This window comes from Streptomyces sp. NPDC007084 (genome assembly GCF_040703595.1).
GTDB lineage: Bacteria > Actinomycetota > Actinomycetes > Streptomycetales > Streptomycetaceae > Streptomyces.
The window spans coordinates 95894-321854 of record NZ_JBEYFY010000004.1 but is presented as its reverse complement, the minus strand read 5'-3'; the positions used below and the strand labels follow the sequence as shown (position 1 = coordinate 321854).

The following is a 225961-nucleotide window of genomic DNA, read 5'->3' as shown; positions in this document are numbered from 1 at the left end:
CACACCCACCGCCCCCCCCCCCCACCACCCCCCCCCCCCCCACACTTTTCCCGAACCGGCGCCCACCCCGCTCGGGGGTGGGGGGCCGCCGCGGTGAGCCCGGGCGCCCCGCACCCCACAGGGGGTGCGGGGCCGCCGCCGTGTCCGGACTGGACGATGAGCCGGGGATGCCGCTTCCCGGTCCCGACGAGGAGCCGGGGACCGCCGCTTCCCGGGTTCCGAAGGCGCGCCGGGGTCTCCGCTTCTCCGCCCTGGGCTCGGGGCAGGCCGGTCCTCGCCCGGGCGGTCAGAAGTCGCCCAGGAAGCCCGGGTCCACCTTGTCCAGTTCGAGGGCCACATTCCTGTGCAGGGAGAGGATCTCGGCCAGGGGCGCCGGGCGGCGGCTCGTGGACATGAGGTCGCGGCGGGCCTCCGCGGACCAGAGGTACGGGACGACGGACAGCCCCTGGTCGCCGCTCAGGGCGCCGGACTCCGCGCGCCAGCCGGGCCACCGCAGGGTGTCGTAGAAACGGTCGGTGCCCTCGCCGAGGAGCCATTCGAGCCATGCCCCGTGGCCGACTTCGAGCGCCTCCCACTTCAGCGAGTCCGGCGCGAAGTACACGATCTCGCCGGGGTGTCCGGGCCGCCCCACCGACTCCGGGTCATGGCCGTTGAGGACGAACACCCCGCCCAGGACGTCATGGCCCACGACGAGCCCGCCGTCCCGTGGGCGCCAGGCCGGGTCGTAGCGCTCGGGGAAGTCGTTGACCTCGGCGAGCGAGGGCAGGTCCGTCGGGCCGCCCGGCAGCCCGGCGGCGGGGTCCTCGGCCGGACTGCCGTAGATCCGCAGCCAGCCGCTGTCCAGCACCACCCCGCCGCAGTTGAGCACCATCCCGCCCAGCCAGGACCGGGCGGTGACCTGGAGCTGGAGCAGGCTCGCGCGGCCCAGCGCCGGGTCCACCGGCAGGACCTCCATCGACACACCGCTGGTGTCCAGTGCCTTGGCCAGCAGCGGCCAGGCCGGCTCCGCTACGTCGGTCAGCTCGCTCAGCTCTCGCATGGCTTCCCCGTGGGTTGTCCGGAACGGAACGCGGTCGGCTCGGTCCAGCGGGCCGCCGTGGTGGGTCAGAGGGCCATCGTGCGCTCGCGGCGCACCGAGTACGCCACGAATCCGGCACCGAGGCCGAGGAAGACCGTGCCGCCGACGACGTAGGGCGTCGTGTCCACGCTGCCGGTGTCGGCGAGTTGGGGCCCGGCACCGTCGGACGCGGTGTCCTGGCCGGTGCCCGAGGAGGTGTCCGACGACGTGTCCGGCGCCTCGTCCGAGGCCGTGCCGGACGTGTGGTCCGAGTCCGTGGCGGACCCGGTCGTCGTGGCGCCGGCCGGTGCCGAAGCGGGCGCCGAGCCGTGCGAGACGAGGGCGTCCGGGGTCGCGTTGGCGGACGGGACGAACCAGAGGGCACCCAGGAGGGTCCCCGCTGCGGTGGCGGTCAGCAACGATCGACGTGCGGCGGACACGAAATATCGATCCCCTTGTGGCGCTGGCGAATTGGCCGTGTGGGGCGATGCTAATGAAAGGCGCGGGTCGTGGGAAAGTCGCGTAACCCACGGGCCGTACGCTCCGTCCCATGAGTACCCCTGAGACATCACAGTTTGTCCGGCTTCGTGTCGAACTGGTGCTGGAGATCGGTGACGCCCATGCGGTCACCAAGGCCGCGCTCGCCCGTATCGCCGAGGACGCGGCCATGCCGGCCGAGGAGCGGGCGCACGCCGAGGACGCCGTGACGGAAGACACTGCGGAGGCACTCGCGTATCTCGTCGATCCGTTCGACCTGGTCAGCGAGGTGCCGGGGACCGAACTCGCCCAGGCGTCCTGGAGCAGCGAGCCCATCGACTACGACCCCGATTCGCCTGATTGGGACCTTGACGAGGATGATGCGGACGAGGACGACGAGGAAGACGTGCGCGGCTGACGCGGTCCGGGCGATTACCAGGCCCCGGGCGGCAACCGCCGCCCGGGGTTTTCTCGTCTCCGCAGACGCACGGGCCCCCCGCGTACCGCTCCGTCCGCGTCCCAGGACGTGGCGTGCCCCACACCTCAGCGGGAAGTGGAACGGGACGAACCGGTCGTAGTGTTGACAGTTCTTACGGGGCTCTCGTGTCTTTTCGAGATTCGGCAACGATGGAGAAGCGTGTGATGACGGACAGTAAGCGGCGCAAGCGTCTGATGACCGCGTCCGCACTGCTCGGCGGGGTGCTGGTGCTCTCTGCGTGCAGCGGAGGCGGCAACGGTGGCGGTACGGCCAGCGCATCGGACGGTGCCGACGGCGGTGCCTCCTCGCAGGCCAAGGTCGACGAGGCCGCGGCCAAGAAGACCTCCGAGGCCCAGATCAAGATCACGCCCAAGGACGGCTCCGACAACGCCTCGATCAACAACGGCACGGCCGTCACGGTCAGCAAGGGTTCGCTCACGTCCGTCACCATGCAGACCGCCACCGGCACCCCCGTCGCCGGCCAGATATCCGCGGACAAGAAGAGCTGGAAGCCCACCGGGCAGCTGAGCCGCGCGACCACGTACAAGATCGCCGCGGAAGCCGCCGACTCCGCGGGCCGCGTCGCCCACGAGAACGCCTCGTTCAGCACCGTCTCCCCGGCGAACAGCTTCATCGGCAACTTCACGCCGGAGGACGGGTCCACCGTCGGCGTCGGCATGCCGGTCTCGATCAACTTCGACAAGGCGATCACCAACAAGGCCGCCGTGCAGAAGGGGATCTCGGTCTCCTCCAGCAGCGGCCAGGAGGTCGTCGGTCACTGGTTCAACGCCAACCGCCTGGACTTCCGCCCCGAGGACTACTGGAAGGGCGGCTCCACCGTCACCCTGAAGCTGGACCTCGACGGCGTCGAGGGCGCCAACGGCGTGTACGGCGTGCAGCAGAAGACGGTCACGTTCAAGATCGGCCGCAACCAGGTCTCCGTCGTCGACGCCCAGTCGAAGACGATGAAGGTCACGCAGGACGGCAAGACGATCAAGACCATCCCGATCTCGGCCGGTTCCCCCGAGAACAAGACCTACCAGGGCCAGATGGTGATCTCCCAGAAGTTCAAGGAGACCCGGATGGACGGCTCGACCGTCGGCTTCAAGGGCGACGACGGCAAGGGCGAGTACGACATCAAGGACGTGCCGCACGCGATGCGCCTGTCCACCTCCGGCACGTTCATCCACGGCAACTACTGGGGCGCCAAGTCCATCTTCGGCTCCGCCAACACCAGCCACGGCTGTGTCGGCATGTCGGACACCAAGGGCGCGAACGACCCCAACACGCCCGCCGCGTGGTTCTACAACAACTCGCTGATCGGTGACGTCGTGGTCGTCAAGAACACCGGCGACAAGACCATCGCCCCGGACAACGGCCTCAACGGCTGGAACCTGGACTGGGCGGCCTGGAAGGCCGGTTCGGCCATCTGATATCCGCAAGTACATATGCGCGTAGGCACGTATGCGCGCACGCACAGCGCACGCCGCCGCGGCGGCGACCCCCACGGGTCGCCGCCGCGTCGGCGTTCTTGCCTGAGCGGTTTCCGAGGCGGCCACACAGGCTTCCGGGGCCGCTCCCGGAGGTTTCCGAGGCCGGGTCCGGTCTTCTCATCGTTCTTTTATTTCGGCCTTATCCCGTCATCACGCGCCGTGCCTAGCTTGCGGCCATGTTCTTCACCTACCTGAGGCGCGAACTGCGCCGCCGCAGAAAGGCGGCCCTCGTCGTCGCCTCCGGGCTCGCCCTCGGCATCGCGCTGGTCATCGTGGTCGGCTCCGTCTCCTCGGGCATGGAGAAGGCCCAGGGCAAGGTCCTCCAGTCGCTCTACGGGCTGGGCACCGACATGACGGTCACCAAGGCGGCCGAACCCTCCTCCACCACCACCCAGCGCCCCCGCTTCAACTTCGACGCGAACGACAACGGCTCCGACAAGGAGCAGAGCAGCGACCGCGTCATGGTCCAGGGCTTCCAGACCCTCGCTGCCTCCACCGTCGCCAAGGTCGACGGCCAGCAGGGCGTGGCGGACGCGGTCGGCGGGCTGAGTCTCCAAGTCATCCGGGTCAACGGCCAGTTCACCCGCGGCCAGTTCCAGCAGGCCCCCGGCCAGAGCGGCGGCGGGCGCGGCGGGGCCCAGCCCTCCCCGCAGGGCACCGTCAAGGGCGGTGGCGCCGACTTCGACGTCAACAACTACTCGGTCTACGGCACCGACGTCACCAAGCCGGCCCTGGGCCCGCTGACCTCGTCGAAGATCACCAGCGGCCGTACGTTCAAGACCTCCGAGACCAACGCCAAGGTCGTCGTCGCGGACACCTCGTACGCCAAGGAGAAGAAGCTCAAGGTCGGCGGGACCGTCACCGTCAAGGGCGTCAAGTACGAGATCATCGGCATCGCGACCCCGGACAGCGGGGACGCGGCGGCCAACCTCTACATGCCGCTGAAGCAGGCGCAGACGCTCGGCGACGCCAAGAACAAGGTCACCACGATCTACGTCAAGGCCGCTGACTCGCAGCAGATCTCCGGCGTCAAGAGCACCATCCAGAAGAACATCCCGGGCACCACGGTCACCACCTCCGCCGACCTCGCGGACACCGTCTCCGGTTCCCTGTCCACCGCCTCCGACCTCGCCTCCAGCGTCGGCAAGTGGCTGTCGATCGCGGTGCTCGTGGCCGCCTTCCTGGTCGCCGGGCTGCTCACCTCCTCCGCGGTCTCCCGCCGCGTCCGCGAGTTCGGCACGCTCAAGGCGCTCGGCTGGAAGTCCGGCCGCGTCACCCGTCAGGTGGTCGGCGAGGCCGTCGTCAACGGCCTGGTCGGCGGCGTCCTCGGCATCGCCCTCGGCCTCGCGGGCGCCTACGCCGTCACCGAGATCAGCCCCAACCTCCAGGCGCAGCTCGGGAGTACGGGTGGCCGGAGCGGCTTCGGCGGTGCGGGCGGCGGATTCGGTGGCGGTGGGGGCGGCTTCGGCGGCCCGGCCCGGCAGAGCGCGTCCAAGGCCCTCGACGTCGCGCTCACCGCGCCCGTCAGCGTCAACACCATCGTCGTGGCGGTCGTGCTGGCCGTCGCCGGCGGTCTGATCGCGGGCGCCTTCGGCGGCTGGCGTGCCTCCCGGCTGCGCCCAGCGGACGCCCTGCGCCGCGTCGAATAGGCCTCGCCCCGAACGTACTTACGTATCCCAGGAGTTGCACCATGTACGAACTCAGAGGCGTCACCAAGCGCTACACGCGGGGCAGGGAGACGGTCGACGCGCTCGCCGGAATCGACCTCACGATCGGGGACGGCGACCGGCTCGTCATCCAGGGCCCCACCGGCGGCGGCAAGTCCACGCTGCTCCAGATGCTCGGCGGACTCGACCGGCCCACCGCCGGCAGCATCGAACTCGACGGCACGGACCTGGCGAAACTGTCCGAGGCCAAACTGACCCGGGTGCGCGGCGAGAACATCGGGTTCGTCTTCCAGAGCTTCAACCTGATCCCCACGCTCACCGCCCAGGAGAACGTCGAGACCGCGCTCGTCCCGCTCGGCGTGAAACCGGCCGCGCGGCGTGAACGGGCCGCCGCGGCACTGGAGTCGGTGGGACTCGCCGAGCGGCTGCGCCATCTGCCCGCCGAACTCTCCGGCGGCCAGCAGCAGCGCGTCGCCATCGCCCGCGCCCTCGTCAAGCAGCCCAAGGTGCTGCTCGCCGACGAACCCACCGGCAACCTCGACGAGTCCATGCGCGACGAGATCATGGACGTACTCGAAGCCATGTGGAAGGAGCACGGGCTGACCTTCATCATGGTCACCCACGACTCCTCGATCGCGAAGAAGGCCCCGCGCCTCGCCACGATCCGCAAGGGGCGGATCACCGTCAAGGAGAACGCGAAGGCGTAGCGCGGCACTTGATGGTGTGCCCGCAGCGAACGGCCGCCGGAAACCGTACTTCCGGCGGCCGTTCGTGTTTCTGTGGGGCCATGACCGCATCGACCGTCGAATACATCCGCTACCGCATCCCCGAGGACCAGTCGGGCCCGTTCCTGGCCGCCTACCGTCACGCCGCCGGCCGGCTCGCCGCCGCCCCCGAGTGCCTGGACTACGAACTCGCCCGCAGCGAGGGCGACTTCGAGAACTTCATCCTGCGGATCACCTGGACGTCGACCGAGGCCCACGTGGAAGGCTTCCGCCGGTCCGACCTCGGCCGGGACTTCCTGGCCGAGATCCACCCGTACTCCGGCCACATCGAGGAGACGCGCCACTACAAGCCGACCGCCGTACGCGGCCGGGGCTCCGCCGTCCCCACGCTGTACACCTGGGCGGGCGGCACCGAGGCCTTCAACCGCCTCACCGACGTGTTCTACGGCAAGGTGCTCAAGGACGACCTCCTCGCGCCCCTCTTCGGGGGGCTCGCGCCCGAGCACGCCGCCCATGTCGCCGCCTGGCTCGGCGAGGTCTTCGGCGGGCCGACCGACTACTCCGACACCCAGGGCGGCCACGGCCACATGGTCGCGGCGCACATGGGCAGGAACATCAGCGAGGTCCAGCGGCGCCGCTGGGTCAACCTGATCCAGGACGCGGCCGACGAGGCCGGGCTGCCCACCGACGCGGAGTTCCGCTCCGCCTTCCTCGCCTACATCGAGTGGGGCACCCGGCTGGCCGTCCACTTCTCCGCCCCGGACGCGAGCGCGCCCGCCGAACAGCCCGTACCGGCGTGGACGTGGGGTGCGGCGCCCCCGCCGTATCAGCCGTGAGGCAGACGCCGGACGCGCCCGCCTGTGGGGATGGGGAGGCGCCCGCGCAGGCGATGGACGCGCCGGTCTACGGGTCGCGGAGGCGCCCCGCGCAGGCGACGGGCATGCCGGTCCACGGGGATGGACGGGCGTCCCGGCCTACGGGGTCGTGGAGGCGCCCGCGCGGGTGGCGTCCGTGCCCCAGGCGGCCAGCAGCCGCAGCGCCTCCGCCGACGCGGACTCCGGCTCCGCGTGATACGTGACGAGCGCCAGCTCCGCGTCGTCCACCAGCCGGAACGACTCGTACCGCAGGGCGAGATCGCCGACCAGCGGATGCCGCAGCAGCTTCACCCCGTGGCTCTTCTCCTTCACGTCGTGCGTCGCCCACAGCCGGCGGAAGTCCTCGCTCTTCACCGACAGCTCGCCGACCAGCGCCGACAGCCGAGGGTCGTCGGGATGGCACCCCGCGTCCATCCGCAGATGACAGACGACGTCGATCGCCTTCTGCTCCCACTCCACGTACAGCTCGCGGTACTCGGGCCGCAGGAACACCATCCGCGCCCAGTTCCGGTCCTGCGCCGGCAGCTCTGACCAGTCGCCGAAGACGGCCGCCGCCATCCGGTTCCAGCCGAGCAGGTCCGAGCGCCGGCCGGTGATGTACGCCGGGACGCCGTCCATCGTGTCCAGGAGCTGGCGCAGCGAGGCCCGCACCTGCTGCGGACGCGCGGTCTGCTTCTTCTTGTGCTGCTTGGGCTTCGCGAGGTGCGTGAGGTGGTTGTGCTCGGCGTCCGTCAGGCGCAGCGCCCGCGCGATCGAGTCCAGCACCTCCGCCGACACGTTCCGCCCGTTGCCCTGCTCCAGGCGCGTGTAGTACGCCACGGACACCCCGGCGAGCTGCGCCAGCTCCTCGCGGCGCAGTCCGGGCACCCGGCGGTGCCGCCCGAAGTCCGGCATCCCGACGTCCTGGGGCTTGAGCCGGGCCCGGCGGGTGCGCAGGAACTCGCTGAGTTCGGCACGCCGGTCCAGCGGCAGGCCCGCCTCACCGGCGGACCCCACAGAGGGCTGTTCGTCCATACGTCCAGTATTCCCGGTCGTACGACGAAGAGCCTGACCCCGCCAGTGGTAGGACCAGCGAACGTACGCAGAGCTGTGACCTGGGTGAATTCTTCGATCGGGGGCAGGCTTGAAGCCGTGCCCGATGCAAGAGACCAGACGGCCGGGCACCGTACAGACCACTCCCGAGGAGAGCTCCGGCATGACCACAGTCGCTGCGTACGCCGCTCCCGCCGCCAAGGCTCCGCTGGAGCGCACCACCATCGAGCGTCGCGAGGTGGGCGAGCACGACGTCCTGATCGACATCAAGTTCGCCGGCATCTGCCACTCCGACATCCACCAGGCCCGTGAAGGCTGGGGCGAGGCCATCTTCCCGATGGTCCCCGGCCACGAGATCGCCGGCATCGTCTCCGAGGTCGGCTCCGGCGTGACCAAGTTCAAGGCCGGCGACCGGGTGGGCGTCGGCTGCATGGTCGACTCCTGCCGCGAGTGCGAGAACTGCCGGGCGGGCCTGGAGCAGTACTGCCTCAACGGCAACGTCGGCACGTACAACTCCGTCGGCAAGGACGGCGAGCCCACCTACGGCGGCTACTCGCAGAAGATCGTCGTCGACGAGGCGTACACCCTGCGCATCCCCGAGGGCATCTCCCTCGACGTGGCCGCCCCGCTGCTCTGCGCCGGCATCACCACGTACTCCCCGCTCAAGCACTGGAACGCCGGCCCCGGCAAGAAGGTCGCCGTGCTCGGCATGGGCGGTCTCGGCCACATGGGCGTCAAGATCGCGCACGCGCTCGGCGCCGAGGTCACCGTCCTCTCCCAGTCGCTGCGCAAGAAGGACGACGGCCTGAAGCTGGGCGCCGACCACTACTACGCCACCAGCGACCCGAAGACCTTCGAGGACCTGCGCGGCACCTTCGACGTGATCCTCTCCACGGTCTCCGCGCCGCTGGACCTGGACGCGTACCTGTCCCTGCTGCGCACCGACGGCGCCTTCGTGAACGTGGGCGCGCCCGAGGAGCCGGTCCGGCTCAACCTGTTCTCGGTGATCGGCGGCCGCAAGACCCTCGCGGGCTCCGGCATCGGCGGCATCCAGGAGACCCAGGAGATGCTGGACTTCTGCGCCGCGCACAACCTCGGCGCTGAGATCGAGCTGATCGCCGCGTCCGAGATCAACGAGGCCTACGAGCGGGTCCTCGCGAGCGATGTCCGCTACCGCTTCGTGATCGACACGGCGACCATCTAGGTTCCGGTAGGTTCCGGTTCCGCGGGGTTCCCGACCCCTTGAGCGAGGGCGCCGCTCCGGTCGTACGACTGGAACGGCGCCCTCGCGCCGCGTACGCGGGGCGGCGCTCGCACCGCGTACGCGGGGGGCGGTATCGCCCCGGAGGCGGGCGGCGCCCTGGCGTCCGCCGCCGCTACTCGGTGCCGCCGTTCGCGGCGAAGGTCCACACGGCGTGGCTGCCGGGCCCGATGACGAGCGTGGAGTGGCCGATCCGCTCCACATGGCGGTGCTTCACGGCCCGGTTGAGGGAGAGTTCGACCTGCCGCAGGCCGGCCTGGGCGCGGGGGACGGCGTCGAACCGGAGGGTGGTGCCGGCGCGCTCCGCGACGACGTCGCCGTTCGGCGCGGACCGGACGGCGAACCCGCCCGCCTTCAGCAGCGGCACGGTGTCCGCGAGATCGCCCGGGGTGACGGCGAGGCGCACGGCGGTCACGTCACGCATCAGGTGACCGCGGTAGTCGTCGGAGAGGTAGCGCTCGCGGCCCACGTCACCGGGGAAGCTCGGCGGTTCGGTGTTGCCGCGCGGGTCGGCGAAGTACTCCGGCCGGTACTCCATCGCCCAGGCGCCGAAGGCGTCGTACTCGGTCGCGGTGAGGACGGCGTCGAACCAGGGCACGGGCACGCCGTCACCGAAGTCCCGCGTCTGGAGGAACGAGACGGGGTCGGCGACGCCCTGGTCCTTCAGCCGCTCGGTGACGGTCGCGATGTCTCCGGCCCGCTCGGTCGAGAGCCCGAGGCCGGCGGAGCCGAGGGTGCCGTCCTGGCCGGCGACGTCCCCGACCCCGAAGAGTTCGAGATAGGTCTCGCGGCCCATGAGGTAGCGGCCGGTCCAGGTCTGTCCGTCGGCACCGGTGGTGGTACGGACCTGGAAGTTGGCGAAGTCCCGCAGATAGTCGGAGTGCTCGATGGCGTCGGCGGTCTCCCGGTCGAAGACCCCGTAGGTGTGGTTGAGGAACAGCAGCTGCCGATCATGGCCCGACGAAGCCCCCTCGGCCTGCGCGGTCCCCACCCCACCCCCGACCGCCCCGGCAAGAGCCAGCGCGAGCACGATGAACATCCGTAATGTCCGGCGAATCATCATGCGGAGGATGCTAGGCGCCCTCCAGGGACGCCAGGCCTCGTTTCGAACCAGCCCGAAACGAAGGGGACTTGCCTGTCGAGCGCACAGTCGGTTCCCCGGGCGACCGGGAGACCGGCCCCGGGCACCTGGCGCTGCTGACACGAAGCGGCGACACCGGTCGAGGCGCCGCCAGCCGGCCGGCGGACACCGGGACCGCCAGGAGATCGCCGTCCGGCAGGCCGCGAACACCAAGGTGATCCGCGACCTGGAGGTCTCTCGTGTCCCCGGCCTGTTCCAGACCCCGGAGTACGCACGGGTCGTCTTCGACACGAACCCCGCTCGGCCGGCAACACCACCCTGGCCGTCGGGCGACGAATCTGACCCCGCACGCACCCGCTGAGTGACCGACTCGCGGGACACCCGCTCAGTGCGACAGCGTCGCCGGGCTTCCGCCGTTCGCCTCGTAGCCCGCGACCGCCATCGCCCGGTATATCGCGTAGTCCGCGGCCGGGTCGTGCGTCAGGGTCCAGGGGAGGGCGCCGACGTGGCCGTCCACGTGGACCAGCTGGTTCATCGCCTCGGACCAGCGCTCGCCGCGGACGAGGAAGAAGATCAGCAGATGGCGCACGTGCGCGAGCATCGGGTCGTCGGGGCGGGCCGCGTGGACCGCGTACAGCGCGCCGTGGACGGCCTTCGTGACGACCTCGCTCTGGTAGAAGCCGCGGACCAGGTTCACCTCCGGGAGGTGCTCGAAGACCGCGAAGAGGGGCATCGCCGCGAGCAGCGAACCCCGTGGCGCCCGCGCCGCCGCGGCCTCCGCGAAGGAGTACGCCACCTCGCGCGAGCCGTGCCATTTCTCGCACCAGTAGTGCAGCGCCGCCAGATGCGCCCCCATGTGCGCGGGCGCCCGGTCCAGGATCTTCAGCCAGACCTTCTCGAACTCCGGCCGCGAGTACGCCAGTCCGCGCGCCACGGACAGCTCGATGATGTACGGGACCGGGTCACCGGGGGACAGCAGCGCCGCCTCGCCGCACGCCGCCCGTGCCTCCTCCATGATGATCCGGAAGTCGTCCGTGCCCGGCGTCGACGTACGCCACGCCTGCTGGACCAGGAACTCGGCGTGCACCGCCGCGCCGCCCGCGTCCTTGGGCGCCTCGGCGCGCCACACCCGCAGCCACTGCCCGCCCGGCGTCTCGCTGACCCCGCCGGGCCGCTGCTGGAGCTCCAGGGACGCCGCCCCCGCGAAGGCCTGCACCCGCTGCCAGCGCGTCTCGCCGTCGGTCTCCGTGCCGGCCAGGAGCTGGGAGGCCGCGCGGTAGTCCTGGCCGCGCTGCACGACGTCCAGCACGTCGAGCAGGTCCGCGTCCGGGCCCGGCATGCGGATGTCCAGCTCCTCCTGGCGCAGGAACCCGTAGTTCGCCGGGTCCGCCGCGTCCGGGTCGCCGGGGGCGACGAGCTGCACACCGGCGCGCCTGCGCCGCAGCACCGGCAGCAGGACCAGGCTGAACATGGCCAGCGCCATCAGGACCCAGAGAATCTCCATGTCACAAGCGAACCAGACGGGTCCGACAATTGGCCAACCTGGTTCCACGACGCAACCACCCCGGGCCCGTGCCGGCTGCCCCCGCCCGCCGTCCGTCATCACCCTCGCGGGAGCACTACCCTCGGGACCCATGAGCGACAGGCACATCAGTCAGCATTTCGAGACCCTCGCGATCCACGCGGGCAACACCGCCGATCCCCTGACCGGCGCGGTCGTCCCGCCGATCTACCAGGTCTCGACCTACAAGCAGGACGGCGTCGGCGGGCTGCGCGGCGGCTACGAGTACAGCCGCAGCGCCAACCCCACCAGGACCGCCCTGGAAGAGAACCTCGCCGCCCTGGAGGGCGGTCGCCGCGGACTCGCGTTCGCGTCCGGACTGGCGGCCGAGGACTGCCTGTTGCGTACGCTGCTGAGCCCCGGCGATCACGTGGTCATCCCGAACGACGCGTACGGCGGCACCTTCCGCCTCTTCGCGAAGGTCGTCTCCCGCTGGGGCGTGGAGTGGTCGGTCGCCGACACCAGTGACGTCGAGTCGGTGCGGGCCGCCATCACCCCGAAGACGAAGGCCATCTGGGTCGAGACGCCCTCGAACCCGCTGCTCGGCATCACGGACATCGCCGCGGTCGCGCAGGTCGCGCGGGACGCGGGCGCCCGCCTCGTGGTCGACAACACCTTCGCCACGCCCTACCTCCAGCAGCCGCTGGCACTCGGCGCCGACGTCGTCGTGCACTCCCTGACCAAGTACATGGGCGGCCACTCGGACGTCGTCGGCGGCGCCCTGATCACCGGGGACCACGAACTCGGCGAGGAGCTGGCGTACCACCAGAACGCCATGGGCGCGGTCGCCGGGCCCTTCGACTCCTGGCTGGTGCTGCGCGGCACCAAGACGCTCTCCGTGCGCATGGACCGGCACAGCGAGAACGCGGGCCGGGTCGCGGACATGCTCAGCCGGCACGCGCGCGTGACGCGCGTCCTGTACCCGGGCCTCCCGGACCACCCCGGTCACGAGGTCGCCGCGAAGCAGATGCGGGCGTTCGGCGGCATGGTGTCCTTCCAGGTCGCGGGCGGCGAGGAGGCGGCCGTCGCGGTCTGCGACCGCGCCAAGGTGTTCACCCTCGGCGAGTCGCTGGGCGGCGTGGAGTCGCTGATCGAGCACCCGGGCCGTATGACGCACGCGTCGGTGGCCGGTTCCGCCCTGGAGGTGCCCGCCGACCTCGTCCGTGTCTCGGTGGGCATCGAGAACATCGACGACCTGCTCCAGGACCTTCAGCAGGCTCTCGGCTAGTACTGCGGCCCGCCCCCGGAGACCGCCTCCCGGCGCGTACCGGCCCCCGGAGCCCCCTCCCGGGAGACCCGCCCCCGGAACCGGCCTCCTGGGAATCCGGCCCCCTGGGAATCCGGCCCCGGAACTCCGGCAAAGGGCGGGCCGTCACCAGTCCGACAGGGGCCGTCACCAGTCCGACAGGGGTGGAGTCGTCTGCGACGGCGGCTCCACCCACGGATGCACCGTCACCGCCCAGATCACGAACACCACGGCCGCCGCGCACAGCACCGCCCACAGCACGCGCCGGGCCGCCCGCCTGCGCCGCAGCATCCGCCCGCCACGCCGTACGGCCTCGCCGTACAGGTCGGGCGGCACCACGGGCGCCGTCCGCTCCAGCAGCCGCCGTACGGCCGCCTCCCGCTCCGGCAGGTTCACGACGGAGCCACCTCCATCCGGGCCGGCGCCGGCCCGCGCGGCGGATACAGCAGCGTCGCCATCGCCCGCGCGCAGATCGCCCGTACGCGCTCCACGGGCAGCCCGAGCAGAGCCGCCGTCTGCTCCTCGGCGACCCCCTCGTACAGCCGCAGGACGAGGATCAGCCGCTCATGGGGCGTGAGCCGGGCCAGGACGCTGTCCGGGGCCGGTGACGGGCGCAGCCGCCCCAGACCGCCGTACTGGTGCCAGGCGGCGCGCTGGAAGCGCACGGCGAGCTGCTGGCGGGTGCTGTCGTAGGGGTCCTCGCCGTGCAGCCGGTCCCAGCGGGCGTACGTGTGGGCGAGGGACAGGGTGAGCAGGCGCCGCGCGCGCGGGTTGGCGTCGACGGGTTCCGCCGTGAGGAGGGTGGCGGTCTGGAGCAGCCGGCCCGCCGCGCCCGCGACGAACGCCTCGAACTCCCGGGCCCGGCGGACACCGTGGGACACATGCCGTTCTCGCACCGTGCCTCCCGTCCGAGGGCGACCTGTGGAAGCGGGTCCGCCGCGCGTACGGCCCGCCGCACCGCGTACGACGGGGGACCCGGTCTCATATGAGGCCAGCCGCCGCCTTCCGGTCAAGAGCCCGGCGCACACGCGCAGGCGAACCGCGGGCCCACCCGCGAACCGGGCGTCCACGCGCGCGCACGTCGGGGTGGTCTGGTACCGCGGGGTCACGGCGCTCGGCGGGCGTCTGCGCGCGCGGACGTCGGGTGGTCTGGTACCGCGGGGTCACGGCGCTCGCCGGGCGTCTACGCGCGCGCGGACGTCGGGCGGGCACACGCGCGCGTGCGGGTCGCCGAAGACCCGAAGCGAGCGGGACGGCGCGGGGGACCGGCCTTGCTCAGGAGGCCGGCTCGGCGTCCGCCGCCGGTACGCCCTGGGCGGCCTGGCGGGCGGAGAGCGCGGTGTTGAAGCGGGTGAGCAGCGAGCAGAACGCCTCGCGCTCCTCCGGCTTCCACCCGGTGGTCAGCTCGGCCATCAACCGGCGCCGTGAGGTGCGTACTTCGTCGAGGCGGGCCTGCCCGCGCGGGGAGAGCTGGAGCACCACGGCCCGCCCGTCCTCGGGGTGCGAGGTGCGCTTGACGAGGCCGGTGTCGACGAGCGGGGCGACCTGCCGGGTGACCGTCGAGGAGTCGATGCCCATGCTCGCGGCGAGCGCCTTGACGCCCATCGGGCCTTCTTTGTCGAGGCGGTTGAGCAGGAGGTACGCGGCGCGGTCCATGGAGTTGCGCACCTGGCCCACTCCGCCGAGCCGGGTCTGTTCCGCACGGCGCGCGAAGACCGCGACCTCGTGCTGGAGGGTTTCGAGGAGACCGGTGTCACCGACGGTCGTCATGTCCATCGACATCTCTGGTGTTGTGGGCATGGCCGGGGGCTCAATTCATGCGTGGGGAGCTGGGTTGGGGGACAGGGTACGCGGCTGGGGCGCGGGCCGTACCGGGGCTGCGCAAACCCGGTCTCGGAGGGTGGTCACGACGGGAGTGCGCCCGCGTGAACTGCGAGACTGGGGTCATGAGCTACGGCACGGCTGACTCCCTTCCCAGTGTGACCCTGGACGACGTGCGCGGCGCGCAGAAGATGCTCACCGGGGTGGCCCGGACGACCGCGCTGGAGGGCAGCCGGTACCTGTCCCGGCTGGTGGGCGAGCCGGTGCACCTCAAGTGCGAGAACCTCCAGCGGACGGGTTCCTTCAAACTGCGCGGCGCCTACGTGCGGATCGCGGGCCTGCTGCCCGAGGAGCGTGCCGCGGGTGTCGTCGCGGCGAGCGCCGGCAACCACGCGCAGGGTGTCGCCCTCGCGTCCTCGCTGCTCGGGGTGCGCTCGACGGTCTTCATGCCGACCGGCGCCCCGCTGCCGAAGGTGGCGGCCACCCGGCACTACGGCGCCGAGGTGAGGCTGCACGGTCAGGTCGTCGACGAGACGCTGGCCGCCGCGCAGGAGTACGCGGAGCGGACGGGTGCCGTGTTCATCCACCCCTTCGACCACCCCGACATCATCGCGGGCCAGGGCACGGTGGGGCTGGAGATCCTGGACCAGTGCCCGGAGGTCCGCACGATCGTGGTCGGCATCGGCGGCGGCGGTCTCGCGGCCGGTGTCGCGGTCGCGGTGAAGGCGCTGCGCCCCGACGTACGGATCATCGGGGTGCAGGCGGAGGGGGCCGCGGCGTATCCGCCGTCGCTGGCGTCCGGGCGGCCGGTGTCGATCGAGCGCCCGGCGACGATGGCGGACGGGATCAAGGTGGGCCGCCCCGGTGACGTGCCGTTCCGGCTCGTCGAGGAGCTGGTGGACGAGGTCCGCACGGTCTCCGAGAACCATCTGTCCAGCGCGCTGCTGCTGTGCCTGGAGCGGGCCAAGCTGGTCGTGGAACCGGCCGGCGCGAGCCCGGTCGCGGCGCTGCTGGCCGATCCGGAGGCATTCGAGGGCCCGGTGGTGGCGCTGCTGTCGGGCGGGAACGTGGACCCGCTGCTGATGCAGCGCATCCTGCGGCACGGCATGGCGGCGGGTGGCCGCTACCTCGCGGTGACGCTGCGGCTGACCGACCGGCCCGGCGCGCTGGCCACGCTTTTGGGGGTGTTGTCAGTGGCGGATGCCAATGTTCTCGACGTGAGTCACGTACGGACCGACCCGCGGCTCGGGCTCACGGAGGTGGAGGTCGAGCTGCAGTTGGAGACGAAGGGCCCCGAGCACTGCGCCGAGGTCAACCGGGCGCTGCGCGAGGCGGGTTACACGGTCATCGACTGAGGTCGAAGGCCCTGTCACAGGCCCTGTCACAGGACCTGCCAAAGATCCTGTCACCGTCCGGTCGCCCTCCGTGAGAAAAACCATTGTGAGACGCGATACATCGCGTTATGGTGTGTGTGACGGCCCGGCTCGGCTCCGAGATCCGGGCGAAGCCGTACCGAAAAATATGCTCATGGGGTGAAAATCCCAGAATCTCCAGATCCGCCAAGACCGAGAAATCCCCAACGACGTGGAGAACTCTTATGCCAGGCGCCATCTACGCCGAAGGCCTGGTGAAGACCTTCGGTGACGTAAGGGCTCTGGACGGCGTCGACCTCGACGTCCCGGAAGGCACCGTCCTCGGCCTCCTCGGGCCCAACGGCGCGGGCAAGACGACCGCCGTCCGCTGCCTCACCACCCTGCTGCGCCCCGACAGCGGCAAGGCCGTGGTCGCGGGCATCGACGTGGTCAAGAACCCCGACGCGGTCCGCCGCAGCGTCGGCCTGTCCGGACAGTTCGCCGCGGTCGACGAGTATCTGACCGGCCGCGAGAACCTCCAGATGGTCGGCCAGCTCTACCAGATGAAGGCGAAGGCCGCGAAGGTCCGGGCGGCCGAGCTGCTGGAGCAGTTCCACCTCACGGACGCCGCCGACCGCACCACCAAGACGTACTCGGGCGGGATGCGCCGCCGGCTCGACCTGGCCGCCGCCCTGGTGGTCTCCCCGCCGGTCATGTTCATGGACGAGCCGACGACCGGCCTCGACCCGCGCAACCGCCAGCAGTTGTGGGAGGTCATCAAGCAGCTCGTCTCCGGCGGCACCACCCTGCTGCTGACCACGCAGTACCTGGAAGAGGCCGACCACCTGGCGCACGACATCTGCGTGGTCGACCACGGCCGTGTCATCGCCCGCGGCACCGCCGACGAACTCAAGGCGCGGACCGGCGGCGAGCGCGTCGAGGTCGTGGTGCACGAGCGCGACCACATCGCGACCGCCTCCGAGGTGCTGCGCGGCTTCGGCAAGGGCGAGACCACCGTCGAGCAGCACACCCGCAAGCTCACCGTGCCGGTCAGCGGCGGCGCGAAGCTCCTCGCCGAGGTCATCCGCGAACTGGACGCGCGCGGCATCGAGATCGACGACATCGGCCTGCGCCGCCCCACCCTCGACGACGTCTTCCTCTCCCTCACCGGCCACGCCGCCGAGGAGGAGGCCGCGGAGGACGCCGAGACCGACGCGACATCCCGCGCCCGGCAGAGCAAGGAGACCGCGAAATGAGCGCCGCCACCGACACCGTCCGGGTCGTGCCGCGCGGGAGCGCCGTCGGCCAGTCCGTCCGGGACTCCCTGGTCATGGCCAAGCGGAACCTGATCAGAATGTCCCGCATCCCCGAGGTGGTGATCTTCGGGCTGATCCAGCCGATCATGTTCGTGGTGCTGTTCACCTACGTGTTCGGCGGGTCCATGAAGATCGGCGGCAGCACCAGCTCCTCCGCCTACACCAACTTCCTGATGGCCGGCATCTTCGCCCAGACCGTCACGTTCGCCACCGCGGGCGCCGGCGCGGGCATCGCCGACGACATGCACAAGGGCCTGGTCGACCGCTTCAGATCACTGCCCATGGCGCGCGGCGCGGTGCTGACCGGCCGCACCCTGGCCGACCTCGTGCAGACCGCGCTGACCCTGCTCGTCCTCGCCGGCGTCGCCCTGCTGGTGGGCTGGCGCGTCGGCTCGTACGGCAGCACCAACGCGTTCCGGGTCGCCGGAGCCTTCGGACTGCTGCTCCTGCTGGGGTACGCGTTCACCTGGATCGGCGCGCTGATCGGGCTGTCGGTGCGGACTCCCGAGGCGGCCACCTCGGGCGGCCTGATCTGGCTCTTCCCGGTCACGTTCATCTCGAACGCGTTCGTGGACACCAGCAACATGACGCCCTGGCTGCGGCATGTCGCGGACTGGAACCCGTTCAGCGCCACCGTGCAGGCCTGCCGCGTGCTGTTCGCCAACCCGGGGCAGTCGACGTCCGGTGCCTGGCCCATGCAGCACTCGGTCTGGGCCTCGGTCATCTACTCGGTCCTCATCGTGCTGATCTTCCGGACCCTCGCCGTCCGCAAGTACCGCTCGGCGACGGCCTGACCCTCCAGGGCCGACCCCGTCAGGGAAGTGTCCGGACATGACGATGCCCCCGGTTCGGGGCCGGGGGCATCGCCGTAGTCGCTGGTCCTGAGCCGGCCGGGGCTCAGCCCTGGTAGGGCACGGCCTTGAGGATCTTCACCTTGGCGAGCTTGCCGTTCGGCAGCTCGTACTCGGCGTCCTCGCCGACCTTCTTGCCGGTCACACCGGAGCCGAGCGGGGACTGCGGGGAGAAGGTCTCGATGTCGGAGCTGGCGTACTCGCGGGAGGCGAGCAGAAAGTCCAGGGTGTCGTCCTCGTCGCCGTCGAAGGCGATGGTGACGACCATGCCCGGTGCGACCGCGCCGTCCGCCGCGGGGGCCTCGCCGACCTTGGCGTTCTCCAGGAGCTGGGTGAGCTGGCGCACACGGAGCTCCTGCTTGCCCTGCTCTTCCTTGGCCGCGTGGTACCCGCCGTTCTCGCGCAGGTCGCCCTCCTCGCGCGCGGCCGCGATCTTGGCGGCGATCTCCGTGCGCGCAGGACCAGACAGGTGATCCAGCTCGGCCTTGAGCTGGTTGTACGCCTCCTGGGTCAGCCAGGTGACGTTCTCGCTGGTCTGGGTCACAGGTGCTCCTCGTAGGTACTGGGATACAAAGCATCGCCCTACCCAGAAGAATGTGCTTTCACGGGTGGGCGAAACCACGAGCCTAACAATTCAGCGGCCCGGAGGGGAGGACATAAGACACCAGAATTACGTCGACGCAGGTCAGCGGCGGATACCGACAGTGATGCCGGGCCGCGTCCCGCCGCAGCTCAGTCACTGTGGCAGCCGAGCAGCTCCGCCGTGGAGCCGCGGGCCGTCGTGCGCAGCGTGACCACCTTGTCGAGCCGGGACGCGTCCTGGTCGAAGCGGAAGTCGGCGCGGCCCACCTCGACGCCGTCGGCGTCCTGCGAGCGCAGCGTGCAGTAGCCGCTCGAACCGGCGTCCTTGTGGACCTCGAGGTGCGCCTCGACCGCGGTGTCCGAGACGGCCTTGAAGGTGATCACCTGGGCGCTGATCTTGGTGCCGCCGATGTAGTCGTAGCCGAACCAGCCGATCAGCGCGATCAGGACGACGCCGAGGACCCCGCCGACGGCCTTCAGCTTGCGGTCCGCGCGCTCGTCCGCGGAGCGGCCGTAGCGGCCCTCGGGAAGCCGCGTGCTCGCCGTGGTCATGATCGTCCTCTCGGCCGGGCCCCCGAACGGGGACCCCGGAATTATTCGCCCCCCGATTCCGTCACTATAGAAGCCGCCCATCGCGCGGATTCACGCCGGGCGCCGACAGCCGACCTACTCAGGCGACAGCCGACTGACCGAGGATTGAGTCTTGACTGACCAGCTGCGACTGATGGCCGTGCACGCCCACCCCGACGACGAGTCGAGCAAGGGCGCGGCCACCATGGCGAAGTACGTGTCCGAGGGGGTGGACGTGCTGGTCGTGACCTGCACGGGCGGGGAGCGCGGCTCCATCCTCAACCCCAAGCTCCAGGGCGACAAGTACATCGAGGAGCACATCCACGAGGTACGCAAGAAGGAGATGGACGAGGCCCGCGAGATCCTCGGCGTCAAGCAGGAGTGGCTCGGCTTCGTCGACTCCGGCCTGCCCGAGGGCGACCCGCTGCCGCCGCTCCCCGAGGGCTGCTTCGCCCTGGAGGACGTCGACAAGGCGGCAGGCAGGCTGGTCCGGCAGATCCGCTCGTTCCGCCCGCAGGTCATCACCACGTACGACGAGAACGGCGGCTACCCGCACCCCGACCACATCATGACCCACAAGATCACGATGGTGGCGTTCGAGGGCGCGGCGGACACCGAGAAGTACCCCGAGGCCGAGTTCGGGCCGGCCTTCCAGCCGCAGAAGCTCTACTACAACCAGGGCTTCAACCGCCCGCGCACCGAGGCGCTGCACAACGCGCTCCTCGACCGGGGCATGGAGTCGCCCTACGGTGACTGGCTCAAGCGCTGGAACGAGTTCGAGCGCACCGAGCGCACGCTGACCACGCACGTTCCCTGCGCGGACTTCTTCGAGATCCGGGACAAGGCGCTCATCGCGCACGCCACCCAGATCGACCCCGACGGCGGCTGGTTCCGGGTCCCGATGGACCTCCAGCGCGAGGTCTGGCCGACGGAGGAGTACGAGCTGGCGAAGTCCCTCGTCGATACATCCCTCCCCGAGGACGACCTCTTTGCGGGCATCCGCGACAATGCCTGACATGAGCGCAAGCCTGGCACTGACGCACCTCGTCCCCCTCGCCAAGGAGGTCGACGAGAACAAGGTCACCCCCGGCGTCCTCGGCTTCATCGTGTTCGCGGTGATGGCCCTGGCCGTCTGGGGCCTGATGAAGTCCATGAACCGGCACATGGGCAAGGTCACCTTCAAGGAGGACGCGGAGAACGCGGACTCCGGCACCACCGACCGGACCGCCTCCGGCACCTCCGGCACCTCGGGCTCCGGGGGGCCCGCACCGGCGAAGAGCTGAGCCCGGGGCCGGGCGGGTCACTCGCACGAGGACGGCCCCCTCGCCGGGCAAGGCCCGCCGGCCCGGCAATGGCCCGCCCGCCCTCAGCCCCGTGTCTCGGGCGCGTACGGCCGCGTACGGGCGTTGCGCGACTGCTGCTGCCGCCGCCGCTGCTGCCGCCGCACGTTCTCAGTCCCGTGCCGTCGTCACCGTCACGCCCATCACGTCGCGGGCGTGGCGGCCCGGGACCATGCCCAGGCGCCAGGCCTGCCAGCCCGCGTCCAGGTCGACGCCGCGCTCCAGCAGCAGCTGGTAGGCCTCGATGCAGTCGTCCAGCTTGCCGTCCCGGGTCGCGTGGCCGGTGCGCGAGAGCTGCGCCAGTTCCTCCTGGGCGACGGCGGCCCCCACCTCGTATCCGCCGGGCGCCGCGTAGGGCAGCAGGGTGCTGCGCAGGAAGCGCGCCCAGTCCTCGCCGCGGTGGTCGCCGTACGAGGCGAACAGGCCGATCGCCTCGTCGCACAGGCCGAGCGCCTGCTGTGCCCGGCCGTTGCCCGCGTCGACCACGGCCAGCTCCAGACACGTCCACGCCTCGCCGTGCGCCACCCCGATGCGCTGGAAGTCCGCGCGGGCGTCCACGAGGAGCTGGCGGGCGAAGCCGGAGTTGCGCAGCGACCCGGTCTGCGCGGCGCGCTGGTCGCGGGTGACCCGGGCCGAGTGGTGACGGGCGCAGGCGAGCCCGTAGACGTCCCGCATCCGGGAGAACATCGTCCGGGAGCGTTCCAGCTCGCGCACCGCCTGGTTGAGGTTGCCGGTCTCCTCCAGGGCCTGGCCCAGGTAGTAGACGGTCCAGGCCTCGCCGCGGGCGTCCTCGTTCTCCCGGTGGCGCGACGCCGCCTGGCGCAGTCCGTCGACGGCGGACGAGGCGTCGCCCTCCACGAGCCGGGCGCGGGCGAGCTGGGTGAGCGCCCAGGCCTCACCGCGCGCGTCCCGCGTACGCCCGTACAGATCGAGTGCCTCGCGCAGTTCCCGGTCGGCGCGCGGTACGTCGCCCATCCGCAGGCCGAGCTGTCCGAGCTGGAAGTGCGCCCAGGCCTCGCCGTGCACCGAGCCGCTCGCGCGGTGCAGGACCAGGGCCTCGGTGAGCAGGTCGAGGGCGTGGGTGAGCCGGGACCTGTCGCGTTCCACCGCCGCCAGCGCGTGCATGGTCCAGGCGCGGTCGGCGGCCAGTTCGGGTGAGGCCTGGAGATCCATGGCCTCCTGGAGCTTGACCGCCGCCTCGGTCAGGTTGCCCTGGTGGTGCAGGGTGATGCCGAGGGAGCACAGCGCGCGGGCCGCGCCGGCGTCGTGGTGTGCCTCGAAGTACAGGTCGACCACCGAGGCCAGCGTGGTGCGCGCCTTGTCCAGCTCGCCGAGCTGACGGGCCGCGATACCGGTGCGCCACTGCACCGAGCGGACCAGGAGCCCCTGGTCGACGGCCTGGGTCAGCTCGCTGATCTCGCCGAGCCGGTAGAGGTCGCCGCGCAGCAGGCAGTAGTCGCACAGGGCGCCCAGCAGGTTCAGCACGGCCGCCTGGTCCACGCCCTCGGCGTGCCGCAGCGCGGCGGTGATGAAGCTCGACTCGTCGTCCAGCCAGCGCAGCGCCGCGTCCAGCGAGGTGAAGCCGTGCGGTCCGAACTGGTCGGCGCGGGTGGACGTCTTGCCGTCGACCAGGCGGATCACCGAGTCGGCCAGCTCCGCGTAGTTCACGATCAGGCGTTCCTGCGCGGCCGTACGCTCGTCGGCCGGCTCCTCGTCGAGCAGCCGGGCCGCCGCGAAGGAGCGGACGAGGTCGTGCAGGCGGTAGCGGCTGCCGCGCACATGGTCGATCAGGCCCGCCTGGGACAGCGCGGTCAGATGCCGGGTCGCCTCGGGCTCGTCCGTGGCGAGGAGGGAGGCCGCCGCCGCCGCGCCGAGCGAGGCGCGGCCCGCGAGCGCGAGCCGGCGCAGCAGCCTGCGGGCCGCGTCCGACTGGTCGGTGTAGCGCAGCCACAGCACGCGTTCGACGGGTTCCACCGGCCCGTACGCGGCAAGGTCGGTGGCGAGCTGACGCGCCGTACGCGGGCCGAGCGAGGACCCCGCGACCCGCAGCGCCAGCGGCAGACCGCCGCACAACTCCCTTACGTGGTCGGTCGATTCGGCGTCGTACGGTCCCGACGCGTCCTGCGCCGCCGCGGCGAGCAGTTCCTCGGCGCCCGCCGCGTCCAGCGCCTCGACGGGGAGCTGGTGCACCCAGGCCGGCAGGTCGGCGGGCAGGTCGAGCGGTTTGCGCGCGGTGACCAGGACGAGGCTCTCCGAGCGCTCCGGGACGAGGGTGCGCACCTGCTCGGCGTCGCTCGCGTCGTCCAGCACGATCGTCACCGGCAGACCCGTCAGATGCTGGTGGTACAGCTCGCTCAGCCGCCTGACCTGCTGATCCTGCGAGGAACGCTCGCGGAACAGAAGCTGTTCGCGGGGCGCGCCGAGCCGGTTCAGCAGGTGCAGCAGCGCGTCGCGCGTGGTGAGCGGCGGATCGTCCGGGCTGTCGCCGCGCAGGTCCACCACGCACGCGCCGCGGAACTGGTCCTTGAGGGCGTGCGCCGCGCGGATCGCCAGCGTGCTGCGGCCCGAGCCGGGCGCGCCGTGCAGCACGACGACCGTCGGCTTCGTCTCCGTGCTCGCCCGCGCCGCCTGCACCCACTGCGCGACCCGGGAAAGCTCGCTCCGGCGCCCGGCGAACGGGCCCTCGGAGTCCGGCAGTTGGCCGAAGGACTGCGCCAGGACGTTACGCCGCCGGGCCGCCGCGCTCTTGTCGGTGCGCCGCAACTGGGGGGCGCCCTTCTTCGCGCCGGTCGACGCGTTGAGCACCCGCTGCTGGTCGAGGAACGGCCGGATGCCCCGTACCTCCAGCGCCGTCAGCCACTGGAGGCGCAGTTGTTCGGGGCCGCCCGGCTGGCCCAGCGCCCCGGCGCGGCGGCTCGCGGCGGGCACGTGCGTGGCCGTCACCTTCAGTACGGTCGCCGCCGCGCCCGCCACCGCCACCGTCGCCCCGGTGCCGACGGCCGTACCCGCGCCGGTGCCGAACGCCAGGTCCGCGACGATCGCCGCCAGCGCGCCAACAGCCGCCACCAGCAGGGGAGTTCCGGACCCTTCGCGCGCGTAGCGCTGGCCGAAGGTCTGCTGTCCCGCCGCCGCCTCGTCCAGCGCCCGCGTGTACGTCTCGTACTCCTCCGCGGCCGTCTCCGCCATCGCGTCGAGCGCGCCGCGCGCCCGCGACAGCAGCACCCCGCCGTCGAGCCGCCCTCCCGAGCGGCGCACCTCCTCCTCGACGGCCCTGGCCAACAGGCGCTCGGCCTCCGCCCGGTGGCTCTCCCGCATGTCCCGTCCCCCTCCGGCAGCAACTCCTTGGCCTATGAGTGTCCTTCGGGAGAGCCGAGAGCGCGAGAGGGCCGACGATCACCGGCCGCTTTCGGGGCTGCCCCGGCTCAGGTGGCGAGGGCCGCCTTGGCCTCCTTGGTCTCCTGGTCGGCGAGCACCTCGGGGGCGCCCGCTTCCAGACCGTCGAGCGCGGCGCGTACGACGTCGGCCGGGTCGTTCTTCTCGATGTCCCAGGCGGCCATCATGTCGGTGTCGGTGGAACTCATGTACAGGCCGGTGACCTGCGTGCCCTGCCCGGCCAGTTCCAGGCGCACCCCGTTGGTCATGCTCCACGCGGCGGCCTTCGAGGCGGCGTAGGCGTTGACGCCGGGGTAGGCGAGCCATGACATGCGCGAGTTCACGTTGAGGATGCCGCCTCCGCCGTTGCGGGCCAGGACCGGCGCGAACGCGCGGACCATCGCGAGGGGTCCGTAGAAGTTGGTGTCGAACTCCTGCTTGATCGCGGTGAGTTCGCCGGTGACGAGATCGGCTCCCGTGGTGACGCCGGCGTTGTTGACCAGCAGGGTCAGGTCGGTGGCGGTCGCCACGGCGGCGGCCACCGCGTCGGGGTCGGTGATGTCGAGTGCCAGCGGGACCGCGCCGGGCACGTCCACGGCCCGGGGGTCGCGGGCCGCGGCGTACACCTTCGCGGCGCCCCGCTCCAGCAGTTGCTCTACGAAGTGCCGGCCGATGCCGCGGTTGCCGCCGGTGACGAGTGCGATGCTTCCTTCGATGTTCATGCCCTCAACGCTAGAGCGCACTAATGCGAGCCTCAATGACACTTCTGCTCACATCCATATCCGTAGCGCTCAGTTTGGTGGCACACTGAGACCATGGATGCTCTGACGGGACTCATCGACGCGCAGGCGGTACGGGGTGTGCTGGGCGCGCGGATCGCCGCCGGGGACGACTGGGGGTGGTGGTCGGCCGAGGCGACGGGGGCCGCGTTCCACGCGGTGACCTCCGGCTCGGTGTGGATCGCCCCCAAGGGCTCCGAGCCGCTGCACCTCCTGCCCGGCGATGTCCTCCTGCTGCCGGGCGGCCGGGCCCACGCCCTCGCGAGCGACCCCGACGCCCTCGCCCGTACGTCCCCGGAGCGGTCCGACGGCTATACGGTCGCCGGCGACGGCACGGTCCGGATGGGCGCCGGGCCGGCGCACACGTACATCCTCTGCGCTCACTACACGCACGATCCGACGGCCTCCGCGTCGCTGCTGGCGGCGCTGCCCGAGACCGTGCTGCTGCGCGGCCGGGGGGACGGCGGCGCCCTCGCCGAGACCGTGCGCCTGGTCGGGCGTGAGCTGACCTCGCCCCGGCCGGGGAGTCAGATCGTCCTCGCCCGCCTGGTCGACGTGCTGCTGGTGCAGGCGCTGCGCAACTGGCTGGAACAGGACGTCGACAGCTCGGCGTCCCCGCTGAACGCCCTGCGCGATCCCGTCGTCAGCGCGGCGATGGCGATGATCGGCGCGGACCCCGGGCGGGCCTGGACGACGACGGAACTGGCCCGCGGGACCGCCGTCTCGCGCGCCACGCTGGCCCGCCGCTTCCCCGCCGTCCTGGGCGAGACACCGGCCGCCTACCTCACCCGCCGCCGCCTCGACCTCGCCGCCCGCCGCCTCCGGGACACCGACGACACCCTCGAACAGATCGCCCAGGACGTCGGCTACACGTCGGTGTACGCGTTCAGCCGCGCCTTCAGCCGGGCGCGGGGCGTACCGCCGGGGCGCTTCCGTGCGATGTCGCGGGTGGGGGCGGTGGGGGTCGGCGGGTAGCTGCTTGGGGGTTGGGGGTTGGGGGCTGGGGACCCTTGCGTAGGGGCGTCCGGCGCCGGAACGGTTGGCGTCCGGTGCCTGAGTGTCGGCGTCCGGTGCCGGAACGGCCAGCGTCCGGTGCCTGAGTGTCGGCGTCCGGTGCCGGAACGGCCAGCGCCCGGGAACGGCTAGCGATCGGCGCCGGAACCGCCGGCGTCGGCACCCTCGCCGCCCGCGCCACTGTCGGCGCCCGCGCCCCCCTCGCTGACACCACCGTCGCCGAGACCCTTCCCCGTGCCGTTCCCGGTGCCCGTCAGGATCGCGCTCGCGACGACGCCGAAGAGGCGGTCCGCGCGGGGGGCGAGCGAGGGCTGGTCGCCGAGCCAGGCCAGCGCCGCCACCAGGGCGAACAGGTCGGTGCCGTCCATGTCGTCGCGCGCCGCGCCCGCGGCCTGGGCGCGGGTGAGGAGCCGGGCGCCGGCCGCGCGCAGTGTCACGCACGAAGCGTGCAGCGCGGACTCGGGGTCGTTGATGGCGGCTGCCATCAGCTCGGTCACGCCCCGGTAGGTCGTGGTCCAGGTGACACAGTCGCGCAGCCAGGAGGCGAGGGCGTCCTCGGGGGAGCTGGACGTCTCCAGCTCGTCGGCCTTGGCCGTCAGCTCGTCGAAGCTCGTACGGAGGAGGGCGACGAGCAGCGCCTCGCGCGTCGGGAAGTGGCGCAGCAGCGTGGCGAGGCCCATGTCGGCCCGGCGGGCGATGTCGCGCAGCGAGGCCTCCGCGCCCTGCTCGGCGACGACGACGCCTGCGACGGTCAGCAGGTGGTCACGGTTCTTCCTGGCGTCGGCCCGCATCTGTGTGTCCGTTCTGACTGCCCGGAGTGGTGTCGCGAGGGCGTTTCCGGCCGCCCGGAGGAGGGGTGGGAGGGGCGCCCTGTTTGACGTTCCGGATCGGTGGTCCATATATTCGTACCAGTGATCCGGATAAACGGATCGCCGATCCATTCAGCCTACCCGCCCCCCGGGGCCAGGAGGAAACGATGCCGGCGAACACGATGAAGGCCATCCGGCTGCATGAGCACGGCGGTCCCGAGGTGCTGCGCCTGGAGGAGGTGCCGGTGCCCGTGCCGGGTCCCGGCGAGGTCCTCGTCCGGGTGCACGCGGTCGGCCTCAACCCTCCCGACTGGTACGCCCGCGAGGGCATGCCCGACGTGCCTCCCGAGTTCAAGCCCTCCTTCCGGCTCCCGCTGATTCCGGGGACGGACGCCTCGGGCGTGGTGGAGGCCGTCGCCGACGACGTCCACGACTTCGCGGTCGGGGACGAGGTGTTCGGCCTGCTGCGCTTCCCCGCCTCCCTCCAGGGCGGCGCGTACGCCGAGTACGTGACCGCGCCCGTGGCTCACCTGGCCCACAAGCCGGCCGGCGTCGACCACGTACACGCGGCGGCACTGGCGATGTCCGGGCTCACGGCGTGGCAGTTCCTGATCGAGGTCGGCCACGACCACCCCTCGCCGTTCCAGGAGGCCAGGCACCGCCCGATGCCGCTCGGCGCCGGGACGAGGGTGCTCGTCAACGGGGCCGCCGGAGGCGTGGGACACCTGGCCCTCCAACTCGCCAAGTGGAAGGGGGCCGAGGTGATCGCCGTGGCCTCCGGTGCCCACGAGACGTTCCTGCGCGGGCTCGGCGCGGACCGGTTCATCGACTACACGAAGGAGAACCCCGAGGACGTCGTGCGGGACGTCGACCTCGTCCTCGACGCCGTCGGAGGGCCCCGCAGCAGGCGCTTCCTGCGCACCGTCAAGCGCGGAGGCTCCCTCTACCCGGTGTACTTCGGTGAGTTCGACGAGGAGGAGAACGAGAAGCTGGGAGTCACCGTGACCGGCACCCAGGTCCGCTCCAACGGCACCCAACTCACCGACCTGGCAGCCCTCCTGGCCGCCGGCACCCTCCAGGTCGCCATCGACAGCACCTTCCCTCTCGCGGAAGCCGCAGCAGCACACGAGCGGGCGTCCCGGGGCCACATCCAGGGCAAGATCGCGCTCACGGTCGTTTAGCCCGGCCAGCCCGTTCAGCCTGTCCAGCCCGCGTAGTGCTTGGCGTGGCGGGATTGCCAAGTCCTTGGCATGGCAGGCCACTTGCACCGGAAAAGCGCAACTTCGACAGGATCTTTCGTGCGGGCTAGCTTCTCCTGGCGTTTGGCGGTGTTCGCAGTCGCGCAGGGGTTCCCGCAGCCTGAGTTGTCCGCAGGGGGAGGGGTGGCCGGCGTCGGCGGCGTTCCGCTCCTACGGTCCGGGAGAGACGTATGCACCAGCTTGCTCTGTACACGTTCGGCGTTCTGAAGTCGCCCCTCACCGATCCCGGGCGTCTTGTCCGGGAGTTCCACGAGAGCGGTGGGGCCGTCTACGGGGAGGTCGCCCGGCACGCCGGGTATGTCGCTCGTGCCGAGGCGACGGACCGCGGTCTGGGCGCGCGGACGGATTTCGACGCGGACTGGGGTGAGTGGGGGGAGTTCGCCGTTCCGGCCTGGTACGGGAAGGGGCGCACCGTGGAAACCGCGGCCCTGGCCGCGACCCTCTCACTCTGGACCGACCCGCGTTCCGCCTTCGACGCCGTCTACACCGGAGTGCACCGCACGGCCCTGAACAGGCGTTACGACTGGTTCGAGCGGACGGGACACCCCGGTTACGTGTTCTGGTGGGTCCCCGTCGGCACCATACCGACCTGGCAGGACGGCGTCTCCAAGCTGGAACACCTCCACGCCCACGGCCCCGCACCGCACGCCTTCACCTTCCACCACTCGTTCACCCCGGACGGCGAAAGAAAAATCCTGTAGGGGCTGTCATCAGAACCGTCCGCTCGCGTCTCTTCGGTGTGATCGGCCGCGCTCGTTTCCCGAGCCTCGAACGGCCGCGCGGTGAAGAGGAGGTCGGGTCGTGGAGGTCTTCGGCGTTGTGGCGATGGTGGCTGTGCTGCTGCTCCCGAGCTTGAGAAAACTGCTGGACAGCGTGGCGTTCCGGAACCGGGCCCGGGGCAAGGCCGAGATCATCCGCGCCGAGCGGGCGGTCGGGGACACGCGGCAGGAGCGGTCTGCCGTAGACGGGCGGGAGGGCGTACGGGTGCGGGAGGACGAACGGATGTGGGAGGGCGTACGCGAGCGGGGGAACGTACGGAAGCAGGCTGCCGTACGGAAGCGGGAGAAGGGGGAGGCGCGTGGGTGAGGGCGAGGGGGTGAGCGGCGAGTCGCTGGCCGGCGTGTTCGAGAAGTACCGGGACGAAATGACGGGCAAGGCCCGCAAGTTGCTGCAGAACGCCGGGGTGCCGCCGTCCGTGGCCGACGCGGACGACATCGTCAGCACCGCGTTCCTCAGGGCGTGGCGCGACGCCGACGCCGTACGGCAGCCACGCGCCTACCTCTACCAGGTGATCCGCACCGAGGTCGTTCACCTGACGAATCGTCGCGCGGAGCACCGCCGGCTGGACGAGAGGCGGGCGGCCGACCCCCTTTGCTGCCCTCCCCCCGACACCCCCGACTTCAGCGCCCTGGTGGACAACAGAGACGCGGTGCACCGGGCGCTGCTGGGACTGTCGGTGCCGCAGCGTACGGCGGTGTGGGCGACCCACGCCCTGGACTACACCCGGGGTGAAACGGCCGTACTCATGGGCAAGCACCCCGGCACCGTCGCCCGGCACACCGCCCGCGCCATGCTCATACTGCGGGCAGGTCTGGCCGCCGCGGTCGTGGGCGTCCTGACAGCCCTCCTGTGTGCAACCGGCGGCAGACTCCAGCGCGCCACACCCGCCAACGACCCCCGTGCGCGTCCGGTCCTGCCGGTGGACGAGTGGTGGTGGACCGGGAGTTGGGTGGTCATCGTGATCGCCCTGATCGTCGGGGGCTGTGTGCTGTCCGTCCTCCTCTCGCGTCGGCAGCGGGGGTTGCCGCGGCGGCTGGTCGCCGCCTTGTCCGCGGCTGTGCCCGCCCTCGCAGGGGGCCGGCTCAGCGGAAAGTCGAGCCGGAGACGGCGAGTCGGTGCCTCGGGGCCGCAGGCCAGGGACGCGCGTTCGCCCATGGCGGCGTCACTGTGCGTCAACTGCCATCGGCTGATGGACAGTGGAGCGCTGACGCGGGAGCAGCGCAACGTGCTGTGGCGCCGCGTGGAGACCGAGTCACTGCATCCGAAGTCCGGCTCGGTATGTCAGTTCTGCGGTCACCGGGACCCCACGGGTGCGTCGCTGGAAACCGCCCACCTTCTCCCGGCCGGGGACGCCGGGGTGAACGACTGGTTCAACCCGGTGGCATCCACCGAGGACGGATCGGCCCTCGGCCGGCCGGGTGCGGACCCCGTCGGGCCCCACGTACCGGTCGCTGCCGGGCCCCCGAAGGGTGCCTGGCCGCCCGCAGGCTCCGTTCTCATCGACGAGTCCGATTTCTGACCGTGGCAGGTGGGGACGGGGAGAGGGGATGGAGTCGCCGGGGGAGGGCTCCCTCGGGCTCACGGCCCCGGCGTCCCCCGGCCACCCTTTCTTGAACGACCGATCCAGTTAAGCTACGGTGTCACCATGGCGAGAGTCCGGGAGTTCGACACCGAGGTGGCGGTGAGCCGCGCCATGGACCTGTTCTGGGCGCACGGCTACGAGGCGACCTCCGTACGCGACCTCACCCAGCACCTCGGGATCGGACAGGGCTCGCTGTACGCCGCGTTCGGCGGCAAGGACGGCCTCTACCGTGCCGCCCTGGAGCACTACCGCACCACCTTCGCCGCCGCGGCGCTGCACAGCCTCGACCAGGGTGCCGACGCCCGCTCGGCGATCCGCGCCCTGCTGGTCGAGCGCATCCGTATCGCCGTCGAACACGGCGGCCGGGGCTGCCTGTTGGTCAACGCCGCCACCGAGCGCCTCCCCGACGACCAGCCGACCCGGCGCACCGTCCGTGACGTGCTGGACGCCAACCAGGCCGCGCTCGCCGAGCTGTTGCGCGCGGCGGAGGAGTGCGGCGAGATCACCCCGCGCCACGACCCGGCCACCCTCGCCGCGTTCCTCGTGACCTTCCTCAACGGCCTGCTCGTCGCCTCGAAGGTCACCCCGGACGCCCGCGCCCTCGAACCCCTCGTGGAGGTCGCCCTGACCACGCTCGACTGATTTTTTCGTACCCAAAATCTGTATCGAACGATCCAGATAAGTGGCCGGAGGTATCACCGGCCAGCTCCGTGGAGGAACCATGTCCCTCGCACACCCCGACACCGTGCCGGCCCTCGGCGGCAGCCGGTGGAACACCCTTCCCGAGACGGGCGCCCTGACCGCCCGCGCCTTCTTCGACGCCACCCTGCCGCTGCTCCAGGGCATCATCGACGACAACGCCCTGACCGGCGCGGACGGCCCGGTACTTCAGGACCAGATCCGCGCGACGCTCGGCCTGAACACCCGCGAGACCTCCCTGCCGTTGTCCGTCGGCCCCGACAGCGCCACGGCCGCCCGCGAACTGGGCGCCCAGGCCGACACCATCGGCCGGCGGATCGCCTCCTGGGCCACCGACGCCCTGGAACACCTGCTGGCCGAACCCATCGCCTTCCCCGCCGGCCCCCTGGTCGTACGCAGCCACTGCTACGGGCATGTCCTCACGCCCGCCGCGGCCGACCTGCTGCGGGGCAGCCGAGGCGGCCCCGTCACCATGCAGCTCTACAACGAGTGGCTGCACCAGATGGTCCTGCTGCGCGACGCCCTGCTGCCCTTCACCAACTGGCAGGACGTCCCGCTCCAGGTGACTCCCGCCGGACTGCGGCACATCGAGGCCGCCCGCGACCGCTTCCTCACCGAACTGCTGGTCCGTCAGATCCGCCACGCCGGCATCGTCGGCTTCGCCCGCCACGTCGTCACCGGCGCCTCGGGCCCCGACGGCTACGGCTTCGACGCACCCGGCGGCACCGTACTGCCCGCCGTTCTCGACACGCTCCCGCTCTCCGCTCCCCGGTATCTGCTGACCTGGCGCTCCGACCCCGCCATCCGCGAGACCGCCACCTATGTCACCCGGATACGGGACTACTACGCCCAACCGCGCACCCTCGTGGAGGAGTTGGCGACCGACGCGACGACGCAACCGGAAGCTCTCGCCGGCCGTATCGTCGCCGGGCCGGCCGAGGACGGGGTCCGCCACGCGCACATCGAGGTGACCGACGAGGGGATTGATGGGGCGATCGACGGGGTGATTGACGAGGTCGTCGTCGGGGTGGACGACGGTGAGGCCGGTGAGGGAACCGGCGGCCGAGCCACCGCCCCAGGTGTCGCCCGCGTCGCCCGCGTCGACCTCGGGCAAGCCCTGCGCGGCCACCGTTTCGCCGCCCGCGACGAGGGTGATCCCTCGGGCTCCGACTCCGGCCGGACGGCGGGGCTGTGGGCCGCGCTGCGCGCCCCTGGACTGGTGTGGACGCGGGCCGGTGACGTCGTCGTGGACGGCACCGGCCAACCCGCCCTCGTCGTACTGGCGTTGCTCGGACGCCTCTACCCCGAGAACGTCGTCCTGCGGACCGCGAGCAGGGGTTCCGTGGCGGCGGAGTCGCGTGGCGGCGGGCCGAGCCGACTGATCGTCCAGCTGTCCCCGTATGGCGGAGAGATCAACTAGTACCGCGGAGAGGGTGGTTGGGCTGCGCGGCCCGTCGCTTCGGCGGGCCGCGCCCCCCGTCAGCGGCCCATCAGCACCCCACCAGCGGCCCATCAGCTCTCCATCGGCGCTCCGTCAGCACTCCGCTTCGCCGGGGCTGATCACCTCGCGCTGGGCGGTCTGCGCCACCCGGGCGAGCAGTGTGCGCAGGTGTTCCGCGTCCTGTTCGTCCAGGTCGGCGAGGAGCCGGGCCTCCGCGGCGGCGAGGCTGCGGCGGACCTCCGTGAGGCGGGCGCGGCCGGTGTCGGTGAGGACGACCTGCCGGGCGCGCCGGTCGCGCGGGTCCGGCGTACGGGTCACCAGCTTGTGGCTCTCCAGGTCGTCCAGGAGGTAGGTCATCACCGTGCGGTCCAGGCTGACCTCCCTGGCCAGCGCGAGCTGCGAGGGCGGCTCGCCGCCGCCGGCCAGGGCGACCAGGACGAGGTAGCCGCGTGCCCCGCCGGGCAGGTCGGTCACGGAGGCGGTCGCCACGCGGCGGAAGGCCGAGGAGACCAGGCGGATCGCCCAGCCCAGGTCGGTGTCCAGCGCGAGGTCGGCGGACTCGTCGCGCCGCTTCCCGTCCCCGGACGCCGATTTTCCGGGCGCCGATGTCACGGATGACGCCGGCTTCCCGGGCGCCGACTTCACGGGCGCCGACTTCACGGACGGCGACTTCACGGACGGCGCCGGCTTTCCGGGCGCCTGCTTCTCCGGCCTGGATGCGCTCACCTGCGCACCGTAGCACAATGCGCTCACGACCAGATGTTCTTGCCGACAGACTATCTGGCGTGCATAGTGGATGGCGCAGGACGTCAGGGCGTCGCCCGGTCGGAACCCGTCGTGGGAACCGCTGTGGGAACCGTCGAGCGGGCCGAGAGCACCACAGCAGGGGAGACCACCATGAGCACCAGTACCGCTTTGCGGGGCAGCACCGCCCTGGTCACCGGGGCGACGTCAGGCATCGGCAAGGCCATCGCGCGGAACCTGGCCGGACAGGGCGCGGCCGTCGTGCTGCACGGCCGCGACCAGGAGCGCGGCGAAGCCCTCGCCAAGGAGATCGAGGCCGACGGAGCCACTGCCCGCTTCATCGCCGCCGACCTCGCCGACGCCGAGGACACGCTGCGCCTGGCCGCCGAGGCCGGGGCCGTGGACATCCTGGTGAACAGCGCGGGCCTGTACGAGTTCGCGCCGACCCCGGCGACCGACGCCGCGAGCTTCGACCGGCAGAGCGCGGTCAACACCCGCGCCCCGTTCCTCCTGGTCGGCGCGCTGGCCCCCGGCATGGCCGAGCGCGGGCGGGGCTCGATCGTGATCGTCGGCTCCAGCGCGGCCCGTATGCCCGCGCCGGTCGGTGCCGCCTACGCCGCCTCGAAGGCCGGCGCGGAGGTCCTGGCCCGCTACTGGGCCACCGAGTTCGGCCCCTCGGGCGTGCGGGTCAACGCCGTCTCGCCGGGCCCGGTGCACACCGAGGGGACCCGGGCGATGCTCGGCGAGCACATCGCGATGCTGGACAGGACCAACGCGCGGGGCCGCGCCGGCGACCCGGCCGAGATCGCCGAGATCGTCTCGTTCCTGGCCGGCCCGGCCAGCTCGTACGTCAACGGAGCCGTCCTGTTCGCCGATGGCGGCGAACTGAGCGCCCTGCCCTCCTGAGGGAGGGAGGCCGGCCATGACCAGCACCTTCGTCATCGGTGCCACCGGCTTCGTCGGAGGCGCCATCGCCCGGCACCTGGCCGCCGGCGGCCGTACCGTCGCGGGCCTCGCCCGCACCGAACAGGCCGCCGCGACCCTCCGGTCCCAGGGCGTCACACCGGTCGCCGGCGACCTGGACGCGCGCCGGTCCGCCGTCATCGAGGCGGCGTCGGCCGCCGACGAGGTCGTCTACGCGGCCCAGGCCGGCCCGGACCGGGAAACCGCGACCGTCGCGGAACTGACCAACGCCCTGGCCGGTACGGGCAGGACACTGGTCTTCCTGTCGGGAAGCGGCGTGCTTCTGCAACGCACCGGGGGAGCGTGGAGCCCGGACGTCTTCGCCGAGGACGACGTGTTCACGCCCGAGCCGTCGGCCGCGTTCCGCAAGGCCGCCGAGGACACCGTCCTGGCCGTCGCGGGCCCGAAGTCGCGCACGATGGTCGTCCGGCCCGGTCTGATCTGGGGCCCCGGCGACCACGGCCACCTGCCGATGATCTACCAGTCGGTCGCCGCAACCGGAGCCGCCGCGTACGTAGGCGAGGGCCTGAACACTTACAGCCACGTCCATGTCGACGACGTGGCCCGCCTGTTCGCCCTCGCGCTGGACAACGGGCGGACGGGAGCGCTCTACCACGCGGTGGCGGGGGAGATTCCCAACCGCTGGATCGCGGAGAAGGTCGCCGAGGACCTCGGCGTCGGGACCCGCAGCGTCACCCCCGGTCAAGCGGCGGCCGTGTGGGGCGAGTTCGGCGCGCTCGTCATGGCCGCTTCCAGCCGTATACGGGCCCCTCGCACCCGGCGCGAACTGGGCTGGCGTCCCGAACACACCGACCTGCTCACGCTGATCGGCGAAGAACGCCTGCGCAAACTCGCCCGCCCCGACCGGCCCGCCGCACACCACCCCGCAGACCACCCCCGCGCTCACCTCCCCGGAAGGGCACTCCCATGAACAAGGATGCGGACACGGACACGTACGCCGACACGGACACGTACGCCGACACGGACAGGTACGTAGACGCCAACACGAAGACGCACACGAAGGCGGAGGTGGCCGCCTGGCTGCCCGAGGGCTTCTCCACCCGCAAGGTCGCCACCAACGGCACCCGTCTGGCGGTCGCCGTCGGCGGCAGTGGGCCGACGCTCGTGCTGCTGCACGGCTGGCCGCAGACCTCCCGCGCCTGGGCCCGTGTGATGCCCGCGCTCGCCAAGCGGTACACCGTCGTCGTGCCCGACCTGCGCGGCACCGGCGACAGCGACCGGCCGGACGGCGGTTACGCCAAGACCAACCAGGCAGAGGACCTGCGGGGCCTGCTCGCGGCCCTGGACCTGACCGGGCCGGTGGCGGTGGCCGGGCACGACATCGGCTCGATGATCGCCTTCGCCTGGGCGGCGGCCCACCCCGAGGACGTGTCCCGTCTGGTCCTCGTGGACGCCCTCCTGCCCGGCCTGGACCTGGAGGCGGCGATGAACGTCGCCGAAGGCGGCATGTGGCACTTCGGGTTCTTCATGACCCCGCACCTTCCGGAGATGCTCTTCGACGGCCACGAACTGGAGTTCTTCACGGCCACCTTCACCGCCATGGCCAACCCCGGCACCTTCGGCCCCGAGGACCTGGCCGCCTACGCCCGGGCGTACACCGGCCGGGAACGCCTGCGCGGCGGCTTCGAGCACTACCGCACGCTTCTCGACGACGGACGCGAGAACCGGGCGCTGCTGGCCGGCCGGAAGCTGCCCATGCCCGTCCTCGCCGTCAGTGCCGCCCGGAGTGTCACCGCCACCGCCGACGCCCTGGCCCCGTACGCCGACGACGTGACGGCCGCGCTCGCCCCGACCGGCCACTTCGTCGCCGAGGAAGACCCCGCGTGGTTCACGAAGACGCTCACCGATTTCCTCACCTGACGCGAGGACACAGTTCGGCCGAAGGCCTGGGCCGACCACCGCGGGTCCGCCCGCCAAGGTCTGATCGGCCGCGCGGTAGACCTGTTGGACGACATCCCCGAGAGCGCCCCAGATGCCTCTCAAACTCTCCGGACCCGAGTACTCCCCATCCGGCATACCGTGCGTGAGCACTTCAGTTGAAGCCCTCGCCCTGCCTGTACGCGGCCCTAGCCGCAGGCCAAGTACCACGCCCTGCGCACCACTTCGTGGTAGGCCATACCCAGCGGCGTAGCGTCCAAGGCCAAGTCGACAACGTCTTCGGGATGTTCCGCGTCCGTCGCCCTGACCCATTGCCTGCTGTCCACCGCGCCGCCTTGGCTCGTCTGCTCGGCCAGTTCGTAGCGTGCCTGTCGGTAGAGGTCGTCCGCGAGCGAGACCAGTCGGGACAGTTGATCCGGTTCAGAGTAGGACTCCATGACACGGGCGATTCGGATCATCTTGTCGGTTGTCCCCTGAACATCCATGTCGGCTCCCTGGAAGATCAGATCGAATAGGTTGTCACTACAGTTGTACGTGTGGTGTGTCGTCGACGCTGTCCGGCTTTTGTCACACTTCCGCCACAGTGGCAGCCCCGTCCGGCACTCACCCGCCATCCGTACACTGATGGTCGCAATAGGGAATAGTCGTGCGACGGGTGATAGTTTCTACCAGCGAGTCTGTCTCATGTTAGAGATTCCCTTTCGCAAATAAGCGCGGGTGTGCCGGGCCGTTGGCGGCGGGTGGTGAACGAGCAAGGTCGACCTGCGTCGCCGTGACAGAACGGGGCTACCCGGCATCCACCCACACCTCACGACACCACACCCTCGCCGGAAGATCGGCCCACCCCGCACCTGCCGAGCCCTTCGGAAGGTGCGGTCCGTATGCGCCACACACTCCCCTCGACCACCTACACCTATGGCCACCTAAACCTCCGACAACCTAATCGAGACACCTACCCGACCGACGGCCCGCGCCGACAGCTATACGGCCGCGTGGCTCCGCGAGGCCGTGAGCAGCGTCGAGCTGCAACTTCCCAGCTACCTAAGGCACTTCAGAGGACAACCGAGGCGGAGACTTCGGCTCGGGGGCCGGACTCGCCATGTGACTCATGGGTTGTTGCGACACCGACAACTCATTGACGTAGAGAAGCTCGCTCTGGTTGACTGGCCATCAAGCAAATCCCCGCTTCTGGGGTCAAGCGCACCTACCAGCCATTCGGCAAACTGATACCCCCCCCGCGTCGCGTCCGTTTCGCTCGGCACTGCGACGTTTCAAACAGGGGTGCGTGCGTCAGGGTCGAATGCGTCGTCCTCACCTGGAGGGTCTGTCATGCATGGATTGAGACGCAAGTCGGCGCTGGTCACCGGCGCCAGCCGAGGTATCGGACGTGGAATAGCCCTGCGACTGGCTCAGGATGGTGCCATCGTCGCAGTGAACTACGCGAGCGACAAAAGCGCCGCGGACGAAACGGTAGCGCTGATCGAGAAAGCCGGAGGCCGCGCCTTTACCGTTCAGGCAGAGTTGGGTACGGCGAGCGCGGTGGAAAATCTCCTCGACGCGACGCAAGCCGGCTTCGTCGAGCACGCGGGATCGTCCAAGCTGGACATTCTGGTGAACAATGCCGGAATGAAAGGGTTCGACCTGCTGGATGCCCTCACCGAAGAGACCGTGGACAGCTATTTCACCGTCAACGCCAAGGCACCCTTCTTCCTCATCATGAAGGCCCTGCCTCTGATGCCCGACGGTGGACGGATCATCAACATCTCGTCCAGTAGTACGCGGATGGCTTCACCGCCGTCGATCGCCTACTCCATGAGCAAGGGCGCGTTGGAGCAGATCGCACAGCACCTGGCGCCGGTTCTGGCGCCCCGCAACATCACCATAAATACCGTAAGTCCGGGAGTGACGGTAACCGAGCACCCGTTTTACCAAGACCCGCAATTCCGAAAGTGGGCAGCCGGCCTTTCGATATTCAACCGCCTCGGGACCGTGTCCGAAGTGGCTGACATCGTGGCTTTCGTTGCCTCCGAGGATGCGCGGTGGATGACCGGCGGGAACATTGACGCGTCGGGAGGCGCGCTGACCGCGCTGGCGTCCCCCCAGATGGCCGAGCCGGTGGACCGCGAACTTTCCGGTGGTTCGGATGATCTCCAAAAACTTTCCCGTGTCGAGGATGCGGACATTCTTGAAGCCGCGGGGCTTGAAGTCGTGAATCAGCCGACCGCATAGGCTGAAATTTTCACTTGCCCCGTCACCGCGAGCAGCGCGCGGTTGATTCCATATCGCCCGGACCTTGGGGCTGTCCCAACACGTGGTCGTGTTGATCAGGCGGGAAGTGGTTTGCCTAGACGCTCGGCTGGGACTGTCCAGCCGAGCGTTCGCATGATCGGCGCCCTGGAGAAGGCAGTCGGCTGGCCGTCATTGCTGTTCTCCCCTAGGGCGTCGTGTCGTGCCCGACGAGGCTTATCAACCTGACATCACTCGGCAAGCATTTGAGGCTCAACACAGGCCGGTGGGGCGCGTAAGAGGGGTTAGATATCCCGGGGTAGGGGAAAATTGCGCTCGTATCGATGGGTGCTCTTGTCGCTACTTCTTGCTGGAGGCACAACTGTGTGGCATGCCGTCACCCGTCGACCGCTGCGAACCTTCAACAGCGTCCTGAATGAGCACATAGACGCGGCTCTCTCGGCTCTCAAACCCGCCGATCCCACTGTGTACGGCCGAGCCGAGAGCTTCGTCAGTTCGCTGGGGCCCTGGTCACGCGTTCACATCGAAGACCTGGCCGGGCACCGGTCGTTCGTAGCCAACGACGAGTGGCCTCTGGAACTGTCCTTCGCCTTCGCCCGGGCAGGAGCGAAGCTGCGGATCCTCACCGAGGAAATCGCGGTCGGCGGCGATTCACTCGCCGGCCAGCGGGCCGGACAGCGGCTGCTGCGCCGCCTCGCCAAGGAGGCCGACGTCAATATCGATCGCTATCAGGCGATCGAAGACCTCTTCTTCCCGCCCGGCGCGGCGGACTCGGCCGGGGCGTTCGCCCTCATGCATGCCGTGGAACTCCCCCTGGACGGAGGCTCCTTACTGCACAAGGCCTACCTCAACCCCGAAGCCGCCGGAGAGTCCGCCGGTCCGACCATCTCCGCCGCCATGGACCGCCTGGGCCTGGCCGCGGCCTGGGCCCACGTGGAGCGCGCCATGGCCGCGCTATCCCTGCCCCCGAGGGCGCGTGAGGCGTGCATAGTGGCCTTGGACCTGAGCTCGGATCCTGAAGCGCGAGTCAAGGTCTATCTCCGCCATAGCCAGACCACCGCATCGGATATCGACAGCATCTCGTCCGTCGCGAAAAACTACATACCCGGCGCCTTTGAAGAGATCCTTCATTCGACCTTCGGGCCTTCCACCGAAAGCTTGAAAAAAGCGCCGATGACGGCACTGTCCTTCGTCCCCGGGCACGATTGCCCCACCTCCGCGACCCTGTACTGTCCGCTGTACCCGAATTTGCCCAACGATGCCGCCGCCCGAGATGTTCTTGTTCCCCTCCTGGCCCGATCCGACATCGCCGCGGATGCGTTGGAAGAAGTACTGCGAACCGTTGGCGGACCAACACCCGGACAAGGGCGGCGCATCAGTTGGTTCGGCTACAAACGACCGGAGGACCCCGTGGTTACCGTCTACGCCGGTTTGCGGGATCCACACCAATGAGGCCTGCGGGAACCTATGGGTTGACCAGCGAGCGAGCCGACGCGGGAGGCCACCGAGATCCCTAGACGGCCGGTGTCGACGGCTTCGAACGCGCCCGCTGCCCACGCGCCGTGCAACGATGGCGACATGAACCGGCTGGCTGGTGTGACCTCCCCGTATCTGCTTCAGCATGCTGACAACGCGGTCGACTGGTGGCCCTGGGGACCCGAGGCGTTCGAGGAAGCCAGGCGGCGCGATGTGCCCGTCCTGCTGTCGGTTGGCTATTCCGCCTGTCACTGGTGCCACGTCATGGCCCACGAGTCCTTCGAGGACGAGGTGACCGCCGCTTATCTGAACGAGCACTTCGTCAGCGTCAAGGTCGACCGGGAGGAGCGGCCCGACGTCGACGCCGTGTACATGGAGGCCGTGCAGGCGGCGACCGGGCAGGGCGGGTGGCCCATGACCGTCTTTCTCACGCCGGACGCCGAGCCCTTCTACTTCGGCACCTACTTCCCGCCCGAGCCCCGCCACGGCATGGCCTCCTTCCGGCAGGTGCTGGAAGGGGTGGCCGGGGCCTGGGCCGAGCGGCGGGGCGAGGTCGCCGAGGTCGCCGGGAAGATCACCCGCGACCTCGCCGAGCGCGAGCTGAACCTCAAGAGCAGCGGTGTGCCCGGCGAGGAGGACCTGGCCGGGGCGCTGCTCGGGCTCACCCGGGAGTACGACGCCACGCGCGGCGGCTTCGGCGGCGCGCCCAAGTTCCCGCCGTCCATGGTGATCGAGTTCCTGCTGCGCCACCACGCGCGCACCGGCTCCGAGGGCGCGCTCCAGATGGCCGCCGACACCTGCGAGCACATGGCCCGCGGCGGCATCTACGACCAGCTCGGCGGCGGCTTCGCCCGCTACTCCGTCGACCGCGACTGGGTCGTGCCGCACTTCGAGAAGATGCTGTACGACAACGCCCTGCTCTGCCGCGTCTACGCCCACCTCTGGCGGGCCACCGGCTCCGGGCTCGCCCGCCGGGTCGCCCTGGAGACCGCCGACTTCCTGGTACGTGAACTCCGCACCGCCGAGGGCGGGTTCGCCTCCGCGCTCGACGCCGACAGCGACGGCGGCAGCGGACGGCACGTCGAGGGCGCGTACTACGTGTGGACGCCCGCCCAACTGCGCGAGGTGCTCGGGGACGCGGACGCCGAACTCGCCGCCCGGTACTTCGGCGTGACCGAGACGGGCACCTTCGAGGAAGGCGCCTCGGTTCTCCAACTCCCGCAGCAGGACGAGGTGTTCGACGCGGCGAAGGTCGCCTCGCTGCGGGAGCGGCTGCTCGCCGCCCGCGCCGAGCGGCCCGCCCCCGGCCGGGACGACAAGGTGGTCGCCGCCTGGAACGGCCTCGCCGTGGCCGCCCTCGCCGAGACCGGCGCCTACTTCGACCGCCCCGACCTGGTGGAGGCCGCGATCGGCGCCGCCGACCTCCTCGTACGCCTCCACCTGGACGAGCACGCGCGGCTTGCCCGGACCAGCAAGGACGGTCAAGTCGGCGCCAACGCGGGGGTGTTGGAGGACTACGCGGACGTCGCCGAGGGTTTCCTCGCGCTGGCGTCCGTCACCGGGGAGGGCGTCTGGCTGGAGTTCGCCGGATTCCTGCTCGACCACGTCCTCGCCCAGTTCACGGACGCGGAGTCCGGTGCCCTGTACGACACGGCGGCGGACGCCGAGCAGTTGATCCGCCGCCCGCAGGACCCCACCGACAACGCCACGCCCTCCGGGTGGAGCGCGGCGGCCGGGGCGCTGCTGTCGTACGCCGCGCAGACCGGCAGCGCACCCCATCGGGCCGCCGCCGACCGGGCGTTGGGCGTGGTGAAGGCCCTCGGCCCGCGCGCGCCCCGGTTCATCGGATGGGGGCTCGCCGTCTCCGAGGCGCTGCTCGACGGACCCCGGGAGATCGCCGTCGTGGGCGCGGCGGACGATCCCGCCACAACCGCCTTGCTGCGTACGGCACTTCTGGGCACCGCGCCCGGAGCGGTGGTGGCGTCCGGGGCACCGGAGAGCGACGAACTGCCGCTGCTCGCCGGGCGCCCCCTGGTGGACGGCAGGCCGGCCGCGTACGTGTGCCGGCACTTCGTCTGCGAGGCCCCGACCACCGACCCCGAGGAACTGCGGGCGGCTCTGATCAGCCCGAACGCCTGACAGGACCCGGCGCCGGGCGCGAGGTGCCCGGGCGGCGGCCGGCCGAGAGGCGCCCGGGCGGCGGCCGGCCGGGAGGTGCACGCCGGGGGCGGGCCGGAGGTGCACGCCGGGGACCGGCCGGGAGGTTGCCCGCCGGACGGCGGTGACGTCAGGTGCCGAACTCCGCGAGGGCGCGTTCCACGACCGTCTCCAGCCGGTCGTGGTGCGCGCCCTTCCAGTAGGCGCGCCCGCACGCCCCGCACTGCGCGAACACGTCGTACGACCGCTCGGTACCGCCCTCCAACTGGTCCGCCACCTGCTCCTTGGTCGCCTTCGCGAGCAGCCCGTTGCAGGCGGTGCAGCGTGTCCACGGCTTCAGCTCGGGCGCGAACCGGCCCAGTACGTCACGGAGTTGGTCATCGGGCTGGGTGCTGTAGACGAAGCCGCCCGCCCACAGCTCGCGGCGGTGCAGCAGTCCGCGGTCGCGGCTGAGCAGGACGCGGCGCTCGGCCGCCGACCGGGCCGCGAGGGCGGGATCGCCGATGTCGGTGGACTCGTAGGCCGCGTCGACGCCGAGGAGCCGCAGCCGGCGGGCCAGGGTGCCGAGGTGGACGTCGAGCAGGAAGCGCAGCGGGGCGCCCGGTACGCGCTGCGGGCGCTCGACGGCGCGGACCCGCACCGACTCGCCCGCCGCCGGGATGTGCGAGAACGGCACCTCGCGGCCGTCCACGACCAGGGCGCCGACCTCGGTGAGCGGAACGCCGAGCGACTCGACGACATGGCCGAGGGTGGAGGAGCCGTCGGTGGCTGCCGAGGTTGCTCCTGCGCGGCGCGCGGGCGGCACGAACAGGCCCAGTTCGGGGGCGAATTCGATGTGGATCTCGGGTCCGTTCACCCGGTCAGGATGACACGCGGGGCGCGCCCGCGGCCTCCTGGTTTCCCGGCCCCCGGCGCGTGCCCCCGGCCTCCCGGTTTCCGGACTCCCGGCGGGTGCCCGCGGCCTCGGTGCCTGCGGCCTCGGTGCCCGCGGCCTCGGTGCCTGCGGCCTCGGTGCCTGCGGCCTTGGTGCCCGCGGCCTCGGTGCCTGCGGCCTTGGTGTCTGCGGCCTTGGTGCCCGCGGCCTTGGTGCCTGCGGGCCGCAGACCGTGCTCCAGGACGCCGAGGGACCGGTCGACCAGATCGGCGAACTCCTCGCGGTGGCCGGTCTCCGCCCAGTACAGGGAGGTCTCCAGAAGCCCGCCGACCAGCGACATGGCGAAGACCCGGACCTCCAGGCTGTCCGGGTCGCGGCCGGCGCGCTCGGCGATGGCCCGGCTCAGCATCCGCCCGGTGACGGAGGCGCTCTCCATCATCCGGGACCGCACGGCCGGGACCTCGACCATCAGCCGGGTGCGCAGCCGCGCGACCGCGGGGTCCTCGGAGGCGCCGAGGCCGATCGCCTCGCGCAGCACATGGCGCAGGGAGTCGAACCAGGGCTCGTCGGCCGGGCGCTCCCGCAGCTCCCGCTCCAGCAGCGGGTCGTACTCGTCGGTGAGGACGATGTCCTCCTTGGTGGGGAAGTACCGGAACACCGTGGAGGGGGAGACCTCGGCCGCCTCCGCGATCTGCTCGATGGTCGTCGCGTCGTACCCCTGCGCCTCGATGAGCCGGTACGTCGCCTCGCGGATCGCGATACGGGTCTTGATCTTCTTCCGTTCGCGGAGCCCCGGCTGGGGCTCCGCGGCGGGAGTGGAACTCTGTGCGGTGGCGGCCATGGTCCTCATTGTCCGGCATCCGCCGGGGCCGGGGCCATGGTGGTGTCCTCCTTCGGTGCGGGCGCGGACGGGCGGGCGCCGGGCAGCAGCGCCGCCGCGAGCAGGGCGGTGACCAGGGCGGCGACCCCGCTGACGAGCAGCACCAGGTCCATGCCGTGGACGTAGGCGGCGTCCGCGGAGGCGGCCAGGGCGTGGTCGCCGAGCCGGGCGGCCACCACGTGCGCGCCGACCACCGAGTCGCCCGCCGCGTCCGCCGCCGGGTGCGGCAGCGCGGAGGTGTCCAGCCGGCCGGCGTACGCGCTCGCCAGCAGCGAGCCGAGCAGGGCGATGCCGATCGCGCCGCCCACCTGGCGCACGGTCATCAGCAGCCCGGAGCCGCTGCCGGCCCGGTCGCGGGGGAGCGCGCCGAGGGCGGCGGACATCGCGGGCACGACGGCGAACCCGAAGCCGACCCCGGCCACGGACAGCCACAGGGCGGTGAACCCGTAGCCGTCGTGGACGCTCGTACGGGCACCGAGGAAGGCGGCGAAGGCGAGCACGACGAGACCGGCGCTGATCACCGCGCGGGCCCCGAACCGGGTGAGCAGCGGCTGCGCGGCCCGGGAGGCGACGAGCAGCCCGCCCATCATCGGCAGCATCCGCACACCGGTGCCGAGCGCGTCGTGGCCGAGCACGGCCTGGAGGTACTGCGGCAGGACGAACATCAGGCCGGACAGCACGAACATGACGAGGGTCGCCGCGAGCGTGTTCAGCAGGAAGCCGCGCTGCGCGAGCAGGGAGAGGTCCAGCATCGGGCGGGCGGCGCGGCGCTCGCGCACGACGAGCAGGGCGATCAGCACGAGGGCGGCGGCGAAGCAGGCGAGCACCAGCGGGTCGCCCCAGCCCCGGCCCGGGGCCTCGATGATCGCGTAGATCAGCACGCTGAGTCCGACCGCCGTGAGCGCGGTGGAGACGGTGTCGACCTTCGGCGCGGCGGGGTCCCGGGTCTCGGGGAGCAGCAGTACGCAGGCGGCGATGCCGAGCGCGGCCATCGGCACGTTGACCAGGAAGACCGAGCCCCACCAGAAGTGGTTCAGCAGCCAGCCGCCGATGACCGGGCCGAGCGGCAGGCCGAGCGCGGAGGCGGCGGAGACGGCGCCGACCGCCTTGGTGCGCTCGTCGGGCCCGAACAGCGAGGGCAGTACGGCGAGCGCGAGCGGCATCACCAGCGCGCCGCCGACCCCCATCAGGGCGCGGGCGACGATCACCCAGGTCACGTCGGAGACGAGGGCGCCGGCCAGCGAGCCGGCGAGGAAGAGGGCGAGGCCGGTGATGAGCATCCGGCGCCGGCCGAAGCGGTCGCCGAGCAGGCCCGCCGGGAGCATCAGGGAGGCGAAGACGACGACGTAGGCGTCCGCCATCCACTGCTGCTCGCCGGTGGAGGCGCCCAGGTCGCGGGCCATGGCCGGCAGGGCGACGTTGAGGATCGTCATGTCGAAGCCGAGTACGAGCATGCTCGCGACCAGGGCTCCGAGGGCCCACCAGCGGCGGGGGTCGCGTTGAACGGCGTCATCGTTCGTGAGAGTCACCATGAAATGAGAGTAGCTCTCAAAAGGTGCCTGCTGTCAATAAACGTCGACTGTCTATCGCTGGCCGGCTCCACCATCAGCTGGGGTTCACCGTCAGCCGGGGTTCACTGTCAGTCGGGGTTCACCATCGGCCGGGATTCACCGTCAGCCGGGGTTCAGCATCAGCCGGGCTCCATCCCCCGGAAACGCGCAGTGGCCGCGGCTCGGAAGCCGCGGCCACTGGGGGAGAAGGTGGACCGGAGAGGGCCGGTGGGCCCGGGTGGGTCAGCCGTGCTGGTAGGCGACCAGCGAGATGCCGACGTAGTGCACGATGAACGCCGCGAGGGTCAGCGAGTGGAAGACCTCGTGGAACCCGAAGTAGCGCGGGGAGGGGTTCGGGCGCTTGATGCCGTAGATGATCCCGCCCGCGCTGTAGAGCAGGCCGCCGACGACGACCAGGACGAGGACGGCGACCCCGCCGGTGCGCATGAAGTCCGGGAGGAAGAAGACGGCCGCCCAGCCCATCGCGATGTAGCACGGGGTGTAGAGCCAGCGCGGGGCGCCGACCCAGAAGACGCGGAAGGCGATGCCCGCCGCGGCGGCGGCCCAGATGCTCCACAGCAGCCAGCGGCCCTTGGAGTCCGGCAGCAGGAGCAGGGTCAGCGGGGTGTAGGTGCCCGCGATGATCAGGAAGATGTTCGCGTGGTCGAGTCTGCGCAGGACGCCGTCCATGCGCGGACTCCAGTCGCCGCGGTGGTAGAGGGCGCTCACTCCGAACAGCAGGCAGGCCGTCAAGGCGAAGATCCCGCAGGCGAGGCGCCCGCGGGGGGAGTCCGCCAGTGCGGTGAGAACCAGTCCGGAGACGAGAGCGGCCGGGAACATGCCGAGGTGCAGCCAGCCGCGGAGCTTGGGCTTGATCTCTTCCGACAGGGTGTGCGCGACAGACGCGGGGCCGGTGGCCGGCGTGTCCGTTGGCGCGTCGGGGACGGACGCAGTCATACGCCGAATCGTACCTACGGAACCGTAAGTTACGCGTCAGTCCGATGTAAGGAACCGGCCGGAGTGGCCATGTTCTCACGCGGCTGTCGGGGCGCCGCCGGGGTACCCGTGGTGAACCCGGAGTAAGCGGCGGGAAACCCTCCGGCGAGTGGCGATGCTCACGCCGCTCAGGTGTGAGGCCCTCTGGACATATGGGCGGAACAGTCGGATGATCAAATGAGTGCGGTCGGCACCGGATGAGCGCCAGGGGGTCAACCACCGTGAAGCATCCGGGTCGCAGCCCCCACGGGGCACAACAACACACCCTCATTTAGGAGCAATCGTGGCGCGCGACATCGCGGCTCCCGTCCCGACCAACCACAAGGAACTGATCTCGTGGGTCAACGAGATCGCCGAACTGACCCAGCCGGACGACGTGGTCTGGTGCGACGGATCCGAGGCCGAGTACGAGCGGCTGAGCGAGGAGCTGGTCCGCAAGGGCACCTTCCGCAAGCTCGACCCGATCAAGCGCCCCAACTCCTACTACGCGGCCTCCGACCCGACCGACGTCGCGCGCGTCGAGGACCGCACCTTCATCTGCTCCGAGAAGGAGCAGGACGCGGGCCCGACCAACCACTGGAAGGACCCCGCCGAGATGCGGGAGATCTTCGCGGGAGAACAGGGCGTCTTCCGCGGCTCCATGAAGGGCCGGACGATGTACGTCGTCCCGTTCTGCATGGGCCCCCTCGGCTCGGACCTCTCCGCGATCGGCGTCGAGATCACCGACTCCGCCTACGTGGCCGTCTCCATGCGCACCATGACCCGCATGGGACAGCCCGTCCTGGACGAACTCGGCACCGACGGGTTCTTCGTGCGTGCCGTGCACACGCTCGGAGCCCCGCTCGCCGAGGGCGAGGCCGACGTGCCGTGGCCGTGCAACTCCACCAAGTACATCTCGCACTTCCCCGAGACCCGCGAGATCTGGTCGTACGGATCGGGCTACGGCGGCAACGCGCTGCTCGGCAAGAAGTGCTACGCCCTGCGCATCGCGTCGGTGATGGCGCGCGACGAGGGCTGGCTCGCCGAGCACATGCTCATCCTCAAACTGACGCCCCCGCAGGGCGAGTCGAAGTACGTCGCCGCCGCCTTCCCGAGCGCCTGCGGCAAGACGAACCTCGCCATGCTGGAACCCACCGTCTCCGGCTGGACCGTCGAGACCATCGGTGACGACATCGCCTGGATGCGCTTCGGCGAGGACGGGCGGCTCTACGCCATCAACCCCGAGGCCGGCTTCTTCGGCGTCGCCCCCGGCACCGGCGAGCACACCAACGCCAACGCGATGAAGACGCTGTGGGGCAACTCCGTCTTCACCAACGTGGCGCTCACCGACGACAACGACGTCTGGTGGGAGGGCATGACGGAGGAGACCCCGGCCCACCTCACCGACTGGAAGGGCAACGACTGGACGCCCGAGTCCGGTACGCCCGCCGCGCACCCCAACGCCCGCTTCACGGTGCCCGCCTCGCAGTGCCCGATCATCGCGCCCGAGTGGGAGGACCCCAAGGGCGTGCCGATCTCGGCGATCCTCTTCGGCGGGCGCCGCGCCACGGCCGTACCGCTGGTCACCGAGTCCTTCGACTGGAACCACGGCGTCTTCCTCGGCGCGAACGTCGCCTCCGAGAAGACCGCCGCCGCCGAGGGCAAGGTCGGCGAGCTGCGCCGCGATCCGTTCGCCATGCTGCCGTTCTGCGGCTACAACATGGGCGACTACATGGGCCACTGGGTCGACGTCGCCAAGGACAAGGACCCGGCGAAGCTCCCGAAGATCTACTACGTGAACTGGTTCCGCAAGAACGACGAGGGCAAGTTCGTCTGGCCCGGTTTCGGCGAGAACAGCCGTGTCCTGAAGTGGATCGTCGAGCGGCTCGACGGCAAGGCCGAGGGCGTCGAGACCCCGATCGGCGTCCTGCCGACCCGGGATTCCCTCGACACCGACGGACTCGGCCTGGCCGACGCCGACCTCGACTTCCTGCTCACGGTCGACAAGGAGGTCTGGCGCGAGGAGGCCGCCCTGGTCCCCGAGCACCTCAACACCTTCGGCGAGCACACCCCGGCCGAGCTGTGGGACGAGTACCGCGCGCTGGTGAAGCGCCTGGGCTGAGGCCCGCCGCCGCTCCGCGGCCGGTCCCGTTGCCCTGACCTGCGACGTCGTCCGGACCGGCCGCGGTGACCGCATCCCGCCGGGCCCCGCACACCGCCGTGCGGGGCCCGGCGGGGTCTCGTCCCGGGGCGCCCCCGCCCCCACTTTCGGCACCGGAGCCGGAACGGCTGAAAAAGCGCGGATTTCGCGGGACACTCCTGACATCCAGCAGTGAACCCCGAAATGAGGTGGGCGGGGTGCGCACACCGGTCAGTGACCCCCTGAGGATCGGCCCGTACCGCATCGTGGGGCGGCTCGGCTCCGGCGGCATGGGATGGGTGTATCTCGGCCGTTCGCCCGCCGGGCGCGAGGTCGCCGTCAAGGTGGTGCGGCCCGAGTTCGCCGCGGAGCGCGAGTTCCGGGAGCGCTTCGCCCGCGAGGTCGCGGCGGCCCGGGTGGTCAGCGGCGCCTACACCGCCGCCGTCGTCGACGCCGACACCGAGGCCGAACTGCCCTGGCTGGCCACGCTGTACGTGCCCGGGCCCTCGCTCGCCGAGGCCGTCCGCGCCGACGGCCCGCTGCCCGAACCGCAGGTACGGCTCCTCGGCGCCGGCCTGGTCGAGGCGCTCCAGGCGATCCACGCCGCGCACGTCGTGCACCGCGACCTGAAACCGGCCAACGTGCTCCTGGCCGCCGACGGCCCGCGCGTCATCGACTTCGGGATCTCCCGGGTGGACGGCGCCCCCGGGCTCACCCAGGTCGGCGTCGTCGTCGGCACCCCGCCCTTCATGTCGCCGGAACAGATCAACGGAGCCCCGGTGGGGCCGCCGAGCGACGTCTTCTCCCTCGGCGGTGTCCTCGTGTACGCGCTCACCGGGCGCCCTCCGCACGGCAGCGGCGAGGCCGTGCGCTACCGGGTCACCCTCGCCGAACCCGAACTGGACGGCATCCCGACGGCGTTGCGCGAACTGATCGCCCGCTGCCTGGCCAAGCGCCCCGAGGACCGGCCCCCGCTGGACGACCTGCTCGCCGGGCTGCTGGAGCGCGAACCCCGGCCGGCCGCCTGGCCGCCCCCGGCGGTGGCCCACGGCATCAAGGCGCGCACCCGGGACCTGGCGAACCGCCGCCGGGGCAGCGGCACCGCCTCCGTGCCCTCCTGTCTGCTGCTGCACGCCCAGGCGCTGCTCGACGCCGGACTGACCGACGCGATGGTCGCCGGGGCGGTGGGCCGTGCCGGCGCCTGACTCCCTTCCCTCCCGCAGCTCCGAGGCCCTGGAAATCGGCGCGCACTGGCGGGAGTTGGTCCGCACCTGGGCGGCCGGACGCAATGTCCCCGCCCTGACCGATCCCGATTCCGTCTCCCTGCGGTTCGACCTGGTCGAGACGGGCCGGACGGTCACCGTACGTTTCATGACGACCAAGCGGCTCCTGGTCGCCTTCGCGACCGACGGGAACGCGCTGCGGCAGGACCAACTCGCCGTCGCCGCCGCCGCGTCGAACGCGTGGAACACCGAACAGCTCAATCCCATGCTGTCCGTATGGGACGTACGGGGGCCCCGCCCCTGCCTCGCCGGGGTGTGCGATCTCCCGCTGAGCTGCCGGATGACCCCGGCCGATTTCGATGCTCTGGCCAATGACTGGGTGGAACGGGCGAGGCAGATGTTCACCCGGTGCCACCAGGTATTCGCGTTGTAGAAGTGAATTCCGCCGGATTCCCCAAACCCTTTCGGGTGACGGCCGATTACCGCCACTATGAGCACGTGCCTTTCAGGGCCCCGGGGGTGTGCTTTCGGGCCACGGAGGTGTGCCTTTGGGCGACGGGGGGTTCCCATGCGGCGTTCTTTTTCGGTCATCGCGCTCTCCGGACTGCTGGCCCTGGCCGCTCCGGCGGTGCCGGCGGCCGGCGCGGCCTGCGGCCCGGACCTCACCGGGCGCCTCCAGTGCTGGTCCCGGTGGATCGGCGAGGGCACGGTCCACGTCACCCTCGACCGGAGCCTGCCCTTCGACGGCAGCGCCGGTGACCGCAGGAACGTCGAACGCACCCTGTGGAACGGGCGCGGCGACCTCGTCGTCGAGGTCCCGCCGGGCGCCCGCACCGGGCCGGGCGGCACCACGCTGCTCCTGCTGGCCGATCCGAAGGCCAGACTCGTCGCGAAGGACGCCACGATCGACCGGCTCACCCCCGGCGCCGTGGACGAACTGGCCGGCCTGCGCGCCTGCCACCCCGAGAACACCAAGGACCCCTGCGCCCTGCTCGGCAAGGGCTCGCTGAGCGGCGCGGACCTCATCGCCGGGCAGCAGGCCACGGACCTCGCCCGGCACACGTACACCGTCACGGACCCGGCGGACCCGGCGGGCAGGCCGAGCGCGAGCCCGTCCGGCACGGCGAAGGACGGGCGGACGCGGGGGGCGCAGGACGGGACGAAGGGCGGGGACGGCGGCAAGGACGGCAAGAGCGGGGAGGGCGCGAAGGGGGCCGGCAGCGGCTCCGGCACCGGCAGCGATTCCGGGGCCGGCGGTGAGCCCGGTTCCGGCAGCGGCTCCGGTTCCGGCAGTGGTTCCGGTTCCGGCGGGGGCGACACCGGCTGGGACACCACCACCCAGATCCTCGCCGTCCTGTGCGCCGTACTCCTGCTGCTCCTCGGCGCCCTCCTCTTCCTGGTCCGCCGCTCCTCCCACGCGCCGGGCGCCCTGTCCCGGCGTTCGCTCGCCGCCCCCGGCGTCGGCGCCCTGCCCGGCACCGCGGCGCGGCCCCGTCCCCGGGCGGCCGACGAGACCACCATCCGCGTCCGGACCGGGAGCCCGGAACAAGGCGCCACGCGGACCCGGACCCGGAGCCCGGACGAGAGCACCACCCGCCCGCGGTCCGCAAGCCCCGGCCAGGACACCACCCGTGCCCGGCCCGCCGACGAGAGCACCACCCGGCTGCGCGCCGGCCCGGCCGTCCACCGCTACCGGCAGGTCGGGAACGTACCGGGCTCCGCCCGCTCCGCCGTCGTCCGCACCGAACTGCACCCGCAGGGCTACGTCGAACTCGACCGCGTGCTGTACCGGGCGGTGTGGGCCGAACCCGGCCGGCCGCCCCCGGCTCCCGGCGCCCTCGTCGACGTCACCGACGCGGGCGAGCAGGACTCCGACGTCCTGTACGCGTTCCCGCCGGCCACCGGACGGCACGTCCGGGCCGCCGCCCGGCCCTGAGACCAGGAGAGACCTCCATGCACAGCGAATACCCGCCCACCCTGCCGGCGGAGTACGCCGACATCGAGTTCGAGAACAACGCGCAGCGGCTGCCTCTCGTCCTCTGCCTCGACACGTCCAGCTCCATGGCGGGCCTGCCCATCCAGACCCTCAACAACGCGCTCATGGAGTGGACCCGCGAACTCCACGACGACGTCAGCCTCAGCTACAGCGTCGAGGTCGCCGTCGTCACCTTCGGCGGCCGGGGCGTCGCCGCCTGGCGTGGGCCACAGCTCCTCGCCCCCGGCGTCCCGGTGAGCCCCTTCGTGGCCGCCCATGTGTTCCGGCCGCCGCAGCTCGTCGCCTCCGGGGTCACCCTGATGACCGAGGCGCTCGATCTGTCCATGCACATCGTCGCCGCCCGCAAGGCGGAGCTGCGCGCCGCCGGACTCCAGTACTACCGGCCGCAGATCTGCCTCGTCACCGACGGGCTGCCGACCGACGCCACCGGCCGTCTCTCCGACTCCTGGCACCGGTTGATCCCGGTCCTCGCCGAGGAGCAGCGGGCCCGCCGCTTCCGGCTGTACGCGATCGGCGTCGGCGGGATCACCGACCGGGGCGAGCAGGTGCTCCAGGCGTTCGCGCCGAAGTTCAACGCCCGCCTCCAGGGGTTCCCCTTCCGCGAACTGCTCCAGATGATGTCCGCGAGCGCGGGCGCCGAGCAGAAGGGCGCGGGCGACGAGGTCTTCGAGAAGATCTTCAGCCAGTTCAAGACGCAGCGCCCGGCCTGGGAGTCGTGACGATGGCCCGGCGGGGACCGGACGGGACAGCCGACCGATGAGCGGAGCCGACGAGTACGCCTACGAGGGCGGCGACGGGGACGGCGACGGGGACGGGGACGAGCGGGAGCACGGGCGCCGGCCCGAACAGCGGCGGCCCCGGCCCGGGCAGGGGTACCAGCCGGGGCCCGTGGCGGGGCCGGGACGGCAGGAGCAGGGGCGGCAGCACCGGCGTGAGCGGCGGGACCGGCCCGGGACGCCGTGGCGGATCCACGGCCTGAGCGTCGAGGGCTACCGCCACCGCCGCCAGGGGCTGCCCTGCCAGGACGCCTGCGCGTACGCGGTCACGGCGTCCGTCGCGGTCCTCGCGGTCGCGGACGGCGCGGGCAGCAGGCCGCGCTCCGAGGAGGGCGCCCGGCTCGCCGTCGAACTGGCCGCCGAGCACTTCGCGCGCCGGGCGGGGGCGGCGGCGGACCGCCGGCCCGGCGAGGCCGTGCACGCGCTCCTGGAGGACGCCTTCCAGGACGTCACCAAGGTGTTCCTCGACCGGACCGGCGCCGACGCGGCCGACTTCGCGACCACCCTGACCGTGGTCGTCCTCGCCCCGGGCTGGCTCGGCCATCTCAGCGTCGGCGACGGCTTCGTCGTCCTGCGGGCCGGTACGGAGGACGGCGAGCGCCAGTTCCATCTGCTGCCCCAGCCGCCGCCGGCCGGCGAGTACAGCAACGAGACCGTCTTCCTCACCTCGCCCGACGCGGCCCGCTGGGTGCACACCGACTGCGTGTCCGACGAGGGGATCGACGGGGTGCTGCTGTCCACCGACGGGCTCGCGCAGGCCGCGCTCCACCGCTCCGCGAGCGGGGCGCCGTCCCCGAACCCGTCGTTCGCCGAGGCCGTCCTGCGCTCCCTGGACGGGGCCGGGCCCGTCACCGACAGCGCCCACGAGGGCCTTGCCACCCTGCTCCGCTCCGACCGGCTCACCGCGCTCAACGCCGACGACAAGACCCTGCTGCGGGCCGTCCGCGCGGTGCGCCCATGACCGGCCGCACCGTCCACCTGGGCGGCAAGCCCGCCGTGCTCGCCGAACTGCCCCTCAAGGGCGGCGGACAGGCGGCCGTCTTCCCGGTCGTCGGCGACGACACCACCGTCGTCAAGCTGTACCGCGAGCCGCCGGGCCCCGAGCAGGAACGGCGGCTGACCCGGATGCTCACCATGTCCCCGCTCGCGGCCCGCCCCACCGACGCCTCCCAGCCACCCGAACTCGCCTGGCCGACCGCGCTCGCCCGCGGCCCCCAGGGCGAGTTCCTCGGCTACGCCATGCACCGCTTCGGCGAACCCGGACACGTCCAGCTGATCGGCCTGTTCACCCGCGCCCAGCGCCTCAAACTCTTCGCCGACCGGGCGGACTGGCGCTTCCTGCTCGGCGTCGCCTGGAACCTCGCCTTCATGACCGCCCGCATGCACTACGACAACCTCGTCATCGGCGACTTCTCCAGCAGCAACGTCGTCGTGGACGCCAACGGCTTCGTCACCTTCCTCGACTGCGACTCCATCGCCTTCAACGACCCGGTGACCGGGGAACTCTTCCCCTGCCTGATGCACACCACCGACTACTCGTCCCCCGAGCGGCAGGCCGGCGGCCCCGCCACCCGCGCCACCGACGACTTCGCCCTCGCCGTCCTCGTCTACCAACTGCTGACCGCGGGCAACCACCCCTTCGGTGGCGTGCCGCACGAGAGCGCGTCCGAGTCGACCGTCAAGGACAACATCGCCGCGAGCTGCTCCTACGTCGTCCGCCCCGAGCGGGTCGTCATCCCGCGCGGCACCCTCGATCCCTCCGTGCTCCCGCCCGACCTCCTCGCCCTGGCCCGCACCGCCTTCGGGCCCGGCGTCCACGACCCGGCCGCACGTCCCCCGGCGGAGGCCTGGCTGCGCGCCCTGGACAAGGAACGCGCCCTCGTACGCCGCTGCCCCGACCGCCCCCTGCACGCGTACGGCTCCCACCTGACCGCCTGCCCCTGGTGCGCCCGCGCGACCACCACCCACCACGACCTCTTCAACGCCCCCACCCCCACACCCACTCCACCACCACCCCCCAATCCCCCACCCCCACAGGCCCCCTGGCCGACCGCCCTCAAGGTCACCCTCCTGATCGCGGCGATCCTGATCCTGGTACTGATCGCGGCGAACGCCTGAGGTGTCGTCAGTGGGAGTGGCCGCGGTCCTCCAGGTAGCGGGTGTGGGATTCCTGGCGGCGGGACTCCGTTTCGCGGAGGGCGGCCGCCAGGTGGTCGGCCTCCTGGTGGAGGAGGGTGAGCTGGCGTTCCAGGTGGCGTTCGGGGGGCTCGGCGCCAGGGGCCAGACGAGTCCACCAGCGGGTGCGGACGTAGGTGTCGACCGCCTCGGGGATGTCCTGGCGGACGGCCCGCGACAGGGTGTGCACGCCGTCCGGGTCCCGCGCGAGGACTTGGGCGACCCAGCCGGGGTCGAGCAGCGCGGCGAGCACCTCGGTCAGCTCGGTGAGCCGGCCGGCCGCGGCGGGCGGCAGGTCCACCCCGTCGAGGTAGGCGCGCAGGGTGGCGAAGTCGGCCCGCAGTTCCTCCAGTTGGGCCGAGGGGTCGGGGAAGTCGGGCAGAGAGGGGCGGTCCGGCGGGGCGATCAGCGCGCCCGCGCCGTACAGGCCCGCCACGACCACCGGCCAGTACGTGCCGGCGAGCCCGGCGAAGGTCAGCGCGAGTCCGGCGATCCCGCAGGCGCTGCCCGTGAGGTTCTTGCGGGACTCCAGGTAGCCGATGAACCTATTGGTAGCCACGGATCTCCTCGAAGGCGCCGTCGAGCGAGCCCTTGCGGGCGTCGAAGAGCCGGCCGCCGGTCAGGCCGGCGATGTGCTGGAGTTCGGCGCGGTCGGAGTCGCCGAAGAGGATCGGGAAGACGGGGATCTCCCGCTGCCCGGCCGGGAGCCGGCGGTAGAAGGCGTCGAAGTCGGCGGGGCCCGCGCCCTGGGTGTTCTCGCCGTCCGTCATCAGCACGACCGAGGTGAACGTGTCGTCGTCGGCGCCGAGATGCTCGTAGGCCTTCTCCAGGGACGTGTAGATCGCCGTGCCGCCGTCGGCGCTCAGCGAGCGGGTGTCCGCGCGGATGGCGTCGAGTCCGGCCTTCGGGTCCTCGGGCCGCACCACATGGGTGCGGACGCTCTTGACGTCCGAGCCGAACGGCATCAGCGTCACTTCCTCGCGGTCGCGGAAGTCGCCGGTCAGATCACCGAGCGCCCGCTTCAGCCGGGCGAGCCGGTCACCGTCCATCGAGCCCGAGGTGTCGAGGACGTACACCGTCCTGGACGGGCGGCGGAGCTTGTTCTCGTAGGCGTCGAGGAGCTTGTCGGCGACGGATCTGCTGCCGGGGAAGGGGAGTTCGCGACGGCGGCCGGTGTCGAGGCCCGCCGCCGGGGCGACGGAGGCGACGACCGGGCGGCGGTGGGTCGTCTCGGTGATCCGCCGCTGGCTGTCCGGGGTGCGCAGCGCCTCGGCGAGCCGCCGTACCGTCTCGCGGGTCTCCCGGGAGGACGCGGCGAGCGACGAGAGCGGGTAGTCGGCGGTCACCACGCCGTCCCTCGGGCGGATGACGGTGAGGCCCGGGACGCCCTTGAGGACGGACTCGTAGTTGAGCAGGGCGTCCACGGTGCCGCGCTGCCGGTAGGCGGTGGCCAGCCAGCCCGACGAACCGGAGGTCAGCTTCTGCCCCTTGAAGAACTCCCGCAGCCGGGGCGTCGCCTTGTCCACGTCGGCGTCCGTGAGCGCCGACTGGGCGCCGGACAGCCCCGAGGCCACCGAGATCAGCGTGGAGAAACCGGAGTTGGAGCGCGCCGGATCGGTCATCCCGTACGTCAGCCGGCCCGCCGCCACCGCCTCCTCGACCTGCGACCAGGTGACGTCCCCGGGCTTCCAGCCGAGCGCGCTCACGGTCGCCGGCCTGACCCCGATGGCGACCGGGCTCGTCATGACCGGTGTCTCCGAGACGACCTTCCTCGCGGCCTCGGGGCGCAGGCGCAGATAGTCGTTGGAGGAGAGCCACAGGGCGTCGTAGCGGCCGTCCGCCGCGCCGCGCGCGAGCAGGTCCACGGCTGCCAGCGTGCCCAGGTAGGTGGGCTCGACCGTGATGCCGGTGTCCTTCCTGATCCGGTCGAGAACCGGCTTCATGTCGCCGAGTTCGCTGGACGCGAGGACCCGCAGGGTGCCCGGCCCGGGGGCGTCGCCGTCCCCGGCCTTCCCGTTGCCCTGAGCCGTGCACGCGCCGACGGCGAGCAGTGCCACGGCGGCGCAGGCCGCCTGCCGCAGACGTCTCATCAGCGCCCGCCCTCCAGCGCGCCCTGGGCGCGGCTGCGCTCCAAGTAGCCGCCGGCCTGCTGGAGTTCGGCCGTCAGGGACTCCACGGTCGCGGCCATCGTCTCGGTGGCCCGGGCCTTGTACGTGTCGATCGCGTCCAGGGTGCGGTAGATCTGCTGGAAGGCGTTGCGCAGGGTCTCCGCGCCGACGGCCGGGTCGGCGGCGATGCGCTGGATCTCGCCGCTCTGGGTGGCGAGCATCTCGGCGTTGCCCCGGATGAGGTCCTCGGTGGTGCCGCGCAGGGCGTTGACCTGGTCGACGACCTTGCGCTGGTTGTCCAGCGCGGACGCGAGCATCACGGAGATGCGCAGCGCGGAGACGGTGGTGGTGGCCGCGCGGTCCACGCCCTTGACGAGTTCCTCGTTGTTGCGCCGGACGACGTCCATCGCGAGATACCCCTGCGCGCAGACCGCGAGCTGGGTGAGCAGGTCCTGCTGCTTCTGCCGGACCGGGAAGAGCACGTCGGAGCGCAGGGCGTCGGCCTGTGCCGGGTCGGTGGTGTCGACGCCCGCGATGTGCTCCTCGACGGCGCTGTCCAGGGCCTGGGTGAGGACCACGTACTCCTGGAGCTTGCCCATCGTCTCCCAGAGCCGGACGCGTTCGGTCTGCAGGGCCGCGTTGTCCCGGCGCAGTTCGTCCTGGCCGCCGCGCAGCGAGCCGACGATCCTGTTCAACGTGCCCTGCGCGGAGGCGTACTTGGCGACGTGGTCGCGCAGCCGGTTGCCGCCGGGCAGCTTGGACAGGAACTTGCGGCCCCGGCTCGCGGACAGCTCACGCGGGTCCAAGTCCTCGACCACGCGCCGCAGTTCGACGAGCGAGCCCGCCACCTGCGACTGGGCGTCGCCGCCCGTGGAGGGCAGGCTGCGGACGGTCCGCTCCAGCATGCGGTTGGACTGGGCGGCGGCGCCGCGCATCTCGCCGGAGCCGAGCCCCGCGATCTCGCCGACCTTGCCGGCGAACTCCGGCGAGCGGGCGTCCAGGACGGCGAGCGAACCGACGTACTCGGCGGCGCGCCGCGCCATCTCGTCCCGTACGGCCGCGTCCACGGGGACGAGCCCCGCGACCTTCTCCCGGGGTACGGGCGCGACGGGCTCGGGCGGCGTGAGCGTGAAGGTGTCTTCGGTGGTCATGCGCTTCCCCCTAGTTCCCGGAGTTCCCGGCGCGGCGCGCCATGTCCCGCAGCACCTTGGACGCGGGCACGGGCGCCTGCCGGACGCCGGTCAGCTTCTGGTTGAGATAGGTGGCGTGGGCGGCGGTCGCCGCGATGAACTCGCCGGTGGCGCCCTGCGGCCGGAAGCCGTGCCGGACGGCCAGCCTGCGCAACACCGGGTCACCGCTGAGGAGTTCACCGAGCGCGCGGCCCTCGGCCGTGAGCGGTACGACCGTGTGGTCGCTGGTGGCGGTGGTGTCCGGGTAGAGCACGGTGAGGTCGCCGGTGTCCTGGCCCTGCGCGAGCAGCGCCGCGACCTGGGACTCGTAGACCAGGACGAGGGGGTTGCCCGCGCCGCTGATGAAGTCGCGGAACTCGGCGTCCGTGCTGGACTGCTGGGCGCCCTGGACGCTGATGAGCCGGCGCATCAGGGGCGCGGTGCGGTTCACGGCGGCCTCGTCGGAGGCGACGCGTCCGCCGTCGGCCACGTAGGAGGCGGCGGCCAGGTAGAGGGCGCCGGAGTTGGAGGTCTCCGGGTCGGTGCTGGCGATGTACAGCGTGCCGGTCAGCTCACCGTGCGCCGAGGCGCCCGCCAGCTGCTGCCAGGTCCGGTCGTGCCGGGCGGCGTGCAGGTAGGCGGCCATCCTCAGCGTGCCGCTGTTCGCGCCGAGGGTGGCCAGTCCGTTGGCGGCGAGGACCTGGGCCGCGCTGCGGTGGGCCACCACGACGAGGGGCGAGTAGAAGGGCCGGGGAAGCGGCTCGCGGACGTGGTACTTGCCCGCGAGTTCGTCGGCCGGCGCCTGGCTGGAGGGGAAGGCGAAGTCGTACCCCTTGAGGTCCAGGCCCTCCATGGCCCAGGACCCGGAGGTCTCCGTCCGTACGGTGTAGCCCTTGGCGGCGAGGGCCTTCACCACGTCGGGGTCGGCGAAGAACTCCGCCTTCTCCGAACCGATCACACCTCGCACGGTCTTCGTTGCCGTGCTCTTGTCCTGACCATCGCGGCCCGCGACGACGGCTGCTGCCACTCCGCCGATCAACAGGACCGCCAGGACGATCCCTGCGATACGTCTCACGCCTGGAGCGTGCACCTCGGAAGCCAACGTTCCCCGTCTCGGCGGGTGAACGCGGGGTGACCACCGGGTCCCGGTACGCAACCGGAGGCCGAGCCGCCGCTACGGGGCCGGGCGGGGAGGTGTGCGGGCCCGCGCGGGGAGGCGGGAGGGGCTGAGGCACCCGGTCCGCGCGTCGTGGTCGAAGCGCGCGGACCGAGGCCGTTCGAGGGGCCCGGGGCGGAGGGCCGGTGCTGCCGGTGCCGGTGGTGGACGACCCGGCGCGTGGCTCAGTGCGTGGCTCGGCGTGCGATTCAGTGCGCGGCGAGTTCGCGGGCCTCGGTAGCCGCCGCGTGCGCGTCCATGCGCTCGGCGGACAGGATCGCGGCGGCCGTGTCGGCGCGGGAGGCCGCCACGAGCAGGGCGCGGCCGGCGAGGTCGTGGGCCCGGCGGTGCAGGGTCACCAGACGGGTCTCGCCGGGCGCGCCGGCCGGGGCGCGGACCGGCGTGGAGCCGCCGCGCAGCCGCGCCACCTGGTCGGTGAGCCGCTCGGCGGCGGTGTCGAGGTCGGCGGACGGCGCCACCGCGCGGATCTCGTCCGTCACGGCGAGCAGCGCCGCGAGGTGGCCGGCGAGCTGGATGTCCAGCTCCTCCTCGCGCGACCGGTGGGGAAAGTCGGAGGGGGTGCCGGCCACGGTGTGGACCGACTTCGTGCGGATCGGTTCGTACATGGGAGGGCCTCCTGTGCCTGACAGGAAACCATCCTAGCTTGGATCTCGTCTAAAGTTGAGCCTGTTCGCAGAACCGAACGGTTCGCACACAGAGGGTGAACGCCCGCCCGGCCTCTCGCGACCTCGCGGACGTCGCGGACGTCGCGACCTCGCGGGCCCCGCCAGGCCTCCCGACTCCGCTGGGCCGGGCGCCCCCCCGTCACGGCTGGCTGTAGCCGTCCAGGAAGTTGCCGATGCGGGTGACGGCGTCCGTCAGGTCGGCGACCGTCGGCAGGGTGACCACCCGGAAGTGGTCCGGCTCGGGCCAGTTGAACCCCGTCCCCTGGACGACCATGATCTTCTCGCGCTGGAGCAGGTCGAGGACCATCTGCCGGTCGTCCTTGACCTTGAAGACCTTGGGGTCGAGGCGCGGGAAGAGATAGAGCGCCCCCTTCGGCTTCACGCAGGTCACGCCCGGGATCCGGGTCAGCAGCTCGTGCGCCACGTCCCGCTGTTCCTTCAGGCGCCCGCCCGGCAGCACCAGGTCGTTGATCGTCTGGCGTCCGCTGAGGGCGGCGACCACGCCGTGCTGGCCGGGCATGTTCGCGCACAGCCGCATGTTCGCGAGGACCGTCAGCCCCTCGATGTAGGAGTCGGCGTGCTCGCGCGGCCCCGAGACCGACATCCAGCCGACCCGGTAACCCGCCACCCGGTACGCCTTCGACATCCCGTTGAAGGTGAGGGTGAGCAGGTCCGGGGCGATCTTGGCGGTCGCGGTGTGCGTGGCACCGTCGTAGAGGATCTTGTCGTAGATCTCGTCCGAGCAGACCAGCAGGTTGTGGCGGCGGGCGATGTCGGTGAGCCCGCGCAGCATCTCGTCGTCGTAGACGGCGCCGGTCGGGTTGTTCGGGTTGATGATCACGATCGCCTTGGTGCGGTCGGTGACCTTCCGCTCCACGTCCGCGAGGTCGGGCATCCAGTCGGACTGCTCGTCGCAGCGGTAGTGCACGGCGGTGCCGCCGGACAGCGAGACGGCGGCCGTCCACAGCGGGTAGTCCGGCGCCGGTACGAGGACCTCGTCGCCGTCGTCCAGGAGGCCCTGCATGGCCATCACGATCAGCTCGGAGACGCCGTTGCCGATGAAGACGTGCTCGACGTCCGTCTCGATGCCGAGGGTCTGGTTGTGCATGACCACCGCGCGACGGGCGGCGAGCAGGCCCTTGGCGTCGCCGTAGCCGTGCGCCGACGACACGTTGCGGAGGATGTCCTCCAGGATCTCCGGCGGGCACTCGAACCCGAAGGCGGCCGGGTTGCCCGTGTTGAGCTTGAGGATGCGGTGACCGGCCGCTTCCAGCCGCATCGCCTCCTCAAGAACCGGACCCCGGATCTCGTAGCAGACGTTGGCGAGCTTCGTGGACTGGATCACCTGCATGTCCGTGAGCTTACGGCCGCCTAACGGGGACCGGGGGGTGTTTTTCACCACGTGAGACGTGATGGTTCGAGCGGCTTTGTCCGCCGGGGGGCGGCGTAAGCCCTGGTGATCACCGTCGCGGGGCCGCCGGGCACGGCTCCGAAAGGCCGCGGAGCCCGGCCGACGAGGTTCCTCCCTCAGGGGGAACGCGAGCGCCCCGGCCGGCCGTCCCGGCCAGTAGGTTGACCCGCGTGCCAGCGTGCCCGTGCCGCGTGCCCGCGTGCCCGTGCGGTCGTGCGCCCAGCGACCCGTGCGGCCGGTGCGGTCCGCGACCCCTGCGGCCCCTGCGGTCCGCGATCCCTGCGGCCCCTGCGGTGCAGAGTGCGGCCCCGGGTGACGAACAAGCCGTTCTGTAAAGGGTGTTGTTCGGGACAGTCCCGGCCGGAAACCGCTTCTTGTTCACCCGTCCCACCCCCCTCACAATGCGCATGACAAAACAGAAGGCGGCCGGAAGACCTCCGGTCGCCTACGTCGCAAGAGGGGACCCCCACATGAGAAAGCCTCTCGTCGCCGCGCTCTTCGCCCTGGTGATCGCCGGGGCGGGCGCGGCACCCGCGGTCGCGGCACCCGCGCCCGAGTCGGCCCCGGCCCGCACCTCGGCCGCCGCGGCCACGGCGGGCACCGCCGCCGGCGCCAAGACGGCGGCGCCGACGCTCCAGGCCGTCAGCCTCGCCGGGACCGTCGCGCTCAGCAACTGCTCCGGTTCCGTCGTCCGCTTCCCCAACTCGGCGGACACCGACCCGGCGCTCGTGCTCTCCAACGGCCACTGTCTGGAGACGGGCTTCCCGGCGCCCGGCCAGGTCATCGTCAACCAGTCCTCCAGCCGGACCTTCAGCCTGCTCAACTCGGCCGGCAGCAAGGTCGCCACGCTGCGGGCGAGCAAGGTCGCGTACTCCACGATGACCGACACGGACATCACGATCTACCAGCTCACCAGCACCTACGCGACGATCAGGAACTCGTACGGGATCAGCGCGCTGACCGTGCAGAACACGCACCCCACGGCAGGTACGGCCATCACCGTGGCCTCCGGCTACTGGAAGCGGCTCTACAACTGCAACGTCGACGGGTTCGTGTACCGGCTCAAGGAGGGTGACTGGACCTGGAAGGACTCGCTGCGTTACACCTCCGCCTGCAACACCATCGGCGGCACCTCGGGCTCCCCGGTGATCGACCAGTCCACCGGCAAGGTCGTCGCCGTCAACAACACCGGCAACGAGGACGGCGGGCGCTGCACGGTGAACAACCCGTGCGAGGTGGACGCGAGCGGCAACGTCACCGTCCGCAAGGGCATCAACTACGCCGAGGAGACGTACCAGATACCGGCCTGCTTCACGACCGGCAACCAGCTCAACCTGTCCGCGAGCGGCTGCGTCCTGCCCAAGCCGTAGGCCTCGGGCCTCGGGTCTCGGACCTGGGAGCTGGGGCCTCGGGCCTCGGACCTGGGACCTCGGGGGCGGGCGGTCATGCCGTGCGGCGGACCGCCCGCCCCGCCAGGACGTCCGTGCGGCGGCCGTCCTCGATGACGAAACGGCCGTCGATCAGGACGTGCGGGATGCCGGCCGGCAGGGTGCGCGGCGCCGCGAAGGTCGACCCGGCCGCGACCGTCGCCGGGTCGAAGAGCACCAGGTCGGCGCGGTAACCCTCGCGGACGAGCCCGCGGTCGGGCAGCCGCAGCCGGGCGGCGGGCCGGCCGGTCAGGTGAGCCACGCACTCCTCCAGGCCCAGGACGCCCAACTCCCGTACGTACCGGCCGAGATAGTGCGGGAAGGTGCCGTACGCGCGCGGATGCGGTTTGGCGCCGCGCAGGATGCCGTCGGAGCCGCCGGTGTGCACGCGGTGGCGCATGATGGCGCGGACGTTCTCCTCGTGGCCGACGTGCTGGAGGATCGTCGGGCCGAGGGCGTCCTCGATCAGCAGCCGGCGCGCGGTGACCCAGGGTTCCTCGCCGCGCAGCTCGGCCGATTCCCGTACCGACCGGCCGACGTACCAGCCGAGGTCCGGGTCGCTCACCCCCGAGATCTCGATGGTGGCCCAGTCGATGGGCACGCCGTGGCAGCCGTCGGCGCCCACGACCTCCATGTGGTGCCGGACGCGCTCGGCGGTCGTGTCGTCCCGCAGCCGGGCGAGGACCGCCTCCGGGCCGCCCTCGCTCGCCCAGCTCGGCAGCATCGCCACGAGCGTGGTGCAGCCGGGCGTGTACGGATACGTGTCGAGGCTGATGTCCGCGCCGCCGGCGAGCGCCCGGTCCAGCAGGGCGAGCAGTTCGGGCGCCTTCCCCTCGTTCACCCCGAAGTTCATCGTGGCGTGGGCGAGATGCAGCGGACAGCCCGCCTCGCGGGTGAGGGCCACCATCTCCTCGTACGCGGCGAGGGCGCCCGCGCCGTAGGAGCGGTGGTGCGGGCAGTAGTAGCCGCCGTGCTCCGCCACCACCCGGCACAGGGCGGTGAGTTCGGCGTCCTTGGCGTACATCCCGGGCGTGTACGTCAGTCCGGACGACATGCCGACGGCGCCCTCGCGTATCCCGTCCGCCACCAACCGCCGCATCCGGTCCAGCTCTTGGGGGGTCGCCTCGCGGTCCTCCCAGCCGACCGCGAGCATCCGGACCGTGCCCTGCGGGATCAGGTACGCGGCGTTCACCGCGATGCCCTCGCCGCCGAAGCCGTGGTCGAGGCGGTCCAGGTACTCGCCGACCGAGCGCCAGGTGAAGTCGATGTCGTCGCCGTGGCCGTTCCACCCGGTGATCGCCCGGCGGACCTCCGCGAGCGTCCGGTCGTCCACCGGCGCGTACGACAGGCCGTCCTGGCCGATGACTTCGAGGGTCACGCCCTGGGCGGCCTTGGCGCTGTGGTCCGGGTCCCGCAGCAGCGCGAGGTCGCTGTGCGCGTGCATGTCGATGAAGCCGGGGGACAGGACCAGCCCCCGCGCGTCCACCTCACGCGTCCCGCGCGGGCGCAGGCAGCCCGCTGCCGCCGCCTCCTTGACGATGGCGACGATCCGGCCGCCGCTGACCGCCACGTCGGCGCGGTAGGCGGGCGCGCCGCTGCCGTCGGCGACGTCCGCGTCCCGGATGACGAGATCGGCGTGATCCATGGAACGACCCACTCTCAACGCCCCGCTCTTCTGGAAGCCACTCTTGCCGACCCTCTCTCTAGAAGAACGTGCGGACGTATTCCACGACGGTGCCGTCCGCCTCCACCAGCGGGATGAGCTGCCACTTGTCGAAGGACGTGCACGGATGCGACAGGCCCATGCCGAGCCAGTCGCCGACCGCCAGATCCGCGCCGGAGCCCGTCCGCAGCCAGGTGTGCTGGTCGGAGAGCCCGGTGACCTCGACACCGTCCGCCGGGCGCTCCACACCGTCCCGGCGCACCACCTGGGCGAGCGGCAGGTCGAGGTCGTAGGCCGCGTCCCGCTTGCCCGCGTTGGCGAACGCCTGCTCCCCGGAGGGCCGGGAGACGACCTGCGCCCAGAGCCGGAACGCCGGGTGCAGCGCGCCCTCCTCCGGGACCCGGGTGAAAGGGGTCAGCTTCCGGTAGTGCCCGTCGTCGTGCGAGACGTACGCCCCCGATCGCAGCAACTTCAGTACGGGCAGGGAGAGTTCGGGGATCTCCGCGAAGACGTCCGCGACCGCGTCGAACCAGGCGCTGCCGCCCGCGCTCACCACGATCTCGTCGACGCCCCGGAACCGTCCGGCGCCGTCGAAGGCAGCCGCGAGCGCGGTCAGCCGCCGCAGCCAGGCACGCACCCGCTCCGGGTCGGCGTCCGGCACCTCGCCCTCGTAGCCCGCGACGCCCACCAGCCGGAGCGTCGTGGTGGCCGCCACCGCGTCCGCGACCGCCGCGCACTCCGCCTCCGTCCGCACGCCGGTCCGGGCGCCCTCGCCGGCGGCCAGCTCGACCACCACGTCCAGCGGGCGGGCGCTGCCGCCGAGGGCCGCGTCCATCAGCTCGACCCCGCGCACCGAGTCGACGTAGCAGACGAAGCGGAACTCCGGGTCCCCGGCCAGCTCGGCGGCGATCCAGCGCAGCGCCGCCGCGTCGACCAGCTCGTTCGCGAGGAAGATCCGGTCGACGCCGAACTCCCTTGCCACGCGCACCTGGTGGGGGACGGCGAGGGTGATGCCCCAGGCGCCGTGCCGGAGCTGCCGCCAGAAGAGCTGCGGGGCCATGGACGTCTTGCCGTGCGGGGCGAACGCGAGACCGTGCCGGGTGGCGTACGTCTCCATGAGCCCGAGGTTGTGGGCCAGGCGCTCGGCGGAGAGGGCGAGCACCGGGGTGGTGAAGCCGTCCGTGAAGAGGTTCAGGCGTCGGGCGGCCAGCTCGCCGACGGTCAGGCCGTACGCCTCCGGGGGGAGGCCCTTGAAGCGGTGGTCGACGCGGTCCGCCGCGAGTGCGGCCAGCGGGGCGGCGGCGGTGTCGGCGCTCATGGGACCTCCTTGGGTGCGGTGCGGGTGAGCTTGGTGCGGTACTGGGTGAGCTTGGTGCGGTACTGGGGTGAGCGTTGGGCGACGGGTGTCGCATGGCCGGTGTCGCTTGGCCGGCGTTGTGCGACCGGCGTTGCGCGACGGGCTCGGCTCATGCGAGGGGGTTACACGACGGGCGTTGCAGAATGTGCAACGCTCATTGCGTATGTCGCTTACTGCTGTCTAACATCCCAGCCAACGCAGGGTCAACGGTGCCGTTCGCCGCCGTCGGCCGCCACAGCGAGGAGCCCCCACCATCGTGACCAGCAACGGACCCGCAGGCGCCGCGTCCCCCGAGGCCACCGCCGGCCCCGAGACCGGTACCGGCATCGGCGCCGGTTTCGAGGCCGGTTCCGGTGCCGGCACCGGAACCGAGGCCGAGGCCGGCGCTGGAACCGAGGCCGGCACGGTCGATGTGGCGACGCTCGGCGAGTCCATGGTCACCTTCCTGCCCACCCGGCCCGGGCGCCTCGCCGACGTGCCCTCCTTCGAACGGGGCATCGGCGGCGCCGAGTCCAACGTCGCCTGCGTCCTCGCCTGCGCCGGACACTCCGCCCGCTGGGTCGGCCGGGTCGGCGCCGACGGCTTCGGCGACCACCTCGTGGCGGCCATCGCCGGGTACGGCGTCGACACCTCCGCCGTCCGCCGCGACCCCGGCCGCCCGACCGGCATCTACTTCCGCACCGCCGGCGACCGGGCCACCGACGCCCACGAAGTCGCCTACTACCGCGCCGGATCGGCCGCCTCCGCGATGACCGCCGGGAACACCGACCTGGCCGCCCTCCGCGCCGCCCGCGTCCTGCACCTCTCCGGCATCACCGCCGCCCTCTCCGCCGACTGTCTGGCCCTGCTGCGCGAACTGACCGCCCCGCGCCCCGGCCGCCCCCTCGTCTCCTTCGACGTCAACCACCGCCCCGGCCTGTGGCGCGACCACCCCGAGGGCCCGCGCGTCCTGCTCGACCTCGCCCGCCGCGCCGACCTCGTCTTCGTCGGCGACGACGAGGCACGGGACGCCTGGGGCCTGCGCGGCGCCGCCGCCATCCGCGCGGCCCTGCCCGAACCGGACGTCCTGGTCGTCAAGCACGGCAAGGACGGAGCCGCCGTCTTCGACCGGCGCGCCCCCGGGCCCGCGCCGGCCGACGGCATCTTCGTCCCCGCCCTGCGCGTCGACGTCGTCGCGGCCGTCGGCGCCGGGGACGCCTTCGCCGCCGGGTTCCTCTCCGGCACCCTGCGCGGGCTGTCCGTCCGCGACCGCGTCCGGCACGGCCACCTGACGGCCGCCGCCGCCCTCACCGTCCCCGGCGACCTCGCCAGGCCGCCCGCCCGCGGGCACGCCGACCGGCTGGCCGCCCTCGACGACCGGGCGTGGGAGACACTTCGTCTCGGCCCCGGCTGGACCGAAGCCGACGCACGGGCCGCGGAGGAGGTACGTACGCCATGAGCCAGACCGTCGACCGAGCGCTGAGCATCCTGCCGCTGCTCGCCGAGGGCCCCGCCGACCTCGGACAGGTCGCCGACCGTCTCGGCGTCCACAAGTCCACCGCGCTCCGCCTCCTGCGCACCCTGCACGAACACGGCCTGGTCTACCGCCAGTCCGACCAGCGCTACCGGCTCGGCGCCCGGCTCTTCGCGCTCGCCCAGGAAGCCGTCGAGAACCTCGACATCCGCGAGATCGCCCACCCCCACCTGGTCCGCCTCAACGAGAGCTGCGGCCACACCGTCCACCTCGCCGTGTACGAGGAGAACGAGGTCCTTTACATCGACAAGGTGGAGAGCCGCTACCCGGTCCGCATGTACTCGCGGATCGGCAAGCCCGTCGCCATCACCGTCGCCGCCGTCGCCAAACTGCTCCTCTCCGACCTGCCCGAGGCCGAGCGGCGCGCCGTCGCCGACAAGCTCGACTACCCGATGTACACGGCCCGTTCGACCCCCAACGCCCCCGCCTTCCTCAAGGAGCTGGCGGCGGTGCGCGAACAGGGCTGGGCCACCGACCTCGGCGGCCACGAGGAGTCCATCAACTGCGTCGGCGCCCCCATCCGCGGCGCCGACGGACGGGTCGCCGCCGCCATGTCGGTCTCCGCCCCCAACGTCGTCGTCACCGCCGACGAACTCCTCACCCTGCTCCCGCTGGTGCGCCGTACGGCGGACGCCATCAGCCGCGACTACTCCGGCAGGGCCCCCGTGAAGGAAACACCGAGCAACGCACCGAAGGAATGATCACCGCATGACCGACAAGACCGCGCTCACCCCCTCCACCCACACCACCCCGCCCGCCAAGTTCTCGCACGGCGTGCGGAAGGGGAACATCCTCCAGGTCGCCGGACAGGTCGGCTTCCTGCCCGCCGAGAACGGCAAGCCCCCGACGCCCGCGGGCCCCACCCTGCGCGAGCAGACCCTCCAGACCCTCGCCAATGTCAAGGCGATCCTCGAAGAGGGCGGCGCCGGCTGGGACGACGCGATGATGATCCGCGTCTACCTCACGGACGTCGGCCACTTCGCCGAGATGAACGAGATCTACAACCAGTACTTCGAGGAGCAGGGCCTCACCGCGCCCCCCGCCGCCCGCACGACGGTCTACGTCGGTCTGCCGGCCGGGCTCCTCATCGAGATCGACGTCCTCGCCGTCCTCGGCTGACGCCCCCGGCGCCCCCGGGCGGCTCCTTCTCCCCGGCGGCTCACACCTCCGGAGGCTCGCACCTCCGGCGGCTCACATCTCCGGAGGCTCACACCTCCGGAGGCTCGCACCCTCGCGTGATCTGAGCCTCCGTCAACTCCCGCACCCCGCACGTCGTCACGGTGCGGCGCTCCCCGATCCGGGACGCGCCGCATCGCGATCCCCCCTGCCCGAAAGCACGATGGACTTACGAAATCGAGGCCCCCCGCCCATGTCGTCGTATCCGCTCGCCGCGACCGCCCCCGCCACACCACCCCACACCGGTGGTCTGCTGCTCCTGCTCGACGGGACGGCCGGACTGCTCACGGTCGCCGCCCTCGGCATCGCGCTCCTCCTCTTCCTGATCATCAAGGTCAGGCTCCAGCCGTTCGTCGCCCTGCTCGCCGTCTCCATAGCCGTCGGCCTCGCCTCCGGGCTCTCCGTCACGGAACTGTTCGGCACGGTCCAGCGGTCCGACGCGGTCTCGGTCATCGAGTCCGGCATGGGCGGCATCCTCGGCCATGTCGCGATCATCATCGGCCTCGGCACCATGCTCGGCGCCATCCTCGAAGTCAGCGGCGGCGCCGAAGTCCTCGCGGCCCGGCTGCTCAGCCTCTTCGGCGAGCGGCGCGCCCCGCTCGCCATGGGCCTGACCGGCCTCATCTTCGGCATCCCGGTCTTCTTCGACGTCGGCATCTTCGTCCTCGCGCCGCTCGTCTACGCCTCCGCCAAGCGCTCCGGCAAGTCCATCCTGCTCTACTGCCTGCCGCTGCTCGCCGGCCTGTCGATGACCCACGCCTTCCTGCCGCCGCACCCCGGCCCGGTCGCCGCCGCCGGACTGCTGCACGTACAGCTCGGCTGGGTCCTGCTCATGGGCATCGTCTGCGGCATCCCCTCCGTCCTCGCCGCCTGGGGCTACGCCGCCTGGATCGGCCGGCGCATCTTCGTCCCCGTACCGCAGGACATGGTCGAGGCTGCCGAGGAGGCCAAGCGGGCCGTCGTCGAGGAGCAGCGCGCGCAGGGCGTCGAACCGCGCGAGCGGCCCGTCCCGCTCGGCACCGTCCTCGGCATCATCGGTACGCCGCTGGTGCTGATCCTCGCCGCCACCTTCTCCTCGATCGTGCTCGACCCCTCCACCCTGCGCTCGGTCGTCGAGTTCTTCGGCAGCCCGTTCGTGGCCCTCACGATCGCCCTGCTCCTCGCCTACTACCTGCTCGGCATCCGGCGCGGCTGGTCACGCAAGTCCCTTGAGGCCGTGTCGACTTCGTCGCTCAAGCCGGTGGGCAACATCCTGCTGGTGGTCGGCGCGGGCGGGATCTTCGGCGCCGTGCTCAAGGCGAGCGGCGTCGCCCAGGCCCTCTCGGACACCTTCCACGACGTCGGGCTGCCGGTCATCGTGCTCGCGTACCTGATCTCCCTGGTGCTGCGGGTCGCGCAGGGTTCGGCCACGGTCGCGATCGTCACCACGGCCGGCATCGTGGCCCCGCTGCTCGCCGAGGGCGACCACTCCCAGCCCTTCGTGGCGCTCGTCATCATGGCGATCTCGGCGGGCTCGATCTTCGCCTCGCACGTCAACGACGGCGGCTTCTGGATGGTCGCCAAGTACTTCGGCATCAGCGAGCGCGACACCCTGCGGACCTGGACCGTGCTCGAATCGGTGCTGTCCGTCGCGGGGTTCGCGGTGGCCGCCGTCGTCAGCCTGTTCGTGTAGGGCCGGTCCGGAACCCGTCCGGGAGAGGCGTCCCCGTGTAACAGAGGCATAGCTAAGTAGGGGCTGGCTGTGTCCGGCACAGGATCTTCGACCATACTTCCCGCTGTGGAGCAGCGCATAGGTTCGAAGAGCCAGCCCCTGGACGCCGCCGCGGTGGACCCGGCGTACATCCCCGGGCTTACGTCACCCGTGCCGGCGGAGCCGAAGGACGCGGCGGAGCGGTCCGGGGAGGCCGCCGCGGAGGAGACCTCCTCCGCGGCGGCACCGGCCCCGGCGGCCTCCGGCGAGCCGGCGTCCGAGGAGGCGGTGTCCGCCGAGCCGCCCGCCGACGCGGCCCCCGAGGACCCCGGGGCCGTCTCCGAGGCCGACGGCGAGGACGCCGGTGCCGAACCGGACGGCCCCGTCTTCGAGGCCTCCGACCGGCGCGCCTCGATCAGGGCCGACCACACCGGCGTCCGGCTGCGTCTGGACGACCAGGAGGCGGAGTTCCGCTGGGACGAGATCGGCGCGGTCGAGACGACGTCGCCGCGCTTCGGCAAGCGGTTCACGGTCACCGTGCACACGCCGGACCGCCGCTGGTACCCGATCGAGATCGAGGCGACGTCCCGTTCCCGTTTCGCGGAGTGGGACGAGCAGCTCGACGCCGTCCTGGACAGGTACTTCGAGGACGACGCCGAGGCCGAACCCGAGTCGGAGGAAGCGGAGTTGACGGACTCGGCGACCGAGCCGAGCGGGGAGCCGGAGAGCGCCGGGTCGCCCGAGACCGCCGAGAAGGCCGGGACCGGCGAGACGGCCGAGACCGGTGAGAAGCCCGAGTCGCCCGCCGGCGGTACCGGGAAGCCGTAACTCCGTTACAGCAGGCCCGGCCACTTCGTGCTGGTCGCGATCGTCGCCAGGTCGGAGACCGTCAGGGCGGGGGAGGGGCGGGTGGCCGCCGCGTCCTGACGGTCGGTGTTGAACGCGGAGACCACCACACGCAGGCCGTCCGGCCGGAGCGTGTCGGCGGTCCACACCTCGACCCCGGCACCGCCCTTCTCGCCGGGCGCCTTCTTGGTGACGACCTTCGTGCCGTCGGGCAGCGTCTCCGCGCCGCCGAACAACTCGCTTCCGACGTCGGCCATGCCCGTCTGCACGTTGACCTGCACGAGGCCGCGGCCCTTGCCGTCGTCGACGACCGCCCACGCGTACTCCTGGTCCTGTGCTCCGCTCGACGTCACGGTGACGCCCTCGGGGAGCAGGGCGACCAGCGTGTCCAGGACGGCCTTCCTGTCGGCGGCGGGGTGCTCCGGCGCGGTCGGCGCGGCGGCCCGCCCGGTCGGCTTCGGGATCTGCTCCGCCGCGGTCCGCCAGACGGCTGCCGTCACCACCGCCTTCAACCGGGCCGGGGACAGCGGGGGTTGAGGACGGGTGACGGGGCTGTCCTTCTCGGCGGCGGCGTTCCACTCGGAGACGTTGACCTGCTTGCCCGTCGGCGTGAGGAGCTGGGCGTACCAGTACTTCGTGTCCACGCGCCGGTCCGGATACTCGTACCCCTGGAAGACCAGCAGGCGTGAGCCGTCCCGGAGCCTGCTCGTGGTGCACGCGTCGTACGCCACCAGGCTCTTGTCGGGGCAGGTGACCGCCGCCCGTACCTCCGGGTCGGCCGGGTCCACCCGGTCCACGCCGACCGAGACGGCCGCCTTGCCGTGCCCGTCGTCGTAGACGAGGTACGCGGACGGGCCCAGCCGGTCCTGTGTCGAGCGGCCGGTCTGTTCGCTGAACTTGCCCGGGGGGAGCGCCTTTTCGAGGGCGTGGACCATGTCGGCGGCGGACATCGGCCGGGCGTGCTTGTCCGTCCGCACCTGCGCGGTGCCCGCGCTCGCCGGTGCCCGTCCGTCGTCGGTGCCGGGCAGCAGGAGCGCCCCGCCGACGCCGACGACCGCGAGGCCGGCCACGCTTCCGGTCATCGCCAGTCGCCGGCGCGAGCGCAGCCGGCGGCCCCGCGCCTCGCCGCCCGCGGCGAGCGCGCGCCGGTCGGGGTCGAAGCCGTTTCCGGCCCGGTGCAGGGCGTCGCCGAGCCGTTCCTCGAAGAGGTCGCCGGCCGGGGAGTCGTCGATGGGCATGGGGAACCACCCTTTCTGGTGAAGGTGAGTGAACAGGGGAGGTGGGAGGGCCCGCTCGGGCAGGCGTTCGGCGGTCGGCGGTCGGGGGGGGCGGTCGGGGAACCGGCCGGTTGTCGGGGGAGCCGGTGGGGGAGCCGGCCGGTTGTCGGGGGAGCCGGTCGGCGGTCGGGGGGCCGGCCGGTTGTCGGGGGAGCCGGTCGGCTGTCAGGGAGTCGGGCGGTCGTCCGGGAGTCGGGGCGGCTGCTCCGGGAGCCCGGCGGCCGCTCAGGGAGCCACGTGTTCGCTGAGGCTGCCGCCCAGCACCGTGCGGAGTCTGGCCAGCGCCCGGGAACTGCGGGTGCGGACGGCGGCCGAGCTGGTGCGCAGCACCTCGGCGGTCTCCTCGACGCTGCGGTCCTCCCAGTAGCGCAGGACGACCACCGCCCGGTCCTTCGGCGGCAGCCGGCGCAGCGCCTCCACGAGGGTCAGCCGGAGCGGGGTGTCGCCGCCGTCGGCCGGGTCGGGCAGGTCGGGGAACACGTCGGTCGCGCGCTCGGCGCTGCTGCGCAGCCGCCGGTGGGCGAGGAAGGTGCGGGTCAGCACGGTCTGCGCGTACGCCGCCGGGTTGTCGCTGCGGGACACCCGCCCCCAGCTCACGTACATCCGTCCGAGCGCCTCCTGTACGAGATCCTCGGCCAGGTGCACGTCCCCGCCGGTCAGCAGGCACGCGGACCGGTACAGATGCCCGGCCCGGGCCGCGGCGAACCGCGCGTACTCGTCGGCCTGGACCTTCCTCATCCGTATCCGTCTCCCCCGGTGACCGTGGACTCGGCGCCGCCCCGTACGCCGTCACTTACCCGATGCCGTGGACCCCCGGAAATGTTTCACCCCGCCCCCACCGAAGTGGGAAGCGGGGTGAAGGGGAAGGGCGTTCAGGGGCGCCCTTGGTGCCGGGTGCCGGGTGCCGGGTGCCGGGTGCCAGGCGACAGGTGCTGGCGCCGGCGCGGGTACCGGAGTTACATCGCGTGGACGTGCGGGCCGACCGCGTTGGACCAGGCGTTGCCGGCCGAGGCGTCCCAGTTGGTGGACCAGGTCATCGCGCCGCGCAGCCCCGGGTAGGTCTTGGAGGGCTTGAACGAACCGCAGTTGGTGCCCTTGGCCAGGCAGTCGAGGGCGTTGTTCACGATGGTGGGGGAGACATAGCCGCTGCCCGCGCCGCTGGTGGAGGCGGGCAGACCGAGGCCGACCTGCGAGGGGGCGAGACCGCCTTCGAGCTGGATGCAGGCGAGCGCCGTCAGGAAGTCGACCGAGCCCTGCGAGTACACCTTGCCGTCACAGCCGAGCATCGAACCGCTGTTGTAGTACTGCATGTTGACGACGGTGAGAATGTCCTTGATGTTCAGGGCGGTCTGGAAGTACGCGTTCGACGTGGACTGCATGTCGATCGTCTGCGGGGCCATGGTTATGACCAGGGACGAGCCGGCCTTCGCGGACAGCGACCGCAGGGCCTGGGACATATAGGTCGCGTTGAGGCCGTTCTCCAGGTCGATGTCGACGCCGTCGAAACCGTACGTCTGCATCAGCGAGTAGACCGAGTTGGCGAAGTTCGTGGCCGACGCGGAGTCGCTCACCGAGACCGTGCCGTTCTGGCCGCCGATGGAGATGATGACCTTCTTGCCCGCGGCCTGCTTCGCCTTGATGTCGGCCTTGAACTGGTCGACGGTGTAGCCGCCGAGACCGGCCGAGTCGAGGGTGAAGCTCACCGCTCCGGGCGTGGTCGTGGCGTCCGCGAAGGCGACCGCGATGATGTCGTACTGCGACTGCACGGCGGAGAGTTTCTGCACGGTCGCGCCGTTGTTGAAGTTCTGCCAGTAGCCGGTCACCGCGTGCGCGGGCACGCTGCCGCCGCCCCCGCCACCGCCGCCACCCGAGGACGCGGTGGTCGTCCCGGTGACGGCCGCCGACTTCGCCGACTCACCGGCCGCGTTGGTCGCCGTGACCTGGAAGGAGTACGACGTCGACGCGGCGAGCCCCGAGACGGTCGCGGACGTGCCGCTGACCGACTGGACCTTGGCACCGGCCTGGTAGACGTTGTAGCCGGTCGCGCCCGACACCGTGTTCCAGGCGAGCGAGACGGAGGACGAGGTGGTGGAGGACACGCCGAGACCGCCCGGGGCCGCCGGAACCGTCGGCGCCGGGTCACCGCCACCGCCGCCGTCCGGGCCGAGCACCGAGAGGTCGTCCGCGAAGTAGGCGGCCTGCCCGTACCAGCCGTGCGTGTACACCGTCACCGAGGTGGTGGAGGCGCCCGTGGTGAAGGTCGTCTTGAGCTGCTTCCAGGACGAGGAGTCCGGCGTCCACGTCGACACGTCCGTGGTGCCGGTGCCCGTCGCGCCGAGGTAGGCGTAGCCGCCCTGCACCCAAGCGCTGAGCGTGTAGGTCGAGTTGGGCTTGACGGCGACGGACTGGGTGCACTGCGCGTTGTCCTGCCCGGCGGGCGTGGCCTTCAGCGCGGCCGAGCCGCCGTGCACGGGCGAGGAGACGGTCGTACCGCTGCCCGCCGAACAGGTCCAGTTGCTCAGGCCGGACTCGTAGCCGCCGTTCTTGGCGTTGTTGACGTCCGCGGCTTGGGCCTGGCCGGCCAGGCCGGTGAGGGAGAGCACGGACGCGGTGACGGCGGCGGCGAGGGTGCCCGCCCATCTGCGCCTGGGCATTCTGGTGACGCGGTCCACTGGGTCCTCCGGGGGAGAGGTGGGGGAGGGGGAACGGAACGGTGGCCACCGCCGGTGGATACAAGTTGGTCCAGACCAATCCGGTTGTCAAGACCTCTGGAACGCCAACTGCCCTGTCAGGGGCGCGTGTTGTCCCACGCGCGCCTTACTCTCCGTTGATCACTCCCGCACCTTCGGTGAGATGATCTCGCCGATTCGGTGTTGAGCGGGCCATGCCGTGGATATGGTGCTGATGCAAGAGGACGTCACCGTGACGATCTGAGGCCGTTCGTGGTCGTCCGTGATGCTCCATGGTGATAAAAGGGGCGATCTGAGGCGGTGGTTGACCACCCCGCCGCAGCGAACGGGGTGTGTGCAGCGTGCCGACCGCGATAGCCGTCACCAGTCCCGACCTGGTGCTCCCGCCGCACGACCGGCAGACCCCGCCCGCCGTCGTCCAGCCCCTGGACACCCTGGAGAACTCCCTCACCGGCATGCACGCCCTCATCGAGCAGCACGGATACGTCATCGCCCTGTACCCGTCCGCCACCGAGGAGAGCGCCGTCACCCAGCGGCTGCGCACCGTCCGCTCCGTGCTGGAGAGCGACCGCGTCGCCCTCCTCGGACTCGACCTGCCGCCGCTCGGAACCGCCCTGCTCGCCCAGCAGTTGCGCCAGCTCTCGGTCTGCGACTTCAGCCCCGGCGTGCTCGCCTCCGCCGCCCGGCTGCTCGCCCACTACATCTACGCCGGCGCCCTGCTCGGCTCGGTCGCCAAGCTCGACCGCGTGCCCGTCACCCTCACCTCGCACGCCAGGTCATGGGTGCCGGGCGCCCAGTTCGCCGTCCTCGCCAACCCGCGCCCCGAGATCGTCCGGGTCGGCCAACAGGAGCTTCCCGGGCCGGAGTTCGGCACCCGGCTGGTGTCGGCGGCGGGCCAGGCGCCCTCCGACTGGGTCACCGAGACGCTCGCCCCCGCCTGGCGCGTCCAGGGCGCCACGACCGTCCCGCTGCCCGCCGAATCCGCCCGCTGGTGGGGGACGTCACGGCTCGTGGAGTTCGCCGCAGGACTCCACGACGTCTCCGTCCTCTACCAGCTCGTCTCGTCCGTCCGGCGGGAGGAGTGCCACTGGTGCGGCCTCGAACTCATCGGTGACCGCTGCGGGTTCTGCGCGGCGCCACTGCCATCGTCCACCGCGCAGGAGCTTCCGGCCACCGTCGTCCGGGCAGCCTCTTCGGTACGCGCCCTGCCCCGGGGCGCCACCTAGGCCCCCGCGCCCCAGGGGGCACGTCAAACAGCGCCAGGCACCACCCCGCACGGCCCGCCGTCCCCGCGGAGCGAGGTTGTCCGCAGCACGCCGCACCACCCGGGGCCCACCCCGGCCCCCGGCAGAACAGACAGCCCGCTCCCGTCCCCGGTCCCGCTCCACGAGGTGAGATTCAGTGAACTCGCGCCAGCGCCGCGGCGTCATCCTGCTGGTCCTCTCGGTCCTGTGCGCCCTCGGCGCCTTCGCCGGAGTCCTCTCGGTGATCCGCGACGTGAACTCCAAGGTCGGCCCGGAGGTCACGGCGTACCGCCTGAAGGACGACATCGCGCCCTACAAGGAGCTGACCGCCGACCAGTTCGAGAAGGTCTCGATGCCCGAGCGCTGGCTGTCGTCCACCGCCGTCACCAGCCTCTCCCAGATCCGCGGCAAGATCGCCGTCACCCGCCTGGAGAAGGGCTCCCTGCTCCAGGCCGACATGATCGTGAACCGGCCCCGGCTGGCCGCCGGACAGCAGGAGATCGCCATCATGATCGACGCGTCGACCGGCGTCGCGGGCAAGATCAACCCCGGTTCGCGCGTCAACATCTACGCCACCTTCAAGGCCCGCAACGACAAGGGCGCCGACCAGTCCAAGGTGATCGTGGAGAACGCCCGCGTCATCGACGTCGGCAAACTCACCGCCCTCGACCCCGGGCAGTCCGGCTCCGACCGGCGCGGCAACGTCAACCAGGCCGTGCCCATCACCTTCGCGCTCGGCACGGCGGACGCCCAACGCGTCGCCTACGCCGAGTCGTTCGCCGAACACGTCCGGCTCGCCCTGATCGGCGGCGGCTCCGGCACCTCCGTCACCCCCGGCGACCGTACGTACACCCTCGACGAGGACAAGTAGGAGGCCGCGCATGACGTCCATGCCCATGAGGCGCTGCCAAAGTCCCCGCCGGGGGTTCCCGCGTACGGAGTTGGAGGCGAGGAAGGCGGCCTCCGGACCGAGGTGTGCGGTACCTGAGCCGAGGCCTCGGCCGCAGACGGGGGCCGTAGACGTCCGGCGGCCCGGAATGCCGTGCTGTGAGCGGGAGTTGAGCCGATGACCGTCCGTATCCTCTCCGCCGTCGGTGACATCGACTCGGCCCGTGCGCTCACCACCCTGCTGAGCCAGCTCGCCGACGCCGAACCCGCCCCGCCCGTCCCCGACTCCACGGCCCTCCTCGACACGCTGGCCCACCTGGCCGCCGACTCCCTCGACGAGCTGCCCGAGGTCGTTCTCGTCCACGAACGCATCGGGCCCGTACCGGCGTTGGACCTGATCCGCGACCTCGTGATGCGCTTCCCCGCGGTCGGCGTCGTCCTCATCACCGCCGACACCAGCACCGGCGTCCTGACCGCCGCGATGGACTCCGGCGCCCGCGGCATCATCGGCCTGCCCCTCGGCTACGACGCCCTCGCCGAACGCGTCCAGGCCGCCGCCTCTTGGTCCACCGGCATGCGCCGCCACCTGCACAGCGGCGCCCCCGCCCTCTACACCGGCCCCGGCGGCACCGTCGTCACCGTCACCGGCGCCAAGGGCGGCGTCGGCGCCACCGTGACCGCCGTCCAACTCGCCCTCGCCGCGCGGGCGTCCGGCCACAACGTCGCCCTGCTCGACCTGGACCTCCAGTCCGGTGACGTCGCCTCCTACCTCGACGTGCAGTTCCGCCGCTCGGTCGCCGACCTCGCCGCCATCACCGACATCAACCCGCGTGTCCTCCAGGACGCCGTCTACGCCCACGACAGCGGCGTGGCCCTGCTGCTCGCCCCCGCCGAGGGGGAACGCGGCGAGGAGGTCACCGACCGGGTGACCCGGCAGGTCATCGGCGCGCTCCGGTCCCGCCACGACGTGGTGGTGGTCGACTGCGGCGCGCAGATGAACTCGGCCACCGCCGCCGCCGTCGAACTCGCCGACCAGGCACTGCTTCTGGTCACCCCCGACGTCATCGCCGTGCGCGCCGCCAAACGCATGGTCCGCATGTGGGACCGCCTCCAGATCCGCAAGGCGGAGGAGACCACCACGGTCGTCAACCGCTTCGCCCGCGGTACGGAGATCCAGCCCTCCCTCGTCGAACGCGTCACCGGCACCAAGGTCGCCCGCGCCGCCGTCCCCGCCGCCTTCAAGGAACTCCAGGCCGTCGTGGACGCCGGCCGGCTCCAGGACCTCGACGCCCGCTCGACCGTCAAGCAGGCCCTGTGGACGCTGGCCGGCGAGATCGGGCTCGTGGTGCCCCAGGAGGGCGGGGGCGGCGGGCGGCGGCGCAAGGCACCGGTGGCCGACCGGGGCGCGATCGGGCTGCGCCGCCGGGGTGGTGACCGAGGCGGTGACCGGGGCGGCGACCGAGGCGCGGTCACCCTCGAATTCGCCGGGATGTTCCCGCTGCTGCTCGTCGTGATGACGATCCTGTGGCAGTGCGTGCTGTACGGCTACTCGTACTCCCTCGCCGGGAACGCGGCCGACGAGGCGGCCCGGGCCGCGACCGCCGCGTACGCCGTGAACGGGGATGTCGGCGGCGCCTGCGCGGCGGCGGGCGGCAAGCACCTGCCGGGCTCCTGGAAGGGCGCGGGTATCGCCTGCGCCCCCGCGGGCTCGGTCATGAAGGCCACCGTCGACGTCGACGTACCGCTGTTCTTCCCCGGCTTCGACGCGGGCTTCCACGTGAAGGGCACGGCGGGGGCGGCACTGGAGGGGGACGACGGATGAGGGCACTGCCGCGTCACCGGCCGGCCGCCCGACCCGGGCCCCGGCTCCGGCTCCGGCTCCGGCCGGGACCGTTACCCACCAAGTGGGCTCCTGCCGAGCCGGTTCCTGTCGAGCTGGTCTGCGTCGAGCCAGTTCCCGCCGAGCCGGTTCCTGTCGAGCTGGTCTGCGTCGAGCCGGTTCCTGTCGAGCCGGTCTCGGTCCAGCCGGCTCCTGTCGAGCCACTCTCCGCCAAGTCGGGTCCTGCCGAGCCGGCCCCCACCAAGCCGGCCCCCACCATGCCACCCCCCGCCCCGCGCGCCCACCGCCCCACCCCCCGTCCGGGCCGTCGCCCTCATGGCGACCGGGGCGTCTCCATCCTGGAGTTCACCGGGTTTCTGCCCATCCTGCTGCTCATCGGGATGGCGACCATCCAGCTCGGGCTGATCGGGTACGGGGCCAACCAGGCCGGGTCCGGGGCGCGGGCCGCCGCGCGGGTCGCCTCGCAGGGGGGTGACGGGGCCGCCGCCGGACAGGCCGCCGTCAGCGGATGGCTGGACCCCCGCGTCGCCCCCGCCCGGGGCGCCGACCTCACCACCGCCACGGTCACGGTCCACGTCCCCGGCGTCATCCCCCTGTTCGGCGGCTACGACGTGTCCCGCAAGGCCACCATGCCCACCGACGACTGACCGGGAGGAGCCGACACCATGAGCCTGCGTTCCCGTATCGCGACCCCCGACGAGGGGGGTCCCGCCCGTGAGGACGGACACCTCGTCGCCGTCTACCGAGCGAAACTCCTCGAAGAGATCGACCTCGCCGAGATGTCCGGCCTGGCCGCCGCCGAACGCCGCGTCCGCCTCGAACGCGTCCTCGGCCACATCATCAGCCGCGAGGGCCCGGTCCTCTCCTCCGCCGAACGCTCCCAGCTCATCCGCCGGGTCGTGGACGAGGCCCTCGGACTCGGCGTCCTCGAACCGCTCCTCGCCGACGCCTCGATCACCGAGATCATGGTCAACGGCCCGGACTCCATCTTCGTCGAGCGAGCCGGCCGCGTCGAACAACTGCCGCTGCGCTTCGCCTCCAACGAACAGCTCATGCAGACCATCGAACGCATCGTCTCGACGGTCAACCGCCGCGTGGACGAGTCCAACCCGATGGTGGACGCCCGCCTGCCCACCGGCGAACGCGTCAACGTCATCATCCCGCCGCTCGCCCTGACCGGCCCCACCCTCACCATCCGCCGCTTCCCCCGCGCCTACACGCTCCCGGAGCTGATCGGCCTCGGCTCCCTGGACGAGCAGATGCTCATGCTGCTCGCCGCGTTCGTCCGGGCCCGCTTCAACGTCATCGTGAGCGGCGGCACCGGCAGCGGCAAGACCACCCTGCTGAACGCGCTGTCCGGGCTGATCCCCTCGCACGAACGCATCATCACCATCGAGGACTCCGCCGAACTCCAGCTCCAGCAGGAGCACGTCATCCGCCTCGAATCGCGGCCCCCGAACGTCGAGGGCAAGGGCCAGATCACCATCCGCGACCTGGTCCGCAACTCGCTGCGCATGCGCCCCGACCGCATCATCGTCGGCGAGGTCCGCGGCGGCGAGACCCTCGACATGCTCCAGGCCATGTCGACCGGCCACGACGGCTCCCTCGCCACCGTGCACGCGAACTCCGCCGAGGACGCCCTGATGCGCTTGCAGACCCTCGGCTCGATGTCCGAGGTGCAGATCCCGTTCGAGGCGCTGAAGGACCAGATCAACTCCGCCGTCGAGGTCGTCGTCCAGCTCTCCCGGCACGCCGACGGCTCCCGCAAGGTCACCGAGATCGCCCTGCTCGTCTCGCACGGCCGAGAACAGTTCCGGGTCACCCCCGTCACCCGGTTCGTGCCCCGGCCGGTCGGCCCCGACCGCGTGGTCCGCGGCCACTTCGAGCACCTTCCGCTGCCCCGGTCGGTCGCCGAGAAGCTCTACGTCGCCAACGAGCCGTTGCCGCCCGCCTTCGGCGTCGCCGAGGCCATCGACGTACTCACCACCCGGCAGGCCATCGGATGACCCCGCCCCCGCCCCCGCCCCCGCCCGGCCATCAGACGCCGTTCTCCGGTGACCCGACGCCCTCGCCCGCTTCCGGCCACCGGACGCCCCCGCCCACCTCCGAAGGGAGGCTGCCATGAACGACCCCGCCCTCCTCGCCCTCGGCGGGACCGTCCTCGGCGGCACGCTCGCCGTCGCGGGCGTGCACACGTACGCCTCGGGCCGCGCCCAGCGCCAGGCCCTGGTCGACCGGCTCTCCGGCGGCGGACCGCTGCGCACCGCCGCCGGCCGGGTGCGCCGCTTCGCGGGAGTCGACCGCAGGCTGCGCCGCACCCGGCTCGGCCGCGCCATCCACCTGCGCCTGTCGGCCACCGGACTCGACATCACGGCGGGGGAGTTCTTCACCTACGTCACCGCCGTGGTCGTCGCCCTGTGGCTGATCGCCGCCGCGACCCTCGCCCCCTTCTTCGGCCCGATCGCCGCCGTCCTCGGCGTGTGGAGCGCGGCCGTCTTCCTCAACTGGCAGCGCCAGAAACGCATCGAGGCGTTCATCAGCCAACTCCCCGACGTGGCACGCCTGCTGGCCAACGCCACCGCCGCAGGCCTCGCTCTGCGCACCGCGCTCGCCATGGCCTCCGAGGAGCTGGAGGCCCCGGCCGGAGAAGAACTCGCGCACGTGGCGGACCAGTTGATGCTGGGCCGGACCATCGACGACGCGCTCGGCGAGCTGTCCGAACGGCTGCCCTCACGGGAACTGATCGTCCTCGTCACCACCCTCGTCCTCGCCAACAAGGCGGGCGGCTCCGTGGTCAGCTCGCTGCGCAACCTCACCCAGACCCTGGAGGACCGCAAGGAGACCCGCCGCGAGGTCCGCACCATGCTCTCCGAGGTCAACGCGACCGCGTTCACCGTCCCGTTCCTCGGCATCGGCTCCCTGGTCCTGATCAACTCCTCGAACGAGGGAGCCCTCGCCCGCGTCACCGGCTCCCCGCTCGGCCAGGGCCTCGTGCTGCTCGCCCTCGGCCTGTACACCGTGGGCTTCTTCGTCATCCGCAGGCTCGGCAAGATCGAAGTGTGAGGGAGGGGTCACCATGCTGCCGCTGCTGCTCGCCGTCCTGATGGGCGCGGCCGTCGCCGGGGTCCTCCTGGGCGTCCGGATGATCCGCGCCGACGCCAAGCTCCCCAGCGACCTCCAGCTCGCCCTGGAGGTCGGCGGCACCCGTGTCTCCGCCGCCGACTCCGCCGTCGACCGCCTCGGCATGCGCTTCGCGCCGACCGTGCTGCGGCTGATGGGCCCGCGCCGGGTGGACGCCAAGCGCCGCCGTATCGACATGGCGGGCAACCCCGGCGGCCTGACCCTCAACCGCTACGCGGCCCGCCGCGCGGTCTACGGCGTCTTCGGCGTCGTCCTCGGCCTGGTCTTCCTCTCCAACGGCCAGCTCCTGTTCGCCGTGCTCACCCTCGCCTTCGGCCTGGTCGCCGCCGACGCGCTGATCTGGCAGGCGGTCCGCGAACGCAAGGAGGTCATCGACCGCACGCTGCCCGACTTCCTGGACGTGCTCGCCGTCGTCGTCTCGGCGGGCCTCGGCTTCCGCCAGGCGCTCGACCGCGTCTCCGAGAAGTACGAGGGGCCCTGGGCCGACGAACTGCGCATCACCCTGCGCCAGATGGACATGGGCGTCAGCCGCCGCCAGGCCTTCGACGAACTGCGCAGGCGCAACTCCTCCGAGCAGGTAGCCCAGTTCGTCTCGGCGCTCCAGCAGGGCGAGGAACTCGGCTCGCCCATCGCCGAGACCCTGATTCAGCTCGCCACCGACATGCGCCGCACCGACGCGCAGAACGCCCGCCGCCGGGCTGCCAAGACCATCCCCAAGGCGACGATGGTCACCCTCGTCTTCATGCTCCCCGCGACGATGATCCTCATCGCGACCGGCATGTTCCTGGGCTCGGGAACGAACTTCGGCTCGATCCTGGGGCGCTGATGACCGACATCCTGCGCACCCTCGCCAAGGCCACAGCCCCGGCCCGCCGCCAGGCCTCCGCCGGGGCGTCCCGGGACCGCGCAGGGGACCGGTCCTCCTTCCGGGCCCGGGACCACGACCGGGGTCGGTTGTTGTTCCGGGCTCGAAGCCGGAGGCGCTACCAGAGCCGACTGCTGTTCTGGGCCCGCGGTCGGGGCCGCGACCGGGGTACCGGCTACCTCGCCGACGACGCCCCCGCCCCCGGCGGTGTCCGGCTCCAGCTCAACGCCCTCCAGGCGCTCTGCCGTCAGGCCTTCGGCGTCCGCCTCGCCGCCATCGCCGTCGGCGCCCCCTTCGCGATGACCAACGCGGCCGACGGCCTCGCGCGCTACGCCGTCCTCGCCGCCGCCGTCCTCGGCGTCATGGGCTCCTACGCCATGCTCCGGGACTGGGACCGCCTCGGCCCCCGCCTGCTCGCCCACCCCACCCTGATGGCCCTGGACCTCGGTTTCGGCGCGATCCTGCTCCTCACCGCGTCCCCGGCCTCCCCCCTCGCCTACGCCACGGTCTGCACCCCGCTCCTGTCCGGCCTCCTCTACGGCTGGCGCGGCGCCGGGATCTTCACCGGGCTCCAGTTCATCGTGCTCCTCACCGTGTTCCGGGCCTGGGAACACCGGCCCGGCGCCGGCGCCAACACCCTCCTCATCGCGGGCTTCTGCGTCGGCGCCGGCATCATCGGTGTCACCCTGCGCAACCTGATGTTCCGCTTCGGCAGCGCGAGCCAGGCTCTCTCGGAGGCGACCAGCAGACTCGCCGTCGCCGAGGCCGTCGAGTCCGAACGCGCCCGCCTGGCCCGCGAGATGCACGACTCCGTCGCCAAGACCCTCTACGGCCTCGCGCTCGCCGCGGACGCCCTCACCGCCTCCGCGGACACCGCCGACCCGGCGGCCCTGCGACGTCAGGCGACCGCCGTGGCCGACGCCGCGCGCTGCGCCGCCACCGAGTCCCGCGCTCTCCTGACGGACCTGCGCCGCCACACCGACCTCACCGGCCCGGACACCGACCTGCTGCCCGAACTCCGCGCGCTCGCAGCCGACTTCGCGACCCGGACCCGTATCCCCACCGTCGTACGGCACCGGGGTGCGGACCCCGTCCTGCCGTGCGCCGCGGCCCATCATGTCCTCGCGATCGTGTCCGAGGCACTGGAGAACACCCACCGGCACGCCGGAGCGACCCGGGCCGCGATCGAACTCTCCGTCACCGAGCACGAGTTCACGCTCCGGGTACAGGACGACGGCACGGGACTCCCGGAGACCGCCACCCCGGCCCTGCTCGCCACCTGGACGAGATCCGGCCATTTCGGCCTGCTCGGCATGACGGAACGCGCCGCCTGCGCCGGCGGCCGGCTCGCCCTGGACCGAGCCCCGCAAGGCGGCGCCGAGATCCGCCTCACCGTCCCCCTCTCGGTGGCCGCGCATCCCGCACCTCCCCCCGACCAAGAGGAGGCCGCACATGCCTGAACAGGCACTTTCCGGCCCGCCCCTGCGCGTTCTGGTGGCCGACGACAACCCTGTCGTACGGGCCGGCCTGACCGCGCTGCTGGAGACGCACCCCGGCACCGTGGTGGTCGCGGCGGCGCGCGACGGACAGGAGGCGCTGGCCTGCGCCCGGCGCCACACGCCCGACGTGGTCCTGCTCGACGTCCGCATGCCCGGCACCGACGGCCTCACCGCGCTGCCCGAACTGACCAGGATCGCCCCGGTCATGATGCTCACCTACAGCCGCGAACCCGAGGTCGTGGCGGAGGCCCTGCGCAAGGGCGCGGCCGGCTACCTCGTCCATGGCGAGTTCACGGCGGCCCAACTGATCTCCGCCGTACGGGATGTGCGCGACGGGCGTGCCGCCGTCCCGGATTCCGTCGGAGCTTCCTACCAACCCGGGCCAGTCTCTTCGCACCTGCAACCATCTGTGGCACAGTCGTCGGAGGCTCGGCCCGCACCGGCGGCGGGACTTCACCGCCGTACTCCCAACCATCCTGATTTCGGCCTGAGTTCGAGGGAGGTGGAGGTGATGGACCTCATCGCCGCCGGCATGAACAACCGCCAGATCGCCGCCACCTGCTTCATCACCGAGAAGACCGTCAAGAACCACATCAACCGCATCTTCGCGAAGCTGCACAGTTCCACGCGCAGCGAAGCGATCGCCCACTGGCTGGGCACGGCCCACGAGGGGTGGGGCCGATGACTCCCCACCCCCGAAGTTGGGCCCCTGGGCCCACCCGGAGTAGGCGGCTTATCACGTACGGTGCTCGGGTCGTTGGTGGCGTCGGGTGGGAGGACAGAGCTGATGAGCAGGTTCGCGATGTGGACACGAACCGTGATCTCCCGCATGCGGGACACGAACAGGGACGCGGGAGCGGGGTTCGTGGAGTACGCGGGGTTGATGATCATCATTGCGGGGATCTTCACCTTGATCGACCAGATCGGCCTGGACGGGTTGATCTCGGGTGCGATCCGGACGGCCGTCACCTCGGTCACCGGCGGCTGAGCCGGCCGCTCCGCGGCGACCGGGGCCAGACTCTTCCCCTTTACATCTGGCTGACGGGCATCCTGCTCTTCGCCGCGTTCGCCTTCTTCGCCTTCGCACAAGCAGCGTCCGCCCGCAATGGAGCACAATCCGCGGCGGACGCTGCGGCGTTAGCGGCCGCGCAGGAAGCCCGGGACGAACTGATGGACGGGCTGACGGCTGCCGTCGGCACGGACGACCAGTGGCTCGACTGGCTGGCCGGCGACCGGTTCGACGGCGCGGGCGCCTCGGCCGCCGCCGGACGGCTGGCCGCCGAGAACGACTCGACGCTGCGGGGTGGCGCCCAGCGCACCGTCGTCAACGGTTTCCCCGGCTATCAGGTGGCGATCGAGACCCGCTACACGGTCGGCCGCTCGATCATCCCGGGCACGGAGAACCGGCACGCCAAGGCTCAGGCGACGGCGGTCATCGAACCGCGCTGCACGTTCGCCGACGACGCCGATCCCACGAAGCTCGTGCAGTTGGACTGCGACGGGGATCTCGTGGACATCGATCCCGAAGACTTCGATTCGGACGACCTTCCCGACGCGTCCGTGCTGTTCTCCGTGCATCTGGCCGAGTGAGAGGAAGCCGTACCGATGGATCTCCGGCACACCATGAAGGGCCGCAGGGCTATGGCGGCGGTGGCGATCACGACCGGGCTGCTCCTCACGGTGTCGGGGTGCGGCGGCGGAGACGGCGACGACAAGCCGAAGGCGTCCGCTTCCGCCCCCTCCTCCGGCCAGGGGGGAGGCGGCGGAGAGCAGGAATCGCCTTCGGCGAGCCCGGAGCAGGCGGTGGCCGAGGTCAAGGGCGACGACGTGACGCTCACGATCACCTCGGTCGTACGGGACGAGGGCGGCTTCGTCACCGTGAGCGGCAAGGTGACCAACACCGGCAGCCAGTTCTGGATCGCCTCGAACTGGCGCGGTGACGAACGGGAGTTGAGCCGCAACGGCGCGTCCCTGGCCGGGGCCGCGCTGGTGGACAGCAAGGGCAAGAAGAAGTACCTGGTCCTGCGCGACACCCAAGGCCGCTGCCTGTGCACCAAGTTCGACGGCGGCGGTGTGGACGTCGGGAAGTCGGCCGACTGGTTCGCCCAGTTCCCCGCACCCCCCGCCGACACCACCACCGTCGACTTCCAGGTCGGCTCCATGCCGCCCGCCTCCATCGAGATCTCCGAGGGCTGAGCCATGGCCCTCGCACCCCGCGCCGCCGCGACGACGTTCACGGCCCTCGCCGTGCTGGTCAGCCTCGGCCTGCCGGGCCCCGCCCACGCCGACGACGACCCCAGCGCCCCGCCCGGCAGCGTCACCACCTCCCCACCCCCCGACGTCGACTCCACCAGCCCCGGGCTCAAGCTCGCCGACGGGGCCACGCTCGCGCCCGCCAAGGTGCTGGACGTCAAGTCGGTCGTGGAGGACCTCGGGGGTGAGGAGCGGCGGGAGGACACCAACGCGGATGTGACGTTCGCGCTCCAGGCGGAAGTCCTCTTCCCGAAGGACAGCTCGAAGCTCAACCCCGAGTCGCAGTCCCGTATCCAGACGATCGCGGACGAGATCAAGGCCCAGCACGCCACGACGGTCCGCGTGTTCGGGTTCACCGACAACCTCGGCTCGTACGCGCACGGCCTGACCCTGTCCAAGAACCGCGCGGAGCAGGTCCACGACCGGCTCGCCGCCGCGCTCGGCTCGACGGACATCACCTTCGAGGTGCGCGGCTACAGCGAGGACTACCCGATCGCCGACAACACCTCGGAGCAGGGCCGCCGCAAGAACCGCCGAGTGGAGGTGTCCTTCCCGAGAGGCACCGCCGGAGACAAGGCATGACAGGAGCGGACCGGACCTGACAGAACCGGGCGAACCGGAGCGAACCTGACCTGACCGGACCTGGCCGGACCGGACCGGGGCGAACAGGACCCGGGCGTGGCGACCCTGCCTCGCCTCGCCTCCCTCCGCCCCGGACGCCACCCCGCACACCCGCAAAGCGGTTGTCGCCCGGGCGTGGGCTGGGTAGGAAGGCCGGATGACCTCTCTCGGTGTTGTCTTCCGGCCGCAGCTTCCTCCCGAGCGGCTGCGGTCGGTGGCGCGTGCGGCCGACGCGGCGGGGCTCGACGAACTGTGGCTGTGGGAGGACTGCTTCCTCGAAGGGGGCGTCTCCGCCGCCGCGGCGGCCCTCGCCTGGACCGAGCGTCTGAAGGTCGGCGTCGGCCTGCTTCCCGTCCCGCTGCGGAACGTCGCCGTCACCGCCATGGAGACCGCCACCCTGCACCGGCTGTTCCCCGGACGCGCGGCCGTCGCGGTCGGCCACGGCGTCCAGGACTGGATGGAACAGGTCGGAGCACGCGCCGCGTCACCCCTGACGCTGCTCCGCGAGCACCTCGACGCGCTCAGGGCCCTGCTGCACGGCGAACGGGTGTCCCGGGACGGGCGGTACGTCAAGCTGGACGACGTCGCCCTCGACTGGCCGCCCGCCAAGGCCCCCGAGATCCTCACCGGCGCCACCGGCCCCCGGACGCTCCGCCTCGCCGGTGAGGCCGCCGACGGCACGGTCCTCACCGCCTCCACCACCGTCGACGGGGTCCGCCACGCCCGTGCCCTCATCGAGGAGGGGCGCGAGGCGGCCGGCCGGACGGCGGGGCGGCACCGGGTGATCGTCTATCTGCACGCCGCGACCGGCCCCGACGCCGCCGCCCGGCTGAGCGCCGAGATGGCCGCCAACGGCGAGGAACCGGTGCCGGAACACGGCGTGGCGGGGGACGCGGAGGCCGTCGCCGAGGCCGTCCGGCAACTGGTGGACGCGGGCGCCGACTCCGTGATCCTCCAGCCCACCGCCGACGAACCCGACCCCGAGGCCTTCGTCCGCTTCACCGCCGAGCGGGTACGCCCCCTGCTGCCCTGACCAACGCGCGCCCCTGAACGGGCGTACGACCCGACCGACGTACGACCCCACCGACGTACGCCCCCGCCGGACGCGCTGCCCTGAGCAGCCGTACGCCGAGAGGGCCCGGCCGTACGCGGAGAGGGCCGGGGCACGGGAAAACGCCTCGCCCCGCCGCCGTACCCCTTGGGACAATCCCCTCATGAGCGCCCCGCACCCCCCCTCCTCCCCCCACCCCCCGCGTACCCCGCGCACCTTCGACGCCCTCCTCGCCGAAGCCGGGGCCGCGTCCGTCGACGGGTGGGACTTCTCCTGGTTCGAGGGGCGGGCCACCGAGGAGCGGCCCTCGTGGGGGTACGCCCGGGCGATGGGGGAGCGGCTGGGCCGTGCCCGGGCCGCCCTCGACATCCAGACCGGCGGCGGCGAGGTGCTGAACGCCGCCCCGATGCTGCCCCCGCTCATCGTCGCCACCGAGGGCTGGCCACCGAACGTCGCCAAGGCGACCGCGCTGCTCCACCCCCGTGGTGCCGTGGTCGTCGCCTCCCCGGAGGAGGCCCCGCTGCCGTTCGCCGACGGCGCCTTCGACCTGGTGACCAGCCGGCACCCGGTGGCGACATACTGGGACGAGATCGCCCGCGTGCTGTGCCCCGGCGGCACTTACTTCTCCCAGCAGGTCGGGCCGGCCAGCGTCTTCGAACTGGTCGAGTACTTCCTCGGCCCGCAGCCGGAGGAGGTCCGCGCCGGCCGGGACCCGCGGGCCGCCCGCGCCGCCGCCGAGGCCGCCGGGCTCGACGTCCTCGACCTGCGCTCGGAGCGGCTGCGCATGGAGTTCCGGGACATCGGCGCCGTCGTCCACTTCCTGCGCAAGGTGATCTGGATGGTCCCGGGCTTCACGGTCGACGCGTACCGGCCCCGGCTCCGGGAGCTGCACGAACAGATCGAGGCGCGCGGCCCGTTCGTCGCCCACAGCAGCCGCTTCCTGATCGAGGCACGCAAGCCCGGCAAGGATTGACCGAAAACACCCCATTGAAGGGCACTCGGGATGAGATGCCCGTCCGGATGGCGGTCAGGGGTGGACGGAGGCGGCCAGGGGCGGACCCGGGTGAGCAGAGGCGGGAAGGGGTGGGCGGCAATCCGGCGAGGGACGGCCGGGGGTCCGCACAGGTTTTCCACATCGTTATCGAGAGTGGGTCGTCTGGCGTGTAGGCCTGACGTAAGTTCAGACCAAGGTAGTTCGCGTGAGCAAAGCTGCGCGTCTGGCACCGCGCAGTGGAGGGGGCTGCGCGGTGCTGCCTTCACCGCATCGCCTTACGGGATGACGTCACGTCAGCCCTCCGGCACCACCACCCGCACCCCGCGCCGTACCCCCCAGCGCTCCATCGCCCCGGCCTCCGCCTCCAGGACCGCCCGGGCCCGTGGTCGCGGCAGGCCCACCCGGCCCGGACGCATCGTGCGCACCGCCAGCACTCGTGACGCGCGGTCCAGATAGGCGACGTCGATCGGGAACCGCATCCCCAGCGTGTGCACCGAGTTCGCCGGGGCCAGCAGCAGCGCCCCCTCGATTCCGTCGCGCCCGAGCAGCCCGCGCCGCCGGGCCCGTGCCGTCACGGCCCGCTCCAGCGGCACCGGCTCCGGCGTCGACTCCGTCGTGAAGGTCGTCAGGGGTGCCCTGTGGGTCATGCATGTGCCCCGTGGTTCATGCGCACGTCCTGTGGGTCATGCGCGCGTCCTGTCGGTCATGCGCGTCCTGGCGGGCATGAGTGCCCCGGGTGTCCATGCCGTCTTGGCCGCGAACGTAGCGACCGTGTCAGTGACCGTGTCAAAGCGACCGCGTCAAGAGAAGTACGCCACGCCCGTCACCCGCCCGGAGTACGTCACGGGGCACCGGGGCGACTCCCCTCAATCGGCCCCGAATCCATTGGATCTCCATCGATTCCCCGCGATTGCCTTTGAATGGGCTGGTATTCGGCCATGATCGGGCCCGGAATCGTTGGTTCCGCGCTCGTCGTGGCGTCGCCGGGTGACTGCGGAGAGTAGTTGTGGCACGCGGATGCACGCAGCATCACTTACGAAGGGTTATGGTGGAACCCCCCCCTCGGGCCGGTCCGTCTCCCCCCCACGGACCGGCCCGTTTTTTGTGCCCGCGACAGGCCGCCCGGCGGGCGCCCCCGTGCGCCCCCGACCAGGCCGTCCGTGCACGCGGGGCGATCCGGTGACGGGCGCGGGGCGATCCGGAGACGAACCCCTCCCGGGGCGCAGGGATGCCGGCGGGAGTGTGTCCGCGCCCCCGCCCGCCGCCCGCCGGATGTCCGCCACCCCTCGGCGGAACCCCTGTTTCACGGGGGTAGGCTTCGCCCCGGGGGACCGCCATATGGACAGGGACTGTGCTCGGGCGCGCCTGTCCCATCCGCACGGAGGGGCTGACAACACGTGACCTTGCGCGACAACCTGCGCCGTCTGCTGGTCAGGTTCTATGCACGCAGGGTGGAGGGCCACCTCGACCACGACCAGGTGCCCAAGCACATCGGGGTCATCATGGACGGCAACCGGCGCTGGGCGAAGGCGGCGGGCTCCACCACCGCCCAGGGTCACCGTGCCGGAGCCGACAAGATCGAGGAGTTCCTCGGCTGGTGCTCCGAGACGGACGTCGAGGTCGTCACCCTGTGGCTGCTGTCCACCGACAACTTCGACCGTCCGCAGGAGGAGCTGGGCCCGCTGCTCGGCATCATCGAGGGCGTCGTCCGCACCCTCGCCGCCGACGGCCGCTGGCGCGTGCACCACGTCGGCACCCCCGACATCCTGCCCTCGCAGATGCAGTCGGCCCTCAAGGAGGCCGAGGAGTCCACCGCGCACGTCGACGGGATAGTCGTCAACGTGGCCATCGGCTACGGCGGCCGGCAGGAGATCGCGGACGCCGTCCGCGCGATGATCCTCGACGCCGCCGACAAGGGCACCTCCATGGAGGACCTCGCCGAGGCCGTCGACGTCGACCTGATCGGCAAGCACCTCTACACCGGCGCCCAGCCCGACCCCGACCTGGTGATCCGCACCAGCGGGGAACAGCGTCTGTCCGGATTCATGCTCTGGCAGACGGCCCACTCCGAGTACTACTTCTGTGAAGTCTTCTGGCCGGCGTTCCGCAAGGTCGACTTCCTGCGCGCGCTGCGCGACTACGCCGCCCGCCACCGGCGCTACGGCGGCTGATTCCCGGGGTCCCGCGATGAGGCGCGGGGTGCCGCGGGGGACGTACGTCATCAGGAGTTAACGCACGCGCCGCCCTGCCTCGCTGCATGGCTTGGCGCGTTCGAGGGCATAACGCATGCAGGTCGACGCCCGAACCACGGGTGTCGTATCTCAGCGGACGGCACGGGGCCGTCCGCCCGGGAGGCCCTTTGCACCAGCCCGACCGTGCGGTCCGTACGGACGAAGCGGAGGGCCGGTTTTCGGCCCGCGCATCGGTGCCCGAGACCGGCCCAGATCTCCTTCGTCGCTCCCCGACCTCATCCGAGGGGGTACGTCCTTCCGTGGTGACCAGCACAAAGCGCCACAAGCCCGACCGGCGCACCTATGTTCTCGACACCAGCGTCCTGCTGGCCGATCCCAACGCCCTGAGCCGCTTCGACGAGCATGAAGTGGTGCTCCCGATCGTGGTGGTCACGGAGCTGGAGGCCAAGCGGCACCATCCCGAACTCGGCTACTTCGCCCGGCAGGCCCTGCGCCTGCTGGACGAGTTCCGGGTCCGGCACGGCCGCCTCGACTCCCCGATCCCGGTCGGGGAACTCGGCGGGACCGTCCGCGTCGAGCTCAACCACTCGGACCCCAGCGTCCTGCCCAGCGGGTACCGCCTGGGGGACAACGACTCCCGCATCCTCGCGGTCGCCCGCAATCTCCAGGCCGAGGGATTCGACGTCACCGTCGTCTCGAAGGACCTGCCGCTCAGGATCAAGGCCTCCTCCGTGGGCCTCCTCGCCGAGGAGTACCGCGCGGAGCTGGCCATCACGGGCTCCTCCGGCTGGACCGGGATGTCCGAGCTGACCCTGTCGGGCGAGCAGGTGGACGTCCTCTTCGAGGAGGGGCACGTATACGTCCCCGAAGCGGCCGACCTGCCCGTGCACACGGGCCTGACGATCCAGTCGGAGCGTGGCAAGGCCCTGGGCCGCGTCACCCCGGAGGGCAACGTCCGGCTGGTGCGCGGCGACCGCGAGGCGTTCGGCATCAAGGGCCGCAGCGCGGAACAGCGCATCGCGCTGGACCTGCTGCTCGACCCGGACATCGGAATCCTGTCGATGGGCGGCCGGGCCGGCACCGGCAAGTCCGCGCTCGCGCTCTGCGCGGGCCTGGAGGCCGTCCTCGAACGCCGCCAGCACCAGAAGGTGATGGTCTTCCGGCCGCTGTACGCGGTGGGCGGGCAGGAACTGGGCTATCTGCCCGGCTCCGAGGCCGAGAAGATGGGTCCCTGGGCGCAGGCGGTCTTCGACACGCTCTCCGCGGTCACCAGCCGCGAGGTCATCGAGGAGGTCACCGCGCGCGGCATGCTGGAGGTCCTGCCGCTCACGCACATCCGCGGCCGCTCCCTGCACGACGCCTTCGTGATCGTGGACGAGGCCCAGTCCCTGGAGCGGAACGTCCTGCTGACGGTCCTGTCCCGGATCGGCGCCAACTCCCGGGTGGTTCTCACCCATGACGTGGCGCAACGGGACAATCTGCGGGTCGGGCGGTACGACGGAGTGGTCGCCGTCGTCGAGAAGCTGAAGGGTCATCCGCTCTTCGCGCACGTCACGCTGAATCGTTCGGAGAGGTCCCAGATTGCGGCACTCGTGACCGAAATGCTGGAGGACGGGCAGATCTGATCCCGACTGTCCCCACCTGGTCAAAGGGTGGTGGATACACGCTGGTTGGCGCCGTCCGGCAAAGGCGAAGAGCCTAGCCGGGCGGCGCCTCGCTGCGCTGCCTTTTCCTGGAAACATCCGCGGCAAACGAGGTGTGAGCTTTCACACGCAACGCGGAATTGCCGTGCGGCGTCCGGATACGGCTAGAGTCTCACTCCTGTCAGGCCCCGCATACGACACACGTGTACCCCCAGCGGTACGGCACCACAGGAATCCCAGAACTCCATAGAGCCGTCGTATGCCGCCCGCGCACCACGCGGCGCTCCCCGAGCGGGAGTTGCCCACCGGGCCCGTGCCTCCCGTGACCCCGCAGTTGGGAGGCCAGCGCCAAGGGGCACGATTGCGTCCGCGAGGGTCACCTAAGCGGGCGATGCTGGAAGGAAAACCGTGTGAGCCGGATTTCGGTCCGGGGATTCGCAGTGGCTTCGGCCACCGCGGTCACCGCCGTCGGAAGCGTCGTCGGAGTTGCCTCGGGCAGCACCGCCCAGCCCTCGATCGACGCCGAGGCGACGGCAAGCGACTCGACCCTCCTCGCGGACATCCCCACGGGTCAGCAGGCCCAGGTGCAGACCGCGTCCCTGACGCAGCAGGCCGACGCCCAGGCCATCGCCGCGGACGCGAGCGCCAAGAAGGACGCGGAGGAAGCCGCCCGCAAGCAGGCGGCCGACGACGCCGTGGCCAAGCAGAAGGCCGCGGAGAAGGCCGAGAAGGAGGCCAAGGAGCGCAAGGAGGCCGCCGAAGCCGCCAGCCGTTCCGCGACGCGCGAGGCGACCACCTTCAGTGTCCAGGCCTCGTACTCCGTCGCGCAGATCCAGGCGATGGCTCGTCAGATGGTGCCGGCCGGGCAGTTCCAGTGCTTCAGCAACATCGTGAACCACGAGTCGAGCTGGAACTACAAGGCGGTCAACGCCTCCTCCGGTGCCTACGGTCTCTTCCAGGCTCTGCCCGGTTCCAAGATGTCGTCCGTCGGTTCCGACTGGCAGACGAACCCGGCCACCCAGATCAAGTGGGGCCTCAACTACATGAACGGCCGGTACGGCAGCCCGTGTGAGGCGTGGTCGTTCTGGCAGGCCAACAGCTGGTACTGAGCGGCACGTCGTACGCCGGCGGCTCAACCTTCCGAAGCCCCTCCCCGTCCTACGGGGAGGGGCTTCGGCCATGTACGGTCGGACCCGACGACTCCTGGGGGGAGTGGTGGGGAGCAACGGGGGAAAAGGACGCATCATGTCGCGAGTACCAGGGTGGCTCGGCAGGCTCGGCGCAGGACTCACCGAGCTGGGAGAGCGGTTGGACGAACGCCGGGCCGAGGTGGAGAAGGAGTCCGAGGACTCCCTCGACGGGAAGGACACGCCCGCGGGGCGGGACCCCGTCGGGCCGCCGGGCGACGCCGTACCCCCCGCGCCCCGGGCTCCGGACGGCCCCGACGCCACCGACCCCGGCGCCGAGACCGGCGCCGACACTTCCGCTGAACCGGCGGCGGACACCGGGCCGGGCACGCTTCCGGCCCGCCGCCCCGCAGACAAGGCGACCGCACCGGCCACCTACGTGCTCTCGCCGCGCCCCGACCCGGCCCTCGCGGTGCCGTGGGGGGTGCGCGTCGCCGCCGAGGCCGGCTGGCGGCTGCTCATCCTGGCCGGCACCGTCTGGGTGCTGATGCGCGTCATCAGCGCCGTACAACTGGTGGTGCTGGCCTTCGTCGCCGCGCTGCTCATCACCGCCGTGCTCCAGCCGACGGTGGCCCGCCTGACGCACCACAACGTGCCGCGCGGACTGGCCACCGCGCTCACCGCGATCCTCGGCTTCGTCATCATGGGGCTGATCGGCTGGTTCGTGGTCTGGCAGGTCCAGGAGAACATCGACAACCTCTCCGACCAGATCCAGAACGGCATCGACGATCTGCGCAAGTGGCTCCTCAAGGGCCCGTTCCATGTGACGGACAAGCAGATCAACGAGATAGCGAAGAACCTGCGGGAGGCGGTCGGCGCCAACACCGACCAGATCACCTCGGCCGGCCTCCAGGGCGTGACCGTCATCGTGGAGGGCCTCACCGGCATCCTGCTGACGATGTTCTCGACGCTCTTCCTGCTCTACGACGGCCGGCGGATCTGGGAGTGGTCGCTCAAGCTCGTTCCGGCCGCCGCCCGCCCCGGTGTCGCGGGCGCCGGACCGCGCGCCTGGCGCACCCTGACGGCGTATGTGCGCGGCACGGTGATAGTCGCCATGATCGACGCCATCTTCATCGGACTGGGCATCTACTTCCTCGACGTCCCGATGGCCGTCCCGCTCGCCGTCTTCATCTTCCTCGGCGCGTTCATCCCGCTCGTCGGCGCGGTGATCTCCGGTGCCCTCGCGATCGTGGTCGCCCTTGTCACCCAGGGCGTGTTCACCGCCCTCATGACCCTCGCGGTGGTCCTCGCGGTCCAGCAGATCGAGGGCCACGTGCTACAGCCCTTCATCCTCGGCCGCGCGGTCCGCGTCCACCCGCTCGCGGTGGTCCTGTCCGTCGCCGCGGGCGGCATGATCGCCGGCATCGGCGGAGCGGTCGTCGCGGTCCCGCTGGTCGCGGTCACCAACACCGTGGTCACCTACCTGCGTTCGTACACCAGTGAAGTGGACCTGCGGCACGCGCCGGAGCCCCGGGGCGCGACGGCGGTCGACGCCTCCGCGTCCCGCACCCTCACCCCGTAGACACCGGGCCACCACGACGATCAGGGCCCCGCTCACCGTGAAGGTGGGCGGGGCCCTGAAGCGTCGCGGCCGAGGCGCGCCCGGCGAGCGGAGAGGACTACTGCTCGGCGAGCACGGCCTCGGCGTCCAGCGTGGCGCCGACGGCCTGGAGGACGGCGGCGATCTTGAACGCCTCCTGGATCGTCTCCCGGTCGACACCGGCCTTGCGGAGCACCTGCTCGTGCGAGTCGAGGCACTGGCCGCAGCCGTTGACGGCGGAGACGGCGAGCGACCACAGCTCGAAGTCGACCTTCTCCACACCGGGGTTGCCGATGACGTTCATCCGCAGACCGGCGCGCAGCGTCCCGTACTCCGGGTCGGAGAGCAGGTGCCGGGTGCGGTAGAAGACGTTGTTCATCGCCATGATCGCGGCGGCCGACTTGGCGGCGGTGTACGCCTCCGGCGAGAGCTGGGCCTTCGCCTCGGGCTCCAGCTCACGCAGCACGCGCGGCGAGCGCGAGGCGATCGCGCAGGCCAGCACCGTGCCCCAGAGCTGCTGCTGCGGCAGCTCGCTGTTGCCGATGACCGAACCGAGGTTCAGGCGCAGGTCCTTGGCGTAGTCCGGGAGGGCGGACTTCAGTTCGTCGAGGGCCATGGGAGGTCACTCACCGGCCAGCAGGGCGACCGGGTCGAGGGTGGTCTCGCCCTTGGTCCAGTTGCACGGGCACAGCTCGTCCGTCTGGAGGGCGTCCAGGACCCGCAGGACCTCCTTGGGGTTACGGCCGACGGAGCCGGCGGTCACCATGGAGAACTGGATCTCGTTGTTCTGGTCGACGATGAAGACGGCGCGCTTGGCGAAGCCGTCCTCGCCCTCGATGCCGAGGTCGCGCATCAGCTCGTGCTTCGAGTCGGCCATCATCGGGAAGGGCAGGTCACGCAGGTCGTCGTGGTCCTTGCGCCAGGCGTGGTGGACGAACTCGGAGTCGCCGGAGAAGCCGAGCACCTGGGCGTCACGGTCGGCGAACTCGTCGTTCAGCTTGCCGAACGCGGCGATCTCGGTGGGGCACACGAAGGTGAAGTCCTTGGGCCACGCGAAGATGATCTTCCACTTGCCCTCGTAGGTCTTGTGGTTGATCTGCTCGAACTCCTGGCCCTTCTCCAGCGAGACACAGGCGGTCAGGTCGAACTCGGGGAACTTGTCACCGACAGTGAGCACGCAATCTCCTTGCAGCGGGGAAACGCCCTTTTTGGGAGCTTTTCCCGTGGGTTGGACGAAGTTGATGGTGGCACAGGCTGCATTGATTCGGGAAATAGCTACACTCGGTCGAGTTGATCGGTTACGTCTATCAGTAACCGTCGGTGAAGCGATCCGGAGAGAGGTGCCGCCGTGACGAGCCCCAGCGACCAGCCCGGCCCGATGAGCGAAACGGGCGCTCCGGGCGTGCCGGGCGCTCCGGGCATGCCGGGCGGTCTCGGCGGCCCCGCCGCGGCAGGCGGTTCCGGCATGCCGGGCGCTCAGGGCACGGCCGGCTCCGAGCGCAGGCAGCCCTCCGCCGGCCGGGTGCCGTCCCTCGGCCGGAACGCCGGGTCCGCCCGCACCGGAACCAAGGGCAACGGACGCCGTCAGCCCAGTCTCGCCCAACTGCGCGCCTTCGCCGCCGTCGCCGAGCATCTGCACTTCCGGGACGCCGCCGCCGCGATCGGCATGAGCCAGCCCGCGCTGTCCGGAGCCGTCTCCGCCCTGGAGGACACCCTCGGCGTGACCCTGCTGGAGCGTACGACCCGCAAGGTGCTCCTGTCGCCCGCCGGTGAGCGCCTCGCGGTACGGGCCAAGGCGGTGCTGGCGGAGGTCGGGGCGCTGCTGGAGGAGGCCGAGGCCGTCCGGGCGCCGTTCACCGGCGCGCTGCGCCTCGGCGTCATCCCGACCGTCGCCCCCTACCTGCTGCCCACCGTGCTGCGGCTCGTCCACGAGCGCTACCCCGACCTCGACCTCCAGGTCCACGAGGAGCAGACGGCCAGCCTGCTGGAGGGGCTCGCCGTCGGACGGCTCGACCTGCTGCTCCTCGCCGTCCCGCTCGGCATGCCCGGCGTCACCGAACTCCCGCTCTTCGACGAGGACTTCGTGCTGGTGACCCCGCTCGACCACTGGCTCGGCGGCCGGGAGGGCATCCCGCGCGAGGCGCTGCGCGAACTCCGTCTCCTGCTGCTCGACGAGGGGCACTGCCTGCGCGACCAGGCCCTGGACATCTGCCGGGAGGCCGGCCGCGCCGACGCCCCGGTCACCACCACCGCCGCCGGACTGTCCACCCTCGTCCAGCTCGTCGCCGGCGGCCTCGGGGTGACCCTGCTCCCGCGCACCGCCGTCAAGGTGGAGACGACCCGCAGCAACCAGCTCCTCACCGGCTACTTCGCGGACCCGGCGCCCACCCGCCGGATCGCGCTCGCCATGCGCGCGGGCGCCGCCCGGAGCACCGAGTACGAGGAACTGGCGGCGGCACTGCGCGACGCCCTGCGCCCGCTGCCCGTCCGGGTGCTGGGCCCCCGGGACTGAACCGCCGTACACAGGAGGCCACTTGCGCGACCGGGCGCGCGCCGGCCGGCTGCTCCGCTACTCCGTGCGCAGGCCGTCCGGCCGCATCAGGCGGATCAGCGGCGGCAGACTGAGCAGCGTCACCAGCAGGACGACTCCCGCCCCGATGCCCGTCATCGACAGCAGGCTCGACCAGTCGACGCGCACCGGTGTGTCGGTCATCTTCAGCAGCACCGTGCCGAGGGTGAGTCCCACCACCGTGGCGAGGGCGAGTCCGAGGACGATCGGGATCGCGGTCTGCCACAGCACCGACAGGCTCAGCGTGCGGCGCCGGGTGCCGAAGGCGACCAGCGACGACAGCAGCTTCCTGCGCTCCCGCAACTGTTCGAGCTGCGAGACCAGCAGGCTCGCGCCGATCAGGAACAGCACGCAGGTGGCGCCGACGAACAGGCCGGTGCGGATCGACGTGAAGCGCCGGGACTGCGCGTCGGGCGTCCAGGGCCGGGCCTCCGCGAACGGGCCGAGCGCGGCGGCGGTGTTCCGTACGTGGTCGCGGGCGTCGGGCACCGACTCGTCCAGCCGGACGTAGACCTCGCCGTTCACGGCCTTCGCGGCGGTGGCCGGCAGCGCGGCCGGGGTGACCAGGATGCCCCCGCGGTCGTAGCCGGTCAGGCTGGCGCGCCCCTCCGCCTTCAGGACGGTGTGCGGCAGGGTGAAGGGGGCCGCGGAGCCGGGGGTGTCGTCGTACCTCGGGTCGAGGTAGATCGTCCGGCCGGGCCGGGACAGCTTCGCGGTGTCCGTGTCGTACTGCGCGTGCTGGATGGCGAAGACGTCACCGTCCTCGCAGGAGGGCAGGACGGCCACCGTGCGCAGGGCGGCGCAGTCGCCGACGGTCACCGCTCCGGAGAGGTCGGGGTTCTTGCGCCGGTCGCCCGCGTAGACGGACGACAGCGCGATGACCGCCCGGACGCCCTCGGTCCGCCGGAGCTTCCCGGCGGCCTCGGCGAGCGGCACCTCGTGCGGTACGGCGACCGACATCTGCGCCCGCGACCGGTCCGCCGGCGAGGGCTTCACATAGTCGCCCTCCACCCCGGCGAACAGCATCTGCAGGGCGATCGCGCCGGCCACGGCGACCGCGATGCCGTTCACCATCCGGGCCGCGCTGCCGCTGCTCAACTGGAGCCTGCGGATGGCCAGTTGCCAGGCGACCCCGCCCGAGTCGAGCCGGGAGACGACCGCCTCGACGACCCAGGGCAGCAGCGCCGTCACACCGACCAGCAGCAGGATGACACCGCCGGTCACCATGGACTCGTTGAAGTTCCCGTTGTTCCGGCCCTGCCCGACCATCGGGTAGAGCAGGCCGAGGCCGCCGAGCGGCAGCAGCAGCCGCCACCACAGGCGGCGCCTCGGCGGGCGTGCCGTGCGCACCACGCCGAGCGGTTCGATGACGACCCCGCGCAGCGCGAACAGCGTCACCCCGACGGCCGCCGCCGGGACCAGGACCGCGACCAGGGCGACCAGCGCGGGCGCCGGACTGAGGTCGGCCGGGAAGACGCTGATCTCGAACACGTCGATCAGGGCGGCGAGTTGACGGCCCAGCAGGAAGAACCCGGCGCCGAGGACGAGACCGAACAGCGCCCCCGCCATCGCCTCGCCGGCCGCGACCCGGCGGGTCATCCGCCCGTCCGCGCCGACCAGCCGCAGCGCGGCGAGCCTGCGGTCGCGCCGCTCACCGCCGAACCGTACGGCCGCCGCGATGAAGACACCGACCGGCATCAGCAGCACCACGAAGACGATCAGGATGAGCAGCAGCAGGACGGGGTCCATCGGCTCGGCACGGTCCTTGGTGCCGAACGAGTCGAGACGCGTGATCCGGCCGGACGTCCGGTCCGCCACCGACAGGGTGTCGCTGCCCGCGTAGTAGGCGAGTTCGTGCGGTCCGATCAGCCCGGAGTCCGCGATCGTGCCGGTGACGCGGTAGGGCAGCCGCTCGCGCAGCAGTGCTCCGTCGGCGGACTTCAGCAAATGGTCGAGGGCGGGCGAGACGACCATCTCGCCGTCGCCGGGGAACGCCCGCAGGCCGGGGGGCAGCGGGGCGTGCGCCCCCTCGGGCCGCAGCAGCCGGCCGCGTACGTCGTCGGTGCGGTAGGTGGTGTCGGTGTTGCCGACGAGGAGGGTGCGGTCCGACTTCTTCATGACCGCCGAGTTGAAGGTCATGTCGTTGCGGTCGCGCTCCCGGTCGTGCCGCGCGGCCAGCGCGCTCGGGATCGCCGTGGTGAGCAGCAGCAGCGCCACCCCGAGGCCGACCCCGATGGCCGTGAGCAGCACGCGCACCCAGGCCTCACGGCCACCGGTCAGCGCGAACCGGACGCCCATCCCGAGGTCGCGGGACCACTGCGGAAGCCTCGGGGCGGTGCGGGGCGCCCCGGCCGGGGCGGCGGGGGACGGGCGCTCGCTCATACGATCCGCTCCATGTCCCGGGACTTGCCGTCGCGTACGACGATCTCGCGGTCCGAGTAGGCGGCCACCCGGGCCTCGTGCGTGACGAGCACGACGGCGGCGTTGGTGGAGCGGGCGGCCTCGGTCAGCAACTGCATCACCCGCTCGCCGTTGAACGAGTCGAGCGCGCCGGTCGGTTCGTCGGCGAACAGCACCCGCGGGCTGGTGACCAGCGAACGGGCGACCGCGACGCGCTGGCCCTGGCCGCCGGAGACCTCACCGGGCCGCTTGGCCTTGACGTCGTCGACCTCCAGGCGCTCCAGCCAGGTGAGGGCGGCGCGTTCGGCCGCCTTGCGTCCGCTGCCGTTCAGCCGCAGCGGCAGCGCGACGTTCTCGACGCAGGTCAGCTCCGGGACGAGCTGGCCGAACTGGAAGACGAAGCCGAACTCGGACCGCCGCAGCGCGCTGCGCCGGGCGTCGTTCATCGTCGCCATCTCGCGCCCGTCGTACGTGATCGAGCCCGAGTCGGGGGTGACGATGCCGGCGAGGCAGTGCAGCAGGGTGGACTTGCCGGAGCCGGAGGGGCCCATCACGGCGACGACCTCGCCGGGGTGGATGGAGAACGCGGCTCCGTCCAGGGCGGTGGTCGCGCCGTAGGCCTTGCGCAGCTCCGACGCGACGAGCAGGGAGCCCGGGGGAGGGGTGGGCGAGGTCATCGGGCCGTCACCTCCTCGGCGAGCCGGTCGAGCCTGGCGGCGGTCAGTTCGAGCCAGCGCAGATCGGCTTCGAGGTGGAAGAGGGCGTGGTCGCAGATGAGCTGGTCGGCCAGGTCGCCCTTGCGCTTGCGTTCGGTCAGCATGCGCATCATCCGCAGGTGCTCCGAGCGCTGGGTGTCGAGGATCTCGCTCGCGTCGCGGTGCGTCAGCAGGGCGAGCACGATCTTCGTGTAGAGCGTGGACTGGAGGTAGGGCTCGGGCTTCTCGGGCGTGGCGAGCCACTGCTGGACGTCGGTGATCCCGGCGTCGGTGATGGCGTACCGCTTGCGCTCGGGACCGCCGCCCGCCTCGATGCCGTCGACCTCCACGAGGCCGTTCTTCAGCAGGCGCGACATCGTCGAGTAGACCTGGCCGTAGTGCAGCGGCCGGTCGTGACCGAACTTCTCGTCAAAGGCGCGCTTCAGGTCGTAACCGTGACGCGGCCCGGACTCCAGGAGCCCCAGGAGGGTGTGACCGATGGACATGCGGAGCACTCTACACAGCACGTATACATGCCGTGTATACACGCTGTGCTTACCCCCTGACGCTGGGGCGGGGAAGGGGTGCGGCGGGCGGTAAGTCACCTGGTCGGAAGCGATTGTCACGGTTTCGAACCAGCCGACCGGGCCCCGCAATCCGGCCGCTTACTGGGTCTCGGGGGCGCCTGTCGGCACTCCGGACGCCTGTCGGGACTCCGGACGCTTACCGGCTTCCCGAACGCCTGTCGGCGCTCCGGCCGCTTACTGGTCCTTGGGCCCGCCTACTGGCTCTCCGGCTCCCCGGCCGTCGGCGGGCGTCCCCGGCGGGGGATCGGGCCCGCGCCGCCGGGCAGCCGGCCGGCCTCGGCGAGGGCGCGGCGGAGCAGGAACTCGATCTGCGCGTTGGCGGACCGCAGTTCGTCGCCGGCCCAGCGGGCCAGCGCCTCGTACACCAGCGGATCGAGCCGCAGCAGCACCTGCTTGCGCTGCTGCTGCGGCCGACGCGGTGGAGTTCCCTCCGTGGGAGACGTCACTGGTAGAGGGACCCCGTGTTCAGGACGGGCTGCGCCGCGCGGTCACCGCACAGCACCACCATCAGGTTCGACACCATCGCCGCCTTCCGCTCGGAGTCCAGCTCCACGATGTCGCGCTCGGTGATCCGGGCGATCGCCGCCTCGACCATGCCGACCGCGCCGTCCACGATCTGCCGCCGGGCCGCGACGACCGCCCCGGCCTGCTGGCGCTGGAGCATCGCGGAGGCGATCTCGGGAGCGTACGCGAGATGCGTGAAGCGCGACTCGATGATCCGCACGCCGGCGGCGGCCACGCGCGCGTGCAGTTCGACGGCGAGCTTCTCGGTGATCTCCTCGGCGTTGCCGCGCAGCGACAGGCCGTCCTCGTCGTGGGCGTCGTAGGGGTACTCGATGGCGATGTGCCGGACCGCCGCCTCGGTCTGGGTGGAGACGAACTCCAGGAAGTCGTCCACCTCGAAGGTCGCCTGCGCGGTGTCCTGCACGTTCCACACCACGACCGCGGCCAGTTCGATCGGGTTGCCGTAGGCGTCGTTGACCTTGAGGACGGCCGTCTCGTGGTTGCGCACCCGCGTGGAGATCTTGGTCCGGGACGTGAGGGGGTTCACCCAGCGCAGTCCGTCCTGGCGGATCGTGCCCCGGTAGCGCCCGAAGAGCTGGACCACGCGGGCCTCGCCCGGTGCGACGGTGTTCAGCCCGCACATCGCGAACACCGCGGCGATGGCGACCAGGATGCCCAGGACGACCAGCGCGGCCTGGGCGCCGCCCGACCGCACGACCCCGCCGCCGACGGCGCACAGGGCGGCGCCGAGAAGCAGCCCGAGCAGTCCGAGGAAGAGCGCGAGCCCCCCGCCGATGCTGTGCGCGGCGAACTCCCGCACGTGCGGCGCCGGCATCTCGGGCAGGTCGCCCGGCGTGGCGGCGTCCGGTGCGCCCGGTGACTCGTGGGAAGCGTGTGACGACATGGCGGGTCCCCCGTCTCGTAGGGCCTGGCCTGCGCGAACCCGCCCGTACGGCCTGGTTCGCGGGGCTCGGCTGGTATCTATCTAACTGATATCACATTACCCGCACTCGCAACCTTCCACGCTTCCCGCTCGTCGGTTTCGGTGAGGCACGCGCGTAAGGCGTGCTGATTGTCACGTCCGGAAAAGACCGGATCGGCAGCCCTTTGTCATAGCGCGCGGTGTTAGCTTTCTGAGCTGACCTGAGCGACGAACGTGTGTGCCACACGAGAGTGAAGCGGAGCGGATCGACCCATGGGACGAGCGGAAGAGAGACGAGCGCGGCAGGCGCAGGGCCGCCGCGCGGCGCCCAAGCGCTCGTCCGGCAACGGGCCGGCCGACTCCGGAACCGGCGCGAAGGCGGGCGGCAAGCCCCGCCGCACCGGCATACGCAGGTTCGTGAACTGGAAGACGGTCCTCGGCACGTTCCTCGGCGTCTGCCTGCTCGGCATGGGCGCCTTCTTCGTGCTCTACATGGTCGTCTCCGTGCCCGAGGGCAACGCGGCCGCCCGCCTGCAGAGCAACGTCTACGAGTACGCCGACGGCAAGACCCTCGCCCGCACCGGCAAGGTGAACCGCGAGATCGTCGACCTGTCCAAGGTGCCCAAGAGCGTCCAGAAGACCTTCGTCGCCGCCGAGAACAAGTCCTTCTACAACGACTCCGGCGTCGACCTGAAGGGCACCGCCCGTGGCCTGCTCAACACCCTCTCCGGCAAGGGCAAGCAGGGCGGCTCCACGATCACCCAGCAGTACGTCAAGAACTACTACCTCAGCCAGGACCAGACCGTCACGCGCAAGCTGAAGGAAATGGTCATCTCGCTGAAGGTGGACCGCAAGAAGTCCAAGGACGACATCCTCGCGGGCTACATCAACACCAGCTACTACGGCCGCAACGCCTACGGCATCCAGGCCGCCGCCCAGGCCTACTACCGTGAGGACGCCAGCGACCTCACCGTCGCGCAGGGCGCCTACCTGGCCTCGCTGCTCCAGGCGCCGAGCCAGTACGACTGGGCGGTCGCCACGGACACCGGCAAGCGGCTGGTGCAGGACCGCTGGAACTACACCCTCGACAACATGGTCGAGCAGGGCTGGCTGGACGCGGGCAAGCGGCAGGCCATGAAGTTCCCGAAGCCCAAGGACCCGCAGGGCGCGGCGGGCATGCAGGGCCAGACCGGCTACCTGGTGACCGAGGCGCAGAACGAGCTGGCCCAGCAGCTCGTCGCCCAGGGCAAGGCGGCCGATCTCGACGACGCCAAGGCCATGGTGGAGGCGGGCGGCTGGACCATCAAGCTCACCGTCGACAAGAAGAAGCAGGCCCTGCTGGAGAGCACGGTCAAGAAGCAGCTCACCGGCAAGCTCGACCCGAAGAAGCGCAAGGTCGACGCGAACATCCAGGCGGGCGCTGCGTCGGTCGACCCGAAGACCGGCAAGGTCCTCGCGATGTACGGCGGCGCGGACTACTTCAAGCACTACTACAACAACGCGACCCGCCGGGACTACCAGGCCGCCTCGACATTCAAGCCGCTGATCTTCGCCGCGGCCCTCGCCGAGGAGGCCAAGACCCGCTCGGGCCGGCCGATCACGGCGGACACGATCTACGACGGCACCAACCGCCGTCCCGTGGTGGGCAGCGACATCGGGTTCGCGCCGCCCAACGAGGACGAGCACAGCTACGGCGACGTCACCGTGCAGACCGCGATGAACAAGTCCATCAACTCCGTGTTCGCCCAGATGGGCGTGGACGTCGGCATGGACGAGGTGCTGAAGGTCGCGGGCAAGCTCGGCATGAACACCAAGGGACTCCAGGCGGTGCCCGCCCAGACCCTCGGTTCCATGGGCGCGAGCCCGCTGGAGATGGCGGGCGTCTACGCGACCCTCGACAACCACGGCAAGAAGGTCACCCCCTCGATCCTCGCCTCGGCCGAGCACAAGGACGTCACGGTCGACCTGCCCGACCCCGTCGGCGGGCAGGTCATCAGCCGGGAGGCCGCCGACACGGTCACCTCGGTGCTGACCGGCGTGGTCGACGACGGCACGGCCCGTGTCTCGGTGCGGGACAACCCCGACCGCGACGGCCAGCAGGTCGCCGGCAAGACCGGTACCTCCGACAACAACAAGTCGGCCTGGTTCACCGGCTACACGCCGGACCTGGTCACCTCGGTCGGCCTGTTCGGCGAGGACGCCAAGAACCACCACCAGGTCCCCATGAAGGGCGCCACGGGTCTCTACCTGGAAGGCGGCCGGGTCAACGGCGGTGGCTTCCCGGCCCAGATCTGGGCGGCGTACACCTTCGGCGCGATGGACGGCAAGGTCAGCAAGTTCGACCTGGAGACCACCTCGGGCGCGGCGGTCGAGCCGACCGACACGCCGACGGTCAGCCAGTCGCCGTCCGACACGCCGTCCTCCACGCCGACCACCGAGAAGCCGTCGTCGGAGCCGCCCTCCAGCAGCGCCCCGCCGACCCCCACGGACAAGCCGACGACCACCCCGCCGACCTCGCCGCCGCCGTCCACGCCGTCGTCGACCCCGACGGACGACGACCCGGAGAACCCGTTCGCACCGGACGACCAGCTCCAGAACCGGCAGCAGTGACCGTCCGCCGCTGACGCGACCGTCCGCCGCTGACGCCGGCCGCGGACCGCGCGGCACGGCTGACGCCGGCCCGCGGACAGCATGCGAGAGGGGCACCGGGATCTCCCGGTGCCCCTCTCGCGTAGAGCGCTGGCCGGCCGCGACCAGTCGCCGTAAGCCGCCGTCAGTCAGCGTCAGCCGTCAGCCGCCGTTGACGCGCTGCGCGATCCGGTCGCCGATCGCCTTGTCGACGTTGCGCCAGTACTGGATGGCGCGGTCCAGGACCGGACGGGAGACGCCGGCCAGCAGATGGCCGCTCACGTTCGTGACCAGCCGGTCGCGGGCCGCGTCGTCGAGGACCTGGCGGACCATCGTGCCCGCCTGACCCCAGTCGTCGTCCTCGCTGTGCAGCTTGTACGCCTCGCGCACCAGCTCACCGGCGGTCTGCCAGCTCGCCGGGTCACCGAACCGGCCCTCGTAGTCCGCCGCCGGTCCGCCGTAGGAGTTCGGCGCGTACGGCCGGGCCGCCTTCGACGCCTCGTAGCGCATCGGGCCGTCCTTGGCGTACGAGTTCACCGGGGAGTGCGGCCGGTTGGGCGGCAGCTGGGTGTAGTTCGGGCCGATCCGGTACCGGTGGGTGTCCGGGTACGAGAACAGCCGGCCCAGCAGCATCTTGTCCGGCGACGGGCCGATGCCCGGCACCAGGTTCGAGGGCTCGAACGCGGCCTGCTCGATGTGGATGAAGTAGTCCTCGGGGTTCCGGTTCAGCGTCATCCGGCCGACGTCGATCAGCGGGTAGTCGCCGTGCGGCCACACCTTCGTCAGGTCGAACGGGTTGAACCGGTAGTCCGCCGCGTCCTCGAACGGCATGATCTGGACCTTCAGCGTCCAGCTCGGCGCGTTCCCCGACTCGATCGACTCGAAGAGGTCCCGGCGGTGCTTGTCCGCGTCGAGGCCCGCCAGCTCGTCGGCCTCGGCCTGCTCCAGGAACTCGATGCCCTGGTCGGTCTTGAAGTGGTACTTCACCCAGAACCGCTCACCGGCGCCGTTGATCCACATATAGGTGTGGGAGCTGTAGCCGTTCATGTGGCGGTACGTCTTCGGGATGCCCCGGTCGCCCATCAGCCAGGTCACCTGGTGCGCCGACTCCGGCGAGAGCGTCCAGAAGTCCCACTGCATGTCGTTGTTCCGCAGCCCCGTCACCGGGTGGCGCTTCTGCGAGCGGATGAAGTCCTGGAACTTGATCGTGTCACGCACGAAGAAGACCGGCGTGTTGTTGCCCACCATGTCGTAATTGCCGTGCTCGGTGTAGAACTTCAGCGCGAAACCACGCGGGTCGCGCCAGGTGTCGGGCGAACCCTGCTCGCCGGCGACGGTGGAGAACCGCGCCAGCATCTCGGTGCGCTTGCCCGGCTGGAAGAGGTCGGCCTTGGTGAACTGGCTGACGTCGTTGGTCACTTCGAAGAAGCCGTACGCGCCGCTGCCCTTGGCGTGCACCACCCGCTCGGGGACCCGCTCCCGGTTGAACTGCGCCATCTTCTCGATGAGGTAGTGGTCCTGGAGCAGGATCGGTCCGTCGGGCCCGACGGTGAGCGAGTGTTCGTCGCTCTCCACCGGAATCCCGACGTTGTTCGTCGTGTACGGAGCCTTCTCTGAGCCTTGCGTCACGAGCGCGTCCTCCCGTCGGAGATGAGGGTCGTCAGGTCGCTTCGCCCACCCAGCAGTCAACGCCGCCGACAGCATGTCGGCAACATTTGCCGCACCATGGCGCACCGGCGCCCTTCCGGACCGGCCCACAGGAGGCGAGAGCACCCGCGTACCCCTCAGGCCCGGGTCCAATCGAACCCGGACATCGGCCGCGGATCCCCCGAACCAGGCGCCCCCTCCCGCGCTCGGCCCCGGTCCGGCTCGATCCAGACGCCCGTTCTCACGCTCGGCCCCGGTCCGGCTCGATCCAGGCGCCCGTTCTCACGCTCGGCCCGCGATACGGCTCGGACCAGGCGCCCGTTCTCACGCTCGGCCGCGGTTCAGTTCGAACCGGACGGCCTTTCCCGTGCTCAGCCCCGGTTCAGCTCGAACCAGACGACCTTCCCCGTGCTCAGCCGGGTCGCGCCCCAGCGGCGGGCCAGCTTGTTCACCAGGTACAGGCCCCGGCCGCCCTCGTCCGTGGCCCGCGCCTGCCGCAACCGGGGAAGCTGCGGCACGTCGTCCCCGACCTCGCAGCGCAGCACGTCCGTCCGCAGCAGCCGCAGCGTCACCGGCCGCGACGCGTACCGCACCGCGTTCGTCACGACCTCGCTGACCAGCAGCTCCACCGCGTCGGTCATGTCCTCCATGCCCCAGCGCGCCAGCGCCCGCCGGGCCAGCCGCCGCGCCCGGCCCGGTGCCGCGTCCTCCGGTTCCAGGAACCAGTACGCGACATCGCTCGGTGCGATCCCGTCGAACCGCGCCGCGAGCAGCGCGATGTCGTCGTCCCGGTCGCCCGGGCCGAGCATGTCGAGCACCTCGTCGCACAGCGCTTCCAGCGGCGGCGGATGGTCCGGGCCGGTCAGCGCGGCCGTGGCGGCGAGCTTCTCCCGGAGCTGCTCGATCCCGGTCCACACGTCCCGCAGCCGCGACTCCACCAGCCCGTCGGTGTACAGCAGCAGCGTCGCCCCGGCGGGCGCGTCCAGCTCCACCGCCTCGAAGTCGACCCCGCCGACCCCGATCGGCGCGCCCGGCGGCACCCGCAGCACCTCGGCGCGCCCGCCCAGGTGCAGCAGCACCGGCGGCGGATGGCCCGCGTTCGCGATGGTGATCCGGTGCGACACCGGGTCGTACACGGCGTACAGACAGGTCGCCATGCGGTCGGTGCCGAGCCGCTGGGCCTGCTCGTCCAGGTGGTGCAGCACCTCCTGCGGCGGCAGATCGAGCCCCGCGAGGGTCTGCGCCGTCGTCCGCAACTGGCCCATGATCGCCGCCGACGTCATCGAGTGGCCCATGACGTCGCCCACGACCAGCGCGACCCGGCTGCCCGGCAGCGGGATCGCGTCGTACCAGTCGCCGCCCACCCGCGCGGTCTCCGCGGCCGGCAGATAGCGGGACGCCAGCCGCACACCGGTGGGCCGCGGCAGGGTCTCGGGCAGCATCGTGCGCTGCAGCTCGTCCGCGATGTACGCCTCGCGGCCGTACAGCACCGCCTTGTCGATGCCGAGCGCGCTGTGCGTCGCGAGCTGGGCGGCGACCAGCAGATCGTCCGCCTCGAACGCGAGCCGCTCCGGCCGCCGCAGGAACAGGGCCGCGCCGATCACCCGGCGCCGGCCCCGCAGCGGCGCGAGGATCGCCCGCTGCCCGCTCGGCACCGCCAGGTCGTCGCCGAGCAGCTCCGGCAGCGCGGCCCGCGCGGCGGGCGCGTCCGCGAACACCGGCCGCACCCCGCGCAGCACCTCCGCGAGGGCGCCGCCCTGCCGTACCTCGCACAGCTCCGCCGTCATCCCGGACAGCTCGGTGGGCTCGGGACGCACCAGCGGCAGGAAGCCGCCCTCGGTGTCCCGCTCCTCGGGAATGCGGTCGGTCCGCCGCAGCCGCAGCACCAGCGGTCCCGTCGGCCGCTCGTCGCCCACCGGCAGCGGGTCCCGCAGATAGACGAGGATCGCGTCCGAGAACGTCGGCACGGTCGCCCGGCACAGCCCCATCACGATCTCGTCGAGGTCGATGCCCCGCGCGATCCGGCGGGTCGCCGCGCCGACGAAACGCAGCCGGTCGCCGTCCCGCCGCATCGGCATCGGGCCGCCCTGCGGCACGCTCCGCGCCGTCCGGCGCTCCGTGCCCCCCGGACCGCGCGCCGGCCGGCCGGACCCGGCGGACCCGGCGGACCGGTCCCGCTCCGCGTCCGGCTGCACCGGGATGCTCTCCGGCGCGGGCCGCGGCCGGTGCGGGTCCGGCTCGGCGGCCGAGGGCTGCGAGTGCTCCGCCCCCGCGCCGGGCGCGGACGGCGCGGGCGCGTCCGTGCCGGAACCCGTGCCGGAGCCGGGGCCCGAGGAGGGCGCGGACAGGCCGGCGCCGGGCGCCTGGCCGCCGGCCGCGCCCTTGCCGCAGGGCGTGGCCGAACCCGGAGCGCGCGGTACGTCACCGGCGCGGGCCTGAACCGGTAAGGCGCCGGACGCGGGCAGCGGGGACGGCTGGTCCGGGGTACGCAGGAGCGCCCCGCGAGGGTCCGCGGGGGAGGCAGGCAGGCCGGCGCCGCCTGGCCGGCGCTCGTGCGAGGTGGGGTGCTCCGTCACGCGTGTCGAGTCCATCCGTCCGGGGCTGCGCGCCGGGCGCGCAGTTCGTCCCGCAGCCCCGATACCCGGAATGTGTGCCCCAGGAACGGATTCTGCGTGTCGTCAGATACGGAACCGGCGGCCCGGGCGGCCGTCACGGGACGTGCGGCGGTCCGCGGACGGCCGAAAACACACCGCGCCGACCGCGCCGGAAGGCTCGCGGCCCGCGTCCGGGCGACTGTCCCGGTGACACCGCGCGGGGCGCCCGGACCTCGGCCGGCCCCGCCGCCGTACCCCTCGTACCCCTCGCTCACGTCCTGCCGCCCCTCGGTGACATATGGTCAAGCCCGGCTCATCATGCGGGAGTTGTTGCTGCCGTGCGCCCTTGCGGAAGACGATCCTACGGTTGTACCACGGGGGCGCATCAAGGGTCTCATGAGGACACGTGCGCGGGCGTACGGTCCCAGTCGTCCGGCAGGGCGGGAACCGGCCAGGCCGGATCGGGCCGCCAGTGTTCCCAGCCGTCCGAGAACGGCGCCCCCCACGCGCGGATCACCTCCACCGCCGACCACCCCGCCTCCCTTACCCGCGCGGCCAGTTGAGGGTCCATCAGACCGGCCCGCTGCGCCATCGCGAACTCGTCCTCGTCCAGCCAGCGCCAACTGCGGTCCGGATGCACCGCGATGTCGAGGAAGTGGTCCTCGGAGTCGACCCCGCCCGCCCAACGAGCCAGCGGGGCCTCCAGGTTCACGTACCAGTTCTTGAAACGCCAGCCCGGTTCCCAGAAAAGCCACACCGACCAGGGGTCCCCCGGCCGCGCCAGCTTCAGCACCCCGGTGCCGAACCACCGGTCGCGCCGCACCGCCCGCGGCTTGGTGTAGCGCGACTCCAGCGGCTCCCCGTGCACCGGCGAACCGTCGGCGAGCACCGGCTTCACACACTCGGTGCCCGGCGCCATCCACACCGCGAGCAGCTCGGCGTCGTCCCGTACGACCGTCACGGGGCGGCAGATGTGGACGCGCTCGCCGGCGTTCTCCCGGTACCGCCACAGGATCTGGTGCCCGGGCTCCCAGAACGCCGCCGGCCCGCCCGCTTCCGCCCGTCTCACCGCTCCACCGTCTGCCATGGACAGATATTAGGTGCCCCGGGCACGTGACGCTGCGGCGCGTGTCACGGTTCCCGCCACCGCCCGGGTCCCGTTACGGAGGCGTCATCAGGCGTTTCTCGTCGCCCTCCGGCCGTTACGGACGCGTCATCCGCAGGACATCAAGAGCCTCGTCCAACTGCCGCTCCGTCAGGTCCCCGCGCTCCACATAGCCCGACTCCAGCACCACCTCGCGGATGGTCTTCCGCTCCGCCAGCGACTTCTTCGCCACCTTCGCCGCCTCCTCGTACCCGATGTACTTGTTCAGCGGCGTCACCACGGACGGCGAGGACTCCGCGTACTCCCGGGCGCGCTCCCGGTGCGCCACGATCCCGTCCACCGTCCGGTCGGCGAGCAGCCGCGACACGTTCGCGAGCAGCCGCACCGACTCCAGTACGTTCTTGCCGATCACCGGCAGCATCACGTTCAGCTCGAAGTTCCCCGCCGCGCCCGCGACGGCGACCGTTGCGTCGTTGCCCGTCACCTGCGCGGCGACCATCAGCACCGCCTCGGGGATCACCGGGTTCACCTTGCCCGGCATGATCGACGAGCCCGGCTGGAGGTCCGGCAGGCTGATCTCGGACAGCCCGGTGCGCGGACCGGACGCCATCCACCGCAGATCGTTCGCGATCTTGGTCAGTCCGACCGCGATGGTCCTGAGCTGCCCGCTCGTCTCCACGATCCCGTCGCGCGCGCCCTGCGCCTCGAAGTGGTCGCGGGCCTCCGTCAGCGGCAGCCCGGTCGCCCGCGCCACCTCCGCGATCACCGCCGCCGAGAACCCGGGCGGGGTGTTGATGCCGGTGCCCACGGCCGTACCGCCCAGCGGCAGTTCCGCCAGCCGCGGCAGCGAGGCCCGCAGCCGCTCCACGCCGTAACGCACCTGCGCCGCGTACCCGCCGAACTCCTGGCCCAGCGTCACCGGCGTCGCGTCCATCAGGTGGGTGCGCCCGGACTTCACCACGTCCGCGAACTCCTCCGCCTTGCGGCCGAGGGCGGCGGCGAGGTGTTCGAGGGCGGGCACCAGGTCGCGGGTGACGGCGGCGGTCGCCGCGATGTGGATCGAGGAGGGGAACACGTCGTTGCTCGACTGCGAGGCGTTCACGTGGTCGTTCGGGTGCACGTCCCGGCCCAGCCGCTCGGTGGCGAGCGTGGCGATGACCTCGTTGGTGTTCATGTTGGACGAGGTCCCGGACCCGGTCTGGAACACGTCCACCGGGAACTGCTCGTCCCAGCGCCCCTCGGCGACCTCGGCCGCCGCCTCCTGGATCGCCTCGGCCACGTCCTTGCCGATCACGCCCAGCTCGCCGTTGACCTTCGCGGCGGCTGCCTTGATCCGGGCGAGGGCCTCGATGTGCGCGCGCTCGATGTGCTGCCCCGAGATCGGGAAGTTCTCCACGGCGCGCTGCGTCTGCGCCCGCCATTTCGCGTCCACGGGCACCCGCACCTCGCCCATGGAGTCGTGCTCGATCCGGTACGCGCCTTCGCCCTGGCCATCTGCCATTGGTGACACCTCCATGGGGGACAGCATCCCGGAGCCGGCGAGTGTTCCCGCCCGGCACGCCCGTACGCGGACGGGACGACCACGCGGGTCGGGGGACGCGGGATGAGCAACGCCCGTATGCGGGCGGCAGGTGGGGGAGCGGGGGAGTGGGCCGGGGCGGCCGGGCGAGTCCGTCCGGCCGCCCCGGACGGCTACGCGAGCCCCGGGCCCCGCACCGGGATGGACGTGAACGTCGGGGCGGGCGCCGGGTCCTGGAAGAAGTCGTTGCCCTTGTCGTCCACGACGACGAACGCCGGGAAGTCCTCGACCTCGATCCGCCAGACGGCCTCCATGCCGAGTTCCTCGTACTCGACGACCTCGACCTTCTTGATGCAGTCCTGGGCGAGCCGGGCGGCCGGACCGCCGATCGAGCCCAGGTAGAAGCCGCCGTGCGCGGCGCAGGCGTCGGTGACCTGCTTGCTGCGGTTGCCCTTGGCCAGCATCACCTTCGAGCCGCCCGCCGCCTGGAACTGCTCCACGTAGGAGTCCATCCGGCCGGCGGTCGTCGGGCCGAAGGAGCCGGACGCGTACCCCTCGGGCGTCTTGGCCGGGCCGGCGTAGTACACCGGGTGGTCCTTCAGGTACTGCGGCATCTCCTCGCCCGCGTCCAGCCGCTCCTTGATCTTGGCGTGCGCGATGTCGCGGGCCACGACCAGCGGGCCGGTGAGCGAGAGCCGGGTCTTGACCGGGTGCCGGGTCAGCTCGGCGAGGATGTCGTCCATCGGCTGGTTCAGATCGATCTTGACGACGTCGCCGGACTCGTCCAGATGCTCGTCCGTAGTGTCCGGCAGGAAGCGCGCCGGGTCGGTCTCCAGCTGCTCCAGGAAGACGCCCTCGGCGGTGATCTTCGCGACGGCCTGGCGGTCCGCCGAGCAGGACACGGCGATCGCGACCGGGCAGGACGCGCCGTGCCGGGGCAGCCGCACCACGCGTACGTCGTGGCAGAAGTACTTGCCGCCGAACTGCGCGCCGATGCCGATCTTCTGGGTCAGCTCGAAGACCTTCTGCTCCAGGTCCTTGTCCCTAAAGCCGTGCCCCAGCTCGGAGCCCTCGGCCGGGATCTCGTCCAGGTAGTGCGCGGAGGCGTACTTCGCGGTCTTCAGCGCGTACTCGGCGCTGGTGCCGCCGACGACGATCGCCAGGTGGTACGGCGGGCAGGCGGCCGTGCCCAGCGAACGGATCTTCTCCTCCAGGAACTTCATCATGGAGCCCTCGTTGAGGACCGCCTTCGTCTCCTGGTAGAGGAACGACTTGTTGGCGGAGCCGCCGCCCTTCGCCATGAACAGGAACTTGTAGGCGCCGCCGTCGGTCGCGTACAGCTCGATCTGGGCCGGCAGGTTGGAGCCGGTGTTCTTCTCCTCCCACATGGTCAGCGGGGCCATCTGCGAGTAGCGCAGGTTCAGGTTCTTGTACGCCTCGTAGATGCCGCGTGACAGGGCCGCCTCGTCGCCGCCCTCGGTGAGCACGTTCTGCCCGCGCTTGCCCATCACGATCGCGGTGCCCGTGTCCTGGCACATCGGCAGGACGCCCGCGGCGGCGATGTTCGCGTTCTTCAGCAGGTCGAGCGCGACGAACTTGTCGTTGCCCGAGGCCTCGGGGTCGTCGATGATGCGGCGGAGCTGCGCGAGGTGCGCGGGCCGCAGATAGTGCTGGATGTCGTGGATGGCCTCCTCGGCGAGCTTGCGCAGCGCCTCCGGCTCCACCTTGAGGAACGTGCGCCCGTCGGCCTCGAAGGTGGAGACACCCTCGGAGGTCACCAGCCGGTAGGGGGTGGTGTCCTCTCCCTGGGGGAGCAGATCGGTGTACGCGAACTCAGGCATCTCGCCCATTCCTCACTCGACAGACAGCGGCGTGCCTCCATTGGCAGCGTCCACCAGCGTAGAACCTGGCACCGACGCCGGGTCTGTGAGGTAAGGCTCAGTTCGGACAGAGGCCAGGACGCCCCCGTTTTCCACGGGGTGCCTGAGGCGGTGGTCGTCGGTTTTCCACAGGGAGCCCGGCGAGGGGTAGTCGCGATCTATCGCGTTTGGGTACGCTGCTGCCGTGGACCTTCAGAAGAGCTCCGACGCCACCCCGGCCACCGCGGCGGCCCCGGCCGAGCTGCGCGCCTCCGACGCCGACCGCGACCGCGTCACCGACATCCTGCGTGACGCCCTCGCCGAGGGCCGCCTCACGCCCCAGGAGCACGCCGAGCGCGTGGAAGGGGTGCTGGCCACCAAGACGGTGGGCGAGCTGGACCGCTTCGTCCGTGACCTGCCCGCCGCCCATTCCGGCCGCGCCACCCCCGCGTACGCCTCGGCGCCCAACAGACCCACCGCGGGCGCGATCCCGGTCGACGCCGACGAGAGCGTGGTGGCCGTGTTCAGCGCCGCCGTCCGCAAGGGCCGCTGGCGCGCCGGCCGCCGCATCCACGCGTACGCGGTGTTCGGCAGCGTCGAGATCGACCTCAGCGAGGCGATCTTCGAGTACCAGCAGGTGGTGATCAAGACGGTCTCCGTGTTCGGCAGCATCGACATCCGCGTCCCGGAGAACGTCTCGCTGCGCGGCAACGGCGGCGGCGTGCTCGGCAACTTCGAGGTGCACACCATGGACGCGGGCGACCCGAACGCCCCCGTGGTGTACATCGACGGCCTCGCCGTCCTCGGCAACGTGGAGGCGCGGCCCAGGCGCGGCAGGCTCGTCGCGGACATCCTCGACCGCTTCACCGGCAGACTCGGCGACCGCGTCGCCGACCGCGTGGACCGGGGTTTGCGCAAGCACCTGGACCGTTGACGCTTGTGAACGGGCGGGCGGCGCGCGGGAATTGGTCCAGCACCGGACGATCGATCACGCGGGAGAGCGCCCGGGCTTGGGAACGCAGTGCATAGGCGCGCGCACAGCGGGTAGGGCTTGCTGCATCGTCTCTTGGAGGGCGCTGTGGAACTTTCCCGGTGCCCGGCACGCTCGCGAAGCCGTCGTCAGGAGTAGACCGTGCTGCAACCGCCGCATCAGTCCCTGCAGGTAGCTGCCGTTCCGGCCCAGCGGGCGCCAGTGCGGGACCGGGATCAGGAAGCGCCATGGCACACGGAGGCGGTGTGCCGCCGCGACGAGGCCGGCCTGTTCTTCGCCCCCTCCAAGGAGCCCACCGCGGCCCGCCTCTCCCGCGAGGAGGCCGCCAAGCGCGTCTGCGCCCGCTGTCCGGTGATGGTCGAGTGCCGCGAACACGCGCTCCTGCAACCCGAGCCGTACGGCGTCTGGGGCGGCCTGACCGCCGCCGAGCGCCGCGTGGTCCTGGCCCGGCGCCGCCGCCGCGACCTGGAACTGAAGAAGGCCGCGCACGGCACGATAGCGGCGGCGGGCTGACCTCTTCGCCCGCGCACGGAAAGAGGGGCGCCCTCCGCACAAGGGTGCCCCTCTCCGGCGTCCGCGCCCGCGGGCCGACGGGCCGATGTGAACCTGCGGTGCGCACCGACGGGCCGGTGTGAACCGGTGGTGCGGCCCGGTCGGCGTGGTCCCGCGCCCGGCCCGATGTCAACTGCCGGGCGCGGGACCACACCGACCGGGCCTGTTTGGCCGGTCCTGCTGGGCCGGTCCTGCTGGGCCGGTCCTGTTTGGCCGGTTCCACGTGCCCGGCGTGGCCGCTACTACGCCGCTGCTACTCGGCCCCGCTGGGCACTTGGCCCTACTTGGCGCGGTCGAAGTCGATCGCGCTGTAGGCGCGCAGCTTGCTCAGCCGGTGTTCCGAGGTGATCTGGCGGACCGTCCCGGACTTGGAGCGCATGACGATCGACTCGGTCGTCGCGGTCTCCGAGCGGTAGCGCACCCCGCGCAGCAGCTCGCCGTCGGTGATGCCGGTGGCGACGAAGAAGACGTTCTCGCCGGAGACCAGGTCGCTCGTGCCGAGGACGCGGTCGAGGTCGTGCCCGGCGTCGACCGCCCGCTGCCGCTCCTCGTCGTCCTTGGGCCACAGCTTGCCCTGGATGGTGCCGCCGAGACACTTGACCGCACAGGCCGAGATGATGCCCTCGGGCGTGCCGCCGATGCCGAGCAGCAGGTCGATGCCGGTGCCCTCGCGCAGCGCCAGGATCGAGCCCGCGACGTCGCCGTCGGAGATCAGCTTGATGCGGGCGCCGGTCTCCCGGATCTCCTTGATGATCCCGTCGTGCCGGGGCCGGTCGAGGATGACGACGGTGACGTCCTCGGGGGTGACGCGCTTGGCCTTCGCGACGCGGCGGATGTTGACCGACACGGGCGCGTTGATGTCGACGAAGTCGGCCGCCTCCGGGCCGGTGACCAGCTTGTCCATGTAGAAGACGGCGGACGGGTCGAACATGGTGCCGCGGTCGGCGGCGGCCAGCACGGCGATCGCGTTGGTCATGCCCGCGGCGGTGAGGGTCGTCCCGTCGATCGGGTCGACGGCGATGTCGCACTCGGGGCCGGTCCCGTCGCCCACCTGTTCCCCGTTGAAGAGCATCGGGGCTTCGTCCTTCTCCCCTTCGCCGATGACGACGACGCCGTTCATCGAGACGGTGGAGACGAGGGTCCGCATGGCGCGGACGGCGGCGCCGTCGGCACCGTTCTTGTCGCCGCGGCCCACCCAGCGGCCCGCGGCCATCGCGGCGGCCTCGGTGACGCGGACGAGTTCGAGGGCGAGGTTGCGGTCGGGGGCTTCCGACGGGACTTCGAGTTCGGACGGCAGATGATGCTCGGTCATCGAGACGCACCTTTCTGATACGACGACGGCCGGATGAGGGTGATGCCCCCGACTCTATCGCCAGGCTGACAAAATGAGCAGGGGGGCCCACGGATGAGCAGGCCAGGGCACCTGCGACGATAGGGGCGTGGCAGGTACGAAAGGCAAGCAGTCGGTCCGGGACATGATTCTCTCCCTGGGCCTCATCGGGCTCATGGCGGGCGTCATCTACATCTTCATCCCGCACGACGACTCCGCGCCCGACATCCAGCGCGTCGACTACCGGGTCGAGCTGCTGACCGCGCGCCGGGCGGCGAGCTATCCGGTGGCGGCTCCGGCCGGGCTGCCGGACGCGTGGAAGCCGACCTCGGTGCGGTACGACGGCAGCGAGTTCGATGTCTGGCACCTCGGCTTCCAGGACCCCGACGGTCAGTACGTGGCGGTCGAGCAGTCCACTCAGCGCCCGGCCGTCTTCATCGACTCGGCCAGCCAGGGCGCGCGGGCGACCAAGGTGACCCAGCGCATCGGCGACCGCACGTGGCAGCGCTACGAGGGCGACCACTACGACGCCCTCGTCCTGAAGGAGAAGCGGTCCACGACGGTGGTGACCGGCACGGGCTCCTTCGAGGCGCTGACGAAGATGGCGCGGTCCCTCAAGACGTCGTAGCCCTGGAGGCCGAGGGCGAGGGCGCGAGCGCGTACGGCCGCGAACAACGAGGGACAACGAGAGACAACGACGGAACAGCGAGGGACAGCGAAGAAGGGCCCCGGCGGGTGTGCCGGGGCCCTTCCTCGTACGGTTCTGCCGGTCCGTCGGTCGATCGGGCAATCGGCCGGTCGTCCGGCGGCGGTGTGCTGCGCCGGGTCAGACGGTGGTGATGACCTCGTCGAGCGCCAGACGCGGGGAGCGCGGGAACCAGGCGTCCTCACCGGGCTTGCCGATGTTGACGACCATCAGCGGGGTGTGGTCGTCGTCCAGGAACTCCTTCTGGATCCCGGCGAAGTCGGCACCGGTCATCGGGCCGGCGGCGAGACCCGCGGCACGGACGCCGATGATGAAATACGCGGCCTGGAGCGCGGCATTCAGCAGGGCGGCGCTCTCCCGGGCGGGGCGCTCGGAGAAGAACATGTCCTTGGCGGCGGGGAAGTGCGGCAGCAGGGCCGGCAGCTCCTCGTGGAACTCGTTGTCCGCGGAGAGGATCGCGACCAGCGGGGCGCTCGCGGTCTTCGCCTGGTTGCCCTCGGCGAGGTGCCGCACGAGGCGCTCGCGGGCCTCGGGGGAGCGGACCAGCGTGATGCGCAGCGGCGACTGGTTGAAGGCGGTCGGGCCGAACTTGACCAGGTCGTAGATGGCCTGGACCTGCTCGTCGGTCACCGGCTCGTCGGTGAAGGTGTTCGCGGTACGGGCCTCGCGGAACAGCAGGTCCTGGGCGGCGGGGTCAAGGACGAGAGACATGGCAAACCTTCTCGGTGCGTGCGTGGATCCGTGGGGGATCTGTGGGCAGCACTGAATGTACGGCTCATAGGTTTAAAGTTCAACCAAAACCGGGGGTGGGGTGATCAGCTTCACAGGGGGCGGTGTGCTGTGCGCGGCGCGCGGTGTGCTGTGCGCGGCGCGCGGTGGGCTGTGTGAGGTGCGCGGTGTCGGTCGGTCGGCGTGCCTCCGGCGTGGGGATACGCACCGGCGGGGCGCGGGATGTGTGCGGCGCGGTGCGGAACGTGCGCCGGCGGGGCGTCCCCTGCGCAGGGAGCGCCCCGCCGACGTAGGTCACGTCACGCCAGGTCGCGTCGGTGGCTAGCGGCTGCCGGCGTCCTCCGCCGTGCCGCGCGTGCCGCCGGTGCCGCCCGTGCCGCCCGTCTCCTCGCCCTCCCGGGCCTCCTCCTCGGCCAGGGCCGCGTCCAGCCGGGCCCGCGCGCCCTCCAGCCAGCGCCGGCACACCTTGGCCAGCTCCTCGCCGCGCTCCCACAGGGCCAGGGACTCCTCCAGGGTCGTACCGCCCGCCTCCAGACGGCGTACGACCTCGATCAGCTCGTCCCGCGCCTGCTCGTACCCGAGCGCCTCGTCCACCTTGCTGGTCATGCGCCCACCCTATGCATCGACTCGAACCGTGAATTCACCCTCGGCGACCCGCGCCCGCAGGGTCTCGTCCGCCGTGACCTCCGCCGGGTCGCGGACCACGTGCCCGTCGGCCTTCTGCAACACCGCGTAACCCCGCTGGAGGGTCGCCGCGGGGGAGAGGGCCACCACGCGCGCGTGCGTGTGCGTCAGCTCCGAGTCCGCGCGGTCCAGGAGATGCCCGAGCGTGCGCCGCCCCCGGTCGAGCAGCGCCGCCATCTGGTCGTCGCGCACGTCGATCATCCGGTGCGGGTCCTCTATCGAGGGCCGGGCCAGCGCGTGCGCGAGACCACGCTCCTCGCGGTCCACGAACGCCCGCACGCTGCGGCGCGCCCGGTCCCGCAGCAGCCGCACCCGCTCGAACTCCTCGCCCACGTCGGGAACGACCTTCTTGGCGGCGTCGGTCGGTGTGGACGCCCGCAGGTCGGCCACGTGGTCCAGCAGCGGGTTGTCCGGCTCGTGCCCGATGGCCGACACCACCGGCGTACGACAGGCCGCGACCGCGCGGACGAGCTGTTCGTCGGAGAACGGCAGCAGATCCTCCACGCTGCCGCCGCCGCGCGCCACGACGATCACGTCCACGTCCTCGTGCGCGTCCAGCTCCTTCACGGCCTGTACGACCTGCGGCACCGCGTGGACGCCCTGCACGGCGACGTTGCGCACCTCGAAGCGGACGGCGGGCCAGCGGTGCCGCGCGTTCTCCAGCACGTCGCGCTCGGCCGCCGAGGCGCGCCCGCAGACCAGCCCGATGAGCTGCGGCAGGAACGGCAGCGGCTTCTTGCGGTCGGCCGCGAACAGCCCCTCGGCCGCCAGCGACTTCTTGAGCTGTTCGAGCCGGGCGAGCAGCTCGCCCACGCCGACCGGCTTTATCTCGGTCGCCCGCAGCGAGAGCTGGCCGCGCGGCGCGTACCACTCCGGCTTCGCCTGGACCACCACGCGGGCGCCCTCGCTCACCACGTCCGCGACCGCGTCGAACACCTGCCGGAAGCAAGTCACGCTCACCGAGATGTCGTACGACGGGTCGCGCAGCGTCAGGAAGACGACGCCCGCGCCGGGGCGCCGCGACAACTGGGTGATCTGCCCCTCGACCCAGACCGCGCCGAGCCGGTCGATCCATCCCCCGATGAGCCGTGACACCTCACCGACGGGCAGCGGAGCGTCCGCGGACGTATTGAGAGCCATGCGCCCGAGCGTAGTGGCCCCCACCGACATCCCCTCCCCTCCGGCACGGGACGGCTCCGGGGCTTGTGGGGGAGGGGTGCGTGGGTACCTCGGCCGGCCGAGACGCCGGGCCCCCTGCCAGAGGCGCCGGGTCCGCCGGGCGCATGCCAGGGGTGCCGGGTTCGTAGGCCGCCCGGGGTGCCGGCATCGCCGTACGCCCCGGGCGGCGGCCCCGACCGATCAGGGGCCCCAGGCGACGCTGTCCACCCGGGACCGCCGTCCGCCGACTCCCGTCCGCCGACTCCCGTACGCCCGCAGCCGGGGTCGCTACCCCGACCCCCTCCCTCAGCCCCCCTCCCTCAGCCCGCCCCCGCCCCCGTCTCGGCCTCCGCCCCCGCGTCCATCCCCCCGTCTTCCCGGCGGCCCCGCTGGGTGAGCAGGACCGTCAGGCCGATGGCCAGCCAGATCGCGCCGACCACCTGGGATGTGCCCGAGGCCTCGACGATCACGGCGATGGTGATGGCCGCACCGAGGACGGGGACGACGACGTGCCGCCACCAGACGGGCGGCCCGCTCCGGCGGCGTACGGCGAACCAGCCCACCACCGACGCGTGCAGCAGGGTGAACGCGGTCAGCGCGCCGATGTCGACCACCGAGACCAGCTTGTCGAGGCCGTCGTCGCGGCGGGCCGCCCACACCGCCGCGACCAGCGTGATCACCGCCGCGCAGACCAGCGCCGCCCGCGGCACCCCGGAGTCCGTCCGGGCCAGCGCCCGGGGAAGCCGCCGGTCGCGGGCCATCGCGAAGAGCAGCCGCCCGGCCGCCGCCTGGCCCGCGAGCGCCGCGAAGGCCGCGCCGATCGCCTTGCTGACCGCGACCAGGTTGTGCAGCCAGTCGCCCACCGAGGCGTCCACCGCGTCGTAGAAGGCCGACCCCTGCTTGCCGGGCTCGGCGGCGAGCCGCGCGGACGACAGCGGCTCAAGGAGCGCCACCAGATACGTCTGCGCCACGAACAGCACGCCCGTCAGCGCCAGGCAGAACAGGACCGCCTGGGCCACCTTCCGCGAACCGCCCGTCACCTCCTCCGCGAAGGAGGCGATCGCGTCGAAGCCGAGGAACGACAGGACCGCCACCGACACGGCCCCGATGACCGCCGACAGCGCGAACGCGCCCTGCGTCCCGTCACCCGCCAGGGGGGACAGCCAGTCGCGATGGGCGCCGTCGCGCGCGAGCATCACGACCGCCGACACGACGAAGACGAGAAGCACCACGATCTCCAGCGCGAGCACCAGGAAACCGACCCGCGCGGCGGTCCGCACCCCCCACAGATTGAGGAACGTCGTGATGACGACGGCCAGCGCGGTCCACACCCACCGGGAGACGTCCGGGACCAGCGAGTTCATCGCGATACCGGAGAACAGATAGGCCACGGCCGGGATCAGCAGATAGTCCAGCATCACCATCCACCCGGCGATGAACCCGGCCTCCTTGCCCAGCCCCGCGCGCGCGTAGGCGAACACCGAGCCCGCCTGCGGGACCACCCGGACCATCTGCGCGTAGCTGAAAGCGGTGAACGCCATCGCGACCGTCGCGACGACGTAGACCAGCGCGACCGCGCCGTGCGACTTCGCGTCCAGCGTCCCGTAGACGCCGACCGGCGCCATGGGGGCGATGAACAGCAGCCCGTAGACGACCAGGTCGCGGAAGCCCAGGCTGCGCCGCAGTCCGTGGCCGGCGGGCGCGGAGCCGTCGGTGGTCCGCGTGTCGGACATCGTGCCTCCCGAGGTTTGTGCGGGCCCCACCCCTCCCGGCTTCCCCAGTCTCGCCGGTCTCCCCAAGGAGGCGATCTTTGACCCGCCGGGTACGGCCTTACGATGGGTGCCATGACTGCTTCGACTGGCCGCCGTGTCCTGCTCGCCGCCCCCCGGGGCTACTGCGCGGGCGTGGACCGTGCCGTGATCGCCGTCGAGAAGGCCCTTGAGCAGTACGGGGCCCCGATCTATGTCCGCCACGAGATCGTCCACAACAAGTACGTCGTGCAGACCCTGGAGAAGAAGGGCGCGATCTTCGTCGAGCAGACGGCGGAGGTCCCCGAGGGCTCCATCGTCATGTTCTCGGCGCACGGCGTGGCCCCCGCCGTCCACGACGAGGCCGCCGCCGGCAAGCTCGCCACCATCGACGCGACCTGCCCGCTGGTCACCAAGGTCCACAAGGAAGCCGTCCGGTTCGCCGACGACGACTTCGACATCCTGCTCATCGGCCACGAGGGCCACGAGGAGGTCATCGGCACCTCCGGCGAGGCCCCCGACCACATCACCCTGGTCGACGGCCCCGAGGACGTCGCCAAGGTCGAGGTCCGCGACCCCTCCAAGGTCGTCTGGCTCTCCCAGACCACCCTCTCGGTCGACGAGACCATGGAAACGGTCGACGCCCTCAAGGAGAAGTTCCCGCTGCTCATCTCCCCGCCGAGCGACGACATCTGCTACGCCACGCAGAACCGTCAGCTCGCCGTGAAGCAGATGGGCGCCGAGGCCGACCTGGTGATCGTCGTCGGCTCGCGCAACTCCTCCAACTCGGTGCGGCTCGTCGAGGTCGCCAAGCTCGCCGGCGCCCGCGAGGCCTACCTCGTGGACTTCGCCGACGAGATCGACGAGGCCTGGCTGGACGGCGTGACCACGGTCGGCGTCACTTCCGGCGCCTCCGTCCCGGACGTCCTGGTCGAGCAGGTCCTGGAGTGGCTCACCCGGCACGGCTTCGAGGACGTGGAGATCGTCAAGGCCGCCGAGGAGTCCATCACCTTCTCGCTGCCCAAGGAACTGCGCCGCGACCTGCGCGCCGAGGCGGCCGCCCTGGTGGCGGAGCGCACGGGTGGAACGTCAGCGGGTAAGACCGGCGGCCCGTCCGTCGGCACCTCCGCCGATACGTCCGTCGGCGCCTCCGCCGATACGTCCGCTGCTGCCCCCGCCGGTGCCTCGGGTGGTACGTCCGGGGAGTGACCGTCAGTCCCACGACGTAACGTGGGGCCATGCAGATCTTCGGTGTGGACATTGGCGGATCCGGGATCAAGGGTGCCCCCGTGGACCTTGACCGCGGGGACCTCGCGGAGGAGCGCTTCAAGGTGCTCACCCCGCATCCGGCGACGCCCGACGCGGTGGCCGACGGCGTCAAGGAGGTCATCGACCACTTCGGCTGGTCGGGCCCGGTCGGCATCACGTTCCCGGGCGTGGTGACCGGCGGCTCCACGATCCGTACGGCCGCCAATGTCGACAAGTCCTGGATCGACACCGACGCGGGAGCCCTGCTCGGCGAGCGGATCGGCGGCCTGCCGGTGACCGTGCTGAACGACGCGGACGCGGCGGGCGTCGCGGAGATGCAGTTCGGCGCCGGCAAGGACCGCGCCGGCACGGTCATCCTCCTCACCTTCGGCACCGGCATCGGCAGCGCCCTGTTCATCGACGGCGAGCTGGTCCCGAACACGGAGCTGGGACACCTGGAGCTGAACGGCCACGACGCCGAGAAGCGGGCCTCCACCAAGGCCAAGGAGGACCACGAGCTGACCTGGGAGCACTGGGCGCGCCGCGTCACCAAGTACCTGGCCCACGTGGAGATGCTGTTCTCGCCGGAGCTGTTCATCATCGGCGGCGGCGTGAGCCGCAAGGCCGACAAGTTCCTGCCGCTGATCGAGGGCATCACCGCGGAGATCGTCCCGGCGCAGCTTCAGAACAACGCGGGGATCGTGGGGGCGGCCATGCGGGCGGCGAAGGTGGCGCGGTAGCGGGGGCGCGCTGGCGGCGCGCCGGCCGGAGTCTCAAGTGGTCCCCGACCCCTCGGGGAAGCGTGGCCGGCGCCCGCCCGATGACGGCCGGTTCGGCGGCCCGGCGCCCGCTCGATGACAGCCGACTCGGCGGCTCGGCGTCCGACTCGGGCTCCCGGTCAGCGGGCCTGTCGCCCCACCTGAGGCCCACTGCCCCGCGGAGCCGGCGCTTCCGCTTCTCCCGCCTTCTCCTTCTTCGAGGGCTGTCCCGCCTGGGCGGCCGCCGTCAGGGCCCGGCGCCGGGCGGCCCGGCGGGCCATGAGCCGCACACGGCGGACGAGTACGACAAGACCGGCGACCAGCGTGCCGCCGTACAGCCAGCCCGCCTGGAGGGCGAGGGCGGTGACCAGGCCCATGAAGCGCCCGCTGATCCCACCGTCGCCGGCGTCGGCCACGGGGAGCAGCCCGAGGGTGAAGGCGATCGGCGCGACCACGGGCGCGGTGACCAGGTCGCCGGGCCGTACCCACAGCGCGGTCAGCAGGCACACCGGCAGGAACAGCACGCCGTAGACGGCCTGGGAGCCGCCGAGGAGGAGCTGGTCGAGGCAGGCGAGGACGAACATCGACGCGCCGCAGAAGAGTCCGCTGCCGAGGCCGGTGAGGCGGGGGTTCGGCAGTCGCCGCGCGGTCCGCGCACCGGTGCCGGCGGGCTTCCGTACCGCCGGGGAGCCCCGTCGGACACCGTCTGCGGTGGCTCGCCCGGCCTGCGCCGGGACGGGTGTGCCGCGTCGCGGTCGGTACTGGGGGGCGTGCGTCCTGTGTTGCTCCACCGGACCAACTTAGGTCGTTTTATGTGTGGAACGGCTCTTCGGACACGCCGGGGAGCGGCGGAATGCGGGGCCATGGAAAGACCTTGGCCATGCGTTCGATACCTCGCCGGGAGGCGCCGGGGCACGCCGTAGACTGGTGGATCGGCCCGCGCTCTCCGAGGGCCCTTCGCCCATCCTCTCGTACGGGAAGTCGCAACGTGTCGCTCACGATCGGAATCGTCGGTCTGCCCAATGTCGGCAAGTCGACCCTGTTCAACGCCCTGACCAAGAACGACGTGCTCGCGGCCAACTACCCGTTCGCCACGATCGAGCCGAACGTCGGCGTGGTCGGCGTCCCCGACCCCCGTCTGACCAAGTTGGCCGAGATCTTCTCCTCGCAGCGCGTCCTGCCGGCGACGGTCGACTTCGTCGACATCGCGGGCATCGTGCGGGGCGCCAGCGAGGGCGAGGGGCTGGGCAACAAGTTCCTCGCGAACATCCGCGAGTCGGACGCGATCTGCCAGGTCATCCGCGCCTTCAAGGACGAGAACGTCGTGCACGTCGACGGCAAGGTCTCGCCCAAGGACGACATCGAGACGATCAACACCGAGCTGATCCTCGCCGACCTCCAGACGATCGAGAAGGTCCTGCCGCGCCTCCAGAAGGAGTCGCGCATCAAGAAGGACATCGCGCCCAAGGTCGCGGCGGTCGAGGCGGCCAAGGAGATCCTGGAAAAGGGCGACACCCTCTTCTCGGCGGGCATCGTCCAGGGCTCCGGCAACGAGGAACTGCTGCACGACCTGCACCTGCTCACGACGAAGCCGTTCCTGTACGTGTTCAACGTGGACGAGGACGAGCTGGTCGACGAGACCTTCAAGGCCGAGCAGCGCGCGCTGGTCGCCCCGGCCGAGGCGATCTTCCTCAACGCCAAGCTGGAGCAGGACCTGGCGGAGCTGGACGAGGAGGACGCGCTGGAGCTGCTGGAGTCGGTGGGCGCGGAGGAGCCGGGCCTCGCCACGCTGGCCCGGGTCGGCTTCAACACGCTGGGCCTCCAGACCTACCTGACGGCCGGCCCCAAGGAATCCCGCGCCTGGACCATCAAGAAGGGCGCCACGGCCCCTGAGGCCGCCGGAGTCATCCACACGGACTTCCAGAAGGGCTTCATCAAGGCCGAGGTCATCTCCTTCGCCGACCTGGTCGAAACAGGCTCGGTAGCCGAGGCCCGAGCCAAGGGCAAGGCCCGCATGGAGGGCAAGGAGTATGTGATGCAGGACGGGGATGTTGTGGAGTTCCGCTTCAACGTGTAGCCGTTCGATTACTACATGTTAGGCATTAGGTCAAACATGCACGTCAGAAGGGATCGGGCTCTGTCGACTCCGATCCCTTCGTCATCCCCGTGCTGGATGGGTGCTGGATATTCTGACGTGTGGTCAGCGGTGGTCAGGTGTCGTAAACGGTGGACCGGTGCCCCACGTGAACGACCCAGACCACCAGTTCCCCGTTGTCGATCGTGTAGACGACGCGGTAGTCGCCGACCCGAAGGCGCCGGCGGTCTGGCTGGGACACGAGTGCGGTGGTGTTGAAGCCGAGCGGATCGCTTTCCAGCTCGGTCAGCTTGGCCAGGATGCGCAGTGCCATCTCGCGTGGGATCTTCCGAAGCTCGGCCTGCGCCTCGGGGCGGAAGACGGTTCGGTACTCACTCACTGCGCGCCAGCGTCTCCCTCATGATGTCCTCGATCGGGATGCCGGGGGCGGGGTTGGCCATGCGCTCGTCGATGATCCGGTTGATCTCGCGCTCTTCCCACTCCTGGTACTTGCGGAGTACCTCGATCGAGACGACGGCGGCGACTTCCTTGCCGCGGCGCGTGATCACAGTAGGTACGTCATCGCGATCGGCGCGCTCCACGACCTCCGCCAAATGTGCGCGCACGTCGCGGATGGTCTCTATGGGCAGCGGCTGTGTCATGCGCTCAAGCGTACCGAGTGTCCCATGTGTACACAACGGGAATGGGGATGGCGGGTGGCTTCCTTCGTTTCGGCTCCGCGTGCTGGATGCACTGGATGAACTCGCACCGTGCTGGATCCGTGCGGGATACAGGCTTCGAAACCGATGTTTCCGCAGGTCGCAGCCCTGTACTACATGTTCCGCTTTAATGTGTGATCAGTTCATTACTGCGCGTTAAGTGACTCGTCAGGCGTGCGGGTCAGAAGGGGTCGGCTCCCCCGGGGGTCGGCCCCTTCGCTGTCGCGGTGCTGGATGAGTGCTGGCACAGGGGGCATGCTAACCCTTAGGTTACTAACATTGTTGTTAGTTTCATGGGTGGAGGTCGGCGGAGGTGGTGGATTTCGTGGGCCGACGGCAGGAACTGGCGACGCTGGAGCGAGAGCTGCAGAAGGTGGCGGCAGGGGTGGGCGGGGAGCGGCCGGGTCGGTGCGTGATGTTGCGTGGGCGGCGCCGGGTGGGCAAGTCGCGATTGGTCGAACGGTTCGCGGAGCACTCCGGATCTCCGTTCTTGTTCTACGCGGCGACCGGTGCGTCCCCCAGGAGTGATCTGGCGCGGTTGGCCCGGGACGCCCAAGCGTCGACGCTGCCCCTGGCGGGGCTGGTGGCCGCCGCACGGCCGGAGAGCTGGGACGCCGCGTTCGACGTGCTGGCCGCGGCGCTGCCCGCCGACCGGGCGAGCGTGCTGGTCATCGACGAGGTGCCGTACCTGATGGACGCCGGCGGCGCCTTTGAGGGGATGCTGCAACGGGCCTGGGACCGGGTACTGGAGACCAAGCCGGTGCTGCTGGTCCTCATCGGTTCCGATCTGTCCATGATGGAGGCGCTGAACAGCTACGGACGCCCCTTCCACCAGCGCGGCCGGGAGATGGTGCTGGGACCGCTGAACCCCGCCGAGGTGGGGCGGATGCTCGGGCTGGAGCCGGCGGAAGCCTTCGACGCCGCGCTGGTCACCGGCGGGCTGCCGCTGATCTGCGCGCAGTGGCCGCGGGGTGCGGGGCTGTGGGACTTCCTCGGTGAGGCGCTGAGCGACCCGGTCTCGGCCCTGCTGGTGTCGGCCGAACGTTCACTGGCTGCCGAGTTTCCCCCGCAGGCTCAGGCGCGTACGGTGCTGGCGGCCATCGGCAGTGGTGAGCGGACCTTCACCAACATCGCTCGTGCGGCAGGCGGAATCGGGGCCACGCCGTTGCAACGAGCGCTGGAGTTGCTCACGGGCAAGCGGATCGTCGCCGCGGAGCTGCCCGTATCGCCGCGTCCGTCGAAGGACCGCCGGTACCGGGTGGCAGATCCCTACCTCCGGTTCTGGCTGCACCTGCTCGGCCCCTCCATGGAGGAGATCGAGCGAGGGCGGGGCGATCTGGCCTTGGCGCGGGTCCGGGAGAGCTGGACCAGCTGGCGCGGTCGGGCGGTCGAGCCGCTCATCCGTGAGGCGCTCGCCCGGATACTGCCCGACGATCAGCTCGCGGCAGCCCCCGCGGTGGGCGGCTACTGGACCCGTACCAACGATGTGGAGATCGATATCGTCGGGGCGGACCGCGCCCCCGTCGCCAGGGAGCTGTTCTTCGTCGGCTCCATCAAGTGGCTGGAGCAGTCGCCCTTCGACCGGCATGATCTGGCGGCTCTGCGTCGCCACCGTGCCGCCCTCACCGACGAACCTGTTCCGGTCGTGGCGGTCTCGCGCAGCGGCGTGGAGTCTCCGGGCCTCGACGCAAGCTACGGCCCCGGTGATCTGCTGACCGCCTGGCCGCTGTGAGGGGCGGATCGCCCTTGGACGTGGGCCGTTGACGGCACTGTTGTGCGGCGGTCGCGAAGTGGCGGCGCTCGCTACCTGGGGAGACACGGGCCTCCGATCGTTCACACCGTGCACGTCACGCACACCGTCCACGTCATGCACGTCATGTACGGCATGCATGTCGTTCACGGCAAGTCGTGGGCAGCCTCGACCGTCAGGGGGCTGGCGACCAGGCAGCGGGGGGCGGTGGCGTTGGTTTCGAGGGGGATCGTGACGCGGGCCAGGCCCCGCATCCACGTTGCCGTTCCGGCCAGTTCGGGCGCGTGGTCGAGGGCCGCCAGCAGGGAGCGGACGCCCGCGTGCGGGGTCGGCGGGTCGGCGGGGTCCTCGGGGTCCGAGGGGTCCGGTGCCGGGGGAGGGGTCGCAGACAGTGCCTCGACCGCGCGGCCGGCGTGGGTGAGGAAGGTCGTCCCCGACGAGCTGTCGCCGCCGCCGATGGCTTCCAGGACCGGTCCCTCGACCGGTACGGGGGACAGTCCCAGCAGGTGGTGCGCCGAGCCGTGCAGGAGGAGCCGGCAGTCGGTCTCGTGGGCCGGGACCTCGCCGGGCGCCGGGTCGCTGAACAGCACGAGGTTCCGGTACGCCCCGTTCAGCGTGACGCATCGCAGCGGTGCCTCGAACTGGACCCACTGGCCCGGGCGCAGATCCGGCTCCGCGTACCAACGCGCCGTCCGGTTCAGGTGCCGGTCCACCTGGTCCAGGCGGCGCAGCCGATCCTGTTCCCCGTCGGCGACCGGAGCGTCGATGTCGATCCCGCCGAACGGTGTCGCCAGCTTCAGGGCGCCGGTCCTGGGCACGCGGCGGCTCGGCAGGAACTGGCGCAGCTTGCCGTCCGACAGATAGATCAACTCGCGCACTGTGGCCCCCGATTCGCGTATCCGTGCCCCGCGGTCATCTTTTCAGCAGGGGTCTTCGGCCGGAGGTCTTTCGGCCGGAGGCGGGCGGCGCCGGTTCAGGCGGCGGACGTCCAGTCGGTGGGGTCGGCCGTGCTGGCGTTTCGTTCGTGCAGCATGCGGCGTTTCTCCGTGGCCCGCGCGACAGCCCATGCCGCGCCGGTGAGGGGGAGCGCGGCCCACAGTGCGTAGAGCGCGGGGCGGTGGGAGTGCGCGCCGAGGACGGTGACCGCGGCCGTGGACGCCATAGCCAGGGCGAGGTGCCCGCACAGCAGGCGGCCGAGGTGACGGGCGATCTTGGTGGCGGTGTGCGCGGTCACCGGCAACTCCTGGCAGTCGGGGCGACCGTGGGATCGGTCGTGCGGGTGGTGCCGGACAGGAGTGGGGGCGTCGTCGTTCCGGTGGGGGACCGGGAAACGGCGGTGGTGAAGCGGGAAACGTGGGGTGTGATCAGGATGCCTGTGCTGTCCCCCGGAGACCTCTGCGTATTACAGCCATTCCCGAAAGCCGTACGAAGTGGGGCGAATTGGTGATGGATGTCGGACGGAAAGGGGCGTAAGGGGGTTTTCTCTTGGTATGGACCTGGCGGGAAAGGGGCGCCTGGGGGTTCGAAGGTGGCCCTGGGCGGTCGGCGGTTGTCGGTTTTTCGGCGGGGTCGGGTCTGTGGATCGGGCGGGGTGGTGTCAGTGGGGCGTGGCAGGATGCGCGCATCGGATGACGAGTGGTCCGGGCGAATCGGGCGTATGGCGCGTTGGGGGTGTCAGGGTGGCTGGTGTGGAGGGGGCAGCGTGGGGCCGGTCCGGCGCCGGGGGGTACGTCGACGGTGGGTACGGGTCCGGCCAGGGCCCCGGCCATATGTACGGCGATGGCCAGGCGCCTGACGATGGCCAGGTGCGCCGGGATGGGCCGGTGTACGGCGGTGGGCAGGGGGCCGCCGCCCCGCCAGCCGGGCCGCCCTCCGCACAGGCCTCCGCCGCCCACGAACCCGGCTCGCAGGCCTCCGCCGCTCACGAACCCGGCTCGCAGGCTTCGGCCGCCCATGAACCCGGCTCGCAGGCTTCGGCCGCCCATGAACCCCGCGCGCACGCTTCCGCCGCCCATGAGCCTAGCCCGCGGGCATCCGGCGGTCCCGAAGCCTCCGGGGGGTCGTCCGGTGCGTATGAGGCCGGTAGGCAGGCCCCCGTCGCGCAAGTCCCCGTCGGGCGGCAGGTTCGGGTGTTGCTTGCCGAGGCCGGGCGGCTGTACGAGGCGGCTCGCGGGGTGCTCGCCGATCATGTTCGGGCCGTCGACGCCGTGCGTGCCGCCCTCGCGCCGCTCCGGGACGAACTCGTCGCCCGGGAGCTGGAGTCCATCCCCGTCTCCCGGTTGAAGGACGTCACCGAGGGGCGGCTGCGGCTCGCGGCGCTCGAGGCGGCTGGGCTCGGCTCGGTGCGGGCCGTGTACGACGCGAGCCGTGCCGACCTTCGGCAGATCCCCGGCGTCGGTGCCCAGACCGCCGACCAGGCCATCGCCGCCGCCCGGCAGATCGCCCGCGCCGTCGAGGAGACCGTCTCCGTACGGATCGACGTGGACCACCCCGAGCCCCGCACCACTGCCCTCGTCATCGCCCTGCGCCGGCTCGTCGAGGCCGGACCCGAGCTGCGCCGGGCCGTCGACGCCGCCCGGCACCTGGACGAGCGGCTCGGCGCCCTGCTCCCCGAAGCGGCCCCCGCCGCCGGCTGGCTGCGGCTCGCGGTCACCGGGCGCCGCCGCCGGCAGAGCGCCTTCGCCGCGGTCGTCGCGCTGCGCGCCCTCACCGCCGACGCCGCCGCCAGGGACGTGCACCTGCTGCTCGCGCAGGCATCCACCGACCTGCTGCGTGAACCGGCCTCCGAGATCGAGGCCTGGGTCGACTTCGAGCTGCGCTCCCCGGAGTACTACAGCCAGCTCGCCGAGATCGCCGACCACCCCGCCGGTGCCGCCGACGTCGAGGCGGCCGAGGGGTTCCTGCCCTCCGAGGTCGCCGAGCGCGTGCACGCCCAGCGCCTGGACGACACCCACCGCCGCGTCTCCCTGCGCGGCTACCAGTCCTTCGGCGCCCGGTTCGCCCTCGCCCAGCGCCGCGTCGTGCTCGGCGACGAGATGGGCCTCGGCAAGACCGTCCAGGCCATCGCGGCCCTCGCCCACCTCGCCGCCGAGGGGCACTCCCACTTCCTCGTCGTCTGCCCCGCCAGCGTCCTGATCAACTGGACCCGCGAGATCGGCGCCCGCAGCACCCTGCGCGCCTTCCCCGTGCACGGCGCCCACCGGCAGGACGCCTACACCGAGTGGCGCGAGCGCGGTGGCGTCGCGATCACCACGTACGACGTCCTGCACACCCTGCCGGTACCGGACGGTACGGGTTCGGCAGCGGGCGGCGGCCGTCGGGGCGCCGCTGGTCCGGGAAACGCTGGTCCGGGAAACGCCGGTGCGGGCAACGCCGGTTCCGGTGTCGTCGGTGGGGCGCCGCCCGGCATGCTCGTCGTGGACGAGGCCCACTACGTGAAGAACCCGGACGCCCGCCGCTCCAAGGCCGTCGCCGCCTGGACCGCCCGCTGCGACCGCGTCCTCTTCCTCACCGGCACCCCCATGGAGAACCGCGTCGAGGAGTTCCGCAGCCTCGTCCGCCACCTGCGCCCCGACCTGCTCCCCGCCATCCACAACAGCAGCGCCGCCGCCGGCCCGCACGCCTTCCGTACGGCCGTCGCCCCCGCCTACCTGCGGCGCAACCAGCGCGATGTACTCACCGAACTGCCCGCGCTCGTCCAGGTGGACGAGTGGGAGGAGTTCGGCCGGGCCGACCGCAGGGCCTACCGCGACGCCGTAGCCGCCGGGAACTTCATGGCCATGCGCCGGGCCGCCTACGCCCACCCCGAGCAGTCCGCGAAGCTCCAACGGCTGCGCGAACTCGTCGCCGAGGCCGCCGCGAACGGGCTCAAGGTCGTGGTCTTCTCCTACTTCCGCGACGTGCTCACCACCGTCGAGCAGGCGCTCCGGGGCGTGGAGGGGAAGGCGGCGGGGGCGCGGGTGTTCGGGCCGATATCCGGGAGCGTGGCCGCCGCCGACCGGCAGCGGCTGGTCGACGCGTTCACCGAGGCGGCCGGGCACGCGGTGCTGCTCTGTCAGATCGAGGCCGGCGGTATCGGCCTCAACCTCCAGGCCGCCTCCGTGGTCATCCTGTGCGAGCCCCAGGTCAAACCCACCCTGGAGCACCAGGCCGTGGCCCGCGCCCACCGGATGGGCCAGGTCCGTCCCGTCCAGGTCCACCGGCTGCTCGTCGCGGACAGCGTGGACGAACGGCTGCTGAGCATCCTGCGGAACAAGTCGCTGCTCTTCGACGCCTACGCCCGCCGCAGCGACATGGCCGAGGCGACCCCGGACGCCGTCGACGTCTCGGACAGCGGCCTGGCCCGCCGCATTGTCGAGGAGGAACAGCAGAGGCTTGCGGCGGAGGGAGCAGAGGGGACGGAGGGGGCCGGCGGAGCCGAGGGAGGGGGCTAGGCAGGGGGCGCGCCGATACGGATACGGCCGTGGATACGGACGCGGATATGGATACGGACGGGGACGCGGACGCGCACTCCGACTCCGGGGCCGAGCCCGACTCCGCGGCCGAGACAGACACCGACGTCAAGCCCGAGCCCGACTCCGGGGCCGAGACAGAAACCGACGTCAAGCCCGAGCCCGACTCCGACCTTGGGCCTGGGGTGGAACGCGAACCCGCGTTCCACCCCAAGCCCAAGAGCTGGACCCTCACTGCCGAGCCCTCACTCCCGGGCCATCCCCGTCTTCACCCCCGCCCCGCACAGCGGAACCACCGTCTCCCGTTCGCCGAGCGCGCCCTCACGTACCGCCGCCCAGCAGGCCACCCCGGTGGACTCGACGTACAGGCCGCGGCCCGCCAGGTCCGACTGGGCGTGCCGGATCTGGTCCTCCGTCACGGTCAGGAAGGCGCCGCCCGAGGCGCGTACCGCGCGGAGGATCTGGCGGGCCCGGGGCGGGTTGGGGATCGCGATGCCCTCGGCGAACGTGGGCGCCGTCGCCGTCACGCCGACCAGGTCCTCGGCGCCCTCCGCCCAGGCGTGCGCGAGCGGGGCGACGGCCGCGGACTGGACGGCGTACAGCGCGGGCCTGCGGTCGATCAGCCCCGCGCTGTGCAGTTCGGCCACGGCGAGCGCGGCGCCGAGCAGCAGTGTGCCGTTGCCCACCGGCACCACGATGACGTCCGGCAGGCGTCCGCCGAGGTCCTCCCAGAGTTCGTGCACGTACGTCTTCGTGCCGTGCAGGAAGTACGGGTTGTAGACGTGCGAGGCGTAGAACACGCCCTCCTCGTCGGCCGCCTCGCGGGCCGCCCGTGCCGTCGTCTCGCGGTCGCCCTCGACCACGCGCAGCCGCGCCCCGTGCGCCTCGATCTGCTCCAGCTTCTTCGGTGAGGTGCCCTCCGGAACGTAGACCGTGCAGGGCAGGCCGGCCCGGGCGCAGTACGCGGCGACCGCGGTGCCCGCGTTGCCGCTGCTGTCCGCGAGTACCTGCCGGGGGCGCAGCCGTAGCGCCAACTCGGCCAGCAGTACCGCCCCGCGGTCCTTGAACGACAGCGTCGGCATCAGGAAGTCGAGCTTCGCGGAGACCCCCTCGCGCAGGGCGACCAGCGGAGTGCGGCCCTCGCCCAGGCTCACGGTGGGACCGGTCAGCGGCAGGCATTCCGCGTACCGCCACAGCGAGTTCACCCGGCCGGTGAGCGACGAGAGCGGGGCCGGGATCGGCGCGAAGTCCAGATCGAGCGGCCCGCGGCACACCGGGCAGCACCAGGCGAGCGAACCGGCGGGGACACGCGTGCCGTCCGTCGGGCAGAAGCAGTCCGGCAGTGCAGTCATAGGCGCAGGTTAGACGCGGGGGAGGGGCGACGGCGCGGCAGGACCGGGCGCGGAGGCCAGGGGCACGCCCCCGGACCCACGCCGGCCGCCGACACCGCCGGCCCCGCCCGCCTGCTCCCGGGCCGGACCCCGGCCGACACCGCCGGCCCCGCCCGCCCGCTCCCCGGGCCGGACCCCGCCCGACACCCGCTCGTCCAAGAACGGCCACCTCACCCTCCGCCCCCGGGGCCCCCTCCGCCGACCCCGGGCCCCCTCCGACCGACCCCGGTCGCCCCGCCGGACGGAGCCCGGCCCCGGTCGCCGGTGGCCCACCCGCACGGCTCCCCCCGCCTCCCCCTTACGATGCGCCCAGCCATACGACAGTCCTCCGACAGTCGACCGGCAGCCGTACGCAGGTTCCACCGTGTGTGGACTAGGAGCAAGGGAACTCGTGGCCATACCCCCGCCGCCCGGGCCGCGGCAACCAGAGGGTCAGTACCCGCCGCAAGGGACACCACCGGGCGCTCCGGGCCCGCAGGGACCGCACGGATCGCAGGGACCGCACGGATCACAGGCACCGTACGGATCACAGGCACCGCAGGCACCGCAGGCACCGCAAGGGACGCCTGGGGCCTACTCGTCCCCGGCCCCGCCGGCCCCGTATCCCAACGCCCCGCACCCCCAGTACCCCGCGTACCCGTACCAGCAGCAGCCCTACGGCACCCCGTACCAGCCCTGGGGGCAGGGCTACTCCCCGTACAACCGGCCCGCGCCCGTCAACGGGCTCGCCATCGCCGCGCTGGTGCTCGGCATCCTCTGCTTCCTGCCCGGTGTCGGGCTGGTGCTCGGGATCGTGGCGCTCGCGCAGATCAAGAAGCGCGGGGAGCGCGGCAAGGGAATGGCGGTCGGCGGCATCGTGATGTCGTCCATCGGCGCCCTTCTGGTCGCGCTGATGTTCGCCACCGGGGGAGCGGACGACTTCTGGGACGGCTTCACCGAGGGCGCGGCCGGGAACACCTTCTCCCTCCGCAAGGGCGAGTGCTTCGACGCGCCCGGCGACACCCTGGAGGGCCTCGCCTACGACGTCGACAAGGTGCCCTGCGCCGGGAAGCACGACGCGGAGGTGTTCGCCTCGGTCACCGTCGCCGGCGACACCTTCCCCGGCGACTCCGCCGTCACCGACCAGGCCGACGACAAGTGCTACGCGCTCATGGACCGGTACGCGATGGACGCCTGGGCGGTCCCGGACGACGTCGACGTCTACTACTTCACGCCGACCCGGCAGAGCTGGCGCGTCGGCGACCGCGAGATCACCTGCATGTTCGGCAACACCGACGAGCAGGGCACCCTGACCGGCTCGCTGCGCAAGGACGTGACCACGCTCGACGGCGACCAGTTCGCCTATCTCGACGCGGCCCGCCTCCTCAACACGGCCATGGACTCCGCGCCCGACGAGCAGTACGTCGAGGACGATCTGCCGGGCCACAAGAAGTGGGCGGACCGGGTCTCCGACGCGCTCGTCGAGCAGAGCGGGAAGCTCCGCCGCCACACCTTCGGCCCGGCGGCGAGCGACAGCGTCGAGGCGCTGCTGAAGAACCTCGACCGGTCCCAGCGGGAGTGGGAGCGGGCCGCCGAGGCGCGGGACGCGGACGGTTTCTACGCCCACTACAAGAACGGCCTGAAGCTGATCGAGCCCAAGACGACGGTCACCACCCGCGAGGCTCTGGGCCTCGCCACCACCGTGCCGAAGGACGACGCCCCCGAGGGCGGCGACGGCGATGGCGGCGACAGTGGTGGCAGCGGTGGCGGCCGGGGCGGCAGTGGCGGGCGCGGCGGCGAAGGCGGCAGCGGAATGGCGGTGTAACGGCGGCCACAGCGGGGAGAAAGTGCCTGCGTAATGCCCTCACCGGACTCACTTCATCACATCGAGTGAATCTTTGGCCTTTGCTTGCATGGTACAACCCACGGTTGCCACGCTGTTGCTGTCTGTACAACCTGATGGGAGCCGCTAAGTGACTTTCGGTGAGCAGCCGGCCTACCTGCGTGTCGCGGGTGATCTGCGTAAGAAGATCGTCGACGGTTCGCTGCCACCGCACACCCGCCTCCCCTCGCAGGCCAGGATCCGCGAGGAGTACGGGGTGTCGGACACCGTCGCCCTGGAGGCGCGCAAGGTCCTGATGGCGGAGGGCCTGGTCGAGGGCCGCTCCGGCTCCGGCACCTATGTGCGCGAGCGCCCGGTGCCGCGCCGGGTGGCCCGCTCGGGGTACCGGCCGGACAGCGGGGCGACCCCGTTCCGCCAGGAGCAGGCCGACATGGCCGCGCGCGGCACCTGGGAGTCGCACAGCCGGCAGGTGGAGGCGAGCGGCGCGATCGCCGAGCGGCTCGCCATCCAGCCCGGCGACCGCGTGATGTGCACGAACTACGTGTACCGGGACGGTGGCGAGGCGATGATGCTCTCCACCTCCTGGGAGCCGCTGGCCGTCACGGGGCGCACGCCGGTGATGCTCCCCGAGGAGGGCCCGCTCGGCGGCATGGGCGTCGTCGAGCGGATGGCCGCCATCGACGTGATCGTGGACAACGTGACCGAGGAGGTCGGCGCCCGCCCCGGCCTCGCAGAGGAGCTGCTCGCGCTCGGCGGGGTCCCCGGCCATGTCGTCGTCGTCATCCAGCGGACCTTCTACGCCTCGGGCCGCCCGGTCGAGACGGCGGACGTCGTGGTCCCCGCCGACCGGTACCGCATCGCGTACCACCTGCCGGTGAAGTGACGCCCCTGCTAAGTGCCGGGTGACTATGCGCCCGCCGAGGTGACTTGACCCGGCCCGGCCTGACTGGACCCCGCTTGGCCCGCCTTGACCCCGCCTGACCCGCCCTGACGCGGCCTGGCCTGCCTTGATCCGAGGCGGACCGGGCCGGTTGGCCCGGGGGTGGGCTGGGTGTCCCGTCCGCGTAGCCGCCCAACTGGTGCCGCCGCGAACCCGGTTGGAATCTGGCCTTTCTCAAGTCCCGCCTCCCGGAACGCCTTCGCCCTGTTCGCGAGCGCGCGAGAGGCGGCCGACGGCGTGTTCGGCGGCGTGCGCCCCCTGTGACGGCGTCCCCTCTTGGCTGGTTGCGTACCTCTTTGTGAAAAGCCGTATTCGCTGCGTGAAGGTTAGGCGTAGGCTCGGGCATATGCGGAGTGCGGTTTCGTTAGAGGGCGGGGCAGGACGGGGGCCCGGGGCGGGAAGCGGAGGGGCTGGATGAACGACGGCACGATCACTCTTCCCTGGCTCGTCATACGGCAGGACGACAACGGCAATCGCTACCGCGTGGGCAGGTACGCGACCAGGGCCGAAGCGCAGAAGATCGCGGACAGCCTCGACGCCCGCGGCCACAAGCAGCTCTACTGGGTCGAGCGGATCGGGCAGAACGGAAGCCGGTGATCCACCGCGTCCGGACCCCCGCTCCACTCCCGTAGGCTCCGGCGCATGACGGAACGGATCGTGGTGGTCGGTGGCGCCCTGGTGCACGAAGGGCGCCTGCTCGCCGCCCGCCGCAGCGCGCCCCCCGAACTCGCCGGGCGCTGGGAACTGCCGGGCGGCAAGGTCGAACCCGGCGAGACCCCCGAGCGGGCCCTCGTACGCGAACTGCGCGAAGAACTCGGCGTGGAGACGGAACCGCTCGGGCGCGTCCCCGGCGAGTGGCCCCTGAAGCAGGGATACGTGCTCGTGGTGTGGGCCGCCCGCCTGCTGCCCGGCTCCGCCGCACCCCGCCCGCTGGAGGACCACGACGAGCTGCGCTGGCTCACCCCCGAGGAGATCTGGGACGTGGACTGGCTCGACCAGGACGTCCCGGCGGTGAAGGACGCGCTGCCGTGGCTCGGTACGGGGAGCGCGGCTTTCCCCGGCGAGGGGTGACGCGACCCGTCCGCGACCGGTCCGCGACCGGTCCGCGGCCCGTTCGCGATCCGTTCACGGGCCCGTTCACGATCCGTCCCGGGGGCCCGTTCGCGATCCGTCCGCGATGGGTCTGTGCCGGTGCGTGCCCGTGCGTGCCCGTGCGTGCCCGTGCGTGCCCGTGCGTGTGCCTGTGCGTGCCCCGTATGTGCTCCGTGCGCGGCGCGTACGCCGTTCGCCCCACAGGAGCCCGCTGAACGCGGTAAACCGGCGCCGATATCGGGTATGGGCTCACTAATCCCACGAAACCGGACATGGGTGAGTTCATGGTCTGGGAAGTGATCGACTTGATCGACACCGAGGGCGAGTGTGCCGAGTGGACCTTTCCCGCGGAGCCGGGTGCGGTCCGTACCGCCCGCGCCGCTGTCCGGGGGCAGCTCCGCACGTGGGAGCTGGACTCCGTCGGTGACATCGCCGTACTGCTGGTCAGCGAGCTGGTGACGAACTCCCTGCGGCATGCGACGGGCCCGATCGGCGTCCGTCTCAAGCGCCCCCTGGACGGCGAGCGCGCGTTGCGCGTCGAGGTCTCCGACCCCCTCCCCGACCCGCCGCGCGAGCGGTCCGCCGCGGCTGAGGACGAGAGCGGGCGTGGACTCCAGCTCGTGGCCGGGTCGTGCCGGAGCTGGGGCACCCGGCCCGGGGAGAACGGCAAGACCGTCTGGTTCGAACTGGCCGTGCCGGGATGAGGTCCCCTTCGGCGTCGCGCGGGGGTGAGGTGACCTGCCCCGGAGGGGTTGCGCCGGCGTGGTGGACCGGGCGCAGGGGCGCACGCTCGGCGCTCGAATGGTTCAGGCCACTGGCGGCTGACGGATTCTTTGATTCGACGGGGCGCCACCTGGTTAGAAGACTGGGAGTATGTCGCGGCCGGTCCAAAAACCATCGGGACCGTGCTGTGATCGTGAACACCGTGTTGTGCGGTGCCGTAGTGCTGGATACTGCGGGCAGCCGCCCCCGGTGACCGGTGCCGGACGCGGTGAGCTGGAGGGGACGGTTCGCGTGAGCGAGATACCAGCGAAGGCCACGGAGTCGGAGGACCCGTCGGACGGCGCGAGGGCTGATGCGGCGAGCGATTCCGCGCGCACGGCCCCCGGCGACGACGCGGGCCACACCTCGGGCGAAAGGGCGGATGGCGCTGCGGCCGGCCCGGTCGGCGAGACGACGACGGAGGGCGCGGTGCGCTCGGCGGGCTCGGAGGGCTCGGTGCCGGGTGACGAGCCGGGCGAGGCGCGGGGCGACGCCCCGGCGGGTGCGCGCAGTGGCACCCCGGCTGAGTCCTCTCCCGAGGCGCCCACCCAGGCCTCCCCTGAGGCACCCACCCAGGCGCCGACGGAGGTCTCCCCCGAGGCGCCCGCCCAGCCCACGCCCGTGGCGCCGCCCGAGGCGTCCGGTGACGTGCTGGGAGACGCGCTGTGGCAGACCTCGCCCCCCGGCTCGATCTACGACTACATCAAGGTCGCGTCCTTCTCCATTGGCGCCGACGGCCTGGTCGACCAGTGGAGCCTGCGCGCCGAACAGATCTTCGGCATCCCCGCCGAGCGGGCCGTCGGCCTGGACCCCATCGAGGCGTTCGTCGCCGCCGACCGGCGCGAGTTCGGCCAGCGCAAGATGGCGGAGATCCTGGACGGCCGCGAGTGGACCGGCCTGGTGCCCTTCCGGATGCCCGCCCCCGAGGGCGCGGCCGAGCCGTTCGAGGGCCTCGCCGAGGTCTATGTGATGCCCACCACGACCGAGGCCGGCGAGCGGGCCGCCGTGTGCATCGTCGTGGACGTCCGCACCCTGCGCAGCATCGAGACCGACCTCGCCGCCTCGCAGGCGATTTTCGGTCAATCTCCGTTCGGCTTCCTGCTGATCGACAAGGACCTGCGGGTCCGGCGGGCCAACGAGCGGTTCGCCTCGACCTTCGGCGGCCAGGCCGAGGACCACCACGGCAAGGGCGTCCACGACTACCTCCCGCACCCGGAGGCCGAACGCGTCACGGCGATCCTGCGCCGCGTCCTGGAGACCGGCGACTCCATCACGGACATGCACGTCACCGGCTACGTCCCCGGCTTCGAGGAGCGCCGGCACTGGTCCGTCAACCTCTACCGCGTACACAGCGGGAGCGGCCGGCCGATCGGTATCGCCTGGCTCGGGACCGACATCACCTCCCGTCGCGCCGCCGCCCGGGAAGCCGCCGCCGCGCGGCGCAATCTCGCCCTCCTGAACGAGGCGGGCGCCCGCATAGGCAACTCCCTCGACCTGGAGACCACCGCGCGCGAACTCCTCGACGTCGTGGTCCCCGGCTTCTGCGACCTCGCGACGGTCGACCTGTACCAAGGCCTGCTGGCCGGCGACGAGGCGCCGCCCGGTCTCGCGGACGGCAGCGCGGAACTGCGCCGGGTCGCGTTCGCCAGCGCCGTCTCCGACGCGCCGTTCGCCGGCGGCCAGGCACCCGTCGCCGTCGGCGCCGTCCACCACTACCCCTTCAACTCGGCCTGCGCGGACGCCCTGCGCACCGCCAAGCCGCAGTACGTCCCCGCCGACGAGGGCGGCCTCATCCAGTCGACGCTGGCCGTCCCGATGGTCGCCCACGACACGGTCGTCGGACTCGCCCAGTTCGCCCGGACCAAGGGCAGCGAACCGTTCGGGGACCGGGACCGCTCCCTCGCCGTCGAACTGGCCGCCCGCGCCGCCGTCTGTATCGACAACGCGCGGCTGTACCGCCGCGAGCACGAACGCGCCCTCATCCTCCAGCGCTCCCTGCTGCCCCCGGGCGACCCCGAGGCCTCCGGGCTCGACATCGCCTGCCGCTATCTGCCGGGCAACGCGGCGACCGAGGTGGGCGGCGACTGGTTCGACGTCATCGAACTCCCCGGCCACCGCACGGCACTCGTGGTGGGCGACGTGATGGGCCGCGGGCTGCGCGCCGCGGTCGCCATGGGTGAACTCCGCACGGCCGTACGGACCTTGGCGCTGCTCGACCTCGAACCCGCCGAGGTCCTCTCGGCGCTGGACGAGATCGCCCGCGGCCTCGGCACCCCCGGCGGCGTCCAGCAGGCCACCCGCACGGCCCGCCAGCCCCGCGACGCCGACCTCTCCGAGGTGTACCTCGCCACCTGCGTGTACGCGGTCTACGACTCCGTGACCCGCCGGTGCACCTTCGCCAACGCGGGCCATCTCCCGCCGGTCCTGGTCGAGCCCGGCGAGAACGCGCTGATGCTCGACGTGCCGCCCGGCATGCCCCTCGGCGTCGGCGGCGAACCCTTCGAGGAGGTGGAGGTCGAACTACCCGAAGGCGCACTGTTGGCGCTCTACACGGATGGACTGGTCGAATCGCGCGACCACCCCCTGGACGAGGGCCTCCAGGCGTTCGTGGGGGCGCTCACCGACCCCTCCCGCCCGCTGGAGGACGTCTGCGACCACGTCCTCAACACCCTCGACACCCACCACGGCGAGGACGACATCGCCCTGCTCATGGCCCGCGTCCAAGGGCTGCCCGCCGAGTCCGTCGGCGACTGGACCCTGCCGCGCGAGCCGCGCAGCGTGGGCCGCGCCCGCGAGTACGCCCGCGCGCAGCTCCTCGCCTGGGACATGGAGCCGCTGGTCGACACGACCGAGCTGCTGGTCAGCGAGCTGGTCACCAACGCGCTGCGGTACGGCGAGGGCGAGATCAGACTGCGGCTGCTGCTCGACCGGACCCTGGTCTGCGAGGTGTGGGACGCCGGGCTCGTCCAGCCGCGCCGCCGCCGCGCCCGCGACACCGACGAGGGGGGCCGCGGCCTCCAGCTCGTCGGCCTGCTCTCCGCCGCGTGGGGCTCCCGTCGTACGCCGCGGGGCAAGACGGTCTGGTTCGAACTCCCGCTGCCGGACGGGGAGACGGGCCTCACCGACCCGGCCGAGGCGCTGCTGAGCCTGTTCTGAGCCCGTCCAATCCCGCCGATGTCGATGCCGGGCGCCTGCCCGGGGCCGGGTCAGGCAGCGGCGTCGGATGCCGAGCGGCGGTCCCGGGTGAGGGGGCCGCCGTAGCTCGCCGGGCCCTCGCCGTCGCCGAGGAGGACACCGCCGAGCACCGCCCCGGCCGTCCCGGCGTGCGCGTCACCGGCCGCCTGGGTGCCGTACGCCCGTACGTCCTGTTCGGCGAACTGCCGTGCCTCCCACGCGAGTTGGGCGGCCCGGCGTATCTGCGCCGGGGGTGCGGAGTCCGGGCCGAGCAGACGTTCCGCCTCGGCCAGCCGTGTACGGGCCGTGACGCCGGCGGCTCCCCGGTGGGTGCCGATGAAGACGGCCGCCGCGGCGAGTGCGCTCCGGGCGTGCGGCAGCGCGGTGTCACGCAGACCGGGTGTCTCGGTGCCGCCCGCAGGGGTGAGCGCCGCGCCCGCTTCGGGCGCCTGTCGCGGCGCGTCGACGGGATCGCCGGTCCCGGGCGATTGGGCCTCTGCCAGGGCCGGATCAGCCGCCAGCCGGTCCACTCCGTCGAGCAGGACGCCGGCCTGGGCCACCGCCGCCTCCGCCGCACGCAACGAGGCCGCCGCCCTCGCCGGTTGGCCTTGATCCGCGTACTGGTGTGCCCTGTTGAGGCGCAGCGTCGCGAACAGGAGCCGGTCCTTGGCCTGTTCGACATCACCGGCGACCGGAAGCCAGGCGGTGGGGGCGTACCGGCTTCGCAGCTCGGTGAGCGTGGCCTCGGTTACCGGGGTGCGGGCGGCGAGTTCACGGAACCGGGTCTCGGCGTACGTCACCGCCGTCCCGATATCCCTTTCCAGCGCCCGGAGTTGGTCGAACCCCGGTGCCGCCGCGTCAAGGCGCCGCCCCGCGTCCCGGCACCGGGTGACGATCTCCTCCAGCGCCTCCCGCCGGTCGTCCGCGTCCGCCCCGGGGTCCGTGTCGTCCAGCCGCTGCCGTAGCCGGAAGGCCGCCCGCAGTTCGGTCTCCGCGTGGGCCAGTGCCTCCGCGTAGGGCGCGGTCGCGCCGGGCGGCGCCTGGGCGGCGGCGAAGCCCAGTTCCTCGGCGGAGGTGCGCACGCAGTCGTCCGTCAGGACGAGTAACCGCGCCGCCTGGAGGTCGAGTTCGGGCAGGGATATCAGCCGGTTGCCGCTGCCGCTGCCGCTGCCGTCGCCGTTGCCGCCGGGAGTCGTCCGTGTCGCCGCCCGCCGTCTGCGCCGCGTGTACCCGTAGGCGGCCAGCGCGCTCGCCGCACCGGCGGCGACGAACGGCGGGACGAGGTCCCCGGCCGTCGTTCCGGCGGCCTCGGGAGCGGTGTGGCCGGGAGCGGTGTCGGGGGGAGGGCTGTTGGCGGGAGCCGTGAGGGTGGGAGGTGTGGCGGTCGCGCTCCGGGCGACGGCCACCGTGACCCCGCCCTCGCGGGCCGCGCCGGTCCCGTCGTTCACGCCCATCCCGCCGTTCGCCCCGTAGGCAGGCGGCAGCAACAGCCAGCCCACCCCGGCCAGCCCGCCGAGCACCGTATGCGTCACCCGCACGGCGGCGCTGTTCGACGGGGCGCGGCGCGACCGGCTTCGACTCGACGACGACGTCACATTTGGGAGCGTATGGCCGCGCGAGCCCCACCGCGAGCCGGATCAACCGAGGTGGGGATGCCTAAGGTACGGGGGACACGGGGGCGTACGGGAGGGGTGCGGGGGATGGACACGGGCCGGATATCCGAGCCGCGCGAGCAGCGGGAAACCGAGCCCGCCGGGCCCCGCCGGCACCCCCACCCCCGCCCTCACTCCCACCCTCGCCTCCGTCTGGCCAGACGGACAGCCCTCGCCCTGGTGCTGCTCCTGCTGCTTCCCCTCCTCGCTGCCGGTGTTGCCCTTCGGGTGAACTACTCCGGGGAGCCGGGCGCCGGTACGTACACGCGGGGCCGGGACGCGTTGTGGCTCGGGCATGCCTGGGTGGACGGGCGGAAGAGCGGGGCGGATCTCGACGCGCTGGCGGAACGGCTGCGCGGGACCGGCGTACGCGACCTCTATGTGCACGCGGGCCCGCTGGAGCACGACGGTTCGCTGCCCGTGGCGGCCTACCCGGCGGCGAGCCGGCTGATCGCGTCCGCGCACGAGCGGCTGCCCGGCGTACGGGTCCAGGCCTGGCTGGGCGACGAACTCGCGACCGAGACACCGGACGGGATGCGGCTGTCGCGAACCCGCACCCGCGCGGCCGTCGTGCGGTCGGCGGGGGAGATCCTGGACGCCGGGTTCGACGGCGTCCACTTCGACCTGGAGCCCCTGCACTCGGGCGACCCCCACTACCTCGCCCTCCTCGACCGCCTGCGCGCCCTCACCCGGTCCCGGCACGTCCCCCTCTCCGTCGCCGCCCACCAGATCGACCCGCTCCCGGGCCTGCACTCCGCCGCCGGCACCCTCACCGGCCACCCCAAGTGGTGGTCCCAGGCCTACTTCGGGCAGGTCGCGCGCCGGGTCGACCAGATCGCCGTGATGTCGTACGACACCGGGATGCCGCTCCAGAGCCTGTACGGGGGTTACGTCGCCGAGCAGACGGCTCTCGCGCTGGAGGTCACCCCGGAGTCGACCGATCTGCTGATGGGCCTGCCGTTGTTCCACGAGAGCAAGCTCGGGCACAGCGCGTACGCCGAGACGGTCGCCGCGGCCGTCCGCGGAGCCCGTCTCGGCCTCTCCCGCACGGACCGCACCCGCGAACACTTCGGCGTCGCCCTGTACGTCGACTTCGCCGCCACGAAGGCCGACTGGGCTGCCTACAGCGAGGGTTGGGCCGTAAAGGAAAGCAAGTCAGCTGATACGCGGGCCCGTTGACGTCGGCGCTCAGTTCCGGCGGCGGCCGATCTTCGAGCCCAGCCACACCAGGGGGTCGTACTTGCGGTCGACGGCGCGTTCCTTCAGGGGGATCAGCGCGTTGTCCGTGATCTTGATGTTCTCGGGGCAGACCTCCGTGCAGCACTTGGTGATGTTGCAGTAGCCGAGGCCGTGTTCGTCCTGGGCCGTGCGTTTGCGGTCGAGGCCCGAGTCCTCGGCCGCGTCCAGCGGGTGCATGTCCAGTTCGGCCACCCGCATCAGGAAGCGGGGGCCGGCGAACGCCGGTTTGTTCTCCTCGTGGTCGCGGACGACATGGCAGGTGTCCTGGCACAGGAAGCACTCGATGCACTTGCGGAACTCCTGCGAGCGGTCGACGTCCTCCTGCGTCATCCGGTACTCGCCGGGGCCCACGCCGGCGGGCGGCACGAACGCCGGAACCTCGCGCGCCTTCGCGTAGTTGAAGCCGACGTCGGTCACCAGATCCCGTACGACGGGGAAGGCGCGCAGCGGGGTGACGGTGATCGTCTCCTCCCGGGTGAAGACGGACATCCGTGTCATGCACAGCAGCCGCGGCCGGCCGTTGACCTCGGCGGAGCACGAACCGCACTTGCCCGCCTTGCAGTTCCAGCGCACCGCGAGGTCCGGCGCCTGGGTCGCCTGGAGGCGGTGGATGATGTCGAGCACCACCTCGCCGTCGTTGACCTCGACCGCGAAGTCCTTCAGGCCGCCGCCCTGCACGTCCCCGCGCCACACCCTGAAGCGGGCCTCATAGCTGCTCACTCGTACAGCTCCTCTTCGGCGAGGTACTTGACCAGCTCGTCCTTCTCGAAGAGGGCGAGCAGGTCGGGGCGGATGGGTTCGGTGTTCTCGCGGGTCAGCTCGATCTGGCCGCGTACGGGGTCGGTGGCGGCCAGGCCGCCGCTGGGGTCGGCCAGCCGGCACAGCAGGTTGGCCCGGCGCCAGGCGCGTTCCATCGTGGGGTGGTCCTCACGGGTGTGGCCGCCCCGGGACTCGGTGCGTTCCAGCGCCGCCCGCGCCACGCACTCGCTGACCAGCAGCATGTTGCGCAGGTCGAGGGCGAGGTGCCAGCCGGGGTTGAACTGCCGGTGTCCCTCGACGCCGGCCCGGCGCGCCCGGACCCGCAGGTCGGCGAGCTTCTCCAGGGCCTGCTCCATCTCGGGCTCCCGCCGGATGATGCCGACCAGGTCGTTCATGGCCTGCTGGAGTTCCTGGTGCAGGGTGTACGGGTTCTCGGGCGGGCGGCCGTTGTCCTCGCCGGGTACCGGGCCCTCCGCGGAGAAGGGCCGCAGCGCCTCCGCGGCGGCCGTGTCGACCTCCACCTCGTCCACGGCCGGACGCTCACCGGTGTGACCGGCCGCGTGCGCGGCGGCGTGCAGGCCCGCGCGCCGCCCGAAAACCAGCAGGTCGGAGAGGGAGTTGCCGCCGAGCCGGTTGGAGCCATGCATGCCGCCCGCGGCCTCGCCGGCGGCGAACAGGCCGGGGACACCGCGGGCCGCCGCCGTGTCCGAGTCGACGGCGATGCCGCCCATCACGTAGTGGCAGGTGGGCCCGACCTCCATCGCCTCGGCGGTGATGTCCACGTCGGCCAGCTCCTTGAACTGGTGGTACATGGACGGCAGCCGGCGCCGGATCACCTCGGCGGGCATCCGCGTCGACACGTCGAGGAAGACCCCGCCGTGCGGCGATCCGCGGCCGGCCTTCACCTCGGAGTTGATGGCCCGGGCGACCTCGTCGCGGGGGAGCAGCTCGGGCGGGCGCCGGTTGTGGTCCGGGTCCTCGTACCAGCGGTCGCCCTCTTCCTCCGACTGCGCGTACTTCTCCTTGAAGACGTCGGGGATGTAGTCGAACATGAACCGCTTGCCGTCGGAGTTGCGCAGTACCCCGCCGTCGCCGCGGACCGACTCGGTGACGAGGATGCCCTTCACGGACGGCGGCCAGACCATGCCGGTGGGGTGGAACTGCACGAACTCCATGTTCAGCAGCGGGGCTCCGGCGAGCAGGGCGAGCGCGTGGCCGTCGCCGGTGTACTCCCAGGAGTTGGACGTCACCTTGAACGACTTGCCGATACCGCCGGTGGCGATCACCACGGAGGGTGCTTCGAGGACGAAGAAGCGGCCCGACTCGCGTTCGTAGCAGAAGGTGCCGGAGACCCGCTCGCCGTCCTTCAGGATCCTTGTGACGGTGCACTCCTGATAGACCTTCAGGCGTGACTCGTAGTCGCCGGTCTCCCGCATGTCCTCCTGCTGGAGGGAGACGATCTTCTGCTGGAGCGTGCGGATCAGTTCGAGGCCGGTGCGGTCGCCGACGTGCGCGAGCCGGGGGTACTCGTGGCCGCCGAAGTTGCGCTGCGAGATCCGCCCGTCCTTCGTGCGGTCGAAGAGGGCGCCCCAGGTCTCCAGTTCCCACACCCGGTCGGGTGCCTCGCGGGCGTGCAGCTCGGCCATCCGCCACTGGTTGAGGAACTTGCCGCCGCGCAGGGTGTCACGGAAGTGGACCTGCCAGTTGTCGCCGGAGTTCACATTGCCCATGGCGGCTGCGATCCCGCCCTCGGCCATCACCGTGTGCGCCTTGCCGAACAGCGACTTGCAGATCACCGCCGTACGGGCGCCGCGCTCGCGTGCCTCGATCGCGGCGCGCAGTCCGGCGCCGCCGGCACCGACCACGACGACGTCCCACTCCTGTCGGTCGACCACGGACATCAGGGGGCTCCACCCAATCTAGAAGAAGCGCGGATCGTCGAAGACGCCGGACGCGACCAGGTACACGTAGAAGTCGGCGAGGGCCACACTGATCAACGACGCCCAGGCCAGCGGCATGTGACGGGCGTTCAGTTTTCCGGCCCACTGCCAGAGCCGGTAGCGCACGGGATGCCTGGAGAAGTGCTTCAGCTTTCCGCCGACGATGTGCCGGCAGGAGTGGCAGGACAGCGTGTAGGCCCAGATCAGCGTGATGTTGACGAGGAACACCAGCGTGCCGAGGCCCATGTGCCCCCAGGCGTAGTGCTCGTCGCGGAAGGACAGCACGGTGTCGTAGGTGAGGATGCCGGCGACGACGAGGGCCGCGTAGAAGAAGTACCGGTGGACGTTCTGCAGGATCAGCGGGAAACGGGTCTCGCCGGAGTACTTCTTGTGCGGTTCGGCGACCGCGCAGGCCGGGGGGCTGGCCCAGAAGCCCCGGTAGTAGGCCTTGCGGTAGTAGTAGCAGGTCAGCCGGAAGCCGAGCGGGAAGACCAGGATGATGATCGCGGGGGAGATGCCCCACCAGCTCCCGAAGAGGTCCGCGTTCGGACCGGCGCGCATGGTCCCGCAGCGCTCCGCCAGACAGGGCGAGTAGAACGGCGAGACGTACGGGGCCGCGTAGTAGTCCGCGTCCGCGAAGGCCCGCCAGGTCGAGTACACGACGAACGCCAGCAGTCCGGCCGCGGTGACGGCGGGCGCCAGCCACCAGCGGTCGGTCCGCAGATGCGGGGCGGCGATCGCGGCGCGCGTACCGGCGCGTACACCGCCGCTGTTCAGATGGGGTTCCGTACCAGTGGCCAACTTCGCACTCCGGTCGGGTTCGGGGCGCGCCGGTGTCGGGGGCGCTCAGTGGGTGGGGCCGTGGGGCGAGCCGAGACCCTCGTCGTCGGAGCCGGTCCACAGGGAGCTGTCGTACGGGGTGTCGGGGATCGCCACGAGGTCGGGCCGGGCGGCGCCGGACACGGGACCCGCCGGGCGCGGTGCTCCCGTCGACCCCGCCTGTCCTCCGGGGCCGCCTGGTCCCGCCGGTCCGGGCACGGCGGGCAGTCCGGCGGGGCTGTCGGCCGCCTCGCGCAGCAGGGCGACGCTCTCCCGCAGGTGGTCGGCGTCGGCGCGGACGCGGCGCATCTCCAGGCCGGTGCCCATGTGCTGTTCCAGGCGTCGCACCGACCGCTGCAGATCGTCGAGGCAGCGCTGAACCGATGTCAGGTCGTCGTGCACGGACATGACTTGCCCTCACTTCCGTGGACCTCGCGGCCCCAGGCGGCAACGTTCATGCGCCTGCGAGTGTTGCGCGTCACACGCGCCCGTGTGAAGGCGTATGCACGGATTGAGGGCTCATCCGCCCTCATCCGCCCCCTCCCCGCCCCGGAATCTCGCCCCGCGCGCCGAGCCCTCCGCCCCCACGCCGGTCCGGCACGCCCCGCACGCCCGTCCCGCACGCCGGTCCTGCACGCCCGCCCCCCACGCCCCGCGCGCCGTACCGCGCGCCCCCGTCGCGCCGCCCGCCCCCCGCCCCTCCCGCGCGTCTGGCCCGGGATTGCGCCGCACGGGTGGGGTTCCGTGCCCCTGTCGCCGTGTCGCCCCCGGTGGCCGCCTCCCCTCGCCTTCAGTGGGCGCATAGATCTGATCAGCACGAAATAAGCCCAACCATGATCAGTCCTTCTGATCGGACGTAGTGATCAGAAGCGCTACGTGCCCCAGACAGCGAGAGCGTCCCCCGGAGGTTGCAGTGATGTCCCACGACGGCGTCGGACTGCGCGCGGTGATGCGCTCGGCCGCATTCCTCACCGCGGGCGTGCTCGCGGTACCCGCCCTCTCCGCGTGCAGCGCGGACGACGACGCGGACAGGCCGGCGGCCGTGCAGGACATCGCTCCCGCGTCCCGAGACCAGATCGCCGACGGCGGCACCCTGCGCTGGGCGGTGGACGCGGTCCCGGAGACGCTGAACGCGTTCCAGGCGGACGCGGACGCCGCCACCTCCCGCGTCGCCGGCGCCGTCCTGCCGTCGATGTACCGGATGGACGCCAACGGCCGGCCGCAGATCAACCCCGACTACCTGGAATCGGCCAAGGTCGTCGGCACCGAGCCCAAGCAGGTGGTCCTGTACAAGCTCAACCAGCAGGCCGTGTGGAGCGACGGACGCGAGATCGGCGCCGCCGACTTCGCCGCCCAGTGGCGCGCCCTGTCCGGCAAGGACTCCGCGTACTGGACGGCCCGCAACGCCGGCTACGACCGTATCGAGAAGATCGAGCGCGGCAAGAACGACCTGGAGGTCCGCGTCACCTTCGCGCGGCCCTACGCCGACTGGAAGTCGCTGTTCTCGCCGCTGTACCCGAAGAGCGTCATGGGCACCGCGGACTCCTTCAACGACGGCGCCCGGCGCAAGCTCAAGGTCTCCGCGGGGCCCTTCGCGGTGAAGAAGGTCGACGTCAAGGGCGGTGAGGTCCAGCTCACCCGCAACCCGCGCTGGTGGGGCAGCCCCACCAAGCTCTCCGAGATCGACCTGGTCGCCGTCGCCCGGGACAAGCGGGCCGCCGCCCTCGCCGCCGACAAGCTCGACCTGGCCGAGATCGACCCCGCGGACGCCGACCGCATCAAGGCCGCCCACGGCAACGCCGGGCCCGAGGCGAGCACCTCCGCCTCCGGCACCCCCTCGGCCTCGGCCTCGGCGAGCGGGAAGAACAAGCGGGCCCGGGACGACGGCAAGCGCGAGAGCGAGGAGTCCTCGGACGGCGACGAGAAGGACACCACCGCCAACGGCGCCAAGGCCAAGAAGGCCGCCGACCAGCAGGCCGCGCTGCGCGCCTTCGTGGTCCGCAAGTCCCTCGAACCGGCCTACACGCAGCTCGCCCTCAACGGCTCCGAGGGCCCCCTCGCCGACGAGCGGGTCCGCCGCGCCGTAGCCCGCGCCCTGGACCGCAAGGAACTCGCCAAGGTGGTCCTCCAGCCGCTCGGCCTGCCCGCCGAGCCGGTCGGCAGCCACCTCGCGCTCCTCGGCCAGCAGGCGTACTCCGACAACAGCGGCGCGCTCGGCGGCCAGGACACCGCCGAGGCGCGGGCGCTCCTCGCGGACGCCGGATGGGTGCCCGGCGGCCCGGTCACCGAGCAGAAGAAGACGGAGAAGGCGGCCGGCTCCAAGGGCAAGAAGGCCGACACGGACGACAGGTCCGGCGACGACGGCACGTACATCGTCGGCGAGGACAACAAGCCCGGCGAGGCCGAGCGCGAGCTGCGCAAGGACCCCAAGGACCACACCGGCGCGCACGAGCGGGCCGGCGCCCAGTCGGGCATCCAGGCAGACGAACAGCAGGCCGGCAAGCAGTACGCCAAGCAGGGCGGCGCCCCGGGGGCGTACGCGCCGAAGGGCACGGCCGCTCCCGCGGGCGCCGCGTCGGGCGCGCTCGCCAAGGACGGCAAGGCGCTGACGCTCCGCTTCGTCCTGCCGTCCGGGCAGGGCTCGCAGTCGCTGCGCGCGGTCGCCGACAAGATCGCGCAGATGCTCCAGCGCATCGGCATCCGCACCGACATCACCAAGGTGTCCGACGCGAGCTACTTCAAGGACCACATCGCCTCGGGCCAGTACGACCTGGCGCTGTACTCCTGGCCCGGGTCGGCGTTCCCGGCCACCGACGCCCGTCCGATCTACGCCAAGCCCGTCCCGGCGGCCGACGGCTCGCTGAGCGTGGAGCAGAACTACACCCGCGTCGGCACCGACCAGGTCGACCAGCTGTTCGACCAGGCCTTGTCGACGCTTGACGAGGACGAGGAGCGCTCCCTCGTCCGCAAGGCCGACGCCCGCATCTGGGCCGCGGCCGGTTCCATCCCCCTCTACCAGCGCCCCCAGCTCGCCGCCGCCCGCTCCGGGCTCGTGAACGCCGGGGCCTTCGGTTTCCAGACCCCGGTGTACGAGGACATGGGCTTCCTGAAGAAGGGCGGCCAGCCCGGGCCGAGCGCCTCGAAGAGCGGCTGACCTGCGGGTGAACCGTGCGGGCCCGCCCTGTCGCGGGCCCGTGCGGAACCGCCCCCCGTGGCCCTGCGGAGGTTGCCTCCGCCGGGGCCACGTACCATGGGGTAAGGCCGTGGCGTGTCCAGCCCGGCAGGCCCCGCGACGCGGAGGCCGTCCACTCACTCCGGGAGAAGCGCCTCAATATGGCCACGCGCCACGACATCCGCAACGTCGCCATCGTCGCCCACGTCGACCACGGCAAGACCACCCTGGTCGACGCCATGCTCAAGCAGGCCGGTGCCTTCGCCGCGCACGCCGCCGAGTCGCTCGACGACCGCATGATGGACTCGAACGACCTGGAACGTGAGAAGGGCATCACGATCCTGGCCAAGAACACGGCCGTCAAGTACCACCCGAAGGATGGCGGCGAGGCCATCACGATCAACATCATCGACACCCCCGGCCACGCCGACTTCGGTGGTGAGGTCGAGCGCGGCCTGTCGATGGTGGACGCGGTCGTCCTGCTCGTCGACGCCTCCGAGGGCCCGCTGCCGCAGACCCGCTTCGTGCTGCGCAAGGCGCTGCACGCCAAGCTGCCCGTCATCCTGTGCATCAACAAGACGGACCGCCCGGACTCGCGCATCGACGAGGTCGTGAACGAGGCCTACGACCTCTTCCTCGACCTGGACGCCGACGAGGACCAGATCGAGTTCCCGATCGTCTACGCCTGCGCGCGTGACGGCGTGGCCTCGCTGACCAAGCCGGAGGACGGCACCGTCCCGGCCGACAGCGACAACCTGGAGCCGTTCTTCACGACGATCCTGGAGTCCGTCCCGGCCCCGTCCTACGACGAGTCCGCGCCGCTCCAGGCCCACGTCACCAACCTGGACGCCGACAACTTCCTCGGCCGTATCGCGCTGCTCCGCGTCGAGCAGGGCGAGCTGCGCAAGGGCCAGACCGTCACCTGGATCAAGCGCGACGGCACGATGTCGAACGTCCGCATCACCGAGCTGCTGATGACCGAGGCGCTCACCCGCAAGCCCGCCGAGGTGGCCGGCCCCGGTGACATCTGCGCCGTCGCCGGTATCCCGGACATCATGATCGGCGAGACCCTCGCCGACCCCGAGAACCCGATCGCGCTGCCGCTGATCACGGTCGACGAGCCGGCGATCTCCATGACCATCGGCACCAACACCTCGCCGCTGGTCGGCCGGGGTGGCACGGGCAAGGGCGCGGACGCCAAGGCCGCGGTCAAGGACCGCAAGGTCACCGCCCGCCAGGTCAAGGACCGCCTCGACCGCGAGCTGATCGGCAACGTCTCGCTCCGCGTGCTCGACACCGAGCGCCCGGACGCCTGGGAGGTCCAGGGCCGTGGTGAGCTGGCGCTCGCCATCCTGGTCGAGCAGATGCGCCGCGAGGGCTTCGAGCTGACCATCGGCAAGCCGCAGGTCGTCACCCAGATCATCGACGGCAAGGTCCACGAGCCCGTCGAGCGCATGACGATCGACGTGCCCGAGGAGCACATGGGCGCGGTCACGCAGCTCATGGGCGTCCGCAAGGGCCGGATGGACAACATGTCGAACCACGGCTCCGGCTGGGTCCGCCTGGAGTTCGTCGTCCCGTCCCGCGGCCTCATCGGCTTCCGTACCGAGTTCCTGACCGGCACGCGCGGCACGGGCATCGCCCACTCCATCCACGAGGGCCACGAGCCCTGGTTCGGCCCGCTGACGACCCGTAACAACGGTTCGCTCGTGGCCGACCGGGCCGGCGCCGTCACCGCGTTCGCGATGACGAACCTCCAGGAGCGCGGCGTGCTCTTCGTGGACCCCGGCACCGAGGTGTACGAGGGCATGATCGTCGGCGAGAACTCGCGCTCCGACGACATGGACGTGAACATCACCAAGGAGAAGAAGCTCACGAACATGCGGTCGTCCTCGGCCGACACGTTCGAGGCGATCGTGCCGCCGCGCAAGCTCTCCCTGGAGCAGTCCCTGGAGTTCTGCCGCGACGACGAGTGCGTCGAGGTGACCCCGGAGGCCATTCGCATCCGCAAGGTCGTCCTGGACCAGAAGGAGCGCGGCCGCACCGCGAGCCGCGCCAAGCACGGCTGATCCACGAGCCGTGCGAAGCCCGGCCGATCCACGAGCCGCGCCGACGGCCGATCGCCGTCGTAGCGGTGGCTGATTCCCGCCGTGCCGGCGGCTGATCCACCGGCAACCGAGCCCGGGTGTCCCCAGCATGGGGGCGCCCGGGCTTTTCGCAACCCGTTTTCCGCGCCGCCATGTCCGAAATGCGGAGCCCCACCACCGATACCTATGTAACACGTCCGTTTCGGGGGCTTCTTCGGCAGATCAATTTGTCCAGATTTTGGAAGATGTACGCGGTAGCTGTGATGGAACCGAGACCTAAAGGCTGTGGTCGGTTATCTGGCTCATGTCAGATAGTTAGCCGCGTAACGCTCGGGTCAATGGGTCATGCGCTGCGGGGACAGCGTCGACTCACGAGCACAGTGGGGTGCTTGATCCTCCGTCAGGGGTGTCGGAGGTCGGATGTGCCCCTCCTGTCCGTGCACCGGTTGAGTCATGAGGAGGTACCCATGTGCGGTGTCACCAGCACCATGTGGGTCACAGCGCCCCCCGCGGTCCGCGACGAGGCGGAGCCCCGAACACGGCTTGGTGCCCGCGCGTGCTGACGCGGCGGCCCGGGCCGAGGCCCGGCCCGGTGCGTCGCTGAGCACCACCCGGTTCCCCGCGGTTGGCGGCGGACCCCGATGTGGTTCCAACTACGCGCGTCCGACTGGGATTTCCGGTCGACCGCCGGGTAATTGACGTCTCTTCTCAACCGAACGGCGGCCGGGCACAACAGGTGCCGGCCCCCGGCTCGGCGCAGCCTCCTCCGCTTCCCCGGGGCGGCGGCGTCCGGGTACGGCACACCCACACATGCGGAATGGGCGAATTGTGACGAGTCCTATCGAGACTGAGGACGGCGCTGGACCGGTCGCCGTTGACGACGGGCAGGTGGCGGCCGAGCGACCCGAGGCCGATCAGCTCGTCGGCCGGTCTCCCGGCCAGTTGATGTGGATCCGCTTCAAGCGGGACCGCTCGGGGGTCATCTCCGCCTACGTCGTGGGGTTCTTCTTCCTGGTCGGCATCCTCGCGCCGCTGATCGGCAAGCTGTACGGCAAGAATCCGTACACGGTGTACGCGGACGAGCGGCCCGAGCTGTTCGACAGCGCGGGTGTGCCGGTCCAGCCCAACGGCGGTATCAGCGGCGAGTTCTGGTTCGGCCTGGAGCCGGGCAACGGCTACGACGTCTTCACCAAGCTGATCTACGGCATCCGCACCTCGCTGATGATCTCCGTGGCGGTGACGATCGCGGTCGTGATCACCGGCATCCTGCTGGGCGTCACCGCCGGCTACATCGGCGGCAAGGTCGACTACGGCATCAGCCGGCTCATCGACTTCCTGCTGGCCTTCCCCTCACAGCTCTTCTTCATCGCGAGCATGCCCGTCGTGGTCTCGCTCTTCGTGAGCCCCCGCGACGAGACGCCGACCTACGTCCGCGTCGTGGCGCTGATCGCGGTGCAGTGGGTACTCGGCTGGATGAGCCTCGCCCGCATCCTGCGCGGCACCGCACTCGCCCTGCGCGAGCGGGAGTTCATCGAAGCGGCCAAGGTGAGCGGCGCGCCCCCCTGGCGGATCATCCGCAAGGAGGTGCTGCCCAACGTGGTGACACCGCTGCTGGTGCAGGCCACCTACCTGCTCCCGAACTTCGTGACGATCGAGGCGGGCCTGTCGTTCCTCGGTGTCGGCATCGTCGAACCGACGCCCGACTGGGGACAGATGTTCTCCAAGGCCTCGACCGAACTCGTCCAGCAGAACGACATCACCTACATGTTCTTCCCGGGCGTCTCGATGATCATCTTCGTCGTCGCGTTCAACCTGCTCGGGGATTCGGTCAGGGACGCCTTCGATCCCAAGACGGCTCGCTGACCACAGAGTTGTGGGCGCCTTCGCCCCGATTTCGAACGGCACTTCCACAGCACATCAATGGCAGTTCACTGGTCCGACCAAAGCGACCGACCAGCACCGCAGGTGCACTTGTTCGCACTGGTGATACACAGATGGGTAGGAATCTGAGTGATGAGTAGGGGCGGACGCCACGCATACGCCGCGATCTCCGTGCTCGCGGCCGGAGCTCTCGTGCTCACCGGTTGCAGCAAGGGCGGCAGCGACAGCAAGGACGACAACAAGAAGGACAAGAAGAACGCGCAGCGCCAGCAGGCGTCGATCAAGTTCGGCGACGCGGCCGACTCGACCGGCCCCGCGGCCGAGGTGCCCGGCTCGAAGAGCGGCGGCACGATCGAGGTCCTCCAGCGCGACAGCTACGCGCACCTGGACCCGGCGCAGATCTACGTGTCCGACGAGGGCTCGCTGTCCACGCTGATCCACCGTGGCCTGACCGGCTACAAGGCCACCAGCAACGACGGCTCCAAGCACGAGGTCGTCGGCGACCTCGCCACCGACTCCGGCACCACCACGGACGGCGGCAAGACCTGGAAGTACACCCTCAAGGACGGCATCAAGTTCGAGGACGGCACGCCGATCACGTCCAAGGACGTCCGGCAGACCTTCGAGCGCCTCTTCGCGCCGTTCATCAACCAGGGCCCGTCCTTCATCCAGCAGTGGCTGGCGGACAGCCCGGGCGCGGACTACCGCAAGCTGCTGAAGGACGGCCCGTACAAGGGCAAGCACCTGCCGGACAGCATCCTGCAGACGCCGGACGACAAGACGGTCGTCTTCAAGTTCAAGTCGCCGCACGCCGACCTTCCGTACGCCCTCGCCATGGCGGGCTACGCGATCGTCTCCGCGAAGGGTGACACCAAGGAGAAGTACGACCGGGCGCCCGTCACGACCGGCCCGTACAAGATCCAGTCGTTCAAGTCCGGCAAGTCGATGGTCCTCGTCAAGAACCCCAACTGGGACCCGAAGACCGACCCGATCCGCCACCAGTACGTGGACAAGTTCAACTTCTCCTTCAACCAGCAGTTCGAGGCGTCGACCAAGACGCTGCTGGCCGACGCCGGCGCCGACCAGGCCGGCATCAGCTTCAACAACCAGGTCGACGCGGGCAACCTCTCCAAGGTCCTCGCCGACCCGCAGCTCAAGTCCCGCATCGTGTCCGGCTACCAGCCGTACGTGGGCCAGATGAACATCAACATGAGCCACCCGGCCCTCAAGGACAAGAAGATCCGCGAGGCCATCGCCTACGCCCTGCCGATCACGCCGTTCGTGCGTGCCTTCGGCGGCAACGACGCGATGGAGGTCGCCGGCGGCCTCATCAGCCCGACCGTCAGCGGCTACGACGCCTCCTTCGACCCGTTCGGCAAGAAGAAGAAGCCGGCCGGTGACCCGGAGAAGGCCAAGGCCCTGCTGAAGGAAGCGGGCAAGGTGGGCATGAAGCTGACCTTCGGCTACGTCAACACCCCCGAGGGCCAGCAGTACTCCACCGCCATGGCGGCCGGTCTGAAGAAGGCCGGCTTCGACGTCCAGCGCCAGGAGATCCCGGCCGAGACGTACTACGACCAGGTCAGCAAGCTGGACAACAACTACGACATCTTCCACACCGCGTGGGGTGCCGACTGGCCGTCCGCCTCGACCGTGATCCCGCCGCTGTACGACGGCCGCGGCATCGCCGACGGCGCGCAGAACTACTCGCAGGTCAACGACCCCAAGGTGAACGCGGACATCGACCGCATCAACAAGATCACCGACCCGGTCAAGGCCGCCGCCGAGTGGGAGAAGGTCGACCAGTACCTGGTCAAGGACGTCGTCAACGTCGTCCCGACCGCGTACTACAAGCAGACCCAGATCGCCGGCTCCAAGGTCGGCGGCCTGGTCTACGACGACGTGATCGGTGGCGTCGACCCGCGTCGCCTGTTCGTCAAGTAACCGTCGCCCTGACGGGGCCCGGTGCGCCTGCCGCTCGACGAGCGCGCGCACCGGGCCCCGCCGGGCCCCGCTGACGTCTGAGAGCTGCCCCTGTCATGCTGCGCTTCCTCATTCGCCGCTCACTCGGCGCCGTCGTCATCCTGTTTCTGCTGAGTATCGTCGCGTTCCTGCTGTTCTTCGGGATGCCGAGGGACCCCGGGCTGCTGATGTGCGGCAAGACATGCACGCCTGCCAACCTCGCGAACATCCATCACGTGCTCGGACTCGACAAGTCCATCCCCGAGCAGTACTGGATCTTCCTGCACAACCTCGTGCTGGGCAGCAGCGACTTCGCCCAAGGGCCGTGCTCCGCACCCTGCTTCGGGTACTCGTACCACACCAACGAGCAGGTCTGGGGCACGCTCATGGACCGGCTGCCCACCACCGTCTCACTGACGCTGGGTGCCGCCGTCGTCTTCCTGATCGTCGGTCTGGGCACCGGCATGCTCTCCGCCTGGAAGCGGGGCACGCTGCTCGACAAGACGGTGACGGCCGGGGCGATGGTGCTCAGCTCCATGCAGATCTACTTCCTCGGTCCGCTGGCGCTGGCCGTCCTCGTCTACCAGTCCCACCTGTTCTCCAAGCCGGCCTACAACGACTTCACCGCGAACCCCGTGACCTGGTTCAGCGGACTGCTCATCCCCTGGGTGATCCTCTCCACCATCTTCGCCTCGCAGTACACGCGTATGGCGCGCTCCTCGATGATCGAGCAGCTCCAGGAGGAGCACGTGCGCACCGCCCGCGCGAAGGGCATGTCACGCAAGTACGTCTTCTTCCGCTACGCCTGGCGCGGTTCGCTCATCCCCATCGTCACCATCTTCGGCATCGACCTCGGCTCGCTGCTGGGCGGCGCGATCATCACCGAGTACACGTTCGGCCTGCCCGGCCTCGGCCAACTCGCCGTCCAGGCGGTCTTCTTCAGCGACCTGCCGCTGCTGCTGGGCGTGATGCTCTTCTCCGCCGCCATGATCCTTCTGTTCAACATCATCGTGGATGCCTGCTACGCCTTCATCGACCCGCGCGTGCGGCTGTCCTAGGAGCATTCCGTGACCACTCTGACCAAGGAATCGGGCGCCGGGGCACCGGCGGGCTCGGGCGCCTTCCTCTCGGTGCGCGACCTGCACGTCCGGTTCAAGACCGAGGACGGCGTCGTCAAGGCCGTCGACGGGCTCTCCTTCGACCTCGAACGCGGCAAGACGCTGGGCATCGTGGGCGAGTCGGGCTCCGGCAAGTCGGTGACCAACCTGACCATCCTCGGCCTGCACAACCCGATGTTCACCACCGTCGAGGGCGAGATCCTGCTCGACGGGCAGGAGCTGATCACCGCCCGCGAGCAGGAGTTGGAGAAGGTGCGCGGCAACAAGGCCGCGATGATCTTCCAGGACCCGCTGACCGCCCTGTCCCCGTACTACACGGTGGGCCGGCAGATCGCCGAGCCCTTCATGAAGCACACCGGGGCCTCCAAGAAGGCGGCCTGGGACCGTGCCGTGGAGATGCTCGGCAAGGTCGGCATCCCCAACCCCAAGGAGCGGGCGAAGGACTACCCGCACCAGTTCTCCGGCGGTATGCGCCAGCGCGCGATGATCGCCATGGCGCTGGTCTGCGACCCCGACCTGCTGATCGCCGACGAACCGACCACCGCCCTCGACGTCACCGTCCAGGCGCAGATCCTCGACCTCCTCAAGGACCTCCAGCAGGAGTTCGGCTCGGCGATCATCTTCATCACCCACGACCTCGGCGTGATCGCCGACATGGCCGACGACATCATGGTGATGTACGCGGGCGGGGCGGTGGAGCGCGGCACGGTGGGCGAGGTGCTCCGCTCCCCCCAGCACCCCTACACCTGGGGCCTGTTGAACTCGATGCCACGGCTCGACTCGGACCTCGGCGCGCCGCTGGCGCCCATCCCCGGCGCGCCGCCCTCCCTGCTCAGGCCGCCCTCCGGCTGCCGGTTCCACCCCCGGTGCACCTTCCAGGGCGAGGTCGGGGGCACGCGCTGCGTGGACGAACGTCCGCTGCTGCCGGTGGGCCGGGGCGGCGCCTGCCACCTCACGGCCCAGCAGAAGCAGGCCATTTTCATCGAGCAGATCAAGCCCCGGCTGCGTTAGGGAGAACAGCGTCATGAAGGAAGACGTCGCGAAGGACGTCCCGACGGGTGATGCCACGCTACCCGCTCCGCGCGCGGCCACCGGCGGCGGCACGGACGAACCGCTGCTGGTCGTCGACAAGCTGGTCAAGCACTTCCCGGTCAAGGGCGGCTTCCCGATCCGGCGGACCATCGGTGCCGTACAGGCCGTGGACGGCATCGACCTGACCGTGCACGTGGGGGAGAGCTTCGGACTGGTCGGCGAGTCCGGCTGCGGCAAGTCGACCACCGGCCGGCTGATCACCCGGCTCCTCGAACCCACCAGCGGCAGGATCAGCTACCGGGGCCAGGACATCAGCCACGCCAGCCGCAAGGAACTGGCGCCGGTCCGCTCCGAGATCCAGATGATCTTCCAGGACCCGTACTCGTCGCTGAACCCGCGGCAGACGGTCGGAAAGATCATCTCGGGTCCGATGGAGGTCAACGGGATCAACCCCAAGGGCGGCCGGGAGAAGCGCGTCCGCGAACTGCTGGAGACGGTCGGTCTCAACCCGGAGCACTACAACCGCTTCCCGCACGAGTTCTCCGGCGGCCAGCGCCAGCGCATCGGCGTCGCCCGCGCGCTCGCCCTGGAACCGAAGCTGATCGTCGCCGACGAGCCGGTCTCGGCCCTGGACGTCTCCATCCAGGCGCAGGTCGTCAACCTGCTCCAGCAGGTGCAGCGGGAGATGGGCATCGCGTTCCTGTTCATCGCCCACGACCTCGCGGTGGTACGGCACTTCTCGCAGCGCGTCGCCGTCATGTACCTCGGCAAGGTGATCGAGGTCGGCGACCGGGACTCGATCTACACCCGGCCCAGGCACCCGTACACGCACGCCCTGCTGTCCGCGGTCCCCGAGGTCGAGCTGGACGGGACGGGCGAGGCGCGGCGTGAGCGCATCCGGCTCGCGGGTGACGTGCCATCCCCCATCTCCCCGCCCTCGGGCTGCCGCTTCCGCACCCGCTGCTGGAAGGCGCAGGACAAGTGCGCCCAGGAGGAGCCCCCGCTCGTCCGGTTGGGCGGCAACCACGACGGCCACCTGACCGCCTGCCACTTCCCCGAGGAGCCCTCGGTCGAGGCCCGCGCGGAGGACATCGTCCTCGACCCGGCGCTGGCGGCGCTGGAGAAGGACGCGGAGGGCCGGGCCGAGTAGCCGGCGCCGGTACGACACGAGGGCGGACCTGACCGGACGGCCGGGCCCGCCCTCCTCGCCTTCGGGGCCCGCCCTCCTCGCCTCCGGGCCCCGCCCTCCTCGCGTCCAGGTCAGCCGGCGACGGTGATGATCTCGGGGGCGGTGGCGGACACCGGCCCACGCTCCCAGTCCCCGTACTGCTCCCGTACGACGAACCCGGTCTCCCCGAGTAACCCGCGCAGCGCGTCCGCGCCGAGGAACCTCAGGGTGCTGCGGCTGACCCGGGGCCGCTCCCAGCGGGGATGCTCGAAGGTCTCGCTGAAGGTGACCCGGTCCCCGAGGACGGGCCCCTCGACCCGGTGGCTGACCCGTACGGCGTCCCCGTGCGCGTCCCGTACCTCGCGAGCCCGGTCGGGTGTCCAGGTCCGCCACGCCCGCGCGGCGGGATTGCGCGTCTCGAACACGAACCGGCCCCCGTCCACGAGGGCCCGCCGTACGGCGGTGAGCGCGGCGCGCACCTCCTCGTCGCCGAGCAGCACCTGGAAAGCGTGCCCCGTCATCACCACGAGGTCGAACTCCCGCTCCCAGCACGCCGATCCGAGGTCCCCGAGTACCCACTCGACACCGGCGGCCCGCCGGCGGGCCTGCACCAGCATGGCGGCGGCGGGATCGAGCCCGCACAACCGCCCCGCGTGCCCGGCCTCCCGGGCCCTCGCCAACAGCCGCCCCGTACCGCACCCGACGTCGAGCACGGACCGCGCGGACATCACCAGGTCCAGATAGAAGTCGTCCCCGGCCCCCCAAGGATTGAGCTGGTCGTACAGGGCGGCGAGCGACACGTCACTGAACGAACGATCAGCCATCGCAGCAGTCTCTCAGCCGCCGGGCCACTCCGAAACAGTGATCACCAAGGAATCCGGCGCCCGTTAATCGGTCGACATCGGGCCGGCCGGCCGGGATGCTTCACGCGATGACTTCGACTTCGCAGACACGTACCGATACTCCGGCCGCCTGGGACGAGCGTACTCAGCTCACCACCTTTCTCGACTACGCCCGGGCCACCGCCCTCGCCAAGTGCGAGGACCTCTCCGAGGAGGACGCGCGCAAGGCGCCGCTTCCCGGGTCTCCGCTGATGACCCTGAGCGGAGTGGTCAACCACCTGCGCTGGGTGGAGTACTTCTGGTTCCAGGTCGTCTTCCTCGGCGAGGAGGACGAGGGCCCCTGGACGGACGAGGACCCCGACCGCGAGATGCGGATCGCGGTGGACCTCCCGCTGGCCGAGATCCTCACCGCGTACGAGGAACAGAGCGCGCGCTACCGGGAGTTGGTCGCCGCCCACGACCTGGACGCCAAGGCGCGACGGAAGATCCGCGACGGCCGGCACGCCGACCTGCGCTGGATTCTCCTCCACCTCGTGGAGGAGACCTCCCGCCACAACGGCCACATCGACATCCTCCGCGAACTGGCCGACGGGCGGACGGGGGACTAGGGCGTGTCGTTTGGATCAGGTGGCGCCGGAGTGCGGCGCCTTGTCGGCTGCCCCGCGACCCGCCACATGATCCAAACGACACGCCCTAGCCGCGCCGGTGGACTACCGCCCCCCGAGGGGCCGTTCACCCGCCCCAGTACGCGGAGAAGGCCCGCACCCCGATGGGTGCGGGCCTTCGTTCCCCTGGAACCGGACGTTCGTGGGCTCGGGTCAATGGGCCGGTGAAGGTCGGCTCCGGAAGGGGGCGGCTGACTGTTCGGGGTGTGTCAGACCGCCGCCTCGGGGTCCTTGGCCAGACGCGGGGCCGGAACGGCCTCCGTCGTCTCCGGGTAGTGGCAGGCCGTCAGGTGACCGGCGTTGCTGCCCGAGATCTGCACCAGCGGCGGAGCCTCGCTCGCGCACTTGTCCGTCGCCTTCCAGCAGCGGGTGCGGAACCGGCAGCCCGACGGCGGGTTGAGCGGCGAGGGCACGTCACCCTTGAGCAGGATGCGCTCGCGGGCCGGCGCGTCGTCCGCGGTCGCCTCGGGCACGGCCGACATCAGCGCGCGGGTGTACGGGTGACGCGGATTGCCGTATAGATCCTCGCGGTTGGCGATCTCGACGATCTTGCCGAGGTACATGACCGCGACGCGCTGCGAGAAGTGCCGCACGATCGCGAGGTCGTGGGCGATGAAGAGGAACGCGATGCCCAGGTCCCGCTGGAGTTCCTGGAGGAGGTTGACGACCTGCGCCTGGATGGAGACGTCGAGAGCCGAGACCGGTTCGTCGGCGACGATCAGCTTCGGTTCCAGGGCGAGCGCGCGGGCGACGCCGATGCGCTGGCGCTGGCCGCCGGAGAACTCGTGCGGGAAGCGGTTGTAGTGCTCGGGGTTGAGACCGACGGTCTCCAGGAGTTCCCGGACGCGCTTCTCCTGGCCCCCGGGCGGGTTGATCCCGTTGATCTCCATCGGACCCGAGATGATCTTTCCGACCGTCTGCCGCGGGTTCAGCGAGGCGTACGGGTCCTGGAAGATCATCTGGATCTCGGAGCGGACCGGCGCCAGTTCCTTGCGGTCGGCGTGCGTGATGTCCTGGCCCCGGTAGCTGATCCTGCCGCTGGTGGGTTCGAGGAGCCGGGTGATCAGCCGGCCGGTGGTCGACTTGCCGCAGCCCGACTCGCCGACCAGACCGAGGCTCTCGCCCTCGCCGACCTGGAAGTCCAGCCCGTCGACGGCCTGCACGGCGCCGATCTTCCGCTTGAAGGGGAAGCCGCCCATCACCGGGAAGTGCTTGGTCAGCCCGGTGACGTCCAGGAGGGGGTTCGTGTTGCTCATGATCGTGAAGTCCCGTCTCAGTTACGTCAGTGCGACCGGGTCGCGGCGAGGTCGTCGAAGTATTCCCGGCGCTGGTCCGCCGTGAGGTGGCAGGCGGCACCGCGCCCGTCCGTGACCTGGAGCAGCGGCTGCTCGGTGGAGCAGAGCACGCCCCCGACCTTCTCCTTGAAGGTGCACCGCGGGTGGAAGCGGCAGCCGGTCGGCGGGTTCAGCAGCGACGGCGGCGAACCGGGGATCGGGGACAGCGGGACGTCGACCGGTCCGTCCAGGCTCGGCATCGAGCCCAGCAGACCCCAGGTGTAGGGGTGCTGCGGCGCCCGCAGCACCTCCTTCTTCGTCCCGCGCTCCACGCACCGGCCGCCGTACATCACGAGCACGTCGTCCGCGATGTCCGCGATGACACCGAGGTCGTGGGTGATGAAGATGATCGCCGTGCCGAACTCCTGCTGGAGGTCCTTCAGCAGGTCCATGATCTGGGCCTGCACGGTCACGTCGAGCGCGGTGGTCGGCTCGTCCGCGATCAGCAGCTCGGGGTCGCAGACCAGCGCCATGGCAATCATCGCGCGCTGGCGCATACCGCCGGAGAACTGGTGCGGGTAGTCGTCCACGCGGACGTCCGGCTGCGGGATGCCCACACGCCGCAGCATCTCGATCGCCCGGTCCCGGGCCTCCTTCTTGGAGGCGCCGGTGTGCTTGCGGTACGTCTCGCCGATCTGCTTTCCGACGGTGTGGTACGGCGACAGCGAGGCCAGCGCGTCCTGGAAGATCATCGACATCTTGTTGCCGCGCAGCCGCTCCATCTCCCGCTCGGAGGCGGTCAGCAGCTCCTTGCCGTCGAGCAGGATCTCCCCGTCGATGGCGGTGCGGTCGCGGTCGTGCAGGCCGAGGATCGTCAGGTTCGTGACGGACTTGCCGGAGCCCGACTCGCCCACGATGCCGAGCGTCTTGCCCTTGGCCAGGTCGAAGGTGAGACCGTCGACGGCCTTGACGACGCCGTCTTCGGTGGAGAAGTGGACCTTCAGATCCCTGACGGACAGGAAGGGCTGCTGATCGGTGCTCGTCACGGGGACGCTCCTGAGGGGGGTGATGCCGGGGTTGCTGTCGGGGGCGGGGTGCCCGGGGGTCAGGCGAGCCGGATCCGCGGGTCGATGAGGGCGTAGACGGCGTCCACGATGATGTTGAAGAACACGATCGCGCCGGCGGACAGCACGGTGACGCCGAGCAGCATGGGCAGGTCGCTCTGGTCGACCGACTTGACCGCGAGACGGCCGATGCCCTGAAGGCTGAAGGTCGACTCGGTGATGATCGCGCCGCCGATCAGGGTGCCCAGGTCGATGCCGAACACCGTGACGATGGGGCCCATCGCACCGCGCCAGGCGAACCGGAAGAACACGTTCGCCCCGGACAGGCCCTTGGCACGGGCCGTGCGGACGTAGTCCTCGCTGAGTTGCTCGACCATCTGGGAGCGGGTCATACGCGTGTAGTTCGCGGTGAAGATGATCGCGAGCACGAGCCAGGGCAGCAGCAGCCCGGAGAACCAGGCGACCGGGTCCTCGGTCAGCGGGGTGTACTGCGGCTGGTCGAGCCAGCCGAGCTTCGCGACGAAGAAGAACATCGCGACGTAGCCGACGAAGTAGATCTGCAGCGAGGAGCCGAGCAGCGAGGTCGAGCTGGCGAACTTGTCCAGGAACTTGCCCTGCTTGAGGGCCGCGAGCATGCCCGCGCCGACACCGAGGACGAGGAAGACGACGGCCCCGCCGAAGGCGAGGGAGAGCGTCGTCGGCAGACGGTCCATGATCGTGCCGAAGACCGGCTCGCGGTTGGCGAAGGAGTAGCCGAGGCAGGGGGCTTCGCAGTGCCCGTATCCGGCGTAGTCGCGGCCGACGAAGACGCCCTTCAGCCAGGACCAGTACTGGACCGGGATGGGGTGGTCGATGCCCAGGTTCTTCCGGATCTGCGCGAGGTTCTCAGGCGTGCAGTTCTTGCCGCAGGACATCATGGCGGGGTCACGCGGGACGGCGTAGAAGAGCCAGAAGGTGATGGCACTGATGATCAGCAAGATGACCAGCGCGCCGGTGACTCGGCGGATGAGGAAGCGGGACATGAGGCGTGACTTTCCGGACGGGGCGCCGTCGCCGGGAGGGGAGTTGAGGGGGGTGGGCCACGGGGGCGGCCAGGTGAATGGCCGCCCCCGAACCGTCGTGCGCGCTTACTTCATGGCGTAGAGCTTGGTGAGGGCGACGCAGGTGTTGCCGCTGTCCCAGACCACGTTGCCGACCTTGGAGCCGTACAGGTAGTTGCGGATGGAGTGGTAGTCGGGCACGACCGCCGCCAGCTCCATGATCATCTTGTCGACGTTGCCCCAGGCCTTGTTGGCCTGGTCCACGTCCGCGGTCTTGGCGGCGGCGTCGATGGCCTTGTTCACGCCCGGGTCGTTGAGCTGGGCGTAGTTGCTGCGGCCGTCGCCGATGTTGTCGCCGCTCCAGCACGGGTAGAACTGCGAGTAGCCGCCCGGCCAGTCCGGGCTCCAGCCGGCCGCGAACAGGTCGAAGTCGTTGTCGATCTTGCCGATCTGGGTGTAGAAGGTCGACTTGTCGACCTGCTTGTTGACGACCGTGAAGCCGGCCGCCTCCAGGGCGTTCTTGATGGCGACGGCGGACTTCACCGCGTTGTCCGACGCCTGGTAGGCGATGACCAGCTTGTAGCCGACCTTGCCGGCCTTCTTCAGCAGCTCCTTGGCCTTTTCGGGCTGGCCGCCGGGCTTCTTGGAGACGCCGTACAGGTCGAACTTGGTGTAGCCGGGGGTCACCGGGGCGAAGATCGTGGTGGCGATCTCGCTGGTGGAGGCGCCACCGCGGATGGTCTGGAGCTGCTGGTGCGGCCACGCGTAGTTGATGGCCTTGCGGACCTCGACGTCCTTGACGCGGGTGGTGTTGATCGGCCAGTAGTAGGTGACCGTGTCGACCGCGGTGAGGACGCGCTTCTTCAGCTTGGGGTTGGTGAGCACCTGGGCGATGCGCTCGGGCGCGATCTCGTTGAAGATCGGCACCGCGTACTGGTCGTTGCCCTGGTCCGCGATCCAGCGGTCGGTCGAGGCGACCAGCTCGAAGCCCATCTGGAAGACGTACTTGTCCGGGTAGGCGTTGCGGATCGAGTCCGTCTTCGGGTCCCAGTGCTCGTTGCGCACGTAGGTCATCTGCTTGCCGATGTTACGGACGTCGATCTTGTACGGGCCGCAGGAGACGGGGCGCTTGTCGTACTTCTCCTTGGTGTCCTTCTTCTTGGGCACCAGGGAGTAACCGCGCATCGCGAGCGTGTAGTTGAAGTCGACGCGGGCTTCCTTGAGGCGGAAGGTGACGGTCTTGCCGTCGATCTCGATCGAGTCGAGGCTCTTGCCGCTGTAGGGGCCCTTGTACTTGTCGCCACCCTCCAGGAAGTCCTGGACGTAGCGGGGACCCTCGGTGACGAAGGACGCGTAGAGGCGCTCGAAGGTGTGGCGGACGTCGTCCATGGAGAGGTCGGCGCCGTCCTCCCACTTGATGCCGTCCTTGATGGTGAAGGTCCAGGTCTTGCCGCCGTCCTTCATGGTGCCCGCGTCGGTCGCGGCGTCGCCGACCAGGGTCGCGTTGCCCTTGTCGTCCAGCTTGTAGCCGGTCAGACCACGCATGATCGGGACGGTGATGGCGCCCTCGGTCGAGACGTAGATCTGCGCCGGGTCCAGGTGGTCCATGTCGAACTGCTGGAGCGAGTAGATCGTCCCGCCCTTGACCGCTCCCTTGACCTCGGGCGCCGGGCCGGTGGAGTCGGCCTTCGTGCCCACCGGGATCTCGGTGGTCTTGGAGCCGGTGACCGAGGGGACCTTGCGGCCGGACTTGTTGTCGCTGCCGCTGCCGCCACAGGCCGTGAGCACGGACGACGAGGCCGCGACCACGCCGGTGGCGATCATGAAGTTTCTACGGGAGAAAGACATGGAGAATCCTGCCTTATAGGGACGATCGGGACGGATGATCCGGCCGCACGACGCTGAACCGGCCGGGTGGAGCTGTGGTGGCTACCGCTTGGACTTCGGGTCGAGCGCGTCGCGCACCGAATCGCCGAGCAGGTTGAAGGCGAGGACGAAGATCACCATGGACAGGCCCGGGAAGAGCATGAAGGTGAGGTCCTCGGTGTAGAACTGGGCGCCGCGCTGGATCATCACGCCCCAGTCCGGGGTCGGGTCGATGATGCCGACGCCGAGGAAGGCCAGACCCGCTTCGGCGGTCACGTAGGCCGGGAGCATCAGGGTGGACTGGATGATGATCGGCGTCCACAGGTTGGGCAGCAGCTCCTTGAACACGATCCGCCGGGGCGAGGCGCCGGTGACCTTGGCGGCCTCGACGTACTCGCGCTCACGCAGGCCGAGGACCTGGCCGCGCAGCAGACGCGCGATGGACGCCCAGCCGAAGGCGGAGAGGACCACGATCAGGGAGATGGCCCGCAGGGAGGTGGGGGTGTTCTCGTCGGGGGCGACGAAGAGGCCGTAGACCACCGGCATGAAGGCGATGAAGAACAGCGTCGACGGGAACGACAGCAGGATGTCGATGACGCGGCCGACGAGGTAGTCCGTCTTGCCGCCCAGGTAGCCGGCCGTGATGCCGACGACCACGCCGATGAAGGTGGTCAGCAGGGTGGCGGCGACGGCGATGCCCAGGGAGGTGCGGATGCCGTAGATCAGGAAGGTGAAGACGTCGCGCCCGAGCTGGGGCTCGATGCCGAACCAGAACTCCGAGCTCATGCCGCCGTTGGGGCCGGACGGGTAGGAGAAGGCGTCGAGGAGTTCCGGGCGCTGGCTGGCGTAGGTCGTGTACGGGTTCTTCCCGTACAGCTTGGCTATGAGCGGAGCGAGGATCGCGATCGCGAAGAAGAAGATCACGATGGCCGCGGATATGACACCGGTGCGGTCGCGCTTGAACCGCTTCCAGGCGAGCCGCCCCGGGGAGCGACTCTCCGAGCCCTTGGGGTTCATGGACGAATCCGGGATCGATCCGATCTCGTCGGTCACCTCAAGCGATGCGGCCGCGGAAGGAGTGGGGAGTGTCATGGTGCTCCATGCCCGATGGGGTCAACGGCATCCGCAGGGCGCTCCCTACGGGCTACGCCGGACTTTTTCAACGCAATTCATGCAAGGTCAATAAAATCTCGGTCGCCTTGGGTTTCTCTTTACCTTTTTGAATCTTGCTTGACCCAAGCGTAACTACGCGTGTAGCGCACTGTGGCCGTACTGTGTCCGGAATCGGGCCAACTACGCGAAACGGACAACGAGTTCGATAACCGGACGGCGGAGTCTCGGAATGCGTACATCTGGTGCTTCCAAATGAACGGTTCCGCATCGAACGGTGAAGATCCGTTGCGCTGATCTTCGAGATCCTTTGCAAGATCTTCTGACGGCACGTCCGAAGTGACCCTGTCCGGATCGTCCGGAGTGTCCCCGCTGGATCACTCGCGGGCCCCTTCCGTCCGCCTGCGGCTCCCGTCCCGGATCGATCCATCCGGATGGTGTTGCCACCCGGAAGGGTGGGGTGAATGTGCGATACGTCTCATATCGTCAGATATTGGGCGCTAAAGGCACGACGCACCGGAGCCGAACGCACGACCCCGGCGCCGGAGGCACAGCGCACTCTTGAGGAGGCACTCCATGCGTGGAGCCACGCACGCCAGATGGGCCGCATGTGCGGTGGTGGTAGCCCTCGCGGCGACCGCCTGCGGGGGCGGAGGGAGTGACAGCGGCGGCAGCGGCGACGGCTCCGGCACGGTCAGCTCCTCCTGGGGCGACCCGCAGAACCCGCTCGAACCGGCCAACACCAACGAGGTGCAGGGCGGCAAGGTCCTCGACATGATCTTCCGCGGGCTGAAGCGGTACAACGCCAAGACCGGCGCCGCCGAGGACATGCTCGCCGACAAGATCGAGACCTCGGATTCGCAGAACTTCACGATCACCATCAAGGACGGCTGGAAGTTCAGCAACGGCGAGCCGGTCACCGCGAAGTCCTTCGTGGACGCCTGGAACTACGGCGCCAGCCTGAAGAACAACCAGAAGAACGCGTACTTCTTCGGGTACATCGACGGCTACGACAAGGTCCACCCCGAATCGGGGAGCCAGAGCGCCGACACCCTCTCCGGGCTGAAGGTCACCGGCACGAACACCTTCACGGTCAAGCTCAACCAGAAGTTCTCGACCTTCCCGGACACCCTCGGCTACGCGGCCTTCTCCCCGCTGCCCAAGGCGTTCTTCGACGACCACGCGGCCTGGGTGAAGAAGCCGGTCGGCAACGGCCCCTACACCATCAGCTCCTACACCAAGGGCTCCCAGATGTCCCTGGTGAAGTGGGACGACTACTCCGGGGACGACAAGGCCAAGAACGGCGGCGTGACCCTCAAGGTCTACACGGACAACAACACCGCCTACAACGACCTCCTCGCCGGCAACCTCGACCTCGTCGACGACGTGCCCGCCGCCCAGCTCAAGAACGCCAAGAACGACCTGGACGGCCGGTACATCAACACCCCGGCCGGCATCATCCAGACGCTCGCCTTCCCGTTCTACGACAAGAAGTGGAACACCAGCGGCGCCAAGAAGGTCCGCCAGGGCCTGTCCATGGCGATCAACCGCCAGCAGATCACCGACACGATCTTCCAGAAGACCCGCACCCCCGCCAGCGACTGGACCTCCCCGGTGCTCGGCGAGAAGGGTGGCTTCCAGAAGGGCCTGTGCGGCGACTCCTGCGACTACAACCCCACCGAGGCCAAGAAGCTGGTCCAGGAGGGCGGCGGCCTGCCCGGCGGCCAGGTCAAGATCAGCTACAACGCGGACACCGGCTCCCACAAGGAGTGGATCGACGCGGTCTGCAACTCCATCAACAACGCCCTCGGCAACAACAAGGCGTGCGTCGGCAACCCGATCGGCACCTTCGCCGACTTCCGCAACCAGATCGGCCAGCACAAGATGCCCGGTCCGTTCCGGGCCGGCTGGCAGATGGACTACCCGCTGATCCAGAACTTCCTCCAGCCGCTGTACTACACGAACGCCTCCTCCAACGACGGCCAGTGGACCAACAAGGACTTCGACAAGCTCGTCAACCAGGCGAACGCGGAGACCGACACCGGCAAGGCGATCAAGCTCTTCCAGCAGGCCGAAGGGGTCGTACGGGACAACATGGCCGCCATCCCGCTCTGGTACCAGAACGGCAGCGCCGGCTACTCGGACAAGGTCTCGAACGTGGCGCTCAACCAGTTCAGCGTCCCCGTCTACAACGAGATCACCGTCAACTGAGCCGCCCGGGGCGGGTCCGCCGCGCGGGCCCGCCCCACTACCTCCGGAGCACTCATGGGACGGTACGTCATCCGGCGTCTGCTACAGATGATCCCGGTCTTCATCGGCGCCACACTGCTCATCTTCCTGATGGTCAACGTGATGGGCGACCCCATCGCGGGCCTCTGCGGCGACCGGCAGTGCGACCCCGCCACCGCCACCCAGCTGCGCACGGAGTTCGGCCTAGACAAGCCCCTGTGGCAGCAGTACATCACCTACCTCAAGAACATCTTCACCGGTGACTTCGGCACCGCCTTCAACGGACAGCCGGTCACCGAGCTGATGGGCTCCGCCTTCCCGGTCACCATCCGGCTCACCATCGTCGCGATCGTCTTCGAGATCGTCATCGGCATCACCCTCGGCGTCATCACCGGGCTGCGCCGCGGCCGGCCCGTCGACACCGGCGTCCTGCTGCTGACCCTCGTCGTCATCTCCGTGCCGACCTTCGTCACCGGTCTGCTGCTCCAACTGCTCCTCGGCGTCGAATGGGGCTGGATCAAACCGTCCGTCTCCCCGGAGGCCACCTTCGGCGAGCTGATCGTGCCGGGCCTGGTGCTCGCCTCGGTCTCCCTCGCCTACGTGACCCGGCTGACCCGGACGTCCATCGCCGAGAACCGACGGTCCGACTACGTCCGTACCGCCGTCGCCAAGGGCCTGCCGCGGCGCCGGGTCACCGTCCGGCACCTGCTGCGCAACTCGCTGATCCCCGTCGTCACCTTCATCGGCACCGACATCGGCGCGCTGATGGGCGGCGCGATCGTCACCGAGCGGATCTTCAACATCCACGGCGTCGGCTACCAGCTCTACCAGGGGATCGTCCGCCAGAACACCCAGACCGTCGTCGGCTTCGTGACCGTCCTCGTCCTCGTCTTCCTGGTCGCCAACCTGCTCGTCGACCTCCTGTACGCCGTACTCGACCCGAGGATCCGCTATGCCTGAGCAGCCGCCGTACGAGGAACAGCCGCACCACGGCCCCGAGGGCCCTCCGCAGGAGGACCTCGCCGTCGCCGGGACGGGCTTCGGCGGCCCGATGGGCCTCGGGGCGAGCGAGGCGGAGACCCTGGAGAAGACGCCCGGCGGCCCGGAGGGGACGGGGCCGGGAGAGAGCGCGCGTTCCCTGTGGTCCGACGCCTGGCGGGACCTGCGCCGCAACCCCGTCTTCATCATCTCCGGGCTTGTCATCCTCTTCCTGGTCGTCATCTCCATCTGGCCCCAGTCGATCGCGTCGGGTAACCCGCTTGTCTGCGACCTCTCGAAGAGGCAGCAGGGCTCCCAGCCCGGCCACCCCTTCGGCTTCGACGGACAGGGCTGCGACGTCTACACCCGGACGGTCTACGGGACCCGGATCTCCATCAGCGTCGGCGTCCTCGCCACGCTCGGCGTCGCGCTCCTCGGCTCGCTGCTCGGCGGACTCGCCGGTTTCTACGGCGGGCTGAGCGACTCGCTGCTGTCCCGGCTCACCGACATCTTCTTCGCCATCCCGGTCGTCCTCGGCGGTCTGGTCCTGCTCTCCGTGGTCACCAGCAACACCATCTGGCCGGTCGTCGGCTTCATGGTGCTGCTCGGCTGGCCGCAGATCTCCCGGATCGCGCGCGGCTCCGTCATCACCACCAAACAGAACGACTACGTCCAGGCGGCCCGCGCGCTCGGCGCCTCCAACTCGCGGCTGATGCTGCGGCACATCACCCCGAACGCGGTCGCCCCCGTCATCGTCGTGGCGACCATCGCGCTCGGCACGTACATCTCCCTGGAGGCCACCCTGTCCTACCTGGGCGTCGGTCTGAAGCCCCCCACCGTGAGCTGGGGCATCGACATCTCCTCGGCCTCCGCGTACATCCGCCAGGCCCCGCACATGCTGCTGTGGCCGGCCGGCGCGCTCGCGATCACCGTGCTCGCGTTCATCATGCTCGGCGACGCGGTGCGCGACGCCCTCGACCCGAAGCTGAGGTGACCGCCGTGCTGCTCGAAGTGCGCGATCTGCACGTGGAGTTCCGGACCCGGGACGGCGTCGCCAAGGCCGTCAACGGCGTCAACTACAGCGTCGACGAGGGGGAGACGCTCGCCGTCCTCGGCGAGTCCGGCTCCGGCAAGTCGGTCACCGCCCAGGCCGTGATGGGCATCCTCGACATGCCGCCGGGGAAGATCACCGGCGGCGAGATCATCTTCCAGGGGCGCGACCTCCTCAAGCTCAAGGAGGAGGAGCGGCGCAAGGTGCGCGGCGCCGAGATGGCGATGATCTTCCAGGACGCGCTGTCCTCCCTGAACCCCGTGCTCAGCGTCGGCGACCAGCTCGGCGAGATGTTCACCGTGCACCGCGGGATGTCCCGCAAGGAGGCCCGCGGCAAGGCGATCGAGCTGATGGAGCGGGTGCGCATCCCGGCCGCCGCCGACCGCGTACGGGACTACCCGCACCAGTTCTCCGGCGGTATGCGCCAGCGCATCATGATCGCCATGGCGCTGGCCCTGGAGCCCGCCCTGATCATCGCCGACGAGCCGACCACCGCCCTCGATGTCACCGTGCAGGCCCAGGTGATGGACCTGCTCGCCGAACTTCAGCGCGAACTCCACATGGGGCTCATCCTCATCACCCACGACCTCGGCGTGGTCGCGGACGTCGCCGACCGGATCGCCGTGATGTACGCGGGCCGGATCGTCGAGTCGGCGCCCGTGCACGACCTCTACAAGGCGCCCGCCCACCCCTATACGAAGGGGCTGCTGGAGTCGATCCCGCGCCTCGACCAGAAGGGGTCGGAGCTGTACGCCATCAAGGGACTCCCGCCCAACCTGATGCACATCCCGCCGGGCTGCGCCTTCAACCCGCGCTGTCCGATGGCCCAGGACATCTGCCGCACCGAGGTGCCGCCGCTCGCGCGGGTCGACGCCGACCGCGGGAGCGCCTGCTTCTTCTGGAGGGAGTGCCTCGATGGCACAGACAGCCACTGAACCCCTGCTGGAGGTCAGCGGGCTGGTCAAGCACTACCCGCTCACCCAGGGCATCCTGTTCAAGAAGCAGGTCGGCGCGGTCAAGGCGGTCGACGGCGTCGACTTCTCGCTCGGCCGCGGCGAGACCCTCGGCATCGTCGGGGAGTCCGGCTGCGGCAAGTCGACGGTCGCCAAGATGCTGGTCAACCTGGAGAAGCCGACCGACGGCACGATCAAGTACAAGGGCGAGGACATCACCCGCCTGTCCGGGCGTGCGCTGAAGGCCGTGCGCCGCAACATCCAGATGGTCTTCCAGGACCCGTACACCTCGCTCAACCCGCGTATGACCGTCGGCGACATCATCGGGGAGCCCTACGAGATCCATCCCGAGGTGGCGCCCAAGGGCGACCGCCGCAAGCGGGTGCAGGACCTCCTCGACGTGGTGGGGCTCAACCCGGAGTACATCAACCGCTATCCGCACCAGTTCTCCGGCGGCCAGCGCCAGCGCATCGGCATCGCCCGCGGTCTCGCGCTGCGCCCGGAGATCATCGTCGCCGACGAGCCCGTCTCCGCCCTCGACGTGTCCGTACAGGCCCAGGTCATCAACCTGCTGGAGAAACTCCAGGACGAGTTCGACCTCAGTTACGTCTTCATCGCGCACGACCTGTCGATCGTGCGGCACATCTCCGACCGGGTCGGGGTGATGTACCTCGGGCGGATCGTCGAGACCGGACGGGACACCGAGATCTACGACCACCCGACGCACCCCTACACCCAGGCGCTGCTGTCCGCCGTGCCGGTGCCGGACCCCGAGGCGCGGGAGCACCGGGAGCGGATCATCCTCACCGGGGACGTGCCCTCGCCCGCGAACATCCCCTCCGGCTGCCGGTTCCGCACCCGCTGCTGGAAGGCGCAGGAGCGCTGCGCGCTGGAGGTGCCGCTGCTCGCGGTGCCGGCCGAGTTCCGGATCGGGGACGGTCCGGCCGCTCACGACTCGGCCTGTCACTTCGCCGAGGAGAAGCAGGTCGTGCCTCCGGAGGAGCCGCCGAGCGGGGTGGCATAACCGCACAAACACGCATGAACTTCGTTAACACGCAGGCAACTTGGCGGAAGCGGTACCGATATACGGACGCGTCAAGGTGAACAACGTACGGCCGTGCGGGTGCCGTAAACGAGCCGGGGTGCGCCATGTCACCCCGGCTCGTTTTTTCGCGCCTGAACCGGCGCCGCTCTCGCGGAGCCGGCTGACGCCTCGGCGGGGCTGCTCGACCGCTGGTCGCGGTGATCCTTGGAGGGGTCTTTGCTCAGCTCAGGCCGAGCGAACGCTTGAGGAAGTCGACCTGGAGCAGGAGCAGGTTCTCGGCCACCGTTTCCTGAGGGGTCATGTGGGTGACGCCCGACAGGGGAAGCACCTCGTGCGGGCGGCCGGCGGCCAGCAGGGCCGAGGACAGCCGCAGGGTGTGCGCCGCCACCACGTTGTCGTCCGCGAGGCCGTGCACGATCATCAGCGGGCGGTGCGGCTCGGCGGGCGCGGACAGCCCCTCGTCGGTGACGAGCGAACTCCCCGCGTACGCGGCCGGGTTGGCGGCCGGGTCACCGAGGTAGCGCTCCGTGTAGTGGGTGTCGTACAGCCGCCAGTCCGTGACCGGGGCGCCGGCGATGCCCGCGTGGAAGACGTCCGGGCGGCGTAGCACGGCGAGCCCCGCGAGGTAGCCGCCGTAGGACCAGCCGCGGATCGCCACCCGGGACAGGTCGAGCGGGAACCGTTCCGCGAGTGACCGGAGCGCCTCGACCTGGTCGTCGAGGGAGAGCGTGAAGTCGTCGCGGATCGCCTTCTCCCAGGCGGGGGAGCGGCCCGGGGTGCCCCGGCCGTCCGCGACGACCACCGCGAATCCCTGGTCGGCGAACCACTGCGAGGTCAGGTGCGCGTTGTGCGCGGCCACCACCCGGGGGCCGTGCGGACCGCCGTAGGGGTCCAGCAGGACGGGCAGGGGATTGTCGCCGTCGTAGTCGGTCGGCATAAGCACGGCGCATGGGATTTTCCGTGCGCCCCCCTGCGTGAGCGTCACGCGCGGGGACAAACCGGGATCTTCAGCGTATGAGGTGATGGTCACCGGGTTCTTGGCGCCGCGCAGCACCTGGACCCGGGCGCCCGGCCGGTCCAGCGCCGAGGAGACGAGCACGGTCACGCCCCCGGCGCGCACCGCCGAGTGCACGCCGGGCTCCTGCGAAAGGCGCTCCACGCCCAGCTCGTTCACCCGGTACACGTGCACCTCGCCGGTCTCCGGCTCGGCCGCCGCCTCGCCCGCCGAGGCCGCGACCAGCACGTCGTCGGCCGACACGTCGAGGACCGCCCGGACGTGCAACTGCGCGCCGGTCAGCGGGCGTTCACCGAACGCCAGGACGCGCGCGCCGCCCTCGTCGGCGATCCGCACGAGCTGTCCGCCGGGGCTCCAGCAGGGCACCCCGGGGAAAAGATCAAGCCAAACTGGATCTTCGTCGGCGTGCACCATCCGGGTCGACCCGGAGTCCGGGTCCACCGCCAGGAAGAGCTGACTGCGCTGGTCGCGCGCCTGTACGAGGATCAGCGGTGCTCCCGCCGCTGACCAGTGCACATGCGCCAGATACGGGTATCGGGCGCGGTCCCAGGAGACCTCCGCGCGCTCCCCGTCCAGCCCGAGGACGAAGAGCCGTACCTCCGCGTTGGCGGTGCCCGCCGCCGGGTACGGCACCCGCTGCGGCTCGGTCTCCGGGCGCGCCGGATCCGCGATCCACCAGCGCCGTACGGGCGAGTCGTCGATCCGCGCGACCAGCAGCCGGTCGCTCTCGGGAGACCACCAGAAACCGCGCGAACGCCCCATTTCCTCGGCCGCGACGAACTCGGCCAGACCATAGGAAACCGACCCCGCGCCCGCCGCCGGCTCCGGCTCCGCGAGCGCCCGGTCGTCCTCGCCGTCCGCCCCGACGACCCGCAGGGCGCCCCCGGCGACATACGCCACGAGCCGTCCGTCGGGGGACGGGCGGGGATCGATCACCGGCCCCGGCACCCGGATCTCGCGCGCCGTCCCGGCCCGCAGCTCCGCCGTGAACAGCCGCCCCGAAAGAGTGAAAGAGGCCAGCTCGACGGCCATGTCGGTGGCATATCCGACGATGCCCGCACCGCCCTCGCGACTGCGCTCACGGCGCGCCCGCTCGGCCGCCGGAAGCCGCTCCGTGGCCCCGCCGAGCAGCGCGCCGGGGTCCGCCGCGGGCCTCTCGCGGTTCTCCGCCACGTCGAGGACCCACAGGTGGTGCGCCCGGTCCGTGCCGGACGAGGAGCGCAGGAACACCACGCGGGAACCGTCCGGCGAGACGGTGAACGCGCGGGGCGCTCCGGAGGTGAACCGCTGCGTGCGGGCGTGCCGGCGGGGGAAGGACAGAGGCTCGTTCGTCATGGCCCGACCATATTGGCCATGCGCCCCCTTGTGCGGCCGTGCGCCGATCGATGCGCGCGTACGGATAGTTATGATCACTAGCGCTGCGTGGGTAGGAACCTGCTGGCTGCTGTTCGGACGTACCGACCCCGTACGAACCCTCGTGCGGGGATCTGCATGTCCTCCGTACAACCCCCCTGGTCCCTGGGAACTTTGGAGGTGAGCCGCCGTGGCACTTTCGATTTCGGCGGTGGTGCTGCTGGCGATCATCGTCTTCATCCTGGTGAAGAAGTCAGGACTGAAGGCCGCCCACGCCTTGGTGTGTGTCCTGCTCGGCTTCTACCTCGCCTCCTCGACGATCGCCCCCACGATCAACGACCTGACGACGAACATCGCGGGGATGATCGGCAGCATCAAGTTCTGACCGCCCGCCAGGTCAGCCCTCGGCCGCGTACGCCACGAAGCCGGCCCAGGCCCCGGGTGTCACGGTGAGCCGGGGGCCGGCGGTGTCCTTGGAGTCGCGGACGTGGACGATGCCAGGCGTGGCGGCGACCTCGACGCAGGATTCGCCGTTGGTGCCACCACTGTGGCTGCTCTTGAACCAGGCCAGTTCGGAGGCGTTCCCGGCGTCCGTCTTGCGGATCATGTCTCTCCCAGCAGTTGCGCGATGAAGGCCGCTGTCTCCCGTGGCGGGAGCGCCTGAGCCCGGATGGTGCCATATTGCAGCTCAATGGTGTGGAGCTGCCTCGGATTAGAGGTCGGACGGCCGTTGAAGACGCCGTCGGCTCGGCCTACGGCGGTGCCGTCCGCGAATTTCAGCAGCTCGATCCTGCCGTCCAGCCCCGGGTGGACATCGCTCCGCGTCGGCATCACCTGAAGTGTGACGTTGCGCAACTGGCCCACCTCCAGCAGGCGTTCGAGCTGCTGCCTCCACGCCATTGTGCCTCCCACTTCCCGTCGGAGCGGCGCCTCTTCCAGTACAAAGCTGATGGCAGGGGCCGGGTCACGTTCGAAGACCGACCGCCGGGCCAGACGGGCCGCGACCATGCGTTCCACGTTGTCCGGTGAGTACGGCGGCTGCGCTGCCTCGATCAAGGCGTGCGCATGCTCGGGTATCTGCAACAGCCCCGGGATGATGTTGCATTCGTACACCCCGATCTCGACCGCCTGCCCCTCCATCTTCGCCAAGTCCCGAACCTTCTTCGGGTACCGGACCTTCGCCACGTCCTCCTTCATCGCCGAGATCAGTCCGCCCGCGTCGAGGACCCCGTCCGCCATGTCCAGATACTCGGGACGCGGGATCCTCTTCCCGCCCTCGATCTTGTAGACCATGTCCTCCCCGTAGCCGACCGCCTCCCCGAACTCGGCCGCCCGCATCCCCACCGCCTCCCGGCGCAGCCTCAGCTGCCGCCCCACGGTGGCGATCACGGCGATGCCCCAGTCGTCGTCCGGGTCGACCTCCCAACCCGGCTCGTCCGCCTCGCTCTTGAGTCGCTTCACGTCGTCGACCGACATCCCGCACCCCTCCGTCGTACCGCCATGTCCCAACGCGCCCTACCCGTACGACGGTTCTGGACAGCCCGGACACGACCGGACAAGCTCCGGACAGTGACCGTACGTACCGGCGTCGTCACTGTTCACGGTAGGTGCGCGCGGCCACGCTGAGTGATGTGAACCGAGAAATCGCCGACCCCGAGGCCCAGCTCGCAGGACCCGTCAGGAACTCCAGCGTCCTGCTGTCACCGACCCCGCGCGGCGCCCGCCTCGCCCGGCTGCTCGCCACCGAGCAACTGCGCGCCTGGGGGCTGCCCCTGGACCGGGCCCCGCACGTCGTCGCGGAACTCGCGGCCAACGCGGCGACCCACGGACGGGTCCCGGGCCGTGACTTCCGGCTCACGCTCTACGTCGTCGGCGGCACCCTGCGGATCGAGGTCACCGACACCCGGGGCGACCGGCTCCCGGAGACGCGGGACCCGGCGGGAGACGCCGAGGGCGGGCGGGGGCTGGTGCTCGTGGACGCGCTGGCCGACCGCTGGGGGGTCACCCCGGGTCCGTACCCCCGTAAGACCGTGTGGGCGGAGATCCACCTGCCACCGGAACCCGCCCCCTCGTGCTGCGGTGCCGGGCGCGGTCTTTCCCAAGGCACACGAGGGTGAAAGGACCCGGCCAAGCCCCACCCCTCCCGCCCCCGGCGCAAACTCACTCGGGCGAGTGAACATCACCGACTCGGCTGGATTCGGGGGCTGTTGAGTGCCCTACGCTCGGCGCAACACAACAGCAGACATGCGACGGCCCTCGCCGGGACTGCAATCCCTGGGCGAGGGCCTGACCACCGAGGAAGTTAGGGCCTTCCTGATGGACACTGAAAACCTTAGCGCGCCCCCGCGCGCCCGGTCCCGTATTGCCGCCAACAAGCACCCGAACCGGCACCCCGCACGGGCCGGTGGTGTCATCCACGACAACACCCGGCACACCGCCCGTTTCACGGTGATCGGCAACCACCTCGCCCAGCACCCGGAACTGTCCGGGCTCGCGATCGGACTCGGCGTCCACATCCAGTCCCTTCCCGCCGGTGCGCCCGTCGACATCAGGACTTTGGCGGCCCGCTTTCCGGAGGGCGCGACCCGGATCGCCGCGGCCCTGCGCGAACTCGAAGCCCACGGCTACCTCCGGCGCACCCGCGAACGCGTCCCCGGCGGCCGGATCGTCACCCGCACGGTCTCCTGCAACCAGCCGGGCCACCGAGCCGGGGAAGAGGCACCCGCGCGTCGGGGCGGGCCCGCTTCCGGGTACCCCGCCCGCATCCTCCCGGCGGCGCCCCCGCCCCCGCACCCCGTCCCGCGCCCGGTCACGCCCGACCGGCGTGAGCGGCACGAGCGGGGTACTGCGCGGGCGCCCCGGGCGTCTCTCCCCGAGGTGCCCCGCGCGGCCCGCGCGGCCCCCGCGCTCCTCCAGACCGCCACCGACCTGCTCGCCGGCCTCCACCACCACGACCCCCGCCTGCTGCTGTCGGCGAACGACACGGAGCACCTGGCCCCGGGCGTCGCCGCCTGGCTGGAGCGGGACGTCAGCGCCGGGTCGGTAACCCTGGCCCTGACCAGGGACCTGCCACCGGAAGGACTCAGGCGCCCGGCAGCGCTCCTGGCCCACCGGCTCGCGGCGCAGTTGCCCCCGCCGCCTCCGTTCCGCACCCCGGCATCGCCGCCGCCCGTCCGGCACCCGCTCCAGACCTGCGACGGCTGCGACCGCGCCTTCCGGTCCCCCACCCCCGGCCTCTGCCGAGACTGCCGCCCGGCCTCCGGAAGTGCCGCCTGATCTCCCGCCCCCGTTCTGGACGAGGCGCTGAAGGCGGTTCGCCGTGACGTGGGAAGGGGAGCGCGCCCTCGGCGGGGAGTGCGCCCTCGGCGTGGACGAGGGCGCCTGGCCGTGCCCGTGCTCGGCCCTGCCTCGTAGGCTGGCACCATGACGGAACTGCCCGACCGGCGTCTGCTCCTCGTGCACGCGCATCCCGACGACGAGTCGATCAACAACGGCGCCACCATGGCCCGCTACGCGGCCGAGGGCGCCCACGTGACGTTGGTTACCTGCACCCTCGGTGAGGAGGGCGAGGTCATTCCGGCCGGGCTCGCCCACCTCGCCGCCGACCGCGAGGGCGGCCTCGGCCCGTACCGCGTCGGGGAGCTGGCCGCCGCCATGAAGGAACTCGGCGTCCACGACCACCGCTTCCTCGGCGGCCCCGGGCGGTTCCGCGACTCCGGGATGATGGGCGTCGAACAGAACCACCGCCCCGGCGCCTTCTGGTCCGCCGACCTGGACGAGGCCGCCGACTGCCTCGTGGAGGTCGTCCGCGAGGTACGCCCCCAGGTCCTCGTCACCTACGACCCCGACGGGGGATACGGGCACCCCGACCACATCCAGGCCCACCGCGTCGCCACCCGCGCCGCCGAACTGGCCGCCGACCCCGCCCACCGCCCCGACCTCGGCGCCGCCTGGCGGATCACCAAGACCTACTGGAACCGGATGCCCCGGCCGGTCGCCGAAGAGGCCTTCGCCCGGCTCCGCGCCGCGCTCCCCGAGCTGCCGTTCGAACGCGCCGCCGACATCGAGGACGTACCGGGCGTCGTAGACGAGACACTGATCACCACCGCCATCGACGGCACCGCCTACGCCGCCGCCAAGGTCGCCGCGATGCGGGCCCACACCACCCAGATCACCGTGGACGGCCCCTGGTTCGCGCTCTCGAACGACCTCGCACAACCCGTCTTCACCACCGAGTACTACCAATTGGTGAACGCCCCGCGCCCCGCCGAGCGCGAGACGGACCTCTTCGAGGGCATCGAGGGCATCGAGGGGATCAAGAGGAATGGCGAGGGCATTGGATGACGGACGTACGCGTGGTGAGCATCAGCCGGACAGGGACGGGACTGTGATGAGTACGACGGGACAGCGTGGCGGCGTCGGCGGGGGCGGCAGCGTGCTCGCGCAGCCATTGACGCGCCCCTCGGGCGGACGGCTCGCCGCCTACCTGGGGCTTTTCCTGCTCGGCGCGGTCGTCGGCGCCGCCGGAGCGCTGGTGCAGGCCGGCTGGTTCCCGCTCGGTCTGCTGCTCGCGCTCGTGGGCGCGGCCGGACTGTTCCTGGGCGGCTCCCGGGCCACCGGCTCCCGTGCCGGCGCCGTCGCGCCCGCCGCCGGCTGGATGGTCGCCGTCGTCCTGCTCACCGCCAGTCGCCCGGAAGGGGACTTCCTCTTCGGCGCCGGGATCGGCTCCTACCTCTTTCTGCTCGGAGGCATGGCCGTCGCTGTGATGTGCGCCACCCTGGGCCAGGGGCGGCAACCGGGCGCCGCCGGTGCCCGACTTGGTAAATGACGTACTACTTCGCCGTATCGGTCGGGTGCGGGTCCCGTGCGAGTTTCCCCATCGGGCGAGGTTTGCGCGCCGCACACGGCCAGTATGGTTGTGCGCGCCGCCGAGCTGCCCGAGATGAGGTCGAGGAAACGGGCGGCGGAGCCAACCGGGAGAACCTGCCTTGAGTCGTGAAACTGACAGTTCGTCCTCCGGGCCCAACGGCCGCGGTGGAGCCGCGTACCCGTCGGGGACGCCGCCGTACGGGACCCCCACGGCTTCCGAGAGCGGTGCCGACGCGGGCCGTTCGGCCACCGGCAAGCCGCCGGAGGAGCGCAAGACCGAGACCACTCTGACGACCCGGATCCGGATCAACATCCCCGGATCGCGGCCCATCCCGCCCGTGGTCGTCCGCACCCCGGTCGCGGACTCCGACGCGCCCGCCGAGGGCGGCGACGCCGCGAACACCGGCGCCGCGCACCCCGGAGCCGCGAACACCGGCGCCGCCCTGCCGTCCCGTGGCGCGAGTTCGCCCAAGGGCGGCCCCGCGGCGGCCACCACCACGACGGCCCCCTCCGTACCGGCCCCGGCGTCTCCGCAGGCCGGGGAGCAGGTCGGCGGGGCCGAGGAGAAGACCAGCGACTGGTTCGCGCCCCGCAAGTCCGGTACGCCCAAGGGCGGCCAGGGCGGCGGCTCGTCCAACGGCGCGGGCCTGCCCGGCGGTTCGGCCCCCGCCGGCCCGGCCGGCGCCTCCGGCCCCGCGAGCCAGGGCGGGCCTTCGGGCAACCGGCCCGGCACCGGCCGCCCGGCGCCCTCCAACGGCGCGAACCCGCTCGGCATCACCGGCGGACGCCCCGGCGGCGCGAACGGCAGCGGTATGAACGGCGGCGGCACGAACGGCGCCGGGCTGCCCGGTGCCACCGGCGCCGGACCCGTTGCTCCCGGCCACGGCGGCGGCACGGGGTCCTTCGACGTCTCCGGCGCGCTGCGCGACACGGGCTCGTTCCCGGCCGTCGGCTCCTCCGGTGGACCCGGTGGACCCGGTGGACCCGGTGGGGGCGGGGCGGACGGTTCCGGTGGGCCTGGTGCCTCCGGTGAGCCGCGCCGCGACGACCTCCCGTACTTCTCCGAGGGCCAGGGCGGCCCGTCCGGCGCGACCGGCGGTCCGGTCACCGGCGACGGCCCGCTGGTGCCCCCGGCCGGACCGGGCGCCGCGCCCGGCAGCCTGGCCGCGACCCCCGGCACCGGACCCGTCTCCGGTCCCGGCAACCCGAACCAGAACCCGGGCCGCAACCCGGGCGGGAACGGGAACCCGAGCCAGAACCCGGCGGCGGGCGCGGGCTACCCGGGCCCCGGCGCGGGCCCGGGCACCGGCCCGGGCCTCGGCACCGGTCCCACCGGTTCCACCGGTCCAGGCCTCGGCACCGGTCCGGGCGGTGGCCTGAGTGGTGGCCTGAGCGACGACACCGCGATCCTCACCCCGCAGAAGCCCGCCCCCGACCCGGGCCCCGGCGGCTACGGCGCCCCCGCGGACAACGTCTCCGGGCACACCCTGACCAGCGGCATCCCCGTCGTCACCCCCGGCCAGAACTCCCCGTTCGGGCCCGGCTCGCACCCCGACGGACCGCTGCCGCACACCCCGCCGAAGCTCCCCGAGCCGGTCCGGCAGCCGCCCGCCGGAGCCAAGTCGGCCAAGCCCGCCAAGAAGAAGGGCCGCAGCAAGATCCCGCTCCTCGGCGGACTCGTCGTGGTGCTGGCCGGTGGCGCCTACGGCGCGGGCCTGCTCATGAACCACTCGGACGTGCCCAAGGGCACCACCGTGCTCGGCGTCGACATCGGCGGCGGCACCCGCGACGACGCCGTCAAGAAGCTCGACGACGCCCTCGGCGACCGTACGAACAAGCCGCTCAAGCTGGCCGTCGACGGGGACACCGTCTCCCTCAAGCCCGACCAGGCCGGACTCCAGCTCGACGCGCAGGCCACCGTCCGCGCCGCCGCCGGCAGCGACTACAACCCGGTCTCCGTGATCGGCTCGCTCTTCGGCCGCCAGCGGGTGGTGGAGCCCGAGATGCCGGTGGACGAGGAGAAGCTCCAGGCCGCCCTGGAACGCGCCGCCAGCGGGGCGGGTTCGGCGAGCGAGGGCACGATCAAGTTCCAGCCCGGCAAGGCCGTTCCCGTCTACGGCAAGGCCGGCAAGGGCATCGACATCACGCCCTCGATACAGGCCGTCGAGAACGCGTACCGCGCCCAGGTGGAGACCGGCACCACCACCCCGGTGCGGGTCGCCACGACGACCCGTCAGCCGACGGTGTCGAAGGAGACGGTGGACCAGAAGATGGCGTCCTTCGCGACGCCCGCCATGTCCGCGAACATCACCGTCCGCACGGACGCGGTCCACACCATCTCCTTCAGCCCGCAGAAGTCCATCTGGAAGTTCCTGAGCGTCCAGCCGGTCAACGGCAAGCTGGTCGAGCACTACGACCTCGACGCGCTCAAGGCGCTCTACGGCGGCGCCTTCGACGGCGTCACGGTCACCAAGGGCGACGGCAGCAAGAAGCCCGTCAGCCCCGAGGAAGTGGCGTCCGCCGTCGGCCGCGCGCTGGTCGGGAAGACGCCCGCGGAGCGCATCGTGACCATCCCGACCGACCCCAGCTAGCGGCGGCTCGCGGGAGACGATCAACACAGCACACGGAGAGGGCGTCCGGCCGGGTCCATCCCGGCGGGACGCCCTCTCGCCGTGCGTCGCGCGCGGTCCGTACCTCGCGCGCACTCTGCGCATCGCGCGCAGTCGGTGCATCACGCGCACTCTGCGCATAGCGCGCAGACCGCACATCGCACGCAGTCCGTACATCGCACGCAGTCCGTACATCACGCGCGGTGGCGACGGCCGCCCGCGATACGGCGTCGGCGAGCGCCGACATGACATCTGTCATGGGCGACCGAGGACACACCGCACTGCCGCCCGCGTTCCGTCGCGGCCAGGATGGACGGCATGACAACCACTGCGACTGCGACGGCGGCCACGACCTCGGTGGTCGGGTTCGAATCGGTGACCAAGAGCTACGGGGACGTCCGGGCCGTGGACGCCCTGACGCTCGACCTGCACCCGGGCGAGACGGTCGCCCTGCTGGGTCCGAACGGCGCGGGGAAGTCGACCACCCTCGACCTGCTGCTGGGCCTGAAGGTCGCCGACAGCGGCTCGGTCCGGGTGTTCGGGACCAGCCCGCGCGAGGCGATCGTCGCCGGCCGGGTGGGCGCCATGCTGCAGAGCGGCGGCCTGATGGACGAGGTCACGGTCGGCGAGCTGGTCAGGCTCGCCTGCGACCTGCACCCCCGCCCCTACCGGGTGACGGACGTCCTCGCCCGCGCCGGCATCACCCCGATCGCCGACCGCAAGGTCAACAAGCTCTCGGGCGGCCAGGAACAGCGCGTCCGCTTCGCCCTCGCCACGGCCGGCGACAGCGACCTGATCGTCCTGGACGAGCCGACCACCGGCATGGACGTGACCGCCCGTCAGGCCTTCTGGGCCACCATGCGCGAGCAGGCCGACCAGGGCCGCACGGTCCTGTTCGCCACGCACTACCTGGAGGAGGCCGACGCCATAGCGGACCGCGTCCTCGTGCTGCACCGGGGGCGGCTGCTGGCCGACGGCACCGCCGCCGAGATCAAGGCCAGGGCGGGCGCCCGCCGGGTCGCCTTCGACCTGGAGGGCCCCATTGACGAGGCCCCGCTGCGCGCGCTGCCCCACCTCACCTCGATCGACGTGTCCGGACAGACCGTCCGCATCCAGTCCGCCGACGCCGACGCCACCGTCCACGCGCTGTACGGACTCGGGGTCTACCCCCGCAACCTCGAAGTCGCCGGCCTCGGCCTCGAACAGGCCTTCGTCGCCATCACCGCGGCCGAAGAGGCCCACCGCACCGCCGCCGAGGAGGCGACCACCAAGTGAACAGTCTGATCAAGCTGGAGATCACCCGCGCCCTGCGCAACCGCAAGTTCCTGTTCTTCTCGGTCATCTACCCCTCGGCGCTGTTCCTGCTGATCGCGGGCAACGCGGACAGCACCACCAAGGTGGAGGGCACCGGCCTCACCCTGCCGACCTTCTTCATGGTCGCCATGGCCTCCTTCGGCGCCCTGACCGCCGTGCTCATGGGCAACAGCGAGCGCATCGCGAAGGAGCGGGAGAGCGGCTGGGTACGGCAGTTGAGGCTCACCACACTGCCCGGCCGCGGCTATGTCCTCGCCAAGACCGCGAGCGCCGCCGTGGTCAGCCTGCCGTCGATCGTCATCGTCTTCGTCGTCGCCGCGGCGGTGAAGGACGTACGGCTGGACGCCTGGCAGTGGCTCGCGCTCACCGGCGTGATCTGGGCCGGCAGCTTCGTGTTCGCCGCGCTCGGCGTCGCCATCGGATACATGGCGAGCGGTGACGCGGTCCGCCCGATCACGATGATCGTCTACTTCGGCCTGTCGATGCTCGGCGGCCTGTGGATCCCCTCGACGACCTTCCCCCACTGGCTCCAGAACATCGCGAACTGGCTGCCCACGCACGCGTACGCTGCCCTGGGGCAGGCCATCGAACTGGGCAGCGCCCCGCACGCGAAGGACATCGCCCTCCTCGCCGTCTACTTCGCCCTCTTCGCGGGCGGCGCGGCGTGGCTGTACCGGAAGGACACGCTGAAGGCGTGAGCGCCATGACGGAAGACCCGCTGCCCGGCCCCGCCCGGACGGAACGGCTGCTGCGGATGGGGGAGTCCCCCCGCGACCTCCGCGAGGCCCTGCGCAAGTCGGTGTGGATCGTCATCTGGCTGGTGTTCCTCAGCTCGCCGGTCCACGACCTCGTCTCCGGCGACCACACCACACCGGCCACCGTGGCCGGCTGGGCGGGTCTCGCGGCCTTCGTCGCCGTCTATCTGACCCTGGTCTTCCGGAACATGGGCAGTGCCTCCGCGCGCCTGGTGACCGTGTCCGTCATGGTCCTGGTCCTCGCCGCGCTCGCCGTGGTCCTCTGCCTCACCCTCGGCCCGTCCTGGCTCGGCCTGTTCGTGTACGTCTCGGTGGCCTGCGGGACCGCGTTCCCGCTGCGCATGTCGTACTGGACGATCCCGCTGACCGCCGTCGTGATGCTCCTCGTCGGCCTGCGCGCCGGGGAGAAGGACGCCCGGGACCTGATCCTCCTGGTCGTCCTGATCGGCTTCGCGATGACCGGCGTGCGCCAGCTCGTGCGGACGACGATCGAGCTGCGCCGGGCGCGTGCCACCGTCGCCCAACTCGCCGCCAACGAGGAGCGGTTGCGGCTGGCCCGCGATCTGCACGACCTGCTCGGCCACTCGCTTTCGCTGATCACGCTGAAGAGCGAGCTGGCCGGGCGGATGCTCCCCGACCACCCCGACAAGGCGGCCCGTCAGGTCGCCGACATCGAGCAGGTCAGCCGACAGGCCCTGGTCGACGTCCGGGAGGCGGTCACCGGCTACCGGCGGCCCCGGCTGGCCGGTGAACTGGCGGGCGCGCAGGTCGCGTTGACGGCGGCCGGTGTCATCGCCGAGCTGCCGGCCGAACCCGACCTGCACGGGGTGTCCGAGGAGAGCGAGTCGGCGCTCGCCTGGTCGCTGCGCGAGGCGGTCACCAATGTCGTACGGCACAGCGGCGCCCGGCGCTGCACGGTGGAGCTGGTCCGCCGCCAGACCCTGGACGGGCCCGTGCTCGAACTGTCGGTGGAGGACGACGGCTCGGGCGGCTCCCCGGCCGGTGTCCACGGCAACGGGCTGACGGGGCTGACCGAACGCCTGGAGAAGGCGGGCGGATCACTGGAGGCGGGCGGCGGCCGGCGCGGGTTCCGGCTGGTCGCGCGGGCCCCGCTCACCGGCGACCCGGCCCCTGTGGACCCGGCGGACGACGCCGTAGGATCCGGTGCATGAGCCGCACGATCAAGGTCCTGCTCGCCGAGGACCAGTCGATGGTCCGCGAGGCGCTGGCCGCCCTGCTGGGACTGGAGCCGGACATCGACGTGGTCGCGCAGGTGGCCCGGGGTGACGAGGTGCTGGCGGCGGCCCGCGCCCACGAGGTGGACGTGGCGCTGCTGGACATCGAGATGCCGGGCATGACGGGCATCGAGGCGGCGGCCGAGGTCCACCGGGAGCTGCCCGGCGTCAAGTTGCTCATCCTCACCACCTTCGGGCGCCCCGGTTATCTGCGCAGCGCGATGGAGTCCGGCGCCGACGCGTTTCTCGTCAAGGACGCCCCGGCGGCCCAACTCGCCGCCGCCGTCCGCAAGGTGCTCTGCGGCGAGCGGGTCATCGACCCGACGCTGGCCGCCGCCGCGCTCGCCGAGGGCGCCAACCCGCTCACCGACCGCGAACGCGAGATCCTCCGCGCCGCCGCCGACGGCTCCACCAACGCCGAACTCGCCAAGACCCTGCACCTGTCCCAGGGCACGGTCCGCAACTACCTCTCCACCGCCATCCAGAAACTCGCGGTCCGCAACCGGGCGGAGGCGGTGCGCACGGCCCGGGAGAAGGGATGGCTGTGAGAACGCGGCACCGGGTCGCTCACGGCCGCGCCTCGTGCCGGGCCGGGGTCAATCCCGTCTGATCAGCTCGGGGTTGATGCCCCGGCCCACCAGTGGCAGCGTCCCCAGCACGGCCGCCGCCACCACACCGAGGGCGGCGAGCCCCAGCAGCGGCAGGCCCGCGGTGTCCCAGAAGATTTCGCCGCCGCCCGTGACGAGATAGCTGGACTCCGCGAGCCGGCCCGCCACCAGCGCCAGGGCGAGCCCGATCGCGAGCGGCAGGACGACCTGGACGCACTGCACGGCCCGCAGTGTCCTGGCCCGCGCCCCGATCAGTGTCAGGGCGGTGATGTGCGCCCGGCGTTCGACGGCACGGTCCGTGACCGAGACCAGGAACGCGGCGAGGCCGATGACCAGGCCCATCACCATGCCGAGGCCGAGCAGCGTCTCGATGACGCCGATCTGCTGGAGGCCGTCGATGTTGACGCCGATGGGATCGACGTCGGCGGTCGGGGCGGCGGCGCCGATGCCGTCGAGCACCCGGCGGACGGCGCCCGGATCGGAGCTGCCCGTCAGGACGTAACGGGCCGACTCCGGGCGGGCGCCCGCCGGCAGCCGGGAGGGCGGGACGAGCACGGCCGCGCCGCCGACCGCCGAGGGGTCGTGGACGCCGTAGACGACACGGCCGGGCGGGAGGGTGACGGACAGCGTGGACCGCACGCCGTCCTTACGGAGCCGGAAGGGGAAGACGGCGCCGGGGCGCACGCCGGGGTCCGTGGCGGTGTTTGGGTCGACGAGCCGCAGCACCCTGCCGTCCACACAGCCCGTCGCGTGCTCGACGAACCGCCGTAGCTGGGCGCAGGTGGCGACGAGCGCGGTGACCTGGGGCTCGATCCGCGAGCCGCCGTCGAGGGGGACCCACGAGTCCATCGTCAGCGCGTGGGCGCGGACGCCCGGCACGTCGGCGAGGGCCCGCTGCCGGGCGTGGGTGAGCCCCGACAGGGCGATGGAGTAGTCCTGGGCGGGGCTGTCGGGCCGGGTGACCTGGTTCTCCTCGATCAGGATGCCCTGGGCGAGCGAGGCCGCGTACACGAGGAGCACCAGGCCGGTGACCACGCGCAGGGTGCTGCCCGGTTCCACCTCGTTGCGGCGCATCGCCAGGTTCAGGGTGAGCGACCGGGTGGCCCCCGCGACCTTGCGGGCGAGCGCGTACGACAGCACGGGCAGGGTCAGGACCAGACCGGCGCCGGTCAGCAGCACACCGGCCGGGACGAGCAGGGCCGCCGGGCCGTCGCTGGAGGCGGGGTGGTCCGTGAGGCCGGTCGCGCAGTAGCCGGACACGACGCCGAGACCGGCGACCAGCAGCAGGCCGCCCCAGCGCGACGGGGCCTTGGGCAGGGCGGTGCGGCGGACGGCGAGCGGGTTGGCCGCCGCGCCGCGGGCACTCGCCCGTCCGACGAACCAGGCGAGCGCCGGACAGCCGATCAGACAGACGGCCACGGTCGACGGGGAGAGCGCGCCGTCCCCCGGGTACCACCGCAGCCGGGGCAGCCCGGTCCGGGACATCACCTGGTTGAGGACCAGGTACTCGCCCAGGCCCAGGACGGCGCCGGCCAGCGAGGCGATCACCGTCTCGGCCGCGTTGACCCGCTGCGTGCCCTTCACGCTCAGCCCGAGCAGGCGCAGGGCGGCCAGCCGTCGGGTGCGGCTGGCGGCGGAGAGCCGGGCGCAGACCGAGAGGAAGACGCCGAGCGGCAGCAGGACGATGGTGGCCAGCGCGAACCGCAGGATGGTCAGGGTGGACGGATCGACCGCCGGGATCGGCGCGTAGCCGTAGCCGAAACCCGTCAGGACGCGTGCCCTGCCGCCGAGTTGGGCCCGGGTCGTGCCGACGTACGCGTACAGCTCGTCCGGGTCGGTCAGTCCGGCGGCGCCGATCAGGGCCTTCTCGCGGCCCGGCAGCAGTCCCTTGAGGGCGGGCTCCTCGCGCAGCAGGGCGTGCACCCGGGGCGAGACGAACACCTCGCCCGGACGCGGGAGTTCACGCAGACCGGGCGGCACGGCGGGCACCTCCGCGCCCCGGGCGACGAAGACGCGGGTGAAGGCCTTCGAACCGTGCGGGTCCGAACGCTCCAGGACCAGGGTCGAGCGGGCCGAGGGGGCGTGCGAGGACGTGGTGGGCTCGCGGGCGGCGGCGCGTCCGTCGTGCGCGGACAGGATCGCCGGGATGGTCAGAACCAGCGCGAGACAGCACACCCCGAGCGAGCCGCCCACGGCCATCAACAGGAAACGGACCCGGTTACCGCGCCCGGCCCCGAGCAACAGCCGCACCCCGAGCAGAAACTCCTTCACACCGGCTCCTCGGGGGACAGGGCTCCGTCGGCCATCGAGTAGCGCCGGTCGGCCTGCGCGGCCACCGCCGGATCGTGGGTGACGAGGACGACCGCGGTGCCCTGCGAACGGGCCAGACCGAGGAACTCCGCGAGCACCGCGGAGGCGTTGGCACTGTCGAGCGAGCCGGTGGGTTCGTCGGCGAAGACGACGGCCGGACGGTGCACGAGGGCCCGGGCGACGGCGACGCGCTGGCTCTGGCCGCCCGACACCTGCGAGGGCCGCCGCTCGCGCAGGCCGCCGAGCCCGAGCCGCTCCAGCACCTCACCGGCGGCGGCCAGAGCCGGTCCCTTACGCCGACCCGCCAGCCGCAACGGCAGCGCGGTGTTCTCCTCGACGGTCAGCTCGGGGAGCAACTCGCCGTACTGAAAGACGAATCCGAACCGCTCCCGGCGCAGGGTGCTGACCTCGTCGTCGCTCAGCTCGCCGAGCGCCCGTCCCTCGAACCGCACCTCGCCCCGCGCGACGGGCAGCACGCCGGCCAGACAGTACAGAAGCGAGGACTTCCCCGACCCACTCTGCCCGGTGACGGCCACGACCTCCCCCCGCCCCACTGAGAACCGGGCCCCTCGCACGGCAAGTTGATCCCCGTAGAGGAGATCGACTCCCGTGGCCGAGAGAACCTCCGGGGCATGGAATTCCGAGCTGCTGATGGCTTCCCCCAAGAAGCGAACGGGCCCAGGGACGCCCCCCTGGGCCCACTGTCGTGCGGTGTACTGCCTACCGGCGGTAGTGCTTGGTCACGGAGCAGTTGTCGGGGTGCAGCGATCCCCGGTCGCGGCAGACGCGTATGTACGCGTCGGACGTGTAGCGCTCGTCGCCGCTCCAGTTGAGGTAGTCCTGCGGGACGGTCTTCTTCTGCTTCCCGTTGTAGCGGCTCCAGCTGTAGCCCTCTACACGGACCTGCGTGTACACGTTGTGTCCGTCACCGTTGTCGGCGTCCTTGAGCTTGCCCTTCCACTCGAAGGCGCCGTGGTTCGTGCCGGCGGGCCAGAACGTGTACTGGCCGGAGTTGAACTCGGCGCCACCCGTGGTGAGTTTCGGAATGGTGTGCCACGAACTCGCGAACGCCGTTCCGGCGCCGGTCGCGAACAGACCGGCCGCCAGGATCCCTACTGCCAACTTCCGCACTTGTTTTCTCCCGTTGTTTGTCGGCCCTGGTGGTCATGTTGCGTTCAGAGCCGTGGCGGAGAGTAACAAGAGGTAGTCGAGCGAAAAGGCGCTGTTCGGAGGGATATTGGTGATTTGTCGACGGGAGGCGTCGTTGTCGAGCCAATTGCTTTTCTGGGATCTTGCACGGGCTTGACTGGAAGATGTTCTTTCGGGAGGCAACCGGCGGCGGTGTTCTGTCGTCGCCCTACCGTTCGTCAGTTGAGCATCGCGCGGGCCGCCAGGGCCTGTTGGCGGACTCGGGTGGCGGCTGGTTCGTCCACCGCCGACACCACGTCCGCGTAGGCGTCGAGTTCGGCCGCGCCGGTCAGGAAGTCGCCGCGCTGGATCAGGAGTTGGGCGTGCTCGTAGCGGAGGCGGGCCGGGTGGGAGGGGAGGAGGAGGGAGAGGTCCACCGCCCACAGGGCCACGTCGGAGCGTTCCGGGCGGGCGGCCGACCAGGCGCGGATGTTGTTCAGGACCCGCAGCACCACGTCCAGCGGGTCGGCGGGGGAGAGCATCGAGGGGTCCAGCGGGGCGCCGGTCGCGCCCGCGACGAGGAGTTCCGCGTCCGCCCCGGCCAGCACCCGCCCGCCGTCGAAGGGATCGGCGAGCACCTGCTCCTCGGGCGGCCCGAAGCCCACCACGAAGTGACCGGGCAGCGCGACCCCGTAGACCGGCGCGCCGGCCCGCCGGGCGACCTCCATCCACACCACGGAGAGCAGGATGGGCAGCCCGCGCCGCCGCCGCAGCACCGCGTGCAGCAGGGACGACTCCAGCCGCTGGTAGTCACCCGGCGAACCCCCGAACCCGCAGCGCCCACCGAGCAGTTCGGCCAGCGCGGTGGCCCACGCGCGCGGCCCGCCCGGGCGGAACGGCAGCCGGCCCGCCAGCTCGTCCAGCCCGATCTGCGCCGCGTCGATCCCCGCCTCCGTCAGCGTGCCGTCCCCCGCGGCCCCCACCAGCAGACACAGCAGCGCGAGATCCGGCCGCTCGGCCCGGGCCTCCTCGGCGAACCGCCGCCGCACCTCGGCGGCCCGCTCCGGCTCCGGCGGCTGGGGAGAGGACATGGCGGGTTCGTACCCCTTCATGCTCACGCCGGTCGAGGCGTCTCGGCCGGGGCGCAGGTGCCGGGCCCCGCCGGCCCCCGATAGTGGTGATACGCGTGATGCGGGGCGAACCCCAGCCCCGCGTACATCGCGCGGGCCGGCGCGTTGTCCGCCTCCACCTGGAGCCAGGCCGCCGACGCGCCCTCCGTCAGGGCGCGGTCGGCCAGCGCGGTCATCACGGCGGTCGCGAGGCCCCGGCGCCGGTGTTCCGGAGCCACCTCCACCGCGGCGAAACCGGCCCAGCGGCCGTCCACCACACACCGCCCGATCGCGGCCGGAGGCTCACCCCGCGCACCCGGCACCGTCGCGAACCACACCGAGGGCCCGCTGCCCAGCACCTTCAGCGCCACCTCGCCGACACCCTTGCGCTGGTAGCGGCCGAGCCACGCCGCGTCCGCCGTCCGGGACAGCAGCACCCCGGGCGTCCCGGCGGTCTCACGGTCCGCGAGCGGGGCGAGGGCGCCGGTCCACAGCTCGGCCGTCACCTCGTTCACCCAGCCGCGCTTGTCCAGCTCCGCGCACAGCAGTTCCTGCGTGCCCTCGGCACCGGTGCTGGTCTGGAGATACGCGGGAAGGCCCCGGCCGGCGTACCAGTCGCGTACGACGGCCAGTGCCTCGTCCAGCGGCACGCCCGGCTCGCCAAGCGGCAGCACGGAGTTGGCGCGCCGGGTGAACCCGGCGGCGGCCCGCAGCTCCCAGTCGCCGAGCCGCTCGCTCTCCACCGGCCGCCAGGCCCGCGCCGCGACCCGCGCCAGCTCCTCGTACGAGGCGGCGGGCCCGCGCCGCCGCGCCGGGGCGGACGGCACGACCTTGCCCGCGACCAGCGCCGACTCCGCGATCCGGACCCGCTCACCGGTCCTTCGTGTGATCAGCAGCACACCGTTGTCCCATGATGTGAGAACACCGACCGTATCGGTGAACTTCTCCACCGTGTCTCCATCGTCGGTCATCCGTCGGACCGAGACGCGTTTCCCCACGTCAGCAGCGGTGATTCGGACCTCAAGCCGGCCGGAGGCAGAGATTTCCACAGGTCTGTTCACCCCTCCTGTTCGGATCATGCCCAAGAACGGAGATACTAGGGGCGGGCATCGACGACGCCGCGCTCCCGCGCGCCAGGCGGCGGAGCCTACGGAGGCCCGCCAGCGCCCTATCGAGGAGGAACGACAGCGTGACCTACGTCATCGCGCAGCCTTGTGTCGACGTCAAGGACAAGGCGTGCATCGAGGAGTGCCCGGTCGACTGCATCTACGAGGGCTCCCGGTCCTTGTACATCCACCCGGACGAATGCGTCGACTGCGGAGCCTGTGAGCCGGTGTGCCCGGTCGAGGCGATCTTCTACGAGGACGACACTCCGGAGGAGTGGAAGGACTACTACAAGGCGAACGTCGAGTTCTTCGACGAGCTGGGCTCGCCCGGCGGCGCCAGCAAGCTCGGCCTGATCGAGCGCGACCACGCCTTCATCGCAGCCCTTCCGCCGCAGAACCAGTAGCACCGGTGAGCGGACCGCGGGGGTGTCCCCGGCGGTAGCTCCAGGAGCGCCGCCTCGGTCCCGTACGGCCCCGATCGCTCCGATCGCCGTACGGGGCCGAGGCGTTTGCCGTTCTCCGGCCGGCCCGGCGATGGCCCGGGCGGCGGGGCCGGGCGACGGTCCGTACGTACGAGAAAGTGAGCCCGATCCCGTGTCCGCAGTCTCCGACCGGCTTCCCACCTTCCCCTGGGACAAGCTGGAGCCCTACAAGGCGACCGCCGCAGCTCACCCGGGCGGCATCGTCGACCTGTCCGTCGGCACGCCGGTCGACCCGGTGCCCGAGCTGATCCAGAAGGCTCTGGTCGCCGCCGCGGACTCGCCCGGCTATCCCACGGTGTGGGGCACGCCCGAGCTGCGGGACGCGCTCACCGGCTGGGTGGAGCGACGGCTCGGCGCCCGGGACGTCACCCACCGCCACGTCCTGCCGGTCGTCGGCTCCAAGGAACTCGTCGCCTGGCTGCCCACCCAGCTCGGCCTCGGCCCCGGCGACAAGGTCGGCTACCCGCGCCTCGCCTACCCGACGTACGAGGTCGGCGCGCGGCTCGCCCGGGCCGGCTCCGTCGCCTACGACGACCCCACCGAACTGGACCCGACGGACCTGAAGCTCCTGTGGCTGAACTCGCCGTCGAACCCGACCGGCAAGGTCCTCTCCGCCGCCGAGCTGACCCGGACCGTCGCCTGGGCCCGTGAGCACGGTGTCCTCGTCTTCTCCGACGAGTGCTACCTCGAACTGGGCTGGGAGGCCGACCCGGTCTCCGTCCTGCACCCGGACGTCTGCGGCGGCTCCTACGAGGGCATCGTCTCGGTCCACTCCCTGTCCAAGCGCTCCAACCTGGCCGGATACCGCGCCGCGTTCCTCGCGGGCGACCCCGCCGTCCTCGGCGAGCTGCTGGAGATCCGCAAGCACGGCGGCATGATGACCTCCGCGCCGACCCAGGCCGCCGTGGTCGCCGCCCTCGGGGACGACGCCCACGTGCGCGAACAGCGCGAGCGCTACGCGGCCCGCCGTACCGCCCTGCGCGACGCCCTGGTCGGCCACGGCTTCCGTATCGAGCACAGCGAGGCGAGCCTGTACCTGTGGGCCACCCGCGACGAGTCCTGCTGGTCGACGGTGGCCCACCTCGCCGGCCTGGGCATCCTGGTGGCCCCGGGCGACTTCTACGGGGAGGCCGGCGAGAGGTTCGTGCGCGTGGCGCTCACCGCCTCCGACGAGCGCGTGGCCGCCGCGGTGGAACGCCTCACCGCCTGAGCGCCGGAGGGTCGGGGACGGTCCGCTCGGCGATATGGTTCGGCTCAGTGAAAACGGGAGTCCCGGGAAGCGAGTTCCCGGGACCCCCGTTTGTCGTGCGGCGTGGCCTGACCGGCGAACTAGCCGAGCGGCAGGCCCTTCAGGGGGAGCTGGCCGGCCGGCAGGCCGCCCTTGGTCACGGCGTCCGTCGGCAGGCCGCCGGTCGCGGTCTTCGCGGTCTCACCGAGCAGACCGCCGGCCTGGCCGGCCGTGTCCCCGGCGACCTTCTGCGCGGCGGGCGTCACGGTCTTGGCGACCTTGCCGCCGGTCTTGCCCGCGGCGGGCACCGCCTTCTTGACCGCGTCACCACCGGACTTGCCGGCCTTCCCGGTGACGCTCTGCGTCGCCCCGTCGACGGTCTTGCCGACGTTCGCCCCGTCCAGAGCGGTCAGCCCGCCGAGGTCGGGGGTGGCCGGCAGTGCGGTCGCCGCGCCGGCGGAGCCGGCCGCACCGACCACGGGCGCCGCTCCCGCCGCGATGAGCAGCGCGACACGGGCGATCCGGCGGGTCAGGGGGAGGGACATGATGCTCCTTAGACGGGAGAAAACGGTGAACTGCCCGGCCGGGTCCGAAGAACCGGCCGCAGGCGGCTGGCCGGTGATCGTTCCGGGCTCGGACGCAGTGACTACCGCTCGAAGCCCCCGAAGGTTGCGGTGACCCGACGTAAAGAGTTGGTAATGCGTCGCATAATCGGTTGTGGATAAAAACGGGCAAACGGAGTCCGTCGTGGGCGTCTGGCGAATCCTTACGGCCCTTTGTTCTCAAGGGATTTCGCGGAACGCCGGGCAGGCGGGCGGAAGACCGCGCGAAAACACCGGCCGCCCCCGGCCGGGGTCCCCCGCACGGGTGAGGACCCGTACTCCCGCCCGGTCCCGTGGCCGTACTCCCGCCGGGTCCCGTGGCCGTACTCCCGCCGGGTCCCGTGGCCGTACTCCTGGCGGGCCCACCAGCCGTACTCTCGCCCGGTCTACTCCCCGGTGAGGATGCGCACCTCGGACGCGGCCTTGCCCGAACCGCCCTTCGCGTCGGTCGTGTGCCACGAGCCCTCGGACCGCCCCGCGGTCCACTCCCGGCCCGCGTACGACACCCGCTCGATGTGCAGCGCCGAGGAGTTGGCCACCGCCCAGTGCGCCAGCTCCCAGCCGCGCCGGAGCGTCCCCGTCCCGGCGGTTGCCCCCTCGCGCACCGGCACCGTCACGGTCCGGCCGCCGGACGCCCCCGAGGCCGAAGGGGAGGCCGAGGGCGAGGGGGAGGCCGAGGGCGAGGGGGGTCCGGCGGAAGCGGCCGGGCTGGACGAGGGCTGCGGCGAGGCCGGGACCCCCTCGGAGCCGACGGTCGCGCCCGCCTCCTGGAGGACGTCCCGCCCGAAGTCCCGGGCGAGCGCGCTCCGTACCGCGTCCGCGCCGCCCGGCGGTGTCGCGTCCGGCCGACCCTCGCAGGTCAGCGTGGCGGCGGCGCGCCCGGTGAGCGCGGCGGCGAGCAGCGTCGCGTCCGGTTCGTGCTTGGCGTACGCCTGCGGGAAGCCGCTGCGCTGCACCCGCTGCGCGGCGACCGTGAGCGGCAGCCGCGAGTAGCCGGGCACCTTCGCCAGATGCTCGTAGAAGATGCCCGCCGCGTACGCCGGGTCCATGATCTGGGCCGGTGTGCCCCAGCCCTGCGAGGGCCGCTGCTGGAACAGGCCGAGGGAGTCGCGGTCGCCGTGCCGGATGTTGCGCAGCCCCGACTCCTGGAGCGCCGTCGCGAGCGCGATCGCCACCGCGCGCTCGGGCATGCCCCGGGAGGTGCCGATCGCCGAGATCGTCGCCGCGTTCACCGCCTGCTCGGGGCTGAACTCGTACGACGCGCCGTCGCCCTTCCCGGACACGACACGGCACCGGGGCGCGCCCGTACCGCCCGTGAGGTACTGCACGCAGAGATAGCCCGCGAGCGCGAGCAGGACCACGACGGCCCCTCCGAAGCGGAGCAGTCGGCGGCGCGGACGCCGGGCGGGGGTGGGAGACGGCTCGGACACGCGTACAAGGTACTGGAGGTCCCTGTCGGCACCTCCTGAGGCTGTGGACAACTGCGGGGAAAGCCGCACCGGCGCCTCGCGCTAGGGTCGACGCCATGGCCGACACCTCCCTTGACCTCACCCTGGACGCCGCCCGGCTCACCGCGCGGCTCGTGGACTTCCCCTCGGAGAGCGGCGACGAGAAGCCCCTCGCGGACGCCGTCGAGGCCGCGCTGAGCGCGTTGCCGCACCTGACGGTCGAGCGGTACGGCAACAACGTCGTGGCGCGCACGAACCTCGGCCGCGCCGAGCGGGTCGTGCTGGCCGGTCACATCGACACGGTGCCGATCGCCGGCAACGTGCCCTCCCGGCTCGACGAAGACGGCGTGCTGTGGGGCTGCGGCACCTGCGACATGAAGTCGGGCGTGGCGGTCCAGCTCAGGATCGCGGCCACCGTCCCCGAGCCCAACCGGGACCTCACCTTCGTCTTCTACGACAACGAAGAGGTGGCGGCCGAGCTGAACGGCCTGAAGCACGTCGCCGAGGCCCACCCGGACTGGCTGGAGGGCGACTTCGCGGTCCTCCTCGAACCCTCCGACGGGCAGGTCGAGGGCGGCTGCCAGGGCACGCTGCGGGTGCTGCTCAAGACCCGGGGCGAGCGCGCCCACTCCGCGCGGAGCTGGATGGGCTCGAACGCGATCCACGCGGCCTCCCCGATCCTCGCCGCGCTCGCCGCGTACGAGCCGCGCTACCCGGTGATCGACGGCCTGGAGTACCGCGAGGGACTGAACGCGGTGGGCATCTCCGGCGGGGTCGCCGGGAACGTCATCCCCGACGAGTGCGTGGTCACCGTCAACTTCCGCTACGCGCCCGACCGCACCGAGGAGGAGGCGATCGAGCACGTCCGCCAGGTCTTCGCCGACTGCGGTGTGGACGAGTTCGTCGTGGACGACCACAGCGGCGCCGCCCTGCCCGGCCTCTCCCACCCGGCCGCCGCCGCGTTCATCGAGGCCGTCGGCGGCACGCCGCAGCCCAAGTACGGCTGGACCGACGTCTCCCGCTTCAGCGGCCTCGGCGTCCCGGCCGTCAACTACGGCCCGGGCAACCCGCATCTGGCGCACAAGCGGGACGAGCGGGTGGAGACGGCCAAGATCCTCGCGGGCGAGGAGCGGCTGCGCGCCTGGCTCACCGCCTGAGCCGCCTGAGCGCCTGAGCCGCTCGTACGCGGCCGGGCGCGCCGCCCCGCGACGCCCTGCACGCGGTCGGGCGCGCCGCCCCGAGACGTACCGGGCGACGGCTCGTGGCGGACATGCCCGCGTCCCCCCGCCGTAACCAGCGGAGATCTACTCTGGGGCGGAACGACCTCCCCCGGGACCCGGCTCAGGCCGGGCGGGGGAGACCCGTACGCGGAGGGAGTGGACATGGCTACTGGCAACCCGGAGGGCAAGAAGCGGCCACCGGAGGAGCAGCGGCTGGGCCCGGTGCTGCGCAGGCGGGACCAGGTGCAGGCGAGCACCACGGACCAGCGGCTGCTGGACGCGGGAGGCCCGTCGGACTGGGTGCACACCGACCCCTGGCGGGTGCTGCGCATCCAGTCGGAGTTCATCGAGGGTTTCGGGACACTGGCCGAACTGCCGCCCGCGATCAGCGTGTTCGGGTCCGCCCGGACACCGGCCGACTCGCCCGAGTACGAGGCGGGTGTGGCGCTGGGCCGGGGTCTCGTGGAGGCCGGGTTCGCGGTGATCACCGGTGGTGGCCCCGGCGCCATGGAGGCTGCCAACAAGGGCGCCTGCGAGGCGAAGGGCATCTCCGTCGGACTCGGGATCGAGCTTCCCTTCGAACAGGGGCTCAACCAGTACGTCGACATCGGCCTGAACTTCCGGTACTTCTTCGTCCGGAAGATGATGTTCGTCAAGTACGCGCAGGGCTTCGTGGTCCTGCCGGGCGGACTCGGCACCCTGGACGAGCTGTTCGAGGCGCTCACCCTGGTCCAGACCCAGAAGGTCACCCGGTTCCCCATCGTGCTGTTCGGCACGGAGTACTGGGGCGGCCTCGTGGACTGGCTCCGGCACACGCTCATCGCCCAGGGCAAGGCCTCCGAGAAGGACCTGCTGCTGTTCCACCTCACCGACGACGTGGACGAGGCGGTCGCCCTGGTGTCGAAGGAGGCGGGCCGCTAGGACGGTTCGCCTGCGCGGCGCGGGCCCGGTGACCGGCCCGGGAGGGAGACCGATCGGGGTCCGGTCCGGGAGGGCGACCGGGTCCGGTCGGGAGGGGGTGCGGGTCGAGTCCAGTCCCTCCCGGTCCGGTGGTCCGGTGGTCCGGTGACTCCTGGCTACGCCAGCCCGCGCCGGGCCACCGCCGGCGGCCGGTGGCCCGCGATCGACGCCACCATGTCCAGCACCTGCCGAGTCTCGGCCACCTCGTGGACGCGGTACACCTGCGCCCCGAGCCACGCCGAGACGGCGGTCGTCGCGAGAGTCCCGACGACCCGCTCCTTGACCGGCTTGTCGAGGGTCTCCCCGACGAAGTCCTTGTTGGACAGCGAGACGAGCACCGGCCAGCCGGTCCCGACCATCTCGCCGAGCCGCCGGGTCGCCTCCAGGCTGTGCCGGGTGTTCTTCCCGAAGTCGTGCCCGGGATCGATGAGGACCGACTCCCTGGGCACCCCGAGGGAGACCGCCCGCTCCGCCAGCCCGAGCGTCACCCGCAGGATGTCGGCCATCACATCGTCGTACGCGACCCGGTGCGGGCGGGTCCGCGGCTCCGCCTCCCCGGCGTGCGTGCACACCAGCCCCGCCCCGTACCGGGCGGCCACCTCCGCGAGACGCGGATCGACCCCGCCCCAGGCGTCGTTGAGCAGATCGGCGCCGGCCTCGCAGACCGCCTCGCCGACCTCGTGCCGCCAGGTGTCGACGCTGATGACGACGTCGGGGAACGCGCGGCGCACCTCCGCGACGAAACCGACCGTCCGGCGCGCCTCCTCCTCGGCGGTGACCTCCTCGCCCGGTCCCGCCTTGACCCCGCCGATGTCGATGATGGCGGCGCCCTCGGACACCGCCTGCTCCACGCGCGCGAGGGCGGGTTCGTCGCGGAAGGTGGCTCCCTGGTCGTAGAACGAGTCCGGGGTCCGGTTCACGATCGCCATGATCACCGGCTCCCGCGCGTCGAATTCACGCCTGCCCAGCCTGAGCATCCCCTACGACCTCTCCCAGTGACTGCCGCCGATAAGCCGCCTGCGACCTTAACTGTCAGACTCGCATGGCACGATCGGAGCCTGGCACTTCCATCCGTACTTCCGCGCCGACGCGATCAGCGCCGGCACCAGAGCGTGGGGACCTCTAGCGATGTTCATGTTCTTGTTCCTGGTCGTCGCGCTCGCCGTCGTGGTCGCCGCGGTCACCGTGTCCGTGGTGGGCGGCGGCGAGAGCACCCCGCTCCCCGACGCCGAGCCCGAGCGCCTGCACGACCCGCTGCCGTACGACCGTCCGGTGCACCGGGGTGACGTGGACGCGCTGCGCTTCCCGGTCACCGTGCGCGGCTACCGCATGGCGGACGTCGACGACGCGCTCGGGCGGCTGAGCGCCGAGATCGGCGAGCGGGACGCGCGGATCGCCGACCTGGAGTCCGCGCTCGCGGGGGCCCGCGCGGCGGGCGCCCCCACCTCGCCGCGCGAGGACGCCGAGGACGAGCGGTGAGCGACGCCCTGCTCGGCCCCGACGGCGTACCGCGCTGCCCCTGGGCGCTGTCCACCGAGGATTACGTGGCGTACCACGATGGGGAGTGGGGCCGCCCGGTCCACGGCGACGACGCCCTCTACGAGCGGCTGTGCCTGGAGGCCTTCCAGTCGGGCCTGTCGTGGATCACCATCCTGCGCCGCCGCCCCGGCTTCCGTGCCGCCTTCGCGGGCTTCGAGATCGCCAAGGTCGCGATGTTCACGGACGCCGACAAGGAGCGGCTGCTCGGCGACCCCGGGATCATCCGCAACCGCGCCAAGATCGAGGCGACGGTCGCCAACGCGCGCGTGCTGGCCGACTGGGCGCCGGGCGAGCTGGACGAGCTGATCTGGTCCTTCGCCCCCGACCCGGCGACCCGCCCGGCGCCGCGCGCGCTCTCCGAGGTCCCCGCCGTCACCGACGAGTCGACCGCCCTGTCCAAGGCCCTGAAGAAGCGCGGCATCCGCTTCGTGGGCCCCACCACCGCCTACGCCCTGATGCAGGCCTGCGGACTGGTCAACGACCACCTGGCCGACTGCGGAGTCCGCGACACGCCGTGACGGCCGGCGGCCCCGGGCCTCGGAGTCGTGAGGCCTCGGCGTCCTCGAATGAGACGCCCAGGGGCCCCGGCGTCGGTCAGCGGCCGAGATACTTCGGCTTCTCCTTGGCGACGAACGCCTGGACCGCGATGGTGTGGTCCTCGGAGGAGCCCGCCCGCGCCTGGAGTTCGTCCTCCTTCTCCAGGGTCTCGTCGAGGGAGTGCGTGAGCCCGAACGCGAGGGACTCCTTCAGCGCGGCGTACGCCAGGGTCGGCCCCGCCGCCAGCGCCCGCGCCACCTTCTCCGCCTCGGCGCGCAGCTCCGCGGCCGGCACCAGCTTGTTCGCGATCCCCAGGTCGTAGGCCTCCCGCGCGCTGATGCTGCGCGGGAAGAGCAGCAGGTCGGCCGCGCGGCTCGGGCCGACCACCCGGGGCAGCGTCCAGGACACCCCGGAGTCGGCGGTCAGCGCGACCCCGGCGAAGGAGGTGTTGAAGGCGGCCGTCTCGGCGACGACGCGGTAGTCCGCCGCGAGCGCGAACCCGAAACCGGCCCCGGCGGCGACGCCGTTGACCCCGGCGACCACCGGCTTCGCGGCGCCGGTGAGGGCCCGCACGATGGGGTTGTAGTGCTCGCGCACGGTGCTCATCGTCCGGCCCTCGCCGGACTCCTTGTCGGCGGCCAGCAGCCCGATGTGCTCCTTGAGGTCCTGCCCGACACAGAACGCCCGCTCGCCCGCGGCGGTCAGCAGGATCGCCCGCACGCCGTCGTCCCCGGCGGCCTCGCGCGCCGCGTCGCGGAGGGCGACCTTGGTCGCGGTGTCCATCGCGTTCATCGCCTCGGGGCGGTTCAGCGTGATCGTCGCGAGTCCGTCGCTCACCTCGTAGAGCACGGTGTCGGCCATGGTGGGTCCCCTCCGGTGTCGCGGCTCCGTCGTACCGGCCGGTACGTCCTGTCCGATGACAGCATGACGGAGATCACCGGCGGCGGAGCCGGGCGGTCATGTGACCTGCGTCAAAGAATTCCGTGCCCTGGAAGTCCATGCGGCGGCGCAGTATCGCAGTCACATCGCCGAATTGAGTGGTTTTGCTCAAGCGCGTTGCGCAAGCGATGCCGACTGATGTTGGTCATCGGGTCCTGAGATGCGGGATAATGGCCTGGAAGCAATGTGTTCGATGCCGGTGACGTGTGTCCTATGAGTGGACGTGCGTGCCCTCCGAGGGGGCCGTCGGCGACGATGAGCTGGTTTCAGGAAGGGGAACGAGCATGGCGGCCATGAAGCCGCGGACGGGCGATGGCCCGCTCGAGGTGACCAAGGAGGGGCGGGGCATCGTCATGCGCGTTCCGCTCGAAGGCGGCGGTCGGCTCGTCGTCGAGCTGACCCCTGACGAGGCCGACGCGCTCGGCGACGCCCTCAAGAAGGTCGTCGGCTGACGCGGAACGCGACCATACCTCTTCGGCTTCCCCGGCACCGCACCTGGTGTCGGGGAAGCTGTCTTTTCGGACGGGAAACCCTGCCCCTCCGCCCCGGCCGGAGTGCTCGACGGCAGCGTACTGCCAGGTCAGAGACGTGCGAGGGGTGATACGTGGAGCGGCGGCGGGCGGGCGGGTCAGCGTTTGACCGCGCACAGCAGGCCGTCGCCCACCGGCAGCAGGGACGGCACCAGCTCCTGGCTCTCGCGCACCGCGCGCAGCAGTTCGCGCAGTCGGCTCACCTCCACCGGCTGCGGCCCCGAGTCCACGGTGCGGCCGTCCGCGAAGACACCCTCGAAGACGACGAGCCCGCCCGCCCGCAACAGGCGCAACGATTCAGCGAGGTAGTCCAGGCACTCCAGACGGTCGCCGTCGCAGAACACGAGGTCGTATCCGGCGTCCGCGAGACGGGGCAGGACCTCCAGCGCCCGGCCCGGGATGAAGCGGGCGCGGTTGCTGGCGAAACCGGCGGCGCGGAAGGCCTGACGGGCGAACTGCTGGCGCTCCGGCTCAGGGTCGACCGTGGTCAGTACCCCGTCCGGCCGCATGCCGTGCAGGAGATGGATTCCGGAGACGCCGGTCCCGGTCCCGATCTCGGCGACCGCCTTCGCGTCCACGGTGGCGGCGAGCATCCGCAGCGCGGCCCCCGTGCCGGGCGACACCGAGCGCAGGCCTGCCTCGCGGGCCCGGTCCCGGGCCCAGCGCAGCGCCTCGTCCTCGGCGACAAAGGCGTCGGCGAACGCCCAGCTCGTCTGCCGGTTGCCGGTAATGACCCTCTCCTGTCCCCGTGGATGCCTGGGCGTGACTGTATCCGTTGGTGCCGGGAACCTGCTGATGGGACCGGGCGTTTAGAGGGGTGGGGAAACAGAGCGGGGGAGAGACGATGGATCGGTATACGGAGCGGGGTGACGGGCAGGTGCTGACGCACCCATATGAGCCCGTATCAAATTCTCGTAAAACCGCTTATCCGGAGCTAACGGGCGAGGTGGCTATGGTAGGGGCTCCACTGGACACCACCAGAGCCGACAGGGGAGGTGCGGCTGCGCCTGTGGATCGAGGCGGTGTGCTCCGGCGGCTGCTCAGATCGGCGGGTGAGCCGAAATCCGTGACCGACAACGCTGACCAGTCCCACGCCGCTGCCCCTGTGCAGACCGCGACGTTCACCACCGACGCGGAGTCGCAGCCGTGGACTCCGCCCACGTGGGAGGAGATCGTCAGCACCCACAGCGGCCGCGTCTACCGCCTCGCCTACCGCCTGACGGGCAATCAGCACGACGCCGAGGACCTCACCCAGGAGGTCTTCGTCCGCGTCTTCCGCTCGCTGTCCACCTATACGCCCGGCACCTTCGAGGGCTGGCTGCACCGCATCACCACCAACCTCTTCCTGGACATGGTGCGCCGAAAGCAGCGCATCCGTTTCGACGCCCTCGGCGAGGACGCGGCCGAGCGCCTGCCCAGCAGAGAGCCCTCCCCACAGCAGGTCTTCAACGACGCGCACTTCGACGCCGACATCCAGCAGGCGCTGGACACCCTCGCGCCCGAGTTCCGCGCCGCCGTCGTCCTGTGCGACATCGAGGGACTGTCGTACGAGGAGATCGCCGCGACCCTGGGCGTCAAGCTCGGCACGGTCCGCTCCCGGATCCACCGCGGCCGCTCCCAGCTCCGCAAGGCCCTGGCCCACCGGTCTCCCGAGGCCCGCGCCGAGCGACGCTCGTTCGCGGCCCGCGTGCCCGTGCTGGGGGGAGGGGGCGCGACCGCGTGAGTGGCACCCGTCCCACCCCTGCCGAGCAGCATCTAGGGGACCGACTTTCCGCCCTGGTGGACGGAGAGCTCGGTCATGAGTCGCGCGACCGTGTCCTCGCCCACCTCGCGACCTGCGCGAAGTGCAAGGCCGAGGCCGACGCCCAGCGACGCCTGAAGAACGTTTTCGCGGAAATGGCCCCGCCGCCTCCGTCCGAGAGTTTCCTTGCCCGCCTCCAGGGGCTGCCCGGCGGAGGGGACTCCGACAGCGCCTCGCCGCTCGGGGGAGGCGCGTTCGGAGGAAGACTTCCCGGCGGCTCCGCCGGACCGGGCCTGCCCGGCGTCTTCGGAATGCGGGACGAGCCCTTCGGCTACCTGCCCGCGGGGCCGCACGCCGATGTGCTGCCCCCCTCCTCGGGGCGCGGCTTCCGCATCCATGACGTCAGCCGTCACGAGGCAGAGCGGTCGTCCTCCCGCGGGCTGCGCTTCGCCGCTGCCGCGGCCGGGGCGGTGTCGCTGGCCGCCGTCGCGCTCGGCGGAGTGTCCACCGGCATCCCCGGCGACACCGTGGACGCGCGCGGCGGCTCCGGCCTCGGCAGCAATGTGACACCGGCCCGGACCCAGGGCACCGGCAGTCCCACCACCCCCGAGGCGCAGCGCCGCCGGTCCGCCGGCCCGCTGCTCGCCCAGGGCGAGCGCTCCCTCGGCAACGCGCCGGTCGCACCGACCGGGGTCTCCGCCCCGCTGTTGCCCGGAGTCCCCGCTCCGGCGAACCGCGGCGCGGACGCCGTGCACACCCTGACGACCCCGGTGGTCGCCGGTGCCGCCGCGATGTCCCCGCTCATACGCCCCCTCACCACGGCCCAGCCCGTCTCGCTCCGGACCGGGTCCCCCGCGCCGGAGGCCACCACCCCCGGCCTGCTCGCCGCCCCCGCCGCCCCACCGTCCCCGTCTTCCTCCGTGTCCCCCACCTCCCCCTCCGCTCGTACGCTCCGCTGACCACGACCGCTGCGCGGCGGCCCGCGAACCTGGTTGAATCCGGGGTGGGCCGCGCCCGCGGCATGGACCCCGGGCGTGGCGTCGACCAGTCTGTGGCGACCGTGGGCGAGTTGGGCCGCGGGCCGGGTGTGGGGAGAGCATGGACGAGGGGACGCCCGCGAAGGCGAAGTGGTGGAACAGGCCCCGGCGGGGACCGGCCCCCACGCGGCAGCTTCCTCCGCCCGCCCAGCCGAACTCCGCGCCACGGAACTCCGCGACACCGGACGCCGAGAGGCCTTCCGAGCAGGACGGCACCCACTCCTCGGCCGCCGGGACCGAGGCGGACCTCGCGGGCACGAGCGGGCCGGCCGGGGCCGGTGACACCGGGGACTCGGCCGGGGCGGGGCTCCGTGCGGGCGGCGCTCCTGGCGAACCCGGGACCCCCAGCGAACCCGGTACCTCTGGCGAACCTGGCACCCCCGGCGGCCCTGGAGCCCCCTCCGGATCGCCGGCCACCGATACCGGCACCGGCGCGAATACCGGCACCGGCGCCGACACCCGCGAGGCCACCAGCGAGGCCGCCCGCGACACCGACAGGGGCGCCGACAGGGACGTCGACCCAGCTCAACCCCCTGAGCCGCGTCGGGAGCCCCTGCCCGCCCTCGACCCCTCCCACACCCCTCCCTACGGCCGGCCCGGCCCCTGGGCCCCCGCTCCGCCCGCTCCGCACCCCACGAGCCCCCAGGGCCGGCCGGAGCCCTCCGCGCCGATCCCGGGGCAGGCCCAGGCCACCACCCCGCCTCCCGCGCCGATCCCGGGGCAGGCCCAGGCCACCACCCCGCCTCCCGCGCCGATCCCGGGGCAGGCCCACGCCACCACCCCGCCTTCGGCGGCGATCCCCGCCCAGGCCCACGCCACCCCGCCCAGCACGCGGCCCGCGCCGGCTGACCGACCCTCCGGGGTCATCCCCGCACCCCTCTCCGAGCCCCCCGCCCCCGACCCCTGGCGGAACTACGACCCCTGGCGGAACTACGACCCCTGGGCGGCGCCCGCGCCTCTTCAGGAGACCGGGCGCGTCGGGCGGACGCGGCGGAGCCTCGTGCTCGGGGCGCTCGTGCTCGCCCTGGTGTCCGGCGGCGTGGGCGGTGCGGTGGGCGTGTATCTGGAGCGCGACGCGGGGACGGCCAAGGTCGTGCTGCCGCAGGCCGCCAAGGAGGGCCCCCGCCGCGCCCCGGACAGCGTGGCCGGGATCGCGGCGCACGCGCTGCCCAGCGTGGTCACCCTGCACGTGCGGGGGAACGAGGAGGAAGGCACCGGCACCGGGTTCGTACTCGACGGCCGGGGACACATCCTCACCAACAACCACGTGATCCAGCCGGCCGGCGACGGCGGCGAGATATCCGTGACGTTCAGCGGCGGCGAGACCGCCAAGGCGAAGATCGTCGGCCACGACAGCGGCTACGACCTCGCCGTCGTCAAGGTCTCCGGCGTCTCGGGCCTCGCCCCCCTGCCCCTCGGGAACTCCGACAGCGTCCAGGTCGGCGACCCGGTCGTCGCGATCGGCGCGCCCTTCGACCTCGCCAACACCGTCACCTCCGGGATCATCAGCGCCAAGGAGCGCCCCATCACGGCGGGCGGCGACAGCGGCGACGGCACCGACGTCTCGTACGTGGACGCCCTCCAGACTGACGCCCCGATCAACCCCGGTAACTCCGGCGGCCCGCTCCTCGACTCGCGGGCCCGGGTCATCGGCATCAACAGCGCCATCCGCTCCGCCGACAACGGCACCGACCTGGAGAGCGGCCAGGCCGGTTCCATCGGTCTCGGCTTCGCCATCCCGGTGAACCAGGCCAAGCGGGTCGCCGAGGAACTCATCAACACCGGCAGCGCCACCCACCCCGTGATCGGCGTCACCCTCGACATGAACTACTCGGGGGACGGCGCGCGGGTCGGCACGAAGGCCGCCGACGGAGGTCCCCCGGTCAGCCGGGGCGGGCCCGGCGTCGAGGCCGGCATCCGCCCGGGTGACGTGATCACCGAGGTGGACGGCACGCGCGTGCACTCCGGTGAGGAACTCATCGTCAAGACCCGCGCCCACCGGCCCGGCGACCACCTCCGGCTCACCCTCCGGCGCGGCGACGACGAGCACACGGTCACCCTCGTGCTGGGCTCCGCCGACGGCGACTGAGCGGTCCCGCCGAGCCCGCCGGGGCCGGCTGAGCCCCGCCGGGCCCCGTCAGTGGGCACCCCCGGGGAGCGCCCCCGGGAGTGACGCGAACCTCACAGCGAAGGACGACACCGCAGCTCCGGACGGCAAACATCAGGGAAAACCAGAGCCACACGGAAAGTCGGAAGCCCCGGGACAGTTCCGGACGGACGGGATCGCCGGGTACCGTTGGTCACGGCCCGGACCACGGAACACTGCCGAGGGCCGAGGACCGAGGACATCGCAAGGAGCTACCAGGTGTTCAATGACATAGGACCGCTTGAGCTGGTGACGCTCGTCGTCCTCGCCGTGCTCGTGTTCGGTCCGGACAAGCTCCCGAAGATGATTCAGGACGTCACGCGCACCATCCGCAAGATCCGCGAGTTCTCGGAGAGCGCGAAGGCGGACATCCGTGACGAACTCGGTCCCGAGTTCAAGGACTTCGAGTTCGAGGACCTGAACCCCAAGGCGTTCCTCCGCAAGCAGCTCGACAACGACGAGCTGGGGCTCAAGGAGATCCGTAACGGCTTCGACCTGAAGAAGGAGATGGCCGAGATCACGGACGCCGTGCACGGCAGGGAGTCCGCCGCCTCGGACTCCGCCTCCTCGAACGGCTCGGCCGGCGGCTCCGTCGACATGACGAAGAAGCCCGAGAAGCCCGGACCGGACGAGCGCCCTCCGTTCGACGCCGACGCCACCTGACCCACCCCGCTCCGCCGGACCCCACGCGCCTCCACCCGGAATCCGCCGCGTTCCGCCGGAAAACTTGCCCCGCGCGGCCCGTTTGGGCCGCGCACACGCGCTACGCGCCGGGCGCTTTCGTCGCTGCTCGCGGCGGGGTGGCTATGCTGCCCAGTTGTTGTGCGGACCAAAGGACGCCCGAGGGGGGCGGGCCGGCCGGGTCCGCCGAGAGCGAGGAGGCGTCCGGCAGATGGAGACGACAAGTCGGGTAGGCGCGCAGGCGCCGGCCGCGGACGGCGGACAGCAGGTCCCCACCGCCCGGCGTACGGTCGACGGATACCTGCTGGCGCCCTTCCCCTGGTACGGCCTCGACGAGGCTTTCACGGGACCGCGCTGGCTGATGCAGGTGGGCACCTCGGCGGACGGCGTCGTGGAGCACGGGTCGATCGGCCACGGCGACGAGCCGGTGGTGCGCCCCGAGCCCGCCGAGGACAAGGAACGGTTCGCGGTGGTCGTCACCATCGCCGCCAACCCCGACCGGCGCAGCGCCGACGGCACGGGCCTGCTGGAGGCCACCTCGGTCTCCTCCGCGGCCTGGCTGGCCGGTGTGGGGCTGCTGTCCTTCACCTGGCCCGGCCAGATGGACCACACGCTGCGCGACGACTGGCTGGACCAGCAGACCGAGACCGCGTGGGTGCTGGCCGACGACCTGGACGGCGCGGACTGGTCCACCCTGTCCCTCCCGGTGGACGGGGTCCCGACCACCTTCCACTACCGCGAGTCCGAGTTCGGCTGGGTCCTCGCCGGCTCCACCCGGGAAGGCGTCCACGTGGGCGCGTACGGGCGGGGCATGAGCGCGTACGGCCTGGGCTTCGCGATGATCAAGGACATCGGCGCGTACGCCTAGGACAGGCCGCCGCGGCGGTACGAGAAGGGGGGCGCCGTCCGTGTGGACGGCGCCCCCTCCCTCGTAACACTCACCGCGGACGCGTACCGCGCACCGGCGTTCCCGCGAGGCGGGATCCCCGAGACACGAGGCGCCGGGTGTCTTAGAACTTGTTGCGCGGGGTGATGCCCAGCGACATGCCCGACAGGCCGCGCTGCCGGCCGCCCAGCTTGCCCGCGATGGCGCGCAGCGCCGCACCGGCCGGGGAGTCGGGGTCGGAGAGGACCACCGGCTTGCCCTCGTCGCCGCCCTCGCGCAGCCGGACGTCGATCGGGATGGAGCCGAGGACCGGAACCGACGCGCCCGTGGTGCGGGTCAGACCGTCGGCGACCGTCTGACCGCCGCCCGTGCCGAACACGTCGACCATCTCGCCGCAGTGCGGGCAGGGCAGCCCGGACATGTTCTCGACCACACCGACGATCTTCTGGTGGGTCTGCACGGCGATGGAACCCGCGCGCTCGGCGACCTCGGCCGCCGCCTGCTGCGGGGTCGTCACGACGAGGATCTCGGCGTTCGGGACGAGCTGGGCCACGGAGATCGCGATGTCGCCGGTGCCCGGCGGCAGGTCGAGGAGCAGCACGTCCAGGTCGCCCCAGTACACGTCCGCCAGGAACTGCTGGAGCGCGCGGTGCAGCATCGGGCCGCGCCACACCACCGGCGCGTTGCCCGGCGTGAACATGCCGATGGAGATGACCTTCACGCCGTGCGCGGACGGCGGCATGATCATGTTCTCGACCTGGGTGGGACGGCCGTCCGCGCCGAGCATGCGCGGCACCGAGTGGCCGTAGATGTCGGCGTCCACGACACCGACCTTGAGCCCGTCGGCGGCCATCGCCGCCGCCAGGTTCACGGTGACCGAGGACTTGCCGACCCCGCCCTTGCCGGAGGCGACCGCGTACACGCGGGTCAGCGAGCCGGGCTTGGCGAAGGGCACCTCGCGCTCGGCGGTGCCGCCCTTCAGCGCGGTCGCCAGCTCACGGCGCTGTTCGTCGCTCATCACGTCGAGTTCGACCTCGACCGCGGTGACGCCCTCGACCCGCGCGACCGCCTCCGTCACGCGCTGGGTGATCGTGTCCCGCATCGGGCAGCCGGAGACCGTGAGGTACACGGCGACCGCGACCGTGCCATCCGCGCCGATATCCACCGACTTGACCATCCCCAGTTCGGTGATGGGTCGGTTGATCTCGGGGTCGTTCACCGTCGCCAGTGCTTCACGCACCGCGTCTTCCGTAGCCATAGGGACGATGGTACGGCGCTTCCCAGGGGCCCCGGAAAGCCCCGTCACCGGTCGTCTACGTCACGTGCCCGCGACCGTTCCGCCGGGAATACGACCCGGCCGTCCCCGGACCCCTCCGCGTACCGCTCCTCCAGCTCCTTGACCAGGTCCTGCAGCTCGGAGCGGATCCAGTCGCGGGTGGCGACCTCGCCGAGGCCCATCCGCAGGGCGGCGATCTCCCGGGTGAGGTACTCGGTGTCCGCGATGGACCGCTCGTTCTGCTTGCGGTCCTGTTCGAGGTTGACCCGGTCGCGGTCGTCCTGCCGGTTCTGCGCGAGCAGGATCAGCGGGGCCGCGTAGGAGGCCTGGAGCGAGAGCATCAGGGTCAGGAAGATGAACGGGTAGTTGTCGAAGCGCAGGTCGCGCGGGGCGGAGACGTTCCACACCACCCACAGGATGATGATGATCGTCATCCAGACGATGAACCGTCCGGTACCCAGGAAGCGGGCGATGCGCTCGGAGAGCCGCCCGAAGGCCTCCGGGTCCCACTCGGGCAGGAACCGGCGCCGCGGCGGCATCGGCTGGTCGAGCCGGCCGCGCCGCCGGGGCGCCGCGGTGACCCCGGTGGCCGCCCGTTCACGGTTCTCGCGCTCAGCCGCCATGCCGTCCCCCTCCGCCGGAACCGTCACCCGGGCCCGCCACCGCGTCCCCGCCCGCCGGGGCGCCCTCGGCGCGGTCGTCGGGCACCTCGCCGCGGACCGCCTCGTGCACATCCTCCGGGACGCTCTCGTCCAGGTGGAACTCCGTCTCCCGCCAGTCGTCGGGCAGCATGTGGTCCAGTACGTCGTCCACGGTCACCGCGCCGAGCAGCGAGCCGCTCTCGTCCACGACGGGCGCCGCGACCATGTCGTAGGTGGCGAAGAAGCCGGCGACCACGGGCAGTTCGTCCTCCGGGGCGAGCGGCTGGAGGTCGTCGTCGACGAGCGAGCCGACCAGGGTGAACGGCGGGTCGCGCAGCAGCCGCTGGAAGTGCACCGCGCCCAGGTACTTGCCCGTCGGGGTCTCGTCCGGCGGGCGGCACACGTACACCTGGGCGGCGAGCGCGGGGGAGAGGTCGGGGTTGCGGACCCGGGCGAGTGCGTCGGCGACGGTCGCGTCGGGCCGCAGCACGATCGGCTCGGTGGTCATCAGACCGCCCGCCGTGCGCTCCTCGTACGCCATCAGCCGGCGCACGTCGGCCGCCTCGCCCGGCCGCATCAGGGTGAGCAGCCGCTCCACGTCCTCGGTGGGCAGTTCGGCGAGCAGGTCGGCCGCGTCGTCCGGGTCCATCGCCTCCAGGACGTCGGCCGCACGCTCCTCCTTGAGCTTGCCGAGGATCTCGATCTGGTCGTCCTCCGGCAGCTCTTCGAGGACGTCGGCGAGCCGGTCGTCGTCCAGGGCCGCGGCCACCTCGCCGCGCCGCTTCGGCGAGAGGTGGTGCAGGACGTTCGCCAGGTCGGCCGGGCGGAGCTGCTCGAAGGTGGCCAGCAGGCTCTCCGCGCCCTGCCCGTCCTCCTCCAGGGAGATACCGGTGACGGCCGACCAGTCGACGGTCAGCGTCTCGCCCTTGGCCCGCCGGAAGGCGCCCCCGCCGCGTCCCTTGCGCACGAAGACCCGGTCGATCTCCCAGTCGCGGCGGGCCGGGAGCTGCTGGATCGACACGTCGAGGACGGTGACCTCCTCGCCCGTCTCGGCCAGCGTCACGAGCCGGTCGAGGAGTTCGCCGAAGACGAGCCGTTCGGTGGGGCGCTGCTCGAACCGGCGGACGTTCAGCACGCCGGTCGAGATGACCTGGCCGGACTCGATGCCGGTCACCCGGGTCATGGGCAGGAAGATCCGGCGGCGGGTGGACAGCTCCACGACGAGCCCGAGCAGCCGCGGCGGGCGCCGGCCCACGCGCAGCATGGCGACGAGGTCCCGCACGCGGCCCACCTGGTCGCCGTTGGGGTCGAAGACGGCGACACCGGCCAGGTGCGAGACGAAGATCCGGGGGGCACCTGCGGCCATGGTGCGCGCCTCCTTCGCCTCGGAGCACTCTGTGCCGGTCTGTCCGCTCGGGTGGGCTTCAGGCTAGCCCGTCCCGGTCGGATACGCCCTGGTGGGCGGTCCGGACGGACTGCCTCCGCCGGGTGGCCGCGGCACCGGTACGCTGCCGTACGCCGCCAGCACCGCGCACGAGAGGCAGCCCCACCTGTGACTGCAATTTCCCCGGGCCGTACCCGCAGAGTCGCGATGGCGAGCGCCGTGTGCGCCCTGGCCGTGACCGGGATGACGGGGCTGACGGGCTGCGGCGGCGACGACCCGGACGCGGGCACGAACGGCGTCGGCAAACTGCCCGCCGCCACCATCCAGGCGAAGACGAAGAAGGCCGCCGAGGACGCGAAGACCGTACGGCTGTCCGGGACCGTCGTGTCGAACGGGACCACCTACACCCTCGACATGCGCCTCAAGTCCGACGGCGGCACCGGGTCGGTCACCTCCAAGGGCGCCGGTTTCCGGCTGCTGCGCGTCGGCGAGCACCTCTTCCTCAAGGCCGACGCCGCGTTCTGGACCCACCAGGACGGCAAGGACGGCGGCCACGCGGCGGACACGGCCGCGGCGGACAAGCTGGAGGGCAAGTACGTGAAGGTGCCGACCGGCGATCCCGCGTACAAGCGGTTCAGCGGCTTCACGGACAAGGACGTCCTGCTCGACGGGCTGCTCAGCCTGCACGGCACGCTCGCCACGGACGGCCACCACGAGCAGTCCGGGGTCCGCACCATCCGCATCACCGGCGACAAGGGCGCGGGCGGCGCCCTGGACGTCTCCCTGAAGGGCACCCCGTACCCGCTGCTGCTGGTCCGCGCGGGCAACGCAGGCACCCTCCGGCTGACCGACTGGGGCAAGGACTTCCCGCTGGAGGAGCCCGCCAAGAGCGAGACGGTCGACTACGGGCAGCAGCTCCCCACCTCGTAGCGCGCAGCGCGCGGTTCGCGTCTCGCAGGTCGCGGTGCGCGCCCCGCGCCGCCGGCCGCCGACCGGCGGCCTTCCGTCGGCGGTGCCCGCTAGCCGCGGGCGCGGCGCCCCCGGCGCTTGAACAGGAGCCGGGGGAGGGCCGCGGGGACCTCCTGGCGGGTGGTCGCCGCGCTCGGCACCGGCCGCCGCGCGAGGGAGTCCTCGGGCAGCGCGGCGGTCGCCCCGGTCGGCTCCAGGCGTACGAGCCGGCACTCGCGGGCCCAGCGCTGAGGCATCGCCTCGCCGTCGGGCGCGTTCAGCCGCTTGCCCTTCAGCTCGCCGACGGCGGCCTCCCACTCCGGGGTGCCCGCGGCGAGTTCGGTGACGCGGGCGGCCCAGGACACGAGCCGGCCGCCCTTGTCCTTGCCTCGGACGGTGACGACCGCCTCGCCGCCGTCGGCCAGACCGGGCAGCGGCTGCTCGCCCGGCCCGTCGCCGACCAGGAAGGCGGCGCCGTCGTGCCACACGTGCCAGAGCGGGCGGGTGGGCACCTCGTGGTCCGGTTCGGGCCGCGCGGACAGACCGCCGGCGCGCACCCAAATCAGCCCCGACTTCTTGGTGGCCTCCTCGATGAGGGCCCGGTCGAGCAGCTCGTGCGTCATGCGCCCCAGCCTATCCAGGCACTCCCGCGCCCGGTCCGGTCAGAGCCAGCCGTTGCGCTTGAGGATGCGGTGGATGGACAGGCAGAGCCCGACCGTGACCCCCATGACCACCGGGTAGCCGTAGCGCCAGTGCAGCTCGGGCATGTGCTTGAAGTTCATGCCGTACACACCGCAGACCATCGTCGGTACGGCGATGATCGCCGCCCAGGACGTGATCTTGCGCATGTCCTCGTTCTGCGCGACGGAGGCCTGCGCCAGGTTGGCCTGGAGGATCGAGTTGAGCAGTTCGTCGAAGCCGAGGACCTGCTCCTGGACGCGCGCGAGGTGGTCGGCGACGTCACGGAAGTACTTCTGGATGTCGGGGTCGACCAGCCGCATCGGCCGCTCGCTCAGCAGCTGCATGGGCCGCAGCAGCGGGGAGACCGCCCGCTTGAACTCCAGCACCTCGCGCTTGAGCTGGTAGATCTGCCCGGCGTCCGTACCGCGCGGGCTGCCCTTGCGGCCCGGCGAGAACACCTCGGTCTCGACCTCGTCGATGTCGTCCTGCACGGCGTCCGCCACCGCGATGTACCCGTCGACCACGTGGTCCGCGATCGCGTGCAGCACCGCCGAGGGGCCCTTGGAAAGCAGCTCGGGGTCGTCCTGGAGCCGGTGCCGCAGCGCGCGCAGCGAACCCTGCCCGCCGTGCCGCACGGTGATGAAGAAGTCCCGCCCGGTGAAGCACATGACCTCGCCGGTCTCCACGATCTCGCTGGTCGAGGTGAGCCGGTCGTGCTCGACGTAGTGGATGGTCTTGAACACCGTGAACAGGGAGTCGTCGTAGCGCTCCAGCTTGGGGCGCTGGTGGGCCTGGACGGCGTCCTCGACGGCGAGCGGGTGCAGCCCGAACTCCTGGGCGATACCGGCGAACTCGTCCTCTGTGGGCTCGTGCAGGCCGATCCACACGAACCCGCCGTCGCGCCGCACCTGGCGCATCGCCTCGTGCGGGGTGAGCGGGGCGGGCGTCTCGACGCGGGCGCCGTCGCGGTAGACGGCGCAGTCGACCACGGCCGACGGGGTGCCGGGGTCACGGGTGGTGTCGTACGAGCCACTGTCCTTGCGCAGCGAGGGACGGGGGCGGACCGCGGCACGCAGGTCACGGATCATCGACATGGCAGGCTCCTTCTCGCAACGGAGGCGGCCTGCGACGGGTGGAACTACCCGGAATGGGGACGTCCTGACTGCGGATGTTTGGCACGTCCACAAAGCGGGGAGCACCGCACCGTCGCGGTGGCAGCTTCGCTACTGATTCAGATCAGACAGATCAGGGGTTCAGATCGGACAGATCAGGCGGAAACGAAGCGCTCTTCCGTGGTGCACCGGGCAACGCTGACAGGTGTGCACACGGTTGCGGGAGGCGGCAGCCGGCAGGGCTGAAAAACCAGCGGGACCAGCTACGGACTCAGCGACCGGAAGAGCGGGTGGTACTGCACGATCGACTTCGATCCATTGCAGCCCCACCTCCTCCGGTCGGTCCCCCGTGGGGGACGAGCCATCCCCCGAAGGGGAGTCTGTCTCCCTCCGAAGGGGAGTCAGATCAGTCTCAGTGCGCCGGAGCCTTCGGGGCCAACTCCCTTGGTGCCGTGAGGGCATGAGGGGTGCGTCCGTACCAGTTGCTCCGACCAGCGGCCAAGACTATCAGCGCACCGATGTGTCAAGGCGCCGCTTTGCGCGTTGTTGACCAGGGGGTGCGCCGCCCGGCCCGGTGCGAGGCCCCGCCTATGCTCGGCGCATGGCAGATGTTCTTCCCCTGGTCGAGGCCCGTTTGCGCTCCGCGCTGGGCGAACCCGACGCGCGGGCCGCGGTCACCTTCCTCGGCGCCGACCGCATCGAGGTGGTGCGCTTCACAGAGGGCGATGTCGTCCGTTACGCCACCCTCGGCATGTCGGCCCAGCCGATGGCCGACCCCACCGCGGTCCTCGCCGACCCGGTCAAGGGGCCGCGCGCCGAGCTGATCCTCTCGGTCCGCCCGTCCGGCGCCGACACCGACAAGGTGCTCCGCCCGCTGGCCGTGCTCGCCGCCTCGCCGCAGGTCGAGGGCCTGATCGTGGCGCCCGGCGCCTCCCTGGACGTGGGGGAGCCGCTGTGGCCCGGCGCGCCGTTCACCTCGGTCCTGGTCGCCGAGTCCGGCGGCCTGGTGGAGGACCTGGAACTGGACGAGCCCGCCGACCCCGTACGGTTCCTGCCGCTGCTCCCGATGACGCCCAACGAGGCCGCCTGGAAGCGCGTGCACGGCGCCGCCGCCCTCCAGGAACGCTGGCTGAACGGCGGAACGGACCTGCGCGATCCCCTGCGCAAGTCCGTCCCGCTGGACTGACCGGCCCCGGCCCGGGACTGACCGGCCCCCGCCCGGGACTGACCGGCCCCGGGCCGGCCTTGACTCGTCCGCGTGGCTGACGGGACGTCAACCGGCCCGTTCCGCGAGCCGGTCGGCGCCATCGCTCAGTTCGCGAAGACCGTGACGCCGTCCTCGGTGGCGTGCACCGGCTCCAGCTCCTCCGCCTCGTGCGTGAGGGCGCGCCGCCGGACGAGGACCACCACCGCGCCGAGCAGCGCGGTCGCCGCGGCCACCACGAACGGGACGCGGATGTCGGTCCACTCCTCGATCTTCGGCGCGAAGTACGGCGCCGCCGCCGCCGCGAACCAGCGCACGAAGTTGTAGCCGGCGCTCGCCACCGGGCGTGGCGCGTCGGAGACGCCGAGGGCCAGTTCGGTGTAGACGGTGTTGTTCACGCCGATGAACGCGCCGGACAGGATCGTGCAGACGATCGCGGTGGTGTGGTCGCCGTACCCGAGCACCAGGACGTCCGCCGCGAGGAGCACCAGCGAGCCGCCCAGCACCTTCAGCGAGCCGAACCGGGCCTGCATGCGCGGCGCCACGATCACCGAGAAGACCGCGAGCAGCACACCCCAGCAGAAGAACACCGCGCCCGACTTGTACGGCGTCATGTTCAGCACGAACGGGGTGAAGGCCAGCACGGTGAAGAACGTGTAGTTGTAGAAGAACGCGGAGGTCGCCGCCGAGGCGAGGCCGCCGTGTCCGAGGGCGCGCAGCGGGTCGAGCAGGGAGGTCTTGCGCGCGGGCTTCGGCTGCTCCTTGAGGAACGCGGTGACGCACAGGAAGCCGATCGCCATCAGGAACGCGGTGCCGAAGAACGGGTAACGCCAGCTCGCGTCGCCGAGGAGCGCGCCGAGCAGGGGGCCGCAGGCCATGCCGAGGCCGAGCGCCGACTCGTAGAGCAGGATCGCCGCCGCGCTGCCGCCGGCCGCGGCGCCGACGATCACGGCGAGGGCGGTGGAGACGAACAGGGCGTTGCCGAGGCCCCAGCCGGCCCGGAAGCCGACGAGTTCGCCGACCGATCCGGAGGTGCCGGCGAGCCCGGCGAAGACCACGACGAGCGCGAGGCCGAGCAGCAGGGTCTTCTTGCCGCCGATCCGGCTGGAGACGAAGCCGGTCACCAGCATCGCGACGGCGGTGATCAGGAAGTACGAGGTGAACAGGAGCGACACCTGGCTCGGCGTCGCGTCCAGGCCCTTGGCGATGGACGGCAGGATCGGGTCGACCAGCCCGATGCCCATGAAGGCGACGACGGACGCGCCGGCCGTCGCCCAGACGGCCTTCGGCTGACGCAGCAGCCCGCCCGCGCCCGCGTCGAACGTGTCCCCTCCGGCAGGGGCTTCCGTGTTGCTGATCATGCCCGCTCCTTCGCTGCGTACCGGCCAGATCGTTGCGCTATACACACAATAAGTTAGGTGAGCTAATTAATGCAAGCTACACGCAGTTTTGCCGCGGCTGGGGCGCGGCGGACGGGTGATCGTCCTTGACGCGAGGAAGGACGGGGAGGACCGTTGGGCCTTATGAGGGGCGAACCCAGTTGCCCGAAGTGTGGTGGCCGGGTCAGGGCTCCCGGCCTCTTCGCCGACGCGTGGCAGTGCGATGTGCACGGCACGGTGCATCCGCTGCAGCCCGTGATCCCGCCCAGCGTCGAAGCCCTCGGTGTGGTCGTGCACCGCGCCCGGGTGCCGGTGTGGATGCCCTGGCCGCTGCCCGTCGGCTGGCTTTTCACCGGCGCCTCCTTCGCCGGTGACGACCGCAGCGGCGGCCGGGCCACCGCCGTCGCCTGCTCGGGCCCGGGGCCGCTCGGCGGCATGGGCGAGCTGATCCTCGTCGCCGAGGAACTCGGCGTGGGCCTCGGCGCGCGGTACGCGGGCGTCGACGGACCGGACCCCGGCCCCCATATGAACGTCGAGAAACCCCCGCAGGCCAAGGTCCTCGCCGCCGGCCGCCCCACCCCCCTCTGGCATGTGCCCAGCGCCCCCGGCGACCGCGCCGTCTTCGCGGGCGAGGCGCTCGGCATGTGGCTGTGGGCCGTCGTCTGGCCCGAGCAGACCGGGCTCCTGATGTACGACGAACTGGTGCTGACCGACCTCCGGGACGCGGGCGCGGAGGTCGACCTGCTGCCGTGCGGGGCGCTGTCGCCGCGCATTCTGGAGCCCTGAGGGGCGTACGCCACCTGGGGGCGGGCGGAAGGGGCCGGTGTGGGCCGGCGGTGCTGCGGGGGTCGGCGTGGGGCGGCGGGACTGAGGGGGTCTGCGTGGGCCGGCGGTGCTGAGGGGATCTGCGTGGGGCGGCGGGACTGAGGGGGTCGGCGTTAGGCGCGGTGACGTCGAGAGGGTCGACGAAGGCCGGTGATGGCGTGGGGGCTGGGGGCCGGGGGGCATGGGTCGGTGTAGGCCGGTGACGGCGGTGTGCCGGAGGCGCCGGGGGTACCGGGGACGGGTGCCCGGGGGTGTCGGTGGTAGGGGGTGCACGGGCGGTTCGGGTGTGACAGGTGGGGCTCGTTTTCCCGTTATCCTTGAGCGTCCCCGTCCGCTTTCCCGGCGTCCCCGTCCGCCCCGTCACCGCTTGGAGCCCGCGTAGTGCGTATCGACCTGCACGCCCACTCCACCGCGTCCGACGGCACGGACACCCCCGCCGAGCTGATGCGCAACGCCGCCGCGGCAGGGCTGGACGTCGTCGCGCTGACCGACCACGACACCACCCGCGGCTACGCGGAGGCCGTGGCCGCGCTGCCCGAGGGCCTCACCCTCGTCACCGGCGCCGAACTCTCCTGCCGCCTCGACGGCATCAGCATGCACATGCTGGCCTACCTCTTCGACCCCGAGGAGCCCGCCCTGCTCGCCGAGCGCGAGCTGGTCCGGGACGACCGGGTACCGCGCGCCCAGGCCATGGTCGCCCGGCTCCGGGAGATCGGGGTGCCGATCGACTGGGAGCGGGTGGCGCGTATCGCGGGCGACGGTTCCGTCGGCCGCCCGCACATCGCCTCCGCGCTGGTCGAACTGGGCGTCGTCGACACCGTCTCCGACGCGTTCACCGAGCAGTGGCTCGCCGACGGCGGCCGGGCCTACGTCCCCAAGCACGAGACCGACCCCTTCGAGGCGATCCGGCTCGTCAAGGGCGCCGGCGGCGTCACGGTCTTCGCGCACCCCGCCGCCGCCAAACGGGGCCGCACCGTGCCCGAGTCGGCGATCGCCGAACTCGCCTCGGCGGGCCTCGACGGCATCGAGGTCGACCACATGGACCACGAACCGGCCACCCGGGCCCGGCTGCGCGGCCTGGCCGCCGAACTGGGCCTGCTCACCACGGGCTCGTCGGACTACCACGGCAGCCGCAAGACCTGCGCGCTCGGCCAGTTCACCACCGACCCCGAGGTCTACGGGGAGATCACCCGCCGCTCCACCGGGGCGTTCCCGGTGCCGGGCGCCGGCGGAGCCTGATCGCCCAAGGCGCCGCCCAGGCCGCCCGGGTGCCGGTCGCGCCCGCGTGACCGACCCAACCCCTCACGGTCGCGGCCTCCCACCGAACGGAACCCGCCGGTACGGCGCCTGCGCTGCCTCGCGCGGTACGGGCGGTCCGTGCCGGTGGGTGTCCCCCGGTACCGGACGGTCCTCCTGCCGGTAGGTGTCCTCCTGCCGGTAGGTGTCCGCCGGTCCGGACGGTCCGGTCCGTCTTCCGGCAGGCGCCCGCCTGCATCGGATCGGGCGGCCCCCGCCTGTGGGCGCCCCCGCCGGTGTCGGACGGTCCGTGTCGTCCCGTCGCGCGGTCGCCCTCCCCGGGGCGGCGCCGCGCCGTCGAGGTGTCCCGGGCCGCCGTCACCGGCCCGGCCCGGCCCGCAGCCCAGCACCCGGCACCCGCACGAGGTCCGTATACGGCCGGCGTATGGCCCGTACCGGCCCGCGTATGGCCCGTACACAGCCCGTGCGCGCCGGGTCCCCGTCCCGCTCCGGGACGCCCGCCCACCCCGGCGGACGGAACTCCGTCCGCCGTCGCTCACCACCCGCAAGGCTCATCCTCACCATGTTCGACGTCGCCGTCTTCGGCTCCCTCTTCCTCACGCTGTTCGTCATCATGGATCCCCCCGGGATCACCCCGATCTTCCTGGCGCTCACCGCCGGCCGCCCCGGAAAGGTGCAGCGGCGGATGGCCTTCCAGGCGGTCTGCGTCGCCGGCGGTGTCATCACCGTCTTCGGGCTCCTCGGCCACCAGATCCTCAACTACCTGCACGTCTCCGTGCCCGCCCTGATGATCGCGGGCGGACTGCTGCTCCTGCTCATCGCGCTCGACCTGCTGACCGGCAAGACCGACGAGCCGAAGCAGACCAAGGACGTCAACGTCGCCCTCGTCCCCCTCGGCATGCCGCTGCTCGCCGGGCCCGGCGCGATCGTGTCCGTGATCCTCGCCGTGCAGAAGGCCGACACGGTCGCCACCCAGGTCTCGGTGTGGACCGCGATCCTCGCGATCCACGTCGTGCTGTGGATCGTGATGCGCTACTCGCTCCTGATCATCCGCGTCATCAAGGACGGCGGCGTGGTGCTCGTGACCCGGCTCGCGGGCATGATGCTTTCCGCGATCGCGGTCCAGCAGATCATCAACGGCGTCACCCAGGTCATCCAGGGAAGCTGACGGGCGGTCCCGCGACAGGGCCCGGAAAACGCGAAACCCCGTACGGCACACGGGCCGTACGGGGTTCCGAAGTCTCTACATCAATAGACGTCCGCGGTCTGCGGCGCCGCGTCTCGGCGCTGTCAGCCGCGTCCTCGCACTACGGTAAGTATTACGAAGCGGTCGAATCGGCGGGGCGGATCCACAGACGCTGTCCTATGGCGGCGGCCTGTTGAACGATCCTGTTGACGGAGGCGGCGTCCACGACAGTGCTGTCCACGGGGGTTCCGTCGACATCGTCGAGTCGCATGATTTCGAAGCGCATGGGCTTCTCCCTTCGTCTGGTCATCCTCCTGAGGAGAACTACTTGTATGCGGGAGCCGGGGCATCCCTGTCCCGGCCTCCGTATCTATCCAACGGGATGCTTGTTACAAACATTCCCTACGCTAAGGAAATTTTTCGAGAACCTAATTACCCGCCGGTAAGCCGCGCGGGCGGAGACTGACCGCCGCCGGTTGTGTTCGCAGCGTGACCGCCGGGACAATGGACGTGATGAACGACGACCACGCGGCGCTCGCCGCCCGCATCGACCGCACGAACGAGCTGCTTCAGCGCATGCTCGCCGAGGTGGCGAAGACTCCCTCCACGCACGCGATCTTCGTCGACGCCGGCTATCTGTACGCGGCCGCGGGGAGGCTTGTCGCCGGCACGGAGGACCGCCGGTCCTTCGACCTGGACACCGAAGGCGTCATCGAGGCGTTCATCGACCGGGCCCGCACGATCTTCGCGGACAGCCGGCTGCTCCGCGTCTACTGGTACGACGGCGCCCGGCGCCGCATCCACACCTCGGAGCAGCAGTCCATCGCCGAACTCCCGGACGTGAAGGTGCGGCTGGGCAATCTGAACGCCAACAACCAGCAGAAGGGCGTCGATTCGCTCATCAGGTCCGACCTGGAGTCCCTCGCCCGGCACCGGGCCATCAGCGACGCGGCCCTGCTCGGCGGCGACGAGGACCTGGTCTCCGCGGTCGAGGCGGCCCAGGGGTACGGGGCCAGGGTCCACCTGTGGGGCATCGAGGCGCCCGAGGGCCGTAACCAGGCCGAGCCGCTGCTCTGGGAGGTCGACAGCCAGCGCACGTTCGACCTCGACTTCTTCAAGCCGTACGTGGCCCGCCGCACCGCCCAGTCGTACGACCCCACGGCGGCGGCCCGGCCCGGCAGGGAGGACGTCCGCTTCGTGGGCGCCCAGATCGCCGCGAAGTGGCTCGCCGCGCGGGGCCGCGAAGCCCTCGTGGAACTCCTGCCCGGCCACCCCTACCTCCCCGGCGCGGTCGACCAGGACCTGCTGGTCGAGGCCGAGGGAATGCTCCAGTACTCCCTGCGCGGCCAGTCGGACCTGCGCCGCGCCCTGCGGGACGGCTTCTGGGAGCATCTGCGGGCGCAGTACTAGGGGGCTTCGCGAGCGGCGACGCCGTCTAGTAGGTCAGGCACCCGGATCGCCCTCCGCTATTCGTGTGTCGGTCGACCTGCGGGTCGGTCCGTCGGTCGACTTGCCGGTCGGTCCGTCGGTCGGTCCGTCGGCCGACCTGCCGGTCGGTCCGTCGCGTCCCAGAAGGCGGCCAGCGCGCGGGCGGTCTCCAGGGGCTGGTCCGCGTTGGGGGAGTGCTCGGCGCCCTCCACGACCGTGCGCCGGGCGTCGAGCCGTACGGCCATGTCGTCCAGCAGCGGAACCGGCCAGGTGTCGTCGCGCTCGCCGGATATGACGTGCTTGGGCAGGGACAGGGCGGCCAGTTCGGCGACGCGGTCGGGCTCGGTGCAGAGCTGACGGCCCGTCGCGACGAGCTGGGCCGGGCTGTTGGCGAGCCAGCGGCGGCGCAGGTCGGCGAGGTCGTCCAGGCCCGCGTCGAGTCCGCCGGTGTCGGTCTCCTCGGGCGGCTCCATCGCCTGGATCGCGTCCCAGACCTCGTTCATGCCCATCACGGCCAGCGCGTCCCGCAACAGCTTGACGCGCTGCTGCTGGGAGGCGGAGATCTGCGCGGGGCCGGAGGCCATGAGGGTCAGGGAGCGGAAGGGGGCCGGGTCGAGCAGGACGGCGGCGCGGGCGATGTGGCCGCCCAGGGAGTGCCCCAGGAGGTGCAGGGGGCCGCCGACAGCGGCGGCCTGGGCGAGCACGTCCCGCGCCAACTCGCTCTGGGCGTAGAGCTGTTCGTCGTCCGCTGGGCCGCCGGTCTCGTACTGGCCGCGCCCGTCCACGGCAACCGTCCGGTACCCGGCGGCGGCCAGCGGCGCGTGCAGCGCGATGAAGTCCTCCTTGCTGCCGGTGAACCCGGGCAGCAACAGCGCGGTCCCCTTGAGGAACCCGTCCGGCACCGCGTCGAGCACGGCGAACTCACCCCGCGCGGTGTCCAACCGGTACGCGCGAACACCAGCGGGCGGAACAAAGGTATAGGGCCTGCTCATGCAGAGGAGGCTATCGGTCGGGGGTGCAGGCCGCGCGGGGGAGGAGGGGTGCCCGGGAGCGGGGCGCCACGGTGATGCCGGTTCTTTGGCCTGGCGGGCTACGCCTTACCGGGCCCCCGCCGGCCTCGCTCCGGGGGGACCCCGCGCCGGCCCGGCACCCGGCTCCCGGCCTCGGGCTCCCGGCCTCGCCCCGGGTGTCGGCTAGTCCCCGGTGGCACCCCACTGCCGGCCCCTTGCCCGCGCCCGCTCCCTGGGGCTCCCGGACCGGCCCGCGCCCGCTCCCTCCGGGCACCCCGCCCCAGTGTCGGGGGCCGGGAACGCCGACGGCCCGGCCCCCTCGGAAGGGGACCGGGCCGTCGGACGGGGATCAGCTCTCCGCGGGCTCCGTGGCGGCGGCCTTGCGGGTGCGGCGGCGCGGGGCCGGCTTGGCCTCGGCTTCGTCCGCGGCCTGGGCCGGGATTTCGGCGTCGGTGACGGCCTTGCGGGTG

At 71.5% G+C, this 225961-nt stretch carries 202 protein-coding genes and 2 pseudogenes; 117 read left to right on the top strand and 87 right to left on the bottom strand.

The window, feature by feature from the left end; all coding sequences use genetic code 11:
• Positions 1–286: 286 nt before the first annotated feature.
• On the bottom strand, positions 287–1039 hold the full coding sequence (locus AB0912_RS06480) for a DUF2625 family protein (protein ID WP_366696812.1): 753 nt from the start codon (positions 1037–1039) through the stop codon (positions 287–289).
• A gap of 65 nt (positions 1040–1104) precedes the next feature.
• A complete protein-coding gene (locus tag AB0912_RS06475) occupies positions 1105–1497 on the bottom strand; it encodes a cell wall protein (RefSeq protein ID WP_366696811.1) in 393 nt (130 codons plus the stop codon).
• A gap of 110 nt (positions 1498–1607) precedes the next feature.
• Here AB0912_RS06475 and AB0912_RS06470 point away from each other — a divergent pair, with 110 nt between their 5' ends.
• The 5 genes from AB0912_RS06470 (at position 1608) to AB0912_RS06450 (ending at position 6733) form a co-directional block, all read left to right on the top strand.
• A complete protein-coding gene (locus AB0912_RS06470) occupies positions 1608–1952 on the top strand; it encodes a hypothetical protein (RefSeq protein WP_366696810.1) in 345 nt (114 codons plus the stop codon).
• Positions 1953–2161: 209 nt separating this feature from the next.
• Positions 2162–3445 carry an Ig-like domain-containing protein gene (locus AB0912_RS06465; RefSeq protein WP_366696809.1) on the top strand — a complete coding sequence of 428 codons (1284 nt, stop codon included), beginning with the start codon at positions 2162–2164 and terminating at the stop codon, positions 3443–3445.
• Between the two features lie 236 nt (positions 3446–3681).
• Entirely contained in the window at positions 3682–5154 is a 1473-nt protein-coding gene (locus tag AB0912_RS06460) for an ABC transporter permease (RefSeq protein WP_366696808.1), read from the top strand.
• A 41-nt stretch (positions 5155–5195) separates the two neighbouring features.
• A complete protein-coding gene (locus AB0912_RS06455; RefSeq protein ID WP_366696807.1) occupies positions 5196–5879 on the top strand; it encodes an ABC transporter ATP-binding protein in 684 nt (227 codons plus the stop codon).
• Between the two features lie 80 nt (positions 5880–5959).
• On the top strand, positions 5960–6733 hold the full coding sequence (locus AB0912_RS06450; RefSeq protein ID WP_366696806.1) for an antibiotic biosynthesis monooxygenase: 774 nt from the start codon (positions 5960–5962) through the stop codon (positions 6731–6733).
• A gap of 138 nt (positions 6734–6871) precedes the next feature.
• On the opposite strand, the gene AB0912_RS06445 is transcribed toward AB0912_RS06450, so the two are convergent.
• Positions 6872–7786, bottom strand: coding sequence for a helix-turn-helix transcriptional regulator (locus tag AB0912_RS06445; RefSeq protein ID WP_366696805.1), 915 nt, complete (start codon positions 7784–7786; stop codon positions 6872–6874).
• Positions 7787–7967: 181 nt separating this feature from the next.
• On the opposite strand from AB0912_RS06445, the gene AB0912_RS06440 reads away from it, so the two are divergent.
• A complete protein-coding gene (locus tag AB0912_RS06440) occupies positions 7968–9008 on the top strand; it encodes an NAD(P)-dependent alcohol dehydrogenase (RefSeq protein WP_366696804.1) in 1041 nt (346 codons plus the stop codon).
• Positions 9009–9180: 172 nt separating this feature from the next.
• Here the strand turns inward: AB0912_RS06440 and AB0912_RS06435 are convergent, their stop codons facing one another.
• The gene (locus AB0912_RS06435; RefSeq protein WP_366696803.1) at positions 9181–10104 is read right to left on the bottom strand and encodes a DUF5829 family protein; all 924 of its coding nucleotides are present in this window, start codon (positions 10102–10104) and stop codon (positions 9181–9183) included.
• Here AB0912_RS06435 and AB0912_RS06430 point away from each other — a divergent pair.
• Entirely contained in the window at positions 10097–10507 is a 411-nt protein-coding gene (locus AB0912_RS06430) for a Scr1 family TA system antitoxin-like transcriptional regulator (RefSeq protein ID WP_366696802.1), read from the top strand. The genes AB0912_RS06435 and AB0912_RS06430 overlap by 8 nt on opposite strands.
• 24 nt (positions 10508–10531) lie before the next feature.
• Here AB0912_RS06430 and AB0912_RS06425 read toward each other — a convergent pair whose 3' ends face one another.
• Positions 10532–11650 (bottom strand): hypothetical protein, encoded by a 1119-nt coding sequence (locus AB0912_RS06425; RefSeq protein WP_366696801.1) that lies wholly within the window; start codon positions 11648–11650, stop codon positions 10532–10534.
• 130 nt (positions 11651–11780) lie between these two features.
• Between AB0912_RS06425 and AB0912_RS06420 the strand changes: the two genes are divergently transcribed.
• On the top strand, positions 11781–12935 hold the full coding sequence (locus tag AB0912_RS06420; protein ID WP_366696800.1) for a cystathionine gamma-synthase: 1155 nt from the start codon (positions 11781–11783) through the stop codon (positions 12933–12935).
• Between the two features lie 165 nt (positions 12936–13100).
• Here AB0912_RS06420 and AB0912_RS06415 read toward each other — a convergent pair whose 3' ends face one another.
• The 3 genes from AB0912_RS06415 to AB0912_RS06405 form a co-directional block, all read right to left on the bottom strand.
• Entirely contained in the window at positions 13101–13349 is a 249-nt protein-coding gene (locus AB0912_RS06415) for a hypothetical protein (RefSeq protein WP_366696799.1), read from the bottom strand.
• Positions 13346–13849, bottom strand: a complete 504-nt coding sequence (locus AB0912_RS06410; RefSeq protein ID WP_366696798.1) for a sigma factor-like helix-turn-helix DNA-binding protein — start codon at positions 13847–13849, stop codon at positions 13346–13348. Before AB0912_RS06410 ends, AB0912_RS06415 begins: the two co-directional genes overlap by 4 nt.
• A gap of 379 nt (positions 13850–14228) precedes the next feature.
• On the bottom strand, positions 14229–14753 hold the full coding sequence (locus tag AB0912_RS06405; protein ID WP_366696797.1) for a MarR family transcriptional regulator: 525 nt from the start codon (positions 14751–14753) through the stop codon (positions 14229–14231).
• Between the two features lie 146 nt (positions 14754–14899).
• Between AB0912_RS06405 and ilvA the strand changes: the two genes are divergently transcribed.
• The 3 genes from ilvA to AB0912_RS06390 all read left to right on the top strand — a co-directional run bounded on the left by ilvA (position 14900) and on the right by AB0912_RS06390 (position 18236).
• On the top strand, positions 14900–16129 hold the full coding sequence (ilvA, locus tag AB0912_RS06400; RefSeq protein ID WP_366696796.1) for a threonine ammonia-lyase: 1230 nt from the start codon (positions 14900–14902) through the stop codon (positions 16127–16129).
• Positions 16130–16371: 242 nt separating this feature from the next.
• Positions 16372–17382 (top strand): ATP-binding cassette domain-containing protein, encoded by a 1011-nt coding sequence (locus tag AB0912_RS06395; protein ID WP_366696795.1) that lies wholly within the window; start codon positions 16372–16374, stop codon positions 17380–17382.
• Complete coding sequence (locus AB0912_RS06390) at positions 17379–18236, top strand: ABC transporter permease (RefSeq protein ID WP_366696794.1); 858 nt, start codon at positions 17379–17381, stop codon at positions 18234–18236. The genes AB0912_RS06395 and AB0912_RS06390 overlap by 4 nt, the downstream gene beginning before the upstream one ends.
• A gap of 103 nt (positions 18237–18339) precedes the next feature.
• Here the strand turns inward: AB0912_RS06390 and greA are convergent, their stop codons facing one another.
• Complete coding sequence (gene greA / locus AB0912_RS06385) at positions 18340–18837, bottom strand: transcription elongation factor GreA (RefSeq protein ID WP_366696793.1); 498 nt, start codon at positions 18835–18837, stop codon at positions 18340–18342.
• Positions 18838–19025: 188 nt separating this feature from the next.
• Positions 19026–19427 carry a DUF4307 domain-containing protein gene (locus tag AB0912_RS06380; protein ID WP_366696792.1) on the bottom strand — a complete coding sequence of 134 codons (402 nt, stop codon included), beginning with the start codon at positions 19425–19427 and terminating at the stop codon, positions 19026–19028.
• A gap of 151 nt (positions 19428–19578) precedes the next feature.
• Between AB0912_RS06380 and mca the strand changes: the two genes are divergently transcribed.
• Together mca and AB0912_RS06370 are read left to right on the top strand one after the other, a co-directional pair.
• Positions 19579–20460, top strand: coding sequence for a mycothiol conjugate amidase Mca (gene mca, locus AB0912_RS06375; protein WP_366696791.1), 882 nt, complete (start codon positions 19579–19581; stop codon positions 20458–20460).
• Complete coding sequence (locus AB0912_RS06370; RefSeq protein WP_366696790.1) at positions 20453–20728, top strand: hypothetical protein; 276 nt, start codon at positions 20453–20455, stop codon at positions 20726–20728. The genes mca and AB0912_RS06370 overlap by 8 nt, the downstream gene beginning before the upstream one ends.
• Positions 20729–20896: 168 nt before the next feature.
• Here AB0912_RS06370 and AB0912_RS06365 read toward each other — a convergent pair whose 3' ends face one another.
• Both AB0912_RS06365 and AB0912_RS06360 read right to left on the bottom strand, forming a co-directional pair.
• Positions 20897–24100, bottom strand: a complete 3204-nt coding sequence (locus AB0912_RS06365; protein ID WP_366696789.1) for a tetratricopeptide repeat protein — start codon at positions 24098–24100, stop codon at positions 20897–20899.
• A gap of 107 nt (positions 24101–24207) precedes the next feature.
• On the bottom strand, positions 24208–24879 hold the full coding sequence (locus AB0912_RS06360) for an SDR family oxidoreductase (protein WP_366696788.1): 672 nt from the start codon (positions 24877–24879) through the stop codon (positions 24208–24210).
• Between the two features lie 93 nt (positions 24880–24972).
• On the opposite strand from AB0912_RS06360, the gene AB0912_RS06355 reads away from it, so the two are divergent.
• Positions 24973–25911 (top strand): AraC family transcriptional regulator, encoded by a 939-nt coding sequence (locus tag AB0912_RS06355; protein ID WP_366696787.1) that lies wholly within the window; start codon positions 24973–24975, stop codon positions 25909–25911.
• Positions 25912–26078: 167 nt separating this feature from the next.
• On the opposite strand, the gene AB0912_RS06350 is transcribed toward AB0912_RS06355, so the two are convergent.
• Positions 26079–26741 carry a TetR/AcrR family transcriptional regulator gene (locus AB0912_RS06350; RefSeq protein ID WP_366696786.1) on the bottom strand — a complete coding sequence of 221 codons (663 nt, stop codon included), beginning with the start codon at positions 26739–26741 and terminating at the stop codon, positions 26079–26081.
• A 185-nt stretch (positions 26742–26926) separates the two neighbouring features.
• On the opposite strand from AB0912_RS06350, the gene AB0912_RS06345 reads away from it, so the two are divergent.
• The 6 genes from AB0912_RS06345 to AB0912_RS06320 all read left to right on the top strand — a co-directional run bounded on the left by AB0912_RS06345 (position 26927) and on the right by AB0912_RS06320 (position 32499).
• The gene (locus AB0912_RS06345; RefSeq protein ID WP_366696785.1) at positions 26927–27940 is read left to right on the top strand and encodes an NADP-dependent oxidoreductase; all 1014 of its coding nucleotides are present in this window, start codon (positions 26927–26929) and stop codon (positions 27938–27940) included.
• 248 nt (positions 27941–28188) lie between these two features.
• On the top strand, positions 28189–28719 hold the full coding sequence (locus AB0912_RS06340) for a DUF3291 domain-containing protein (RefSeq protein ID WP_366696784.1): 531 nt from the start codon (positions 28189–28191) through the stop codon (positions 28717–28719).
• Positions 28720–28819: 100 nt separating this feature from the next.
• Positions 28820–29104 carry a hypothetical protein gene (locus AB0912_RS06335; RefSeq protein WP_366696783.1) on the top strand — a complete coding sequence of 95 codons (285 nt, stop codon included), beginning with the start codon at positions 28820–28822 and terminating at the stop codon, positions 29102–29104.
• Positions 29097–30317 carry an RNA polymerase sigma factor gene (locus AB0912_RS06330; RefSeq protein WP_366696782.1) on the top strand — a complete coding sequence of 407 codons (1221 nt, stop codon included), beginning with the start codon at positions 29097–29099 and terminating at the stop codon, positions 30315–30317. The genes AB0912_RS06335 and AB0912_RS06330 overlap by 8 nt, the downstream gene beginning before the upstream one ends.
• Positions 30318–30443: 126 nt before the next feature.
• The gene (locus AB0912_RS06325) at positions 30444–31022 is read left to right on the top strand and encodes a TetR family transcriptional regulator (protein ID WP_366696781.1); all 579 of its coding nucleotides are present in this window, start codon (positions 30444–30446) and stop codon (positions 31020–31022) included.
• A 79-nt stretch (positions 31023–31101) separates the two neighbouring features.
• Positions 31102–32499: a hypothetical protein gene (locus tag AB0912_RS06320; protein ID WP_366696780.1), complete on the top strand. Its 1398-nt coding sequence runs from the start codon at positions 31102–31104 to the stop codon at positions 32497–32499.
• 114 nt (positions 32500–32613) lie between these two features.
• Here AB0912_RS06320 and AB0912_RS06315 read toward each other — a convergent pair whose 3' ends face one another.
• Positions 32614–33132, bottom strand: coding sequence for a MarR family winged helix-turn-helix transcriptional regulator (locus AB0912_RS06315; protein ID WP_366696779.1), 519 nt, complete (start codon positions 33130–33132; stop codon positions 32614–32616).
• On the opposite strand from AB0912_RS06315, the gene AB0912_RS06310 reads away from it, so the two are divergent.
• The 4 genes from AB0912_RS06310 to AB0912_RS06295 all read left to right on the top strand — a co-directional run bounded on the left by AB0912_RS06310 (position 33056) and on the right by AB0912_RS06295 (position 36108).
• Positions 33056–33259, top strand: a complete 204-nt coding sequence (locus tag AB0912_RS06310; protein WP_366696778.1) for a pentapeptide repeat-containing protein — start codon at positions 33056–33058, stop codon at positions 33257–33259. The two genes, AB0912_RS06315 and AB0912_RS06310, sit on opposite strands and share 77 nt — an antisense overlap.
• 158 nt (positions 33260–33417) lie before the next feature.
• Complete coding sequence (locus AB0912_RS06305) at positions 33418–34170, top strand: SDR family oxidoreductase (RefSeq protein WP_366696777.1); 753 nt, start codon at positions 33418–33420, stop codon at positions 34168–34170.
• Between the two features lie 16 nt (positions 34171–34186).
• On the top strand, positions 34187–35158 hold the full coding sequence (locus AB0912_RS06300) for an NAD-dependent epimerase/dehydratase family protein (protein WP_366696776.1): 972 nt from the start codon (positions 34187–34189) through the stop codon (positions 35156–35158).
• Positions 35155–36108, top strand: a complete 954-nt coding sequence (locus tag AB0912_RS06295) for an alpha/beta hydrolase (RefSeq protein WP_366696775.1) — start codon at positions 35155–35157, stop codon at positions 36106–36108. Before AB0912_RS06300 ends, AB0912_RS06295 begins: the two co-directional genes overlap by 4 nt.
• Before the next feature lie 206 nt (positions 36109–36314).
• Here the strand turns inward: AB0912_RS06295 and AB0912_RS06290 are convergent, their stop codons facing one another.
• Entirely contained in the window at positions 36315–36611 is a 297-nt protein-coding gene (locus AB0912_RS06290) for a hypothetical protein (RefSeq protein WP_366696774.1), read from the bottom strand.
• An 844-nt stretch (positions 36612–37455) separates the two neighbouring features.
• Here AB0912_RS06290 and AB0912_RS06285 point away from each other — a divergent pair.
• The 3 genes from AB0912_RS06285 (at position 37456) to AB0912_RS06275 (ending at position 41988) form a co-directional block, all read left to right on the top strand.
• The gene (locus AB0912_RS06285) at positions 37456–38355 is read left to right on the top strand and encodes an SDR family oxidoreductase (RefSeq protein ID WP_366696773.1); all 900 of its coding nucleotides are present in this window, start codon (positions 37456–37458) and stop codon (positions 38353–38355) included.
• Positions 38356–38736: 381 nt separating this feature from the next.
• Positions 38737–39825, top strand: coding sequence for a tryptophan dimethylallyltransferase family protein (locus AB0912_RS06280; RefSeq protein ID WP_366696772.1), 1089 nt, complete (start codon positions 38737–38739; stop codon positions 39823–39825).
• Positions 39826–39951: 126 nt separating this feature from the next.
• Positions 39952–41988 carry a thioredoxin domain-containing protein gene (locus AB0912_RS06275; RefSeq protein ID WP_366696771.1) on the top strand — a complete coding sequence of 679 codons (2037 nt, stop codon included), beginning with the start codon at positions 39952–39954 and terminating at the stop codon, positions 41986–41988.
• A gap of 148 nt (positions 41989–42136) precedes the next feature.
• Here AB0912_RS06275 and AB0912_RS06270 read toward each other — a convergent pair whose 3' ends face one another.
• From AB0912_RS06270 to AB0912_RS06255, 4 genes and pseudogenes are all read right to left on the bottom strand, one after another.
• On the bottom strand, positions 42137–42862 hold the full coding sequence (locus AB0912_RS06270) for a Mut7-C RNAse domain-containing protein (protein ID WP_366696770.1): 726 nt from the start codon (positions 42860–42862) through the stop codon (positions 42137–42139).
• Between the two features lie 244 nt (positions 42863–43106).
• Positions 43107–43721: pseudogene (locus AB0912_RS06265) on the bottom strand (TetR family transcriptional regulator); the annotation flags it as partial.
• 5 nt (positions 43722–43726) lie between these two features.
• Positions 43727–45292, bottom strand: coding sequence for an MFS transporter (locus AB0912_RS06260; RefSeq protein WP_366696769.1), 1566 nt, complete (start codon positions 45290–45292; stop codon positions 43727–43729).
• A 261-nt stretch (positions 45293–45553) separates the two neighbouring features.
• Entirely contained in the window at positions 45554–46267 is a 714-nt protein-coding gene (locus tag AB0912_RS06255) for a hemolysin III family protein (RefSeq protein ID WP_366696768.1), read from the bottom strand.
• 322 nt (positions 46268–46589) lie between these two features.
• Between AB0912_RS06255 and AB0912_RS06250 the strand changes: the two genes are divergently transcribed.
• From AB0912_RS06250 to AB0912_RS06220, 7 genes are all read left to right on the top strand, one after another.
• Entirely contained in the window at positions 46590–48407 is a 1818-nt protein-coding gene (locus AB0912_RS06250) for a phosphoenolpyruvate carboxykinase (GTP) (protein ID WP_366696767.1), read from the top strand.
• 236 nt (positions 48408–48643) lie between these two features.
• Positions 48644–49630, top strand: coding sequence for a serine/threonine-protein kinase (locus AB0912_RS06245; protein ID WP_366696766.1), 987 nt, complete (start codon positions 48644–48646; stop codon positions 49628–49630).
• On the top strand, positions 49617–50081 hold the full coding sequence (locus AB0912_RS06240; protein ID WP_366696765.1) for a hypothetical protein: 465 nt from the start codon (positions 49617–49619) through the stop codon (positions 50079–50081). The genes AB0912_RS06245 and AB0912_RS06240 overlap by 14 nt, the downstream gene beginning before the upstream one ends.
• 135 nt (positions 50082–50216) lie before the next feature.
• The gene (locus AB0912_RS06235; RefSeq protein ID WP_366696764.1) at positions 50217–51584 is read left to right on the top strand and encodes a hypothetical protein; all 1368 of its coding nucleotides are present in this window, start codon (positions 50217–50219) and stop codon (positions 51582–51584) included.
• Positions 51585–51601: 17 nt separating this feature from the next.
• Complete coding sequence (locus tag AB0912_RS06230) at positions 51602–52363, top strand: hypothetical protein (protein WP_366696763.1); 762 nt, start codon at positions 51602–51604, stop codon at positions 52361–52363.
• 37 nt (positions 52364–52400) lie between these two features.
• Positions 52401–53381 (top strand): PP2C family serine/threonine-protein phosphatase, encoded by a 981-nt coding sequence (locus AB0912_RS06225; RefSeq protein WP_366696762.1) that lies wholly within the window; start codon positions 52401–52403, stop codon positions 53379–53381.
• Positions 53378–54538 carry a hypothetical protein gene (locus tag AB0912_RS06220; protein ID WP_366696761.1) on the top strand — a complete coding sequence of 387 codons (1161 nt, stop codon included), beginning with the start codon at positions 53378–53380 and terminating at the stop codon, positions 54536–54538. The genes AB0912_RS06225 and AB0912_RS06220 overlap by 4 nt, the downstream gene beginning before the upstream one ends.
• Before the next feature lie 7 nt (positions 54539–54545).
• On the opposite strand, the gene AB0912_RS06215 is transcribed toward AB0912_RS06220, so the two are convergent.
• The 6 genes from AB0912_RS06215 to AB0912_RS06190 form a co-directional block, all read right to left on the bottom strand.
• Positions 54546–55154, bottom strand: a complete 609-nt coding sequence (locus AB0912_RS06215) for a hypothetical protein (RefSeq protein WP_366696760.1) — start codon at positions 55152–55154, stop codon at positions 54546–54548.
• Positions 55141–56685 carry a VWA domain-containing protein gene (locus AB0912_RS06210; RefSeq protein ID WP_366696759.1) on the bottom strand — a complete coding sequence of 515 codons (1545 nt, stop codon included), beginning with the start codon at positions 56683–56685 and terminating at the stop codon, positions 55141–55143. Before AB0912_RS06210 ends, AB0912_RS06215 begins: the two co-directional genes overlap by 14 nt.
• Positions 56685–57854, bottom strand: coding sequence for a toxic anion resistance protein (locus tag AB0912_RS06205; protein WP_366696758.1), 1170 nt, complete (start codon positions 57852–57854; stop codon positions 56685–56687). The genes AB0912_RS06210 and AB0912_RS06205 overlap by 1 nt, the downstream gene beginning before the upstream one ends.
• A gap of 10 nt (positions 57855–57864) precedes the next feature.
• Entirely contained in the window at positions 57865–58947 is a 1083-nt protein-coding gene (locus tag AB0912_RS06200) for a substrate-binding domain-containing protein (RefSeq protein WP_366696757.1), read from the bottom strand.
• Positions 58948–59237: 290 nt separating this feature from the next.
• Entirely contained in the window at positions 59238–59654 is a 417-nt protein-coding gene (locus tag AB0912_RS06195; protein WP_366696756.1) for a hypothetical protein, read from the bottom strand.
• Between the two features lie 199 nt (positions 59655–59853).
• On the bottom strand, positions 59854–61065 hold the full coding sequence (locus AB0912_RS06190) for a pyridoxal phosphate-dependent aminotransferase (RefSeq protein ID WP_366696755.1): 1212 nt from the start codon (positions 61063–61065) through the stop codon (positions 59854–59856).
• A gap of 530 nt (positions 61066–61595) precedes the next feature.
• On the opposite strand from AB0912_RS06190, the gene AB0912_RS06185 reads away from it, so the two are divergent.
• Positions 61596–62495: a serine protease gene (locus AB0912_RS06185; protein ID WP_366696754.1), complete on the top strand. Its 900-nt coding sequence runs from the start codon at positions 61596–61598 to the stop codon at positions 62493–62495.
• Positions 62496–62568: 73 nt separating this feature from the next.
• On the opposite strand, the gene AB0912_RS06180 is transcribed toward AB0912_RS06185, so the two are convergent.
• Genes AB0912_RS06180 through AB0912_RS06170 form a run of 3 tightly spaced genes read right to left on the bottom strand, consistent with a single transcriptional unit; the run spans position 62569 to position 65685 of the window.
• The gene (locus AB0912_RS06180; protein WP_366696753.1) at positions 62569–64197 is read right to left on the bottom strand and encodes a D-aminoacylase; all 1629 of its coding nucleotides are present in this window, start codon (positions 64195–64197) and stop codon (positions 62569–62571) included.
• Positions 64198–64255: 58 nt separating this feature from the next.
• A complete protein-coding gene (locus AB0912_RS06175) occupies positions 64256–65533 on the bottom strand; it encodes an amino acid deaminase (protein ID WP_366696752.1) in 1278 nt (425 codons plus the stop codon).
• Entirely contained in the window at positions 65530–65685 is a 156-nt protein-coding gene (locus AB0912_RS06170; RefSeq protein WP_366696751.1) for a hypothetical protein, read from the bottom strand. Before AB0912_RS06170 ends, AB0912_RS06175 begins: the two co-directional genes overlap by 4 nt.
• A gap of 299 nt (positions 65686–65984) precedes the next feature.
• Here AB0912_RS06170 and AB0912_RS06165 point away from each other — a divergent pair, with 299 nt between their 5' ends.
• From AB0912_RS06165 to AB0912_RS06145, 5 genes are all read left to right on the top strand, one after another.
• Positions 65985–67010, top strand: a complete 1026-nt coding sequence (locus AB0912_RS06165) for a sugar kinase (RefSeq protein ID WP_366696825.1) — start codon at positions 65985–65987, stop codon at positions 67008–67010.
• Entirely contained in the window at positions 67007–67786 is a 780-nt protein-coding gene (locus AB0912_RS06160) for an IclR family transcriptional regulator (RefSeq protein ID WP_366696750.1), read from the top strand. The genes AB0912_RS06165 and AB0912_RS06160 overlap by 4 nt, the downstream gene beginning before the upstream one ends.
• Positions 67787–67793: 7 nt before the next feature.
• The gene (locus AB0912_RS06155; RefSeq protein WP_366696749.1) at positions 67794–68204 is read left to right on the top strand and encodes a RidA family protein; all 411 of its coding nucleotides are present in this window, start codon (positions 67794–67796) and stop codon (positions 68202–68204) included.
• 250 nt (positions 68205–68454) lie between these two features.
• Positions 68455–69933, top strand: coding sequence for a gluconate:H+ symporter (locus AB0912_RS06150; RefSeq protein WP_366696748.1), 1479 nt, complete (start codon positions 68455–68457; stop codon positions 69931–69933).
• A gap of 105 nt (positions 69934–70038) precedes the next feature.
• Entirely contained in the window at positions 70039–70779 is a 741-nt protein-coding gene (locus AB0912_RS06145; protein ID WP_366696747.1) for a hypothetical protein, read from the top strand.
• A 5-nt stretch (positions 70780–70784) separates the two neighbouring features.
• Here AB0912_RS06145 and AB0912_RS06140 read toward each other — a convergent pair whose 3' ends face one another.
• The 3 genes from AB0912_RS06140 to AB0912_RS06130 form a co-directional block, all read right to left on the bottom strand.
• Complete coding sequence (locus AB0912_RS06140) at positions 70785–72035, bottom strand: hypothetical protein (protein ID WP_366696746.1); 1251 nt, start codon at positions 72033–72035, stop codon at positions 70785–70787.
• Between the two features lie 264 nt (positions 72036–72299).
• Positions 72300–72812, bottom strand: coding sequence for a SigE family RNA polymerase sigma factor (locus tag AB0912_RS06135; protein ID WP_366696745.1), 513 nt, complete (start codon positions 72810–72812; stop codon positions 72300–72302).
• A 218-nt stretch (positions 72813–73030) separates the two neighbouring features.
• Positions 73031–74728, bottom strand: coding sequence for a glycoside hydrolase family 18 protein (locus tag AB0912_RS06130; protein ID WP_366696744.1), 1698 nt, complete (start codon positions 74726–74728; stop codon positions 73031–73033).
• Positions 74729–75105: 377 nt separating this feature from the next.
• Between AB0912_RS06130 and AB0912_RS06125 the strand changes: the two genes are divergently transcribed.
• From AB0912_RS06125 to AB0912_RS06055, 15 genes are all read left to right on the top strand, one after another.
• Positions 75106–75990: a hypothetical protein gene (locus AB0912_RS06125; RefSeq protein ID WP_366696743.1), complete on the top strand. Its 885-nt coding sequence runs from the start codon at positions 75106–75108 to the stop codon at positions 75988–75990.
• A gap of 175 nt (positions 75991–76165) precedes the next feature.
• Positions 76166–76879, top strand: coding sequence for a Flp pilus assembly protein CpaB (gene cpaB, locus AB0912_RS06120; protein ID WP_366696742.1), 714 nt, complete (start codon positions 76166–76168; stop codon positions 76877–76879).
• 195 nt (positions 76880–77074) lie between these two features.
• A complete protein-coding gene (locus tag AB0912_RS06115; RefSeq protein ID WP_366696741.1) occupies positions 77075–78718 on the top strand; it encodes an AAA family ATPase in 1644 nt (547 codons plus the stop codon).
• A gap of 275 nt (positions 78719–78993) precedes the next feature.
• Positions 78994–79383, top strand: coding sequence for a TadE/TadG family type IV pilus assembly protein (locus tag AB0912_RS06110; RefSeq protein ID WP_366696740.1), 390 nt, complete (start codon positions 78994–78996; stop codon positions 79381–79383).
• An 18-nt stretch (positions 79384–79401) separates the two neighbouring features.
• Positions 79402–80742, top strand: coding sequence for a CpaF family protein (locus tag AB0912_RS06105; protein WP_366696739.1), 1341 nt, complete (start codon positions 79402–79404; stop codon positions 80740–80742).
• 115 nt (positions 80743–80857) lie between these two features.
• The gene (locus tag AB0912_RS06100; protein WP_366696738.1) at positions 80858–81799 is read left to right on the top strand and encodes a type II secretion system F family protein; all 942 of its coding nucleotides are present in this window, start codon (positions 80858–80860) and stop codon (positions 81797–81799) included.
• Positions 81800–81812: 13 nt separating this feature from the next.
• Complete coding sequence (locus tag AB0912_RS06095; RefSeq protein ID WP_366696737.1) at positions 81813–82703, top strand: DUF5936 domain-containing protein; 891 nt, start codon at positions 81813–81815, stop codon at positions 82701–82703.
• Positions 82703–84202 (top strand): histidine kinase, encoded by a 1500-nt coding sequence (locus AB0912_RS06090; protein ID WP_366696736.1) that lies wholly within the window; start codon positions 82703–82705, stop codon positions 84200–84202. Before AB0912_RS06095 ends, AB0912_RS06090 begins: the two co-directional genes overlap by 1 nt.
• Positions 84195–84926 (top strand): response regulator transcription factor, encoded by a 732-nt coding sequence (locus AB0912_RS06085; protein ID WP_366696735.1) that lies wholly within the window; start codon positions 84195–84197, stop codon positions 84924–84926. Before AB0912_RS06090 ends, AB0912_RS06085 begins: the two co-directional genes overlap by 8 nt.
• 102 nt (positions 84927–85028) lie before the next feature.
• The gene (locus AB0912_RS06080; protein WP_081221780.1) at positions 85029–85229 is read left to right on the top strand and encodes a hypothetical protein; all 201 of its coding nucleotides are present in this window, start codon (positions 85029–85031) and stop codon (positions 85227–85229) included.
• Complete coding sequence (locus AB0912_RS06075) at positions 85226–85831, top strand: pilus assembly protein TadG-related protein (RefSeq protein ID WP_366696824.1); 606 nt, start codon at positions 85226–85228, stop codon at positions 85829–85831. The genes AB0912_RS06080 and AB0912_RS06075 overlap by 4 nt, the downstream gene beginning before the upstream one ends.
• Positions 85832–85846: 15 nt before the next feature.
• The gene (locus AB0912_RS06070; RefSeq protein WP_366696734.1) at positions 85847–86437 is read left to right on the top strand and encodes a hypothetical protein; all 591 of its coding nucleotides are present in this window, start codon (positions 85847–85849) and stop codon (positions 86435–86437) included.
• 3 nt (positions 86438–86440) lie between these two features.
• Positions 86441–87076: an OmpA family protein gene (locus AB0912_RS06065; protein ID WP_366696733.1), complete on the top strand. Its 636-nt coding sequence runs from the start codon at positions 86441–86443 to the stop codon at positions 87074–87076.
• A 196-nt stretch (positions 87077–87272) separates the two neighbouring features.
• Positions 87273–88148: an LLM class flavin-dependent oxidoreductase gene (locus AB0912_RS06060; protein ID WP_366696732.1), complete on the top strand. Its 876-nt coding sequence runs from the start codon at positions 87273–87275 to the stop codon at positions 88146–88148.
• A gap of 181 nt (positions 88149–88329) precedes the next feature.
• Positions 88330–89139 (top strand): class I SAM-dependent methyltransferase, encoded by an 810-nt coding sequence (locus tag AB0912_RS06055; protein ID WP_366696731.1) that lies wholly within the window; start codon positions 88330–88332, stop codon positions 89137–89139.
• A 314-nt stretch (positions 89140–89453) separates the two neighbouring features.
• Here the strand turns inward: AB0912_RS06055 and AB0912_RS06050 are convergent, their stop codons facing one another.
• Positions 89454–89807 carry a DUF192 domain-containing protein gene (locus AB0912_RS06050; RefSeq protein WP_366696730.1) on the bottom strand — a complete coding sequence of 118 codons (354 nt, stop codon included), beginning with the start codon at positions 89805–89807 and terminating at the stop codon, positions 89454–89456.
• 750 nt (positions 89808–90557) lie between these two features.
• Between AB0912_RS06050 and AB0912_RS06045 the strand changes: the two genes are divergently transcribed.
• From AB0912_RS06045 to AB0912_RS06030, 4 genes are all read left to right on the top strand, one after another.
• Complete coding sequence (locus AB0912_RS06045) at positions 90558–91331, top strand: isoprenyl transferase (protein ID WP_366696729.1); 774 nt, start codon at positions 90558–90560, stop codon at positions 91329–91331.
• A 320-nt stretch (positions 91332–91651) separates the two neighbouring features.
• Positions 91652–92977, top strand: coding sequence for a PhoH family protein (locus AB0912_RS06040; protein WP_366696728.1), 1326 nt, complete (start codon positions 91652–91654; stop codon positions 92975–92977).
• Positions 92978–93405: 428 nt separating this feature from the next.
• On the top strand, positions 93406–94104 hold the full coding sequence (locus AB0912_RS06035) for a transglycosylase SLT domain-containing protein (RefSeq protein ID WP_366696727.1): 699 nt from the start codon (positions 93406–93408) through the stop codon (positions 94102–94104).
• A gap of 136 nt (positions 94105–94240) precedes the next feature.
• Positions 94241–95704, top strand: a complete 1464-nt coding sequence (locus AB0912_RS06030) for an AI-2E family transporter (protein ID WP_366696726.1) — start codon at positions 94241–94243, stop codon at positions 95702–95704.
• 97 nt (positions 95705–95801) lie between these two features.
• Here AB0912_RS06030 and AB0912_RS06025 read toward each other — a convergent pair whose 3' ends face one another.
• Positions 95802–96338 (bottom strand): alkyl hydroperoxide reductase, encoded by a 537-nt coding sequence (locus tag AB0912_RS06025; protein ID WP_366696725.1) that lies wholly within the window; start codon positions 96336–96338, stop codon positions 95802–95804.
• A 6-nt stretch (positions 96339–96344) separates the two neighbouring features.
• The gene (locus tag AB0912_RS06020; protein ID WP_366696724.1) at positions 96345–96899 is read right to left on the bottom strand and encodes a peroxiredoxin; all 555 of its coding nucleotides are present in this window, start codon (positions 96897–96899) and stop codon (positions 96345–96347) included.
• Between the two features lie 171 nt (positions 96900–97070).
• Between AB0912_RS06020 and AB0912_RS06015 the strand changes: the two genes are divergently transcribed.
• On the top strand, positions 97071–98234 hold the full coding sequence (locus AB0912_RS06015) for a LysR substrate-binding domain-containing protein (RefSeq protein ID WP_366696723.1): 1164 nt from the start codon (positions 97071–97073) through the stop codon (positions 98232–98234).
• A gap of 57 nt (positions 98235–98291) precedes the next feature.
• Here the strand turns inward: AB0912_RS06015 and AB0912_RS06010 are convergent, their stop codons facing one another.
• The 5 genes from AB0912_RS06010 to AB0912_RS05990 form a co-directional block, all read right to left on the bottom strand.
• On the bottom strand, positions 98292–100673 hold the full coding sequence (locus AB0912_RS06010; protein ID WP_366696722.1) for an FtsX-like permease family protein: 2382 nt from the start codon (positions 100671–100673) through the stop codon (positions 98292–98294).
• Positions 100670–101368 carry an ABC transporter ATP-binding protein gene (locus tag AB0912_RS06005; RefSeq protein WP_366696721.1) on the bottom strand — a complete coding sequence of 233 codons (699 nt, stop codon included), beginning with the start codon at positions 101366–101368 and terminating at the stop codon, positions 100670–100672. The genes AB0912_RS06010 and AB0912_RS06005 overlap by 4 nt, the downstream gene beginning before the upstream one ends.
• Complete coding sequence (locus AB0912_RS06000; RefSeq protein ID WP_366696720.1) at positions 101365–101892, bottom strand: PadR family transcriptional regulator; 528 nt, start codon at positions 101890–101892, stop codon at positions 101365–101367. The genes AB0912_RS06005 and AB0912_RS06000 overlap by 4 nt, the downstream gene beginning before the upstream one ends.
• A gap of 275 nt (positions 101893–102167) precedes the next feature.
• Positions 102168–102419 carry a hypothetical protein gene (locus AB0912_RS05995; protein ID WP_366696719.1) on the bottom strand — a complete coding sequence of 84 codons (252 nt, stop codon included), beginning with the start codon at positions 102417–102419 and terminating at the stop codon, positions 102168–102170.
• The gene (locus tag AB0912_RS05990) at positions 102416–103381 is read right to left on the bottom strand and encodes an SPFH domain-containing protein (RefSeq protein WP_366696718.1); all 966 of its coding nucleotides are present in this window, start codon (positions 103379–103381) and stop codon (positions 102416–102418) included. The genes AB0912_RS05995 and AB0912_RS05990 overlap by 4 nt, the downstream gene beginning before the upstream one ends.
• Before the next feature lie 291 nt (positions 103382–103672).
• On the opposite strand from AB0912_RS05990, the gene AB0912_RS05985 reads away from it, so the two are divergent.
• Positions 103673–106009 (top strand): transglycosylase domain-containing protein, encoded by a 2337-nt coding sequence (locus tag AB0912_RS05985; RefSeq protein WP_366696717.1) that lies wholly within the window; start codon positions 103673–103675, stop codon positions 106007–106009.
• A gap of 180 nt (positions 106010–106189) precedes the next feature.
• Here AB0912_RS05985 and AB0912_RS05980 read toward each other — a convergent pair whose 3' ends face one another.
• The 5 genes from AB0912_RS05980 to AB0912_RS05960 all read right to left on the bottom strand — a co-directional run bounded on the left by AB0912_RS05980 (position 106190) and on the right by AB0912_RS05960 (position 114733).
• Complete coding sequence (locus tag AB0912_RS05980) at positions 106190–107656, bottom strand: catalase (protein WP_366696716.1); 1467 nt, start codon at positions 107654–107656, stop codon at positions 106190–106192.
• A gap of 389 nt (positions 107657–108045) precedes the next feature.
• Complete coding sequence (locus tag AB0912_RS05975; RefSeq protein ID WP_366696715.1) at positions 108046–110265, bottom strand: SpoIIE family protein phosphatase; 2220 nt, start codon at positions 110263–110265, stop codon at positions 108046–108048.
• 397 nt (positions 110266–110662) lie between these two features.
• The gene (locus AB0912_RS05970) at positions 110663–111355 is read right to left on the bottom strand and encodes a DUF402 domain-containing protein (RefSeq protein ID WP_366696714.1); all 693 of its coding nucleotides are present in this window, start codon (positions 111353–111355) and stop codon (positions 110663–110665) included.
• 115 nt (positions 111356–111470) lie between these two features.
• Complete coding sequence (locus AB0912_RS05965) at positions 111471–112874, bottom strand: class II fumarate hydratase (protein WP_366696713.1); 1404 nt, start codon at positions 112872–112874, stop codon at positions 111471–111473.
• A 191-nt stretch (positions 112875–113065) separates the two neighbouring features.
• Positions 113066–114733 (bottom strand): fumarate hydratase, encoded by a 1668-nt coding sequence (locus AB0912_RS05960; RefSeq protein WP_366696712.1) that lies wholly within the window; start codon positions 114731–114733, stop codon positions 113066–113068.
• A gap of 223 nt (positions 114734–114956) precedes the next feature.
• Here AB0912_RS05960 and AB0912_RS05955 point away from each other — a divergent pair, with 223 nt between their 5' ends.
• Both AB0912_RS05955 and AB0912_RS05950 read left to right on the top strand, forming a co-directional pair.
• On the top strand, positions 114957–115685 hold the full coding sequence (locus tag AB0912_RS05955) for a DUF1707 domain-containing protein (protein WP_366696711.1): 729 nt from the start codon (positions 114957–114959) through the stop codon (positions 115683–115685).
• Positions 115686–115883: 198 nt separating this feature from the next.
• Positions 115884–116255, top strand: coding sequence for a WhiB family transcriptional regulator (locus AB0912_RS05950; RefSeq protein ID WP_366696710.1), 372 nt, complete (start codon positions 115884–115886; stop codon positions 116253–116255).
• Between the two features lie 319 nt (positions 116256–116574).
• Here AB0912_RS05950 and glpX read toward each other — a convergent pair whose 3' ends face one another.
• Positions 116575–117606, bottom strand: coding sequence for a class II fructose-bisphosphatase (gene glpX, locus AB0912_RS05945; protein WP_366696709.1), 1032 nt, complete (start codon positions 117604–117606; stop codon positions 116575–116577).
• Between the two features lie 127 nt (positions 117607–117733).
• Between glpX and AB0912_RS05940 the strand changes: the two genes are divergently transcribed.
• Entirely contained in the window at positions 117734–118252 is a 519-nt protein-coding gene (locus AB0912_RS05940; RefSeq protein WP_366696708.1) for a DUF4245 domain-containing protein, read from the top strand.
• A gap of 198 nt (positions 118253–118450) precedes the next feature.
• On the opposite strand, the gene AB0912_RS05935 is transcribed toward AB0912_RS05940, so the two are convergent.
• From AB0912_RS05935 to AB0912_RS05920, 4 genes are all read right to left on the bottom strand, one after another.
• Positions 118451–119041, bottom strand: coding sequence for a malonic semialdehyde reductase (locus AB0912_RS05935; RefSeq protein WP_366696707.1), 591 nt, complete (start codon positions 119039–119041; stop codon positions 118451–118453).
• 339 nt (positions 119042–119380) lie between these two features.
• On the bottom strand, positions 119381–119665 hold the full coding sequence (locus AB0912_RS05930) for an exodeoxyribonuclease VII small subunit (RefSeq protein ID WP_366696706.1): 285 nt from the start codon (positions 119663–119665) through the stop codon (positions 119381–119383).
• Between the two features lie 9 nt (positions 119666–119674).
• Positions 119675–120883 carry an exodeoxyribonuclease VII large subunit gene (gene xseA / locus AB0912_RS05925; RefSeq protein ID WP_366696705.1) on the bottom strand — a complete coding sequence of 403 codons (1209 nt, stop codon included), beginning with the start codon at positions 120881–120883 and terminating at the stop codon, positions 119675–119677.
• A 338-nt stretch (positions 120884–121221) separates the two neighbouring features.
• Positions 121222–122634 (bottom strand): APC family permease, encoded by a 1413-nt coding sequence (locus AB0912_RS05920; protein ID WP_366696704.1) that lies wholly within the window; start codon positions 122632–122634, stop codon positions 121222–121224.
• A 102-nt stretch (positions 122635–122736) separates the two neighbouring features.
• On the opposite strand from AB0912_RS05920, the pseudogene AB0912_RS05915 reads away from it, so the two are divergent.
• Positions 122737–123747: pseudogene (locus AB0912_RS05915) on the top strand (4-hydroxy-3-methylbut-2-enyl diphosphate reductase); the annotation flags it as partial.
• Positions 123748–123887: 140 nt separating this feature from the next.
• The gene (ppgK, locus tag AB0912_RS05910) at positions 123888–124637 is read left to right on the top strand and encodes a polyphosphate--glucose phosphotransferase (RefSeq protein WP_366696703.1); all 750 of its coding nucleotides are present in this window, start codon (positions 123888–123890) and stop codon (positions 124635–124637) included.
• Positions 124638–124795: 158 nt separating this feature from the next.
• On the opposite strand, the gene AB0912_RS05905 is transcribed toward ppgK, so the two are convergent.
• A complete protein-coding gene (locus tag AB0912_RS05905; RefSeq protein WP_366696702.1) occupies positions 124796–125446 on the bottom strand; it encodes a DUF6542 domain-containing protein in 651 nt (216 codons plus the stop codon).
• Positions 125447–125643: 197 nt separating this feature from the next.
• Between AB0912_RS05905 and ychF the strand changes: the two genes are divergently transcribed.
• Positions 125644–126732 carry a redox-regulated ATPase YchF gene (gene ychF / locus AB0912_RS05900; protein WP_366696701.1) on the top strand — a complete coding sequence of 363 codons (1089 nt, stop codon included), beginning with the start codon at positions 125644–125646 and terminating at the stop codon, positions 126730–126732.
• Between the two features lie 133 nt (positions 126733–126865).
• Here ychF and AB0912_RS05895 read toward each other — a convergent pair whose 3' ends face one another.
• Together AB0912_RS05895 and AB0912_RS05890 are read right to left on the bottom strand one after the other, a co-directional pair.
• Entirely contained in the window at positions 126866–127129 is a 264-nt protein-coding gene (locus AB0912_RS05895) for a type II toxin-antitoxin system RelE/ParE family toxin (protein WP_144381307.1), read from the bottom strand.
• Positions 127122–127391, bottom strand: coding sequence for a type II toxin-antitoxin system Phd/YefM family antitoxin (locus AB0912_RS05890; RefSeq protein WP_203182255.1), 270 nt, complete (start codon positions 127389–127391; stop codon positions 127122–127124). The genes AB0912_RS05895 and AB0912_RS05890 overlap by 8 nt, the downstream gene beginning before the upstream one ends.
• 370 nt (positions 127392–127761) lie before the next feature.
• Here AB0912_RS05890 and AB0912_RS05885 point away from each other — a divergent pair, with 370 nt between their 5' ends.
• Positions 127762–129180 (top strand): ATP-binding protein, encoded by a 1419-nt coding sequence (locus tag AB0912_RS05885; protein WP_366696700.1) that lies wholly within the window; start codon positions 127762–127764, stop codon positions 129178–129180.
• A gap of 164 nt (positions 129181–129344) precedes the next feature.
• Here the strand turns inward: AB0912_RS05885 and AB0912_RS05880 are convergent, their stop codons facing one another.
• Positions 129345–130067, bottom strand: a complete 723-nt coding sequence (locus AB0912_RS05880) for an SAVMC3_10250 family protein (protein ID WP_366696699.1) — start codon at positions 130065–130067, stop codon at positions 129345–129347.
• A 104-nt stretch (positions 130068–130171) separates the two neighbouring features.
• Positions 130172–130432: a hypothetical protein gene (locus AB0912_RS05875; protein ID WP_366696698.1), complete on the bottom strand. Its 261-nt coding sequence runs from the start codon at positions 130430–130432 to the stop codon at positions 130172–130174.
• A gap of 895 nt (positions 130433–131327) precedes the next feature.
• On the opposite strand from AB0912_RS05875, the gene AB0912_RS05870 reads away from it, so the two are divergent.
• Positions 131328–133631 carry an SNF2-related protein gene (locus AB0912_RS05870; protein WP_366696697.1) on the top strand — a complete coding sequence of 768 codons (2304 nt, stop codon included), beginning with the start codon at positions 131328–131330 and terminating at the stop codon, positions 133629–133631.
• 263 nt (positions 133632–133894) lie between these two features.
• Here AB0912_RS05870 and AB0912_RS05865 read toward each other — a convergent pair whose 3' ends face one another.
• Entirely contained in the window at positions 133895–135001 is a 1107-nt protein-coding gene (locus tag AB0912_RS05865) for a threonine synthase (protein WP_366696696.1), read from the bottom strand.
• A gap of 430 nt (positions 135002–135431) precedes the next feature.
• On the opposite strand from AB0912_RS05865, the gene AB0912_RS05860 reads away from it, so the two are divergent.
• The 6 genes from AB0912_RS05860 (at position 135432) to AB0912_RS05835 (ending at position 142812) form a co-directional block, all read left to right on the top strand.
• Positions 135432–136844, top strand: a complete 1413-nt coding sequence (locus AB0912_RS05860; protein ID WP_366696695.1) for a DUF4190 domain-containing protein — start codon at positions 135432–135434, stop codon at positions 136842–136844.
• 148 nt (positions 136845–136992) lie between these two features.
• Positions 136993–137745: a GntR family transcriptional regulator gene (locus AB0912_RS05855; protein ID WP_366696694.1), complete on the top strand. Its 753-nt coding sequence runs from the start codon at positions 136993–136995 to the stop codon at positions 137743–137745.
• 471 nt (positions 137746–138216) lie between these two features.
• Positions 138217–138399 carry an SPOR domain-containing protein gene (locus AB0912_RS05850; RefSeq protein ID WP_366696693.1) on the top strand — a complete coding sequence of 61 codons (183 nt, stop codon included), beginning with the start codon at positions 138217–138219 and terminating at the stop codon, positions 138397–138399.
• 45 nt (positions 138400–138444) lie between these two features.
• Complete coding sequence (locus AB0912_RS05845; protein WP_366696692.1) at positions 138445–138873, top strand: (deoxy)nucleoside triphosphate pyrophosphohydrolase; 429 nt, start codon at positions 138445–138447, stop codon at positions 138871–138873.
• Between the two features lie 293 nt (positions 138874–139166).
• A complete protein-coding gene (locus tag AB0912_RS05840) occupies positions 139167–139598 on the top strand; it encodes an ATP-binding protein (RefSeq protein ID WP_366696691.1) in 432 nt (143 codons plus the stop codon).
• Positions 139599–140277: 679 nt separating this feature from the next.
• A complete protein-coding gene (locus AB0912_RS05835) occupies positions 140278–142812 on the top strand; it encodes a SpoIIE family protein phosphatase (RefSeq protein ID WP_366696823.1) in 2535 nt (844 codons plus the stop codon).
• Between the two features lie 50 nt (positions 142813–142862).
• Here AB0912_RS05835 and AB0912_RS05830 read toward each other — a convergent pair whose 3' ends face one another.
• Positions 142863–144368 carry a hypothetical protein gene (locus tag AB0912_RS05830; protein ID WP_366696690.1) on the bottom strand — a complete coding sequence of 502 codons (1506 nt, stop codon included), beginning with the start codon at positions 144366–144368 and terminating at the stop codon, positions 142863–142865.
• A 114-nt stretch (positions 144369–144482) separates the two neighbouring features.
• Between AB0912_RS05830 and AB0912_RS05825 the strand changes: the two genes are divergently transcribed.
• Positions 144483–145661 (top strand): hypothetical protein, encoded by a 1179-nt coding sequence (locus tag AB0912_RS05825; RefSeq protein ID WP_366696689.1) that lies wholly within the window; start codon positions 144483–144485, stop codon positions 145659–145661.
• Positions 145662–145670: 9 nt separating this feature from the next.
• Here AB0912_RS05825 and AB0912_RS05820 read toward each other — a convergent pair whose 3' ends face one another.
• The 4 genes from AB0912_RS05820 to AB0912_RS05805 are packed head-to-tail and all read right to left on the bottom strand — an operon-like array spanning position 145671 to position 149647.
• A complete protein-coding gene (locus tag AB0912_RS05820; protein WP_366696688.1) occupies positions 145671–146441 on the bottom strand; it encodes a succinate dehydrogenase/fumarate reductase iron-sulfur subunit in 771 nt (256 codons plus the stop codon).
• On the bottom strand, positions 146438–148381 hold the full coding sequence (locus tag AB0912_RS05815; RefSeq protein ID WP_366696687.1) for a fumarate reductase/succinate dehydrogenase flavoprotein subunit: 1944 nt from the start codon (positions 148379–148381) through the stop codon (positions 146438–146440). The genes AB0912_RS05820 and AB0912_RS05815 overlap by 4 nt, the downstream gene beginning before the upstream one ends.
• 18 nt (positions 148382–148399) lie before the next feature.
• Positions 148400–149221 carry a hypothetical protein gene (locus AB0912_RS05810; RefSeq protein ID WP_366696686.1) on the bottom strand — a complete coding sequence of 274 codons (822 nt, stop codon included), beginning with the start codon at positions 149219–149221 and terminating at the stop codon, positions 148400–148402.
• Between the two features lie 45 nt (positions 149222–149266).
• Complete coding sequence (locus AB0912_RS05805) at positions 149267–149647, bottom strand: hypothetical protein (RefSeq protein ID WP_366696685.1); 381 nt, start codon at positions 149645–149647, stop codon at positions 149267–149269.
• Between the two features lie 508 nt (positions 149648–150155).
• On the opposite strand from AB0912_RS05805, the gene AB0912_RS05800 reads away from it, so the two are divergent.
• The 7 genes from AB0912_RS05800 to AB0912_RS05770 all read left to right on the top strand — a co-directional run bounded on the left by AB0912_RS05800 (position 150156) and on the right by AB0912_RS05770 (position 161638).
• Positions 150156–152393, top strand: a complete 2238-nt coding sequence (locus tag AB0912_RS05800; RefSeq protein ID WP_366696684.1) for an ABC transporter family substrate-binding protein — start codon at positions 150156–150158, stop codon at positions 152391–152393.
• A gap of 179 nt (positions 152394–152572) precedes the next feature.
• A complete protein-coding gene (gene typA / locus AB0912_RS05795; RefSeq protein ID WP_366696683.1) occupies positions 152573–154480 on the top strand; it encodes a translational GTPase TypA in 1908 nt (635 codons plus the stop codon).
• Positions 154481–155308: 828 nt separating this feature from the next.
• Positions 155309–156361 carry an ABC transporter permease gene (locus tag AB0912_RS05790; protein ID WP_366696682.1) on the top strand — a complete coding sequence of 351 codons (1053 nt, stop codon included), beginning with the start codon at positions 155309–155311 and terminating at the stop codon, positions 156359–156361.
• Positions 156362–156511: 150 nt separating this feature from the next.
• Positions 156512–158320: an ABC transporter substrate-binding protein gene (locus AB0912_RS05785; RefSeq protein ID WP_366696681.1), complete on the top strand. Its 1809-nt coding sequence runs from the start codon at positions 156512–156514 to the stop codon at positions 158318–158320.
• A 95-nt stretch (positions 158321–158415) separates the two neighbouring features.
• A complete protein-coding gene (locus AB0912_RS05780; RefSeq protein ID WP_366696680.1) occupies positions 158416–159396 on the top strand; it encodes an ABC transporter permease in 981 nt (326 codons plus the stop codon).
• Positions 159397–159405: 9 nt separating this feature from the next.
• Positions 159406–160467: an ABC transporter ATP-binding protein gene (locus tag AB0912_RS05775; protein WP_366696679.1), complete on the top strand. Its 1062-nt coding sequence runs from the start codon at positions 159406–159408 to the stop codon at positions 160465–160467.
• Positions 160468–160480: 13 nt separating this feature from the next.
• Positions 160481–161638 carry a dipeptide ABC transporter ATP-binding protein gene (locus tag AB0912_RS05770; protein WP_366696678.1) on the top strand — a complete coding sequence of 386 codons (1158 nt, stop codon included), beginning with the start codon at positions 160481–160483 and terminating at the stop codon, positions 161636–161638.
• Between the two features lie 110 nt (positions 161639–161748).
• Here the strand turns inward: AB0912_RS05770 and AB0912_RS05765 are convergent, their stop codons facing one another.
• Entirely contained in the window at positions 161749–162480 is a 732-nt protein-coding gene (locus tag AB0912_RS05765) for a methyltransferase domain-containing protein (protein WP_366696677.1), read from the bottom strand.
• Between the two features lie 107 nt (positions 162481–162587).
• Here AB0912_RS05765 and AB0912_RS05760 point away from each other — a divergent pair, with 107 nt between their 5' ends.
• Positions 162588–163106, top strand: coding sequence for a DinB family protein (locus AB0912_RS05760; protein ID WP_366696676.1), 519 nt, complete (start codon positions 162588–162590; stop codon positions 163104–163106).
• A 266-nt stretch (positions 163107–163372) separates the two neighbouring features.
• Here the strand turns inward: AB0912_RS05760 and AB0912_RS05755 are convergent, their stop codons facing one another.
• The 5 genes from AB0912_RS05755 to AB0912_RS05735 form a co-directional block, all read right to left on the bottom strand.
• Positions 163373–164419: a dipeptide ABC transporter ATP-binding protein gene (locus AB0912_RS05755; RefSeq protein WP_366696675.1), complete on the bottom strand. Its 1047-nt coding sequence runs from the start codon at positions 164417–164419 to the stop codon at positions 163373–163375.
• A 26-nt stretch (positions 164420–164445) separates the two neighbouring features.
• On the bottom strand, positions 164446–165483 hold the full coding sequence (locus tag AB0912_RS05750; protein ID WP_366696674.1) for an ABC transporter ATP-binding protein: 1038 nt from the start codon (positions 165481–165483) through the stop codon (positions 164446–164448).
• A gap of 59 nt (positions 165484–165542) precedes the next feature.
• Positions 165543–166523, bottom strand: coding sequence for an ABC transporter permease (locus AB0912_RS05745; protein WP_366696673.1), 981 nt, complete (start codon positions 166521–166523; stop codon positions 165543–165545).
• A gap of 105 nt (positions 166524–166628) precedes the next feature.
• Positions 166629–168389 carry an ABC transporter substrate-binding protein gene (locus AB0912_RS05740; RefSeq protein ID WP_366696672.1) on the bottom strand — a complete coding sequence of 587 codons (1761 nt, stop codon included), beginning with the start codon at positions 168387–168389 and terminating at the stop codon, positions 166629–166631.
• An 81-nt stretch (positions 168390–168470) separates the two neighbouring features.
• The gene (locus AB0912_RS05735) at positions 168471–169499 is read right to left on the bottom strand and encodes an ABC transporter permease (RefSeq protein WP_366696671.1); all 1029 of its coding nucleotides are present in this window, start codon (positions 169497–169499) and stop codon (positions 168471–168473) included.
• Positions 169500–170093: 594 nt separating this feature from the next.
• Between AB0912_RS05735 and AB0912_RS05730 the strand changes: the two genes are divergently transcribed.
• The 5 genes from AB0912_RS05730 (at position 170094) to AB0912_RS05710 (ending at position 175752) form a co-directional block, all read left to right on the top strand.
• A complete protein-coding gene (locus AB0912_RS05730) occupies positions 170094–171728 on the top strand; it encodes an ABC transporter substrate-binding protein (RefSeq protein WP_366696670.1) in 1635 nt (544 codons plus the stop codon).
• Between the two features lie 54 nt (positions 171729–171782).
• Positions 171783–172706 carry an ABC transporter permease gene (locus tag AB0912_RS05725; RefSeq protein WP_366696669.1) on the top strand — a complete coding sequence of 308 codons (924 nt, stop codon included), beginning with the start codon at positions 171783–171785 and terminating at the stop codon, positions 172704–172706.
• Positions 172707–172797: 91 nt separating this feature from the next.
• The gene (locus tag AB0912_RS05720) at positions 172798–173718 is read left to right on the top strand and encodes an ABC transporter permease (protein WP_366696822.1); all 921 of its coding nucleotides are present in this window, start codon (positions 172798–172800) and stop codon (positions 173716–173718) included.
• Positions 173719–173723: 5 nt separating this feature from the next.
• On the top strand, positions 173724–174710 hold the full coding sequence (locus tag AB0912_RS05715; RefSeq protein ID WP_366696668.1) for an ABC transporter ATP-binding protein: 987 nt from the start codon (positions 173724–173726) through the stop codon (positions 174708–174710).
• On the top strand, positions 174691–175752 hold the full coding sequence (locus tag AB0912_RS05710; RefSeq protein ID WP_366696667.1) for a dipeptide ABC transporter ATP-binding protein: 1062 nt from the start codon (positions 174691–174693) through the stop codon (positions 175750–175752). The genes AB0912_RS05715 and AB0912_RS05710 overlap by 20 nt, the downstream gene beginning before the upstream one ends.
• A 241-nt stretch (positions 175753–175993) precedes the next feature.
• Here the strand turns inward: AB0912_RS05710 and AB0912_RS05705 are convergent, their stop codons facing one another.
• Entirely contained in the window at positions 175994–178123 is a 2130-nt protein-coding gene (locus tag AB0912_RS05705; RefSeq protein WP_366696666.1) for a prolyl oligopeptidase family serine peptidase, read from the bottom strand.
• A 208-nt stretch (positions 178124–178331) separates the two neighbouring features.
• On the opposite strand from AB0912_RS05705, the gene AB0912_RS05700 reads away from it, so the two are divergent.
• The gene (locus tag AB0912_RS05700) at positions 178332–178526 is read left to right on the top strand and encodes a hypothetical protein (RefSeq protein WP_366696665.1); all 195 of its coding nucleotides are present in this window, start codon (positions 178332–178334) and stop codon (positions 178524–178526) included.
• A 12-nt stretch (positions 178527–178538) separates the two neighbouring features.
• Here the strand turns inward: AB0912_RS05700 and AB0912_RS05695 are convergent, their stop codons facing one another.
• Together AB0912_RS05695 and AB0912_RS05690 are read right to left on the bottom strand one after the other, a co-directional pair.
• Positions 178539–178748 carry a DUF397 domain-containing protein gene (locus AB0912_RS05695; RefSeq protein WP_366696664.1) on the bottom strand — a complete coding sequence of 70 codons (210 nt, stop codon included), beginning with the start codon at positions 178746–178748 and terminating at the stop codon, positions 178539–178541.
• Positions 178745–179617, bottom strand: a complete 873-nt coding sequence (locus tag AB0912_RS05690; protein ID WP_366696663.1) for a helix-turn-helix transcriptional regulator — start codon at positions 179615–179617, stop codon at positions 178745–178747. The genes AB0912_RS05695 and AB0912_RS05690 overlap by 4 nt, the downstream gene beginning before the upstream one ends.
• 155 nt (positions 179618–179772) lie before the next feature.
• Here AB0912_RS05690 and AB0912_RS05685 point away from each other — a divergent pair, with 155 nt between their 5' ends.
• The 9 genes from AB0912_RS05685 (at position 179773) to AB0912_RS05645 (ending at position 189471) form a co-directional block, all read left to right on the top strand.
• The gene (locus tag AB0912_RS05685) at positions 179773–180258 is read left to right on the top strand and encodes an ATP-binding protein (RefSeq protein ID WP_366696662.1); all 486 of its coding nucleotides are present in this window, start codon (positions 179773–179775) and stop codon (positions 180256–180258) included.
• 199 nt (positions 180259–180457) lie between these two features.
• Positions 180458–181417: a helix-turn-helix domain-containing protein gene (locus AB0912_RS05680; RefSeq protein ID WP_366696661.1), complete on the top strand. Its 960-nt coding sequence runs from the start codon at positions 180458–180460 to the stop codon at positions 181415–181417.
• 147 nt (positions 181418–181564) lie between these two features.
• The gene (gene mshB, locus AB0912_RS05675; protein WP_366696660.1) at positions 181565–182485 is read left to right on the top strand and encodes an N-acetyl-1-D-myo-inositol-2-amino-2-deoxy-alpha-D-glucopyranoside deacetylase; all 921 of its coding nucleotides are present in this window, start codon (positions 181565–181567) and stop codon (positions 182483–182485) included.
• Between the two features lie 46 nt (positions 182486–182531).
• A complete protein-coding gene (locus tag AB0912_RS05670; RefSeq protein ID WP_366696659.1) occupies positions 182532–182969 on the top strand; it encodes a DUF6113 family protein in 438 nt (145 codons plus the stop codon).
• Between the two features lie 160 nt (positions 182970–183129).
• Positions 183130–185601 (top strand): hypothetical protein, encoded by a 2472-nt coding sequence (locus AB0912_RS05665; protein ID WP_366696658.1) that lies wholly within the window; start codon positions 183130–183132, stop codon positions 185599–185601.
• A 336-nt stretch (positions 185602–185937) separates the two neighbouring features.
• Positions 185938–186894, top strand: coding sequence for an ABC transporter ATP-binding protein (locus AB0912_RS05660; RefSeq protein WP_366696657.1), 957 nt, complete (start codon positions 185938–185940; stop codon positions 186892–186894).
• Positions 186891–187631: an ABC transporter permease gene (locus AB0912_RS05655; protein WP_366696656.1), complete on the top strand. Its 741-nt coding sequence runs from the start codon at positions 186891–186893 to the stop codon at positions 187629–187631. Before AB0912_RS05660 ends, AB0912_RS05655 begins: the two co-directional genes overlap by 4 nt.
• A 5-nt stretch (positions 187632–187636) precedes the next feature.
• Positions 187637–188860, top strand: coding sequence for a sensor histidine kinase (locus AB0912_RS05650; RefSeq protein ID WP_366696821.1), 1224 nt, complete (start codon positions 187637–187639; stop codon positions 188858–188860).
• Positions 188857–189471 (top strand): response regulator transcription factor, encoded by a 615-nt coding sequence (locus tag AB0912_RS05645; protein WP_366696655.1) that lies wholly within the window; start codon positions 188857–188859, stop codon positions 189469–189471. The genes AB0912_RS05650 and AB0912_RS05645 overlap by 4 nt, the downstream gene beginning before the upstream one ends.
• A 48-nt stretch (positions 189472–189519) precedes the next feature.
• Here AB0912_RS05645 and AB0912_RS05640 read toward each other — a convergent pair whose 3' ends face one another.
• The 5 genes from AB0912_RS05640 to AB0912_RS05620 form a co-directional block, all read right to left on the bottom strand.
• Complete coding sequence (locus AB0912_RS05640; RefSeq protein ID WP_366696654.1) at positions 189520–191802, bottom strand: ABC transporter permease; 2283 nt, start codon at positions 191800–191802, stop codon at positions 189520–189522.
• Complete coding sequence (locus tag AB0912_RS05635; RefSeq protein ID WP_366696653.1) at positions 191799–192416, bottom strand: ABC transporter ATP-binding protein; 618 nt, start codon at positions 192414–192416, stop codon at positions 191799–191801. The genes AB0912_RS05640 and AB0912_RS05635 overlap by 4 nt, the downstream gene beginning before the upstream one ends.
• A 145-nt stretch (positions 192417–192561) precedes the next feature.
• Positions 192562–192972, bottom strand: a complete 411-nt coding sequence (locus AB0912_RS05630) for a hypothetical protein (RefSeq protein WP_366696652.1) — start codon at positions 192970–192972, stop codon at positions 192562–192564.
• 236 nt (positions 192973–193208) lie between these two features.
• Positions 193209–194081, bottom strand: a complete 873-nt coding sequence (locus AB0912_RS05625) for a transglutaminase-like domain-containing protein (RefSeq protein ID WP_366696820.1) — start codon at positions 194079–194081, stop codon at positions 193209–193211.
• A gap of 2 nt (positions 194082–194083) precedes the next feature.
• Positions 194084–195127, bottom strand: coding sequence for a GNAT family N-acetyltransferase (locus tag AB0912_RS05620; RefSeq protein WP_366696651.1), 1044 nt, complete (start codon positions 195125–195127; stop codon positions 194084–194086).
• Positions 195128–195267: 140 nt separating this feature from the next.
• Between AB0912_RS05620 and fdxA the strand changes: the two genes are divergently transcribed.
• Positions 195268–195588: a ferredoxin gene (gene fdxA / locus AB0912_RS05615; protein ID WP_030573070.1), complete on the top strand. Its 321-nt coding sequence runs from the start codon at positions 195268–195270 to the stop codon at positions 195586–195588.
• 190 nt (positions 195589–195778) lie between these two features.
• Complete coding sequence (locus AB0912_RS05610; protein WP_366696650.1) at positions 195779–196876, top strand: bifunctional succinyldiaminopimelate transaminase/glutamate-prephenate aminotransferase; 1098 nt, start codon at positions 195779–195781, stop codon at positions 196874–196876.
• 119 nt (positions 196877–196995) lie between these two features.
• Here AB0912_RS05610 and AB0912_RS05605 read toward each other — a convergent pair whose 3' ends face one another.
• Together AB0912_RS05605 and AB0912_RS05600 are read right to left on the bottom strand one after the other, a co-directional pair.
• The gene (locus AB0912_RS05605) at positions 196996–197439 is read right to left on the bottom strand and encodes an ATP-binding protein (protein WP_366696649.1); all 444 of its coding nucleotides are present in this window, start codon (positions 197437–197439) and stop codon (positions 196996–196998) included.
• A gap of 443 nt (positions 197440–197882) precedes the next feature.
• Positions 197883–198926: a heavy metal transporter gene (locus AB0912_RS05600; protein ID WP_366696648.1), complete on the bottom strand. Its 1044-nt coding sequence runs from the start codon at positions 198924–198926 to the stop codon at positions 197883–197885.
• 95 nt (positions 198927–199021) lie between these two features.
• On the opposite strand from AB0912_RS05600, the gene dapE reads away from it, so the two are divergent.
• Both dapE and AB0912_RS05590 read left to right on the top strand, forming a co-directional pair.
• Positions 199022–200101 (top strand): succinyl-diaminopimelate desuccinylase, encoded by a 1080-nt coding sequence (gene dapE, locus AB0912_RS05595; protein WP_366696647.1) that lies wholly within the window; start codon positions 199022–199024, stop codon positions 200099–200101.
• A gap of 225 nt (positions 200102–200326) precedes the next feature.
• Positions 200327–201085 (top strand): TIGR00730 family Rossman fold protein, encoded by a 759-nt coding sequence (locus AB0912_RS05590; RefSeq protein ID WP_366696646.1) that lies wholly within the window; start codon positions 200327–200329, stop codon positions 201083–201085.
• A 155-nt stretch (positions 201086–201240) separates the two neighbouring features.
• Here the strand turns inward: AB0912_RS05590 and folP are convergent, their stop codons facing one another.
• Positions 201241–202101, bottom strand: coding sequence for a dihydropteroate synthase (folP, locus tag AB0912_RS05585; protein ID WP_366696645.1), 861 nt, complete (start codon positions 202099–202101; stop codon positions 201241–201243).
• Positions 202102–202252: 151 nt separating this feature from the next.
• Here folP and AB0912_RS05580 point away from each other — a divergent pair, with 151 nt between their 5' ends.
• Both AB0912_RS05580 and AB0912_RS05575 read left to right on the top strand, forming a co-directional pair.
• Complete coding sequence (locus tag AB0912_RS05580) at positions 202253–202603, top strand: DivIVA domain-containing protein (RefSeq protein WP_366696644.1); 351 nt, start codon at positions 202253–202255, stop codon at positions 202601–202603.
• Positions 202600–203181 (top strand): DNA-3-methyladenine glycosylase I, encoded by a 582-nt coding sequence (locus AB0912_RS05575; RefSeq protein ID WP_366696643.1) that lies wholly within the window; start codon positions 202600–202602, stop codon positions 203179–203181. Before AB0912_RS05580 ends, AB0912_RS05575 begins: the two co-directional genes overlap by 4 nt.
• 76 nt (positions 203182–203257) lie before the next feature.
• Here AB0912_RS05575 and AB0912_RS05570 read toward each other — a convergent pair whose 3' ends face one another.
• Positions 203258–204061 carry an enoyl-CoA hydratase-related protein gene (locus tag AB0912_RS05570; protein ID WP_366696642.1) on the bottom strand — a complete coding sequence of 268 codons (804 nt, stop codon included), beginning with the start codon at positions 204059–204061 and terminating at the stop codon, positions 203258–203260.
• A 362-nt stretch (positions 204062–204423) separates the two neighbouring features.
• Here AB0912_RS05570 and AB0912_RS05565 point away from each other — a divergent pair, with 362 nt between their 5' ends.
• A complete protein-coding gene (locus tag AB0912_RS05565; RefSeq protein WP_003966491.1) occupies positions 204424–204591 on the top strand; it encodes a DUF3117 domain-containing protein in 168 nt (55 codons plus the stop codon).
• 176 nt (positions 204592–204767) lie between these two features.
• On the opposite strand, the gene AB0912_RS05560 is transcribed toward AB0912_RS05565, so the two are convergent.
• Entirely contained in the window at positions 204768–205466 is a 699-nt protein-coding gene (locus AB0912_RS05560) for an O-methyltransferase (protein WP_366696819.1), read from the bottom strand.
• A gap of 227 nt (positions 205467–205693) precedes the next feature.
• Here AB0912_RS05560 and sigE point away from each other — a divergent pair, with 227 nt between their 5' ends.
• From sigE to AB0912_RS05535, 5 genes are all read left to right on the top strand, one after another.
• Positions 205694–206392: an RNA polymerase sigma factor SigE gene (gene sigE, locus AB0912_RS05555; protein WP_366696818.1), complete on the top strand. Its 699-nt coding sequence runs from the start codon at positions 205694–205696 to the stop codon at positions 206390–206392.
• Positions 206389–207369, top strand: a complete 981-nt coding sequence (locus AB0912_RS05550) for an anti-sigma factor (RefSeq protein WP_366696641.1) — start codon at positions 206389–206391, stop codon at positions 207367–207369. The genes sigE and AB0912_RS05550 overlap by 4 nt, the downstream gene beginning before the upstream one ends.
• Before the next feature lie 139 nt (positions 207370–207508).
• Positions 207509–209536 (top strand): trypsin-like peptidase domain-containing protein, encoded by a 2028-nt coding sequence (locus tag AB0912_RS05545; RefSeq protein WP_366696640.1) that lies wholly within the window; start codon positions 207509–207511, stop codon positions 209534–209536.
• 276 nt (positions 209537–209812) lie between these two features.
• Positions 209813–210256 (top strand): sec-independent translocase, encoded by a 444-nt coding sequence (locus tag AB0912_RS05540; protein ID WP_366696639.1) that lies wholly within the window; start codon positions 209813–209815, stop codon positions 210254–210256.
• 229 nt (positions 210257–210485) lie between these two features.
• Positions 210486–211142, top strand: coding sequence for a hypothetical protein (locus AB0912_RS05535; protein ID WP_366696638.1), 657 nt, complete (start codon positions 210486–210488; stop codon positions 211140–211142).
• Between the two features lie 142 nt (positions 211143–211284).
• Here AB0912_RS05535 and AB0912_RS05530 read toward each other — a convergent pair whose 3' ends face one another.
• Genes AB0912_RS05530 through AB0912_RS05520 form a run of 3 tightly spaced genes read right to left on the bottom strand, consistent with a single transcriptional unit; the run spans position 211285 to position 214443 of the window.
• Entirely contained in the window at positions 211285–212418 is a 1134-nt protein-coding gene (locus tag AB0912_RS05530; RefSeq protein ID WP_366696637.1) for an Mrp/NBP35 family ATP-binding protein, read from the bottom strand.
• Between the two features lie 44 nt (positions 212419–212462).
• Positions 212463–213059 carry a DUF1003 domain-containing protein gene (locus AB0912_RS05525; RefSeq protein ID WP_366696636.1) on the bottom strand — a complete coding sequence of 199 codons (597 nt, stop codon included), beginning with the start codon at positions 213057–213059 and terminating at the stop codon, positions 212463–212465.
• Positions 213049–214443: a CBS domain-containing protein gene (locus AB0912_RS05520; RefSeq protein WP_366696635.1), complete on the bottom strand. Its 1395-nt coding sequence runs from the start codon at positions 214441–214443 to the stop codon at positions 213049–213051. The genes AB0912_RS05525 and AB0912_RS05520 overlap by 11 nt, the downstream gene beginning before the upstream one ends.
• Before the next feature lie 225 nt (positions 214444–214668).
• On the opposite strand from AB0912_RS05520, the gene AB0912_RS05515 reads away from it, so the two are divergent.
• On the top strand, positions 214669–215391 hold the full coding sequence (locus tag AB0912_RS05515; protein ID WP_366696634.1) for a hypothetical protein: 723 nt from the start codon (positions 214669–214671) through the stop codon (positions 215389–215391).
• Positions 215392–215480: 89 nt separating this feature from the next.
• Here AB0912_RS05515 and AB0912_RS05510 read toward each other — a convergent pair whose 3' ends face one another.
• Positions 215481–216032 carry a hypothetical protein gene (locus AB0912_RS05510; RefSeq protein ID WP_366696633.1) on the bottom strand — a complete coding sequence of 184 codons (552 nt, stop codon included), beginning with the start codon at positions 216030–216032 and terminating at the stop codon, positions 215481–215483.
• A 39-nt stretch (positions 216033–216071) separates the two neighbouring features.
• On the bottom strand, positions 216072–217184 hold the full coding sequence (locus AB0912_RS05505; RefSeq protein ID WP_366696632.1) for a magnesium and cobalt transport protein CorA: 1113 nt from the start codon (positions 217182–217184) through the stop codon (positions 216072–216074).
• Positions 217185–217803: 619 nt separating this feature from the next.
• On the opposite strand from AB0912_RS05505, the gene AB0912_RS05500 reads away from it, so the two are divergent.
• Positions 217804–218388: a suppressor of fused domain protein gene (locus AB0912_RS05500; RefSeq protein ID WP_366696631.1), complete on the top strand. Its 585-nt coding sequence runs from the start codon at positions 217804–217806 to the stop codon at positions 218386–218388.
• A gap of 125 nt (positions 218389–218513) precedes the next feature.
• On the opposite strand, the gene AB0912_RS05495 is transcribed toward AB0912_RS05500, so the two are convergent.
• Complete coding sequence (locus AB0912_RS05495) at positions 218514–219767, bottom strand: MFS transporter (RefSeq protein ID WP_366696630.1); 1254 nt, start codon at positions 219765–219767, stop codon at positions 218514–218516.
• Between the two features lie 162 nt (positions 219768–219929).
• Between AB0912_RS05495 and AB0912_RS05490 the strand changes: the two genes are divergently transcribed.
• The 3 genes from AB0912_RS05490 to AB0912_RS05480 all read left to right on the top strand — a co-directional run bounded on the left by AB0912_RS05490 (position 219930) and on the right by AB0912_RS05480 (position 223035).
• Positions 219930–220571, top strand: a complete 642-nt coding sequence (locus AB0912_RS05490) for a DUF6758 family protein (RefSeq protein ID WP_366696629.1) — start codon at positions 219930–219932, stop codon at positions 220569–220571.
• 420 nt (positions 220572–220991) lie between these two features.
• The gene (locus tag AB0912_RS05485) at positions 220992–221849 is read left to right on the top strand and encodes a PHP domain-containing protein (RefSeq protein WP_366696628.1); all 858 of its coding nucleotides are present in this window, start codon (positions 220992–220994) and stop codon (positions 221847–221849) included.
• Positions 221850–222429: 580 nt separating this feature from the next.
• A complete protein-coding gene (locus AB0912_RS05480) occupies positions 222430–223035 on the top strand; it encodes a MarC family protein (protein ID WP_366696627.1) in 606 nt (201 codons plus the stop codon).
• A 151-nt stretch (positions 223036–223186) separates the two neighbouring features.
• Here AB0912_RS05480 and AB0912_RS05475 read toward each other — a convergent pair whose 3' ends face one another.
• Positions 223187–223339 carry a hypothetical protein gene (locus AB0912_RS05475; RefSeq protein ID WP_106983652.1) on the bottom strand — a complete coding sequence of 51 codons (153 nt, stop codon included), beginning with the start codon at positions 223337–223339 and terminating at the stop codon, positions 223187–223189.
• Positions 223340–223557: 218 nt separating this feature from the next.
• On the opposite strand from AB0912_RS05475, the gene AB0912_RS05470 reads away from it, so the two are divergent.
• Positions 223558–224463, top strand: a complete 906-nt coding sequence (locus AB0912_RS05470; RefSeq protein ID WP_366696817.1) for an NYN domain-containing protein — start codon at positions 223558–223560, stop codon at positions 224461–224463.
• 56 nt (positions 224464–224519) lie between these two features.
• On the opposite strand, the gene AB0912_RS05465 is transcribed toward AB0912_RS05470, so the two are convergent.
• Positions 224520–225473 carry an alpha/beta fold hydrolase gene (locus AB0912_RS05465; protein ID WP_366696626.1) on the bottom strand — a complete coding sequence of 318 codons (954 nt, stop codon included), beginning with the start codon at positions 225471–225473 and terminating at the stop codon, positions 224520–224522.
• Positions 225474–225961 lie beyond the last annotated feature (488 nt).

What these genes read in the sequence shown, in the direction of transcription:
- AB0912_RS06480 (WP_366696812.1), bottom strand. Translation starts at nt 1,039, where the DNA reads ATGCGAGAGCTGAGCGAGCTGACCGACGTAGCGGAGCCGGCCTGGCCG.
- AB0912_RS06470 (WP_366696810.1), top strand. Translation starts at nt 1,608, where the DNA reads ATGAGTACCCCTGAGACATCACAGTTTGTCCGGCTTCGTGTCGAACTG.
- AB0912_RS06465 (WP_366696809.1), top strand. Translation starts at nt 2,162, where the DNA reads ATGGAGAAGCGTGTGATGACGGACAGTAAGCGGCGCAAGCGTCTGATG.
- AB0912_RS06460 (WP_366696808.1), top strand. Translation starts at nt 3,682, where the DNA reads ATGTTCTTCACCTACCTGAGGCGCGAACTGCGCCGCCGCAGAAAGGCG.
- AB0912_RS06455 (WP_366696807.1), top strand. Translation starts at nt 5,196, where the DNA reads ATGTACGAACTCAGAGGCGTCACCAAGCGCTACACGCGGGGCAGGGAG.
- AB0912_RS06450 (WP_366696806.1), top strand. Translation starts at nt 5,960, where the DNA reads ATGACCGCATCGACCGTCGAATACATCCGCTACCGCATCCCCGAGGAC.
- AB0912_RS06445 (WP_366696805.1), bottom strand. Translation starts at nt 7,786, where the DNA reads ATGGACGAACAGCCCTCTGTGGGGTCCGCCGGTGAGGCGGGCCTGCCG.
- AB0912_RS06440 (WP_366696804.1), top strand. Translation starts at nt 7,968, where the DNA reads ATGACCACAGTCGCTGCGTACGCCGCTCCCGCCGCCAAGGCTCCGCTG.
- AB0912_RS06430 (WP_366696802.1), top strand. Translation starts at nt 10,097, where the DNA reads ATGAACATCCGTAATGTCCGGCGAATCATCATGCGGAGGATGCTAGGC.
- AB0912_RS06435 (WP_366696803.1), bottom strand. Translation starts at nt 10,104, where the DNA reads ATGTTCATCGTGCTCGCGCTGGCTCTTGCCGGGGCGGTCGGGGGTGGG.
- AB0912_RS06425 (WP_366696801.1), bottom strand. Translation starts at nt 11,650, where the DNA reads ATGGAGATTCTCTGGGTCCTGATGGCGCTGGCCATGTTCAGCCTGGTC.
- AB0912_RS06420 (WP_366696800.1), top strand. Translation starts at nt 11,781, where the DNA reads ATGAGCGACAGGCACATCAGTCAGCATTTCGAGACCCTCGCGATCCAC.
- AB0912_RS06405 (WP_366696797.1), bottom strand. Translation starts at nt 14,753, where the DNA reads ATGCCCACAACACCAGAGATGTCGATGGACATGACGACCGTCGGTGAC.
- ilvA (WP_366696796.1), top strand. Translation starts at nt 14,900, where the DNA reads ATGAGCTACGGCACGGCTGACTCCCTTCCCAGTGTGACCCTGGACGAC.
- AB0912_RS06395 (WP_366696795.1), top strand. Translation starts at nt 16,372, where the DNA reads ATGCCAGGCGCCATCTACGCCGAAGGCCTGGTGAAGACCTTCGGTGAC.
- AB0912_RS06390 (WP_366696794.1), top strand. Translation starts at nt 17,379, where the DNA reads ATGAGCGCCGCCACCGACACCGTCCGGGTCGTGCCGCGCGGGAGCGCC.
- AB0912_RS06380 (WP_366696792.1), bottom strand. Translation starts at nt 19,427, where the DNA reads ATGACCACGGCGAGCACGCGGCTTCCCGAGGGCCGCTACGGCCGCTCC.
- AB0912_RS06370 (WP_366696790.1), top strand. Translation starts at nt 20,453, where the DNA reads ATGCCTGACATGAGCGCAAGCCTGGCACTGACGCACCTCGTCCCCCTC.
- AB0912_RS06365 (WP_366696789.1), bottom strand. Translation starts at nt 24,100, where the DNA reads ATGCGGGAGAGCCACCGGGCGGAGGCCGAGCGCCTGTTGGCCAGGGCC.
- AB0912_RS06360 (WP_366696788.1), bottom strand. Translation starts at nt 24,879, where the DNA reads ATGAACATCGAAGGAAGCATCGCACTCGTCACCGGCGGCAACCGCGGC.
- AB0912_RS06355 (WP_366696787.1), top strand. Translation starts at nt 24,973, where the DNA reads ATGGATGCTCTGACGGGACTCATCGACGCGCAGGCGGTACGGGGTGTG.
- AB0912_RS06350 (WP_366696786.1), bottom strand. Translation starts at nt 26,741, where the DNA reads ATGCGGGCCGACGCCAGGAAGAACCGTGACCACCTGCTGACCGTCGCA.
- AB0912_RS06345 (WP_366696785.1), top strand. Translation starts at nt 26,927, where the DNA reads ATGCCGGCGAACACGATGAAGGCCATCCGGCTGCATGAGCACGGCGGT.
- AB0912_RS06340 (WP_366696784.1), top strand. Translation starts at nt 28,189, where the DNA reads ATGCACCAGCTTGCTCTGTACACGTTCGGCGTTCTGAAGTCGCCCCTC.
- AB0912_RS06325 (WP_366696781.1), top strand. Translation starts at nt 30,444, where the DNA reads ATGGCGAGAGTCCGGGAGTTCGACACCGAGGTGGCGGTGAGCCGCGCC.
- AB0912_RS06320 (WP_366696780.1), top strand. Translation starts at nt 31,102, where the DNA reads ATGTCCCTCGCACACCCCGACACCGTGCCGGCCCTCGGCGGCAGCCGG.
- AB0912_RS06305 (WP_366696777.1), top strand. Translation starts at nt 33,418, where the DNA reads ATGAGCACCAGTACCGCTTTGCGGGGCAGCACCGCCCTGGTCACCGGG.
- AB0912_RS06300 (WP_366696776.1), top strand. Translation starts at nt 34,187, where the DNA reads ATGACCAGCACCTTCGTCATCGGTGCCACCGGCTTCGTCGGAGGCGCC.
- AB0912_RS06295 (WP_366696775.1), top strand. Translation starts at nt 35,155, where the DNA reads ATGAACAAGGATGCGGACACGGACACGTACGCCGACACGGACACGTAC.
- AB0912_RS06290 (WP_366696774.1), bottom strand. Translation starts at nt 36,611, where the DNA reads ATGGATGTTCAGGGGACAACCGACAAGATGATCCGAATCGCCCGTGTC.
- AB0912_RS06285 (WP_366696773.1), top strand. Translation starts at nt 37,456, where the DNA reads ATGCATGGATTGAGACGCAAGTCGGCGCTGGTCACCGGCGCCAGCCGA.
- AB0912_RS06275 (WP_366696771.1), top strand. Translation starts at nt 39,952, where the DNA reads ATGAACCGGCTGGCTGGTGTGACCTCCCCGTATCTGCTTCAGCATGCT.
- AB0912_RS06260 (WP_366696769.1), bottom strand. Translation starts at nt 45,292, where the DNA reads ATGGTGACTCTCACGAACGATGACGCCGTTCAACGCGACCCCCGCCGC.
- AB0912_RS06255 (WP_366696768.1), bottom strand. Translation starts at nt 46,267, where the DNA reads ATGACTGCGTCCGTCCCCGACGCGCCAACGGACACGCCGGCCACCGGC.
- AB0912_RS06235 (WP_366696764.1), top strand. Translation starts at nt 50,217, where the DNA reads ATGCGGCGTTCTTTTTCGGTCATCGCGCTCTCCGGACTGCTGGCCCTG.
- AB0912_RS06230 (WP_366696763.1), top strand. Translation starts at nt 51,602, where the DNA reads ATGCACAGCGAATACCCGCCCACCCTGCCGGCGGAGTACGCCGACATC.
- AB0912_RS06225 (WP_366696762.1), top strand. Translation starts at nt 52,401, where the DNA reads ATGAGCGGAGCCGACGAGTACGCCTACGAGGGCGGCGACGGGGACGGC.
- AB0912_RS06220 (WP_366696761.1), top strand. Translation starts at nt 53,378, where the DNA reads ATGACCGGCCGCACCGTCCACCTGGGCGGCAAGCCCGCCGTGCTCGCC.
- AB0912_RS06210 (WP_366696759.1), bottom strand. Translation starts at nt 56,685, where the DNA reads ATGAGACGTCTGCGGCAGGCGGCCTGCGCCGCCGTGGCACTGCTCGCC.
- AB0912_RS06205 (WP_366696758.1), bottom strand. Translation starts at nt 57,854, where the DNA reads ATGACCACCGAAGACACCTTCACGCTCACGCCGCCCGAGCCCGTCGCG.
- AB0912_RS06195 (WP_366696756.1), bottom strand. Translation starts at nt 59,654, where the DNA reads ATGTACGAACCGATCCGCACGAAGTCGGTCCACACCGTGGCCGGCACC.
- AB0912_RS06190 (WP_366696755.1), bottom strand. Translation starts at nt 61,065, where the DNA reads ATGCAGGTGATCCAGTCCACGAAGCTCGCCAACGTCTGCTACGAGATC.
- AB0912_RS06185 (WP_366696754.1), top strand. Translation starts at nt 61,596, where the DNA reads ATGAGAAAGCCTCTCGTCGCCGCGCTCTTCGCCCTGGTGATCGCCGGG.
- AB0912_RS06180 (WP_366696753.1), bottom strand. Translation starts at nt 64,197, where the DNA reads ATGGATCACGCCGATCTCGTCATCCGGGACGCGGACGTCGCCGACGGC.
- AB0912_RS06175 (WP_366696752.1), bottom strand. Translation starts at nt 65,533, where the DNA reads ATGAGCGCCGACACCGCCGCCGCCCCGCTGGCCGCACTCGCGGCGGAC.
- AB0912_RS06170 (WP_366696751.1), bottom strand. Translation starts at nt 65,685, where the DNA reads ATGAGCCGAGCCCGTCGCGCAACGCCGGTCGCACAACGCCGGCCAAGC.
- AB0912_RS06160 (WP_366696750.1), top strand. Translation starts at nt 67,007, where the DNA reads ATGAGCCAGACCGTCGACCGAGCGCTGAGCATCCTGCCGCTGCTCGCC.
- AB0912_RS06155 (WP_366696749.1), top strand. Translation starts at nt 67,794, where the DNA reads ATGACCGACAAGACCGCGCTCACCCCCTCCACCCACACCACCCCGCCC.
- AB0912_RS06150 (WP_366696748.1), top strand. Translation starts at nt 68,455, where the DNA reads ATGTCGTCGTATCCGCTCGCCGCGACCGCCCCCGCCACACCACCCCAC.
- AB0912_RS06140 (WP_366696746.1), bottom strand. Translation starts at nt 72,035, where the DNA reads ATGCCCATCGACGACTCCCCGGCCGGCGACCTCTTCGAGGAACGGCTC.
- AB0912_RS06135 (WP_366696745.1), bottom strand. Translation starts at nt 72,812, where the DNA reads ATGAGGAAGGTCCAGGCCGACGAGTACGCGCGGTTCGCCGCGGCCCGG.
- AB0912_RS06130 (WP_366696744.1), bottom strand. Translation starts at nt 74,728, where the DNA reads ATGCCCAGGCGCAGATGGGCGGGCACCCTCGCCGCCGCCGTCACCGCG.
- AB0912_RS06115 (WP_366696741.1), top strand. Translation starts at nt 77,075, where the DNA reads ATGACCGTCCGTATCCTCTCCGCCGTCGGTGACATCGACTCGGCCCGT.
- AB0912_RS06110 (WP_366696740.1), top strand. Translation starts at nt 78,994, where the DNA reads ATGCCACCCCCCGCCCCGCGCGCCCACCGCCCCACCCCCCGTCCGGGC.
- AB0912_RS06105 (WP_366696739.1), top strand. Translation starts at nt 79,402, where the DNA reads ATGAGCCTGCGTTCCCGTATCGCGACCCCCGACGAGGGGGGTCCCGCC.
- AB0912_RS06100 (WP_366696738.1), top strand. Translation starts at nt 80,858, where the DNA reads ATGAACGACCCCGCCCTCCTCGCCCTCGGCGGGACCGTCCTCGGCGGC.
- AB0912_RS06095 (WP_366696737.1), top strand. Translation starts at nt 81,813, where the DNA reads ATGCTGCCGCTGCTGCTCGCCGTCCTGATGGGCGCGGCCGTCGCCGGG.
- AB0912_RS06090 (WP_366696736.1), top strand. Translation starts at nt 82,703, where the DNA reads ATGACCGACATCCTGCGCACCCTCGCCAAGGCCACAGCCCCGGCCCGC.
- AB0912_RS06085 (WP_366696735.1), top strand. Translation starts at nt 84,195, where the DNA reads ATGCCTGAACAGGCACTTTCCGGCCCGCCCCTGCGCGTTCTGGTGGCC.
- AB0912_RS06080 (WP_081221780.1), top strand. Translation starts at nt 85,029, where the DNA reads ATGAGCAGGTTCGCGATGTGGACACGAACCGTGATCTCCCGCATGCGG.
- AB0912_RS06070 (WP_366696734.1), top strand. Translation starts at nt 85,847, where the DNA reads ATGGATCTCCGGCACACCATGAAGGGCCGCAGGGCTATGGCGGCGGTG.
- AB0912_RS06065 (WP_366696733.1), top strand. Translation starts at nt 86,441, where the DNA reads ATGGCCCTCGCACCCCGCGCCGCCGCGACGACGTTCACGGCCCTCGCC.
- AB0912_RS06060 (WP_366696732.1), top strand. Translation starts at nt 87,273, where the DNA reads ATGACCTCTCTCGGTGTTGTCTTCCGGCCGCAGCTTCCTCCCGAGCGG.
- AB0912_RS06055 (WP_366696731.1), top strand. Translation starts at nt 88,330, where the DNA reads ATGAGCGCCCCGCACCCCCCCTCCTCCCCCCACCCCCCGCGTACCCCG.
- AB0912_RS06050 (WP_366696730.1), bottom strand. Translation starts at nt 89,807, where the DNA reads ATGACCCACAGGGCACCCCTGACGACCTTCACGACGGAGTCGACGCCG.
- AB0912_RS06030 (WP_366696726.1), top strand. Translation starts at nt 94,241, where the DNA reads ATGTCGCGAGTACCAGGGTGGCTCGGCAGGCTCGGCGCAGGACTCACC.
- AB0912_RS06025 (WP_366696725.1), bottom strand. Translation starts at nt 96,338, where the DNA reads ATGGCCCTCGACGAACTGAAGTCCGCCCTCCCGGACTACGCCAAGGAC.
- AB0912_RS06010 (WP_366696722.1), bottom strand. Translation starts at nt 100,673, where the DNA reads ATGAGCGAGCGCCCGTCCCCCGCCGCCCCGGCCGGGGCGCCCCGCACC.
- AB0912_RS06005 (WP_366696721.1), bottom strand. Translation starts at nt 101,368, where the DNA reads ATGACCTCGCCCACCCCTCCCCCGGGCTCCCTGCTCGTCGCGTCGGAG.
- AB0912_RS06000 (WP_366696720.1), bottom strand. Translation starts at nt 101,892, where the DNA reads ATGTCCATCGGTCACACCCTCCTGGGGCTCCTGGAGTCCGGGCCGCGT.
- AB0912_RS05990 (WP_366696718.1), bottom strand. Translation starts at nt 103,381, where the DNA reads ATGTCGTCACACGCTTCCCACGAGTCACCGGGCGCACCGGACGCCGCC.
- AB0912_RS05985 (WP_366696717.1), top strand. Translation starts at nt 103,673, where the DNA reads ATGGGACGAGCGGAAGAGAGACGAGCGCGGCAGGCGCAGGGCCGCCGC.
- AB0912_RS05975 (WP_366696715.1), bottom strand. Translation starts at nt 110,265, where the DNA reads ATGGACTCGACACGCGTGACGGAGCACCCCACCTCGCACGAGCGCCGG.
- AB0912_RS05970 (WP_366696714.1), bottom strand. Translation starts at nt 111,355, where the DNA reads ATGGCAGACGGTGGAGCGGTGAGACGGGCGGAAGCGGGCGGGCCGGCG.
- AB0912_RS05965 (WP_366696713.1), bottom strand. Translation starts at nt 112,874, where the DNA reads ATGGCAGATGGCCAGGGCGAAGGCGCGTACCGGATCGAGCACGACTCC.
- AB0912_RS05960 (WP_366696712.1), bottom strand. Translation starts at nt 114,733, where the DNA reads ATGCCTGAGTTCGCGTACACCGATCTGCTCCCCCAGGGAGAGGACACC.
- glpX (WP_366696709.1), bottom strand. Translation starts at nt 117,606, where the DNA reads ATGACCGAGCATCATCTGCCGTCCGAACTCGAAGTCCCGTCGGAAGCC.
- AB0912_RS05935 (WP_366696707.1), bottom strand. Translation starts at nt 119,041, where the DNA reads ATGTCTCTCGTCCTTGACCCCGCCGCCCAGGACCTGCTGTTCCGCGAG.
- AB0912_RS05930 (WP_366696706.1), bottom strand. Translation starts at nt 119,665, where the DNA reads ATGACCAGCAAGGTGGACGAGGCGCTCGGGTACGAGCAGGCGCGGGAC.
- xseA (WP_366696705.1), bottom strand. Translation starts at nt 120,883, where the DNA reads ATGGCTCTCAATACGTCCGCGGACGCTCCGCTGCCCGTCGGTGAGGTG.
- AB0912_RS05920 (WP_366696704.1), bottom strand. Translation starts at nt 122,634, where the DNA reads ATGTCCGACACGCGGACCACCGACGGCTCCGCGCCCGCCGGCCACGGA.
- ppgK (WP_366696703.1), top strand. Translation starts at nt 123,888, where the DNA reads ATGCAGATCTTCGGTGTGGACATTGGCGGATCCGGGATCAAGGGTGCC.
- AB0912_RS05890 (WP_203182255.1), bottom strand. Translation starts at nt 127,391, where the DNA reads ATGACACAGCCGCTGCCCATAGAGACCATCCGCGACGTGCGCGCACAT.
- AB0912_RS05865 (WP_366696696.1), bottom strand. Translation starts at nt 135,001, where the DNA reads ATGACTGCACTGCCGGACTGCTTCTGCCCGACGGACGGCACGCGTGTC.
- AB0912_RS05850 (WP_366696693.1), top strand. Translation starts at nt 138,217, where the DNA reads ATGAACGACGGCACGATCACTCTTCCCTGGCTCGTCATACGGCAGGAC.
- AB0912_RS05845 (WP_366696692.1), top strand. Translation starts at nt 138,445, where the DNA reads ATGACGGAACGGATCGTGGTGGTCGGTGGCGCCCTGGTGCACGAAGGG.
- AB0912_RS05840 (WP_366696691.1), top strand. Translation starts at nt 139,167, where the DNA reads ATGGGTGAGTTCATGGTCTGGGAAGTGATCGACTTGATCGACACCGAG.
- AB0912_RS05825 (WP_366696689.1), top strand. Translation starts at nt 144,483, where the DNA reads ATGCCTAAGGTACGGGGGACACGGGGGCGTACGGGAGGGGTGCGGGGG.
- AB0912_RS05815 (WP_366696687.1), bottom strand. Translation starts at nt 148,381, where the DNA reads ATGTCCGTGGTCGACCGACAGGAGTGGGACGTCGTCGTGGTCGGTGCC.
- AB0912_RS05805 (WP_366696685.1), bottom strand. Translation starts at nt 149,647, where the DNA reads ATGTCCGTGCACGACGACCTGACATCGGTTCAGCGCTGCCTCGACGAT.
- AB0912_RS05800 (WP_366696684.1), top strand. Translation starts at nt 150,156, where the DNA reads ATGTCCCACGACGGCGTCGGACTGCGCGCGGTGATGCGCTCGGCCGCA.
- typA (WP_366696683.1), top strand. Translation starts at nt 152,573, where the DNA reads ATGGCCACGCGCCACGACATCCGCAACGTCGCCATCGTCGCCCACGTC.
- AB0912_RS05790 (WP_366696682.1), top strand. Translation starts at nt 155,309, where the DNA reads ATGCGGAATGGGCGAATTGTGACGAGTCCTATCGAGACTGAGGACGGC.
- AB0912_RS05785 (WP_366696681.1), top strand. Translation starts at nt 156,512, where the DNA reads ATGAGTAGGGGCGGACGCCACGCATACGCCGCGATCTCCGTGCTCGCG.
- AB0912_RS05780 (WP_366696680.1), top strand. Translation starts at nt 158,416, where the DNA reads ATGCTGCGCTTCCTCATTCGCCGCTCACTCGGCGCCGTCGTCATCCTG.
- AB0912_RS05770 (WP_366696678.1), top strand. Translation starts at nt 160,481, where the DNA reads ATGAAGGAAGACGTCGCGAAGGACGTCCCGACGGGTGATGCCACGCTA.
- AB0912_RS05765 (WP_366696677.1), bottom strand. Translation starts at nt 162,480, where the DNA reads ATGGCTGATCGTTCGTTCAGTGACGTGTCGCTCGCCGCCCTGTACGAC.
- AB0912_RS05760 (WP_366696676.1), top strand. Translation starts at nt 162,588, where the DNA reads ATGACTTCGACTTCGCAGACACGTACCGATACTCCGGCCGCCTGGGAC.
- AB0912_RS05755 (WP_366696675.1), bottom strand. Translation starts at nt 164,419, where the DNA reads ATGAGCAACACGAACCCCCTCCTGGACGTCACCGGGCTGACCAAGCAC.
- AB0912_RS05745 (WP_366696673.1), bottom strand. Translation starts at nt 166,523, where the DNA reads ATGTCCCGCTTCCTCATCCGCCGAGTCACCGGCGCGCTGGTCATCTTG.
- AB0912_RS05740 (WP_366696672.1), bottom strand. Translation starts at nt 168,389, where the DNA reads ATGTCTTTCTCCCGTAGAAACTTCATGATCGCCACCGGCGTGGTCGCG.
- AB0912_RS05735 (WP_366696671.1), bottom strand. Translation starts at nt 169,499, where the DNA reads ATGACACTCCCCACTCCTTCCGCGGCCGCATCGCTTGAGGTGACCGAC.
- AB0912_RS05730 (WP_366696670.1), top strand. Translation starts at nt 170,094, where the DNA reads ATGCGTGGAGCCACGCACGCCAGATGGGCCGCATGTGCGGTGGTGGTA.
- AB0912_RS05725 (WP_366696669.1), top strand. Translation starts at nt 171,783, where the DNA reads ATGGGACGGTACGTCATCCGGCGTCTGCTACAGATGATCCCGGTCTTC.
- AB0912_RS05720 (WP_366696822.1), top strand. Translation starts at nt 172,798, where the DNA reads ATGGGCCTCGGGGCGAGCGAGGCGGAGACCCTGGAGAAGACGCCCGGC.
- AB0912_RS05710 (WP_366696667.1), top strand. Translation starts at nt 174,691, where the DNA reads ATGGCACAGACAGCCACTGAACCCCTGCTGGAGGTCAGCGGGCTGGTC.
- AB0912_RS05705 (WP_366696666.1), bottom strand. Translation starts at nt 178,123, where the DNA reads ATGACGAACGAGCCTCTGTCCTTCCCCCGCCGGCACGCCCGCACGCAG.
- AB0912_RS05695 (WP_366696664.1), bottom strand. Translation starts at nt 178,748, where the DNA reads ATGATCCGCAAGACGGACGCCGGGAACGCCTCCGAACTGGCCTGGTTC.
- AB0912_RS05690 (WP_366696663.1), bottom strand. Translation starts at nt 179,617, where the DNA reads ATGTCGGTCGACGACGTGAAGCGACTCAAGAGCGAGGCGGACGAGCCG.
- AB0912_RS05680 (WP_366696661.1), top strand. Translation starts at nt 180,458, where the DNA reads ATGGACACTGAAAACCTTAGCGCGCCCCCGCGCGCCCGGTCCCGTATT.
- mshB (WP_366696660.1), top strand. Translation starts at nt 181,565, where the DNA reads ATGACGGAACTGCCCGACCGGCGTCTGCTCCTCGTGCACGCGCATCCC.
- AB0912_RS05670 (WP_366696659.1), top strand. Translation starts at nt 182,532, where the DNA reads ATGAGTACGACGGGACAGCGTGGCGGCGTCGGCGGGGGCGGCAGCGTG.
- AB0912_RS05660 (WP_366696657.1), top strand. Translation starts at nt 185,938, where the DNA reads ATGACAACCACTGCGACTGCGACGGCGGCCACGACCTCGGTGGTCGGG.
- AB0912_RS05650 (WP_366696821.1), top strand. Translation starts at nt 187,637, where the DNA reads ATGACGGAAGACCCGCTGCCCGGCCCCGCCCGGACGGAACGGCTGCTG.
- AB0912_RS05645 (WP_366696655.1), top strand. Translation starts at nt 188,857, where the DNA reads ATGAGCCGCACGATCAAGGTCCTGCTCGCCGAGGACCAGTCGATGGTC.
- AB0912_RS05625 (WP_366696820.1), bottom strand. Translation starts at nt 194,081, where the DNA reads ATGAAGGGGTACGAACCCGCCATGTCCTCTCCCCAGCCGCCGGAGCCG.
- AB0912_RS05605 (WP_366696649.1), bottom strand. Translation starts at nt 197,439, where the DNA reads ATGTCCCTCCCCCTGACCCGCCGGATCGCCCGTGTCGCGCTGCTCATC.
- dapE (WP_366696647.1), top strand. Translation starts at nt 199,022, where the DNA reads ATGGCCGACACCTCCCTTGACCTCACCCTGGACGCCGCCCGGCTCACC.
- AB0912_RS05590 (WP_366696646.1), top strand. Translation starts at nt 200,327, where the DNA reads ATGGCTACTGGCAACCCGGAGGGCAAGAAGCGGCCACCGGAGGAGCAG.
- folP (WP_366696645.1), bottom strand. Translation starts at nt 202,101, where the DNA reads ATGCTCAGGCTGGGCAGGCGTGAATTCGACGCGCGGGAGCCGGTGATC.
- AB0912_RS05580 (WP_366696644.1), top strand. Translation starts at nt 202,253, where the DNA reads ATGTTCATGTTCTTGTTCCTGGTCGTCGCGCTCGCCGTCGTGGTCGCC.
- AB0912_RS05570 (WP_366696642.1), bottom strand. Translation starts at nt 204,061, where the DNA reads ATGGCCGACACCGTGCTCTACGAGGTGAGCGACGGACTCGCGACGATC.
- AB0912_RS05565 (WP_003966491.1), top strand. Translation starts at nt 204,424, where the DNA reads ATGGCGGCCATGAAGCCGCGGACGGGCGATGGCCCGCTCGAGGTGACC.
- AB0912_RS05545 (WP_366696640.1), top strand. Translation starts at nt 207,509, where the DNA reads ATGGACGAGGGGACGCCCGCGAAGGCGAAGTGGTGGAACAGGCCCCGG.
- AB0912_RS05535 (WP_366696638.1), top strand. Translation starts at nt 210,486, where the DNA reads ATGGAGACGACAAGTCGGGTAGGCGCGCAGGCGCCGGCCGCGGACGGC.
- AB0912_RS05530 (WP_366696637.1), bottom strand. Translation starts at nt 212,418, where the DNA reads ATGGCTACGGAAGACGCGGTGCGTGAAGCACTGGCGACGGTGAACGAC.
- AB0912_RS05525 (WP_366696636.1), bottom strand. Translation starts at nt 213,059, where the DNA reads ATGGCGGCTGAGCGCGAGAACCGTGAACGGGCGGCCACCGGGGTCACC.
- AB0912_RS05520 (WP_366696635.1), bottom strand. Translation starts at nt 214,443, where the DNA reads ATGGCCGCAGGTGCCCCCCGGATCTTCGTCTCGCACCTGGCCGGTGTC.
- AB0912_RS05515 (WP_366696634.1), top strand. Translation starts at nt 214,669, where the DNA reads ATGGCGAGCGCCGTGTGCGCCCTGGCCGTGACCGGGATGACGGGGCTG.
- AB0912_RS05510 (WP_366696633.1), bottom strand. Translation starts at nt 216,032, where the DNA reads ATGACGCACGAGCTGCTCGACCGGGCCCTCATCGAGGAGGCCACCAAG.
- AB0912_RS05505 (WP_366696632.1), bottom strand. Translation starts at nt 217,184, where the DNA reads ATGTCGATGATCCGTGACCTGCGTGCCGCGGTCCGCCCCCGTCCCTCG.
- AB0912_RS05500 (WP_366696631.1), top strand. Translation starts at nt 217,804, where the DNA reads ATGGCAGATGTTCTTCCCCTGGTCGAGGCCCGTTTGCGCTCCGCGCTG.
- AB0912_RS05495 (WP_366696630.1), bottom strand. Translation starts at nt 219,767, where the DNA reads ATGATCAGCAACACGGAAGCCCCTGCCGGAGGGGACACGTTCGACGCG.
- AB0912_RS05490 (WP_366696629.1), top strand. Translation starts at nt 219,930, where the DNA reads ATGAGGGGCGAACCCAGTTGCCCGAAGTGTGGTGGCCGGGTCAGGGCT.
- AB0912_RS05480 (WP_366696627.1), top strand. Translation starts at nt 222,430, where the DNA reads ATGTTCGACGTCGCCGTCTTCGGCTCCCTCTTCCTCACGCTGTTCGTC.
- AB0912_RS05475 (WP_106983652.1), bottom strand. Translation starts at nt 223,339, where the DNA reads ATGCGCTTCGAAATCATGCGACTCGACGATGTCGACGGAACCCCCGTG.
- AB0912_RS05470 (WP_366696817.1), top strand. Translation starts at nt 223,558, where the DNA reads ATGGACGTGATGAACGACGACCACGCGGCGCTCGCCGCCCGCATCGAC.
- AB0912_RS05465 (WP_366696626.1), bottom strand. Translation starts at nt 225,473, where the DNA reads ATGAGCAGGCCCTATACCTTTGTTCCGCCCGCTGGTGTTCGCGCGTAC.